Below are 230,686 nucleotides of genomic sequence, written 5' to 3'. Positions count from 1 at the left end.
TAGAAGTGTTTTATTCACTGATACATTATTTAAAAAATATGACTGGTTGCATTTTATGCCATTTTTGTTCTACTTCAGTTTAACCATTTTTGTATGGATTAGAAATTACTTTAAAATGGAAATAATGAGTTTCTTATATAGTAAAATAGATAGCCCTTTTTCAATGATGAGCCTCACAATTTGGTTGATGTATGCTTTTTGTCAGACGATGATGATCTTAAATTATGATTTTAAAAAAAATGAAGAAACTCAGTTTTTAAAAACTAATGTAAGCTGGATAAGAATCTATAATTTGGTGATATTATTTTTGTTTTCAACTCTTTTTGTACATTACTTTTTGATTAATAGCATTACTATGACAGACTTTTCATGTTACATTTTAATATCTTCTGTTCTTATTTTTACTGTAGGCTGCCTTTATTTTAAACCACAAATGTTTTATGATTTAGATGTATCATTTGAAAATTATCCTGTAATAAATGATGACGATTGCCAAATTGTAAAAACTGATGAAAGCAAAAATAATCTGCCCTCAGTAAAAGAATTAACTCAGGAAAAAAAACAAGAATATCTAATAAAACTGAACACTGTGTTTCTAGGTAAAAAACTTTTTCTGAAAAAAGACTTTGTAATTCGTGACCTGTCTGATGAAACCGGAATATCAGTACATAATCTTTCTAATTTAATTAATTCAGAATTTAATCTTCATTTTCAGGATTTTGTAAATCTTAAAAGAATAGAATATTTTAATGAAAAAATTAATGATCCCGAGTGGAAAGATCTTTCTCTTGAAGGAATGGCTTGGGGATCAGGTTTTAAATCAAGAACTACTTGCTTCAGGGCTTTTGTAAAACACACCGGAAAATCGCCATCAGAATATTTTAAAGTGATTAGAGACAATCCGGATAAAACTAATTATATTATTCAAAATTAATTTCAGACTTAGACGCTAAATTCGAAAAGAGAAAGAGCTGAAATTGTAGTCATTTCTTCTGTCTAATTTACTCCTGTAGTTCATTTGTATCTGTTTCCATTTTTTTTATTTCAACCTTTTCTTTTTTAATCGTTTGTCTCAGTAAAGCAAAAAAACTCATATAAATATTAGCTAAAAAAATGAGCGAAAATCCAGCTATAAAATAACCTCTCCAGTCAGTAATTAACAGTTTGAAGTTGCAAAAGAATACGAAAAAAAATGTAACATAATGGCTGAAACAGTATTCACAGGTAAAGAGGTAGAAAAACTTTCTCTTCAAAAATTTCTTATCATTTTGTGAACGATTTACACACCATTCTCTGGGTTCTCGGAATACTTCTTCGTGAGTAACTGTCCAGCTGACGCATGCAATAGGGATTGCAAGGATAAATAACCAGAAGATTTGTGTTGCTATATCCATTTCATCCTTAATTTAAACATTTAAGCCCTAAATTTAAGTATGAATGATACTGTTAGTTTTATATAATTTATTTGTTGAATTATATAATTTCTTTGCTATGTTCTAAAAAATCCCGAAACCAAATCCCGGATTGTTTAATCGTTCTTTTTTGAGTTTCAAAATCAATATGAACTAAGCCAAATCTGGCATTATACCCTTCTGCCCACTCGAAATTATCTGTAAGGCTCCATACAAAATAGCCGTCTACTTTACAGCCTTCCTGTTTTGCTTTAAGTAATTGCTCCAAATGATCTTGTATATAATGCGTTCGTTTAATATCATATACTTTTCCGTTTGTAATGGTGTCTGGAAATGCAGCTCCGTTTTCAGTAATTATGATTTTTTTAATTCCTTCATAAGAATTAAATTTTTGAAGGATATGATAAAGGGCAGGAGGATATATTTCCCAACCCATCTCAGTAGATATGACATTTCTTTTTTCAGCACTTACTAATTCAGCACCAATATATGGAGTCAACAACGATGATTTAACAATTTCCCGGGTGTAACACTGAAGACCAATAAAATCAAAATCAAAAACTGCATTTTCCAGATCATTCGCCTGAATATAATTATTAAGTTTTTTAAGAACCGGGAGATCTTCCTGTGGATATCCAAGTCCTAAAATAGGTTCTATAAAAGTTCTGTTTAATAACGTATCAACGCGTTTTGCAGCCTGAACATCAGAAGTTTTATCAGAGAATGGCTCAATATGTGTACAGGAAAAAGTCGTTCCAATATTAGCATCAGGAATATATTGTCTTAGCTTCTTTGCACCAGCGGCTGTCGCTAATGTTACATGGTGTATGGCTTTTAAATAATTGGTAATACCTTTTTTTCCTGGTGCATGAATCCCTAGAAAATAACCTGCTCCTGTAAAAACAGAAGGCTCATTTATTACCATCCAGTTTTTTACCCTGTCGCCAAAATGCTGCGCACATACTTCCGCATAATCCGAAAACCACGAAGCACATTCTCTGTTTGTCCATCCACCTTTTACTTCAAGTGAATGTGGTAAATCCCAATGATATAAAGTTACCCAAGGCTCAATTCTACATTCAAGTAAAAAATCAATTACTTTGTTGTAATAATCTATACCTGATTGATTTATCGGATAAATACCTGTAGGCATAATACGCGACCAGCTTATAGAAAATCTGAAATTAGGAATATTTAATTCGCGTATTAAATGGATATCATCTTTGTAGCAATTATAAAAATTGCATGCATTTATAGCATGATGAGCATTTTTAATTTTACCTTTTTGGCTGGTGAAAACATCCCAAATCGAAGGACCTTTACCATCTGTATCATGAGCACCTTCAATTTGAAAAGCAGCTGTAGAAACGCCCCATAGAAAATCCTGACCAAACTGGTCTTTATTTAAAAATGACTTCTCTAATTTATTCATTCAAATGTATTTTCTTATTTTGAAAATTAATGAATAAATGATGAATGCATGGCTCTAAGAAAAAGCCATTCTTTAATAGAAACCAGAAAATTTAAGCTAAAGAATTTCATAATATTTGTTTTATTCAAAATAAGTAAACAAATATAAATTTACAGTAACTTTAATGTTATCAAATAATTAACTGTGTAAAAATCCTGGATAATAAGATCTTGTTTATAAGCTTTTCAGCTTTTTCATGAAAACTGGAAACACCTCATTAATTTCATCAAAAAGAGGATTTTTCCGATGCTTTAATTTTATTTCTCCAAATAACTTTAAACCCAATGCAAATTGTGTTGCTTCAGATTCATTATTGAAAACGTTTTTAGTTTTGATTTTTTCAATAATACTAAAAATTTCATCGTGGTTTTCAAATTCAATTCCAAGTTCTTTTGCTGGTGCTGTTTCTCCGTTTGAGTATTCTTTTAGGCTCAATGTAAGATAATATTTGTTTGATTTTTTTTCCATGATTATTTTATTTTTATTTCAACCATCTGTCAACAATTGTTTTAAATGCTTCTTTGTATTGTTCTCCGACCGTAATTTCAGTTTTTCCAATAAAAATGGAATTTTTACTAATGGTATTTATTTTGTCCAGAGAAACAATAAAGGACCGATGGATTCTCATAAATTTTGAAGATGGTAATTTTTCTTCCAAGGCTTTTAAAGAGATAAGTGAAAGCACGGCCTTATCAGAATCAACAAGATGAACCTTTACATAGTCTTTTAAACTTTCGATATACAAAACATCTTTTAAAGAAATTCGGACCCATTGATATTCCACTTTTAAGAAGAAAAACTCATCATCAGTAGCAATAGGCTGATAGTGACTCGAAGATTCTTCTGTTATCTGTAATACTTTACTGGCAGCGCGCAAAAACTCTTCATAACTAAAGGGTTTTAAAAGATAATCTACCGCATTTACCTTGTAGCCTTCAATGGCGTAATGATTGTAGGCAGTAGTGAAAATTATTTTTGGAATTGGTGTCGACTGATCCTGTAAGAGTCTTGCCAGTTCCATTCCGCTAAGATTAGGCATGTTTATATCTAAAAAAACTAAATCAGGCTGTTTTTCCCGAATTAAGCTTAAAGCTTCTACTGCATTATCACAGCTGCAGCTTAATTGGAGAAAAGGTGTCTGCTCAATAAAAGTTTCGACCAGTTTCAGGGCTAATGGTTCGTCATCTACTGCTATGCATTTTAATATTGTCATTGTTCTAAAGTTATCTGCAGCTCAACTTCATATTTTCCGTCTTTATTTACACCACAGTTTATAGCGTGTTTGTGAGGATAAATAAGTTGTAGTCTGCGTTTTGTATTTGTTAAACCAATTCCGCCCGGTTCTGTATTCGATGTTTTTTCGAAGTAAGTATTGAGTACTTCAAATGTCAGATTGGTGTGATTTTGTTTCAGTTGTATGATAATTTCGCTTTTTTCGGTGGCATGTACCCCATGCTTAAAAGCATTTTCTACTAAAGGTAATAATAACATTGGTACGATTGGGTAATCGTTTAGTTTTTCGGGTATTTCTGTAATGATATTTAATTTTCTGTTGGCACGGAGTTTCATTAGTGCGATAAAATCTTTGAGGAATTCGACTTCTTTAAGCAACGTAGTTCTTTCGCCTTCGGTGCTGTAGAGTAGATATCGCATCATTCGGCTTAAAGTGTGCAATGCATTCCTCGAATCTTCAATATTAGAGTATGTGAGTGAATAAATACTGTTTAAGGAATTGAAGAAAAAATGCGGATTTATTTGTGCTTTCAGCATAGCCAGTTCTGCCATCGTTTTGTCCTGTTCCAGTTTTTGTTTGTGCTGAGCCGCTTTTTGCCAGTATTGCAGCATTGCCCAGCTGGTGCTAATTCCCAAAACAAGAAGAGTGAGCATAAAAACGTAGTTGTCAAAATAGGGATTTCTGTATTTTGTAAAACCTAAAACCTGACTAACTTTTGTATGAACATCTGTTTGAGACGAATATAAATAGGCAATAAGCTGCATTACGAAGATTGCAAGAAAGGACCAGGCAAGATAAGGAGATGTGTTATTTTTGATAATCGTTTTTGGAACTACAATTTTCGCATTTGAATAAAATAAAAAAATCAACAAAATCAATATAATAATTTGCCAAAGCCAAAATTCCGGAGGAAGAATAACTTTCCAGGTCAATGGAATGTAAAACAACATAATGAATCCTAATAACGACCAGCCGAGAATGTGCAATCCGACAAATAAATACGGTCTGAAAAAGTTTGGTGCCATTGTAAATTATGATATGATGGCAATATTACATTTAATTTTCATACCATTTTTAAGGAATCGCTTAATTCATAGTTACACTCTTTAAAAAGCATTTCAGAACCGATGAGATGAAATTAAACACCTGTTTAATTTATTAAAAAGTTCCATCGGGTGTAATGTTATCTCTATCGATTGCTGGAAGCTCTTCGTCTATTGAAAATTTTCACACCTTTTATTTTATCTAATTTTGTCTGTCAATAATCGATAATTTCATATTTATTACAATGAATAAGCAATCATTTTTTAGAATTCTCGCAGCATCAATTGTTATCGCATCATGCGGTAAAAAAGATGATAAATCGGCTCAGGCAGAAGGGGCTCCGCAGGTAAAAGAATATAAAACCCTGACTTTAGCCTCACAATCTGCAACCTTATATACAGATTTCCCGGCAAGTATTCAGGGACAGCAAAATATAGAAATCCGTCCAAGAGTAGAAGGTTACATTGATAAAATATTTGTAGATGAAGGTGCTGTAGTAAAAACAGGACAGCCTTTATTTAAAATCAGCGCACCTGAATATGAACAGCAGGTTCGTACCGCTTCTGCAAGTGTAAAAAGTGCCCAGGCAGAAGTAAGTACAGCAAAACTGGCTGTGAATAAGGTTAAACCTTTAGTAGAGAAAGGAATTATCAGTAAATATGAATTAGAATCTGCACAATATAATTATGAATCTGCCATGGCAAGTTTAGCTCAGGCAAATGCAGCTTTAGTCAATGCTAAAGTTAATTTGGGATACACAACTGTTACAAGTCCGGTGAATGGCGTTGTAGGTTCAATACCTTTCCGTTTAGGAAGTTTGGTAAGTTCTGCAACTGCTGAGCCAATGACAACGGTTTCCAGTATCGGAAATGTATATGCGTATTTTGCTTTGAATGAAAAAATGCTGCTGAATTTTACTCAGGAAAATTCCGGCGCATCATTGGCTCAGAAAATCAAAAAAATGCCGGAAGTTTCTTTAGTGCTTTCTGACGGAACTACTTACGACGAAAAAGGAAGAATTGAAACTGTAAACGGATTAATCAATACAGAAACCGGTACAGTAAATATCAGAGCACGTTTTCCAAATCCAAAAGGAATTATCAGAAGCGGAAGCAGTACAACTGTTAGAATTCCAAATGTCGTTAAAGAAGGAATTATTGTTCCTCAGAGTGCTACATTCGAGCTTCAGGATAAAATTTTTGCAGTTACTGTGGGTAAGGACGGAAAAACGAAAAACGTCAATATTACCAAACTTGAAAATACAGCAGGTAATTATTATGTGGTAACAAGCGGCTTAAAACCTGGTGATCAGATTGTATTAGAAGGAGTTGCTTCGCTTAAGGACGGATCTGAGATTAAAGCAAATAATGTAAGTGCAGAAACGGTTTATGCCGACTTAAAATAAGAAAAAATGTTTAAAATTTTTATACAAAGACCGGTACTTTCGACCGTAATATCGGTTATTATTGTCATTTTGGGAGTTTTAGGACTAGTAGAACTGCCTATTTCTCAATATCCGGACATCGCCCCGCCAACAGTAAACGTATCAGCAAGTTATACCGGTGCGAATGCTGATGTGGTTTTGAAAAGTATTGTTATTCCATTGGAAGAGCAAATCAATGGTGTAGAAAATATGACATACATGACTTCTACAGCAACTAATGACGGAAATGCTTCGATTAAAATTTATTTTAAAGTAGGGACAAACCCTGATTTAGCAGCGGTAAACGTTCAGAACAGGGTGTCGAGAGCAACAAGTTTATTACCGGTAGAGGTAACTCAGGCAGGTGTTACAGTAACAAAAAGCCAGAGTAGTAACTTGTTAATTTTCTCATTATACAGCGATGATAAAACGTATGATCAGACTTTCCTTCAAAATTATGCCAAGATTAACCTGGTACCGCAAATCCAGCGTGTCGTTGGAGTAGGTGATGTAACGGTTTTTGGAGCCAAAGATTATTCGATGAGAATCTGGTTAAAACCGGATATCATGCAGCAATATAAGCTGATTCCGAGTGATATTTCGGCAGCATTGGCAGAGCAGAATATTGAAGCAGCGCCAGGTAAATTTGGTGAGAATGGCGATCAGGCCTTTCAATATGTAATTAAATATAAAGGTCGTTTAGCCAATGAAACAGAGTTTGGTGATATAGTAATCAAATCGGTTGGAAACGGACAAATGCTTCGCTTAAAAGATGTTGCTAAAGTTGAATTAGGATCTTTGAGTTATGCTTCAACAATCAAGACAAACGGAGTAGAATCTGCAGCGATGGCCATCAGCCAGACTCCGGGATCAAATGCCCGTGATGTAATTAATAATTCTAAAAAACTGATTGAAGAAGCCGCAAAGAGTTTTCCAAAGGGAGTAAAATATACCCTTTTAGTGGATGTTAATGAAAACCTCGATGCTTCTATTGAAAAAGTAATTCATACATTGGTTGAAGCTTTTATATTGGTTTTTATCGTAGTATTTATTTTTCTTCAGGATTTCAGGTCGACATTAATACCGGCAATTGCGGTTCCGGTGGCGATTGTAGGAACATTTTTCTTCCTGAGCCTGTTCGGTTTTACGATTAATTTATTGACGCTTTTTGCGATGGTACTTGCGATTGGTATTGTGGTCGATGATGCGATTGTCGTCGTCGAGGCTGTACATGCCAAACTGGATCACGGTTATAAATCGGCAAAAAAAGCGACCATTGATACGATGGACGAAATTTCCGGAGCAATTATTTCGATTACTCTTGTGATGGCGGCTGTATTTATCCCGGTAACATTCATAACCGGATCTACAGGCGTTTTTTATAAGCAATTTGGTATTACACTGGCTGTTGCGATTATTCTTTCGGCAGTAAATGCTTTGACTTTAAGTCCTGCTTTATGTGCATTGCTTTTAAAGCCTCATGCAGATGATCATAAGCATAAAAGCTTTTTACAAAGATTTTATACATCATTCAACGTAGCCTTCGATAATGTAACCGGAAGATATAAGCGTTCTGTTCAGTTTCTTTCCGTTAAAAAATGGATTGTACTGGCCTCTATTCTTATTGCCGGTGCAGGATTATTTTATATGATGAAAACCACTCCGTCAGCTTTCGTACCTGCGGAAGATCAGGGGACGGTTTTTGCTAATATTAGTTTGCCGCCATCGGCTTCTATGGAACGTTCTGATATCATAGCCAAACAGGTTGATAGTATTGCAAATACGATTCCAGGTGTAAAAAACACGCTTCGTATCGTCGGGCAGAATTTTACAGCCGGAGCGGGTAGTGCCTATAGTATGGTAATTGTAAAACTTGAAACATGGGACAAACGCGATTTAAGTGTAAACGATGTAATTGGACAGCTTTTTGCTAAAACAAGCGGGATTCGTGAAGCCAATATTTTCTTTATTTCGCCTCCAACCATTCAGGGATTTGGGCAAAGCGGCGGATTCGAGTTCCAATTACAGGACAAAGGAGGTCACACCACAGCAGAGTTCTTTAAAGTCAACACCGAATTTTTAGAAAAGTTGTCTAAACGACCTGAAATTCAATATGCGACAACACCTTTTAATCCAGGATTTCCTCAATATATGATGGATATTAATCTGGCAAAAGCCAAAGATGCAGGGGTTTCTGTAAATTCTATTTTATCTACGATGCAAGGCTATTATGGTGGATTGTATGCTTCGAATTTTAATAAGTTTGGAAAGCAATACCGGGTCATGATCCAGGCTTCACCGGAGTTTAGGACGAATACTCAGGGATTGAACAAAATCTTTGTTAGAAACAGTTCAGGCAACATGGCGCCAATTACTGAATTTGTAAAAATGACGAGGGTTTTCGGACCGGAATCCATTTCGAGGTTTAACTTATTTACCTCTATTTCTATTACCGGTGCGCCAAATCCGGGATTTAGTTCGGGAGACGCCATTAAAGCTATTCAGGAAGTAGCAGCAGAAAATCTTCCGGCAGGTTATGGTTATGAATTCTCAGGATTAACGCGTGAGGAACTGGCTTCTGGAAGTGAAACTATTTTCATCTTTATTTTATGTCTGGTCTTTGTTTACTTTTTATTGAGTGCACAATATGAGAGTTATATCTTGCCTTTTGCAGTATTGTTTTCAATCCCGTTTGGATTAGCAGGAGCGTATTTATTTTCCATTATTTTCAAACTGAACAGTAATATTTATCTGCAGATTTCATTAATCATGCTGATTGGATTGCTTGCGAAAAATGGTATTTTGATTGTCGAATTTGCTTTAGACAGAAGACGAAAAGGATTACCAATTGTACAGGCAGCAATTGAAGGAGCAGTAGCACGTTTGCGACCAATTTTAATGACTTCGTTTGCTTTTATCCTTGGACTTGTTCCGTTGATGTTTGCTTCAGGTGCAGGTGCGGTCGGGAATAAATCAATCGGTACCGGAGCTGTTGGCGGAATGTTAATCGGAACTATTTTGGGAGTATTCGTTATTCCGGTTTTGTTTATCATCTTCCAGACTTTACAGGAAAAAATCAGCGGACCGGCAAAAGATGGTTATGATGATGAAGACGATGAAGACGAAATTCATTTACTGGAAGCGCACAAAGAATAATTTAATTAAGAAGAAATGACTCATAGTTCAAATAAATATATTTTTTTATTGGCTGCGACGGTACTTTTGAGTGCGTGTGCAGTTAAAAAATACGAACGTCCGGCAACTGTCTCGACAGAAAAGCTCTTTCGTGATGAAACTTCGGCAGATTCAACGACAATGGCAGATATGCCGTGGCAGAGTGTTTTTAAAGATCCAAAACTTTCTGCTTTAATTCAGAAAGGAATTGACCAGAATCTCAACCTGAAAAATGCTATAGAAAATATTGTTCAGGCCCGGGCTACTTTGCGCCAAAGCAAATTGGCATATTATCCCAATTTAAATCTTGATGCGAGTGTTACACATAACAAACAATCAGAAGCGGGACTTAACTTTCCACCCGGAATAAATATTAATACCTTAACAACAACCTATAAATTAGGTTTAAGTACTTCCTGGGAAGCAGATATCTGGGGAAAATTAAGCAGTTCAAAAAGAGCTGCTTTGGCCTCTTATCTGGCAACTGATGCAGCAAAACAAGCCGTTCAGACACAATTGATTTCGGATATTGCCAACAATTATTTTCTATTAATGGCTTATGACAAACAACTGGCTATTACACAGAAAACGCTGGAAAGCCGTATTGAAAATGTCGAAACGATAAAACTATTAAAAGAAGGAGCAATCGTAACCGGTGCTGCTGTAGTACAAAGCGAGGCTAACCGCTACGCTGCCGAAGTTTCAATACCGGATTTAAAGCAAAGAATACGCGAAACCGAAAATGCTTTGAATATTTTAATTGCTCAAGCGCCCGGACCAATTGAAAGAGGAATTTTAGACGATCAGCCAATGCTTGAGAATATTAAAATAGGCTTGCCATCACAATTATTACAAAATCGCCCTGATGTGCGTCAGGCCGAATTCAATTTCAGAGCTGCTTTCGAAAGTACCAACCTGGCGCGTACCTATTTCTATCCAAGCCTTACACTGACAGCCAGTGGCGGACTTTCTAGTTTACAGTTGAAGGACTTCTTTGACCGTTCAATATTTTATTCCATTATCGGAGGATTGACGCAGCCACTTTTCAATCAGGGGCAAAACAAAGCCAGACTCACAACCGCACAATCACAACAATTACAGGCGTACAATAATTTTCAACAAAAGTTATTGGTAGCAGGACAGGAAGTTTCTAATTCTTTGTATGCGTACCAAATGGCTACAGATAAACTGGAATCCAGAGCCAGACAAATAGAAAATTTAGAGAAAGCAGTTGATTACACCCGACAACTCTTAGAATATAGTTCTGCAACAAATTACACAGATGTATTAACTTCTGAACAAAATCTTCTGTCAGCACAATTAAGTGGTGTAAATGATAATTTGCAAAGACTTCAGGCCATAGTTGAATTATACAGGGCTTTGGGTGGAGGATGGAAGTAAAACGGCTGATAATATAAAATTAAACGTCTCAGGTGCTGAGACGTTTTTTTATCTTTATATCGGTTGTAAAGTGCTGTACGTCGTCTTTTTTAGTGCTTTCGTATATAGGAAGTTGATAAATTAAAATATTGGCATTAATTTAGATTAGGCTATAAATGAAGTTAATAATTAAAAACAAAAAAAAGATGAAAAAGATAGTATTCGCCCTGGCACTTTTTATGAGTGTTTTGGCACATTCACAGGTTTCAGTTAATGTAAATATTGGCACACCACCAAACTGGGGACCAGTAGGATATGATGACAGCAGATATTATTATTTGCCTGATATTGATATTTATTATGATGTAACTCAAAGCCAGTATATTTATTTTAATAATGGAGTTTGGGTTAGAGAAAGAAGAGTACCTGCCCGATACAGAAATTACGATTTTTATTCAGGCTACAAAGTAGTTTTAAGAGATTACAGAGGCAGTAAACCTTACAGTTATCATTCTAAACACAGAGCAGCTTATCCAAAAGGATATGTTGGAAAACCTCAAAAAAGCAGAGGTCCAAAACCAGATAAAATTTATAAGTCTGAAGGAAGATATAATTCTAATGGTCATAACAACGGAAATGGTAAAGGAAAAGGAAATCCTAAAAATGATCACAAGCATTCTCATGGTAATGGTAAACATTAATTTGATTTGTTAAACAGAAACGCCTCCAAATTGGAGGCGTTTTAATTTATAGCGAAGTATATGTTAAGTTGAAAAAGTCAATCCTTTAGCTTTAAAAGTACTGAATAAAACCTGACGCACATTGCTTACACTTTCTTCGGTACGATAAATACTGCACCAGAATTTTATGAGTATTTTATATTTTCCTTCGGAAATAGCGCTGTAAAAAATCTGAGGAGCTTTTTCCATATTAATGAGAGTCACGTCTTGCAGTGCCTGAATTATAATTGCATTAATATCATCAGGTGTAGTATCACCGCTGACTTCTATTGAAATTTCTACTAATTTGAAATTGTCAGTGTAGGTCCAATTGGTAATGTTCTGAGACAATAAATTTCCGTTCGGAATAATAATCTCGGCACCGTTTGGAGCGTTGATTTTTGTAGTTCGCAATCCCATAGCTTTTACGCGACCGGATTCAGAACTGATTTCAATGACATCTCCTACCTGAATCGGTTTATCAAAAATTAGAATAATACCCGATACAAAATTATTGACCACATTCTGAAGTCCGAGTCCAACCCCAACTCCTAATGCTCCCAAAAGAATACTCAATTTATCCAAAGGCATCCCGGAGGCTGCAACAGCCAGTAAATAACCCCCAATTAATACAAGAAGTCTGGTAATCAGTAATTTTGAATGTTGTCTTTTATTGATGTTCTCTTCGTTTTCATCTTCAATTTCTCCAAAAAAGTAAGCCACATATTTTTGAAGTAAATGTGCAACCCAGATAATGATGAAAAACAATACAATATTTCCTAAAGTAAAAGTAATGCTTCCGATAGTATTAGGATGCGTGAGGAGTGATGCCAACGAAGAACGAAGCGATTCCCAAATGTTTAAATTAGAAGCAATAACTATAATCCACATATAACTCATCAGAATTATAAAAGGCTTTTTTAAAGTATCTGATAAACTTTCATGGTCAAAAATCTTTTCTATACCACGTTTCACTCTGGTTGTATAAATCTGTAAAAGAATGATTTCTAAAATGATTTTCAAGAGTACACTCAGCGCCACAATCTGCGTAAGTGAAATAAAGGCAGTCAGACTCAGCATATTTGAAAGAGATACTCGTCCGAAAAGGTTATACAGTATCGACAATCCATTTAAGCCAATAAAAAGAATGCTGGCCCATTTAAAGAAAGCTTTTATATACAACTGATCCTTTAAACTTTTGATTTGTACGAGACCATAGCGGATTCCCAAAACATTGATGATGATAAAGGCACAACGCTGCAGTAATCCAACTTCTATAAATAAATCCAGAAAGCAAAGTGTGATGAATAACCCTAATAATAACAGCCAGTTACGCATTGATGTTCCGGACCATTGATTTTTGAACAGCAATGTCAGAATTCCGAGTAAAAGCAATTGCAGAAGCTCTATGAACAGGGCAGGGGCATATAAATTGCTGACAACGGCAATACTAAGACCAACTACGGCAACCGGAACCAAAATGCCTCTGTTTAAATATTTAAAGTTAAAAAGAGAAAGATTGTCTTTGTATCCGTTAGTTTTCAGATACTTTAAATTACGTGAAATATACCAGCCTAAAAGGCCCATAAAAAACACTAATGTAATCAGTCCGCCAATTCGATAACTCAAATAATATTCTGCAACACTTTCTTCAATAACTATTTTTGACCCGATATTTTGTACCGCTTTTCTCGGGACTGTTTCCGTGATATTCCATAAAAAAGGTTGCTCTTTATGAAACATGCTGATTCCGGATTTTTCCAGATTATTTTCAACAGCAATCAAAGCATTTGAAACAGCAATTTTTCTCTGAACCGTAATTCTCTTTTTGTTGTTCAGGATTCCCTGGTTTTTTGTCATCAGACTATCCGTGCTCAGATATTTTTTTCTCAGATTAGCAAATTCTCTTTTAAATTGCTTTCTTCGAATCGTATCTTTTATAAGTGCCATCAAAGTTTTGTCTTTGCGAAGCTCAATAAATCTGCTTTTAATTTTTTCAAGATTTTCATTACGCAAATTAATAGCCGTATTTTGTTCTTCTAAATCAAGCTCGATTTCTTTCAGCACCGTATGATACATCTGCTGATTGCGGACATTAGGATTTGCGCCTTTGAGACTGGTCAGGATAAGATCCAGTTTGCTTTGTGTTCTTTTAATTTCGCCAAATAAATGATGGGAAGCACTGTCAAAATCGGCATCGTTATAGGCAGATTCCATTACTTCTCCGGCTTTTTCAATAGCTATTAAATAATCACTGTCTGTAGTAGTTTCTTCGAATAATTTTGAACGGCTTTCTTTTTTAGGAGTAGTCGTTTGTGAACTGATATTCGGAGCATAAATCAAAACAATTAACGCAGCGATAAGATGGAGAAAATTTCTTTTTTGAAACATAATTTTAAATATGAATTGGGTCCTCAAAAGTAATTTTTTTACAAATAAGTTCGGGTGAATTATTTAAAACTTAACTAAAATTTACACTGAATTCATTTATAGAAGTACCTTAAAAACTAACAATATTTATTAGATAGATATTTTATAAAACTTTATAAGTAACATATAAACCAATTTATTTGGAGTGTTCTAATTTTGAGTGAATTAAAACAAACAAAAGATGATACATATAATTGATACAACAGATAACGTAGTTGCTTTTAGAGCACTGGCAGAAGTTACAAAAGATGATTTTCAGGCAACAGTTGTTCCTGCAATAGATAATTTGGTAAAAAGAATCAATGAAATTAATTTTTTGTTGGTATTGGATACGGATATCGGAAACTTTACAGCGGGTGCATGGTTACAAGATGCCTTAATCGGACTCAAACATTTAGGAAAATGGAACAGGGCGGCTATCGTCACTGATACAGAGGAAATTATTTCGTTTACCAATGGTTTCAGCTATATAGTTCCGGGTGAATTTCGAGGTTTCAAAAAAGCAGAATTTAATAAAGCACTGAACTGGGTTGAAGGAAATATTTAATTTTTTCAGTGTTTAAAATCTTAGATTATGAGATCTATATGGACAGGTTCAATCAGTTTTGGGTTAATTAATATTCCCGTTAAATTATTTTCTGCGGTACAGGAGAGTAGTCTTGATATGGATATGCTCGACAAAAAGGACCATGCCAATATCAAATTCAAACGTGTGAATGAAAATACAGGTAAAGAAATTGATTTTGCAAATATTGTAAAAGGCTATAAAATTGAAGATAAATATGTAATTCTTGAAGATTCCGATTTTGAAGCTGCAGATGCTGTTAAAACAAAAACCATCGATATTCAGAGTTTTGTTGAGGAAAAAGAGATTGCCAGTCTTTATTACGAACAGCCTTATTATCTTGAACCTGACAAGGGTGCAATGAATGCTTATGCCTTGCTTCGTGATGCACTTGCAGCTTCGGGAAAAGTTGGAATTACAAGTTTTGTAATGCGAAACAAGGAAGGTCTTGCTATTTTAAAACCGTATAAAAATGTTATTGTTTTAAACCGAATTCGTTTCGAACAGGAAATTCGTGGCACAGATGAATTAAAACTTCCACCGGTTTCTAAGGCAAAAACCAAAGAAATTGATATGGCAAATAAGTTGATTGAACAGTTGACTGAAAAGTTTGATATCAGCAACTTTAAAGATGAATATACTGCCAAGCTTTTAGATATCATTAAAAAGAAAGCAAAAGGAAAAGCACCTAAAAAACCTGCTAAACTAAAAGTAGTTCACAAACAAAGTGACAGCTTAATCGATATGCTCAAAGCAAGTTTAGAGACCAAAAAGAAAAAATCTTCTTAATCTTTTTGGTCTTCAAATTTTTTCAGGATCTTTTTGATATTCGCTCCTTTTGATAAAACCGGAGTCCACAAATCTCCTTTTTTCTCGAATCGTTTCAGTACATTTTTAATTGTAAATTGCGAAGGATGTAGCTTGCTGTTTACTTCACTCCATTCTAAAGGAGTTGAAACCGTTGCGCCTGGTTTTGGTCTTACAGAATATGGTGCGGCTAATGTCTGACCGATCCTGTTTTGCAAATAATCGATATATATTTTATGATTTCTTTTTTTGATGCTGCGTTCTAAAGAGGTCGTATCAGGTAATCTGGATTGAACTTCTTTGGCAATCAGTTCAGCTAAAATCTTTACCGAATCATAATCGTATTGCGCACCAAGCGGAATGTAAACATGTAGGCCGGAAGCACCTGAAGTTTTACAATAGCATTCTGTTTCCAGTTCATCCATCACATCCTTTACCACTAAAGCCGTTTCTACTACAACAGAAAAATCTTGTTGATCAGGGTCGATATCGATTACCAGCCAATCGGGATTTTCAATATTTTTTATGGTTGAATTCCAAGGATTCATTTCGATACAGCCTAAATTGGCCATATAGAGCAAAGTTTCTTTGTTGTTGCAAATAAGGTAGTTCACATTTGCATCATTAGACTCAGAGAATATTTTTTTTGTTTTTAGCCAGGAAGGTGTTTTCTCAGCATCCACATCTTTTTGATAGAAACCCGGTGATTCAATTCCGTTGGGATATCGGTTCATCGATTCGGGACGATTTTTAAGATAGGGCAGAATAAGGTCTGACACTTCATTATAATATTGTACAATTTCACCTTTTGTAATACCGTCATCCGGAAAATATATTTTATTCTGGTTTGTCAAATGCAGCACTGTTTTACCGATTTTCAAATCATAATCATTTTCAGATTTCTTAGTTTCCTTCGCTTTTGCTTCTTTAGTTTCGCTCATTTTTTCTTTTTTTAAAGGCTCTGATTTTTTTATTATCGCAGGTATGAAAACCTCAGTGGCTTTTTTGTCAATTCTCAAACCCAGATAAACCGGATGTCTGAGGTGTTTGTCCTGAGTCCATTCTGAGAATTTAACCTGGCATACCAATTTTGGTTTTACCCATTGTATAGTATCCCGTAATCCTGTTTTTTCGGAAAGTGGGGAATTACTAATAAAATAGGACTTTAGTTTAGTATACAGTTCTTTCAGTGTTTCTTCGGTAAAACCGGTTCCGCATTTTCCAATAAATTGTAGTTTTTTGCCGTAGTATTGTCCTAACAATATAGCTCCAAAATACTTTCGTGAATTTTTTGGCTCTGTAATTCCAATGACAATAGCTTCTTCCTGATTATCAGCTTTTATTTTCAGCCAGTCGTTACTGCGTCTGTTTACGGCATAAGTGCTGTCAGTTCTTTTGGCTACAATACCTTCTTCTTTGTTTTTTATGGCAAGATCAAATAATTCCAGACCTTTTTCGACTATATGATCCGAATAAAAAACATTTGTAAAATCATATTTATTGAAGAGGATTTTCAGAAGTTCTTTTCTTTCGAGCAGGGATAATTCCGTAATTGAATTTCCATCTAAATTCAGAAGATCAAAAACATAATATTTCAAGGTTCCGACACCCGTTTTAAGGTAATTTTGAAGCAGTTGAAAATTTGCTTTTCCGGATTCATCCTCGACTACAACTTCGCCGTCCAGGATAGCAGTATGGTCTATTTTTTTTAAATCATCTGCTACAGATTTGAAATTTCGGTTAAAAGAAAGTTCATTGCGGCTGAATAGTTCTACCTCGGGCGGATTTATGACGGCAATCGTACGGTATCCATCGTATTTTTTTTCAAAAACCCATTCCGGATCATCAAAAGGCTTTTCTTTTATGTTGGCCAGCATCGGTTTTACAAAAGATGCTTTTTCAACCGGATTATTCTTTTTTTTTGAAGGTGCTTTTTCTTTCGGGGCTGCTTTTTTAGATTTTTCTTCAAGTTCTTCCAATCCTCTTTTGGATAATACCGATTTGTTTTTTTCTAATATATCAGAATCCGTGGCGAATTTATCGTCTTTTTTAATCAACAGCCAGGCATTTTCCTGTTTTCCTTTTAATTTTACCAGGGAGAATTCCCCTTTGAGTTTTTTTCCCTTTAGAATAAAACTCAAACGGCCTTTTTTCAGGTCAGCTAAAAGCGTTTTTTCTGGAGTTGCCGTTTTTTCATCAGAAGTATAAGTTCCGTTATCCCATACTATGACATTTCCGGCGCCGTAATTTCCTTCAGGAATGGTACCTTCAAAATCTTTATAACTGTATGGATGATCTTCAACCATCATTGCCAGACGTTTATCATCAGGATTCATTGAAGGCCCTTTGGGAACCGCCCAGCTTTTTAGAACACCATGCATTTCCAGCCTAAAATCATAGTGGAGATGAGAAGCAGCATGTTTCTGCACGACAAAAATCAGTTCATTTGCCGACTTTTCAATTTTACCTTTAGGTTCTTTCGTTTGCCTGAAATCTCTTTTCTGGTTGTATTTAGATAGTGACATTTGATTTCGCGATTAAGATGATGGTTAAAGTGAGATAATAAAACAATGCTGCTACAAGACCGAAAATAATATGAGCAAAAAAGAGCTGAATGTAATAGCCTTTAAAATCGATTTTGGGTTTGTAATCGGCTAATCTGAATAGAATCATCCAGCCCGCAATTCCGATAATTCCGCTTATACTTCCTAATAAAAAAGCATTTAAGAATGATAACTTTAAAATATTATTGACCCATAAAATATGGTAAATAACAACAAATATGAATCCGATAAAATAATGCAGCAGCCAGGCCAAAGTCGCTTTTGTTTTGATTGAAACATCAATTTTTAGTTGCGTCAATAGAAAAGTTAAGAGTACAGGTTCTTTATATAATTCTCTAAAACCTGCAGAAATTGTATAGCTGAACAATGTCATAGCTGATGTTGCTGCAATGGTGGCTAATACTATTTGTAGGAGTATATAAATGTCCATAGATTTAATTTTATTATTAAGCACTATTGAATTGTTAATAAAAAAACTAAGTGTATCTATTTAAAGTTTTAATTTGATATTTTTCAGGGGAAATATTTTTCAATTAAAAATGACTAAAACTTTAAACTCAATAATTTTTACATTATCAAATTTAAAGTCATTATTTTGTTTTTTTTTATAGAATTAAAAGTTCAGCTTATATAATTACAAGTAAAACAGCTATTTGAATGTAATTTTCTAAAACATAAATCGATAAGTCATTTTTATCAAAAATGTATTGGTTGGTTTTCTTCCTAAGATTTGAGAATTCAGTTCAGAAATCAGGTTATCGTTTGGATTTCCGTTTGAAGTGATGCCTTGTGACCAGACAAAAAAGATTTCCGAACCCGGAATGTACTCCCAGCGTGCCACGAGATTAGAACGGAATTGCACAAATGAAAAATCGGGGTTGTGTATGATATAATCTGTTGTATTGTTTGTGTCTTCATCTATTTCATAACGATTTTCAGCTTCGTTGAAGCCAATTTGTTTCTGATTAAATAAGCTTACCCGGTCTTTGTAATACTCTGCAACAGGATTAATCACTTTATTAAATTGATTGTATTTTCCTTTTGAAATAAAAGGCTGTCCATAATACTGAATAGTGAAATTCGGGTTTATATTGTAATCGAGACGAATCGAAGTACTAAAAGTATTCTGATCTAAATTGGCAGTAATATATCTCGGATCTGCATGGAAACTGGTTTGGGTGACGTACTGTAATTTGTTTTTATTTGAAGAAAGGGCAGGAGTTACAGCAATAGTAAAAGCATTAATAGGCTGATAGGTCAATCCAACATTAATTTCGGAATATGAAAACGAATTGTTTTTCGCCATATTGTTATAAATATTCATAGTATATCTCAATTTTTTTCTGCTGTCTGAAACAATAGTAACCGATTTGAAAAAATCTTCAGAATAGCGAAATCTTGGTCCGCCCTGAAGCATCGTATTCGAATAATTAACAGGTTTATAGATTGTAGAAACAATAAGGTTCCAGTTATTTTGAAACATGGCGTCAGTGCCCAGCATATATTGCATTCGGTTGTAATTTCCCTCAAAATCAAAATTTGAAGTCTGATCCATATAAGTGGTTATTTTTCGAAAACTGCCAAAAGGTTTTAAGGTTTCATAAGATATAAATGCATATTGTTTAATTTCATCTGCCTGTCTTAAAAAGCCAATATCGTTTAGTTCTAATTCGGGTGATCTCCACACTAAATTGCCTCTGTAACGCCAGTTACCAACACTTGATTTTCCTATTTCAAATTGTCCGCCTGTACCTGTTAGCGAAGTTCTTTCTGTATCAACCTGCAAATGTCCTGCATCTGTTCTCTGAAATAAATGCGTCATATTTCTTTGGGTCGCCGTAATAGCTTCTTTACTTCCTTCAATTTTACTGGTAACAAAATTACCTTTGAAATAATATTTTCTGTTGTTCCAGTTATGCCTGAAATCTATTCCTGTTGTATAAGCTGATTGGTGCATAAAATTCAGAAAATCAGTTTCTAAATTTCGGTTGGTAGCTGTAAAAATGCCTCCTATGTAACTGTTGCGGTTGTTGAAATCTTTCTGAACACGGCTGACCAGATAATTGGTTAAAGGCTCAACTAAGACTTTTCTCGTCTGATCATTTTCCTGAATTTTGGCGTATTCTTTACCCGTTACACTTTCAAGAATTCCTATTGACCAGCCGTTTTTAGTTTTTCCGCTAAATTTTGCAGCACCTAAAATCGTGGTATTGAGAGGAATCGTCATAAAAGCACCTTCCTGAACATTGGGCTGACCGTTTGGACTTCTTCCAATTCTGCGGGAATAAAACAAATTGTCCTGATCATCGGCAAAAGTGTAGTTGAAAATATTTCTGTTTTCGACAAAAAAAGGTCTTCTTTCATCATAAAAAACCTGAAAACCATCGAGTACAATTGCAGCCGGATCAGCTTCTACCTGACCAAAATCAGGATTGATAGTCAAGTTTAATGTCAGGTCATTTGTGATTCCGATCTTCGCATCCAAACCTCCGTTGAGTTTAAAATCATTTCCGGTTTTAAAAGGATTTCCTTCTTCTTTTGGATACGTTTCCAATTGAGAAAGTACAAAAGGCTGGATTTCTATTTGTCTTTTTGGAGATAAATCTTTCAGTCCGTGCAATTCCCCAAATTCACTTACCCAGCCTGGAGCATCAAGTGGAATTCGCTGCCAGACAGAACGTTCTTCGGTTCTGAAATATCGGCGTGTAGACTGAAGACCCCAAATTTGTTCAGGGGCATCACTAAATTTTAACTGACTCAGCGGAATTTTAATCTCAGCAGTCCAGCCTTCGTTATCAATATTGGTTTTTAAATACCAGATCGGATTCCAGTTGCCTTCCCAGGTTCTTCCGTTGTCAGAAATAAAACCATCGCTTTTTACACCTGCAACGGATGCAGCAAATGAAAAAGCAGTAAGCTGGTCATAATGACTACTGATGTTAATTTCAATCCAGTCACCTTCAAAGCCATCACGTCTTGATAGTCTTTTGACAATTCCTTTCGGATCTTTGTCATAACATCTAAAACCAAAATAAATGAACTCTTTGTCATAGACCACTTTGAATTTTTGTGGGTTCAATAGGTTCTCCGTTTTCATCAGGGAGATTTTCGATATAATCCCCCGTCCATTCTACAATGTTCCAGCTTTCATCAGTCAAAAGACCGTTTATAACCGGAGCCGGCAAAGCTCCTAATGATTTTGCGGTATAAACCTTCTTATTTACTTTAGGTGCCTGCTGTCCAAAACTCAACTGAAAAAGCAATGTCAATAATGCTATTTTTAGGCATGTCATTTTTCTGTTTTTTATAAAATTGAATTTTATCACGAGATAAAGGATTATTTATTCAATTCTAAAACCCACATTTTCATCGCCGGAATCGTAGTTTTATTTAGTGAAGAAAAAACTTCATCGGTAACTATATTTTTTGCAGAATTGAAACCATTTGTTCTTTCGTTATATTTTTGAAAATCAATTTCTTTAGCAGTGTTACTTGTATTCATGATACACATGATAGTCTGCTTTTCATCATACCTGAAATACACATATAAACCTTCTACAGGAATGTAATGCATCATTTTTCCAGAAGTAATTGCCGAAGCTGTTTTTCTGAAATTAGCCAGTTTTCGAACTAAATCCTGAGTAGATTTTTCGTCTTCTGTGAGTCCTTTTCCTGTAAAAGCATTTTTAGTATCCGTACTCCAGCCACCAGGAAAATCAGAGCGTACCAATCCATCAGGGGCTTTAAAACCTTTCACTAATACTTCAGAACCATAATACAATTGTGGAATGCCACGGCAGGTCAACAGCCATTGGTAGCCCATTTTTTGTTTTTCTACATTTTCGCCTACAACTGAAAAAAAGCGAGGTTCATCATGATTGTCTAAGAGTAATACTTTTTGCATCGGGTTTTTACTCAAAAAATCACTGCTGAGTGTGTAGTATAATTTATTTACACCGTCTGTCCATCCTAAGGGCTGGGTTAGGGCAGGAATGATTCCATAATATAAACTCTGAAAATCTACTACTGATGGCAAGTTGCTTTTGAAAGGGGTATTAATAGTATTCTGCTCAAAATAAGCCTGATTAGCGGCTCCGTGAACCATAATTTCGCCAAAAATGCTCATTTTAGGAAACTCATTTAGGATGGCTTCGTTACATCGATTGGCAAAATTTAAATCATTATAAGTATAGGTATCCAGACGAACTCCGTCTATACCAAAGGTTTCGATATGCCAGATGCAATTCTGAATTAAAAAATTAGCCATATACGGATTGTCCTGATTGATATCCGGCATTATTTTGTCAAACCAGCCATTACTCATTTTTTTCTGATCTGATTTCGCACCATAAGGATCAAATAATGGCTGTTCCCTGTAATTGGTCTGGGTATATTCCGGCCAGCGATGAACCCAGTCATTATCCGGTGCGTCTTGTTCCAGAAAATGATAAAGCCCAAAATGATTGTAAACGGCATCAAAAATGAGTTTCATGCCACGCTGATGAAGGTCTTTACTTAGTTTTTTGTAAGCTTCATCTCCGCCATAACGTGCATCAATTTTGTAATGATCTGTAATGGCATAGCCATGTTCGGTTCTGTTGACCATATCATTTTCCATTATTGGCGTAAACCATAAAGCAGTAACACCCAATCCTTGTAAATAATCAAGATTGTTGATAACGCCCTGTAAATCTCCGCCATGGCGGTCGTACATTTGGTTTCTGTCCAGAGACTGATCTCTCATTCCCTTTACACGGTCGTTTGTTACGTCTCCGTTGCTGAAACGATCCACCATAATCAGGTCGATAAAATCAGATGAATTTACCCCCTGTGCATACTCAGTTCCGTTTCCGGTTCTTCGTTTATAAATGGGCCAGTTTATTTTTTGTTTTTTTCCTTGTTGATTAACTTCAATTATCACATCGCCCGGAAGGGTTTCGGGAGCAATTAAAATATCCACAGCCAGGTATTTTTTATTGGAGAATTGATGTGTTTTTAAAATAGTAATACCCGGATAATTGATACTGACATTATCAGATGTAAAAGCATTTCCGGTACTTCGAATAAGTAACTGAATAGAATTTGTTTTCATTCCGGTCCACCAATTGGTTGGATAGACATCGTTTTTAGCATTTGCAGTGAATGCTAAGCTCATTAAAGTCAGGAAAAAAAAGAGTGTTTTTTTCATCTTAGGTTGTTTTAAGTTAGTTTTATGAGCGAAAGGTATTTTTCTTTAACCCTTCAAAAAAGCAACTTATTTAAACAGCATGATTTGCATTGTAAACAGCAATTTTGGTTTGAAACAAAAGCATTATTTTTACATTCAAGCAAAACACATGAAATGGATATATTGACTTACAATCCTAAAAATAGATTTCAGATAATAAAACTCTATGTTATATACTGGCTGGGCTATATTTTATTATTCAGTTTGATTCAGGGATTACCGGAAGGGGATTTTATTGTGGCCTGGCGTAATGAATGGTATAGTATACTGCCTAAAATAGGTTTTGTAACCATTGTGGTTGATTTTTTAATGCCGCAATTGTTATTCAGGAAAAGGACGGTTACTTTTTTTATTACTTATATCTTTCTGATTTTGCTTTTTGCTTTTTTGCAACGGCTGATAGATAATTACATCATTTTACGTTATTATCTGACTTTCTGGAAAATCCAGCCATTACTTTCTGCTCCGGTATTTTTATATAATGTCAGTAAATTGCAATTTGTAGTGACCATTCCAGTTGCGTTTCGATTATTTTATTATTTAGCCGAAGAAAAAAATAAGGTGCAGACTATATTGTCAGAAAAATTACAGGCCGAATTATCTTCACTCCGAAACCAGTTTCATCCTCATTTTTTGTTTAATGTGCTGAATAGTTTGTATTCTAAAATTCTAAGTAAATCGGATGATTCTGCGGAGATTGTGCTGAAAATATCAGATTTGCTTCGGTTTTCGATTTATGATGTAAATAATAAAAGTATCTCTCTGGAGAATGAAATCGATTATCTGAAAAATTATATTGCGCTTCAGCAATTGCGTTTTGACAATACACTTCAGTTAAGTTTTAGCGTTTATGGCGAAATAGAAAATCATCAGATTGAACCGTTTTTAGTGCTGCCCTTTATTGAAAACAGCTATAAATATTGTCTGGATGAAAATAATCAGGGCTGGATTACAATTGCGATTAGTATAACCGATGACTGGCTAGTAGTTAAAATTGAAAACAGTCTTCCGGAAAACTTTATTGCTCCAATAGAAAATATAAGCAGCGGAATCGGGATTGCAAATGTGAAAAGAAGACTGGAATTACTTTATCCTGACGAACATGTTTTGACCATTAAAAATGAAACAACCAGCTTTTTTGTTTCCTTAAAACTAAAGATGAAAAATGGCAGTCATTAATTGTATTATAATCGAAGATGAATTACCAGCCTCTATTTTGCTAGAGCTTCATATTGCTAAATTTGATTTTTTAGATTTAAAGGGTAAATTCAACAGTGTTTCAGCTGCACAGAATATTTTAAAAGCACAAAAAATGGATCTGATCTTTTTGGATATCAATCTTCCCGGAAAATCAGGAATAGACTTTGCCCGAAATATTCATCCGGAAACGGCAATCATTTTTACTACTGCTTACACTAAATACGCAGTTGAAGGTTTTGAATTGGAAGCGGTCGATTATATTTTAAAACCTATTTCTTATGAGCGTTTTGCGAAAGCAATAAACAAATACAGCAAAATGCGGGAACTGAATGAAATAGTATTGCTTACAAAAAAAACTGAAGCCGAAAATCCCTTTATTTTTGTGAAATGCGAACGAAAAATGGTCAAACTTTTTTTGGATGAAATTGACTATTTCGAATCACAGGGAAATTATTTGATGATTTATACAGAAACAAATAGCTATAAAACATATCAGTCTATTTCAGAAATGCAAGAGAAGCTGCCAGAAGGATTGTTTTGCAGAATACACCGTTCTTTTTTGGTATCTATTAATAAAATAATATGTTTTAGCACCAATACGGTTCAGTTAAAGGAGAAGCAATTGCCCATTGGGAGATTATATAGTTCCGCGGTTTCTCAATTATTAAACTCTTTAATTAGGAACTAATTGTTTAATAAGATAACCTAATCTTTATTTTTATTAATTTTAGGATTATTCAAAAAAAAGGGAATAAAATTTTTTTCATACGTAACAATTTTATATGTTTACACAACCGATTGCAAAATTGTATAGTATCAAATACAAAGTGCTTGTTGGAATAATAGTGTGTACAAATATATTTTTTACAATTTTACACAACCGATTGTTTTTATTATTACTTTAGCGCCAAATTAAAAGCTTAACTAAACTAACCAATAACCACACAATTAAAATAATGAATCTATCATCACAAAAATTAACTATTAAAGAAAAAATAGGATATAGTCTTGGTGATTTGGCTGCCAATTTAGTTTTTCAGACACTAATGACTTATCTGGCATACTTTTATACAGACATATACGGATTATCCCCAACACACTCTTCCATAATAATGCTGGTTGTAGGCTTAATTGCAGCTTTTATTTTTAATCCTGTTATTGGGGCATTTGCAGACAGAACAAATACAAAATGGGGCAAATTTCGTCCCTGGATTTTATGGACATCAATTCCTTTGGGGGTTATTGCACTTTTAGCTTTCACAACACCTGATTTTTCGTATCAGGGAAAAGTACTTTATGCAATTCTGACTTATTCATTTCTGCTCTTATTTTATGCGGCAAATAATCTGCCTTATTCGGCCTTAAGCGGTGTTATCACGGGGGATATGTCAGAGAGAAACAGCATGTCGTCATACCGGTTTGTGGCTGTGATGTTTGCTCAGTTTTTTGTTCAGGTTTTTATGCTTGGTATCATTAAAAGTGCAGGAAATGGTGATAAAGCAATTGGCATCGAAAAAGTAATGACTGCATTAGCAATAATTGGAACTATTATGCTGCTAATTACTTTCGTAACTACTAAAGAGCGAATCGTACCAAAACCGGAACAAAAATCAAGTGTAAAGGAAGATTTGGTTGATTTAGGAAAAAATAAGCCATGGGTCATTATGCTTTCTCTTACATTATTGGTTTTTATTACACTGGCAATTAAAGGCAGTTCTTATGTATATTATTTTGAGAATTACGTAAATAAACAAGAATTGGCGACATTTATTCAGCCCATTTTAGATTTTCTTTCCGTGATTGGACTGAATACTTTTGGGAATGATCCTATTTCGGCAGGATTTGGATTGTTTAATGCCGGCGGAATTATTTTTATGATAGTCGGAATTACATTATCAAAAAGATTCGCTGACAAACACGGGAAAAGAAATGTATTTGGGTTGTTTTTATTTATTTCCACCTTATTTGTTATTGCTTTTTATTTCTTTTCTCCAACTTCAGTTGGTCTGATGTTTTTTTCTCAGATTTTTCACGGTTTTTTCTACGGAATTACAATTCCATTGCTTTGGGCAATGATAGCAGATGTAGCAGATTATTCTGAGTGGAAAAACAACCGTCGTGCAACTGCGATTATATTTTCAGCAATGATGGTGGGATTAAAAGCCGGATTGAGTATTGGCGGTGCATTGACAACATCACTTCTGGGGTACTTTGAGTATATTCCAAATTCAGCACAACAAACAGATATTGCCATTAACGGTATTAAATTATTAGTAAGCATTTTTCCTGCAATACCTTTTTTAATTGGAGTAGGATTACTGCTTTTCTATGAAATTGATAAGAAAATGGAAGTACAGATCGAGGCAGATCTAAAAGAAAGAAGAGCCTAAATTATTATTAAAACAAAAAAAAGAGACTATGCCTGAGGATAGCATTGAACACATTAATTTTGAAACAATTAGCAAAATTGCCATATCGCAACCACTAGTTAAACACATGTATACAGCCGATCCTTCAGCACATGTATTTAACGGAAAAATTTATATTTATCCATCGCACGATATTGATGCCGGGATTCCTTTCAATGATAACGGAGATCATTTTGGAATGGAGGATTATCATGTTTTTTCAATGGAAAATATAAAATCAGAAGTAAAAGATCATGGTACTGTTCTACACGTGAAGGATGTTCCGTGGGCAGAGAAACAAATGTGGGCTCCTGACGCTGCCTGCAAAAATGGTAAATATTACTTGTATTTTCCTGCGAAACGTGCTGACGGAATTTTTCAGATAGGAGTTGCCATCAGCGATTCGCCAACTGGACCTTTTATTCCGGAACCTGAAGCAATTAAAGGAAGTTATTCAATTGATCCTGCAGTTTTTGAAGATGAAGACGGAAAATTTTATCTTTATTTTGGAGGTATTTGGGGAGGTCAGCTTCAGAAATACAGAAATAATAATTTTTCTGATGAAAACGAAGAGCCTAATAAAAATGAACCTGCATTAGGGCCAATAGTAGGCTTGTTGACCGATGACATGAAGCAATTTGATGAGTCTCCAAAAGAAATTCAAATTCTTGATAAAAACGGAGAAGTTTTGCTTGCTGGAAATAATGAACAGCGTTTTTTTGAAGGTCCATGGGTACATAAATATAATGGCAAATATTATTTCTCCTATTCTACAGGTGATACACATTTCATTTGTTATGCAATAGGTGATAGTCCTTATGGACCTTTTACATATCAGGGAAAGATTTTAAATCCTGTTATTGGCTGGACTTCCCATCATTCTATTTGTGAAGTAGAAGGAAAATGGTATCTTTTTTATCATGATTCCAGCCTTTCAAAAGGTGTTACTCATCTGAGATCAATGAAAGTAACTGAAATTACTTACAATGAGGATGGTTCGATAAATACTATTGACCCTTATGGCAATGAAAAATAAATTTCTGTTTATTGAAAAATTAAATAGAAATGAGGAATTACCAAGCCATTTGATTTCTGAAAGAGAAATTAAATTGAATCTGCAGATACAAATTAACAGATAAGCTTTTGAGAAAAAGCAAAACCTTTAACTAGTAACAAATTTTATTTAAAATTGTTTTTTTATAATAATACAAATATATATTTTAGCAGACCAGAACAGAACGGAACAGTATAATGGGCGAAGAACAGGAAAAGTTTGTATTTGTAATAAATCACGATAGTGATATTCCAAAATATCAGCAATTGGTTAATGGAATAAATAATGCTATCGCAGAGAATATTTTACAGAAAGGAGATTTACTTCCGTCTGTAAATGCAATCTGCAAAGAAAATCAGTTGTCGAGAGATACTGTTTTTAAGGCATATTCAATATTGAAGGAGCAGAAAATAATTGATTCTGTTCCGAATAAAGGATATTATGTTTCAGGAGAAACCAGAAAAGTACTTTTGGTATTAGATACTTTCAAAGCATACAAGGAGGTTTTATATCATTCATTTGTGAATAATTTGCCGGAAAATATTATCACTGATGTACAATTTCATCATTATAATATTGATGTTTTTAAAACAATAATTAATAACAGCGTTGGAAAGTATTATAAATATGTGGTAATGAATTTTGATGATAAAGAGGTGTCATCAACTTTATCCGCCATTTCGAATGATAAATTGCTTTTGATTGACTGGAATATACATTCAAAAAACGAAAATAATTATGTTTTTCAGGATTTCGGAAAAGCATTTTACAACTCATTGAAGGATGCAGTTGATTTATTCAAAAAATATAGAAGCATTCATTTTGTTTACCCTGATTACACGAATCATCCAAAAGAAACACTGGATAATTTTAGGAAATTTTGTGAAGATTTTAATTTTAAAAATGAAATTATCACAGATCCAAAAAAGTTTGATATTCAAAAAGGAATTGCTTATATAAGTATTAGTGACCGGATTTTAGGGCATTTTTTGGAACAATGTAAAGAGAAAGATCTGGAGCCGGGCCAGGATGTTGGTTTTTTGTCATATAATGAAACGCCAATGAAAAAATTTATATACAAAGGAATTTCGGTTATTTCAACTGACTTTAAGGAATTAGGAACAAAAGCGGCTGCATTTATTACACACGATGAAGTAGTTCAGTGTTATGTACCCACAAGTTTAATATTAAGAGAATCATTATAAAATTATGTATTATATAGGATATGATATTGGAAGCTCTTCGGTCAAGGTTGCCCTGGTTGAAGCAGCAACAGGCAAAAAAGTAATTGTACTAAACGAGCCGCAAAATGAAATGGAAATCTTGTCACTGCAGTCTGACTGGGCAGAGCAGGATCCGGAAATGTGGTGGCAGTACATTTGTACAGCAACAAAAAGAGCGATTAAAGAAGCTAATGTTGACGCTTCAAAAATTCAGGGTATTGGTATTTCATATCAAATGCACGGATTGGTTATAGTGGATAAAGACGGTAAATCACTGCGTAACTCGATTATCTGGTGCGACAGCCGTGCAGTTGAAATTGGCAATAAAGCTTACGCTGAAATCGGAGCTGATAAATGTGCAGAACATTTATTGAATTCGCCGGGGAATTTCACAGCTTCAAAGTTAAAATGGGTTAAAGAAAATGAACCTGAAGTTTACAGTAAAATTGCTAAGTACATGCTTCCGGGTGACTACATCGCTTTGAAATTAACAGGTGAAGTAACGACAACGAAAAATGGTTTGTCTGAAGGAATGCTTTGGGATTATAAAGAAAATAAGGTAGCAGACTGGCTTTTGGATTATTACGGAGTAGATTCATCACTGACGCCAAATATTGTAGAAAATTTTACAAATCAGGGAATAGTTACTGATAAAGGAGCACAGGAATCAGGACTTCCTACCGGAATTCCGATTGTTTACAGAGCGGGAGATCAGCCAAATAATGCGTTGTCATTAAATGTTCTGCGTCCGGGAGAAGTGGCGGCAACCGGAGGTACATCAGGTGTATTTTATGCTGTTACTGAAACCAATTCGGGTAAAAGCACACGTGTAAACAACTTCGTTCATGTAAATTATTCGGAATCAAATCCAAGAGTGGGAAAACTGCTAAATATAAACGGAGCCGGTATTCAATACAGATGGATGCGTAACAACATAGGCAGTGAGTCGTATGAAGAAATGAATGAAAAAGCTTCTCAGGTAAATGTGGGGTCACAAGGATTAGTGGTTATTCCGTTTGGGAATGGTGCAGAAAGAATGTTCAACAATAAAAATATTGGATCTCATATTTTGAATCTGAATTTTAATATCCATACAAACGCACATTTATACAGAGCATCTCTGGAGGCGATTGCTTTTTCGTTTGTATACGGAATGGAGTGTTTGAAAGATGATAATGCGAAAATTAATGTGATCAGAGCAGGGAATGATAATTTATTCCGTTCAGAAATTTTCTCCAATACTGTAGCAACATTAATTGGTCACGAAATTGAAATTTACAATACAACGGGAGCAGTAGGAGCAGCCAGAGCTGTTGGTTTGACGAATGGCGACTTTGAAAAATTTGGTTCAGGAATTACAACCAATGATCATGTAATGACCTTTTTGCCTTTAAAAAACAAAGAAGAGTATGAGAAGGCCTATCAAAACTGGAAAAAAGAATTAGAAATAATATTAACAAATAAATAAAAAAAATAAAATGATAACTTTAGGAAATAAAGAATACTACAAAGGTATTGGCCAAATTAAATTTGAGGGAAAAGAATCTGATAACCCTTTGGCATTTAAATATTATAACCCTGATCAGGTTGTGGCAGGAAAAACAATGCGTGAGCATTTTAGATTTGCGATTGCTTACTGGCATACATTCTGCGGGCAGGGAAGTGATCCATTCGGACCTGGAACGCAAAATTTTGAATGGGACCAGTCTTCAGATCCATATCAGGCTGCAAAAGATAAAGCAGATGCAGCTTTTGAATTTATCAGTAAAATGGGATTCGATTATTTCTGTTTCCACGATTACGATTTAATTGCTGAAGGCGCAACTTTTGCTGAATCAGAAAAACGTTTAGCATTCATTACAGAATACTTAAAAGAGAAAAAAGCGGCATCAGGTATTAAATTGCTTTGGGGAACTTCAAACTGTTTCTCTAATCCAAGATTTATGAACGGTGCAGCGACAAATCCTGATTTTAATGTTGTGGCAAGAGCCGGAGGACAAGTAAAATTAGCTTTGGATGCTACAATCGCTTTGAATGGTGAGAACTACGTATTTTGGGGAGGTAGAGAAGGTTATATGTCTTTGCTAAACACAGATATGGGAAGAGAATTAGATCACATGGCACAATTCTTAACAATGTCCAGAGATTATGCAAGGGCCCAAGGATTCAAAGGAACTTTCTTCATTGAGCCAAAACCAATGGAACCATCTAAACACCAATACGATTTTGACTCTGCAACAGCAATTGGTTTCTTAAAAGAGTATGGTTTAGATAAAGATTTCAAAATCAATATTGAGGTAAATCACGCAACATTGGCTCAGCACACTTTTCAGCATGAAATTGAAGTTGCTGCAAAAGCAGGAATGTTAGGAAGTATAGATGCTAACAGAGGTGACTACCAAAACGGCTGGGATACAGATCAGTTCCCTAATAACATCCAGGAAACTACTGAAGCTATGCTGGTATTCTTAAAAGCTGGCGGATTACAAGGCGGAGGTGTGAATTTTGATGCTAAAATCAGAAGAAATTCTACTGATTTAGAAGATGTTTTCTTAGCGCATATTGGCGGTGCTGATACTTTTGCAAGAGCATTACTGACAGCAGACAAAATCATTACTTCTTCTCCTTACGAGAAATTAAGAAAAGAAAGATACAGTTCATTTGATTCAGGAAAAGGTAAAGATTTCGCTGAAGGAAAATTGAATCTTAAAGATTTATACGATATCGCAAACCAAAATGGTGAGCTGACACTTCAAAGCGGTAAACAGGAATTATTTGAAAATATCATCAATCAGTATATTTAATCTGCTGAAAAGAAAAAATAATTTTCGGTTTCATAAAGCCGAGCAATCATGATTGTTTTGTATTTTTTATTTCTGGCAAATATTTAGGTTAGTGCATTTGCCAGAAAAAATTCGGTGAATTATTTTAGTAATTTTGGCCGTTGAATGTTGAGGATTCAACGGCCATATCATTTTTTTCTTCAAAAAGAACAGTCATCCGGCTGTTAGCAAGGTGAATTTTCTTCACCAATTTTCATTTTTAATTGCGCATATTTATTACTCGTTTCAAATCATTTTTGAATCGGAATCACAATACTATTAAGAAAATAAAAATTTAAACCACAAACGAATGAAATTTTTTATAGACACAGCAAATTTAGAAGATATTAAAGAAGCTCAGGCAATGGGAGTTTTAGATGGAGTTACTACAAATCCATCATTGATGGCCAAAGAAGGCATTACAGGAAAAGATAATATTTTGAAGCATTATCTTGATATTTGTAATATTGTAGATGGGGATGTTTCTGCTGAAGTTATTTCCACAGACTATGAAGGAATGGTTAGGGAAGGAGAGGAACTGGCGGCTTTACATAAACAGATTGTTGTAAAATTACCTATGATTGGTGATGGGGTGAAAGCCTGTAAATATTTTTCTTCAAAAGGAATCAGAACAAATGTGACTTTGGTATTCTCAGCCGGCCAGGCCTTGTTAGCAGCAAAAGCAGGAGCTACTTATGTATCACCATTCTTAGGTAGATTAGATGATGTTTCTACAGACGGTATGCATCTAATTGAAGAAATAAGAACTATTTATGATAATTATAATTATCAAACACAGATTCTTTCTGCCTCTGTAAGACATACCATGCATATTGTAAATTGTGCCAAAATTGGATCAGATGTTATGACAGGGCCTTTATCTGCAATTAAAGGTTTATTGAAACATCCATTGACAGATATTGGTTTAAAACAATTTGTTGAGGATGCCAAAAAAATGAATCTGTAAATAAAATTTTCATTGTAATGAGTCCGTATTAAAGTTTCAATTTCACGTAGCTTTGATATGGATTTGTTATTTTTAAGCCTTTGTTTTCAGGTGAATTTTAAAAAAAATGACTCTTAACATTAAAAAATACGTTATGTCGAATTTTAAAAAATACGGATTTATTTTATTAGCTTCATTGTCACTTCAGTTTGGATCTGGTCAGTATAAAATGCCGCATCTTGAGAAGACAGGAAATAAAACCCAGTTAATTGTAAACGAGAAACCATATATTATTAGGGGAGGTGAATTAGGAAATTCTTCAGCAACAAGCATGGAAAGCATGGAGCTGATTTGGTCAAAGCTTACTGACATGAATCTGAATACCGTGTTGACTCCTGTATATTGGGAACTCATAGAACCTCAGGAAGGCAAATTTGATTTTTCATTGGTTGATGATTTAATTATAAGAGCCAGAAAAGAAAATTTGAAACTGGTATTTCTTTGGTTTGGATCATGGAAAAACAGTATGTCAAGTCATGCTCCTGCATGGATAAAATTAAATCAGAAGGAATATCCGAGGGTTAAGGACGACAAAAATAAAAGCCATGAAATTCTGACTCCTTTCAGTGAAAATAATTTAGAAGCCGATTTAAAAGCTTTTCAAAAATTAATTAGCCATATTAAAGATTTTGATCAAAAAGAGCAGACGGTAATTATGGTTCAGGTTGAAAATGAAATCGGAATGTTGCCAACAGCAAGAGATTATTCATCATTAGCAAATGAAGCTTTTAATAAGCAGGTTCCTGATGAATTATTAAAATACATGCAAAAAAACAAAGAAAAACTTGTACCTGAGTTTTTGGAAGTCTGGAAAAAAAATGGTTTTAAAATTTCAGGAAACTGGGAACAGATTTTTGGCAAAGGATTACAAACCGATGAGATTTTCATGGCCTGGTTTTTTGCAAAATTTACCAATAGAATAGCGAAAGCCGGCAAAGAAAAGTATGCAATTCCATTATTTGTGAATGCAGCCTTAAACGCTCCTGAAAAAAAACCGGGGGAATACCCAAGTGCCGGTCCATTACCACATTTAATGGATATCTGGAAAGCTGCCGGTACTTCAATCGATTTTCTTTCTCCAGACTTTTATAATCCTTTATTTAAGCATTGGAATGATTTATTTATCCGTCAGGGAGATCCTTTGTTTATTCCCGAACACCGTTTTGATTCGACCGCACCTTTTAAAGGATTATATGCAATTGGACATTATGAGGCAATTGGTTTTTCGCCTTTCTCAATTGAATCAGTTGCAGAAGCTAAAAAAGAACCTTTAGGGAAAATATATGATCTGATTCAGCAATTAACTCCAACAATTGAAGCAAACAAAGGCTTTAGAAAGATTGAAGGAGTTTTAGTTGATAAAGCAAATCCAACACAAATCATTCAATTAGGCAATTATGAATTTACTTTTAAGCATGATTATACCTTAAATTGGTCGGCGGGAGCTAAAGATGAAATCTGGCCAATGGCAAGTGCGATCATTATAGCAATTGCTACTGATGAATTTTACATTGCCGGATCTGGAATTGTGGTCACTTTTAAAACTTTAAAAAATACATCTCTTAATGCAGGAATTCTAAAAACAGACCAGGGAAGGTTTGAAAATGAAGTTTGGAAAACTATCCGGCATTTTAACGGAGATCAGACACATCAGGGAAGACATATTCGTATTGCTGTTGGAGATTTTGAAATTCAGAAACTTAGGTTATACACCTATGAGTAATCTGATTCCGATTTTAACATAAAACGAAATATTAAATTGAATTTATAACTTATTAACATTTAATTATTTAACGTTTGTTCATTTACCTAAAGCTGTATTTTTAATTATTTTCGTAAGAAAATATATGAAAAACAGATACGATCGGAATAGACTTTATATAATTAAAGAGGAACAGAAAACAATAAAAAATACCTCTATACTATTAGCAGGAGCCGGTATTGGCAGCGTCATTGCAGAATGTTTACTAAGATTAGGTTTTGAAACCTTAACTATAATTGATGGGGATGCCGTAGAACTCTCCAACATAAACAGGCAGAATTATACTGAAAAAGATATAGCAACATATAAAGCAGAAGCTCTTAAGAAAAGATTACTTTTAATTAATAGTGAAGCAAAAATTACTATTCATAATTGTTTTTTAACGCCTGATAATGTTGAACAGTATATTGAAGGCCATAAAATTGCGATCAATGCACTGGACTTCACCTCAAATGTTCCGTTATTGTTTGATTCTTTATGCCAAAAGAAAGATATACCAATCCTGCACCCATACAATTTAGGCTGGGCAGCTCTGGTATTAGTAATTTCAAAAAAAAAGGGTTTAGATATTTTAGAAAAACCAAAGAAATCATTCAATGAACTGAATGTGGTGGATTACGTTTCAAGTTATATGAGATATTCCGGAAATCCACAGGAATGGCTTGAAGAAATAGTTGATCAATATAAAAAAGAGAATACAAAACTTCCTCCTCCACAGTTATCAATTGCATCCTGGCAGGCGGCAGCTGTCTGCACTTCAATTGCTTTTGATATTGCAACCGATAAACCTGTAAAAACATTTCCGGAATTTTATTTTACTACGATCAGGTAATTCTCCATAAACCACACTTTTAATACTTCACACATATTTTTCGATTTCATAAAAGCTGTACCGGTATTTTTATTCGGTACAGCTTTTTTATTTAAAAAATAATCAGGTCAATATTATATAAAAAAAGTAATTATAAAAGACTACAAAAAAAGGTAATAAACAGGCTTGCTGGTCTTTTGTCAGTCTATTTGGCAATTCTATATTATTTAATGCTGATAATTTTACAAGAGTAAAACAACAAGTTTAATCTAAAAACAAAAAAAATGGAATTAATTAATGATCAGAAAATTTTGGAATCCATTGTTATAAAAGCCTGGGAAGACCCTGTTTTTAAGAACAATTTAATAGCCAGCCCAATTCAGACTTTAGAAAGTTTTTTGGGAAAACCAGTTCATCTTCCTGAAGGAAAAACTATCACTGTAACAGATCAGTCAAATACATCTGTCATCTTTATCAATATTCCTGCGAATCCAAATGTAATTTTCGAAGACGTAGAATTATCCGAAGAGCAATTAGACATTATTTCAGGAGGTGGAGGAGAAGGACAAACCCCACCGATTATTGTTAAATAGCAGGACTTTAAGATTATGAAATGCAAACGTATATGCTCATTTTGAACATATACGTTTTGAATTTAAAAGCACCATTCAATGAAAAAAATTGCACACCTATATTTGATGTTTTTTCTTTTTCTGACTTATGGAATAAGTATAAAAGTATATGCGCAAACAAACGCGTCGCATAAACGCATTGTACCACACACTCCAGAAAATAAAAAAACAGCTGATAGTTTGTTAAAAATTGGAGTTAAACATCAGGATGCAGGGAAGTTTTTAGATGCAATGGTCTTGTTCGAAAAATGTCTGAACATATATCAAAAATTAGGAAATCAAAAAGGAACCGGAGACAGCTTTAATAAAATTGCTACTACCTATTATTATCAGGGAGATTATTTAAAAGCCCTTTCTTACTACATAAAATGCAAAGAAACATATGAAAAAATTAATTTCAAAAAAGGGATTTCTTCTGCATTAAATAATATGGGGGCTGTTTATTATTATTTAGGAAATTACCCAAAAGCATTAGAGTTTTACAATCAGGCAATTAAAATTCAAAAAAAAATAGGAGATAAAAAAATAATCGCAGCAACAACTCAAAATATTGGGGGTATATATATTGATATTAAAGATTATACTAACGCCATGATTTATTCCCAAAAAGCCAATGTCATTTATAAAGAATTAAAAGACTCAACAGGTATTTCTCATAATTTAAATGGTACAGGGAAAATTTTTATGATGCAAAAGCATTATTCTAAGGCTTACGATTATTTTAGTCAGGCTTTGGCAATTGCAGAGAAAATAAATGATGAACAAAAAAAGATTGAAGTACTTTATAATCTGGGGGAGCTGTTTCATATTCAGGGTGATCTTCCTAAGTCTTTGAAATATTATAATAATTGCTTAAAAGCATCAGAAAAAATCAATAGCCAGCAATATACCGGAATTTCACAAGTTGCTATTGGTACCATATTGAATCAATTAGGCGAAAATTATAAAGCCATTGAAAAATGTAAAACCGGATTTGAAATTGCAGAAAACTTAGGATCTATATCGGTAAAAAAAGAAGCTTGCAAATGTCTTTATGAAGCTTATAAATCTTCCGGAAATGCTAAATATGCCCTTAGTTTTTATGAAAAATCTAATGCCTATGACGATAGTCTTCAATCAGAAGAAACATCTAATAAAATATTAAATATGGAGTTTCAGAAAGCTCTTTTGATGGATAGTATTGCCTATGTTACGAAAGAACATGCTATTGAACTTAGACATAAGGAAGAAGTTCAGAAGAAAGAGAAGCAAAGAAATTTTATTATTATTTCTCTGGGTTTTATCATATTGATAGCAATTGCTTTATGGAACAGGCTAAACTATGTTCGAAAATCAAGAGAGGCATTAAAAATTGAGAAAGACCGTTCAGAAAAACTTTTACTAAATATCCTGCCCGAAGAAATAGCTGAAGAATTAAAAGAAAAAGGCTTTGTCAATGCCCGGGATTTTAATTTGGTTTCAATTCTTTTCACTGATTTTAAATCCTTTACACAAACTGCAGAAAAAATGTCTCCACAAGATCTTGTAGAAGAAATAAATGTTTGTTTTAAGGCATTTGATTTAATTTCTGACAAATACCGCATTGAAAAAATTAAAACCATAGGCGATTCTTATATGGCTGCCGGCGGAATACCAAACCCGGATCAGGAATCGCTAAAAAATATTGTTTTGGCAGGATTGGAAATGCAGGAATTTATGATAGACAGAAAAATTCAAAATACAGTTATACAGAAACCTTCTTTTGAAATGCGTCTGGGGATACATGCCGGGCCAATTGTCGCGGGTATCGTTGGGGTAAAAAAGTTTCAATATGATGTGTGGGGAGATACAGTAAATACTGCCAGCAGGGTAGAAAGTAACGGAATGGCCGGAAAAGTGAATATAAGTGAGTCTCTATACAACCTAATTAAACACGAGAAATGTTTCCAATTTGAATACCGCGGTAACATTTATGCCAAAGGCAAAGGAGAAATGAAAATGTATTTTGTTTCCAGAAATAGCATTACAGTCGATAAAAAGTCGTTTTTTATCGATGAAATACGTATTTAGGTATTTTTTGTCAGTTTATTTGGCATTTTTATAATGTAGTATACTTCTAATTTTACATTATACAAAAGGACAAAATCATGGAACAGAATAAAGAAGAAGAGGTTTTAAGATTAGTAATCTCCAAAGCTTGGGAGGATGTTAATTTTAGAAAAAATCTGGTTTCAGATCCTGTAAAGGCAATAGAAAATCTAACAGGCGCTAAGATTGTTTTACCTGAAGGAAAAACACTTATAGTTAATGACCAGACAGATAAATCTAAGGTTTACGTAAATATTCCGAGTGAACCAAATATTGAAGACATTGAACTTACAGAAGACCAATTAGAGATAATTGCGGGAGGTGGACAAACTGTATGGCCGGATTTGGTTAACAGCTTATTTCCTGCCTTAAAAAATTACATCGTAATATAACAGAGGTTTTTGAATAACAATGATTTGATTCAATCGCCTTTATTGCATACAGATTACAAAAGATTACTATTAATCCACTTAAAAAATTTATTATCATGGAAATTACTCAAGAACAAAAATTGTACGCAGAAATTGTACAAAAAGCATGGGAAGATGCTGATTTTAAAAAAGAGTTAGTTGCAAATCCTGTAGCTGCAATTGAAAAATTTACAGGAAAAAAACTGAATTTGCCGGCAGGTAAAACGTTTGTTGTAAGAGACCAGTCAGATGAATCTGCTGTTTATATCAATATTCCTGCACCAAAGTCAGTAGATACACAATTAAACGATTCACAACTTGAAGCTGTTGCCGGAGGTATTATAGGTCCTGGAGGCTGTATTCCATTACCAGGTCCGTGGTTACCAACACCAACTTTTCCAAAAGATATATTTCTATACTAAAAGATATTAACCTTAATCCTTTACATCATGGAATTTACAGAAGAACAAAAACTGTTTACAGAAATTGTACAAAAAGCATGGGAAGATGCTGATTTTAAAAGAGAATTAGTAGTAAACCCAGTAGCCACAATAGAAAAACTTATTGGTAAAAAACTGAATTTACCAGAAGGAAAAACATTAGTGGTAAGAGATCAGACAGATGAGTCTGCTATTTATATCAATATTCCTGTTGCTGCAAGTCATTCAACTGACAAGCAGTTAAGTGAAGAACAATTAGAAGCAGTAGCCGGAGGGTTACAGACCATTGCAATCTGGCCTCCAATTTCGGTAGTTCCAAAATGGCCACCTATCATTTGCTTTCCTCCAGGACCAGAACCAGAAAAATTCTAAACTCATATTTATTATTAACAAATCAAAATTATAAGATTATGGAAATTACACAAGAACAAAAATTGAACTCTCAGGTTATACAAAAAGCATGGGAAGATCCACAATTCATGAGTGAGCTAATAGCTAACCCGGTAGCAACAATTGAAAAATTGACAGGACATAAAATCAGTTTGCCAGAAGGTCAAAAACTGGTTGTGATTGACCAATCAGATGATTCTACGGTTTATTTTAATGTTCCAAGAAAAGTAGACTTTAATAGTTTAGAATTAACACCTGAACAGTTGGAGTTAGTGGCAGGTGGAATTACACCAACATTTGTAGCTTTAGGTTATGGAATTATGGCTGGAGTAGCAATCTATGCAGCAACCCATCAATAATAAATAAAAGAATCATATAAACTTTTAAAATTTAAAAAAATGGAATATACTATTGAACAACAAAAAAAGGGTGCTGAGTTACTTCAAACTTTGGTACAAAAAGCATGGGAAAGTTCAACTTTCAAAGAGCAATTAGTAAATAATCCAGTGGCTGCAATTGAACAAGTTACAGGAAAAGCTATAAAAGACCTTGGTGATAAAAAAATAATTGTTGAAGACCAAACTGATGAGTCAGTGATTTATATTAACATTCCGGCAAAAATTAGTCTGAGTGAATTGGAACTAACTGAAGAGCAATTAGAACAAATTGCGGGTGGTATTACTCCTGCTGCCTATGTAGCTGGTGCAGCTATCGGACTTGGAGTATGCTGGTTAGTTGACAGATACATGTAAGATACTAGAAAAGTTATCTTTAAAATTTTCAAACAGTCATTTCAAAAAAGTGGCTGTTTGATAGTTTTTACCAAATAGATATTTACAATCTTAATTACGCAATCATGAACAAAAATCATTTCAGATTTCCAGCAATAATCATTGCAGTTATTCTTGGCGTTATATTATTCAAGCATTTTAATTTTAATACACTGAAATTCAAGAATCCCTGGCTTGATGTTTTATATGCTGTGACTTTTATAATTGTACTATTTTTTTTATTAAGAAAAAAAAGTAATAATAATGTAAATTAATTGATACTATAAACACATTTATTCTGATAACTGTTTTCTACACGTGGCATATGGCTGAATTACATCTAAAAAATACATAATTTATGAATGATCAAACTGTACGATTAGTCAAAAATGAATTTTTGGCTATACCATTTGCTGAGATAATCCTCCCTTATACTGAGAACTTCTTAAATGCCCTCAAAAAAGATCATATTCCAGTCAACTTAATTAATAAATTACATCTGATACTTTTGGATGACCTAAGCATAGCCGCTGAAGTGACACTACAGGAAGAATTAGAACTTTTTATAAATAACGGACATAGTATTTATGAGGATTTTGTTGTATTAACTTCCATTTTATTACCAAAAAAATACCCTGTACTGGATAAAATTTTAAAAACATCAGTAAAAAACTTTATAATACATATACAAAATATATTCTCAAATTTTTCTAAAGATTTTGAGATTCTTACAAAGGTTTTTTCTCTGCATAATGATAAGAGCATTACGATAAATGATATAGATACAAGTCTTGGTGATGGACATAAAGGGGAAAGTACTGTTTTAGTTACATTGTCAGACGGAACAAGACTGATATACAAACCCCGAAATATTGATGCCGGGCATTCATATAATTTATTTATAGACTGGGTAAATGACAAGTTAAATACGAATCTGAAAACCTTAAAATGTGTATGTTTTGAAAAATACGGATGGTTAGAGTTTGTTGCTCATAAAGCTGTTAATCAGGAAAAAGAAACAGAGGAATATTATTATAAAGCCGGAATACTTCTGGCAGTTGCCTTTTTGTTAGGCAGTAAGGATTATCATTATGAAAATATTATTGCAGCAGGAAAAGATCCAGTAATAATAGACCATGAAACTATTATTCAGCCAATTTTGTCAGATCAGTCCATACGCACCTGGGATGAACAGCATAAAATTCCATTTTATTCAGTGCTGGAAAGTATGCTGATTGTGAATAAGGACACTGGGGTTCCTTTAGAATATGCAGGATATGGTATCAATGGAAATAAAGAAATAATGGACATTGAGAGTAAAGTATCAAATCCTAATACAATTGATTCTAAAAGAGTTACTCAGTTTGTCTTTAGAAAAGTGATAAAGCAAAATATACCACTATATAAAGATACTCACGTATTTGCTAATAGTTATGAATCTCATTTTATAAAAGGTTTTACAAATGCTTATGAAATGTTTATGAATTCTAAAGAGGAATTAACATCTACAGTTTCTCCAATACATTTTTTTGAACACCAAAAAATACGCTATGTGTGGCGGCCTACTTTTATATATTTCAAAATTTTAAAATATATGCGCAAGGCATGTTTTATGTCTGACTTTGAAGAATACAGGTCGAAACTGCTTGAACTAATGTCAAAAGCGTATCAAAAAGAAAATTTTAAAGATTACAGGCTTATTCTGGAGAGTGAAATGAAACAAATGCTCAATGGCGACATCCCTTTTTTTAGTCTAAATAGTCTTGATCTTCATTTGGAAGAAGATAGTTCATTCAAAATTTTCAAGTATGACTGTTTAGAAAATATTAGACACAGAATAAAATTATTGTCAGAAAATCATAAAATCGAACAAATCGAACTGATCAAAAAATGGCTAACCATGTAGAAATTTTTAATATTTCTATAATTTATTTATAAAATTTAATCCTGTTTTTATTATCAAAACTTATGAATATTTTAACTATACCTTATATTACGGGAGGACTTTCTCACTTAATTCCTTTGTATGTTTTACAACAAAAGTATTTAAGAAGCAATACAGATATCAATAATCAGTTTTTGGTTAATAGTAATTCACAAAATTTTCTCCTCCTTCAGGGAATAAAATGTGTACCGGTTAATTATGCTTTTGATGAAAATCTTTGGATTTCTAATGATTATTCAAAATTAAAACAGCGTATAATAGAAATGGAACATGAGGCTTACAAAATAGTTAAGCCATCATTAATCATAGAGGACACCGCTTTTTTTACGCCTTTAATTGCCGAAAAGAATCATTTGCCGCGAATTTCCATACAGCGTACCGGAAATTTCAGATCAATTGATAAACGTTTCAGAAATCCTAAACATGTACATTCTTTGCAAAAAGGAGGCAACATTGATAAGTCAGAAAGTTTTTCTGCGTATACTTCCTCAACTATTAAGGATACTAATCAAGATTTATCTTTTTTGCAGCAATACTCAAAACCCAAAGCTAAAATTATCCCAGGAATACCTACAATTGAGTGCTTACCTGAAAACATAGAAAATAAGGAATCTTATTTTTATTCAGGTCCTCTCGTTGTGATGGACAGACCATCAAAAAATTTATCTGATAAATTAGAGTCATTTTTAAGCTTTAATAAAAACAAACCCATTGTTTTTATTACTACAGGAACAATAGACAAAACACCTATAGAAAAATATACAGAGTTCTTTGTTAAGCGCAACTATGCTGTTATAACGACTACTAACTGCAAAATAAACGAAACTTACAGTCAGGAAATTTTTTATAATAAATTACTTCCGCTGCATTATATATGTAGTATCTCAAGTTTAGTGATTCATCAATGTGGCTCAGGAATGTACCATTATCCCATTATGAACAGAGTACCTTCTATCACAATAGGGACACAATGTTACGACCGCGAAGACATCGCTCTAAGGCTTGAGGAACTTGGTGTCTCAGGTCATATTCCACATCCAGATGATCATTCTGAGTATTGGAATATTTTTATTGATATGGTAGATAGATTCGAAAAAAACACATTAATAAATTATGAAAAAATGGATAAACTTAGAACTGAAATAAATGAAACTATGGCAAACTTTAAAATAGAAAATGTTATCCAATATGCATTAGCATAAATATTAAATTTATAATGATATAGCCATAAAACGTTGTTTTTAAATTAGTTTATTATTAGTAGCATAAACAATTGCTTCTGAAATATTTGTTACTTCTAATTTCTCAAATAATTTTCTTCTGTGAAATTTTACTGTATCTGGTGAAACAAATATTTCATTTGCTATTTCATTTATAGTAAACCCTCTGGTTGAAAGCTGCAAAATCTCTTTTTCTCTTTTTGATAAAGATGTTTTTTCAGCATCTTCCCAAAAGCCCTTATTTAGATTGTAGTTATACACTTTATTCACGCCGTTTTTGTAGATTTTAACGTTACCGGATCTTCGTTCAGATGATAAGGAAATAATACATATCGCTTTCCATATTTTCCCGGTATCAGTTAAAAAAACGGGGGTAAGCTTTTGGTTTATTAAAATAACTTTTCCCTCTTTATTTTTTAAATGAAAATCATAAGTTATGGTATATTGTGTTCTTTCAGTAATGGGTAGTTTTTCGTAAAAATCAAAACCGGCAGAATTAATTTTCAGTAATAATTCTAAGTCGGCTTCCGGAACATGTTTGAAATAAAATGCATACCCCATTTCCAATACCTCTTCAGCTGTATTACCACATAAAAACAACGGATTATCAGAAACAAATTCAAACCCCTGTTTTACGTAATCAATAACATAAATACTGGTATAAGTAGCTCTGGAAAAAGCTTTAATGGGTTCTAAATATTCTAATCTTTTGAGTTTTTCTTCGTCTGTTAGCCCATGTATTGTATTTCTCGAATCAAAAAATGAATTTAAATCTGCTGCATTCATCATATCTTGTTTTACTCAAATTTAATTGTTTTTTATTATGTATGAAAATAATTACATATCTGAAATGGATTTTTGTCAAATGAAAAATATATGAGATGGTTGTTTGAAAAAAAAATATGATTTTAACTGATTTACAGATAATTAAATCTTAAAAAAAAATCATGTAAATTTTTATAAATCCAGGTTGTAAAACGGTTTCGTTAAAATTTCTTCAATGAAGGCAACAAAATTAAATCTGGTTAAGTTTTATTTTATAGAAAAGACATCTTTTAGCCTGAACATCACCGGAATCCTACACAAAAGTGTAGTTTATTGATTTACAGATAAATACTACTATTTGGTGTAGTGAAAATAGTATATATCAAAATTAGCTTTGTTATAAAACCAAGTAGCCATGATTATTACACAAAGTTATTTAGAAAGATTAGAATTAGATCAGCTTACTGAATTAGCAAAGTTTGTAGTTGAAGAAAATTTCAGTCATCATTGCGAAGATGTAACTACAACGGAACTTGTAAACGACACTCAGGAAGTGTATGATGAAGAATTAAATTATTTTAAGGATTCTGAAATTTTTGTTGCTAAAGACTTCTCAGGAAATATACAGGGATCTATACGGGTGATTAAGTGGGACTATAAAGTCAGGCTTCCTATTCAGAAAATTTTTGATATAGATCCATTAAGTGTTTTAAACTATTCGGAAAAATTATCTTCAGTTTGGCATATAGGCAGATTTGCGACCAGAAAAAATAGTCAGGACAGAACATTATTCAAAAGGTTAATGGTATGTGCTATCGCTCCAATATGCGAACAAAAAAACGGGGTTGCCCTGGCGGAATGTGACAGTAAGTTACTAAGAATTATGAATCTGCTTGGAATAAAAACAGATATCATAGGGGCATCAGTAAATTATTTAGGTTCTGAAACGATTCCAATAGCAATGAGTTATGAAGGACTAAAAGAGTTTTATTATAATAACAAGTATTTGGTAACAGCACAATATGTAGATGAAATTTCGAGCCAGATATTTGATAATACAGAACATGTGTATAAAGCGTAATATTTAAAATATTTCTTTACTGTATGTAAATGCAGATTAAAATTAGCAAAATGACTTGTCAGAGCGGATTGTTAAAAAATGTTGACTAACAAATTAATTTCCATTAAAATGATAAATCAAATCACAAAAAGCACTACAATCGATTGGTCTTCTCCAGATGTTCTGAATCAGATTGTTCAAAATATTAAGAATCCATTGGAAACTATAATTACAGCAATTAAACCTGATGATATTGTTGATAATAAAGTTCAAAATGAGATTATATTTTCAAGCAGCAAACAGATAAATGATATCATGGAGGAAATTTTAAAAGAAATCAAATCAAAATCTGTGAGCCTGACAATTCAGGGTCGTCCTGATATTTTTGAAATCTATGAATCCAATAAAAATGTTCAGAGTTTGTGCCTGGACAAAATAAATCCGCAAAAAGTTACAAAGTTAGATCAGGACTGGCTTATAAATTTAGAAAAAGAAATTTACAGTTCAATTAATCAAAATGATATGAACTTGTATGAACTATCATATAAAATGGCAGTTAGTGAAAGACAATTGCACAGAAAAATAGCCAATTTGGTTCATTTGACACCTAATAAATACATACGCATACTGCGATTACACAAAGCGAAGCATCTGATTGATAATTATATTCAAAATTCGATTTCACAAGTAGCTTATTCTGTGGGATACAATGATGTACATTATTTCTCAAAATTGTTTTCAAGCCAATATGATATTTCACCTAAAGAGTTAATAAATTCTTTAAGATGAAAATGTAAAGCAGATAACTATCAGCATAAATAAAAATTTAAAAGTGAGAAAAAATGATACTAACAGAAGAACAAAAAAAGGGTCAGGATGTTTTTTTCAGGATTATTACAGAGGCCTGGGAAAATGATGATTTTAAAGAGTCACTAATTGCAAATCCTGAAGAAACACTGGAAAAGTTTTTTGGAAGAAGTCTGCCAGCAGGAAAAAAAATAATGGTAGCTGACCAGTCTAATCCGGAATACATATACATAAATATTCCGGTAAAACCGCAGATTAAAGATGTTGAATTAGATGAAAAAAAGTTAGATACCGTAAGCGGGGGCTCAAAAGGTTCTGTAATTACTGACTATGAAAGCTTATATGATTCTTTAAGAAGAATGCATAAATAAATTTTAGTGTCAGATATATCAGATTTTTTGTCATAATCAACAGTACGGATTAAAATAAATTAGTATAACCTTAAAAAATACATTATGAAACGAGCACTTTTTTTCTTAGGCCAGTTAAATAGCAGAGATGTAGAATGGATGATTCAGAATGGCCAAAAAATAGAATTAGGAATTGGTGAAAAACTGATTCAAAAAGGCAACTTTATCGACAGTTTGTACATAATATTATCCGGTCAGTTATCTGTATGTGCAGAAAATGGAGATAAAGAGGATATTGCGACTTTAGGATCGGGAGAAGTTGTAGGAGAAATGTCTTTTCTGGAAACAAGACCTCCATCTGTTTCTGTAATCACAAAAAAAGCATCAACAGTATATAAGATTTCCAGACAGGTTATTGAATTAAGACTTTCAACTAATCCTGATTTCAGAGCTAATTTTTATTACGCATTAGCCTTATTTCTGTCTAACAGACTAAGAAAAACAACAGATCAGTTAGGATATGGTGTACCGGAAGAAGAAGACTTGATAGACACAAAAATTTTAGACGGGGTTGCTCAGGCCGGATCCCGATTTGGACAAATTTTAAATAGTTTTTCGCAGGCATAATCGAAGGTATAAATCATAAGATCAAAATTTAATGAGGGCTTACTATTTCTTTTTTTTAGTATTGGTTGTTATTTTTAATGACCTATACAGTCAGACTAAAATTAAATGTGATTTAATTGAAATTTCAAGTATTGCATTTAATAAAAATCCAAATATTAAAAGCACTTATTACGCTGTACAAAATGCCGAAGCAGGCGTTCAGGTTCAGGCTGGTACATTTGATTATAATCTGAATTCAGAGGCTATTTATCAAAAAAGCAGGTATAATCTTTATGATGCTGATCCCAGAAATGAATTTATTGACAGTCCTTTAAAATCGAATTCAGTTGAATTTGCGGCCAACTTGTTAAAGAAATTCCGAACGTCACAAATAGCAGAAGTAAGCCTTAGATATCTTTATAAAGACAGCAATTTTCCGTTTAATAATTTTAATGAATATGTTGGGCCTTTTTATGGCAACCATACCGGAGTTGTAAATTTTTCATTAACGCAGCCTCTTTTAAGAGGAAGGGGAAAAAGAATTGCAACAACAGGAGAAAGAATTTCGAATCTTTATATTGAGAAAAACAATTTTGATTATGAATTTACCAATTCATATGAAATTTTACAGATAGGATTAGCATATTGGAGCTATTATACAGCATTTAAAAGTTTAGATGTTTATATTCAGAATGAAACCAGGGTGCGAAACCTTTTAGAAATGACAAATGAGCTGGTTAAAGCAGATAAAAAACCTCAGGGTGATCTGGCTCAGATTAATGCAGATTTGACCAATCAGGAAAGATTAACCACAGTTGCAAGGCAAAATCTATACAACGCAAGGTTAAATCTGGGAAGGGCTATCGGGTTGTCTGAAGAAGAAAGCCAATTGTTAGATGTTCCGGCTAATGATTTTCCGGAAGTTGCAAAAAGCGGTTTCAGCGGAAATAGTAATAAAAATACATTTATTAAAGCTGCACAGGAAAACAGGGGAGATTTAAAAGCCATAAAAAAGATTTCTGAAGCTGTAGAACTTCAATATCAATTAGCAGAAAACAACCTGAAACCTCAACTGGATCTGACCGGATTTGTCTATTATGGAAGTACCAGTAATGGTAATGGAATGGATAAAACTTTATCTTCATTTGTAAACAATCAGGGGCAGGATGTTGGGGGAGGAGCAAAATTAACTTTTATGTTTCCTTTAAATAATAATGTAGCTAAAGGGAATTATTCGATTAGTAAAATCGCAGTAAAAGATCAGCAGGTAATAAGAGACAATCTTCAGAGAAACATTGAATTAAATATAAATATTGCTACTAATAATTTAAGTAATAGTGTTATGATTCTTGAAAAAGCAAAAGAATCAATGGCATTTTATCAGGAGGCTTTTAATAACGAACAAATCAAATTTCAAATGGGTTTAACAACTCTTTTTAATTTAATGCAGTTTCAGGAAAGATATACGTATTCAGAACTGGAATATCTGAATGCCGAACAGCAGTTTTCAAATGCAATCATCAGCCTCAGACATGAAACAGGAACTCTTGTTGCTAAAGAAAACCTTGATTTTAATGTAATCCAGAATGCCTTTTATACTGTGCCTAATATAAATTAATAAAAAACCGGAAATCATGTCAGCAAGTTTTTTCAGAAAATCAGCATTAGAAAAACTTTCTACTCCAGAAAAGTTAGATCAGTTAATCAAAGTCACAGGACCAAAAGCCTGGATCGCACTCACTACAGTTGCATTGGCATTATTTACGGGCGTTGTCTGGTCATTTGCAGGAACAGTAAAAACAAAATTAGATGTAATTGGTGTTGTTCTGGGAGGTGAAGTTCATGAAGTTGTGGCTACATCACAAGGGCAATTAGTAGAATTAAAGGTAGCTATAGGCAAAAAAGTAAAAAAAGGGGATGTAATCGCTACTATAAAACAACCAGAACTGCTTCAGCAGGTGGAAGATGCAAAAGCAGTCGTTTCAGACCGAAAGTTCGAAATGGGTAAATTATCTTCTTATGGAAATCAGGGAACACACTTGCAAGGCGAATTAATTAAGCAAACGCGTGTGAGTATCCAGGGAGAAATCGAATCAGAGAAAAAGAAATTATTGTTTTTAAACAATCAGCTTGAATCTGAAAACGGTCTTCTTAGTAAAGGTTTGATAACAAAATCTGAAGTTGCAAATACAAAACAGCAAATTGAAGCTTCGAAAAATACCATAGAAAGACTTAAAGGGCAAAAAGCAGAAACTTCAAACCAGCAGCATGACTTAGGTTTTGACCTGCAACAGAAAGTTACTCTGCAAAAACAGAGAATCGCAGAGGCCGAAAGGAATTTGCAATTTTTAACCGAACGTTATGATAATCAAAGAAATATAAAAAGTCCGTATGACGGAGAAGTAGTAGAAGTTTTAACAGATGCGGGAGTTGTTGTAGGTGCGGGAACCCCATTGTTTAAACTTAAGAATCTGTACAAAACAAAACACTCACAATTAAAAGGTGTACTGTACATTCCGTCACAGGATGGAAAAAAAATTAAAAAAGGAATGGAGGCATTGGTTGTTCCTTCAACTGTACAGCCGCAGGAATATGGTTTTATAAAAGGAAAAGTAACGTATGTTTCAGACTTTCCTGTAACACAGCAGGGTATGCTGACCTCTGTTAAAAATGATCAGCTGGCAAAAAGTCTTTTGGCTTCAGGAACATTGTTTGAAGTGCATGTAGATTTTGAAAGCGATCCTGAATCTTACAGCGGATTTAAATGGACTTCGGCAAAAGGACCTGATGTTTTTATTAAAGAAGGTACTTCATGTATGGGAAAAGTAACCATTAAAGAAGAACCTCCGGTAACGATCGTTGTACCTGCATTCAAGAAATTTTTCGATTTATATTAATACAGACAAATGGGAAATAGTGCCACCTTAGTTATTGAAAAACAAGCCAGACCCGTTAAGGTTCCAACTGTTTTGCAGATGGAAAGTGTAGAGTGCGGTGCTGCGGCCCTTAGTATTATTTTAGGTCATTTTGGCAAGTTTGTTCCTTTGGAGAAACTAAGAATATCCTGTGGGGTTTCGAGAGATGGGTTAAAAGCCACTAATATTCTAAAAGCAGCCAAAGAGTTTGGACTGGAAGGAAAAGGTTATGCAAAGTCTATTGAAAAACTAATGCAGATTAAAACACCAGCCATTATTTTTTGGAATTTTAATCATTTCCTGGTTTTAGAAGGTTTTACTAAAAACAAAGTATATTTAAGCGATCCGGCACAAGGAAGATATTCAGTAACTCATGAGGAATTTGATGATTGCTACACAGGCGTTGTTTTAACTTTTGAAACTAATGCATCATTTGAAAAAGGAAATGAAAAAAGAGGATTGATGTCTTCTTTGCTCTCCAGGATAACAAATTCTAAATTAAGTATTTCTTATATTATTTTAGCCAGTTTATTTTTAGTAATTCCGGGTTTGGTAATTCCGTCCTTTCTTAAGGTTTTTATAGACAAATATCTCATAAACAATTTTTCGGGATTTGTGATGCCGCTGCTTTTGATAATGGGTGCAATACTGATTATCAATTCTGTTCTGGTTTACCTTCAGCAATATTTCTTACTCAAATTAGAAACCAAACTGGCTTTAGTGACTTCCAGTAAATTTCTGTGGCATGTTTTTCATCTTCCTATTGCCTTTTTTACACAGCGATACAGCGGAGAAGTTGGAAACAGGGTTTCGCTGAATGATAAGGTAGCCAAACTACTAAGTGGTGATTTGGCGAATGCTGCCTTAAACGTTATTGCGGTCCTGTTTTATGCCACGCTCATGTTTTCTTATGATGTGACCCTGACATTAATTGGAGTTTGCATGGCAGGGCTGAACATTATTATTTTAAGATATGTTTCTACTGCCAGAAAAGATGGAAGCAGAAGACTAAGCAATGAAACGGGTAAACTACTGGGCACTACAACCTCTGGAATTAGCATGATTGAAACGCTCAAAGCCTCCGGAAGGGAAAATGATTTTTTTACCAACTGGATAGGATATTTAGCTAAAGTAATGAATGCCCAGCAAGAATTAGGATGGCTAACCATCAGGCTTAACGTTTTACCCAGTCTGATTACATCGCTGACAAATGCTTTAATTTTAGGGATAGGAGCTTTACAGATAATGGATGGACAAATGACTTTAGGTGCCCTGGTTGCTTTTACCTATTTAATGTCAAATTTTATTAATCCGGTGAATCAGTTGGTGAGTGTAGGTACAATGCTTCATGAAACTGAAAGTGATATGAACAGGATTGATGATGTGCTGAACTACGAAATCGATAATCAGTTCAGGGAAAAAGAACAAAATGAAAATGTTCAGCATTCCCATTATGAAGAATATAAAAATAAATTAATTGGATATTTTGAAATGAAAAATGTCACATTTGGTTACAACACCACTATGCCGGCATTAATTGAAAATTTCAATTTAAAACTAAGACCCGGAAGCAGAGTAGCATTAGTAGGAGGCTCTGGAAGCGGCAAATCGACTATAGCGAAAATAGCTTCCGGTCTTTATGATCCATGGAATGGAGAAATTTTACTTGATGGTAAAAATAGAAACGATATTCCACGACATATTATAACAAGTTCACTGGCAGTTGTAGACCAGGATGTAATCGTTTTTAATGGTACGATTAAGGAGAATATCTCTTTCTGGGATTCCATGATTCCCGAAAAACACATTATAAATTCGGCTCGTGATGCCGTCATTCATGATGTTATTGCTGCACGAAATGATGGATACGACAGTTCTGTGATGGAAGGCGGAACCAATTTTAGCGGCGGACAACGCCAGCGCATTGAAATTGCAAGAGCCTTAGCTGGCAATCCTACTATTCTGGTGATGGATGAAGCGACCAGTGCCTTAGATCCCACAACCGAAAAAACAGTAATGGATAATATAAAAAAAAGAGGATGTACCTGCCTTATTGTTGCCCACAGATTAAGTACCATTATAGACTGTGATGAAATAATTGTGATGGAGTACGGAAAAATAGTAGAGAGGGGTTCTCATCAGGAATTATTAAAACTAAATGGAGCTTATTCTCATTTGATAGAAACTAAATAAATCTAAAGATTATGTCAGTGAAAGAGAAAATATATATAGGTGTAGAAAATCCATTTATTCTTGATGATACAGACCGTTTCTGGATGATTATTTCAGGTGAAGTAAATGTTTTTTTTACTAAAGTTGATGATCAGGGAGAGTATTTATCTGCCTTAAAATATCTTTATTCTGCTAAGCAAGGAGAATTATTATTTAGTTTTTTACCCCACAACTGTACGGATAATATCAGACTGGTTGTTTTTTCAAACGAAGCTAAATTATTATCAATTCAAAAATGTGATCTTCTGAATGTCGATCGCTTCTTTTTGAAAAACATGATCAATAAATGGATTTTAAAAACATCAGCAGAATTAAGTTTTAAAAATGCACCGAGAGTTTATACAGCTTTAAATGATTTTACTGAATTTTCTTTAAACGAAAATAAAATTGCATATCCTTCAAATGGAATAAATTGGGTAAGATTAATTAAAGGAAATCTTTCTGTTTTTTCAGATGAGATGAATGCTAGTTCAACTGATGAAACACTCTATCCAATACCGGTATCCAACAAATTATGGATTAAATCTTTATCCGGTAATTCAGAAATAAAAATATTGAGCACCAGCGAAGTTATAGAAGAAGAAATTAATTTTTTAATTTCATTAGAAAAACTGCAATCCTATTTTTATAATCAGCTTAGCCAAAATATAGAAAATAACAGTTTATTAGAAAATTCACATTTGAATAATAAACTTATAAATGAGGAAGATGAGTTAAAAAATACACTTGAAAAAATAAAATCGATAGTTTCAGGAAATAAAAAAAGTATTCCTCTTGTTTCATCTAAAAGTGCAAACAAGCAAAGTATACTTTATGCTACCTGCCAGTTAATAGGGGATCAAACCGGATTTAAATTTGAAGAACCCAAACATATTGAAACGAATCAAAACAGTGCCAATAATATGTTGTATGCTATTGCAAAAAGTTCTAAGATACGAGTGCGGAAAATTATCTTAAGGGATGTTTGGTGGAAAGAAGAAAATGGGCATCTCCTGGCTTTTTTGAAACCTAATAATGAGCCAGTTGCTTTAATACAAAAAACCTCGGATACTTATTTAATTAAAAATTTAAATGATGGAACAGAATCAGTTGTAAACAAAGATATTGCTGAAAAATTAGAGCCAATTGGCTATATGTTTTTCTCGGGATTCAATATTAAAATGGATTCCATGAAAAAAGTATTGAATTTTGCAATGAACGGCGTGAAAAAAGATGCAAAACTATTGATTTTAGCTTCTTTTGCAGGTAGTTTGATAGGTTTGTTAATTCCAATTTTGTCAGGAATCATTTTCGACGATGTTATCCCGACAGCAGACAGATCCATCCATTTTGAAGTATTTAGCATTATGATTATAATTGCTTTGGTCACTGCCGGACTTCAGCTGGTTCAGGGGGTGTTGCAAATGCGTGTAGAATCAAAATCCAGTATTAACCTGCAGGCCGGTGTTATGGATTACATATTAAGACTGCCGGTAACTTTTTATAAAAAATATACAGCAGGAGATCTTACAAACAGGGTTCTCAGTATTAATTCTATTCGGCAAATTCTCTCTAATACATTGATGACAGCTGTATTGAGCGGTGCGTTTTCATTTGTCAATCTGATACTGCTTTTTTATTACGATTCAGGACTGGCCTGGGTTGGGGTAGGTTTAGCTTTAGTTGCCGTGATATTCATGATTGCCATGGGATGTTTAAAATTAAAATACGACAGGGAAGTTTCTAAATACCAGGGAGAAATTCAGGGCTTTCTTTTTGAATTTTTATCCGGAATCAGTAAAATAAGGATTACTGGTGGTGAAAAAAGAGTTTTTGCTCTTTGGGCCGATAAATTTTCAAAATTAAAAACCTTAGGATTCAGTTCCGGCAGTTATCAAAATTTTGTAGAAGTTTTTAATAGCTCGTATCCGCTTTTTACAAGTATTTTCTTTTTTTCGTTTATATACTATACGGTTCTCAATGCTGATAAAATAACTACTATGCTTACTGTAGGTGCCTTTATGGCTTTTATTACGGCATTTAATAAATTTTTAAGTGATAGCTTACGGTTAAGCATGGCATTTATAACATCACTTAATGTTATTCCGCTTTACGAAAGGGTTAAACCTATTTTAGAAGAAGAAACTGAATCTGTAGAACAAAGTATTGATCCTGGTGAATTGGCCGGCGAAATTGAAATGAATTCGGTTTCATTTCGATACAACGAAAATCAGCCTCTAATTTTAAAAAACATTACTTTCAAAATTAAGCCAGGAGAAATGGTAGCTTTCGTTGGTGCTTCCGGTTCAGGAAAATCGACAATTATGAGACTGCTCTTGGGATTTGAACATCCTGAAATGGGCTCAATCTTTTATGATGGTAACACTTTTGACACGATGAACAAAGAGTTGGTAAGAAGACAAATTGGTGTGGTATTGCAAAATGGGGCTCTTATGTCCGGAAGTATTTACCAGAATATTGTTGGAAATTCAGAGCTGACATTAGATGATGCCTGGGATGCAGCCCGAATGGCCGGTATGGAGGAGGATATCAAAACCATGCCAATGGAATTGCATACCTTTATAAGTGAGGGAGCAGGTACATTTTCAGGCGGACAAAGGCAGAGGCTTATGATTGCGAGAGCTATTGTACATAAACCAAGACTACTCTACATGGACGAAGCAACAAGTGCACTTGATAACAGAACCCAAAATATAGTAGCAGAAAGTTTAGACAAACTTCAGGCTACCCGAATTGTTATTGCACACAGACTGAGTACCATAAAAAACGCAGACCGCATTTTTGTTTTGGATAAAGGAGAAATTACGGAATCTGGTACTTATGACGAATTAATGCAGCTGGATGGTTTGTTTACACAATTGGCTAAACGTCAGATTGCATAATATGGATAATTCAGTTTCCTTAAAAATAAATCAGGAGTTTTCTTTGAATTTGTCTCATGCACTTAAAGAATATCTTTTCAATAAGTTCGATAACAAACCACTCTACTCAGAAGAATCAAGTATTGAATTCTGGGATAACTATTCTAAAAACAATACAAGCGGGAATGTATTTGATTTATTAAAAAAATGTTACCCTCAGCTCAATTTCCCGATAGAAACAGGAATAGATAAATCTGAGTTATATAAAGAGTTTGTTTTTAAAGGCAAAATAGATTTGGCAAGTTTACCTTCTTGTCTGGAATTAACTAATTCTAAGAGCATCAAATTTGAAAATATTATTTGTTCAGCAGGTAGAATACCTGTTTTAACAATTTCAAATGAAAAAGATTTCGTTAAAATAATCCAATCCTTATTGCATAAAAATAATCCTGTTGAAATCCCTCAATCAATGGGAGCTGTATTGATAAATGGGATCAATAATTGGGAAAGAATTAAGATTCTAAAAAGTCAATGGCTGGCAAAAAATCCTTTTGGAAACTGGAATCAGGAATTTTCTAACGTAATACTCAATAAACCTTTATACAAGGACAGATTGATTATTCTGAGTACAAAACCATATAGTAATGTATCTGCAAAGCAGCTTGGCTTAGATGAAGATATATGGATTTCAAATTCTGTTTCGATCAGACTGGAACATGAATTAACCCATTTATATACCTTAAAAAGATACGGGCATGCTTCAAACAACCTGCACGATGAATTAATTGCAGATTATATTGGAATTGTTAAAACCATAGGATATTATGATAAATGGTGGATGCAGAATTTTATGGGGCTGGAAGAATATCCAAAATACAGACGCGGTGCCAGGTTAGAAAACTATGTGCAGGAGAACAGATTGTCTCAGGAAGATTTTAAGCAATTAATAAAGATTGTTAAAAATGCTATCGAAACCATTGCCATCTTTGATGAAAAAATTGGAAAATTAGCATCCTCCAAAGACGAAAGCTGTAGGATAGAGGCACTTTGTGAAACAGGACTTACAATATTAGTCTCACAGAAAGGGGGGGACATATTGCTTGATAATTACTATGAAAAGTTTAATAAATTTTGAATAAAAAAAGAATCATACTTAAATGTAATTTATAGTTTGGAAATCATTTTTATATTGTTAACAACAGAACTACAACCCCCTAAAAAAGTTGTAGTTTTTTATTTTAATCACTTCAAATTAATCACTAAAATAACAATGGATAAAATGTCCATAGTTTTGAATAATGCGTCCATTTCTTAGAGATTCTTTAGCAGTAATTTTATCCTAAGTTAATCATCTGGTTTGGAAGAGAGATGAGAAGTTGTTAAGTGTTTCATGCCAATATTTCAAACAAGGAGTATTGAGCGTAAATTTTGAGTTAGTTTTTTAAGTTGATTTGAAAAAGGGAGATTATCATAGTCTCCCTCTTTTGTATGTAACTATTTTTAAGAAGTTGTTGTTAATCTAAATATATTGATATGAAAAGTGAATGCATGGAAATTAAAAATTACAAATCCTTACTAAATAATGTTATGCTGCTTTTTGCACTGCTGTTTTTTTTGAAATCCAACCTCTATAGCCAAAGTTTGGACAATACCAAAAGTGCACAGGCAGTTATAGAAAGACTCATCGGGAATCGTGCAAAAGAATTTGAGTTACATCTTATTGAAAACAAAAATCAGGGACAAGATTCGTTTGAGGTAGAAACAACAGACAATAAAGTGAAGATTAACGCAACCTCAAATATTGCCATTTGTTATGGAGCATATACTTTTCTAAAAGATATCGGTGCTGTTTCAATAAGCTGGGAGGGCAATAGAATTAGCCTGCCTAAGGTATTTCCAAAATATTCAAAAAAACAATCGACTCCTTTTAAATACAGAAAGTATCTAAACGCCTGTACTTTTGGTTATACCACACCCTGGTGGGACTGGAAACGCTGGGAACAGGAAATTGACTGGATGGCGCTTCACGGAATTAATTTGCCTACAGCTCTGGAAGGGCAGGAAGCAGTCTGGCAGGAACTGTGGAAAGAGTACGGATTAACAGACAGCCAATTGCAGGCTCATTTTGCTGGACCAGCATTTTTGCCATGGCAGCGAATGGGAAATATAAACAGTCTCGGCGGACCCTTGCCTCAGGAATGGATAAATAAAAAGCAAGATATTCAAAAAAAGCTATTGCAAAGAATGAGAGAACTGGGTATGCATCCCGTTGTACCTGCTTTTAGTGGTTATGTACCAAAAGCTTTTGCTGAATCACATCCTAATTCAAAAATAAGTGAATTAAAATCATGGTCAGGCGGAGGATTTGAAAGTACTTATCTATTAGATCCTAATGATCCTTTATTTAAGGAAATAGGAAAACGTTTTATCGAAATCTACACCAAAACATACGGGCCATCTGATTTTTTTCTGGCCGATTCCTTTAACGAAATAACGCCGCCTGTTTCTGAAGAACATAAATATAAAGAACTGGCAGATTATGGGAAAACTATTTTCGAAGCCATCAACGAGGCTTCTCCAAAAGCAACCTGGGTTATGCAGGGATGGCTTTTTGGCGATAACAAAGAGTTTTGGACAAAAGAAGCCACGAAAGCTTTCTTGAGTAAAGTTCCGAATGACCGAATGATTGTTCAGGATTATGCAAACGACAGATATAAAGTATGGGAAAATCAAGAGGCCTTTTACGGAAAACAATGGAGTTATGGCTATGTACATAATTACGGTGGATCAAATCCGGTATACGGTGATTTGAATTTCTATAAAAATGAACTTATCAGCTTATTGCAAAACCCTAAAAAAGGAAATATCGTAGGTTATGGTGTTATGCCTGAAGGTTTGAATAACAACTCTGTAGTTTACGAATATATTTATGATCTTCCATGGACACAAGGAAAACAACCAATAAACGAATGGCTCGAAAAACAACTGAATGCCAGATATGGAAAAACATCCGATGCTGTTTTTCAGGGCTGGCAATTATTACTTGAATCTGTTTACAGCACTAAATACTGGGAAACCCGATGGTGGAATGACTGGGCCGGAGCTTATTTGCTTTTTAAAAGGCCAACCTTAAAAGTAACCGAATTCAAAGGCAATCCGGGAGATAAAGAGAAACTGAAACAAGCTTTAGATATTTTGAATAAAGAAGCTAAAAATTACAATAAAAAGAATCTCTATAATTATGATCTAATAGATGCTTCAAGACATTATTATTCCCTTTCTATCGACGAAATGCTGATGGAATGCGTAAAATCTTATGAATCAAAAGATATCAAAAAAGGTGATGAATTATTGAAGAAAATAGAAAAAACTGCGTTGGATATAGATACTATGATGTCAGGCCAGCCTTTAAATAGCCTGAATAATTGGATAAAATCGGCATCAGATTACGGAACAACTCCTGCAGAATCGAAATTATATGTAAAAAATGCCAAAACATTAATTACGCTTTGGGGCGGAGAAGGACACCTAAATGATTATGCCTCAAGAGCATGGAAAGGAATGTACAAAGATTTTTACTGGCCAAGATGGAAAATGTTTTTCCAGGCACAACGAGAATCAGCCATTAACAACACGCCTTTTGATGAAGCGAAAGTACGGGCATCTATAAAAGAATGGGAGACAAAATGGTGCGTGAGCAACTAAAAGTAGTAAAAACTAACTATTAATTATAAAAAATAAAGCAATGTTAAAAAGCAGTATAGACAAAGCAACAAGTTTTGAAAAGCGATTTGAGAATATTGGTACTGTAGTTTATGAGAATTCAGTGATAGCTTCTAAATCAGTAGCCAATGAAATAGCGGGTTTAATTAGAGAAAAGCAGTCGCAAAATCAGTTATGTGTATTAGGGTTAGCAACAGGATCGAGTCCTAAAAGCTTATATGCAGAACTAGTTAGGCTTCATAAGGAAGAAGGATTGAGTTTCAAAAATGTAGTTTCATTCAATCTGGATGAATATTACCCTATGGAACCCGATTCTATAAACAGCTATGTTCGTTTCATGAAAGAATTATTATTCAATCATGTCGATATCTTACCTGAAAATATTCATATTCCGGATGGTACTTTATCAAAAGAAGCAATTGGGGATTATTGTGCTAATTACGAAACCAAAATTGAAGCACTGGGAGGTATTGACCTTCAGGTTTTAGGAATTGGAGGAAATGGTCATATTGGATTTAATGAATCTGGTTCGCTACAAAATTCAAAAACTCGTTTAGTTGCCTTAGATCACATTACACGTGTGGCGGCAAGCAATGATTTTTCGGGCTTGAATAATACGCCAAGAACCGCTATAACTCTGGGTGTAAAGAAAATTATGGAAGCCAAAAGGGTCATATTATTGGCGTGGGGCGAAGGAAAATCAAATATTATAAAAGCTTCTGTTGAAGGATCGGTAACCAATTTGGTTCCGGCTTCTTTTTTACAGGAACACAGCAATACCACTTTTGTACTGGATAAAGCTGCTGCTTCAAAATTAACACGCATCAATACGCCTTGGCTGGTTGAAAATGTAAACTGGACAGACAATCTTATTCGAAAGGCCGTTTTAGGATTGGCTTTACACCTGAAAAAACCAATTCTGATGCTGACAGATGCCGATTATATCGAAAATGGAATGAGCGATTTGCTTGCTGATTTAGGTCCAGCTTATGATATCAACATAAAGATTTTCAATAAACTTCAGAATACCATTACCGGATGGCCGGGCGGAAAACCGAATGCAGATGACAGCAAAAGACCGGAAAGGGCAGAACCTGCCAAAAAGCGTGTTCTTATTTTTAGTCCGCACCCAGATGATGACATTATAAGCATGGGAGGAACCTTTAAACGCTTACATGAGCAGGGACATGAAGTACACGTAGGATATCAGACTTCAGGAAATATTGCTGTTGCAGATGATGAAGCCTTGCGTTTTGCAGGTTTTGTTTGTGACTATAATGAGAGATTTGGAATTAAAAGTGCTGAAGCAGATGATATTTATACTAAATCATTGAGATTTCTTCAAAATAAAAAAAACAGTGAAATAGATATTCCGGAAGTACGAAATATTAAAGGACTCATCCGAAAAGGAGAAGCTGAGTCAACTTGTCATTTTGTTGGAATTCCGGATAGTCAGATTCATTTTATGGAACTTCCGTTTTATGAAACCGGTACAATAGAGAAAAAACCTTTAGGCGAAGCAGATATCCAAATTACAATGGATCTGATTGAGAAAATAAAACCGCATCAGATATACGCTGCAGGAGATCTGGCAGATCCGCATGGCACTCACAAAGTTTGTCTGGATGCTGTTTTTGAAGCTGTAACTCGTTTGAAAGCAAAAGATTTTATGAATGACTGCTGGGTTTGGCTGTACAGAGGTGCATGGCAGGAATGGGGAATTGATGAAATTGAAATGGCTGTACCAATGGGTCCGGATCAGGTTATGGAAAAGAGAAAAGGCATTTTCAAACACCAGTCACAAAAAGACGGAGTTGTTTTTCAGGGTTCAGACAGCAGGGAATTTTGGCAAAGAGCCGAAGACCGAAATAAAGAAACTGCAGATTTATATCATGAACTCGGATTAGCCCATTATGCAGCAATGGAAGCTTTCGTCAGATGGATTTATTAATAAGACTTTCATTATATAAATTTAAAAACACAACCCCGGTAGTTCCTTATTTTACTGGGGTTAACAAAAAAATCCATATTTCTGAATAACCTGTCCATTTCTTAAAAAATCTTTAATACTAATTTCGACAAAACTATTTAACCCATTAACTAAAACTGAATATGGAAAAACTTAAACTTTTATTGTTAGCCTTCTTTTTAGGTCTTTCAATTAATTCATGGGCACAAAAAACAGAAGTGTCCGGTGTAATTTTAGATGACAAGAATTTGCCTTTACCAGCAGCTAATATTCTTGAAAAAGGTACTACTCGTAGTGTAGTGACAGATTTTGATGGTAAATTCAGAATATCAGTGTCAAGTCCAAATGCGGTGCTGGTTGTATCCTTTCTTGGATTCACTGACCAAACAGTAAAATTAGACGGATCTAAAACAAATCTGACCATTAAATTAGCTTCTGCTACGAATGCTTTAGAGCAGGTAGTAGTAGTAGGTTACGGTAAAGGGTCCCGCAAAAACCTGACAACTTCTGTAACTTCAATTAAAGCAGATGATTTGAACAGAGGGGCTATTAGTGATGTTGGACAATTACTGCAGGGTAAAGTTTCCGGTCTAAATATTTCTTCCAGCGGAGATCCTACAAGAACCGCTTCGGTAGTTTTGCGTGGAGCTTCTACATTAAACAGTTCTCAGGGACCGTTTTATGTTATCGATGGTGTTCCAGGTGTTGATATTTCAATGATTTCACCAGATGATATCGCAACGATTGATGTATTAAAAGATGCTGCCGCAACAGCCATTTATGGTAACCGTGCTGCTAATGGGGTTATCATGGTTACTACCAAAAAAGGAAGTAAAGACAGAACTCAGATCGCTTACAACGGATATGCTGGCTGGGAAGAAGTTTCAAATCAGCTTGATATGATGAACGCTACTCAACTTAGAGATTTTACGGTTAAAAACAATTTGAATTTTACTCCTGAAAATGACAAAGGGGCAGATACAAACTGGCAAAAAGAAATTTTAAGATCCGGAATGGCAAAATCAAGCAGCCATAACTTATCGATGAGCGGAGGAGGTAAAAACGGCAGTTATACAGCTAGTATTACTTCTCTAAATAAAGAAGGTGTTCTTTTAAAAAGTGACTTTTCACGTGTAATCGCCCGTTTATCAGTTGAACAATATGCTTTTGATGATAAAGTTAAATTTGGTCTGAATGTGACCAACTCTAGCAGTAAGTATATAAATGTTCCACAGCGTAACACTGTACTTTTACAGGCTATAAGTCATCTTCCTGTTTCTCCGGTAAGAAATGAAGATGGATCATTTTTCGAAAACTTTGTCAGCACGGGATATTTTAATCCGGTAGCCTTAATTGAGCATGGGACAGACGAAACTAAAACGAATAATCTTGTTGGTAACCTTACTGCAGAAGTAAAGCTTCCTTTTGGATTTACTTACAACTTAAACATTGCACATCAAAAACTAACTGCTTCGCATGGTGAGTTTTATGATAGTTATTATTCAAGATATAACAGTGCGAATTTTTACAATAATCCAGATCCGCCTTTTACAAAAACATTAATCAATTTTGGTGTAAACGGTTCAGCATTGAGAAACAATTATGAAAACACAAATAATATTATTGAGAGTTTTTTAACCTGGGATAAAACTTTAGGGGTGCATAAGATAAAAGCTGTTTTAGGATATTCCTGGCAGGAAAACACTCTGGGTGACGGATTCCAGGCAACAGCAACCAATTTTCCTGTAGACAATGTAGGATATAATAATCTTGCTTTGAGTAATTATACTTCTGTGAATGGGTATGTTGTGAATTTTGGAGACAGCAGAGCATATCAAAAAACACGTTTAATTGGTGAGTTTGCACGTTTAAACTACAATTATCAGGATAAATACCTTTTACAGGGAACTATTAGAAGAGACGGGGGGTCTGTATTTGGTGCAAACAATCGTTGGGGATACTTTCCTTCTGTAGGAGCTGCATGGAGAGTTGACAAAGAAAATTTTATGAAAAATCAGCAAATTTTCAGTGACTTAAAATTCCGTGGAAGTTATGGAGTTACAGGAAACTCTTCAGGATTTAATGCTTATACAGCACAATTCATATCCGGAAGTTTAGGAACTTTTTACTACAACGGACAACAAATAGGGGCATACGGGCCTAATCAGGCAGCAAACCCGGATTTGAAATGGGAGAAAACAGCAACTACAAATATTGGACTTGATTTTGGTTTATTTAACGGAAAAATTACTGGTTCTGTTGATGTATACGACAAGAAAACTACTGATATGATCTTTAATTATTCTGTAAATCCTGTACTTGTACCAGTGGGAACAATTGTAGCAAACGGAGGTACAATGTCTAATAAAGGTATTGAGGTGAGTTTAGGAGCAACTCCTGTTAAAACAGCCAATTTTACTTGGTCAACTAATCTGAATGTGGCAAGCAATAAAAATGAGATTGTTAAATTAACAAATCCATTCTTTATTGGAGGTGATTCTATCCGTAGGGTACAGCCTGACGGAGGTGGACAAACCGGAAGTACTTTACAGATTTTTAAAGAAGGTAAGCCTCTTGGTCAGTTCTTTACACTTAAATATGCAGGGAAAAATGCTGCAGGTGTTTCTCAATATGTTGCAAAAGACGGTAGTTTAACAACAACTCCGGCTATTGGTACTGATTATCATTATGCAGGAAGCGCACAGCCAAAAGTATTATTAGGCTGGGCTAACAATTTCCAATACAAAAAATTTGATTTGAGTATTTTCTTCAGAGGTGTATTTGGTAATAAAATTTTCAATGCGACACGTGCCGATTTATTCAGACCTAGTACCGCTATGACAAACAATATCTTAGTCGATGCAGGAAATGAATCGCCAAACGATCTTAACTCATACAAATATTCGACACGTTTTATTGAAGACGGAAGCTATATAAGATTAGATAATATGACTTTGGGTTATAATTTTGGTAAAGTGAGCAAATTTATCCAGAGTGTGCGTGTGTATCAAACGATAAATAATCTGTTTGTAATAACCAAATATTCAGGAATTGATCCGGAAGTAGAACAGGGAGGAACAGCTCCTGGTGTAGATTCAAATAACTTCTATCCAAAAACCAGAACATTTATGTTTGGCTTAAACGTGATATTCTAAAAATTAAATTGTAAAAACTATGAAAAATATATTCAAATATTTAGGACTTCCAGTACTTATGGTTGGTTTATTCTGGTCTTGCGAAGATCTGGATGTGCCTATTACAACACAACTTACACCAGATGTGTTTCCTCAAAATTCAACACAATATATTCAGACAGCGGGACCTGTTTATGCTGCTTTTAGAGGTGATTTTGCCTTTTCATGGTGGTGGTCACAGTCTTTGACTACTGATGAAGCTATTTTGCCGGCACGTGGCGGAAACTGGTTTGATAACAGAGGATATGCCTGCCAGCACTACCATGACTGGACACCAGATAACGGAGTTGGCCCTTGGGGCTGGGCAGAAGGTGTTATTGGAACGAGCAATCAGGCCATTTCAATTTTAAATACAGCAATGCCAGCAGGTACAGAAAAATCAACAATGATTTCTGAATTAAAAACAATGCGTGCTATCTCTTACTTTATGTTAATGGATAGTTACGGAGGTGTACCATTAGATACTGTATATGGAGATTTTAGTTCAAAAGCAAGATCTACGAGAACTGAAGTTTTCAATTTCATCGAAAGCGAATTAAAAAAGGCTATTCCTAATCTAAATGCGGCTTCTGGTATAACTACTTACGGAAGACCAAACAAACAAACAGCAAATGCATTACTAGCAAAATTGTATTTGAATGCCGGGGTTTATACAGGAACGCAACGCTACAACGATTGTGTTGCTGCTTGTGATCAGGTAATAAGTTCAGGATTATATGCTGTTGAGCCAAGAGCGACTTATCTCCAGATGTTTTATCCAAATAATGGTCCGCAAATGAAAGAGTTTATTTTTGCGGTACCTTATGATCCTGTAGCTACTACAGTTGGTTATAATGGTCAGATGTATCATGCCCGTTATGATGTACCTAGGTCTGAAAGAGCCAAGTTTGGACTGCCTTTCACACCAAGTGCCCCAAGAAGTACCCTGCCTGAATTTTATGCCAATTTTAATGATGCAAATGACATTCGTAACAAACAATGGCTGACAGGTTTACAATACATGAACGATGGCGTTACTCCTGTAAGAGTTACTACAACAAAAAAAGGATATGACCAGTTTTATGCCGGTTCAGATGGTGGAGCTGCTTATACTTATCAGGTAGAACTTACACCTAATATTGTCCTTCGTCAGAATCCTGCTTTGTTTGATTGTGGTAATGATGAAATCGCATGGAACATGGGATACAGAAATATTAAATTTTATCCGGACGCTAGTTCAACAAGCCGTAATCAAAACAATGACGTTCCTTTTTTACGTTATTCTGATGTTCTTTTGATGAAAGCTGAAGCAATCCTTCGTGGAGGAAATGAAACAATGGGACATACAGCTATTTCATTAGTTAATATGATTCGTTCCAACCGTACTACTTCTGCCGCGTGGACTAGTGTAACATTAGAACAGCTTTATCAGGAAAGATGTCGTGAATTAGCCTGGGAAGCATGGCACAGAAACGATATGATTAGATATGGTAAATACGAAGGATCATGGGGATTCAAAACCAATGCTGAAACTTACCGTCGTGTTTTCCCAATTCCAACTTATGCAAGAGTCTTAAATCCGGCTTTGACCCAGAATGAGGGATATCCTAATTAATAATAAGTACCAAAAACTAAATTGTAATTCAAAAAAGGAGAAGATAATTCATTCTTCTCCTTTTTGTTAAAATTAGTTCTCTAATTTTTAAATGTCACACATTCAATTTTCTGAATGTTGTGTGATATCGCAATGTGGATTATCTTGTAATAACAATATTTTACTTGTTAAAAAATGACTTTTTTTTATATGGATAAAATAAAACTCATTCACATAAACATTCAAGCCCTGCCAATACCTTACAATAGATGAGACTCAATAAATTTTATATATCAGGACGTATCGGAATAAGTTTGGTTCTTATTTTTCTGGTGTCATGCAAAATCGAAAAAAGTATTTCTTCACAAAAGAAAGAATTAACAGATTTGGTTTACCCTTTGCTTGATACTGAAAACTCAAGATGGTTTTTCTTCTCATCTGCAAGCCGTCCGTTTGGCATGGTAAATCTAAACCCGGATACCGAAATTAAAGGAGACTGGGGAGGTGGTTACAAATACACAACCGATACTATAAAAGGTTTTAGTCATGTACATGAATGGCAAATGTCTGCACTTTCTGTAATGCCTGTAACGATTACAACAGAAAATAGCGCAAATATCTTTTCAGATTTTTATTCTAAATTTAGTCATGAATCTGAAAAAATATTTCCGGGTTATCATTCCGTAATACTCGACAGGTATCAGATAAAAGCAGAACTAACCAGCACTAAAAGAGTTGGCTTTCATAGATATACATTCCCAAATTCTGCCCATAAAGCAATTCTTTTTAATCTTAATATGATTTTAGGGCCTTGCGAAAATACTAATGGAAAATTAGAAAAAAACAATGATTATGAACTCTCAGGCTCATTGGTTTTAAGCACCAATTTCAGGCGTCCAAAACCCTTAACGGTATATTTTAAAATTAAATTTAATGAGCCTGTAACTTCAATTGAACGCAATGAGACAACAGGAAATTATCTGGTAAATTTTGGCAGACCAAAAGATAAAATACTGATGAAAGCCGGTATTTCCTATACATCACTTGAGAATGCAGCAAATAATATACAGCAGGAATTATCGCAATGGGATTTTGAAAAAACAGTGTCTGATTCTAAAGCCGAATGGAATAATTTGTTAGGCAGAATAAAAGTGGAGGGCGGTACCGAAACCGATCAAAGACGTTTTTATACTGACCTTTGGCACGCTTTACAAGGGCGAAAAATAATCAGCGATGCAAATGGTGCTTATCCTGACAACTCTGGAGAAAAATTCAGGATAGGGCAATTACCTTTAGATGCAAACGGAAAACCAAAATTCAATCATTATAATTCGGATGCCTTTTGGGGTGCCCAGTGGACTATAAATACACTTTGGGGACTTGTTTATCCTGAGGTGATGGATGAATTTGTACATTCTCTGATGCAATATTATAAAGATAGCGGAATGATTCCGCGTGGTCCTTCTGGTGGTAATGATACGTATGTGATGACAGGTGCATCAACGACACCTTTTATAGTTTCTGCCATTCAAAAAGGAATCGTAAAAGACGATTTAGAAGCTATGTATGTTGCGCTGAAAAAAAATCATATGCTGAACGGGATCATGGGAAAAGCTGGATACGAGCACAATACGAATCTTGGGGGCGGATTGAAATATTATATCGAAAAAGGTTATGTTCCGTATCCAATTCCGGAAGGAGATTTTGGAAGCCATCAGGACGGTGCCAGTCAGACTTTAGAATATGCTTATCAGGACTGGACTTTAGCACAGTTAGCAAAGAAATTAAATCATCACGAAGATTATGATTATTTCATGAACCGTTCTAAAAACTACCAAAATGTGTTTGATAAAACGACAAGCTGGATGCGTCCAAAAAATGTTGAAGGAAAATGGCGCGAAAATTATGATCCTTATCAATATGAAAACGGTTTTATAGAATCGAACGGAGCGCAGTCAACCTGGTTTGTACCCCATGATATTGATGGTTTGGCAACATTGATGGGAGGAAAGGAAAAAGCAGTTGAGAAACTAAATAAGCAGTTCGAAACGGCAAAAGAATTGAAATTTACTTCCGGAACTTCACATGATGCCGAATTACATCCGGAGTTCAGCCGAATTCCGATCAATTTCGGGAACCAGCCATCGATTCAGACCTCCTTTATTTTTAATTCATTAGGAAGACCCGACCTGACGCAATACTGGACCAGAAGCGTGATAAAAGAAACTTTCAGCGGATTATCTCCGGCTACAGGTTATAACGGAGATGAAGATCAGGGATTAATGGGAAGCCTGAATGTGTTACTCAAAATTGGCTTATTCCAAATGAATGGTGGAACAGACAAAGAAGCTGAATATCAAATAGGAAGTCCAAGCTTTACTAAAGTATCGATTCAGCTAAATCCGGATTATTATAAAGGTAAAAACTTTGTAATTGAAGCACCTAATAACAGCATTGAAAACGTGTATATCAACGGAATAAGATGGAATAATACCACTTTAGAAAAATTTACTATTCCCCATAGTACTGTTACTAATGGAGGAAAATTGATTTTAGAAATGTCTAATAAAGCAAAGCAATAATGGCAATGAAAATATCTAAAACTATTATTTTTTTAGGAATATCATTATTCTTCACATCAGCAAATTATGCCCAGACAGCAGTTCATAATTATGTCGATCCGATGATTGGTTCGGAAGGGGTAGGCCGTGTTTTTATAGGACCTTCATGTCCATACGGAATGGTTAAACCTAGTCCTGATTGTACGGTAAGTCCAAACAGTGGCTGGCTCCCATTGCCAAAAGAAGTTACCGGATTTAGTCAGGTTCATGTGAGCGGCACTGGCGGTGGACCTAAATACGGAAACATTCAGATTATGCCTTTTTCAGGCGCTTTGAATAAATTGGATCAAAGTTCTCACAGGGCCGAAGAAAATGTAAAACTGGGTTATTACGAAACGATTTTCAAAGAAAATCAGATTAAAACTGAAATCACAACAGCTGAAAAGGTTTCATTTTACAGAATAACTTATCCAAAAAACACAACAAAAGATTTAAAGATTGACCCGGGATTTTTTCTGGGAGAATCACCTGAACCCAATGCCAGGGAAGCACAACAATTTGTAGGTTCTCAAATCGAAATTGTTTCAGATACAGAAGTGAGAGGATACAGCAGAATCAGAGGCGGATGGAATAACGGACGTGCCTACACGGTTTACTTTTGGGCGACTTTTGACCAGCCGATTGCAAAATATGTTACATGGAAAGATGGCAAATTTTACAGCAATCAACCGGCTCAGTTTGATTCGGGTAAAAAAACAGCAGCTTTGGTTTCATTTGGAAAAGACGGGAAACAGGAACTTAATGTCAAAATTGGAATTTCATTTCTGAGCGAATTAAAAGCAAAAAATAATATTGAAACCGAAATTCCGCATTGGAATTTCAACACGGTTTTAGCATCCTTAGAAAATAAATGGGAGCAGCTGTTAAGTAGAATTCAGCTTTCTTCTGATACTTCTGCAGAATACAAAAAGATGTTTTACACAGGTTTGTATCACACCATGATCATGCCTGTTGACCGAACCGGAGAAAATCCATTATGGACCAATGCCGAACCGTATTATGATGATTTTTATTGTATCTGGGATACGTTCAGAAGCTCCAGTCCACTGATTACATTAATTGATTCTAAGCGCCAGGTAGAAATTGTCAATGCAATGCTGAATATCTACAAGCATGACGGTTACTTACCAGAGGGTAGAAGCGGAAACGATAACGGCAGAACGCAAGGAGGTTCGAATGCCGAAACTGTCCTTGCTGATGCTTTTGTAAAAAACTTAAAAGGAATAGATTATGAATTAGCATTAAAAGCAATGCTTAAAGATGCTACAATACCGCCCGGTGGGAATGAAGAAAGAGAAGGAAGAGGCGGTTTATTGGATTATTTGCGCTTAGGTTATGTGCCGTTTGGTACAGATCGTGCAGGAAACCGTACTATAGATTATGCCTACAATGATTATAATATTGCGACAGTTGCGAAAGGTTTAAATCATACCGAAATCTACAATCAGTATATCAAACAGGCGGATAACTGGCAAAATTTATGGCGTTCCGATTATGAAAACAACGGTTCAAAAGGCTTTATTATGCCTAAAGATGCTAACGGAAACTGGCTGGACGAAGTTGTTTTTGGGGAATCAAAAATTCAGAAACCAACTTATAAATATACACCGGTAATTACAGAATCGCCTTGGTATGTTTGTCATTGGTGCGTATTCTTTTATGAAGGAACCTCCTGGGAATATTCCTTAAGTGTTCCGCATGATCTTCCTGAAGTTATTCGCAGATCAGGCGGTGAAGCAGCTTTCAAAAACAGACTGGATACTTTTTTTGATACAAAATTATACGATGTTTCGAATGAACCTTCTTTTTTAGCACCTACAATGTACCACTGGATCGGAAAACCGTATTTGAGCAGTGACAGAATCAGAACGATTATAAAAGATAATTTCAATACCTCGCACGAAGGTTTACCGGGAAATGACGATTCGGGAGCTATGTCTTCCTGGCTGGCTTTTCACATGATGGGATTGTATCCAAATGCCGGCCAGCCTTATTATTTACTGAATACACCGTTGATAAAAGAGATCAGTTTACAATTGGAAGAAGGTAAAAAGTTTAAGATCTCAACTAAAAAAATGAGCGAAAAGAACAAATACATCAAAACCGCTTTTTTAAACGGACAACCTTATAACAAAGCCTGGATTTCGCACGATGATATTGTTAAAGGAGGTGAACTGATTTTTGAAATGGATTCAAAACCGTCTGCCTGGGGAACAACTATTTTGCCACCAAAAAAATAAGCAATCATGAAAAATATAATTTTAGCAGTCCTTTTTTGTGGAATATTTCAAATGGCGTCAGCACAAAGTTTTGTTCCTACAATTAAAAACAATACACAGCTGCATTATGTCTGTAAACTTCACGGTCAGACAAGAGCATTGACGCTGACTTCAAAAATAACGGCTGAAGCACTTGTATTTAATCTGGATACCAGAGATGTAAACAGCAACATTGTAACTAAATCTGAAGCCTTGAAAAACGGTAATGCCTTAAGTTATAATCAGGGAGAATATGCTCCGGTTTTAAATCTGAAAACAAACGAAACTTTTTTTATGATTTCGCAATCAGCCTATCAGGATTTAGTAAAAAACAACAGGTTTATTTATAACAATACGACTTACATCTTGGATCAAAATACGGATAAAAATACAGTTGCCATTGAAGGAAAACAAGTTGATGCGCTGCATGTAATCGCCCAGATTGATGAAACAGAAATGTGGATCATTAAAAATCCTGAATTTCCTTTAATCTGTAAAATAACCAAAAATCCGCTGGGAATCAACTGGACATTAGTAAAAATTGTTGATAAATAATCGTTGTAAAAAAATAATAGGAGCGTAATATAAGATACAAAATGGAAAAAAAATATGCTATCGGTATGGATGTAGGAGGAACACATATTACTTCTGCTGTCATCGATGTTACAAATATGAAAGTTTTAGATTCTTCTGTCCATAAAGAAAGTTTTGATTCTAATTTACCCGTAAATCAGGTTATGGATTTTTGGGAGAAATCGATTCGGCTTTCTTTAGAAAACTCAGCAATAAAAAAAATAAACGGAATTACGGTTTGTATACCGGGACCATTCGATTATGAAAATGGTATTTCGATGATTAAAGGACAGGCAAAATATGAGAATTTTTACGGATTAAATGTTAGTGACTTAATAAGAGAAAGACTTAGTCTGTCAGCAGATTTTAATGTTTTTTTTGAAAATGACGCTACTTGTTTTGGCAAGGGTGAAGTTTACAAACATAAAGAGAATCTCTCTAAAAAGGTAATGGCAGTTACATTAGGAACAGGTTTAGGTTCATGCTTTATTGATAAAGGCAGGTCTGTCAATTCCGGAGATTTGGTGCCAACGGACGGTGAAATATGGAATTTACCTTTTAAAAACGGCATGGCTGAAGATTACGTTTCACTGAGAGGATTACTGTCTAAATATTACAATTTAAGTAAAATCCAGCTCGAAAACGGATTGGAACTTTATAATCTGGCAATATCCGGCGATGAAAAAGCACTGAAAGCTTTTCAGGAATTAGGTGAAGACCTGGCTGAAATTGTGATTCCGCTGTTTAAAAAGTTTTCTGTTGAACATTTTATTATTGGGGGAAAAATAGCGAATTCTAATTCTTTCTTTCTTCCTGCTTTTCAAAAAAAGATTAAAGAAGCAAATTGTGAAGTTTCAATTCAGATTTCTGCGGATAATGAAAATGCTGCATTGCTCGGAGCTGCAAGCAGTATTTATGGTTTAGAATAGTCATTCAGAAACATCTTATAAGTTAAATCATAAAAAAAACAATATGAAAAACCAAATGAGCCGCGGAGAATTTATCAGGCTGGGAGGACTTTCCCTGACTGGCGCCTTAATGAGTAATATTGTTTTTGCAAATGATATTTTTTCAGGCAACAGTATTACAAAAGAAGATTCTGAATTAATAAAAAAACTTATTGATAGCAATGATGCCAAAGTCAAAAGTATATTAAATAAAACGGTCACGGATTCTGCCGTTAAATTGAGCAGTTTTCGTGGTATAGCAGGTTCTGTAACTGCACTGACAGCTTCTGTATGCCATCCGAAGTCAGAATTTTATAAATCTGAAATTTTAGCAGATAAACTGAATCAGGCTATGGATATTTTACTGAAAGAACAATACAGCGACGGGACTCTGGATGCGGGCGGAAACCGACAATCTCCTCCGGATACCGCTTTTATTTTAGAGTATATTTGTCCGGCAGCAGCAATTTTAAAACACAATAAACAAGAAAGTTTGCAAGGGCTAAAAGACAAACTGAAAAAGTTTATTTTGAATGCAGGTGAAGCGATGGTTACGGGAGGTGTTCATACACCGAATCACAGGTGGGTCGTTTGTGCGGCTTTAGCAAGTATAAATTCTCTTTATCCTGCGACGAAATATGTAAAAAGAATTGACGAATGGCTGGCAGAAGGAATTTATATGAATGAAGACGGGCATTATGCGGAACGGAGCGGTATTTATTCGGCTGTTATTGACAAAGCCCTGATAACGATGGCCAGGTTATTAAACAGGCCTCAATTACTTGATATCGTAAATAAAAACCTGAAGACTTATTTTTATTATACAGAGCCCAACGGTGATATGGTTACCGTAGATTCAAAAAGACAGGATCAGTTTATGAATTTAAAAGTTACCAATTTCTATTTGCAATACCGCTATATGGCTGTCGTGACTAAAAATCCAATGTTTGCATATATGGTGAATGCAATCGAAAAACTGCCTGAATTTGAAAACAGTATTCTCTCCGGATCTTTAGTGCATTTTATGGAAAACGAGGAACTTCAGAAACAGATTTCCGTAAAAGCTTCAGTGCCGGATGATTTCGAGAAGTTTTTTGCGGTTTCAAATTTGGCAAGAATCAGACGTGGCAAAACTTCCATAACTTTATTTGGCGGCAACGACCATCCGGTAATGATTGTTTCAGGACGATCTTCGAATCCTAATTTTTTGATGTACCGAAAAGGGGAAGCAATATTGAAATATATGCGGCTTTCTACTTCATTTTTCAGAATGGGCTATTTTAGTAGTGAAGGGATTGAGAAAGAAGGAAACAAATACATTTTAAAAGAAACCAAAGAAGCCGATTATTACCAGCCACTTGCAGAAGAATTTCGTAAACCGGATGGAGATTACAAATTATCAGAATCTCAGGATGGACGATTTTGGAATAAAATGGATTTTGATTCGCGAGTAAAAAGCAACGTTAAAAAACAAACAACAATAATTGAAATCACAGAAAACAATGGAACGCTTAGTTTAGATTTTAAAGTAGTTGGACCGCCCAATGTTGAAGTAACCATTGAAATGTGTTTTAAAGAAGGAAGCAATATAACCGGAGCCACATTGGATGAAAAAAAGAATTATTTTCTCAAATCTGAATTAGGAACACTTTCAATGGGATCAGATAAGATACAATTTGGCCCGGGAAAAGCAGAACATCTCAACACAGAAAATCTGGACAGCGAAGAATACACATATCATCAGGGAAGTTTGAGAACCTCTGGAGAACATGTTTACATTACCGGATTTACGCCTTTCCATCATAAAATGATAATTTCTTAATATTATAAAAAATGTAGCGGTAGTATTGAAAGGTTGTTTTATTTTTACGGAAATTAAATTAATCTTATAAATAATTGAAATTATGAAATTATCATTTATTGCCACTTTGCTGTTTGGTTTTACTTGTTTGGCACAAAATAATACAGACACCAGTTTGTATATGAAGTCCGATAAAATAACGTATTTGACAGACATAGGTTCAGAATCAGGGGATTTGTACAAAACAATCGGACATCATGGTCCTGCAATCGAAAATGAGTGGATGGCATTGAGAATCTATTTTAGTGATAAAGTAGCTATTGATGTTTATAATAAGGCAAAAGCAGGTTTAGAGCTAAGAAAAGCAAATTGGTATCCAACTCCGGAACAGCAAAAAGAAGGATGGGGAGCTGATTATTATAAAGTTGCAGCAACCAGCGGTTTAGGAGGAGTAAAACTGTGGGATGGTGAAAAAGTAGTTCCGTTGAATCCGGTAACAAACCGTTTGGCCAGAGTTGGAAAAACAGAGACGACTTCATGGATGGAGATGATCTCAAGAGGTGTGCCTTACAAAGGAAAAAAAGTAGATATTTTAGTTCGTGTTACTGTATTTTCAGGGAAACGTGAAGCTAAAGTTGAAGCTTTTAGCTTAAAAGGAGAGAAAGTACAATTTGTTACCGGAGTAAATTATTTTAAAGATTTCCAAACTAAAAAAGGAGCTAATTACATTGCTGTATGGGGAAAACATCCTGAAGATGTAGCAGCAGAGATTGTTGAAGTTGGAGCTGCCATCATGTACAACCCAAAAGATTATGTAAAAACGGATGACGATGGAACACAATATTTGTTAATTTCTAAACCCACAAAACATTTAGAAACAAAAATTATATCCTCTTGTGCAAGAGAAACAGAATTAAATACGCTGGATAAGTTAGAAGCTTATATAAAATAGTATAATTATCTGTAATTTATAACAATGACCCAAAAGTCCCTGTTTAAGTTTTGATGTTACAAATACGATTTTGAGCTTTTATATTTTTAAAGCAAAAATGATGTTTCTATATTATTTTGAGGAGATTTAGAACCAAAATAACAGAAATGAATCGTAGAAATTTTATTAAAACTACCGGACTAACATTAGGTTATTGTTTGATTAGTGATGCTTTATTTGCTGCTCCGGGTCAGCATAAAGTACAATTCATCAATTTTCCTGATGAAATATCAGCTATCATAAATAATCAATTAGTAAAACTTACAGGAACCGGAAACGAAATCTGGAAATACAAAGATGTCGTCGTTGAGCTGAAAAAAACTCAAACAGGCATCTCTGTTACAATTCAGGCTCCAAAAGTAAATATAAGTTCAGTCGAAATGTACTGGAAAACCGCCGACAAAAGTTCGTTCTCAGTTTTAAATGATCACTGGGAACGAACTTACGGCGATATATCATGGCATAGTCCATCTGATATTGAAATTTTGCCATGGTATTTTATGGAATATAATGGCGTAACTACTACAGGTTTTGGTGTAAAAACAGGTGCAAAAACATTTTGCAGCTGGAAAATTCTCAACAAAAAATTAGGGCTTATTATCGACACAAGATCTGGGGGGAGCGGCGTAGTGTTAGGTGACAGAAAATTACAGGCTGCTGAAATTGTAACTATACAAAACAGTTCAGGAGAGTCATGTTTCAAAACTGCAAGAAGGTTTATGAAAATGATGTGCAGCAAACCGCGAATGCCAAAACACCCCGTATATGGTATTAATGACTGGTACTTTAGTTATGGTAATAATTCTGAAAAATTAATTTTAGAACATACACAAATGATGGCTCCGCTGGCAGATGGTCTGGAAAATCGTCCTTTTTCTGTTATAGATGCGGGTTGGTTTCAAAAGGCACCTGCTAAACTTGATAATACTTGTTGGGGAGATAATATGGAAACACCAAGCTCACTGTTCTCAGATATGGGTAAACTGGCGTCAAAAATTAAAACAATTGGAATGCGTCCCGGAATTTGGACCCGACCGCTTTGTGGAAGTTATAAAGCATCAAAAACATTGATGCTGCCATTAAGATACGAAAATGAACCTGTGCTGGATCCAACTATCCCTGAAAATTTAGAAAAAATAAAAAATTATTTTAAACTATATAATGATTGGGGATACGAATTGGTAAAATTTGATTTTACCTCTGCAGATATTTTTGGAAAGTGGGGTTTCAAAATGTTGAAAGAAGGTCAAATGACTAATGAAGTATGGAGCATGTATGACAAATCAAAAACCAATGCAGAAATTGTTTTGCAATTATACCAAACCATAAGAGAAAGTGCTGGAAATGCCTATATTATAGGCTGTAATACTTTTAGCCATTTATCCGCAGGTTTATTTGAAATAAACAGAATTGGGGATGATACTTCAGGGACTGAATGGGAGCGCACTAAAAAGATGGGGGTAAATACTTTGGCTTTTCGAGGTATTCATCATAATACATTCTATGCTGCAGACAGCGATTGTGTTGGACTAACTCCAAAAATCCCATGGGATAAAAATAAACAGTGGATGGAATTAGTAGCGAAAAGCGGAACACCCTTATTTATTTCAGCACAAACAGAAGCCACAGGTGAAATACAAAAGCAAGCCATTAGAGAATGTTTTAAACTGGCATCACAAAAGTTACCACTTGGCGAGCCTTTAGACTGGTTAGAAACACCATTTCCAAAAAAATGGAACTTGAATAATCAGCTTCACTCTTTCGAATGGGATTAAAATATGCCATCAATCTGAATGAAATTTATCATGTTTGAATTATAAATAACTAATGAAATGTCAAAATTTAAACTAAAACTGTTTTTTATTACTGTAATAATCAATCTCTTTGCATTGGGTTTTGAATCGTATGCACAAAAATCTCAAAAAGATTTTCTAATCACCAATTACGGTTCAATAGCTGACGGAAAAACGATTAATACCCTTCCAATCCAAAAAGCAATTGATGCCGCTTTTAAAAATAAAGGAGGCCGTGTAGTTTTTCCCAAAGGAACCTTTTTATCAGGAACTATAATTCTAAAAAGCAATGTTTCATTATACTTCGAAGAAGGAGCAGTATTGTTAGGAAGTACAAATCCGAAAGACTACCCAAATATGACTTTTGAAGGAAGACCCGATTCTCCCAAAAAAGACGACAACTCTCAAATGGCTTTAATCATTGCCCACAAAGCCCAAAACATCTCACTTAAAGGAAAAGGAACTATTGATGGTCAGGGTTTACAACTAGCCCTGAATATTGACAGTCTGCATCACGCAGGTATTGCCGTAGATCCAAAATACAGCCTTCGTCGAAACCGGCCAAACGAAACCATGAGACCGAAACTGTTTCGTTTTTCACAATGCGAAAATATTACAATTGAAGGATTAAAAGCAGGAGAAGCTTCCTGTTGGGGATTATCCTTTGAATTATGCCATAATCTTGTTTTGGATAATCTCAAAATCGTAAACCGCTCGTACTGGAACAATGACGGAATAGACATCACAGATTGTAAAAATGTGAAGGTAACCAACTGCGATATCAACTCAGCAGATGATGGTATTTGTCTGAAATCGTATTATCCCGGATTTTATAATGATTCAGTTTACATTGCCAATTGTACCATCAGATCCAGTGCCAGTGCTGTGAAATTCGGAACCGCTTCTTTTGGCGGATTCAAAAACGTAACTATTAAAGATATAAAGATTTTTGATACTTTTCGTTCTGCCATTGCCATAGAATCTGTTGATGGTGCGTTTATAGAAAACATCGAAGTTTCAGATATAAAAGCAGTCAATACAGGCAATGCCATTTTTATTCGTTTAGGAAACAGAAGCGGCGATAAGCCCGGAAGCATAAAAAATATTAGCCTTAAAAATATAAAAGTACAAGTGCCTTTTGATCGTCCTGATATAAATTATGACTTAAGAGGCCCTGAAGTTGATTTCTTCCATAATCCTTTTCCATCCTCTATTGCGGGATTAAAAGGATTTAATGTTGAAAATGTTATTTTAGAAAACATCGAAATCAATTATCCCGGAAGAGCCTCAAAAGCAATGGCATATTTTCCGTTAAACCGATTGCATCAGGTTCCTGAAGCTGCAAAAGATTATCCCGAATTTTCTATGTTTGGAGAATTGCCTGCATATGGTTTTTATGTTAGACATGCCAACGGAATAAGTTTCAAAAACATCAAATTAACTTTGGATGATTCTGATTTCAGACCAGCTTTTATATTTGATGATGTTCAGAATCTAAAGATGGAAACGATAGATTTTTCCAAAGAAAATGACAAGCAGATTATCTTTAAAAATGTAATTTCATCAACAGTAGATAACGATTTGTCAGTCTATAAGACCGAAATTAAGTAAAATTATATGTTACGAATATCAGGGTTCATATTACTATTATTTTTATTAGCTTCCTGTAAATCTAAGCAGGCACATAAAAATAATGCATTACAAATTGCTTTTATAGCCGATGCTCACTTACAGGATATTTTTGCAAAATTTGAGGATAACGATTATCACGGAATTCAAAATCCCGTAACAGGAGAGTATGCGAATATCAGAACTATGAATTCGCAATTACATTCAACCCGAATTTTTAATGAAAACTATTTTGCTTTTTTAGAAGCCTTAAATGATATTGCAAAAAGAGGGATCAGACAAGTAGTTCTTCCCGGTGATTTTAGTGATGACGGACAGCCCGTTCACATTCGCGGATTACGAAAAATATTAGATGAATACTCTGAGAAATACAGAATGTCATTTTTTGTAACTACAGGAAATCATGATGCAGTAAAACCTTTCGCTCAGGATGCTTATAAAACCGATTTTTTAGGAAAAGACGGTAAGGAGCAGATTATCAGCAGTTCAAAAAAGAATTTTAAACTGCAGGAAAATCAATTAGAACCCATCATCACTGCTGATATTAAAAACTGGGGATACAAAGAAACTTTACAGGAGATGTCCGGTTTTGGTTTTTTTCCTCAAAAAAGCTATTTGTATTGGGAAACGCCATTTTCAAATTACAATTATGAAAGTTATAATTTCGAAAAAGCTTTAGCCGAATCTAATCTGGAAAAAAGAACTTATCCTGTAAAAAATACCAATTTATTTCTTCCCGATGCGAGCTATATGGTAGAACCGGTAAAAGGAGTCTGGCTTTTGGCAATAGATGCAAACGCTTATGTGCCGAATGAAAAATTATCAGGTCAGGCAAATGATCCGCATGATTTTTCGGGAGCGAATATTGGTTATAATAATGTACTCATTTACAAAAGTCATTTGATAGAGTGGGTTAGGAAGGTTTCGGCGGAAGCCAGACAAAAAGGAAAAATTTTGATTGCCTTCAGTCATTATCCGATGATTGATTTTAACGACGATGCTTCACCGGAATTAAAATCACTTTTTGGAGCCAATAAAATGCAATTATCAAGAGTTCCAAATGAAGAAGTGGCCCAAACATTTGCTGATGCAGGGATTCAGATTCATTTTGGCGGACACATGCACATCAACGATACAGGTGTGCGAACGACTTCAAAAGGAAATACGTTATTTAATATTCAGACCCCTTCTTTGGCTGCTTATATGCCGGCTTATAAAATACTTACCATTCACTCCAATACAGAATTGGAAATAGAAACTGTAACAATAAAAAAAGTTTCAAAATTCAATAGTTTATTTCCTTTTTATGATCAGGAATATGCTCATCTCCAAAACATAAAAAGTGATATTATCTGGAATAAAGATATTCTGAATTCAAAAGATTATAAAGGTTTTACAGAATGGCACTTAAAGGAATTAGTTAGGTTGAGATTTTTGCCTGAAGATTTTCCTGTTGCATTTTCAACTTCATTTTTAAAACTCTCAGGAGCAGATTTATCGTATGTAAATAAAAATATTGTAGAGGTCGATAAAATAATTGCATCGAATTCCTTAACCAAAAATGATTTCGAATCCTGGACAGGTTTTGATATGATATTCGATTTCTACCGTTTAAAAAATGCTGATGAATTAGCTAACCCGGAAATAGGAAGCAATAAATTAAAACAATATCAGATAGTTTGCGAACAATTACAAAAATCAGATAATGAAAAACTGGTTTTGTGGGCGAAGATATTTCTGAAAACAATGAACAGCAGACCTTCAGACCATTTTAAGATTAGCTTAAAAAGGAATAAGATTGAACGAATAAATCCTTAATTATTCTTAACTTTAATTTAACTAAAAACGATGTTTATTATTTAGTTTTTTATGAGAAAAAAATCTTCTATACTGTTACTTGGCTTAATCACATTTTATTATTCGCATTCGCAGAATATAAAATTTACGCATTACAATGACAACAATGGATTGTCTCATAATTCGGTTAGGCACATAGTTCAGGATAAAAAAGGTTTTCTGTGGTTTGGAACTTTTTTTGGATTGAATCGTTTTGATGGCTATCAGTTCAAAAATTATATGAGTTCGTCACCAGGCAATAATAAATTGTATAATGATGACATTACAGCATTAGAATTAGATGAAGCTTCGAACCATTTATGGATTGGCACCCGAAAAGGTCTGACACTCTTTAAGATGGATACACATGTCTTTAAGACATTTTTACCTAAAAAAAATGATCCAAATAGTTTGCCAGAAGGAGAGATCAGATCAGTATATGCAGATAAATTTAGAAGAGTCTGGGTAGGTACTAAAAATCAGGGCGTTTTTATGTTTTTTCCGAAAGAAAACAGGTTCGAAAAGATTCCGATTAAAGGTTTTGACTATGTAAAAGAAATTTTTGAAGACAAAAAAGGCAACATATGGGTAGGAAGTTATGATAAAGGATCTGTTGCCAAAATAACACTTGACAACAAAGGGACAATCGTAAAAATAAATAATTATACGCTTACTGTTCCTCATTCTAATGAAAAAAATCCATACATCAATTTTATTTATGAAGATGCTAAAGCCGATATTTTTGTTGGAACACGAAGAGGGCTCTACAAATTAGATAAAATAAACGATCAGTTTGTAAATTTATATATTGAAAACAAAGATATCAGAGGTAATTTAGGACCTTACTTTTTATCCGTTGCTAAAGCTCCGGATGGAAAATATTGGGTCGGAACTTTAGGAGGTTTGCTGGTCTGCAAACAATTGGAAGACATTCAAAAAGGAGATTATAAGTGGTATTATTCCGTATTGTCAGATGACACTTCAATCGTTGATAATTTAGTATCCGCTTTGTATTTTGATCGTGCCGGTGTTTTATGGATTGGAACTGAAGATGGTCTGGACAAGTTTGATCCTTATGAAAACCAATTTGCTCTCAATAAAGATATTTCTCGTTACATTGGCAATCAGGCACCACGTATCAGAGGATTTGCTAAAACATACGACGGAAAAGTAATTGTAGCAACCAGTCATAACGGACTTTTTATTTCAAACGCAAAAGGCTTTGTGCCGCTGTACAATAAATCAATTGATATATCCAGTATTTATTCTGAAGATGGTAAAATTTTTTATTGTGGTCTTTGGGATGGCAGAATGCTGGTGTATAACTACAGTAACAATTCATCAAAAGAAATCAATCTGGGTTTTGATACATCCCCAATTTTTGCTTTCAATAAAATAGGAAATCAGTCCCTTATGGTAGGCTCGTTTGGGGAAGGGGCTGTTATATTAAACACTCAAACTTTACAAGTACAGACTTCCACGGGGAAACTACTTCCGGGCTTTCAAATTAATGCAATTGAAAAAGATACTCAAAATAATGTCTGGTTTGCTACTGAAACAGGTGTTGTGAAATACAATTCAGCTACAGGTAAGATAGAAACTTACAAATCTCTTTCAAAAAAAGAAAACGGTATTCCTAATGAAGACAATGTAAGTGACATTATGATTGACAAAAAAGGTAAGATATGGGCCTCTACACGTTTTGGATTATGTTTGTACAATCCTAAAAAGAACACTTTTGCAACCATAAAAAACTTTAAAGAAATCTCAGGTACATGGATTACAGATATGCTGTCAGACGTAAACGGAAATTTATGGCTAAATATCAATAATAACAGTATTGCCTGGGTAAAATCTGATTTGAAAGATATCAATATTTATCATGTAAACAGTGGTAACAGACTGGATGTTTTTAGTTCAAGCGGTTTTTTTAACTTCAATAATTCTACTATTTTCCTTGGAGGTAAAAACGGTATCATTTCTTTTTCTCCACAAACAATGAAGAGAAACAATTGGTCTCCGGAACCTGTTATCAGCGAATTTAAGATTCAGAATGAAGAAGTGTTTCCTGAAATGGAGATTAACGGGGATATTCCGCTTTCAAAAGAGCTTAACTATGGTAAAAAAGTAGAACTCAATTATAAAAACAGAAATTTTTCACTTCAGTTTTCGACCCCTTCATTCGCAAACGAAAAACTGAATAAGTTTCAGTATATGCTGGAAGGGTTTGACAAACAATGGATTACCGCAAACAGCAATTCAAGAACGGTTCAGTATACTAACCTCTATCCGGGGAAATATATTTTCAAAATAAAATCCAGTAACAGTGATGGTCACTGGAGCAAGGAGGTATCTTACCAAATAAGAATACTTCCGCCATTTTGGTTAACACCATTATCTTTTCTGTTAGTTTTTATTGCATTGGTACTCATTTTTTATTTTATAAGAAAGGAAATTAAAAACCGTATTCGTTTGAAACAGGAATTGCTTACCGAAAAAGTTAACAGGGAACATGATATTAAACTGAATAATGAAAAACTGCGATTTTTCACCAATATTTCTCATGAATTAAGAACACCTTTAACGCTTATTTTAGGACCGGCAAAACAATTACTGGACGAAAACAGCAACGCCACCGATTATGAAAAAAGCCGATATAACCTGATTTATCAAAATGCCAGCAGGCTCTTGAATCTCGTAAATCAGGTACTTGATTTTAGAAAAGCACAGTCAGGTGAATTGAAACTTAAGGTTACAAAAACCGATATTCTAAGCTATTCGAAAAACATTTTTGATTCTTTCAAAGAAATGGCTTTCAATAAAAAAATCAAGTTGAATTTTATTACCGAGGATGAATCCATTGAAGGCTGGATAGACAATGACAAGTATGATAAAATCCTTTACAACCTTTTATCTAATGCTTTAAAGTTTACCAACAAATACGGAAACGTAGATTTATTCATCAGGTTAAAAAATAAGACAGAGGAAATTTTAATCATTGAGGTAATTGATGATGGTATCGGAATTCCGCTCAAAAGTCAGGAAAAAATCTTCAAACGATTTTATCAGGCAACCAACAGCAAGGCCCATAATACGGGGTCAGGTATCGGGCTTTCTCTAGTAAAATCTTTAGTAGCAATTCATAAAGGCTCTATAACTGTAGAAAGTGCCCTGGGAAAAGGAAGTACTTTCAGGGTTGAAATTCCAATTGACCGTATTTCTTATGAAACTAAGGAAGTATTTGAATATGCTTTGAAAAATGACAATTTGAGCATGCTGATTCCCGAAAAATCAGTCAAAAAAACCATTCAGAATACAGAACTGAAGCAAAAAATACTGGTTATCGAAGATAATACGGAACTTAGAAAGTATCTGGTAGATTTTCTTTCTGATTATTACAAGGTTTATGATGCGGAAAATGGAGAGGAAGGTCTTAAAATTTGCCGACAAATAAAACCTATCTTATGCGTTGCAGATGTGATGATGCCAGTTATGGACGGACTCGAATTTTGTAAAGAACTAAAAAATGATGAATTTATCAGCCATATCCCGGTTGTGTTGCTAACGGCACTGGGAGAAAATGTGGATAAAGTCAAAGGATATGAAATTGGTGCTGATGGTTATTTAGTGAAACCTTTTGAACCGACATTATTAAAATCCGTTATTGAAAATGTTATCAAATCACGATTGGAGCTCAAAGCAAAATTTTCCGGTGAAGTTGAGAGCAAAGTAAGTTTGCTTACCCATTCACCAATTGACGAAGAGTTTATGGAAAGAATTACCAATTTAATCAACGAGAATCTGAGCGAGCTGGATTTGTCAACCGAATTTCTGTGTGATAAACTAGGCGTTAGTTCATCAAAACTCTATCGAAAAATTAAAGAGCTGACAGATTTAGCTCCAAATGAATTTATCAGAACCATTCGTTTAAAAAAATCGGCAGAACTTTTAAAAACAAAAAAATATAATGTTTCTGAAGTAACGAACATGGTTGGATTTAATGATCCGTTATATTTTAGCAGGTGTTTCAAAAAACAGTTTGGTTTTCCTCCGAGTAAGCTTATCAACTAAAATAAATTGATAAATTCCAATAATATGAATCCCAAATTCCAAATCTGTGAGTGATTGGAATTTGGGATTTATTATTTAAGTATCCCAAAACATCAAAATTTAAAATTTCAGTATTGGAATTTATTTTTCACAATTTATTGATGTAAAATTCATACAGAATTAAATTCTATCCATGTTTTTGATGTATTAATCCATTTTGAATCCTGTTTCTAATTCTATTTTTGTCTTATAACTTTTAATTTAAAATCTTATGAAAAAGCATATAGACACTGATAATCCGTTGCATAATTTAGACGAGTGGGAAGATGATTTGAAATTACGTTATCCGGATCCTTCAGAACCTGTAAAAGAAAAAGACGAGTTTAGAAATTATGTAGATTCTGAGAGAGTAGAAACGGTTAGAGAATTTTACAGAATAAATCATACCTATCAAACTTATGATTTTGTATGCAGCAAAGAACAGGAATTTCTGCAGTTCAATAAAAAGCAAATGTCAATTTGGGAAGCGGTTGATTTTTTGAATACACTTGTAGATGATAGTGACCCGGATATTGATCTGGATCAGACCCAGCATCTTTTGCAGACTTCAGAAGCGATTAGGGCAGACGGTCATCCGGACTGGTTTGTACTTACGGGTTTCATTCATGATTTAGGTAAAATTTTATGTTTATTCGGAGAGCCGCAGTGGGCTGTAGTAGGAGATACATTTCCTGTAGGCTGTGCCTATTCAGACAAAATTGTTTATCCGGATTTTTTTAAGGATAACCCCGATTATACAGACGAAAGATTCAATACTAAATTTGGTATTTACACCGAAAATTGCGGACTGGAGAATGTAAAAATGAGCTGGGGACATGACGAGTATTTATATCAGATCATGAAAGATTATTTACCGGATCCGGCTTTGTATATGATTCGTTATCATTCATTTTATTCTCAGCATAAAGAAAATGCATACTCACATCTGATGAATGAAAAAGACATTGAAATGTTTGACTGGGTAAGAAAGTTTAATCCTTATGATTTATATACGAAAGCGCCTGTTAAGCCCGATGTAAAAGCATTATTACCATATTACAAAGAGTTGGTAGCTAAATATTTGCCTGAGAAATTAAATTTTTAAAGTAGGTACTTACCATTTGGGAGTAATTAGTTTTGATAATAATTTTTCGTCAGTTCGAGTGATCCCGATTTTTCATCGGGATTGTATCGAGAACAGAAAAATTATCATTAAAAACGGTTCTCGATACATTTTTTGTTCCGTTGCTCTGCACAAAAAACACTCGAACTGACGTTTTTTAATAGTTACACCCAACAGGTTAGGTACTTAATGTTTTGTTATTCTTTCTATAGGAAGTTTTAAAATTGAATAAATGCAAAAAATCAAAACAAAAATATTTTTATTTGGTCTGTTAGTGATTTTTGTTTCAGGTGCTGTAGGACAGGAAAAAGACAGAAATGACTGGGAGAATCCACAGGTTTTTCAGATTAACAGAGAACCGGCACGAGCGTCGTTTCTTCCTTATGCAGACGAAGCATCTGCAATAAGTGATCAATATGAAAATTCACCATGGTATTTTTCCCTGAATGGTAAATGGAAATTTTCCTGGTCCCCAACACCCGATCAACGCCCTAAAGACTTTTACAAAACAGATTTCAATACCATAAACTGGAACGAACTTCAGGTACCCTCCAACTGGGAACTGCATGGTTACGGAATTCCAATTTATACGAATATTACGTATCCTTTTGAAAGAAATCCGCCTTTTATCAATCATTCTGATAATCCGGTCGGATCATACAAAAAAGATTTTGTTCTGCCGGAAAACTGGAAAAACAGACATGTTTACCTTCATTTTGAAGCGGGAACATCTGCTATGTACATTTGGGTAAACGGAGAAAAAGTTGGTTATACAGAAGATACAAAAAGTCCTGCCGAATTTGATATTTCGAAATATTTAAAACCCGGAAAAAACAATCTGGCTGTAGAAGTATACCGCTGGAGTGACGGTTCTTATCTGGAAGATCAGGATTTCTGGAGGCTTTCGGGTATTGACAGAAATGTTTATCTGTACAGTACTGATCATATTCGAATTTCTGATTTTTTTGCAAAACCTGATTTAGATGCCAATTACAAAAACGGTAGTTTAAGTGTTGATATCAGTTTGAAAAACCTAACATCTTCAGCAGTAAAAAATCAAAAATTAACTGCTAAACTGATTGATGCTTTGGGTAAAACTGTTTTTTCAAAAGAATTAAATGTAAACGTTGAAGGAAATAAAACTCAAAAAGTGAATTTCTCTCAAAATGTTTCCAGTCCAAAATTATGGAGCAGTGAGGCTCCTAATCTGTACACTTTAGTTCTGACACTAAAAAATGAAAATGGTAACATTGTAGAAACAACTTCTACACAAGTTGGCTTTAGAAAAGTAGAATTAAAAGGCGGGGAATTATTGGTAAATGGAGTCCGATTAATGGTTCGCGGAGTCAATATCCACGAGCATAATCCGGTTACAGGGCATTATCAGGATGAAGCCACCATGATGAAAGACATCAAAATGATGAAACAGCTGAATATCAATTCGGTTCGTTGTAGTCATTATCCGAACAATATTTTATGGGTTAAACTTTGTAACAAGTATGGTTTGTATCTTGTGGATGAAGCCAATATTGAAAGCCACGGAATGGGAGTTGAGGGACAGCCTCTAATCTGGATGAATCCAAAAAACAATCCGGGTCACCTTCCGGAATGGCACGCGGCTCATATGGACAGAATTTACAATTTGGTCGAAAGAGATAAAAACGCGCCTTCGGTAATTATTTGGTCATTAGGGAATGAAAGTGCCAACGGACCGGTATTTCATGATGCTTACAAATGGATCAAAAATAGGGATAAGACCCGTTTGGTTCAGTTTGAGCAGGCCAAAGAAAACGAAAATACTGATATCGTTTGCCCGATGTACCCAACAATCGAATACATGAAAGAATATGCAGCGCGTAAAGAAGTTGCCCGCCCGTATATCATGTGTGAGTATGCGCATGCCATGGGAAACAGCACCGGTAATTTTCAGGAGTATTGGGATATCATCCGCGGAAGCAAAAATATGCAGGGCGGTTTTATCTGGGACTGGGTAGATCAGGGGTTCAAAATGAAAGATGAAATTGGACGCGAATATTGGGCTTATGGCGGTGATATGGGCGGTCAAAATTATACGAATGATGAAAATGGCTGTAATGACGGGTTACTATGGCCGGATCGTACGCCGCATCCAGGGGCATTTGAAGTCAAAAAAGTCTATCAGGATATTTTGTTTGAAGCTGTTGACATTAAAAAGGGAATAATTGAAATTATAAATGATTTCGGATTCACGAATTTGAATAAATACCACTTTAAATATCAAATTTTAGAAAACGGGAAGAGTATCAAAGAAGGAACGATTGCTGTTGACCTGAATCCGAAATCAAAAAAACAGTTTAAAATTGATTTGCCAAAATTACAGGCAAAAGAAGGAGTTGAATATTTGCTTAATGTTTTTGCTTACACTAAAACCGGTTCTGAATTACTGCCTCAAAACTTCGAAATTGCTAAGGAACAATTTAGTATTGATAGTGATCATTATTTCGCAAAAGCAGGCGTAAATTCTTCATACAAAATTCAGGATGATAAAAATGAATTTGTTCTGTCTGCTGCTAATGTGGTCGTAAAAATTAACAAAACCACAGGATTGATTTCAAATTATACTTTAAACGGTGCAGAATATTTTAAACAATATCCGGAACCTAATTTTTGGAGAGCTCCAACAGATAATGATTTTGGAAACAAAATGAATATAAAGGCGAATGTCTGGCAGTCAGCAGGGAAAAACACTTCGGTTGAGGATATTAAGATTTTAGAAGAAAACGGAAAAAATTACGTGGTTGCAAAACTAAAACTAAACGACGTTTTTTCAGATTACACGATTAAATATGCTTTGAGCAACGACGGCGCTTTGGAGATCCAGTGCTCTTATAAAAAAGGCAATAATCCAGTACCGGAAATGCCTCGTTTCGGGATGATTTTTTCTCTTAAAAATGATTTTGAAAACCTGGATTATTACGGCAGAGGACCTTTAGAAAATTATCCTGATAGAAATACAGCTGCTTTAAAAGGAATATATAAAAGTAAAGTGTCAGATCAGTATGTACCCTATTCACGGCCGCAGGAAAACGGATATAAAACTGATATAAGATGGTTTACACTCTTAAATAATGATGGTAAAGGTTTTGAAATAAATGGATTACAGCCTTTGGGTATAAGTACTTTGAATAATTATCCGGCCGATTTTGATCCGGGATTAACAAAAAAGAACATGCACATTAGCGATATTACACCGAGAAATGAGGTTGTAGTGTGTGTTGATTTAACCCAGCGCGGATTAGGAGGAGATAACAGCTGGGGATTGCCTCCCCATGAACAATATCGACTGACGCAAAACGAATACAACTATGGATTTGTCATAAAACCAATAGAATTATAACCGAATATTTTAAGAGTGCTAAATTTTTGCCCCGTTTAGTTTTTTAAATGTTTCACTTTTACATCCGATCACGTTCATTTATCTGGACGTGGTTGCTGTAAATTAAAAAGAAAGACTGCCAACTTTTGGTAAATCGTGTTGTAAATCAATAATATCCATAAATAAGAACAATAAGTTGATACTACTTGAGCAATCAACAGGTAAAATATGCTTTAAAAATAAATCCGGTATGAACAAAATTACTACAAATAACAGATTAATTTCTTTAGACGTTCTAAGAGGGTTTGTTATGTTTTGGATTATGAGCGGTGAACATATTATTCACGCTTTGGCCAAAGCTGCCCCAATTCCGGTTTTTGTCTGGATGTCTTCACAAATGCATCATACAGACTGGGATGGCATTACATTTTACGACATGATCTTCCCTGTGTTTCTATTCGTTGCAGGGGTTTCAATGCCATATTCTTTCGATAAAAAAATCAAGTTGGCAGGAGTGACGGAGCCAAGTGAACTTCCCTCAAATGAAAAGAAAAAAATATATTTTTCTATGCTTAAAAGGACTTTTATCCTGGTATTTCTTGGATTTGTAGTTAACGGATTACTGCGTTTTGACGGGTATGACCAAACCCGTTTTGCAAGTGTATTAGGACGTATAGGGATTGCCTGGTTTTTTGCAGGACTGATTTATTTAAATTTTGATTTAAAGAAACAGATTGTCTGGTTTACAGGGATTCTGATTGGTTATTATTTAGCTATGAAATTAATACCTGTACCCGGATTCGGAGCGGGAGATCTAACCGCAGAAGGATCATTGGAAGGATACATCGACCGACTTTTTCTTCCCGGAAGATTACATAGCAGAGTATATGATCCTGAAGGAATATTTTCAACCATACCCGCTGTATCCACAGCTTTGTTGGGAGTATTTCTAGGAACATTTCTAAAGGCTGAACACCCTTATTATACCATAAAGAACAAAGTAGTAATTATGACCGGATCAGCTGTTGTATTGATTATAACAGGCCTTCTTTGGAATTTTGATTTTCCGATTAACAAACATTTGTGGACGAGCTCGTTCGTTTGTTTTGTTGGTGGTTTCAGCATTTTGTTCTTCCTGTTTTTTTATGTGTTAATCGATGTTTTAGGATTTAAGAAGTGGGCATTTCCTCTTGTTTTAATTGGTTCAAATTCAATTTTAATTTATATGGCAGCAGAAGGCCTGATTGATTTTAAGCACACAGCAGAATATGTATTTGGCGGACTAATTGAATTTTCTCCTCTTGTCTGGCAGCCCGTATTTACCACTATATCAGTAACTGTTATTCAGCTCATTTTGCTCTATTTTTTATACAGAAAAAAATGGTTTTTAAAAGTCTGATTATAAGTCATAACTAACAAAAAACTAAAGAACCACCAACACTAACTATCTAACCAAACTCATCATGAACGTATTACAAACCGCAGATTACATTGTTTTTCTCATCTATTTCATTATCGTAACAGCCTACGGAATGTATATTTACAGGAGTAAGAAAAATGCAACTACAAGCTCCAATGATTATTTTTTGGCAGAAGGTTCCCTTACCTGGTGGGCTATTGGAGCCTCATTGATTGCATCTAACATTTCTGCAGAACATTTTATCGGGATGAGCGGGTCAGGTTTCGCCATCGGACTTGCGATTGCTTCTTATGAATGGATGTCGGCTGCGACATTAATTGTGGTGGCGATGTTTATTTTACCGGTATATCTTAAAAATAAAATATTTACAATGCCTCAGTTTTTGGCAAAACGTTATAACGGAACCGTGAGTACAATTATGGCCGTTATCTGGCTTTTGATATATGTATTTGTCAATCTGACTTCGATTATATATTTAGGGGCACTGGCAATTTCCTCTATTGCACCGGTTAGCTTTCAGTTCTGTGTTATCGGACTCAGTTTATTTTCAATCATTGTGACTTTAGGAGGAATGAAAGTAATTGGTTATACGGATATGTTTCAGGTTATCGTTTTGATTTTGGGTGGTCTGGTTACTACTTATCTGGCTTTGACCCTATTATCTGAACAGTTTGGTTTTGGAAAAGACATTTTAAAAGGGCTTTCTGTTATAGCAGACGAAGCACCCGGGCATTTACATATGATTTTGGAGAAATCAAATCCGCATTATGCTGAATTACCGGGAATGTCGGTATTGGTAGGAGGAATGCTGATTAATAATCTGGCCTATTGGGGGTGTAACCAGTACATTGTTCAGAGAGCTTTAGGAGCTGATTTAAAAACAGCCCGTAAAGGAATTTTGTTTGCTGCATTTTTAAAATTATTAGTACCTATTATTGCCGTTTTGCCGGGTATTGCCATGTATGTGATGCATCAAAACGGAATGTTTCAGCAGGAAATGGTTGATGCAGCAGGAGTTTTAAAACCTGATCACGCTTATCCGACATTAATGAACTTATTACCGGCTGGTTTAAAAGGAGTAGCATTGGCAGCCTTAACAGCGGCGATTGTTGCTTCACTGGCAGGAAAAGCCAATAGTATTTCAACTATTTTTTCTTTAGATATTTATAAAAAATATTTTAACAGAGAAGCCACTGAAAGAATACTGGTACTAACCGGAAGAGGCTGTGTAATAGTCTGTATGATAATTGCGGCTGTTGTGGCACCTCAATTAAAATCATTAGATCAGGCGTATCAGTTTATACAGGAGTATGTTGGCTTCTTTTCGCCTGGAGTTCTGGCCATCTTTTTATTGGGTATGTTCTGGAAGAAAACTACACCAGCAGCAGGTCTTGCCGGAGCCTTATTTACAGTGCCTGTTGCAGCAGTGTTAAAATTCCTTCCGATGTGGACAAACGGAGCTTTCCCGGATTATCCTTTTTTAGACCGAATGACCATTTCTTTCTTTGTTATAGTAGTATTAATGATAGCAATTAGTCTTTTAAAACCTTCATCAGAAGAGGAACAGCAATCACACAGTATAGAGGTAGATACATCAATGTTCAAAGTTTCTTCTGAATTTATTATTGGTTCATTTATTATCAGCGGAATATTAATTGCTTTGTATACTGTTTTCTGGTAAGTTGTGTGATCTTACTTTAACTTTTAAATTAAATAAAATGATAAAGAAATCTATAATTACAGTAATCGTTTTTTGCATTTCGATCACTCTTACAGCGCAAAAAGTGTATGATGTAAAAAAATACGGGGCTAAGGGAGACGGTAAAACAAACGATGCTGTCGCTATTCAAAAAGCTATTGATGCCTGCACTAAAACTGGCGGACAAGTATTGATTCCGGCTCCATATACATTTTTAGCAGGACCTTTTAACGTAAAATCAAATGTGGATTTGCATATTGAAGCAGGCGCTAAAATTTTGGCAAGCCCTGACGAAAATTTATATACTGAAAGTGCGTTCCGTGAAAACAAAGGTGAAGGGACTATCTGGATTGGAGGAAAGAATGTAGAGAACTTTTCCATCAGCGGAAGCGGTAAAATTGACGGAAACGGCATCTCTTTTATGGGAGCTGAAGAAGAAGATGCTTATATCCTGAAACCTTTCAATATTCTGGATCCACGCCCTCATGTTTTGACTATTATTGGTGGAAAAAACATAAGGATCAAAGATGTTCATATTGGAAACTCGGCTTACTGGACAATTCATTTGGTAGGCTGTAATGATGTGGTGATTAGTGGAATTACGCTGCTCAACAGTTTAAAAGTGAGAAATAGTGATGGTATTGATTTAGATCATTCTAAAAATGTCCGAATCAGTGATTGTTATATCGAAAGTGGTGATGACTGTATTTGCTTAAAAAACAGAAGGGAGTTTGAAGAATTTGGTGCCTGTGAAAACATAACGGTTACGAATTGCACTATGACCAGCAGCAGTTGCGCAATCAAAATCGGTTCTGAAAATATGGATGCGATCAGACAGGTAGTTTTTAATAATTGCATCATTAAAAAAAGCAACCGTGGAGTAGGGATTCAGAATCGCGATGAAGGAACAGTCAGCGATGTTATTTTTTCGAACATGATCATCGAAGGTCAGCTCACAACCGATACCTGGTGGGGAAAAGCAGAACCTATTTATGTAACTGCTTACAGCCGTGCAAACGGAAATCATAAAGATGCCAACTGGCGTTTTCCAAAGGGAGTAACTGAAGGAAAAGTCGGGGCAATCAGTAATATTTATTTTACCAACATTCAATGTACGGGTGAAAACGGGGTGTATGTAAGCGGAGAATCAAAAGATAAAATTAAAAATATCGTTTTTGAAGGCGTAAATGTATCTATTGACAAAACTTCAAATTTTCCCGGAGGAATCTATGACCGACGTCCTTCTAAAGTGGATGGATTTATAAAGGGAAGTACGTCCGGATTTTATTTTGATACAGCAGAAAATATAAAGGTTCAGAATTGTTCCGTAAGCTGGGGTAAAAACAAACCGGATTATTTTAAACATGCGATAGAAAGTAAAAATGTAACGGTTTTAAAAGTAACTAATTTAGACGGAGAAGCTGCTTTTCCTGATAAATATGAAGCTGTGAAAAAATAACAATAAAATATTTGTAATTTAAAGATATGCCATCCTGAGCGGAGTCGAAGGCGTATGAAAGAGATAGGGCTTTGATTCCGCTCAGCCTGACAATCATCAAACAAGTAAATAATTCAAAATCTTTTGTGGAACCTTACTTTTTAAATAAATTAGCAGAACTAAATTATCAACCATCATATAAAATGAAAAAGAATATAATTACTAAAATAATCATTGGCGGTTTGTTATTCAATGGCATCTGTATACATGCTCAAAAAACAATTTTAGAAGTTGATGCCTCCAAAACCATTTCCAAGATACAGCCAACGATGTTTGGTTTGTTTTTTGAAGATATCAATTTCGCAGCAGACGGGGGATTGTATGCCGAAATGATTAAAAACCGATCTTTTGAATTTGAAAAACCTTTGATGGGATGGGAGCAGCCGAATACCAAAAGGTCTTCTATGAATATGAATTCAGGTGTTGCGACTCCTATAAAAGTAGTAGAAAATGAAACCAATCCAAATTTCTGCAGAGTTCTTATAAATGATGATAAAGGCTATGCCCTCATTAATGAAGGTTTTAGAGGGATGGGAGTTAAAAAAGGGGCCAAATACAATTTTTCCTTAAAAGCAGCCAATCACAACGGATCCATCAAAAAAATAATTGTTCAGCTGATTGATAAAGATAAAAAAGTAATTAGCGAAACGAGTATTGTTCCAACATCGAATGAATGGGAAAGTTATTCAGCACAATTTACTGCTGCACAGACTGAAGCTAAAGCCAGATTAAAAATAACTTTTGAAGGAACCGGTACAATTGATCTGGACATGATTTCTTTGTTTCCGGAAGATACATGGAAAAATAGAAAAAATGGTTTGCGAAAAGATCTTGTACAGCTGTTATATGATATGAAACCGGGATTTTTACGTTTTCCGGGTGGCTGTATTGTAGAAGGAAGGACTTTGGCAGATCGTTATCAATGGAAAAAATCAGTAGGAGATGTTGAAGACAGAAGAACGATGATGAACCGCTGGAATGTAGAGTTCAGCCATAAACAGACTCCGGATTATTTTCAAAGTTTTGGATTAGGATTTTATGAATATTTCCAGCTTTCAGAAGATATAGGTGCTAGTCCGTTACCTATTTTAAGCTGTGGAATGGCTTGTCAATACAACACGGGAGAGTTGGCTTCCATGGAAGAACTGGATCCTTATATTCAGGATGCTTTAGATTTAATTGAATTTGCAAATGGCTCAGAAGAAACTACCTGGGGCATTCTCCGTTCTGATATGGGGCATCCGAAACCTTTTAACCTAAAATACATTGGTGTTGGTAATGAGCAATGGGGACCGGATTATATTGAACGATATAAAGTTTTTGAAAAGGCGATAAAAGCTAAATATCCGGATATCATTATCGTTTCAGGAAGCGGACCATCCCCGGATGGCGAACATTTTGACTTTGCGATGGCAGAACTTAAAAAACTTAATGCCGAATTGATAGACGAACATTACTATAAAAGCCCGCAATGGTTCAGGGAAAATGCAGCCCGTTACGATAATTACGATCGAAAAGGGCCAAAAATATTTGCAGGAGAATATGCTGCACAAAGTGTTTCAGGAGCTAACCCGAATAACAGAAATAACTGGGAATGTGCCTTCTCTGAAGCTGCTTTTATGACAGGTTTGGAAAGAAACGCTGAAGTAGTAAACATGACTTCTTATGCTCCGCTAATGGCTCATGAAGAGGCGTGGCAATGGACTCCGGATATGATTTGGTTTAATAATCTGCAGGCTTATGGTTCTGCTAATTATTATGTACAAAAGATATTTTCGACCAATAAAGGAACAGATCTGTTGGCAATTACTAAAGATGAAAAACCGTTGACAGGACAAAATAATCTGTATTCTTCAGCGGTTAAAGACATTAACACAAAAGAAATTATTATAAAACTTGTAAATACAGCTGCATCAGCACAAGAAGTTTCCGTGAATTTGAAAGGAACAAAATTAGCTTCAAAAGGAAGTATTGTCACGCTTTCCAGCCCCAATTTACAAGACGAAAATACTTTTGACAACCCACAAAAGATAAGCCCTAAAGAAAGTGATTACAAAATAAAAGGAGAAAAAGCAGAAATAAATCTGCCGGGTTATTCGGTCGTTGTATTGAAGTTAAAAATGAAATAAATACTTGTATAAAAATAAAAAACAGAGGTTTGTATTATCCAAATCTCTGTTTTTTATTTTGTGTATTCTTTTTGTTTTAAGGGTAATGTTACAGTAAACTCGCTACCATTATTTATTTCGCCCCTGGCTGTAATTGTACCATTGTGTCTTTTTACTATTTTTCGGCAAAGAGATAATCCAAGCCCGTTTCCTTCATACTGATCTTTAGAATGAAGTCTTTCAAAGGCATTGAATATTTTCTCAGCGTAATTATCGTCAAGTCCTATTCCGTTGTCTTTTATGGTAATCTCAACGAAGTCTGTTTCATCAGTCTTTATTACTTCTCCCGATATTATGATTTTTGGAGGCTCTTCTGCTTTTGAAAATTTTAATGCATTGTGGATTAAATTATAAAAAAGCTGGTTGATTAAGATTGGCGCTCCTTCTATTACAGGTAATTCACTAATGATTAAAATACCCCCTTTTTCATTTATAATCAGTTCCAGGTCTGTTTTTATGTTTTCTATAACCTCATTAAGATAGATCTTTTCAAAAGGCTGTTTGTTTTTATCCATAGTTGAATAGGTGAGAATGCCCTCAATTATATTTTGCATTCTGTCTGCAGACTGATCTATTTTATTTTGATATTTAATAATTCCTTCACTAAAATTTGCTTCTTTATCATTTCTGATGAGTCCATTAAAAATCTTGATTTTTCGGACAGGTTCTCTCAGGTCATGACTAACAACATTAGCAAAATGTAATAAATCATCATTTGATCTGCGTAATTCTATCGTATTTTCTTCAACCTGTTTTTTTAATTCTTCCTGAAATTGTTTGTGTTCATGGATGTCAAGAATACTTCCTATAACCTTTATTGGGATATCATTTTCATCACAAATTATTTTTCCGGTAACCTTAATCCATTTTGAGCAGTTTTCATTAATTATTCGTGTTTCATATGTTATAAGACCAGTATTCTTTGATTCTTTGATTGCCGTTTCACGGGCAATTAAGTCGTCTGGGTGAAGTTTTAATAATAATTCATCTATCGCAGGTGCTCCATCATTACACATGATAGTATTAAAATTATCGCATGTTTTTATTTCCTTTGTTTGTAAATCTACTTCATAAGTTCCTATGCCGGATGACTCAACAGCAATTCGCAATCTTTCTTCCACAGATTGAATCTGTTGCTTGGCAAGGTATAAATCGGTCACATCAGCCCCAGTATTCATCACACCATAAACTTTCCCGTCTGTATCGAACAATGGGATGAAGCTGTAATTAAAATAATAAGACTGCATAGTACCGTTAATGAGCAAATCTACTTTTTTGTTTTCCCCATGAAAAGGAACTCCTGTAGAGAGGACAGTAGTTGCCTGATCAAAAAAATTATCGTTTTTAATTTCAGGAAGAACTTCAAGATAATCCTTGCCCAATACATCTTCTCCTTTTCCCCATGTTTTTATCATAGCGGTATTCGCTAATTCAATTTTTAGCGAATTACCAGTATACACTGCTACAGGTAAAGGTGTATTATCTATTATATCCTTTAAGATTCTGATGTCTGAATACATGACGATATGTTAATTTTTTACGAAGTTATTCTTTAAAAAATGGTTTCTGTTATATTTATATGACTAAGAGTTTCATAATTATTACAAGTTTAAGTCTAATTTTTATATAAAATAATTAAACAATTATTAAAATTTAATTTAACTATAAGCATTGTTTAATAAACAATTAAAAATATTGTTAAGTAAAATTGTTAATATTTGTCTGTTTAATAAAATTATTTTTAAATTAAACAAATTAACTATTTAATATAGTCTTTTTTTTAACATATTTTAAAGTGTTTACAAAGGTAGGATGCTGTCGAAGTAAAACATTTTTTTTTAAATTTGTCTTGAGAAGGAATATAATTCAACTCTCAAAAACAAATATTAGTTTAATTAATGAGTGGAAATTTGACTTCTTCAATACCTTCAGTTTTTCTTAGTGATTTAAAAAATAAAACCTCAGATTCTCACAGAAAATTAGAAAGCCTGCCCATATCTGCCTCAATTCTGTCTCCGGGCATGACAATATCAGATTACATTCAGTATTTAACCCTGATGTACGATGTTCACAAAAACACGGAAAATGTTGTTTTTCCATTGTTATCAGAAATAATAACTGATTTGGATCAAAGAAAAAAGAGCCATCTCATTAAGGAAGATTTCGACTTTCTTCAATACAATAAAACCGATTCAAATCCTATTTTTGGTGCTCAGGACATCACTGTACCTTTTGCGCTTGGAATATTGTATGTTATAGAAGGTTCCAGTCTGGGTGGAAGATATATATTGAAAAACATTTCAACAATTCCCGGACTTGATAAAAATCAGGGAATAAGTTACTTTCAGGGATATGGAGATAAAACCGGCAGTTACTGGAAAAACTTCCTTGGCTATTTGTCAGGATATGAGGAGAAGCATAATTGTGGAAATACAATCATAGAAGGAGCGATTTATGCTTTTGAAAGTATTTACAATCATTTTAGGAGTATAGAAAAATAATGAAGATTAAAGACATAGTTAATCGGGATCTTGTTACATTAACCAACTGTGAACATGAACCTATACATATACCAGGTAAAATCCAGCCACATGGTTTTTTGATTGGTTTAACTTCTGAAGGAAAAATAGATTTTTGTACCGCAAATATTTCGTGGTATGTAAGTGTTACACATACAGAAACACTTGGAAAAAAATTTGGAGATGTTTTTGGAACGGAAGCAGAAAAACAAATTTTCGAATACATTAACAAAGATAAAAATAAGGATGTTTTTCCTCTTGAAATTGATCTGCTCGGGAAGTTTTTTCAAATCAGCATTCATAAAAGTTTTGATATTTATGTTTTAGAAGCAGAGTTTCAATTTGCGGGCAAAGAAAAGCTGGCAGATGTCTATACACAGACTATTCAGTTTGTAACCCAAATGAATAATACCAGTTCACTAAAAGATTTATGTGCCCTTGTAGCTGAAGGAACACGCAAAATAACGGGATACGACCGTGTAATGATTTATCGCTTTGATGAACATTATAATGGTGAAGTGTATGCTGAAAACTGCAGAGAAGATTTAGAACCTTTTTTAGGATTACATTATCCGCATACTGATATTCCGGCTCAGGCTAGAGAATTGTACATCAAAAACCAGCTACGACTTATTGTTGATGTTGATTATACACCGGTCCCGATTTTTACAGTTGATGATAAAGAAGGCAAAAATCTGGATTTAAGTCTTTCGATATTAAGAAGCACATCTCCAATTCACGTAGAATATTTACAAAACATAGGTGTTGGCGCTACGCTTACCATTTCGCTTATACATAATGACAGATTATGGGGCTTAATTGCATGCCATCATTACTCCAGTAAAAATATTTCTCCGGAAATGAGACTGGCTGCCAAGCTTCAGGGACAGTTTATTACTTCACAGATTGATATACGTCAGTCCAATGATGAAAATGTAAACTCCCAGCAAACAGCATTAGCCCTTGAGCAACTATCAGGTATGCAATTTCCACTTTTACAGGAATCTGTTCAGGCTATAGTAGAAGTACCACAATTATTAAATATCTGTAATGCAACAGGTGTATCGATTATCAGCAAAGGTAAAATTTACAAAAACGGGCTGGTTCCGACAGATGAACAAATTGAAAATTTAATAGCTCAAATTAAAAATAAGTCCTCTGATAAACTTTTTGTCACTAATAAGTTAAGCGATCATTGTGATGATCTGGGCAAATGTTCCAGTTTTGCAGGGATTATTTATCATTCGGTTGGAAATTCTGATTACATAATCTGGTACAAGCCTGAAACAATTTCTGAAATCAATTGGGCAGGCGATCCTGAAAAAGCCATTATTAAAGACAGCACAGGGCTTCATCCGAGAAATTCCTTTGAAATCTGGAAGCAAATTATAAAAAACCAAAGTACTCCGTGGAAACAATATGAAATAAACGGAGCTGTACAATATGCACATACGCTGCATAATCAGCTTATGATGATTTCGTTGAGTGAAGAAGAGGAAAAATATCGAAACCTGAATGAAATATTAAAGGAAACAAATTCGGAACTTGAAAACCTTAACTGGATTAGTACTCATGATCTTCAGGAGCCTTTGCGTAAAATTCAGTTATTTACTTCTAAAATGCTGGCAGAGCCGGATATTGATCAAATGGAATCTATTTTTACTCCTTTACACAAAATATCCAGGTCTGCAGGCAGGATGAGAATTTTGCTAGACGACATTCTTAAATTTTCCCGAATAAAATATACAAGGGAAAATTTAGAAAAAATCGATTTAAATAATATCCTGAAAATGATACTGACCGAAATGGAAGAAACCATTTCTGAAAATAAAGCCGTAATAGAATATGAAAATCTGCCTAAGGTTCATGCGATATACTTTTTAATGCAGCAATTGTTTTCTAATCTTATCCAGAATTCATTGAAGTTTGCATCTTCTGACAGAATTCCTCATATTAAAATAACAGCTTCTCAGGAGCCTGAACTGGTAGCTCATTCTAATAAGATTTACTGTCATTGGATTTGTTTCTCAGATAACGGAATTGGTTTTGAGCAAAAATATGCAGAAACTATTTTCAAAGTTTTTGGCAGACTTCATAATCAGGAACAATACGATGGATCAGGAGTTGGTCTTGCTTTATGCAAAAAGATTATGCAGACTGTAGGAGGAACAATTTACGCTACAGGCAAATTAGGAGAAGGTACTGATATAACTGTATATTTTCCATGTGATCCTTTAGAAACACTTTTGTAAGAAATAGTTTTTATATCTATTTACTTCATTTCAAATCATTGTTCTGATTGCGGTATTCACCTGGAGTAAGGCTTACAATTTGTTTAAATATTTTAGAAAAATGTGGCAAATTGGCAAAACCTGTATCGATAGCAATTTCAATAAATGTTTTATTGGTAGTAGCAATTAGATATTGTGCCCGTTCTATCTTTTTTTTGTGGATATAATGTAAAGGTCTTTCTCCGGTATGAAGCAGAAATTGTTTAGAAAAATAATCTTTACTCTGATTTACTCTTTTTGCCAATTGCATAACTGTAAGGTTCTCATTTAAATGCAGCTGTACATAACTCATAGTGTCTAATATCTTTGAAGATGCAATCTGTGGATAAATGGATTTAAAGCTGGCTGAGTTCAGAAATTTTGAAACTAACAGAAGAAGAATTCCCTGATTTTCAAATTTTTGATGTATTTTCATTTTATCATTAAGTGCACGATATTCTTTATAATAAGTTTCTTTTTCATACACTTTAGGATTATCAGATCTGTTAATTCCTCTTCCGGGATTATTCTGAAGCATTTTTTTTATAAGAACTATATCGACATCATCGGCTTCTAGTTTCATAATATTCCTATTGTTGTTAAATAAAGAAATCCCGTCAGGTGATTCTTCAAAAAACTGAACAAAAAACTGACTCAGGTATTCTTCGCAATTCAGATTGCAAATCGTAAAACTCGGAATCAGATAAAGATAACCGGGTTCCAAAATTAATTTTCCTGCACTGTCTGAAACAGATCCGGTTCCTTCGTCTATATAATACAAACGAAAATAAGGACTGATTACATTGCTGTAATTCCATTTATTATTAAGTTTTACATAATCAATGTGTAATATGGAGAAGTTATATTTAGAAATATGGACAGACATAGTAAAGAAATTTTAAATAAATAAACGTTTTTGAATAATATAAAAACGTTTTTGTGTAAATAATTAGAATTGCTAATCTGTTACATTTGTAAATGTAATTGTTTTAAATTAACTATTAAAATTAAGAATAGTATAATTTTTATATTAAATTTTTATTCAATTTATTTTTAACATCCTGTAAATTTAGAAGCCAGGAATTCCATTTAATTTTTTTTAAACGATTAAAAACGGAAATATATAAACAGCCAAAACGTTTATTATGAATAGAAGAAATGCTTTAAAACTTGGGGCAACAGCACTTGCCGGAATTTATTTATCGCCTTTATTGGGTAAATCCTACATCCTTGATTCTCCTGCGTTCAAAGGGCCTTTTGAACCAAACTGGGATTCCTTAAGTAAATACATTGTACCTGACTGGTTTAGGGATGCTAAATTTGGAATGTGGGCACACTGGGGACCGCAATGCGAACCGGAAGCTGGTGACTGGTACGGAAGAGGAATGTATGAGGAAGGTTCCCGACAGTATAAATTTCATATTGAGAAATATGGACATCCTTCAAAATTTGGTTTTAAAGATGTAATTAATATCTGGAAAGCTGACAACTGGAATCCCGAAGAGTTAGTCAATTTGTATAAAACTGCCGGAGCTAAATATTTCATGGCAATGGCAAATCATCATGATAATTTAGATTTGTATGACAGTAAATTTCAGCCGAACTGGAATTCAACTAAAATAGGACCCAAAAAAGATATTATTGGAGGCTGGGAAAAAGCAGCCCGTAAAGCAGGATTACCTTTTGCGGTCAGTGTTCATGCAGCGCATGCCTGGAATTGGTTTGATACTTCTCAGGGGGCTGATAAAAACGGACCTTTGGCAGGGGTCCCTTATGATGGAAAACTAACTAAGGCTGATGGTGCAGGAACATGGTGGGATGGTTTGGATCCTCAGGAATTATATGTACAAAATCATCCATTAAGTGCAAAACCATCAAATAATTCATCTGTTCACAGCCAATGGGATTGGGCAGATGGAGCTTCTATACCAACCACGGCTTATTGTGAAAAATTTCATGACAGAACGATTGATTTAATCGACAAATACAATCCGGACATGGTGTATTTTGATGATACGGCGTTACCGCTTTGGCCAATTAGCGATGCTGGTTTGCGTATTGCTGCACATATGTATAATAAAAGTTTAAAGAAAAACAAAACGGTTCAGGCCGTAATTACAGGCAAAATATTAAATGAGCAACAGCGTAAAGCTATAGTCTGGGATATTGAAAAAGGACAAAGTAATACAATTGAACCTTTGCCCTGGCAGACAGATACCTGTATTGGTAACTGGCATTATGACCGCCGTGTATACAACGACAAGCGTTACAAATCAGCAAGAACGGTTATCCATACCTTAATAGATGTAGTCAGTAAAAATGGAAATTTAATGCTCAATATTCCGGTACGGGGCGATGGAAGTATTGATGAAGTAGAGCGTGAAATTGTAAAAGAAATTGGCGTTTGGATGAAACTGAACAGTAAGAGCATTTATGGTACACGGCCATGGAAAATATTTGGGGAAGGTCCGCAACAAGAAAGTGCCGGTGCGTTAACAGCTCAGGGGTTTAATGAAGGAAAGGGGAAACCGTATACTTCTGAAGACATACGATTTGTCCAAAAACAAAAAATTCTGTACGCAACTGTAATGGCCTGGCCGGAAAATGGTACCGCAATTATTAAAAGTTTAGGAATGTCATCTCCACATTATTCAGGAAAAATTAAACTAATCAGATTAGTAAGTACAGGGGAAAAATTAAATTTTGCTCAAAAAGAAGAAGCTTTGGAAGTTTATTTTCCAAATCAAAGACCGGAAGGTTCTTATGCCAATGCGTTGGAAATAAGTTAAATTTTAAAATAATAAATGAAAAGACTCCATCAAATTGAGTATAGTGTGTAAACAGTAATGCAAAATCAATGAAATTTATTTATTTATCTCTCTGTTTCCTTACTTTTTGTGCATTTACAATAAATGCACAAGAAGTTTTATCTCCAAATAAAAAGATTAAGGTAATTATTTCTTCAAAAAAAACATCTGATGATAGTTCTTATGGACAAATATATTTCAGGATTTTATATAAAAACAAACTGGGATATATAGAAGTAATGCCAAATTCTCCACTAGGTATTTCAAGAGATGATCAGCAATTTACTGACAATTTGAAATTAGTAAACGAATCCAAAGCGAAACAAGCAAACCAGAAATATGAAATGATTTGTGGTAAACAAAAAGTATGTAATAATTTGGGAACTGAAAAAATGTTTAAATATGTAAACTCTAATAACCAACCGTTGAATATTACTTTTAGGGTTTATAATGATGGTGTGGCATTTCGCTATGAATTCACCAATAAAAGTAATTCATTGGTGAATATTACAGACGAAAATACCACATATGTTTTTCCAAAGGCCACTAATCGCTGGCTGCAGTCCTATACAGAATCATATGAAGACTTTTATCCTTTTTCAACCACAGGTAAAACAGCTGACAATAAACAGGAATGGGGATTTCCGGCGTTGTTTAAAGTAAATAATAATCCTGTTTGGATTTTGATTTCTGAAGCTAATATTTCAGCTAATAATTGTGCTGCAAAATTAAACAATTCTAAAAATTCAGACGAATACAAAGTCAATTATGCTTCGCCCAGAGATGATTTTAAACAAACTGGAATTAAAACAAACTTGCCATGGAATTCACAATGGCATACACTAATTATTGGGGAATTATCAGATATAGTTGAGTCAACTTTGATTACAGATGTCAGCGAACCTAATAAATTGAAAGAAACAAACTGGATAAAACCAGGTGCTGTTTCCTGGATTTACTGGGCTAACAATCATGGGTCTAAAGATTATCAAAAAGTGGTAGCATACACAGATTTGGCTGTTGATATGAAATGGCCATATCTTCTTATTGACTGGGAATGGGATGCTATGGGTAATGGCGGAAATATAATTGATGCAGTGAATTATGCAAAAAGTAAAGGAATTAAGCCTATGATGTGGTACAATTCAGGTACGTCCTGGCTAGAGCCGACTCCCGTAGATCACTTGCTGACTGCCGAAAAAAGAGCTACAGAATTTGCCTGGCTTAATAAAATTGGCGTATATGGTATTAAAGTTGATTTTTTTGCCGGTGATCAACAGGATATGATGAAGTATTGTATTGATATTCTAAAAGATGCCGCAAAATATCGCCTTATGGTAAACTTTCATGGTGCTACAGTGCCGCGTGGCTGGGCCCGGACCTATCCAAATTTGATGACTACCGAAGCTGTTTACGGAGCCGAATGGTATAACAACAAACCTATTCTTACTTCTAAAGCTGCTGAACATAATACAACACTTCCTTTTACACGGAATGTAATCGGTTCAATGGATTATACTCCGGTAACTTTTTCTAACTCTCAACATCCCCACATTACATCATTTGCTCATGAGTTGGCACTTTCAGTAGTTTTTGAGTCTGGTTTTCAACATTTTGCCGATAAACCCGAAGCTTATAATAGTTTGCCCCCAGATCCAAAAGAATTTCTGAAAAATGTTCCTGTAAGCTGGGATATTACCAAACTTATAGAGGGGTATCCTGGTGAGAAAATTATTATGGCACGAAAGAAAGAAAACCAATGGTACTTAGGCGGACTTAACGGCAAGGATGAATTAAAAACATTAAAAATAAATTTTGATTTTCTGGATAAAGGAATTTTTGAGTTAAAAATCATTAGGGATGGTAAAGACGATACATCATTCGATACTGAAATAATGCAAATACAAAAAGGAGATTCATTAGATGTTAAATGCCTTCCAAGGGGTGGATTTGTAGCTGTTCTACAGAAATATGATGCAGTGAAAGCAAACAAACAGAATTGAAAAAAATAACTTTATGACTTCAAAAAAAATATGTTATGCCTGTGATTTAGTTGATAATCCAGAATTAATTGAGCAGTATAAAAACTATCACTCCAAAAACAGTACATGGCCTGAAATAACTAAAAGCATAAGAGATTCCGGAATTGTAGACATGGAAATTTATATAGTTGCCAACAGGCTGTTTATGATTATGGAAATTGATGAAACTTTTACCGCAGAACGCAAACAAAAGATGGATAAAGAAAATCCTAAAGTGCAGGAATGGGAAAACTTAATGTGGAAATTTCAACAAGCGCTTCCAACAGCAAAAAAAGGCGAGAAGTGGATTCAAATGAGTCAGATTTTTAAACTGTAGTTTCAGATTTATCAATACCCCGCTAAAATTGCTAACCTCCAACGTCTTTTGATTTTGGAGTTTTTTTGTTGTCAATGAATTTGAGGGTTAAAAGTCTTTTTAATTGTTTTGATACAATTTAGAACAGTTAACTAAAATATTTTGTTATCAAAAATAACTAATTTTGATTCAGATAAAATTTCAGTTTTAAAAATCAAAAAGGTTATAATGATGAATGATAGAGTAATGGAGAAGCTGGGGATTTTAGCTGATGCTGCAAAATACGATGTATCATGTTCATCTGCCCTGAGCAAACGTGAAAATAAAAATAAAGGATTAGGAAATGCAAAGGGCTACGGTATTTGCCATGCTTTTACTGAAGATGGCCGATGTGTGTCATTACTGAAAATTTTGCTCACTAACCATTGCATTTTTGACTGTGCTTATTGTGTGAGCAGAAAAAGTAACGATATTAAAAGAGCCGCTTTTACTGTACAGGAAGTTGTTGATCTTACAATAGGTTTTTATCGCAGAAATTATATTGAGGGATTGTTTTTGAGTTCAGGTATTTTCGATAATGCTGACTATACGATGGAACGTTTGGTCAGAATTGCCAAAAAATTGAGATTGGAACAAAATTTTAATGGTTACATACATTTGAAAGCGATTCCGGGTGCGAGTGATGAACTACTGAAAGAAGCTGGTTTATATGCTGATCGTCTGAGCGTAAATGTCGAAATGCCGACAGAGCAAAGTCTTAAATTGCTTGCACCAGATAAAAATCATCTTGATGTGATTAAACCGATGGAATATCTTAAAAATGAAATTGCTGGATATAAAGAAGAAAAGAAACAGAATTTTAAAGCGCCGCTTTTTGCTCCGGCAGGACAAAGTACACAAATGGTAATAGGGGCGACACAAGAAAGTGATCTTGAAATTTTAGGAATGGCTGATTATTTTTATCAGCAAATGAACATGAAGCGGGTATACTATTCAGGCTATGTGCCAATAAGTTATGATAATCGCCTGCCCGCTATTGGTACACCAGTTCCCATGATCCGGGAAAACCGCTTATATCAGGCCGATTGGCTTGTTCGTTACTATGGATTTAATGTAAATGAAATTGTCGGATTTAATCAGCCTAATCTTGATCTTGACATCGATCCGAAGCTTGGATGGGCTTTGCGTAACCTAAACCAATTTCCGGTTGATATCAATACCGCCGATTTAGAGCTAATAAAACGTATTCCGGGAATTGGATATTTAAGTGCTCAAAAAATTGTAGCGGCAAGGAAATTTAAAAAATTGCTGCCCCATGATTTACAAAAAATGGGAATTGCCTATTCGCGTTCAAAATATTTTCTGGCTTTTACTACGCCATTTCAGCTACAAAAGGATTTAACTGCCATTCAAATCAAAAATCATATTCTAAATTTCCAAAAAAGTAAATATAAAAATGATTTCTCTAATCAGCTTGCTTTATTTTAATTTAATTGAAATGACAGAATTAATTTATGACGGGACTTATGAAGGCTGGCTTACGGCCGTATTTGAGATTTATGAATACAAACTGACGGATATTGTTTTTGCAAAAAAAGAAACCTCCGGAACTTTGCTTTTTGCAACTTCACATTTGGTGACAACTGATATTTCAAAAGCAAAACGCGTTTTAGACGGATTAAGGAAACGGTTATCTGCCGATGCACTTTCAAATATGTATAATGCTTTTTTATCTGAGATTGCTCATATTGAACAAATTATGTTTCAGTTTGTTGAACATGTGCTTGCAAATTCAAAAAGTATAGAAGAAGATTTTAGCCATAATGCTGTTTGGAATATTAGAAAAGCAGCACGTATGACCAGAAAAGAATCACACCGGATGGAAGCATTTGTGCGTTTTAAATTAACAAAGGATCAGTTATATTATGCCATTATTGAGCCCGACTGTGATGTATTACCTCTTATAGAAAACCATTTTAAAAAGCGTTACGCAGATCAGCGTTGGCTAATCTATGACGCAAAACGTAAATATGGCATTTATTATGATCTTGAAAATGTTTGCACTATAGAATTAGAGTTTAATCTAAAAATGTCTTCATCCAGTTATTTAACTGAAATATGTGATGAGCACGAAGAATTTTTTCAAAATTTATGGAGACGTTACTTTAGCAGTGTAAATATAGAATCGAGAAAAAATATGCGTCTTCATATTCAGCATATGCCAAAACGCTATTGGAAACATTTAATTGAAAAAACTCCTAATTTTTAAAAAATAAAAAATCTTAGTCTTGCAAGTCAGTTCGACTCTTTTTTTATTACGATTTTTTATTATCATTTTTATTTATTAATTAAAAAAAAATCATAAATTACAACTATTAAAATTGACCTCTATATTTTGCCTTAAATAAAGTTTTTTAAAAAAATCATATATTAACTCGTTTTTTAAAAAATGATTGCTTAAAATGACTTATTTTGTTTTTTTAGTGATTTTAGATGAATTTTGAATATGATCTGTAATGAGAGTAATGATAAAACTTTTTTAGAAATAAAAAATCCCATTTCGAAAAATGGGATTTGAGTTTTATGAGAATATTTAAATTTGCTATTTACTTTTCTTTAAAGCATCAATCAATTCAACCATATCAACTACAGCATAAGTAGACGAGTAGTCTGATACAGCATACGGCAATATAAGACTATTGTTGTGAATGATGGCACCGCATGAATATACAACATTAGGGACATAGCCTTCACGTTCATCTTCCAATGGCGAAAGCAAAGGTTCGGTAAGTCTTCCAATTTCCTTGGACGGATCATCCAGGTCAAATAAGGATGCACCAATGCAGTAACGTCGCATCGTACCAACGCCATGGGTAATAACAAGCCAGCCTTCTTCTGTCCATAATGGAGATCCGCAGTTTCCTATTTGTGTGAATTCCCATGTGTAACGCGGTTCTTGGAGAAGAATTGGAGTGTTCCATTGTGTTACTCTGTCAGAATACATGATGTAATTGTTAACTCCATCTATTCTGGCAAGCATGGCATATTTACCTTTTATTTTTCTTGGAAATAAAGCCAGATTTTTATTTTGTGCACCAGCACCATGCAAAGGCATTACCCTAAAAGTGTAAAAATCTTCAGTTGAAATAAGTTTAGGTAGTATGGTGTGACCATTATAAGCTGTGTAAGTAGCCATCACACGGGAAGAACCATCATCATCTGTAAAGCGGACAAAACGGGCATCCTCAATACCACGGCTTTCAGAATCGGATATCGGAAATATAACACGCTCAGTAAGATCTGAATCATGCTTAAACTCTACATCATAAAAAGATTTTGCAAGCCAGAGTATTTCGTTTAGTGCTGTCCTTCTTTCTTCACGAATTGTCGGATCACTTAAAGCAGCGGTAACCGTACTTTTCAGTACAGCATATTCAAACTCATCCGGCAAATCCTGCATAATTTGTGTGATGTATTTGTCCTGGGTATGCATTTCGGATAATTTCAATAAAAATCGCTCTTTATTAAAAAAACTTTTATGTATAATCTCTGCTTTATCAATGTTATGCCCAATTTTCATAACCTGGAGATTATTGTCTCTATCGAGTATACCTCTTCTGAAAACTATGGATGAGATATGACCTTCACCAGTTGCACGAAAAGAAATTATAACACGCTTTTCGCCCGCTTCCAGGCCACTCTGATCAAAATCTTCTATAATTGACGGATTAAAAATGGCTGCAGATTCTATAGCATACTCCATTGTACAAAAAGAGCCTATCAGCATTTTTCGATCCATAGACAGAGCTTCATAATCAATCTGCATGCCTTCAATAACATCCCGAACTTTTTCACAGTGTCTTAGAAATATGGCAGAAATATTTCGATGTCGTCTGGCAAATTCACGAAGTGTTTGCTCCAGAGTTTCTAATACCTGTTTGTCGTTCAGCGTCATTATACGAAGTACCATTTGTTTGGTCCGCTCATCACCGTTAATAAAATATCGTGCAACAACTCTTTTGGAATCCGGGGTAAATTTTATGTTTTTTCGTATTACAGATACACGCATAATTTATTTTTTAGAATAGAAAAATATTTTTTAATGTATTGAAGTTAATAAATATGCTAATAAAAAACCTTTAATTTTTGTTAAAAAAATGCTGTTTTATATGTTTTTTGAAAGAGTATATCTTATTTTTTTGATTATTATAAATCAAAAAAAATTACTTAATTTGTTAAAAAATAAGTTATTATGATTTGCAAACGAAGCATTTTTTTATTGGCAATTTAGAATTTAATTATAAGAAATTATCAATACAGAAAATTGCCAGATAATGGATCGCAGTATTGTTTATAGAAATAATTTGTATCTAAATTAAATGATATCAAATATAAAATGCATTGCTAAAGTATCCAGCAATGCATTCATAGAATTAAAAAGTTTTGAAAAAGAAAAAGTCAACTTATCTTTCCAATAATATTGTTTTTCCTGTTATACTAAATCTTCCATTTTGATTATCCCCAGAATCGTCCGGTTGTTTTCCACCAACAGAAACTGTGAACCATCCCGGTTCTACAGCCCGCTGGCCTTTTTTGTTTATTAAAGACAGCTGTCTCGGGCTAATTGTAAAACGAACCGTTTTTGTTTCCCCTTTTTTTAGATGCATGCGCTCAAATCCTTCTAATTGTATTATTGGGCGTGGAGTAGAGGCCTTTTCGTCCTTTAGATACAGCTCAACAACTTCGTCACCGTCACGGTCACCGTTATTTGTGACATCAACTGATACTTCAAAATCTTTTTCAGCATTGATATTATTCGGTATTTGAAGATTACTGTATTTAAATTTAGTATAACTCAGTCCAAATCCAAACGGGTAGAGCGGTTTCTTTTCAAAATAACGATACGTACGGCCTTTCATATCATAGTTTTCAAAGGCTGGTAACTGATCAACCGATTTATAATACGTAACCGGAAGTCGGCCAGCCGGATTGTAATCTCCAAAAAGAACATCGGCAATTGCATTACCGCCTTGTTGACCGGGATACCCCGCAGTTAAAATGGCCGGAACATTATCATTAGCCCAGTTTATTGAAAGTGCGCTTCCGTTTATTAAAACCAGAATAACAGGTTTTCCGGTGGCAATCATCGCTTTCATCAATTCTTCCTGATTGGCAGGTAAATTAAGGCTCGTACGGTCACCGCCTTCAAAACCATCAGCTTCAACTTTCATTTCTTCTCCTTCAAGACGTTCGTTTAGGCCTAATACCAACACCACAGCATCTGCCTGATTTGCTGTCTGAACGGCTTCCTGTAATAGGTTTTCCTCAGGTTCAGCCCATAAAAGCTGGGCAATTGCATCGCCATAGAAATTTTGGTATTTTACCTCTATTTTGTATTTTTTTCCGGCTTGCAATTCAATTTTCTGCGGACGAATTCTCGGATGATGATTATTTTTTCCACCGGATGTTTTTCCTGTTTCGATTTCGATAGTCATAAAAGGTTTCGACCATTCAGAAATATTGTAAACTCCGGTTTTTGGAGCTAAAATATAACCTGTCCATCTAACACTGTAGTTCCCTATTTTTAAACGCGGGTCAGGAGTATTCATATCCCAATGAAAATCGATATTATCATCAATACGGGTAAAAAGTGGTTTTCCTTCCCATTTGCTATTGTCGAAGTATGCTGCTGTAAGACCTTGTGCTCCATTTTCGTTTTGAAGATATATTGAAGGAACTATTTTCATCGCAGGAACACCTTTTGCCAGATCTGTTCCTTTTGCATATAACACTTTAGCATTAGGTTCGAGCTTATTTTGAACACCTTTTAATACAGTTACGGGATTGCTCGGGATACCGCTATAGTTGCCCCATAGAGATTGCACATCATTCGCATTTGGCCCAATGACAGCAATAGTTTTAATTTCTTTGGAAAGTGGCAGGGCATTATTCTGATTTTTCAGAAGAACAATACTTTTTTGAGAAGCGATACGTGCCAGATAATCGTGGGCGGAATTGTTATTTACTGCGTACGGAATCTGAGCATATGGTACAATTTCATCCGGATCGAACATGCCTAATTTAAAGCGTGCAGTAAACAAACGTTTTAAAGTCACATCAATATCTGCTTCAGTAAGCAGTTTGCGATCAAGAGCTTCTTTTAATGATTTATAACTGCTGCCACATTCCAAATCCAACCCTGTTTTTACAGCCAAAGCTGAAGCTGAAGCAGCATCGGTGGTAATTTTATGGTATTTCCAGATATCGGTGACGGCACCGCAATCTGACACAATGTATCCCTTAAATCCCCAATCATTTCGAAGAATATTAAACAAAAACGGACTTGAGCTGGCAGATTCACCTCTAAAACGGTTATAAGCTCCCATTACAGAGTAAACATGGCCTTCTTTTACCAAAGCACGAAATGCTGGAAGGTAAGTTTCGTACAGATCGACATCGCTGGTCTCTGCGTTGAACAGGTGTCGTGATGGCTCAGGACCTGAGTGAACTGCATAGTGTTTGGCAGTAGCAATTACTTTAAAATATTTTTCATCAGTACCCTGAAGACCTGTAACATATTTAAGTCCTAACTCACTGGTAAGAAAAGGATCTTCTCCATAGGTTTCATGTCCTCGTCCCCAGCGAGGATCGCGGAATATATTGACGTTGGGAGACCAAAACGTTAATCCCTGGTACATGCCATGCTGGCCTCGTCTTAAATATTCATGATGTTTAGCACGTGCTTCATCTGAAATTGCACTGGCCACATCAAAAATTAATTGCCGGTCCCAGGATGATGCGATCGAAATAGATTGTGGAAAAACGGTTGCATACCCAGCACGGGCAACTCCGTGTAATGACTCGTTCCACCAATTGTATTCTGGTACACCCAAACGGTCTATAGCCGGTGAGGAGTCCATCAGCTGGCTGATTTTTTCATCAACAGTCATTCTCCCTACAAGATCATTTACACGCTGCTCGGTGGTTAAATTAGGATTGTTGAATGGAAATCTTTCCTGTGCGAAAGTGTTTAGTGCCAGAAAGTTTAGCATAAACATGAAACGATATACTTTTCTCATAAGAGGTCTTTAATATATTTTGGTTGATAGTTAATTTAAAGTAAAGTTTATAAAACAAATCACTTTCGCAAAATTAAATATTTCTATTTTTCATCTTGGGATAAATTGCTATTTGAAGGATGTTATAAAGCTTGCATGGCGGTTTATTTTATTTTCTAAAAACAAAGAATGGGCACAAATAACTATTTGAGAGGGGGTATTTAACTACAGACGAGGGGTATTTTAGGTTCAGAACAGAATTTTGATATTTTTGTGTTTGCTTACGCTAATAAAACTATAAATGCTGAAACAAAACCTAATTTTATTTCTTTTTTATTTGATCTGTGCTTTATGCACAGCTCAGCCTTCAGGTATACTGACCCATTTTTCACATGATGTTAAGTTGAGCCAGTCCCGTATTTTGGATATTCAACAGGATAAAAAAGGATTTATCTGGCTGGGCACTTTTAATGGTCTGATTCGCTATGACGGGAGTACTTTTCAGAAATTCAGGGTAGAGCAGAAGGATTCATTACATTTAATATCAAACAGGGTTTCCAGGTTCAAGTTTGACAATAATGGGCGTATTTGGATTCAGTCTGAAAAAAATAATGTCTATTATTTCGATACCTATCATTTGAGTTTTCATTATCCGTTCGAAGGGAAATCACCTTCTGAGAATGATTTTAAAAAATTCAAAGTAATGCCTTCGGGCAAGGTGTGGCTTTTTCCTCATAATAAAAGTCATTTGGTTGTTTTTGAAACAAATAAAAATACCCGAAAAATTGTTTTTAGCAACTCCAGACATTCCGGTAAAGTTCACGATGTTTTTGAAGATACATTGGGAACGACCTGGATTTTAACAGATAATGGTATCTGCAGGTTAAAAAAAGGAAGTATAGAACCTGAATATTTTTTTATAAATATGGCAGGACAGTCTGGAAAATCCTATTCTTATATTTCTTTTATGGAAACCAAAGGGGATATATGGTTTGGTGGGACCCGCGGAAAGCTTACACGTTACAGTAAAAAACTGAGTACTTTTTTTGACTTTAATTTAAATATAAATGAGAATATTGTTTATGCAGAACTAGTTGCCGGGAGTAAAATATTTTTGGAACCCTCAAGCGGAAACGGCTTTTATTTGTACGATATCAAAACGGGGAAACTCGATGTTTACAATAGTAAAACACTAACAGGTTTTCCTGATAAGAAAATCAATTATCTGGGGTCAACACGTTCACGCCAGTTTTGGTTTGAAGCCTCGGGGTCTGGTGTTTATCAATTCGATTTGGTAAACAAAAAGGTAAAACATATGAAAGTAGATTCAGGGGGACCCGCTACTGTAGGAACCGAAAGAAAAAGTTTTCTTCTTACTTCTCCTGACGGTACAGTCTGGATTCAGTCTCATAATGAACCATTTGCTTACTGGGATGAAAAGCAAAATAAATTATATTCTTTACTTCGAAGTATTAAAGAGTCAAGAGAAACTGTATCCGATGTGATGCATACCGCTATGTTTGACCGTTTAGGAAATCTGTGGTTTTGCTCCTACAAGCAGGGATTAGACCTGATTACTTTTAGCAATAATAATTTTTCAACATTAAATCTGGATTCATCAAATAGTACGAATAAGCACAATGTCAGAAGTTTGATGACGGATAATAAAGGAAATATTTGGGTTGCCAGCCGTACCGAAAAAATTACTCTTTTCAATGCTCAGAAAAAGAAAATAGGTGAATTAGGTCCAGACGGAACTTTATCCGGGGCAGGTCCCGGGTGGGGAGCAGATGTTTACAGTATGATTCAGGATAACAAAGGCAGAATATGGATAGGAACACGGGGAAATGGTTTGTTTTGTCTCATTCCTGGTGTACAGCCGTTTCAATATAAAGTAATTCATTATAAATATCAAGAAAAGAACCCTTACAGTATAAATTCTGATAATATCTTTAAAATCTTTCAGGCATCTACAGGTCAGATCTATGTAGCGACATGGAATGGAGGAATTAATATCATACGTGAATCAGGTAATGAAATCCGTTTTATCCATTATAAAAACGAATTAAAAAACTACCCTATAAAAACAGCGGACAATGTTCGTTCTATAGTTGAAAATAAAAACCATAAATTATTTTTCATTTCCTCTTATAAATTGTTTTCTTTTCCCGGAGTAAATATTAATGCTGACAAACTGCAATTTAAAGAATATCCCCAGGTTTCCGGTAATGATATTCTGGATGTACTGATAACCCATGATAACCAGATAGCGTTGGCGACTAACGGAAAAGGTCTCGTATTAACTTCCTTAGATAAAAAAGATCAGCTAAAGGTAAAGTCTGTATGGAATGAAACTATTGCATTCCCTGTTGAAGGAGTCGTTTCTATGCAGGAGGATAAAGCCGGAAAAATCTGGCTGATGAGCGACAATCAGGTTGTAAGGTTTGATCCTAAAAAAAATACTGCCGAAACGTTTCCTGAACTAAAATCAATTATAGGGACTGAAATATTTTCAGAGGCTACAAAATGCCGTCTTTCAAACGGTGAAATTGTTGTAGGATATTCAAACGGAGCTATTTATTTCAAACCAGAAGCCATCAAACCATTTCATTTCAAACCCTATCTGGCAATATCCGGATTTTGGGTTAATAATAAAGAATTACATGAAATAAATCCTGATACGCCTAAAAATCCTGATTTACTCGAAGAAGTTACGCTAAAACATGATCAGAATTTTTTCAGGATCCAGATTTCAGCCCTGGATTATCTTAAAAGTGAAAGCATTGTCTATCGTTACAAGCTCGAAGGAATCGATAAACAATGGAATTACATTAAAGGCGGGCAATCTATCAATTATACCAATTTGGGCAGGGGAGAATATATACTTTTAGTGTCCTCCACCAATGGGCATAATTTATGGGTTGAAAATGAAAGAAAGATAAAAATAACGATTCGGCCTTCTGTCTGGGGGACGAATTTTGCTTATTTCTGTTATTTGTTACTTGCCATTGGTCTGTTTGTATTAATTCGTCGCGCTATTATAACTATTTTGAAGCTCCGCAATGATGTGAAACTACAGAAACAAATGGGCGAATTAAAACTGAAGTTCTTTACCGATATTTCGCATGAAATCCGTACTCCGCTTACTATGATCACAGCACCTTTGGAACAGATGCTTTCAGATGATGCTATAAAAGATTCTGTAAAAGGTCAGCTTCGCATCATCGAAAAAAATAGTAATAAACTGTTGAATCTGGTTAATCAAATTTTAGATCTCAGAAGAATTCAGGATCGAAAGCTGGTTGTGAGTGAAGTAAATTTAGGCGAATTTGCCACTAAAATGTGTGAAAATTTTACAGAAATGAGCATTCAGCGCAATATACAGCTGAAGGTGAATATTAATGCAGTAAATTCAAATGTCTGGGCAGATCCTGACAGTCTGGATAAAATTTTAATTAACCTGCTTTCTAATGCTTTTAAGTATTGCAATAAAGGAGATGCGATTGAAGTACAGGTTGAAGAATCTGAAAAATATGTTTGTCTAAAGGTGGCAGATAACGGTCCCGGAATTAATCTGTTGCTTCAGAAACGATTATTTGTGCGCTTTTCAAATTATAATGAAAATCCGCATAACCCAAGTACCGGAATCGGACTTTCAATTGTAAAAGACCTCGCAGACAAACATGGAGCAGCTATATCGGTTGAAAGTACACCCGGAAAAGGAAGCTGCTTTAAAATTGATTTTCTGAAAGGATATAAACATTTCACTGAAGATGTAGATATTTTACTGGAAGAAACAGACGAGTATTCGCAGGAAGATGTTAAAACTGAAACAGAAACTAATACAGTTTTATTTGAAGAAGAGGTAAGAGAAATGCCGGTAGGACTTATTGTAGAAGATGATCCCGAACTAAGAGCATTTATAGTTTCAGTTTTAGAAAAAGAATATACAATTTATATAGCTGAAAACGGTAATGAAGGATATTTAAAAGCAAAAGAGTTATCTCCGGATTTTATTATCAGTGATATCATGATGCCGGAAACAGATGGTATAGAAATGCTTAAACTGATCCGTGATAATTTTGCAGTCAGTCATGTTCCGGTTATTCTGCTGAGTGCAAAATCATCTATAGAAAGCAAACTCGAAGGAATGGAATATGGTGCTGATGATTATATCACCAAACCTTTTAATGTGAGTTTTTTAAAGGCAAGGGTAAAGAATGTCCTGCAGCAGCGTCTTCGCCTGCAGCGTTTATATTCAACAGGCAATATCACTGAAATTGCCGAAGTAGAGCCATTACAAATTTCCAATAAGGATAATAAATTTATGGTTCAGGTCATTAAACTCGTCAAGGAAAATATGTCTAAAACAGATTTTTCTGTTGATGAACTAGGAAAATTAATGAACATGTCGCGTGCCAGTTTCTTTAATAAACTCAAACATATTACTGGTGTTTCTCCGGTTGTATTTATTCGCGATATGCGATTAAATGAAGCTGCTGAACTGATTAAAAATGAGGATTTACTAATAAAAGAAATTTGCTTTGAAGTTGGTTTTAATGACCTGAAATATTTTGGAAAGTGTTTCAGGGCAAAATTCAATCATACCCCGGCTGAGTACAGGCGTTTGCATCGTTAAAAACTCAAAATATTTAAGACAGATATTTTAAAAGGTCTTCGACTCCGCTCAGCCTGACAGAGAGAGCTTCTGTAATTCCCCCTGATTTCGTTCGATAAACTTAGTCGAAGGCTTATTTAACACTATAGTTTCTGTGGCTAGTTTCATTTAAACACGCTGAAAGTTTTTTCAGTTCTTTCCATTTGTCGTTTATTATGGCTTCCTTCTTTTTTATTCTCCATCCTTTTACTTGCTTTTAAAACGAAATAACCTGATTTACTTCATTAAATTCAGTAAAAAAAGACTAATTCTAGTGGGTGTTTATTAAAAGTATAGCATTCCTTGTTTAACCCTGTTATATGTTCATTTAGCCTTCTTTCAATATTATTTGTCATTCCGGTATAATAACTATCATCAGAACATTTTAAAATGTAGAAATAGTATTGTTTCATAAAAGACCTTTTATTTGGTTAAAGTAAGAAAAATACTTAAAAATATTGATTTTTTGTTTTATTACTGAAATCAAACGTTGCCAATTGGAACGTGGCTTCGACTTCGCTCAGCCTGACAATGAGTTGAAACCCAAGTGTCATTCTTAGTGATGATGTGGATCTTGTTTTTATTTTACTCTATTTTTTTAATATATGTAAAAAATATCTTAAATAATTAATGAATCATCAGTATAGATGGACTGAATTAGCAATTTCACCCTCCTCGAAAAGCAATATTTACTCCTCTTTAAGATTCACTATCTATAGTTTTGCTCCCATAACCAAAAGTTTTTAACTAATTCTTAACTAACTAATAAACCAAGCTTATGAAACAAACCAGCAATTTCATTCTATTATTCAATAATGCACTTATAGTCATCTATAGGCAGGTATTTACTAAGCAGTAAACAATTTCCAATTTTAAATAATATGATATGAATAACATAAAAAAACTAATACTAGGAATGGGAATACTTCTTTTTGGAATGACTTCCTGCTCTGGTGACGAGATGAAATACGATATCTCTGTTGTAAAACCATTTGAGACACTATTAAACGGAGAGCCTTTTGTTTTAGGCACAGGTATAACTACCAAACCTATTTTTGTTTATAAAGAGAATGGGGAGTATTTTGCAAACTACAGTACACTTTACAGTTTTGCGCTTGATAATGGAAAGTACAAATTTGTTGCAACAGATATTCCGGAACAAATGATTACTTCTCCTGCTAACCTTAACGATCTAATTGTTCCGCAGTCAGTAACTGCAGATCAAAGAGTAGACCTTTCTGCTGCAACACCTTATGAGTCTCCGTTTACGGAAAAATTAACGATGAAGATTCTTACCAGAACAGGAACATTACGTTTAAAATCATTGGATACAAAGGCTGACAAGAGTTATACAACAATAAAAACTACAGTTGAAGTAAAACGAACAGGATACAAAATTTCAGACGAGACATTTATACAGGGAGATATGACTATTTCCAGAAGTAAGGCGACTACCAGTGGCGGAATAAATTATACAGATGATTTTATTTTATTACAAACAGATGAAGAAACCAATAATGTCCGTGTTAAAATAGAATTCCTGAACGATGAGAAAGCTGTTGTAAGGACAAAAGTACTTGATGCTGCTTTTCCAATATTGCCAAACGAAGTTACCAACATCAATCTTAATTTGAATGACCCGGAACCGGGAAATTAAAGAAGCAATTATAAGGAACAAAATAATAATGGTGATTCCCGATGGAGTAAAGAGTTGACGTTAACCGACGATGGTGTTTGCCGCTATATTGGTTTGAAGTAAGAAAAAAATCAGGAAGAGCTTAAAATAAATCTAAAAAATATTCAAGTTATGACGATAAAAATAAATATCGTAGGCATTATAGCCGTCTTCCTTCTGACATGCAGTGCTTATGCCCAGAAACGCATAACCGTGACAGGTACAGTAAAGGATAAAATGGGGTTGATTCCCGGCGCAACAATTATAGTAAAAAACGAAAATGTAAATACTGTTACTGATTTTGATGGTAAATTCAGCATAACAGTAGCCGATCCTGCAACAGCAGTTTTAATAGTCAAATTTATTGGTCTGGAAGACACAACTGTCGCATTAAAAGGACAGACTTCGGGAATCAATGTACAAATGAAAGAATCCAACAGTGAATTAAACGAGGTTGTAATTATTGGTTATGGTACTCAAAAACGTAAGAATTTAACCGGTTCTGTTGCTAGCATAAAAGGAACCGAGCTGGCAAAAGTACCAACATCTTCTGTAGCAGAAGCTATGGTAGGAAGGCTTCCGGGGGTGCAGATTACATCTGCTGACGGATCTCCTGGTTCTGAAGTCATGATACGGGTTCGTGGAGGAGGTTCTATTACTCAGGACAATGCACCTTTAATTTTGGTTGATGGGTTTGAAGTTGCTACCATAAATGATATCCCTCCGACAGACATAGAGTCGGTTGAAGTGCTAAAAGATGCAGCATCCACTGCTATTTATGGTGCCCGAGGCGCTAACGGCGTTATTTTAGTTACTACAAAAAATCCTAAAGTAGGAAGGGTTTCAGTGAACATAAACAGTTATATGCAGATAAAAACTTTAGCGAACCGTCTGGATGCTATGGATCCGTATGAGTTTGTTATGCTGCAATATGAGTATGAAAGAGGAAAGACCTCAAATCCAAGTGCTTTTTACAGTCGTTACGGACAAGCTTATGAAATGTATATTTATAAAGGTGATCAGGGGGTCGACTGGCAGGATGAAATTTTTGGCACTAATCCTATTACTAAATATCTTGATTTTAGTATGAATGGAGGCAATGAAAAAACCAAATTTAAATTTTCGCTAACCAATCAGGATCAGCCTGGTGTATTAATAGGAACAGGTTTAAAACAAACCAATATGAACCTTACACTTAATACGAAACTGTCTGATAAATTTACTTTTGAATTTCAGTCCCGTTTTATAAACAGAAAGATTGATGGATCAGGTACAGAAGGAGTTAGTTTGCTTAATGCAATACGTCAGGCACCAACACTTGGTTTACAGGATTATATGACATTGCCTGAAGATGATACTTATTTTGATCCGGAAGACTATGAACCTGTAAAACGTCTGAATCCGATAGAGGAAGCTGAAAAAAATTATCGTGAGCGTACTGCGCGTACATTCAATACGGTTGGTGCATTAACATGGAATATAATGAAAGGCTTAAGTTTCCGCAGTTCATTCGGTTTTGAATACTATTATGAAGAAGACGGACGTTTTTGGGGTGTTGATACCAAAAGGGCAAATGAAAATGGCGGTCAGCCAGTGGTGGGATGGCAAATGACTCAAAGTCCTCGTACACAATTGAATAATGTATTGAATTATAACTTCAATATCAATAAAATTCACGATTTTCAGGCTATGGTGGGGCAGGAAATGAAAGACCAGAGAAGTTTTAGTAAAACATATACTACCCGTTATTTTCCTATGGACATAGCGGCAGAAAAAGCATTAGATAATCTTGCACTTGGGACTCCTTGGGGGAATGCATCAAAAGAAGGGTCACCTAATAAAATTTCGTCATTCTTCGGTCGTGTAAATTATGGTTATGATGACAGATATCTTGCAACATTTACTATTCGTGCAGACGGTTCGACCAAGTTTGGCCCTGAAAATCGCTGGGGAATATTTCCTGCCGGTGCATTTGCCTGGAGGATATCAAATGAAAAATTCTTAAAGGAGAGTACAACCGTTTCAAATTTAAAATTGCGTTTGAGTTATGGACTTTCAGGTAATGACCGTATTGACGGCGATTTGTATGCAAAATATTATGGCGTTTCACAAGACAGATCTGTAGGTTGGGGAGAGGAAAGTCATAACTACTACAATTTTTATAATCCTGAAGGCAAGAATGTAACGTATTTAAATAATCCTAATGTAAAATGGGAGACAACTTATACTGCCAATATAGGTGTTGATTTTGGTTTTTTTAAAGAGCGTTTAACCGGTAATATCGAATTTTACAGAAATACTGTAAAAGATTTGTTAGTACCTTCTGATATTCCGGGAGCATCAGGTTTCAGTAAAATTATGACAAATGTCGGACAGACATCCAACAAAGGGGTTGAATTTGCTCTAAATGCCAGCGTAATCCAGAAAAAAGATTTTCAGCTGGATGTAAATTTCAATATTGGATATAATAAGAATAAAATTGACGCACTTTCAAGCGGAGAGAATGAATGGATTCTTAGCTCAGGATGGGCAGGAACACAATTATTAAATGATGATGATTACCGCGCTTATGTAGGTGGTTCAAAAGGTTTGATTTATGGTTTTGTCAATGATGGTTTTTACACCATGGATGATTTTGAGTCGTTTGATCCTGTGACAAGAACATGGAAACTTAAAGCTGGTGTAGCAAACTCCAAAAACCTGTCAGATACCCCTCGTCCGGGAAATGCTAAATTTAAAAAACTGACACCTGTTGATGAATCAGATCCAAATACGTATGTAATTGGCGCGAATGACCGAAAAGTTATTGGTGATACTAACCCAAAGTATTCAGGAGGTTTTGGATTGAATGCAGTATGGAAAAATTTTGATTTCACTACCTTTTTCAACTTTGTAAGCGGGTTCGATGTTTTCAATGCAAACAAAGTAATGATGAGTTCATGGTACCAAAACAACCAAAATAATTTAGGTATGGAAGTATCGATGGAAAACCGTTGGCGAAACTTTGATGATATGGGTAATGATCTTCGTTATTCACCGGCACTTTTGGCTGATTTCAATAAAAATGCGACTATGTGGAGTCCTACTTCAATCGGTCGACCTATAGCATCTTCTTATGCTGTTGAAGATGGCTCTTTTTTAAGACTTAATACACTTTCTATCGGATATACAATCCCTATTGATGTATCCAAAAAATTAATCTTTAACAAAGTCCGTTTGTATGTAACCGGTACTAATTTGTATGTCTGGACAAATTATTCAGGTTACGATCCTGAAGTTAATCTGTCAAAAGGATTGACACCTAACATTGATTACGATGCGTATCCAAGAACCAGAAACTACACTTTTGGCGCTCAGTTATCATTTTAATTAAATAAAACTTAAAATCATGAATAGAAAGATATTATTAAGTATGCTATTTGGTTTCGCATTGTGTTTTACATCCTGCGATGATTATTTAGACGTACATCCTGCAACCGGTTTTACCGAGGATGAAGTTTTTAGTACAGAAAATGAAATAAAATCTGCACTCGCGGGAGTATATACACTCATGCTGACTGACGATACATATTCTAATCGTCTTGCCTTTGTTTTTAATCCGAATACAGATGTAGAGACGTCCGCGGTCAATACTACTGCGGTGAATGTTAATGGTTCTGACATTGCCTGTTTTGAACCAAAACCTTATTGGACAACGCTGAATTCAACCTGGAATGCCATGTACAAGATTATCAATGGGGCGAATGATGTCATTCAGGGAATTGAAGGTTCTGATCTTTATAAAACAGCCAGCAAAACTGAGCCTTCAAAAATCACGCAGATGTACGGAGAGGCCAAAACAATCCGTGCCATGATATATTTAGATATGATCCGAATTTGGGGAGACGTTGTATTTCGTACGAAATCCTCAACCGGTGATGAAGATTTTAGAGTAGGAGTTACAGACAGAAACAAAATTCTGGAATTTTTAATAGATGACTTAAAATCGGTAGAACCTTTAATGCAATATGCCAGCGAACTGGATTATGGTCCGGAGCGTGCATCAAGAAGCTTTAATCAGGGACTAATTGGTTTACTTGCCCTTACCCGTGGAGGCTGGACTTTGCGTCCTGATAGCGATCCCGCAAGTATTGGACATATGGTTCGTGGAGAAAATCATGAATTGTATTATGATATTGCCATCCAGTATTTAGGAAAAGTAATTAATGAAGGAAAGCATGACCTGAAATTAAGCTATCGTGATTTTTGGATTACGCAAAACAAGTGGGTAACTCCGGCTAATGATGATGTAATATTTTCATTACCCTTATTGAAATCTATCTCAGGCGAGTATGGCTACGCTATTGGTGTCCCAATTATAGAAGGAAATCACCCTTACGGAGGTGCTTCTGGTTCTCTTAATTTAGCAGGAACCTATTTGTACTCGTTTGACAGTAAAGATTTGAGACGTGATGTTACCTGCGCGCCTTATTCGTATGATGCCACTTTAAAGCAGGTAATTCGTTTGGACTTAGCGAAACTGGCTGTTGGAAAATGGTCAAAACTTTACTCAGACCCACAAGGAGCTACGAGTGCTAAAGGAACTGGTGTTAACTATTCATGGATGCGATTTGCAGATGTACTGTTAATGTATGCAGAAGCGGTAAACGAGCGATTTGGTCCTCGTCAGGATGCTCAGGAATGTTTAAAAAGAGTACGCCGCAGAGCTTTTGATCCTGCAGACTGGGCAACAAAAGTAGATAGTTATGTTTCTTCAAAATCAAACCCTGATCTGTTTTTTAAGGCAATTATGGATGAGCGTGCCTGGGAACTTGGCGGAGAAAGCAAACGTAAATTTGACTTAGCACGCTGGAATAAATATAGTGAGGTAATTTACAACCAATACAACAAATTTGTTAACTGGGGAAAAGTAGCCAATGGAGAATATATAGCAGGAATTGACCCTGACCAGATTCCCGGAAGTGTTTACTGGAAAGAGATTCCGGATCCGGTAAATGCGGGTAGAACAATTTTAGATATCAAAGGAATTGATCCTGTTTTACAGGCTAAGCCTGCAGGTTATACAGAAACGGTTTTTGCAGCAAAATGGTATTCGTTAAATAGTGATACGCAGGCTTATGAGCCAAACAACGATGCGAAGTGGAGCTTTAGAGGTTTTATAAACTTCAACAATGCTTCAGCTGTGTCTCCTAATGATCCTTTACGCTATTTATGTCCTTATCCTGCTAAAGTGATTTCGGATCATCGCGGTGCAATTCAGAATTATTATGGTTTTAACTATTAAATTGAATTAGATATGAAAAATTCAAAAAGAGCGATTTATATTTTATCATTTCTCAGCATGATTTTGCTTGCAGGAATGCTAAACTCATGCCAGCAAGACGAATTTGCATATGCAAAAGTAGACGATTTGTTTTTGCCAAAGTTTGTACTTGATAAACCTAAGGTTGAAAGTAATAACGTCACAATGGTATGGTACAAAGTTAACGATGCTGTTTCTTATACAGTAGAGCTGCATTTGGATAACTATCATAGAAGTTTGTACAAATCCTATACTATTACAGAGTCACAGATTTTTATAGAAGATATTCCGTATAAAACGCAATTTCATATTCGTTTGCGGGCAAATCATGCTAATCCGGCGCATAATTCGCAATGGGCTTACACCACTGCACTAACCGAGGAACGTCCGGCCTATGCCCAGATTTTGAAACCTGTGCAGAAGGTAGATTTTACTGAAACCGAAGTAACTGCAAAATGGGTAATCGACCCTCAGAACCCGGTGGACAGTATTTCCGTAGAACCGGGACAGAATAAAGAGCTTCCGTCTATCGGACGTAAACTGACTTCAGCTGAAATAAGCAAAGGAGAGGCTACTCTTACAGGTCTGGAAAAAAATACACTATACAATTTGAATGTTTTTGATAATAACAAGCCTAAGCGTTATGATAAACCTTATAACCAGGTAACGTTCCGTACGGCAGGACCATCCGAAGCAACTATTGTCATTACTAATGGGATGGACCTTGATGCGATACTGAGGGCTAATAATGAAGATCCGGCTATTCCGGAAGGAACAGAATATTTCCTTGAAGCAGGATCGCTGTTCAAAATTACCCCTTTTGCAATTACAAAGGGATTCAAATTAATAGGTAGTACAGAAGGTGAGCGCCCTCAGATTGAAATGACCGGAAACTGGAATATTGCCGAAGGTTCTTACCTGAGTTCCTTGGTGTTTGGAAATATTCGTTTTTATCAAATCATTGATGCAAGTTATTTCTTTAACAGTGGAACTTCATGGACAATTGGAGAAGTGTCGTTTTATAACTGTGTTTTCAATCAGTTCAAAAGAGGCTTCTGGAGACATCAGGGGAACGGAAAATATAAAGAAATAGGAAAAATTGATATGCAGTCCTGTACTTTTGATCAGGTAGGAGGGCATTCAGGGACTTATGGTACATTTGTCTTTGGTTCTGCCGGTGCAGACAATGTTAAAGAAGCCACTTTCTCAAACTGTACTTATATGAGGGATAATTATCAGACGACTGACAGAACGCGAAATTTTAAAAATTTATTTGATTACGGTGCGTCTACGTATCCGATTCGTCTGACATTTGAGAATGTATCAATTTATGATTATGCTTATAACCGTGGATTGATTTATCTGGGTTCGGCTGTAGGATCTACATTGATCTTTAAAAACGTATTGTTAGCCTCTCCTTGCGGAAAAGTTGTTCAGAGTATTGGCGCAAATTCTACCACAGAATTCAGTAATAACTACACAACTACAGATTATCTGCTGGGAGCCGGAGCTATTAAAGGAACCGAACTAGGCATAAGTGCACAAAATTTATTTGTGAACCCTGCAGCAGGAGATTTAACAATCAAAGACGCCAATTCTCCTATCGTTACCAACAAGGTAGGAGATACAAGATGGCTTCCTAAATAAATATTGTTGGTTAATTGTTTAGTTAAAAAAGGAGTATCCTAACCCCGGATACTCCTTTTACTACCATGTTTTTTCTAATACTGATATTTCCGGCAATTTAGTCTGAGATAATCAGTCCTCTTAATAATAAATGTTTTCAGTAAAAACATGTGATTAAATACTATTAAAATGAAATTAAGACAATTAGTACTGTCGATAAGTTTGACAGTTTATGCAATGGGAGCGAATGCTCAGGTTTGGAATGCCGATTTAGGAAACGGAAAATACAAGAACCCTATTTTACATGTTGACTACTCCGATCCGGATGTATGTGCAGGTAAAGATGGGTATTATATGACCGCTTCAAGTTTTAACAGTTCTCCGGGACTTCCAATTCTGCATTCAAATGACCTTGTAAACTGGGAAATAACCGGATATGCATTACAAAATCAGTTTCCTCTCGAACATTATCGTACCGTAAGACATGGAGATGGTGTATGGGCTCCGGCAATCCGTTATCATAATGGTGAATATTATATTTATTGGGGAGATCCTGATTTTGGGATTTATATGGTGAAAACCAAAGATCCGTCGGGAATCTGGGAAGAACCGGTATTGGTAAAAGAAGCAAAAGGAATTATAGATACCTGTCCTTTTTGGGATGAAGACGGAAAAGCCTATCTGTCTTATGCATTTGCAGGAAGCCGTGCCAATGTAAAAACAGTATTAATGATGTCTGAAATGCTACCCGATGGTACTAAACTAATCGGAAATTCGGCAATGGTTTTTGATGGACATAATGGTCATACCACGGTAGAAGGTTCTAAAATGTATAAACGTGACGGCTATTATTGGGTTATGGCTCCGGCGGGAGGTGTAAAACCGGGCTGGCAATTGGCGATGCGTTCTAAAAATGTATGGGGACCTTATGAATCCAAAATTGTTTTGCATCAGGGCAATAGCGTTATGAACGGACCACATCAGGGAGGATATATTGAAACTCCAAACGGAGACGGATGGTTCATTCATTTTCAGGATCGCTGGGCATACGGACGTGTAGTGAATTTACAGCCTGTTACATGGAATGACGGCTGGCCAGTTATGGGGAAAGACACTAATAATGATGGTATTGGAGAACCGGTTATGGAGTGGACAAAACCAAATGTTGGTAAAACGTATCCCTTGACCCCGCACATTTCTTCTGATGAATTCAATAGTCATCAGTTTGGATTGCAATGGCAATGGCAGGCCAATCAAAATCCGGCGAAACACTGGGGTTGGTCATCGGCCAATCTTGGTTTTATGCGTCTGAACTGCATTCCGCGTGATGAAAACATCAAAACATTGTGGATGATGCCGAATCTGTTATTACAAAAATTTCCTGCACCTGATTTCACAGCTACCGCAAAACTAAATTTTGAAGTGAATCCAGATGCAAAAGAATGCGGAACCGGTCTAGTTATTTTTGGTGAAGATTATTCATATATCGCTATAGAACAGGATGCTGCCGGTAAACTGAAACTGGTTCAGCGTTCTATGAAAAATGCCAGAACATCCAAAGATATCGAAACTGAAGTTGCTTCAGTTGCGATTGATCAAAAAGCGGTTTATTTAAGATCTAAGGTAGAAATGGTTCAAAACAAAGAACCTTTCGATTCAAAAGTTACTTTTTATTACAGCACCGATGGAAAAAACTTCAAAGCTTTTGGAAAGCCTTTCAAACCTGCTGCCGGACGCTGGGTAGGAGCAAAAATCGGATTGTTTGCAACAGGAAGCAAATCAGTTAATGACAGCAGTTATGCAGATTATGACTGGTTTAGGGTAGAAAAAAATTAGAAACGTCAATTCGAGTGTTTTTTTATGCAATAAAACGGAATAAAAAATGTATCGGGAATCTTTTTTAATTCCTTGCTAACATGTTATTAAGTTAAAAAATATGATACGTAAAATAAAATATTGTGTTCTCTCTTTAGTAGTTTCCCATTTGGCTTCATTTGGACAATCAAAACTAAAGGATAATCAAATTTCTCCAATCGAATGGTCTAAAAAAATGGCAGATTCTGACCAGAAACGGGTTCCGAATCCGGTATTTCTGGATGGTGTAAAATATCCAAAATGGAACTACACCAACGGTTTGGTAGCACTCGCCAATCAGGAGTTGTATGATTACACTAAGGATCAAAAATACTGGGATTACGGTCTGAGTTATGCCGATCAGCTAATTAACAAGGAAGGAAAAATTCTGGGTGGTTATGAACTCGAAAAGTACAGTCTTGACTTAATTAATTCCGGAAAGATTCTTTTTGAAATTTATAAAAAAACAGGCGAAGAGCGATACAAAACAGCCATTAATGTACTTCACAAACAGTTAGAAGGCCATCCAAGAAACTCAGATGGAGGCTATTGGCACAAAAAAAGTTATCCATGGCAAATGTGGCTTGATGGGGTTTATATGGCAGACCCTTTTTCTGCACAATATGGCCTTGTTTTCAATGATCTAAAGGCAATAGATGATGCTATTCTACAGGCAGAACTGATCCAAAAACACACTTTTGATTTAAAAACCGGACTGAATTTTCATGGTTATGACGAAAAGAAAGCACAGTTCTGGGCTAATAAAGAAACAGGGCGTTCCTCTCATATATGGGGACGCGCGCAGGGCTGGTACTGCATGGCTTTGGTAGATATTTTAGACTTTGTCCCGACAGATCATCCAAAGCGAAACGAATTGATCAAAATTGTTCAAAAAGTCTTTACAGCTGTTCTAAAGGCTCAGGAAAAGGAGTCCGGAGTCTGGTGGCAGGTAATGGATCAGCCGGGACGAAAAGGCAATTATCTGGAATCAACCTGCTCGACCATGTTCGTTTATTCTTTTGCAAAAGCATATCGAAAAGGATATGTGGGTAAAGGCTATTTAAAATCGGCTCAAAAAGGTTTTAACGGAATCCTGAAACAATTCATAAAAGAGAATCCGGATGGAACAATTTCGATTACAAAATGCTGTGCAGTTGCCGGATTAGGAGGAAAAAATCCTAAAGATCGCGACGGATCATTCGAATATTATATTTCTGAACCCATCAGAGATAATGATGCGAAAGCTGTCGGACCTTTTATAATGGCGGGTATCGAATTACAACTGATTTCGGATAAAAAGTAAAATCAGAAACTAAAAACATATAATACTTAGGATTAAATTTTATTTAAAAAACAGAATGTTAAAGAAACACATTTCTTTTGGCAATAGCTATTCATGAGACTTTAGATGAGTATAATGCTTTTTTGAGCTGCGAAATCTATGTTTCGATGTGTTTTAAATATAAAAGAATTAATATATGATAAAAATTAAAACTGCTTCCCTAACTGGGTTTCTAATCTTCTCGCTTATTTTCTCCAGCAATAAGATTGTGGCTCAAAATAAGACATCCACAGATAAAAAACTTCCTTTCGACATGCCGGAAGTACAGATTCCAAAGTTTAAAAAAGACACTTTGAATATTGTTGATTTCGGAGCTGTTCCAAACACTGAAGCACTTTGTACAAAAGCGATTAATGATGCTATTGCGAAATGTTCTAATTCAGGTGGAGGCGTTGTGGTTATTCCGCCCGGTTTGTGGACTACGGGTCCGATAAAGATGAAAAGCAATGTGAATCTACATACCAAAAATGGTGCTTTCATTTCATTTACCAACGATGTAAAACAATATAAACTGATCGAATCCTATTTTGAAGGAAATAAAGTTATTCGTTGCGAATCTCCAATTATGGGAATCGGTTTAGAAAATATTGCCATTACAGGAGAAGGAATTTTTGATGGAAATGGCGGTGCATGGCGTCCGGTTAAAATTGGTAAAATGACTGCAGGTCAATGGGATGAACTTATTAAATCAGGCGGTGTATTGTCTAAAAACGGCAAAATCTGGTATCCCTCAGAAGGAGCTTACATGGGCAATGAAGAAAAAAATAAACTTCCAAAAACTGCTACTGTAGAAAATATGGAACCTTACAAGCAGGCTCTTCGCCCGGTAATGGTAAGTCTTGTAAATTGTAAAAAAATACTGCTGGATGGCGTTACTTTTCAAAATTCCCCGGCATGGAATGTCAATCCGCTAATGTGCGAGCATGTTACACTGAGCAACCTAACAATACGTAATGCGTGGTATTCTCAAAACGGAGATGGGCTTGACTTAGAATCCTGCCGTATCGGTACAGTTAAAAACTGTCGTTTTGATGTGGGCGATGATGCAATCTGTATTAAATCAGGAAAAGATAAAGAAGGCAGGGAAAGAGGAAAACCAACCGAATTATTTGTTATTACAGATTGTGTAGTCTATCATGCACATGGAGGTTTTGTAATTGGAAGCGAAATGTCAGGTGGTGTCAAAAATATATTTGTTAAGAACCTAACCTTTAACGGAACGGATTGCGGTCTTCGTTTTAAATCGGTTAGAGGACGTGGCGGTGCGGTGGAAAACATATGGATGGAAGATGTAAAAATGAACAATATTCCAACTGATGCCATTAATTTTAATCTGTACTATTTCGGAAAAGCAATTGATGAAGACCCTGAAACAGGTGAAATGACTGTTGAAAGCATGCCGATAACAGAAGAAACACCTTCATTTAAAAACATGTATTTCAAAAATATTTATGTAAACGGTGCCAGACAGGCTTTGAAGATTATGGGAATTCCTGAAATGCCTGTTGAAAACCTCCAGTTTAAAAACATGATTATCCGGTCAGAAAAAGGTATTCAGATCAATTACGGAAGCAAAATCGATTTTGAAAACATTGATTTAAGACTTGACAAACCAGGTATTGCTGTTAGTCTTTCAAACAGTCAGAATATAAATGTTATAAGTTTTAAATCATCCGGAGAAAACCAATTGTTCTGGATTGGTGGTGTTTCAACAAAAAATATAGCATTAAAACCTAACGGTAAAAAAATGACTTTTGACGATGTAAAAATGCTGAAATCAATTAAAGATGAAGTTAAAATAATTGAGTGATTAGTGATTAATCCTAAAGAATAAGATTACAATAAAAAAAGATCAATTCGAGTTTTTTCTGTATGGAACAGAAGAAAAAATGTATCGGGAACCGTTTTGATAGTTTACTGTTCTCAATACAATCCCGCCTTTGGACGGGATTACTCGAACTGATGAAACTAATTAAATCTAATGAATTAAATTATCAATACACTTTTCTCTAAAATTTTAATTAAGTAAGATTTTGAAGAAAAAAATAATTATCTAACCAAAACCAAACCACAAATGAAAAAACAATACTATTTTATTTTCCTGTTACTAATGCTCTTTTCATTAGCGGGATTTTCCCAAACAGTCCAGAGGATTGAAGCTGAAAGTTATAATTTGAATTCAGGAGCAAAATCAGAAAATAATGCTGCACTTTCCGGAGGAAAAAATGTTGGGTACATTAAAAACAATACCTGGATTAGTTTCACCGCACATGTATTTGATCAATATGACACCAACATTAACATTGCAGCCGCCGGTGCAACCGGAGGAACTATTGAGTTTCGACTGGGTTCAGCAACAGGAACATTAATCGGAACTGCAACGGTTAGCGGTTCAGCCGGATTCAACGATTACAAAATGTTTTCGGCTGCCATTACACCCACAACCGGAACGCATGATTTGTATGTTGTCTTCAAACACCCGACAAATACAGGCTACTTATTCAATATAGATTATTTTGAAAAAGTAACTAATAATCCAGGCGCTGTTACTTATACTCTGGCGACAAATGTTAGTCCTTCATCATCGGAAACAGTTTCATTAAATCCGGCAGGCACCAATTTTAATGAAGGAACAGCCATTACGTTAACGGCAAATAAAAACTTCGGCTATAATTTTACAAGATGGATAGATGGCAACGGAGCTTTGGTTTCAACGGCAAATCCATATACTTTCAACATCACTTCAAATTCAACTATTGTTGCAGAATATACTCCGGTCGATACGTATACTTTGAGCGTAAACGTTAACGGAGCTTACGGTTTAGGGGATTATTCTATTTCTCCTGCCGGAAAAGATGGAGCTTTTTCTGTTTATGAAAAGGGAACAAATGTTACCATAACGGCTATAGAAAATGATATTATTAAATTCAGTAACTGGTCTGACGGATCAACGGCGTTAAGTACTACTGTCAATATGAATGAAAACAAAAGTATTACAGCTACATATGATAACGCAGCATTTATAGCAGGCTGGACCTTTAAAAATGATCAGTATGCTAACCCGAGGATAGCTGAATTATATGCGAATGTTGACAACAGACCACAGTTATCTGCTTATAATCTGACAGATAACGTTTTTGCTCCAAATGTGAGACTTTTAAACAGAGGCGGAAAAAATGGGGTAGGTGTATGGAATACCGTCAGAGGCGATTTTTTCTATTTTATGACTTCTTTTTCAACTGTTGGTTATAAAAACATAAACATTTCATCAGGACTGATTGGCTATTACTATGGCTGTGATGAATGGACTTTTCAATACTCTCTGGATGGTGTAAATTTCCAGAATATTTCGGCTCCGACAAGTATCAATACAAGTTCTGTTACCCCAATTGGAGGAATACTGCCTGTGGAAGCTGAAGGAAAAGTAAAAGTATTTATCAGATGGTTTCCTAATGTAAACGGGCCAAAACACGGAACTGCAACTGATGTAACGGCAACAGTTTTATCAAATGTCATGGTAAAAGCCGAAGAAGTTTTTGTTACAGATGCGACTTCACCTATATTGGTATCGACACTTCCTGCTGCCGCTTCAACTACTGTTGGCGCGAGTGGAAATATCATTCTTACTTATGATGAAAAAGTAAAGTCAGGCAGCGGAATGGCAACACTTAACGGGAAAAATCTAACTGCAGAATTTTTAAACAAAACCGTAAAATTCAGTTATTTCGGATTAGAGTATAACACACAATACACGTTTACCCTTCCTGAAGGTTTCATTACAGATTTATCAGGTAATAATGCGGCAGCCGTTAATCTGTCTTTCAAAACCATGGAAAAACCAATTCCTGCCAAACGTACTTTCGATTTGATTGTCGATGCGAATGCAACGGCAGATCAGGTTACTTCCGGTAAATATGTAAAAACTATAGCTGAAGCCTTTGCTAAAGCACCTTCTAATGCATCAACAAGATTCCTGGTACTGATTACGAACGGAACTTATAATCTGGGCGGTGATGGTACAAATCCGCAGGGAATCGTGCTGCAGCTTCCTTCAGGTAAAAATAATGTATCCTTGATTGCCCAGTCAAAAGACAAAGTTATTCTTCAGGGAAATCCGGGCTTGGGAATCAAGAATGCGGTTCTTTCGATTGAAGCTAATGATTTATACATGGAAAATATCACCATAGAGCATAAAGACGGGATCACAACATCTGGCCAAAGACCGGCACTAAATCCAGCTGGGGACCGAAATGTGTACAACGGAATCAGACTTCGAAGCAAACAGGATACACAGGTTACTGGCGGAAACAGAAGTTTTTATTATAAATCAACGATTGAAGGTGATGTTGACTTCATCTGCGGAGGAGGAACACACTGGTTTGAAGAATGTAAACTGGTTTCTGTAGCAAGCGGTTATATCGTCGCTCCAAATCATACTGCAGGTACATCATACGGATACATTTTTAATAATAACACCATTACTGCAGCTACAAGTTATTTTTTAGGACGTCCGTGGCAGAATGCACCAAAAGCAGTTTATTTAAACACCACCATGGTAAATGAACCCAATACACAAGGCTGGGCAAGCATGGGAACAGTGCCGGCACTTTTCGCAGAGTACAATAGTGTTAATGCTAGCGGAGTCGCCGTAAATACAGCTAACAGAACCAACATTTTTAACGTAAGCGGTGTTCCTCAGACAGGAAATTACAATCCGGTTTTAACCAAAGCACAGGCAGATGAATACACTATCGAAAATGTTTTGAGCGGTACTGACAAATGGGATCCCCGCCTCATAGTAGAACAAATTACAGCACCTTCGAACCTTGTTTTTTCAGGCAGCAACACGCTGAAATGGGACAATAACCCATATGCTATTTGTTATGTGGTGAGCAAAGACGGAAATATAATTAGCATTACAACCGATGCAACTTATGTAGATAATATTCCTGCTACGGGTATTCACGAATATGCTGTACAGGCAGTCAATGAATTTGGCGGACTCAGTGTTGTAAGTACTTTGAGCGCTACATTAGGGTTAGGAGACATAAAAGAATCCAAGGCAATAACAGCCTATCCAATACCAACAAATAACATTGTTAACCTGGCATTACCCGAAGAAACAGGAGACCTGAACTATGAAATTTATTCAATTCCGGGAAACAATGTAAAACAAGGCGTTCTGGCAGCACGATCAATAGATTTAAGCACGTTGACTTCCGGTGTTTACATTATTAGTATTAAAACTAAAGAAGGAGCTGTATACAAAGTGAAAGTAATCAAAAATTAGTAATCACACAGACTATTTAACCAAATAAACCAAAAATGAAAAAACAATATTTTATTTCCATGTTACTGATATTCTTTTCAGTACTAGGTTTTTCGCAGACCACTCAGCGGCTTGAAGCGGAAAATTTCACTACCTTCAATGGAGTGTCTATAGAAACCAATGCGGCGCTTTCCGGAGGTAAAAACATCGGGAATTGTAAAAATGGAAACTGGATTAGATTTGCAGGACATACCTTTAATCAATATGATACCCGTTTCGATATTGCAGCAGCCAGCAGAACGCAAACAGGATCACCTACAGTTGGAACTTTGGCCGGGACTGTTGAAATAAGAATAGACGGAACTAATGGTACCTTAATTGGTACAGCCAATATTAATACCACTGCTACGGGAAATTGGACGACTTATCAAATTGTTTCTGTTCCTATAGCTCAAACGACAGGCACACATGATTTATACTTTGTATTTAAACCTGTTACCGGAAATAATTATGTAGGCAATTTTGATTATTTTGAAAAAGTAACCGATAACGCTAATGTTTCTATCTATACCCTAACAACGAGTACAAACCCCGTTTCCGGAGGTATTATCACTTCTGCTACACCGGGAAGCCAGTTTGTTGAGGGGACTCAAATTACGCTGACAGCAACTCCAAACTTTGGTTATAACTTTGTAAGATGGGTTGATGGTAATGGAAACCCGGTCTCAACGGCTAATCCGGTTACTTTTGCTATTACATCAAATGTCACGTATACAGCAGAATTTAAAACGGCTAATACGTACACAATATCATATCAAAACTCAGTTGACGGATCGGCGTTAACAGGATTAACTCCAACGGTATATACAGAAGGAATTCCGATAACTCTTCCTGTTCCAAATGTGATGGGCTATACATTCTACGGATGGTCAATATCCTCGACGACACCAAATACCATTAAAAAAACAGAAACAACTACTACAGGAAATCAGGTTTTTTATGCCTTTTGGGGGACAACAGGAGCAAATGATAAAAGTACTCCTGCTTTTCCCGGCGCAGAAGGCTATGGCAAATATGTTACAGGCGGCCGTGGCGGAAAACTTATTTATGTTACCAACCTGAATGATTCAGGACCAGGTTCACTAAGGGATGCTGTAAATCAGTCAGGTCCAAGAATTGTTGCTTTTAAAGTATCGGGTAATATCAAACTGGAAAGCAGACTGAATATCAAAGATAATATTACTATCGCAGGACAAACCGCTCCGGGCGGAGGTATTACACTAAGGGATTATGATGTAAAAGTAGGAGGAAACAATGTTATTATTCGCTATTTACGTTTTAGAATGGGGGATGAAAAAAATGTAGAAGATGATGCAATGGGAGGACGTTTTCAAAAAGATATTATAGTAGATCACTGCTCGATGAGCTGGTCAACAGATGAATGCGTTTCATTTTATCAGAATGAAAATTTCACACTTCAATGGTGTATTATTTCAGAAAGTCTTCGAAATTCGGTTCACAATAAAGGTAATCATGGTTATGGTGGAGTATGGGGAGGAAGAAATGCTTCGTTTCATCACAATTTGCTTGCACATCATGACAGCCGTAATCCGAGATTGGGAGAATATGCAAATGATCCTTTTGCATTAACTGATTTAGTGGATATACGTAACAATGTGATATACAACTGGTGCGGAAACAGTTGTTACGGTGGAGATGCTATGAATGTGAATCTGGTAAATAATTACTGGAAGCCAGGGCCTGGAACGTCTAATTCTACTAAAGAACGTATTTTATCTACAGGAAGAAGCCTTGATGCAACATCACCATTGTACGGAATCTGGGGAAAATATTATGTAGACGGAAATTATGTAAACGGGTCTGCCAGGGCTACTCAGGACAACTGGACATACGGCGTATTTAGTCAGTTTCACGGAAGCCAGTTACCAGTTACTGAAGCTAATAAAGAAGAACTAAAAATTGAAACGCCACATGCCTTTGCAGAGATTACAACACATACTGCTGCAAAAGCGTATGAACTGGTTTTAGACCATGCTGGTGCCAATTTGTTCAGAGATACAGTTGATTTAAGAGCTGTTAACGATACAAGATCAGGTATCGCATCAATCATGAATGGAGGTAACGGAAGTACAAACGGATATATTGATACTCAGGCTGCTGCCGGTGGATGGCCCGTACTGCCAACCGAAACAGCACCTGTAGATACTGACGCAGATGGTATGCCCGATACGTGGGAAACAGAAAAAGGCTTGAATCCTTCAAATGCAGCTGATGGAAATTTAAAAACACTTGATGCAGGATATACAAATGTCGAAGTATACATCAATAGCATTGTAAAAGCAATTACAGATATTCAAAACGGAACACTGGGTGTGAATGAATATTCAAACAAAAGCAATTTGTTTTATGCTTATCCAACTGTAGGTAAGAATAAAATAACGCTGAAATCATTTGTAGATAATGACACCGTGTCATTCATTAGTGTTGCGGGACTTGTTATCAAGCAAATTGAAACAACCAGCCTTGAAACAGAGATTTCTGTAAACGATTTACCTCATGGACTTTATTTTATTAAAAGTTCAAAAACAGGACTGGTTACAAAAATAATCGTTCAGTAATTTTTAACAAGGATTATTATTAGTTTTCAAAAATGCTAATAATAATCCTTTTTTTTATTTCATGTTAAACTAATAGCTGTTTCTTTGCAAAAGATTTAATAAACCAAAAAATGAAATTAGTTAAACAAACCGTTTTCTCTCTGATTCTTTTTCTGAGTTTTCAAAGCCAGGCACAGAAAACAATTAATATTATTCCGAGAGATACTTCTTTTAATATATCCAATGAATATAAGAAGCAGCTTAAGTATTTTCCGCACATAAAAGCTGCCAAAGATATTTTGCCTGCAGGAGTTACTGAAAATAGGGAGCTTGTTTATACTACACTAAAAAACACGCCTTTTGGAGACAGGGATTTGCATTTGGATGTTTTTTCTCCAAAAAAAAACGGAAAATATCCAGCCCTTATTATGATTCATGGAGGAGGATGGAGATCCGGAGATAAGAAACTTCAGATTCCGATGGCACAAAAACTGGCAGCTAAGGGTATAGTTACCATCTGTGTTGAATACCAGCTTTCGCTGGAAGCTAAATATCCGGCAGCAGTTTACAATATAAAATCGGCTATAAGATGGGTAAGGGCAAATGCCGGAAAGTATAATATTGACCCCAATAAAATTGCTGTTTCCGGTTGTTCGGCAGGAGGACAGCTGGCAATGTTGGTTGGACTTACAAATGGCGTTGCATCAAAAGAAGGTGATCAGGGTAATTTAGGTTTTTCAAGCGAGGTACAGGCTATTGTGGATATTGACGGAGTTGTTGATTTTATGGCGCCCTCATCACTTAACTTAACCCGAAAACCCAATTCTCCGGACGTAGAATGGCTGGGAGGAACATTCTTTGAAAAACCGGAAGTATGGAAAGATGCTTCGGGTATTTTTTGGGCAAACGAAAAGTCGTGCCCCATATTATTTATTAACAGCGGGTTTTCAAGATTTCACGCGGGTCAGGACGAGCTGATCGGGATGATGAAAGAGTGGAACATTTATACCGAAGTGCATAAGTTTGATGAAAAAATTCATCCGTTTTGGCTATTTGAACCCTGGGTAGATCCTACGGTCAATTACATCTATGATTTTTTAATGAAAAATTTGAATAAATAATATGAAATCAAAATTTGTAATCGCTGTTTGTTGTCTTACAGCAAGTCTTATGATTATGGCTTTCACAACAAAAAAATCTAATATAACAACTCTTTATTTAATAGGGGATTCTACCATGGCTGATTATGCCAATAATTATGAACCGGGAAAAGATTACATGAAAACAAGGTATCCGGTTACAGGCTGGGGACAGGTTTTTCAACCTTTTTTTGCGAAAGACAGTTTAAAACAAATAAAGAATTTTATAAAAACAGACAGTGTTCGTGTTGATGATAGGGCAAGGGGAGGACGAAGTACTAGAACCTTTTTTCAGGAAGGGCGCTGGAGGGCCGTATATGAAAATCTTAAAAAAGGGGACATTGTTATGATGCAATTTGGGCATAATGACAGTGCAGCCGATAAAACAGAAAGATATGTAGATGTTAAAGGGTACAAAGAATTTTTAAGGCTTTTTGTTTCACAGGCAAGAGAAAAAGGAGCTTATCCAATTGTCCTTACACCGGTAGCCAGAAATTTTCCATGGAAAGAAAATGTTTTAAATGATGTTCACGGAGAATACGATAAAGCGCCAAAAGATGTTGCAGCTGAAATGAAAGTGCCCTTAATAGATTTGAATAAAGCTTCCAGGGAATTTTTTACAAAAAAAGGAAAAGATTTTGTTTCAGAAAATTACTTCATGAATTTACCCGCGGGAAAATATGAAGCTTATCCGGAAGGTCAAAAAGATAATACTCATTTCCAAACCAAAGGCGCTGTAGAAGTTGCGAGACTTGTTTTTGAAGGGATGAAGCAATTAAACTCTATTTCAAAAAAATAATAGGTGTAACAAAAGAAAACAAATACTTCCTTGGTATAATCTAAGTTATAGTATTATAAAACAAGGAAGTATAAAAATTGAATTAGGCATTTTCAGGTTGTGGTTCAGTCAGCGCCTCCAATTCAGACTTTATAACATCCTTATATTTTGCCAGCCCAATTGCTATTATAGGAATAGATAACTTGCTAACTACAGAACTGGCCTGATTTTTACCAATTTTCTTAAGGTATGAAGATAAAAGCAGAGAGCCAATCGCACCAAATAATATATAATTGGCGGGAACATCGGCAATTTTCTCTTCAATAAATTCCCTGATATCTTCCAGGTTCTCCTGATTAATTAAATTTTCCATAATTACTGTCTTTTAAAGATTATTTAAATTCTAATTTACAGATTTATGGGTGCTTGAATTTTATAGAATTGGAGAATTGACTTATATAATTATGAGAGATTTTGTGCAAATGAATTTAGTAATTTATGCCAAAACATTTTGAAAAATAACACTTGTATTAATTGGAGCCAGCATTAACAAAAGGTAAGGTAAATTTAAACGTACTGCCATTCCCTCCATTACTTTCTGCCCAGATTTTGCCTCTGTGGAGATGTATAAATTCACTGCATAGCAATAATCCCAGACCGCTTCCCGTTTCATTTTCTGTACCTTTTTGAATTACCTTCCTATTGATTTGGAATAATTTATCTTTTATGTCATCAGGGATCCCAATTCCGTTATCAGTGATAGAAATCTCTACTTTTCGATCTGTTTTTAACAGTCTTATTTCAACCTTGCCATTTTTATCAGTAAACTTGATGGCATTGTTCAGTAAATTACGTACAACAGTATCAATCATGTTTTTATCTGCCTCAACTTCTATAAGACCAGAGGGTTCAAATGAAAGCTGTATGTTTTTATTTAATGCAGCATTTTTGTTTAACTCGATATTTTCTTCAATCAGTGTATTTAATATTATCTTTTCAGGACTAAATGTAATCATTCCGGTTTGCACTCTCGACCATTCTAATAGATTTTCCAGTAATTTATAGCTGTTTTTATTTGATTGGTATAACATTTCAGAAATCTCCCTGATTTCTTCCCGACTGTACTTTTCTATATCTTCTGCCAATAATTCTGAAAGGGATGCTGCAGCACCGACCGGTCCTCGCAAATCATGTGAAATAATGGAAAAGAATTGATTTTTGTCGTCCAGAAGCTTCCGTATCTTATGATCCTGTTTTTCTTTTACCAGTAACAAAAAACCCACAATTCCAACAAGGGCTACCAGGAATAAACCAATACTATAAAAACTGTCCAGAGTATCGTTGGAAAAAAAAAGATTTGTAGGATGCATATACCTGTAAGCTGCACGTATTAGAATCAGAATCTCAAATAGTGCATAACAAAGCACATAGAAGGTCCTAAAAAAGTTTTTCTTTCCTTTTTCAGTAAAATAATGAATAATCGGGGGTAAATAAATGGCAAATATCCCAATGGCTCCAATTAAAACGCGGGTATTTATTGTACTCCCCAAAAACGTTCCAACATTGAAAACTATCACAGCAGCAAAAGTAATTGCCATCTGTAATCTGAAACGTTTTTTTGTGTTAGTTTTAAGAAGCGACAACATGGCTATCGTTTCATAACAGCAGGCGCAAAAAATCATGGAATTCGCAACATTGATGGAGAGAAAATCGTCGATGACATTCCTCAAAATAATCAATATCCATGCGACAGTCAGCAATAATTTTCCTACTCCAAACCATTTTAAGGTTTTTCTGTTATCAACAGTAGCATAGGAAAATGAATAACTGAAAATAAGTATGCAGGTAAAAAAATTGCCCCAAAAATAAAGTAAAAAAATAGTTTTTGGATCTACAAGTACAACTTCGGGCATTATTAACTTTTGGCTTTTAAGAAATGGATACCGCAAAGATACAAATTAAGCCTTAAAAATCCATAATATCACTGATTATGAAACCTTTTAGCGATCGATTGCTGAGGGCGCTTTCAGGGAATTCTCATAAAGATGTCTATTGAATGCTCAAAATCTGCACTTTTTTTAAGTTTTTCTTTTTGGATATCATTTTTAACCCACCTAATCTCCAAAAACTTTTTTTATTAATGCCCTTTTTGTTAAAATAAAAAACATCCGGTATTGGGTAATTTATTGTTTTATCTTCACATTCTACCTTGTACTTTATCATATCATAAAACAAACATTCTTTTTTGTTGGAATATATAATCCGCCCATTATCCCACCTGATTTTATTATGCATCGTTTTATAAAAGTAAGACTCAAAAAGCGCATTTATTCTTTTCTCCCTATGTGCTTTACAGACTACATAGGTCATACTTCTATGGTCCGGAAAATCAAACACTGTTACGCCGGGTGTCTGTAATTTATCAAACAAAAAGGCACATTCATCAAAACCTAAATATTCCGGAGAAGAAAATATTTTTTGATAATCCAGACTTTCCATAAATAAAGTCCGCATCAAATCATTATTGCGATACAAACAAAATGTCCCTGTTATAAAATTCTTATGTGCACTGACCAGATCGTATCCATTTAAAATGTTAGGTGTGATAAAAGCTCTGATGTCACCATAAACCATATCAATATCAGCATGTCCCCAAAAATCATATTTTTCAAGAATGTCCTGAAATAGCAAGCCATGTGCAGGTTTAAAATCACATAATTTATAAGGGTTATCAAAATTCAATTCAAAACCAAATTTTGTTGCCCCCATAATTTTCAATTCCTGTAATGATTTGTTTATTATAATTACGTTAGACGGCTTATTGGGAATTTCCTGTGTATTACCGGTAATAATTATGAAATCAATTGTTGGATTATGCATACACGATTTGACAAATAGGGGAAAATACCATGGGTAATCTCCGTACCAGCAGGTTACTAAAGCGATGGAGTGCTCTGTATTCATTTAATTATACTTTATATAAAAACTTTTTGTTAGCTATTGTGTTAGTCTTAAATTAAGTTCTGTTTTCAAATTTGTCATTGACTATTCTTGTTATTTCGTTACCTAATTTTCTGGCTTTTTCCGCATGTGAGCCGTTCATTTGAAATTTTAGAACAGGAGTTTTTTTGTCCTTTTCCTGAAGATAATGAGTAACCAGAATAAAATCAGAGCCTTTTGTTCCGACGCGTCTTATCTTAAGTATTTCTGTCTTCATTTCAATTTTCATATCTCTGCTTAGAGGAACGGTTGTTTTTTTTAAGTTGTGCCGAAATGTGAAAATATTATTTTCGATAATTATTCCATCCAGAACTTCTCTAACTAAAGTTAAAATGGATAAAAACACCAATAAAACTCCAATTACAATTCCTACGCCTTTTGAAATTGTGTCTGATGTTGTTGCAAAAGGTACAATTATAAAAAATAATCCTCCACAGAGAAAAAGAAATACACCCCAAATTGACTTATCGGTAAGCCGAAGTTTATGTTTTATACTTACAAATTGGTCATAAGCAATTATATTCAGGCTTGCCTGGTTTGCAATTTTTAAAATATCAGCATTTATCATTTGTCTATCTCTGTTTATAACTAAAATTAGGAACTAATATATGAATTTTGTTTGCTGTAAAAAGGAGGTTTAAATTAGCTCGTTACTTTCAGGATTTGGTTTTCTATAAAGATGAGATATTTTACATTTAGTTTAGCATTTAACTTAATATTAACAGCCTTAATGGTTAACCTGTAATAATTAAGGAAAATGTATTTATGATGAAAGTTTGATTATTAACAACATAAAGAAAATATTTATTTAAAATAAAAGTGCTGTTATAAAAAAAATGCCTTTTTTTGTAAGTGTTGATTATACAATTATCATTAGAACAAAATTATGAAGCAAATTTTGTTTAAATAGTAATAAAACAGATTGAATCAGTTTGATAACTAACCTTAAAAAACCAGCCTATGCGAAAATTATTAAAGTATTGCCTGACTATAGTTTTTTTCCAATCTTGTATAGCCTTCATCCATGCACAAAGTCCTGAAATCAAGGTAGACCTTAAGCAGGAAATTGCTCCTATGATGCCAGTTTGGGCGTGGTTTGGGTATGATGAACCCAATTATACTTACATGAAGGACGGCAAAAAGCTTCTTAGTGAAATTGCTGATTTAAGCCCGGTTCCTGTTTATGTCCGTACGCATAGCATGCTTGTATCAGGTGACGGGACAGCTGCCCTGAAATGGGGCTCAACTAATGCTTATACAGAAGACAGTAGCGGAAACCCAATATACAACTGGAAAATTGTGGACAGTATTTTTGATACTTATGTTTCGCGTGGTATGAAACCTTTGGCACAAATTGGTTTTATGCCTGAAGCATTGTCCACACATCCTGCGCCATACAGACATTACTGGAAGCCGGGTGATCCTTACACAGATATTATTACAGGATGGGCGTATCCGCCAAAAGATTATGATAAATGGAGAAATCTGGTGTATGAGTGGGTTAAGCATTCGGTTGAAAGATATGGCCAAAAAGAGGTAGAAAGCTGGTATTGGGAAGTCTGGAATGAACCAAACGGACACTACTGGAAAGGTACTCGCGAAGAATTTCTCAAAATGTATGATTATGCTGCAGACGGACTAAAAAAAGCATTGCCAACTGCAAAAATAGGAGGTATAAATATTGCCGGAACAAGAGGCAAGGGAGCTCAGGAATGGACTAATGACTTTATAAAGCATTGTATCAGTGGCGTCAATTACGCTACTGGCAAAACAGGTTCGCCTATGGATGCTATTCTTTTTCATGCAAAAGGATGGCCTAAACTAGTAGACGGAACAGTCCGAATGGATATGGCACCGCAATTAAATGATATCCAGACCGGATTCAAACTTACAATGTCATATCCGGAAACAAAAGATCTTCCGGTTATTATTGGCGAGTCGGACCCCGAAGGCTGTGCGGCCTGCGGAATGGCTACTAACCCTGAGAATGCGTATCGTAACGGTACTATGTATTCGAGTTATACTGCCGCTTCTTTTGCACGAAAATATATTTTAGCAGATCAGACAAAAGTTAATTTTCTGGGAGCTGTATCCTGGTCTTTCGAATTTGAAAATCAGCCCTGGTTTTATGGCTTCCGGGATCTGGCAACAAATGGAGTCGATAAACCTGTATTGAACGTTTTCCGGATGTTTGGGATGATGTCTGGCAAACGATTAAAGGCTATAAGTAATCGTATGTATCCAATAGAGGAAGTTTTAAAATCAAGTGTTCGGGGCGAACAGTCGGATATTGGGGCATTAGCAACTAAGGATAAAAAATCTGCTGCAATTATGGTCTGGAATTACCATGATATGGATAAGGCGGGCCCAACAGAAAATGTAAATGTTTCGATTGAAAATATTCCCGTTAAAAAGGCAACTCTTACTATTTATATGATTGACAAGGAAAACAGTAATTCTTACGAAGTCTGGAAAAAAATGGGTTCACCGCAAAATCCGACACCAAAACAAATCGACACATTAGAAAAATCCGGTAAGCTAAAATCAATATCTGCAGAAAAGATAAAAATATCAGACGCTAAAACAGTCGTTCCGTTAAAAATGGAACGTCAGGCTGTAGGTTTGATAAAGCTGGACTGGTAATATTGACAATAAACATACTTATAAAGCAATAATTAAAGTAATTTACTTTAAACAAAACAATTAAAGTATTTTACAGTTTACAAATTACATTTTACAAAAAACAGATAAAGCATGAAATTAATTCAAATTTTCGTTTTCGCAATAATGGCCGTACTCAACCCGCTTCAGGGTAATTCACAAACTGTTGCATTTAATAATCCAATTGCAGAACAGCGTGCTGATCCGTGGGTATATAAAACAGTAACCGGCGAATATTATTTAATTGCAACTGTTCCTGAATATGACCGAATTGTAATAAGAAAAGCCAATACCATAAACGGATTAAAAGAGGCTAAAGACAAAGAAGTCTGGCATAAACATGAAAAAGGAGTTATGGGGAGTCATATCTGGGCTCCAGAATTGCATTGGATAAACGGAAAATGGTATATTTATTTTGCTGCAGGAGAATCTGAAAACATTTGGAATATCCGTATTTGGGTATTGTCTAATCCTTCTGCTAATCCAATGGAAGGAAAATGGACAGAAGAAGGGCAATTAAAAACACAAAAAGAATCATTTTCTTTAGATGCCACTACGTTTGAACATAATGGCAAAAGATACATGATATGGGCACAGAATGTAAGGGGAGGAAATCACGGTACAGCTTTGGTTTTATCAGAAATGAAAAATCCGACCACTCTTACAGGTCCGGAAGTGATTCTAACCGAACCTGAATTTAGCTGGGAAAGAGAAAAGTACAACGTAAATGAAGGCCCTGCCGTAATTAAAAAGAACGGAAAAATATTTGTAACCTATTCTGCCAGCGCTACAAATCACAACTATTGCATGGGCATGTTATGGATTAATGAAAATAGTGATTTACTGGATAATGCGAACTGGCAAAAAGCTCCGGGACCTGTTTTTTATACCAATGAAGAATTAAAAAGATACGGACCGGGACATAATTCATTTACTACGAGTGAGGACGAAAAATCAACCATAATGATTTATCATGCCAGGGATTACAAAGAAATTCAGGGTCATGAATTATCAGATAAAAATCGTGCAACAAGAGCAAGAGTTATTGAATTTACAAAAAGTGGCTTTCCTGATTTTATGCAGAACAAAAAGGATTAGAGAAATGATTTATAATGATTGGCATAATTGAGAGATAATAATTAAAATTTTTATCTATAATTCAAAATTGCAAAAACAAAAAAAAAATAAGATTTTACCTAAAAATAACAGGCTTTATACCAAATTCATTGTCATATTCACATGATTTTATGGTATTAGGTTGTTTTAAGATATATTTGCAACATGAGCACTAAGAGAATCACCATATACGATTTAGCAAAGGAACTTGGACTTTCTGTGTCTTATGTTTCCAAAGCCCTCAATGGCAAACCAGGGGTAAAGGAAGAGGTAAGACAAGTTGTCTTAAAAAAAGCTGCAGAAATTAATTTTAAACATAATACGCAGGCTGCAAATCTTAGACGTGGTTCCTCAAGAACCCTTGGTGTGATTGTACCTCAGATTAATCAAAGTTTTTTTTCGGATGCTATTTCCGGAATTGAAAAAGCATGTACAGAAAACAAGCACAATCTGATTATCTGCCAGTCCCATGAAAAATCAGATGTGGAAGAAACAGCAATTGAGACACTGATTCATCAAAATGTTGATTGTATTTTAATTTCCCTTTCAAAAGAAACGCAATCTGCCAAAGTTTTAGAGCAGGTTTTAGAACATAAAATCAATGTTGTGCAGTTTGACCGCTGTGATGAAAATTTTCCCGGTCACAGGGTTTTAAATGATAACAAACATGCAACTTATAAAGCTGCAAAAAGCATGATCGACGAAGGCTACCAAAAGCTTGCGTTTATTGGCGGTCCTTTGCATATGGACTTATACATGAATCGAAAGGAAGGTTTTATCAAAGCAATTAGTGAAGCCGGAATGGACATTCCTGACTCTTTTATTGTGGATGGTAATATTAGTAAAGAAAATGCATTTCAGACAGCTATGAAACTTCTTGCGTTGCCTGAACCTCCTGATGCATTTCTTGCCATTTCAGATTTACAGGCTTTGGGAATAATAATGGCGATATCCGAATCAGGTTTAAAAATTCCGGATGACGTAGGTGTTTTTGGATATGCGAATGAACCTTTTACAGAAATAATCTCACCATCAATATCTTCAGTAGATCAGAATAGTGAAAAAATAGGGTATCAGGCTGCTATGGTTTATTTCGACTACATTCTGAAAAATAAGGAAAGTGATGAAATTATCACTAAAATAATTGAATCTGATCTTATTATCCGGAACAGTTCAAAAAGAAGTGCTGTAGCAGTAAGCTTATAATAGCTAAATACTTTTATTTAGAATACGAATTGATATCAATTATTTTTTGTACACTTCCAGTAAAAGTTTCTGTGTCTTTTATTTCCTGTTTAATTAATTCATCGTAATCTATTAATTTAAAACGTTCTATCATATCTTTTTTAAGATACTTTATCATCGAATCAATACTTCTGGTATCACTTGGATACTGCCTTTTTAATTCACGCTGTTTACTTTGAAGATAGTCTAATGTCTTTCTGAGTCTTTGGAGGTTTACTTTGTCCAATCCCTTTTCGTTTTAAGTTTAAAAAAATAATACGTAATCCTGAATTCGTCTGAATGCTAAATATCGTTAATATCCATATTTAACCATATGAAATTTGAGGATTTTGATTTTAATGGTTCTTATGTAATTTTCAAAATAAATTATACAATTTCTATCTACAGCAAAAAAAATTACTATAATAAGTGCCATGGATATATTATAATTCTGTTACATAATATTGAAACATTTTATTGCTGCTTTTTTATTTTATTTGGATTAAGTTATTTTTTTCACTTAATCAGAACAGCTATGAAAATACCAAAAGAAATACTTAATGGAATTTATATATTTTTAGGAATTGCGTTATTCTTCCTGCTACTTGAAGTTTTAAATCTGGCACATTTATTTTACCTTCGTTTACTAAATGTTCTTTTCATTTTTTATGGAGTGAACAGAACATTAAAACAGAATCTTGCTGAAGGGCAGAGAAGTTTTTTACCCAATGCTATTTCAGCAATGGTTACTTCGTTTACAGGGGTTGTATTAAGTGTTGCAGCATTACTAATCTATAGTTATGCCAGAGGAGGTGATGCTTATGTCAAATCATTATCAGAAGCTTTTATGTTTGGAGGGGATCCTTCTGTTCCGGTATATACACTTTGCCTGCTTTTTGAAGGAAGTGCATCCTGCATAATTGTGACTTTATTGCTAATGTTGTATTGGAACAATAAGTACAAAGCAGATTAATTTGGCAATTAAATTTGTAAATAAACACTAATATATTAAAACACAAAACCTGATATTCTGTAAAAACTAATAATAATTGTGTAAGAATATAATATTGTCAAAGCCTAAATTTGAGAATATTTAGTATTAATAAAACAAATGTTATTATGAAAACACTTATCAAAACCAAAATTGCCTTGTTAGTTCTTGTAGCCGGATTGTCATTTTCATGTAAAAAAGCAGATACTGTACCGGCTGATGCAACTTACGACTCAACCGCAGTAACTGTTGATTCTACAGCTATAGATACCACAAGTGTACCTCAGGATACAACTACGGTACCAACGGATACAGCAGCTACAGCCGTACCAAAGCAATAAAAAGATTTAAAGAAAATAGATTTAAAAATCTATTATTGATCATTACTTTATTATTGGTTATTGATTCAGAAGCCTGCAGTATTGATTATTGCAGGTTTTTCTGTTATGTACTATTTATTGAGTTCACAACAAAACATTACTTGAATTCATTAATTTCAATCCAAACTGGTGCATGGTCACTGGTTTTTTCCCAGCCACGTACATGGCGGTCAACGCCACCAGATATTAGCTTTTTGGCTACTTGCGGACTTAAAAGAAAATGATCGATCCGTAGCCCGGCGTTTCTTTCGTAAGCTTTTCTGAAATAATCCCAAAAAGTATAGATTTTTTCATTGGGGTACAAGGTACGGATTGCATCCGTCCATCCCTGCGAAATAATACCAGCAAATGCTTCTCGTACTTCAGTCCTGAAAAGCGCATCATTTACCCATTTCTCGGGTTTATATACATCCAGTTCTGTAGGCATTACATTAAAATCACCTATCAATAGTACAGGTATTTTTAAGCTAAGTAAGGTTTCAGCCCGATCAGAAAGTCTTTGAAACCAATTTAGTTTATATTCGAATTTAGGTCCAGGTGCCGGATTGCCATTTGGAAGATAGAGACAGACAATCACAACACCATTGATAAGAGCTTCAATATAACGGCTCTGAACATCGTCCTGATTTCCTGGAAGTACACGGGTAATCTCTTCAATTTCAAGGTTGCGGGCCAGGATTGCCACTCCGTTCCATTGCTTTTGGCCATGCCATATCGCATTATAACCTGCATCCTGGATTGCTTTTAACGGAAATTTATCCTGTGGTGCTTTCAGCTCCTGCAGACATACAATATCAGGTTCAGCTTCTTTAAGCCATTGAAGCAGGACATTTAAACGGCCATTGACTCCATTTACATTATAAGTAGCTATTTTCATTTGGAACTCTTCTTAGTCCAATTGAACTTATTTCACTATTTTTTGCAGGACATTCCAAAGTTGAAGTAGAAGTAGTAGTATCAGGCAAGTCATCCCAATGCCCCCAATCTCCTCTGTAGGCTTTTCGATAAATAAAATCAATATTATCGGCTAAACAAATCTGGCTGTGTAATGAATCGGTGCTGTAGGCTGTGCTATTGTAAGTGTTTGAGTTTTCCATGATTGTGTTTTTTAGATAAGGTCAAAAGTACAGCTATTAATTCCTTTTGTCTTATATAAAAACACTCAGGTGTTATGTAATTTACATGTTTATAATAGTATAAAGATAAAATTCTATAAACCATACTTAAAATCATCCTCATCAAAAGATATCGAAACATTTTTAACGTCCTTCTTTTGATACTGTTTATTAAAAACTTTTCCCGGATATTTTGCTGCATATTTATGGATCAGATGCATAATATACTGATTACTTTTATAAGGAGTTACATACTCTTTTAATTCAGAAGGTTCAGTAAATCCAATATCTGATGTAACATACCCCATTCCGTAAAAATGTCCGTTCTCAACCCAAATACAGCTTCGTTCATTGACAGACCTGCCTTTATCAATAATAGCAAAACTGGATCTGCTGCTTAGCAAAAAATCAATTGCACTTTCTATTTTTTCATTATGGTGTTCAACTTCAGGCAAAGCTTTACTATCATTATTGGAAAAAATTTCGCCAACTGCAGTGATACCATACCTGCAAAACCGATTATCAATGTCAAACTGCTGCTTCAGGCTGATGAGCATGTTTATACCTTCATGAACCGTATTAAAATGTTCGACGCAGGTCTGAAACTTGTTTAATTTACCGGTCACTAAATATTTATATCCGCTGCGGGCTTCATACTGATAAAGTCCGTATTTGGGTTCAAAACGTTTGAGTGCCCTGTTGTAAACCGGCCAGAGTTTTTTTATTTCGGAACATTCCAACAGTAAGGCCATGAGTTCAGTCGCACATATTTCAAAGGATACCGAATAAATATCCCGTAGAAAATGCTGTCGCTGAGGCGTTATTTTATGACCGCTGAAATGAGAAGCCACACGTTTTTTCAAATTAACTGCTTTTCCAACATAAATCACTTTGTTAACCTCATTATAAAAATAATATACGCCTGGTTTTTCCGGTAAAGCTTCAAAATCTTCGGGAGGCAGGTTAGGAGGCAGGCGCTGGTCCTGCGCTGTATTCTTGACCATTTTTTTTATATGAGCTTCAGTATCCCATTCTAATAATCTGGAAAATAATATTGCTGTAGCATCAGCATCACCACCGGCACGATGCTGGTTTAGTAATGGAATTTCCAATGACTGGCAAAGTTTTCCCAGACTGTACGATTTAAATCCGGGTCTGATTTTCCTTGCAGCACGAACAGTGCATAGTTTTCTTGCTGTCCATTTAAAGCCGGCTTTTTGAAGTTCATGGCGAACAAAAGAATAATCAAAATTGACATTATGGGCAACAAATATGCGATCGGTAAGCATTTCCAGTACCTTTTCTGAAATATCATCAAAGATTGGGGCATCACGCACCATATCGTTGTTGATACCCGTGAGTGCAAAAATAGGGGCGGGGATTTCCTTTTGCGGATTTACGAGTGTTTCAAAACGATCTGTTATGCTTTTACCATTATGAATAATAATAGCAATTTCAGTAATACGGCTGCCACTGGCATTACCGCCTGTGGTTTCGATATCTACTATGGCGTATTCGGTCTCTTTCATCTTCTATCTTCATCAGAATCTTATACTTCCGATAAATGCAAAATTAAAAGAGATGAGGATTATTTTGATATAGTTGTGGTTCTAAATTGTAACAAAACTTATTTTCTCACCTGTAAAATCAAGTGGCGTATAAATCAAATGTGCAACGCCTGAGCAGCCTTAGAAAAAAACCACAAGAATCGATAGAAGATTAACGAAAACCGATTATATGGAATAATTATAGAACTGTATCCGGAATAGAATCTCAACCAATAGGTTCATTTTCTAAACTCTTTCCTATCGTAATAAAAATAAGCCTTCCCCATTTTACATGAGTAGGCTTATTTTTTACCGTTCTTATTTAGTCAGGTTTCGCATAATTATTCGGTTAAGGCTAATCTATTTTATAACCGTCATCAGCAAATGTTTCAGGTTCCTTAATTTCTTCCTGATCGTAATTTTCCTCTTCTTCATTTTCTTTTGGATCTTCCTCTGGTTCATCATTTTCATCAAAATCATTTTCAAAATCATCAAGATCAAGTGCGTTCGAGAATGCTGTATCCAGATTTTCATTTTCGGTAGGTTCAGCAGTTTCTTCTTCGTTGTTTTCCTGTTCGTATTGATCAATGTAGCTTTGATTGTCCTGATTGTCCGGGTTAAAATTATAATCTTCCTGATTGTAATTTCTTTCGTTATCTGTTGTCATAATCGTATTTTTTTTCTTTAATGATTTTCAAATGCTGACTTTGTCAAGTTTTCAGCTTTCTTAAAATTAAGCATGGAAACCCTGTGTTTTCTTATAGATTTCTTTTAATTCCTTATCTAATTATCATGAGATATTTAACTGCGCAGCTTGCCGTATGTATTGCCGGTTATTAAAAAATACGCTACCTTTCATTGTTATTACTATTCATTATTTCTATCCGATTTATGCAGTACTTTTTCTTTGTCCTTTCTATTATATTGGTAATTATTACTTTTATTCCACTCATTAAAAATGAATACTGGATATTCCGGGTTTGCGATTATCCAAGGCTTCAGAAACTGGTTCTTACTACTATCTGCATTGTATTTCTTGCATTTTACAGCAGTGGAAAGGAGTATGATTTTAATGATTTGCTTTTGCTTATCATGGTGGTAAACGCGTGCTATCTTTTAAAACAAATACTGCCTTTTACAGGACTGGGAAAAAAACACGTGCAGCGCATTACTACTGAAATACCCGAAAACGGATTCAGTGTCATGATTAGTAATGTGTATCAGTTTAATACCAATTACAAAGGCTGTCTGGAAGAAATCAGCAAAGCAAATCCGGATGTAGTGCTTTTACTGGAAACGCCTGCTGTCTGGGAAAAAGAAACGAACTCACTCGAAGAACATTTTCCGTTTTATAAAAAAGTACCTTTAGAAAATACGTATGGTATGTTGTTGTATTCTAAACTACAACTTCGAGATACCGAAGTAAAATACCTGGTCGAAAACGACATTCCTTCTATCCATACCCAAATTATTTTGCCGGGCGGACAAGCTGTTCAAATGTATGCCGTACATCCGGAACCGCCTGTTCCTATGGAAAATCCAACTTCGAAAGAGCGGGATAAGGAACTTTTATTAGTCGCCGATCTGGCCAAAGATTCAGACTTGCCCGTAATTGTGATTGGTGATCTGAATGATGTGGCGTGGAGTTACACCACCGAGCTTTTCCTGAAAATGAGCGGACTTCTCGATCCAAGAAGGGGCAGAGGCTTCTACAATTCTTTTCATGCCCATTATCCTTTTCTGAGGTTTCCTTTGGATCATGCTTTTATTTCGACACATTTAAAAATCAGGGAAATGAAAAGGCTTCACAATTTTGGTTCGGATCATTTTCCTATTTTCATCAGCCTGCAATATGAAGCGGCAGCCGAATTAGAACAGGATGAAATGCAGCCGGATAGCGAGGATATAGCTATCGCAGAAGAGAAAAAAGGGGCAAATTAAACCCCAAAATATTGGCTATAAAACAATAAAATCTGCCTAAGAAGATTTTATTGTTTTTTCTATCAGTATAAGCTTATCGCTTAAATTTCTAGTAACTCTAAATTCCTATACAATATAAAATTTAGATGTACTAGCTATTGGTAGCAGCGCTTCCGGAACTTCCTGCGCCACCAGAATTATTATTGCCGCCTTCTTCCTCATAACGATTCGGATCTGTTCCATCCTCATCGCGCTGGTCGTCCCAGTCTCCGGTGTTGGCTTCCTCACGATCATCATTGTTTTGTGCCTGGGCAAGCTGTGCGTGATAAGGGCATTTTGCTAAATCTTCGCTGGTGTAATTATTCGAATTTTCCATGATTTAAAATTTTAAGTTTAATAATCTTAAAAGTAGGTCAATGAAACGTTTCTATTTTATATCAAATGATAGATTTCTTACTAAATTAGCACTAGTAACCTTTTACGCTATTCGTCAGTTCGAGTATTTTTGTGTAGAGAAACGGAACAAAAGATGTATCGAGAACCGTTCTTAGGATAATTTTTTTCTCGGAATTACGAGCGAGGTTTAGGCAAATTACTGTCATACATCACAATGGTTCCTGCCACAGCAACGTTCAAACTTTTCCCAGATTTGAATTTTACCAGATGATGGCATTTTTCCATTGTTTTTTTTAGGCAAACCATGATCTTCTGCGCCTAACAGGTACACACAGCGTCTGGGATGCTCAAAGGTATCTAAGTCTGAAGCACTTTCATGTAATTCCACACCCACCAATCGCGCTCCTTTGGGTAAGTTTTCAAAAAAAGCTTCAAAATTCTCATAATGAAAATACGGAATCGCCTTTACCGCATCATGCCTATCTCAAGCTTGTTTGGCATATCTATTTCCGATGGTAAATATAAAAGTTGCCCCTAAGTTTTGAGCCGACCGCCACAAAACACCCAAATTTTCAGGCGTTTTACCATTGTGAATGCCGATGCCAAAGTATTCATTTGTAAAATTATCATTCATGGTGCAAAAGTACGAAGTGTATGTGTGTTGGGCAATTTTTTTTGATGGATGAGAAAGATAGATTTATTGTTAGTTTAAGATGTATTCGTTGCAAACAAATGTCTGAAATTTAAGCTAAATAGTATGATTAAGTTTGTCGTTTTAATCCCCTAGTCAACAGGAGATAAATTTATTTTTACAAACGTGTAGAGTTATGATAGTATTGCAATTACAAAAAAACATCGAATATTAATTCCCTGATATTCCATTAACAAAAGTATCTACAAAGCCTAAAATCTTATTTAAAATACGGTCACCAATTTCTTTTGATTTCAACACGCTGGGTCTTCCTTCTAATCGAAGTGCTAAAATTTCTTTTCGAAGAGGTTCACGTTCTGTAAAAAGATAGTTTTCAATTAACCTTTCCGTTTTTTCTTCAGATAGATTTTCTGTCTTAATCATTTGCTGGAGTGCTTTTTTCTGCTCGACATTCCAAAATTTTTCAAATTCTTCCGGAATTGTATCAGTATCTTCAATATGTGGCAAGCTTTCCTGAATAAATTTCTCGATCAATTCTCTTTTACTTCTTAGTGATACCTCGGTATTTAATAAATTGAAAATATCTTTTTCAATGCTTTCTTTGTCTTTTGTACTTTCTTTTGACTGGAATTTAATTAATAACTGAAGTATATACGTTACGTTTATAGTATCACGTCTTATCAACTCTAATTCAAAATCAATATCATTTAAAATAGATGTTTTTTCAGGTGAAGGGTCGGAACCAATTTTCTCTTTCAAATCCAGATACTTGCTGGTATAATCAGCAAAAAGCTGTTCTTCTATCTGTAAATCATCCCAGGTGAATTCAGTATAATGACTCATTTTCTTATGCAAACGCATTAAAGCACGGAAAGCCAAAATAAACTTTAATTGATCTTCCTCCGAATATAAACGGTCTACACTGCTTACTTGTGGAACAATTTCTAATAACTTTTGTGTTACTTCGTTAAACTTTTCAACGTAAACTTCATACGGTTCAACAATAATTTCATCAATAGCTTCTTTGTTACTGAATAAAGCGATGGCTTCGTCTGTTTTATCTTTTAGGTTTCGGAAACATACGATATTTCCCTGTGTTTTATTCTTGTCTAAAATACGGTTGGTACGACTAAAAGCTTGTATAAGTCCATGATATTTCAGGTTTTTATCTACATATAACGTATTTAAAAATTTGCTGTCAAATCCTGTCAGAAACATATTAGCTACCAAAAGAATGTCTGTCTCGTTTTGCTTGGATTTTTTCGCTACTGCATTGTAATAATTGTAGAACCCTTCTGTGTCTTTAATATTATGTTTTTCACCAAACAGTTCATTATAATCATCCACATAATTTTCCAGAAGTTCTCTACGATGAGGCTTAGAATTACCATATTGTGCTCGTGGTTCAGCCGCCATGTCTAATTGAGAATAAACACCATCTTCCATTTCATCTTCGTTTTGAGCAAAGCTAAAAATAGTGGTCACCTTTAAGTTGTGTTCTCCGTTTTGTTTTTTACGTTTTAAAATCTCATAGTATTGAATCACTGAATCAATATCCTGAACACACATCATCGCACAAAATTTTCTATTTTGGGTTTTCTGGTCGTGGTATTGAATGATGTAATCTACAATCGCTTCTTTACGTTTGGGAGCTTCATATACTTCGGTTTCATTGATTTGTTCCACTTTTAAATCAATAATATGTTCTTTTTGTTTAAAAGTTTGAATATATTCTACAGCGAATTTTAAAACATTTTCATCACGAATAGCATCGGTAATTACATATTTGTGAAGGCATTTTCCAAATAAACTTGCTGTTGTTTTTTCTCCGTCAGCATTCTCTGCTAAAATTGGTGTACCGGTAAAACCAAACAGTTGAATATTACTAAAATTATTGACAATATTTTTATGTGTATCTCCAAATTGTGAGCGATGGCATTCATCAAAAATAAAAACCATTCTTTCGTTCTGAATAGACTTCATTTTTAATAAATTCCTCCCAGAAATTGTATTATTTAATTTTTGAATAGTAGTAACAATTATGCTAACATTTGGATCGTTGAATTTCCTGATTAAATCCTCTGTATTTGTTGCCGAACTTACTGAACCTTTACTAAATTTTTCATATTCCTGATTAGTCTGATAATCCAGATCTTTTCTGTCAACCACAAAAACAACTTTTTTTATGGCTGGAATTTTAGATAAAATCTGACTGGCTTTAAAGCTGGTTAAGGTTTTACCACTTCCTGTGGTATGCCAGATATACCCATTCTTTTCGATATTGTAGCCATTCAGTATTTCGTTTTCTTTGACCTTTTTAATAATGCTTTCTACTGCATAATATTGATAAGGACGAAGTACCATCAGTGTTTTTGCAGTTTCATTCAGCACAATGTATTTACAGATCATTTTACTGATGTGGCACGGTTCTAAAAAAGAGTCGGTAAAACCATTCAGAATATTATTTAAGGGATTATTTTGCTCGTCTGTCCAATGGAATGTTTGCAAAAACTCCTGCTTGTTTGAACCAAAATTGCTAAAATATTTAGTGTTTACTCCATTACTGATGATAAATAACTGCACAAAGTGAAACAAACCTTTTCCGGCACCAAAACTATGTTTTTGATAGCGGTTGATTTGATTAAACGCTTCCTTCATTTCCAAACCTCTACGTTTGAGTTCGATTTGTACCAAAGGCAATCCATTAATTAACAACGTGACATCATAACGGTTTTCATACTTTCCTTCTTGTGTAATTTGATTGGTTACCTGATATTGATTCTGACACCAATGTTCAATATTCAGAAATTCAAAATATAGGTTGTCGCCATTATCCCGGATAATATGATGCTTCTTTTCGCGTAATATTTTGGCTTTTTCAAATACAGAACCTTTGTTGAGTATGTTCAGGACTTTTTCAAATTCGCTATTGCTAAATTGTATATTGTTGTGCTTCTCTAATTGTATTTTCAGGTTTGCCAGTAATGCTTTTTCATCAGCAATAACAGCATATTTATACCCTAATTTTTGTAATTGGGCAACGAGTTGTTCTTCTAAAATTTGTTCGGACTGCTTACTCATTTCTTATGGTTTAATTTGTCATTTTCCCACATCGTCGGATTTCGTATAATGTAATCCGCAATTCTTTGATATTCAAAATCATTTCTGATAATGTGATCGTGGTAATTGGGTTGAAAAAAATGATTTTGTTTGTTGTATTTTGGTATTGATAAATGATGTTCGTCAATAAAATCATCAATTTTGGTGTTTACTGCCGATTTGAATCCTGCAATAAACGATGAAATGGATTTGGGTAATCGGACGGGACGATTTGGTTTTATGGATTGCAATTGTTGAACCACACCATTGGGTTGTAAAACCGTACGGTTGGGTAGAACCGCACGGCCGTGCGGTTCTACGTCGTACCCGTGCGGTTCATTGTTCCCGTGCGATTTTACGGTATCAATCAGGCTGTTTGATCCATTGCCGGGATGACATATTTCCACAATCATATGCAAATGGTTGGGCATGATGATATATTCGTTTAAAAATAATTCATTCCGAATTTCAAATGATTTTAAAAATTCATTTTCTACAATTTTGCCCATTTCGGATAATTTTATTTGCCCGGTGACAATATCACCCAAAATGCATTCCCTGTTTTGGGTAACAATGGTAAGAAAATACAAGGCGTTTGAAGAATAATCCCAATTACGTAATCGATGTGAGCCTATTTTATATTTATTCTTGTATTTATCCATTTCAAAATGATAGTCTACGAAAGTAATAAATTATATAAACCCTGACATCATTTATCTTACAAATCCTGCTTCAAATCATTATCTTAATCCTTTAAACATTTGTTCGATAGCTTTTTTCTTCTGTTCCATATTGGGGTGGACATACAAGTTTAATGTTGTACTAATATTAGAATGCCCTAAGAGTACACTCACCGTTTTATAATCACAATTGCTTTCAATACATCGGGTTGCGAAGCTGTGTCTTAATCCGTGAAACTTCAATTCCGGCATATTCAATTCTTTCATCAGGTTTTTATAGTAACTTCGATATGTTCTGGGCTCAGTTGGTTTGGCATCGTTTGTTAAAACAAAAAACGAAGGATTCACAATCTTTTTAAATGGTTTTAATATCCGTAATAAATCTTTACTAATTGGGATTTCACGAATCGAATTTTTAGTTTTCGGTGTGTCCAAAATCAATTCCGTTCTGCGGGTTCCGTCTTCTATGACATAGATCCGTTGGATTGTTCGGTTGACACCTATAATTCCATTATCTGTATCAACATCTTCCCATCTTAAAGCGCATATTTCCCCAATACGCATACCTGCGCTTAAGCAGATGTAAACACCCAAATTGCGAAATGTAAAATGCTCCTGTATATAATTCATTATTTTTTTCTGATTGGCTCTGCTAAGCACTTCGATAGTATGCTTTTCACGTTCTGTAGGGAATTGTATGTCGAAAGGTGTATATTGTAGCCATTTATTTTTTGCACCGAATTTTAAAACCATTTTTAGGACAATTAAAATGTCCTTTATTGTTTTATGGCTTAAACCTGTTTCCAGTTTTTGGAATACGAAACGCTGTACATGAGCTTCTTCAATAGCATATTTATTACCAAAAACAGGCAATAAATGATTCTCGATTAAGAGCGTATAAGCCGAGAAACTTGATTTTTTCACATACTGCTTCTTGTCTTTTTTCCATAGATTAATAACTTCTAAAAGTTGTTTTTGTTCATTCATTATAATACAATTTTTGTTAAATCTCAAAGAAACACAATTAAAGTTTTACAAACATTAAGGATGGCAGTTACTTAATGTTCCTAATTTGAGATTTCCGGGGTTTGAAGGGGAATGGGAAACTAACAAGTTGGGTAATATTTTAACCGTTGCTAGTGGGAGAGATTATAAGCACTTAGTGCAAGGTAGTATTCCTGTATATGGAACAGGAGGATATATGACTTCTGTTGATAGTTATTTGTATGATGGAGAAACTGTTTGTATTGGAAGAAAAGGGACGATTAATAAACCATTTTACTTTAATGGAAAGTTCTGGACGGTCGACACCCTTTTTTATACACATTCCTTTAAAAAAGTATTGCCTAAATTTGTTTATCATATATTTGAGCAGATAAATTGGTTAAAATATAATGAAGCGTCAGGAGTTCCAAGTCTATCTAAATCTACTATTGATAATATTGATGTTAACATTTCAAGTTTAAACGAACAACTAAAAATTTCGTCTTTTATTTCACTCATAGATGAGAGAATCGAAACCCAAAACAAAATAATTGAACAATTAGAAACCTTAATTAAAACTGTAAGTGAAAAGCTATTTTCTCAAAAACTACGGTTTGAAGGGTTTTGTGATAATTGGCAAGAAAAAAAATTAGGAGATATCGGAATGACTTACAATGGACTTTCTGGTAAAAGCAAGGATGACTTTGGAAGCGGTAAAAAATATATTCAATACAAGCAAATTTTTGACAAATTGGAAATAGATGTAAAAAAGTGTGGATTAGTAAATGTGAATGATAATGAAAATCAAAATCAAGTAGAATATGGCGATGTATTTTTTACAATTTCTTCGGAAACGTCACGAGAAATAGGAATGAGTTCAGTATTGTTGGAAAAGGTTGAAGATGTATATCTTAATAGTTTTTGTTTTGGGTATAGAATTTTTTCGTTTGAAATACTTGCGCCTGAGTTTGCTAAATTTTTTTTTAGAAGTGATTGCGTTAGAAATTCGATAATAAAATTAGCACAAGGAAGCACTAGATTTAACATGTCTAAAATAGAACTTCTAAAATTAAAAATTATTGTTCCTTCTATTGAAGAACAAAACAAAATAGCTAATTTTCTATCATCTATAGATACCAAAATTGATATTGAGAATCAGCTATTGCAAAAATTGGAAGAGCAGAAAAAGTTTTTGTTACACCAAATATTTGTCTAGAAATTTATATAAACATTTCGTGCAATAGGTATTTCTTCTGCTTTTCAAACTGTTCTAAAATCGCTTTTTCAGTTTGGATCTTTTTGTCAATTTTAGATAAAAAAGAAGCTATTCGTTTTTGCTCTTCTATTGAAGGAAGATTAATTTCAATATTAAAAAAATCTGAAACTCCTACATTTAAAAGACCATGATTTCGAGCACCTTCCTGTGCTATTTTTTCTATTTCTATATTTTGAATTCCTGATTCAAAATACTGTTCCATAAAATGTACATTTATCAATCCATTAAACCGAAAGCAAATGTATAATGTTGAAACAATTCCCTTGTCATATTTTTTTAGCCTTTTTATTGCTCCCATTGGATAACCTTTAGAATAACTCTTGTTATAAGCAAAATCATTTTGTTTTAAAAGATAGTATCCCGAAACATTTTTAGCTGAAACAGACTTGTTAAAAAAATCCAGTTGACTAATTAGCCCAAGTTGTGCAGAGATAGTCAAAACATTTTGATTGTTTTCAATATTCTTACATAAAACTCGATCTGAAATATCTCTCAATTTATACACTTTCCATTGAGAAAATTCATTTCCCAATTCGTGTTTGAATCTTATTTTTTGTTTGAATATTTGATTTCGAAAATTTTGGATTAAGGTTTCTAATTGTTCAATTATTTTGTTTTGGGTTGATATTCTCTCGTCAATCAAAGATAAAAATGAAGCTATTTTGTATTGCTCATCTGGAATAGGTATAGATAGTTTAATACCTTTAATACTTTCAAAGTTCAAACCTTCTCGACCACTCCCTGTTTGCAAGCTATTAAATATTGTTTGTCCTTTACTTGAAGAAAATATAGGTTGAATAAACCTTGGATTGGACTGTTTATTTAATCTTATAATACAAACATGTTGATTAACATTTCCTATTTTAAAATCATTCGGAACTACACAACTGCGTCCCAATGATGCACCAGTTATATTAAGAAGTATGTCATTAGGATTAACAATACTATTTTTCATTTGATTATTTACCGATTCTGGAATAAATGTCGAATTTTCTAGCTCTAAATTGTCATTATTGACATTCTGACTACGGATAAAAAGTACACCTTCCTTTGTATATACAGCCTCACCGCCTAATGGTGTCTTCCCGCTATTTACTTTATCAGCTATATTTTTTAACTTCTTCACTTCCCATTCTCCTTCAAACCCCGGAAATCTCAAATTAGGAACGTTACTTACTTTTAATTTTTTATTCGCCATCTTGATAATTCAATTTTCGTTAGTAAAAACATTAAGGATATTAAAAGTTAAAAAACAAGGCCTAATTCCTTGAAATAAAAGTCAATTTCCTTGTCTAGCTCAGCTCGTTTGGCTTCCAAAGATTTAATTTCTTTCATTACAGCCTGAATATCGATTTCTTCTTCGGCTTCAAAAGTATCTACATAACGTGGAATATTTAAATTGTAATCGTTCTCTTCAACTTCTTTTAAAGTTGCCAGGTGACTGTATTTCTCAATCGTTGTTCTGTTACGGTAGGTTTCTACAATCTTATTGATATGTTCTTCCCGTAGCATATTTTGATTTTTTACCTTTTCGAACTCCTTGCTGGCGTCAATAAACAAAATATGATCAGGATCTTCTTTACATTTCTTAAACACCAAAATACAAGTTGGAATACTGGTTCCGTAGAAAATATTGGCTGGTAAACCAATGACAGTATCTAAATAATTTTTCTGCTCGATCAGATACTTACGAATATGCAATTCTGCTGCTCCACGAAACAGTACACCATGAGGCAAGACTATAGCCATTGTTCCGTTTTCCGCCAAATGATAAATCATATGTTGTACAAACGCAAAGTCAGCTTTACTAGCGGGCGCTAATTTTCCGTATTGACTGAAACGGCCATCATTCAGAAACAAAGGATTGGCACTCCAATTTGCTGAAAAGGGTGGATTTGCAACAATCGCCTCGAAAGGCATATCGTTCAGGTGCTGAGGATGCTCTAAGGTATCTTCCTGTTTAATATCAAACTGTCGGTAATGTACTCCATGAAGTATCATATTCATCCGGGCAAGATTGTATGTCGTACGATTCATTTCCTGTCCGTAAAAATTATTGACATCTTTTACTTCTCTTGCAACACGCAATAGTAATGATCCCGATCCACAAGTTGGGTCATAAACAGATTTCAGTCGGTTTTTACCCGTAGTAACAATTTTTGCCAGGATTTTTGATACTTCCTGAGGCGTGTAAAATTCCCCCGCCTTTTTTCCTGCACCGCTGGCAAACTGACCAATCAGATATTCATAGGCATCTCCTAATACATCTAATTCTGTATGTTCAAGTTTAAAATCGATTTCATCAAGATGCACCAGTACTTTTACAATAATAGCATTTCTTGCATCTGCAGATTTACCTAATTTGGTACTGTTGAGATCCATGTCTTCAAACAGGTTGTCAAAGTCTTCTTCACTTTGCGTTCCCATAGTACTCAACTGGATATTGGTCAGGATTTTTTGTAAATCTTCTAATATAAATGTATTCGTACCGCTATTACCGCGCTTGGCTATTTCACTGAAAAGTTCAGAAGGCTTTAGAAAATATCCTAATGTTTCAAGAGCTTCTTCGCGAATGGCATCAATATATTCTAATCCTTCAGGAGTATTTTCTTTTATATCTCTGAATTGAATCTTATCTTCTTCTAAAATGGAATTGGCATAAATTTCCATTTTTTCAGCCAGATATTTATAAAAGATAAATCCCAAAATATAATCCCGGAATTCATCTGCATTCATTTTTCCTCGTAATGCATTGGCTATATTCCAGAGCTGTTGCTCTAATATTTTCTTCTGTTCTTCTGACATTGAAATAAGCGTTGTTTAATTAAGGATTTTTATTGCCTAATGTTGGGCGACTAAAGTAGTAAACTTTTAGTCTTTAAGCATTATTTAATGCTATAAAATAAAGAGTTTTTAAGGTACTGAAGTTAAGAACTATAATTTGCTTATCTATTTACCTAAATTAGAAAACATAAAAAAAAGAGACTCGAAAGCCTCTTTTATATAATATCTTTTTATTTTAAAAATCTATTTCTCCTTCAATAATTTCTCCAAATACTCAACCTTATCTTTCTCAGCCTGAACCAAACGCTCGTATAATTCAACGATTTTCTCTACTGTATTAAAATTTGGTTGATAATTCAATGAACTTGCAATCAATGTAGAACTATCACTGCTAGTATTGTGATAGGTATTTCCAATAATATTAAATACTGCCTCATCACTATAATTCTTAATCGCTTCAGCAGAAACTCCCAAAACTTCTGCAATAGCGTTCAGTTTTTCTTCGTCAACAATTTCACTTCCTTCAATGTTAGAAACAGACTGCTGGCTCACGCCAATAGCAGCGGCAAGTGCTTCCTGTTTCATTCCTCTAAGCTCTCTGATGCGGCTTATATTTCTTCCAATATGTTTTGGTTTGGTGGCTGTACTCATAGCTCAAAGATATTTAAAATTCCTGAAATTTTGCTGTTTTGGTAAAATACAAGTCCGCTTTGGTGAGATACAATTACCGTTAGTTCGGTACGGTACAATGTATCGCTTACTTGCACTGTGTTAAAACAAAAATACAATTATTCGGACATCTGGCAACTAAAAACTAAAAATTATGAATCGGATTGAATTTTTACAGCAAAAAGAAGTAAAGGAACTCATTACAGGCCACATTAAAACAGCTGCTATTTATTGTTTTGGCAGGCATGCAAACACTTACAGTTCAAGTAGGATGCTTTATCCTGACAAAGAAGTACAAAAACAGCATATTCATTTATACCTCTTAGTCTTTGTTTATGAAACTATAGAAAACGCTGCCAGTGACATAAGTGATAAAATTAAAACAAAGACTGCCGGGGCTTTGACAGCTACTATTTTGATGCACCATGTACAGAGTCTTAAAAATCTTTGCCACGACCAGCAGTTTTTCTTTTGGAAGATCATGCAGCAGGCAGAACTTTTATTTCAGGACAGCAGTAATCCTCCGTATTTAAATAGTAGCGAATCCCCAAAAAGAAATGTAAAAGCAACAGCACATTATGTCGCAAACAGAAAAAGTATTAGTGCTACACTCTGGAACTGGGTATATAACGATGATGATCCTTTGAGCCTGGATGAAGTAAAAATGGCTGCACTTCATCAAATAACAGAGCAGACCTGTCTGTCTTTAATACGTGTTTTTATGGGCTACACCCCAAATCATTTTGCATTAGGATATCTGTTTATGCTCTGTGAATATTTTACCACTATCACGGCAGATTTCTTTCCCCGCCAGACTCAGGAAGATAAATCAATGTTCAGACTGCTTAGCCAGCAGCCGTGCATGTTGCGTTTCAGCAAGTTTAACGATGTTGATTACCTGTATTATCAGTTATTGGAACAAAGGTGTGGCAAATTTAGAGAGCAGGCAGATATTTTGATCCAAAACGAAATCGACAGGTTAAGGGAAGCTGAGAATAATATTGAACAACCAAATCAGTAGCCGTTATGCAAACAAATGAAAACAAAAAACTTGTAAAATCAACAGATCAGGCAAAGACAGGACTGCATATGCTAATGCAGAATCCAAAAGAGAATCTGGAAAATGGGATTTCAGAATTGCTCGAAAAGTTAAAAAATCCCAAACTGGACTTATTACTGAACAGGTACCCCGAACTTTTACAGGAATACGATCTGCAAGAATTGCTTTCAGGTAATCTTGAAATTACGGATGCTAAGATGCAGGAAGTCAGGACAGCAGGACTGTTCGCTTGCCTGCAGCTGCTGATACATTTTTGTTACGATTTAAAAGAAGAGCCAAATCCGGCTGATAAGCAGTTTGACAGTCTCAGGTATATTTTAAATTCGATTACCTGTTCCCAATTTGTGCATGAACTGCTCATTCTGGTTATAACAGTGGTGGGAGCAGGATATTATCAAAAGTTTCAAGAGAGAATTCAAAACCTGGATTTTGATTTAGACAGCGCAATAGCGCTGGAAAACGATCCTGAACTGAAACAGCACATGCACCTCATGATATGGTTTGCGCTAACAAGGCTGTTTTTAGAATCGGTATATATTTATTTCAACAATACTGATGAATCTGTATAGTTATTTTAGGACGGCACAGTCATGTATTTTGAATGTTTTTAGAATTTCTTTGTAGATGTCGATAGTTACATGCTATGTTTTAATATGATGTATTTTTCATTTTTAAAGTATTTTCACCGATATTGTAAGCATATAATGCTGATGGTACAAAAGAGAAACGTAAATCGCCAATTTCTTTGACTCCTTCTCTATCTATAGAGGTAACTAGTGCGCTTTTAAAATCATTAGCCTTACAAAATTGAATAAGGCTGTTTAACTCTTGCGGTTTATCAAAATATCGATTACTCCATTTAATTTCGATTGCCCATAGCGGCTTAAATTTTCTATCGTCCAACAACACTAAATCCACTTCTCCTTCTTTTTTATCTTTCCATCTTGCATAAGTGAGATCCAGATTCTCTCTATGCATCCATTGAGATAAAATAGCCGTTTCTACCATATTTCCCATTTCGCTGTCTGTTTCAGAAATTGGCGAAAACAAAGCCGTTCTTAGAGAAGGATTGGTTAAATATACTTTAAAACTGGTTACTCTCTTTAATCGTTTTGCATTTATATCTACTTTATTCAATACTTTAATTAAAAACGCTGACTCTAAATATTCCAGATATTTCTTTAAGGTATCCTTAATAATTCCACTTTCCTTAGACATCGTTTCATATGAAAATTCATTACCTGTATTGTAGGCTATGTAAGTGAAGAAGCGATTCAGTTCCTGAACATCTTTAATACCGTAAAGACTTGGTAAATCTCTTAGAAGCACCTTGTCAACTATATCATTTTTAACATATCTTCCCATGTCGCTTTGTATTTTTTCAGACAAAACAACCTCAGGGTAACCTCCAAAATTAAGGTAATTAATAAACTCTCTGTTTAATGCTTTTATGTCATGTGTTATTGCGTATGGTATTTTGAGATTTGCATAATCAATTTCACCTTTCAATATCAAATGATTCATATTTTTTAAATGAATATATTCCTGAAAAGTAAGTGGTGGTAACATAAAATCAGTGAATCTTCCTGCTCCGCTTTCTGTACTGTGCCACCTTAAAGCGGCTGCGGCAGAACCTGAAACTATAAATTTTGTATCAGGGTATGAATCTACTAATACTTTTAAATGCCTTTCCCAGTCTTTCAAATACTGTACTTCATCAAAAAAAACATAACAACCTTCTAAGTTTTGTAATTTAACAGCATCTTTACATAAAAGTAAAATATCTTCTAAACTTAAATTAAGATAAAGAGGATTATCTATACCAACAAAAAATATTTTTTGCGGATTAATTTCTTCTTTAATTAATTGGTCTATAGAATGAAACATCATGACAGTTTTACCAACACGTCGGGGTCCCATCAAGACAACAGCTCTACGGATATCTTTTTCTTTGACAAAAGGATAAAACAAGTCAAAATAAAGCCTTTTCTGCATATCTTCATAAGCTGGATGAACTGCTCTGGAAACCCACCACGGATTTTCGTAATGTAGGCGTTCAATAATTTTCTCAGTTGGGATAATACTCGAAATTTTCATAAATACTCTTATTAGTACAAAAATATAAAAAATAAGTATAATTAAAACTATCTATTTATTCTTTTATTAGGTTAATAAGAAAAAAGACTAATTCGAAAACTTGTTAAATGTATAAGCACTTTTTTTCCTTATTGAAAACAAATGGCTATTTAAACTCAGTCTGGCGTTGAGTGTTTGTTCCGAATTTCCTAACAACACATTTTTGATAATTCTCTCTAATTCGAAAATGTTTTTGAAACGCACATCTCATAGCCCTAGATAGAAGCGACATCCTTTTGCGCCGGAGTTCAGCGTAAAAGATACAGCGTACAGCAGTAATCAGCTCCTAAAAAAAAACGAGACTTTCCCTAAAGAAAAAATCTCGTTTTCAGATTATTTTAATCCGCAATAATACTCAGAATCGTCTTTGGGATTTCATCAAAAGCTTCGAAAGAGTAGGGCTTTATGAGGTAGGCTTTTACGCCCAGTACGTCGCATTTTTGTTTGTAAGACGGGTTTATGCTGGTGGAATAGACAAAGCAGGGGATATTTCTGAGCTCATGATGGTTTAAAATTTCCTGCAGGGCTTCGATGCCGTTACGTATAGGCATGTTGATATCGGTCAGGATAACATCGGGGGTTTCGTTGGCGGTATCTTTTAGGAAATTCAGCAGTTCTTCGCCATTGGTTACGAGACTTACTTTTCCAAATTCCGGATTGTTGTTAAAAGTTTCGAAGATTACATCTGCATCATCATTATCATCTTCGGCAATTATGATATGTAGTTTTTTTTGAGGCATTTTATGAAACTGGAAAATAAATAGTAAATGTTGTCCCTTCATTCAGCTTACTTTCGACTGTGATATTCCCGGAATGGTTTTCCATAATTTTTTTACAGATCGCCAGGCCTATACCGTTCCCAGAATATTCATTTCGGGCATGGAGGCGCTGGAAAATCGTAAAAATCTTGAGCAAATGAGCAGATTCCATTCCGATACCATTGTCTTTGATCTGAATCCTTACAAATTTAGGGTTTTGATTTGATATTTTATCCTCTAAATCGTCAACCTGATAAATTTGTATCACCGGAGGGGTGTCTGCTTTGGAATATTTAATGGCGTTCGAAATCAGATTAGCAAAAAGCTGCCGCATCTGAACCCCGGAAGCTTTTATAACAGGCAGGTTTTCGATTTTTATAATAGCATTTTTGTCGTTGATAATAACTTCAAGATCTTCAGTAACTTCAGAAATAATAGCCGTCAAATCAACTTCTGTATGGGCTTCCTGTGCGGTATGCGACGAATATTTCACCAAATCATCTACAAGGGAATTGAGGCGTAAAACCGACAATTTGATAACATCCATCGACTTGGCATCAATTGCTGTTAAATAACTTCCGTCTATTTTACTGTTGTGCATGACGATTTTTCGCAGCGGCTCTTTTAAATCGTGCGATATTACGTGTATGAATTCCTCAAGATTGCTGTTGATACGGTTGAGTTCTTTAATTTTTACTTCCAGTTCCTGCTGGTGTTTTATCAGGGCTTCTTCGTGTTTTTTCTTTTCGGTCAGATCGATTACCACAATACCAATAGCCTCGACAGAAGGTTCAAGATCTGTCAGCGAAATATAGGCTGAAAAGGTAGTAGGGGAGCTATTGGTCTTAAAAAGTATTTCATGCGTACCAATGCCGTATTTTAAAGCCTCAATAAGTGTACTGAACTGAGATGTGTTGTCGAAATACTCCTGAATGTAATTCCCGATTATTTGTTCTGAGGGAGTGTTAACCAATTGAGCAAAATAATCATTGCAATACAGAATCAGTCCGTTTTTGGTAATACTCAGCGCGCCCTGTCTGAATTTTTCCACAAGGAGCCTGTAGGTATAATCGGCAGTTTCAAGCGAATAAAGCTGCGGAACCCCGTTGTTGTTGACCACAAGGGCATCAACGCCCCCTTCTCTTATAGCTTCAATAATACTGTTTGATTCATCAAGTTTATTCTTTAATGATTCAATTTCCGCTAATAAGGAATCTATATTTTTCTCGTTTGTTATCAAATTCTATTCCCTTAAATTAAGTATTTTTAATACCTTCTCCTTATCTGATAAATCACCAAGAATAATTCGTCTTGGGGCAGGATATATTTTTATTAATGTTGGTATTGCTACAATCTGATATTTCACAGCCATTTCTGTGTCCCGGCTGATATCTACGATCTCCAGTTCGTAGTTACCTTGCAGATATTTATCACATATCCTGCGTAAATTTTCAATTGCATGTCCTGATTTAACAGACATACCCGAAACGAAGAGTATAAACTTATGTTTCGCTGTACTTGTTTCATCAGCTGAATTATCCATTTAACTTAGGAGTTTAGTGGTTTGATATTAAGCCCTACAAGCACTCTTTCTTCATTCGAAAGATCCCCGATGATCTTGCGAATGGGTTCAGGAAATTTTCTGACCAGTGTAGGCACTGCCAGAATTTGGTCTCCTTCCGCCAGTTGCGGATTTTTAAGCAAATCAATAATCTCAATGCTGTATTTCCCGGCCAGATATTCTTCCGCGTACTTTTTTATATTCTCCAGAGCCTTGATCGATTTTGGCGTTTGTCCTGCTATATAAAGCAGTAACTGCCATTCGGCTACAACTTCTTTTTTCATTTTACGGTTTATTTTTTTTAGAAATCAGACTTTCATGCATTTCCTCATTTGCTTTGAGTATGCTTAATTCTTCTTCTGCCGATTCAAATTCATTTCTGAGTGCTTCAATATTGGCTTCAAGTACTTTTCGTTTACGCGCAATTTCCCTGTCTTTTCGGCTAATTTCATTTTGAAGTTTTAAATCAGACATCGTTTTGGTAAGCTGATTTGATTTTCTGGCAGATCCTGTCAGTATACCCTGAGGACCTAATTCTACATCAAGCAATTCGATTCCTTTTTCATTGATTACAAATTCTCGTACCTGGTTTGAATGCCCCATTCCGCGTGATTTTACAATAAATACACCACGGTTTCGCTCACCAATTCCTTCCATATCACGTACGGTTATCCACGTATCCACCAATGATGACACTGATTCTTCTGCAAGATCCGGTCTGGAATTATCTGTCTGTTTGCTTAACGAAGTAAATAATGCCGTGATATTATTGACTTTTAGCATATCAATAAGTCGTACCAGCATAGATCGTACTTCATGCTCGCTTCCTACAGATATTAAATTACTGATAGGATCAATCACTATCGTAGTAGGTTTAAATTCCTTAATCAATTTTCGCAAAGTAAGCAAATGCAGCTCAAGACCGTTTAAGGATGGACGGGATGAATGTATTTGCAAAGTTCCGTTGTCAAGATATTTTTGAAGGTTAACACCAACAGATTTCATGTTCCGAATCAATTGCTGTGGCGATTCTTCGAAAGCAAAATAAATGGTGTTTTCTTTCTTTTTGCATTGTTCAGTAGCAAAATAGCAGCCAATTGTAGTTTTGGCTGTACCCGCTGTACCTGAAACTAAGATATTGCTGCCACGGTAAAATCCGCCGCCAATAAACATACTGTCTAATCCGGGAACACCTGTAGAAACAACTTCTGAAGAAACTTCGTTGTCCAGTTTTAATGAAGTAATCGGAAGCACTGAAATTCCATCAGAATCAATAAGAAATGGATATTCATTGGTACCATGTGTTGAACCTCTGTATTTTACAATTCGAAGTCTTCTGGTCGAAACCTGTTCGATAACACGATGATCCAGAACAATCACACAATCCGAAACATATTCTTCTAATCCCTGGCGTGTAAGTGTCGATTCGCCGCGTTCTCCGGTTATTATTGCTGTTACTCCTTTTGCCTTTAACCAATGAAATAATCTTCGCAATTCTGCTCTGAGTATTGCCTGATTGTCCAGTCCTGCAAATAATGATTCGATTGTATCGAGTACAACCCGCGTAGCTTTTATGGAATCTATGGCATGTCCTAATCTGATGAACAGTCCATCGAGGTCGTATTCACCTGCTTCTTCAATTTCTGATCTTTCAACCCGGACATGGTCGACTACAAGTTTTTTATCTGCTTTAAGCTTTTCCAGATCAAAACCTAAAGATTTTACATTTAATGTAAGATCTTCTGAAGGCTCTTCAAAAGACATAAAGACACCAGGTTCGTTATATTCGGTTATTCCTTTAATAAGGAACTGCATTGATAATAATGTTTTTCCACAGCCCGCACCACCACAGATCAGTGTCGGGCGGCCTTTAGGAAAACCTCCGTTCGTAATCTCGTCTAATCCGTCAACTCCGGTTGGAGCTTTGGGAAATACAAAATGCTGTGTTTTTGATTTTTTGTATGCCATGCTAATAATCTATTTTCTCAAATATACGTTTTCTTACAGAATTAACAATTAATAATTATTAAAGATTTAACAGCTGTTTAAATAAATTACGAACAAATTTTAGAGTTTTAAGCCTTAAGTGCTGTATATATCTTTTATTTAGTAATGAAACAAGCTTTCCGATTAAATATCTGACAGATGCTTTTCTTCCTTAAATAGACAAAAAACAGTACACTTTATTTTTAGTTATTTTCAAAAAACCAACCGTAAATGCGGACTAATTTATGATTTCAGATTTCAGCTAAAAAAATATTTTTAAAACCTTTTCTGATTTAACACATCTTTTCTTTATATCCGATTTAAAGTTCTATATTTGTTAGGAATCTCAAATTTAAAAAACGCAAATGCAAAACAACTTATTAGAGGGCTTAAAGGAGCACGAAAACAAATTATTAACCATATGGTCTCAGATTCTTCAGGAGAGTGGAGCCGGTGATGGAGCAATGGAGGAAGAAGAGTCAAAGGAATTTGCTTCTCTTTTTTTAAGCGCATTGTCTAAATCTGAAAACGCTCAGGAGTTTGAGAAAGTACACGATTTAATTGTAGGAATTGCATCTTCAAGAGGAAAAAGAGGTTTTTCGCCTCGGGAAAATGCAGAATATCTGATATCATTCAAACAAGCCGCTTCGCAGATACTTTCTGAGCTGATAAAAGATCCTGCCCAGCTTTATGAGGCAAATCTAAAACTGAATGAAATCCTGGACAATATGACGATAATGACGTTTGAAGCTTTCATGAAAGGCCGTGAAGATATCATCTCACGTCAGATAGATGAAATAAGTGAAATTTCCACCCCGGTTATTGCAGTGTGGGACGGTATTGTAGCATTGCCAATTATTGGAACGCTGGACAGTTCCAGAACACAAATTGTGATGGAAAACCTATTGCAGCAGATTGTTGACACGGGAAGCTCAATTGCTATTCTGGATATTTCCGGTGTTCCTGCTGTTGATTCACTTGTAGCACAGCATTTAATTAAAACAGTAAGTGCAACTCGATTAATGGGAGCAGAATGTATCATCAGTGGTATTCGTCCTGAAATTGCCCAGACAGTAGTACATTTAGGGATCGACCTTACGGGAATCATTACAAAAGCATCATTAGCAAGTGCCCTTCAGACAGCATTTGATATGTTGCAGCTTAATGTGGTTAAAAGAAAAGTAATAGTAGGATAAGAGGTTAGTTGGCATGGAAAGAATTCCTATATTAAAGATGGGGCAATTTTTGCTCGTTACCATACAAGTAGATTTGTATGATCAGTTGGCAGAAAATCTGGAGTCAGATTTAATTAATACAATAAGTAAACATAGTTCGAAAGGTGTACTGATTGATATTTCTGCAGTTTCTATTATAGATTCGTTCATGGGACGAATTTTAGGTAATATTGCGGTGATGTCAAAAATAATGGATGCACAAACTGTAGTGGTGGGTATGCAGCCCGCAGTTGCAATTACACTGGTAGAATTAGGACTATCCTTAAACGGAGTCATAAGTGCCCTGAATGTTGAAAGAGGCATGGAATTACTGCGCTCAAAAATGCACAATAGTGATAATGAAGAGCCGGAATATGACTACGATAACGAATAATAAAGAAGAAGCCCTCATTGTAAGGGAACAGGACGTTGTCCCACTCCGCAATCGTGTAAAAGAGTATGGGGTAAAAGTTGGCATGAGTATTCTAAATCAGACCAAGCTAATTACTGCCACAAGCGAACTTGTTCGTAATCTTTTAAAGTACGGAGGGGGCGGTAAGGTCATTATCGAATCGGTCAGCAATGGCCGTGACAATGGCGTACGTGTGACTTTTATAGATAATGGCCCGGGAATAGCAGATATAACTTTAGCGATGAAAGACGGATACAGTACAGGAAAAAGTTTAGGTCTGGGATTACCAGGAACCAAAAGGCTTGTCAATGAATTTGACATAAAAAGTGAATTAGGAAACGGTACTACAGTTACTATAACAAAGTGGAAAAATGGATAATACTTTTTCCAGTTATAAAATTGACGACAGGAGTCTCATTCCTTTTATAAAAAGAGAAATACACAATCTCGCTATTCAGTTAGGTTTTACTCCCCACAGGGCTGCCGAAACCGACATTATTGTTGCTGAGCTTACCTCTAATCTTATAAAGTTTGCAAAAGGAGGTGAGTTACTGTACAGGGCGCATCTGATAGGTGAACAAAGTGCAATTGAAATCTATTGTCTTGATAACGGTCCAGGTTTTGAAAATGCAGCCCGGATTATGAATGATGGTTATTCAACCTCAAACACACTCGGACATGGTTTAGGTTCTATCAAAAGACTGAGCAATGATTTTCAGATTTATTCCATAAAAAACTGGGGCTGTGTACAATATGTCAGAATTTGTGAAAAAGTTGACATGTGCCTTCCCACTTTTAAAAATGAATTAAAATACAGCACCATAGCAGTTAACTATCCCGGAGAAAAAGTCTGCGGGGATGGTTATCATATCAAAAATTTGAAAAATGGTTTCCAGATCTTTGTTGGAGATGGCCTAGGACACGGGGAACATGCTTATGAAGCAGTGCAGGCAGGCCTTAAGGCTTTTAGACAAACCACAGAACTTCAGCCTTCGGAAATATTGAGGGATATTCATACGAAGACAAAAAAAACACGAGGATTAGTTGCTACGATAGTTACTGTAGATTATAAGGCAGATGTTTGGAATATCTGTGGAATCGGAAACATCAATACCCGGATTTATAACGGACTAGAAAACAAAACTTATACACCCTATAATGGTATTCTGGGGCATAATATTCCGCGTACTTTAAACAATACTGTTGTACCTTATAAAAAACATCAAATTATTATCATGCATAGTGATGGTCTTCGTACTAGATGGAGCCTGAATGATATGACTGGTATTTTTAAACAGAGCCCCGGAATAATTGCAGCCTCTTTGCTTAAGGAAAATATACGGGGTAATGATGACGCAACCATTCTTGTAGCCAAAATAATTTAAGTGTCATGAAAGAGATCATACAAATAAATCTTGATAACGAAATGGACTTAATATTAGCCCATAAAAGATGCATGAAAATTGCTGAAATGTGTGGTATGCCATCTTCTTTTCAAACGAGATTTTCAACTGCCGTTTCTGAAGTGGCACGCTGTTCTATTGCTATAGGAAGTAATTCTTTGCTCGTTTTGGGAATCAATATTATAAAAGCGACACAAAAAGAAATTGTGGCGATAATTACAGATGCAGTAGATTTGAAAAACTGCAGCCCACAGGCTTTTAATTATGCCTCTAAGATTTCTGCGAATATCGAATACAGTTATTACGACAATCAATCTGTAACAAGAATAAGCCAGCCGGTTTTATCACCGGGACTTTTATCAGAAGCCAAGATTAAGAACCTGATTGATTATTTTAAATTCGAACCTCCTTTGTCTCCTTATGATGAAATCAGAAAGAAAAATATTGAATTAATTGCGCTTTCAGAAAAACTGACTGAAAGTGAGAATAAGTATAGACAGCTTGCCAATACAATTCCGATTTTGATCTGTATTGTTGGAGAACGAAACAATGTTATTCTTGCTAATGAGTCATTAGAGAATTATCTTCAGTTTCCGTTACTGAATTTCGACAGAAAAACACTTATCAATTTTGTTCATCCTGAAGATATTGACAGAATTTTAGAAGGCTGGAACAGAACCAGAACAAATCGTTCTGATTTTGTAGATGAAATCAGAATTAAAAATGACAGTAACAATTACGTCTGGCATTTGGTTTCTATAACTCCAAATAAATCAGAAGACGGTTCTTTTAACAGCTGGCTCATTTATTTTGTAGATATCAATGCACAGAAAATGATGGTAGAAACACTTAAGGACAACTCCGAATTAAAAATAATTCAGCGTGAACTTGAAAGTGCCAATTCAAAACTGGTCTTTAAAAATAAAGAACTGGAACAGTTTGCTTATATTGCCAGTCACGATTTGCAGGAACCACTGCGAAAAATTATGATTATGCTTTCACGCGCAGGCCAGCATTTATCAGAAGATCAGAAAAAAGAATATTATTTCGACCGGATTACTTTAGCTGCAGGCCGATTATCACACCTTATCACTGATGTACTTAATTATTCGAGAGTTGACATCAAAAAACAGCATTTTGAAGAAGTAGACCTGAATGAAGTGATGTCTGAAATTCTTGGGGATCTCAGTATGATTATCGAAGAGAAAAATGCTGTAATTCATGTTGATGAACTTCCAATAGTTTCAGGATTGCACACCCAGCTTCGCCAGTTGTTTTATAATCTGGTTAATAATGCATTAAAATTCAATACAGCAGACCCAGTTGTAACCATTTCTGCAACGAATTTACCCGATGAAAAGAATAAATTTGCGTTGTCAGGAAATTATCAGCTGATCTCGGTTTCTGATAATGGAATAGGGATGGACAGTCAATATTCAGGACGAATTTTTGATATGTTTCAGCGCCTGCATGAAAGAGATCAATATGGCGGAAATGGAATCGGACTGGCCTTATGCCGCCGAATTATAGAAAACCACAACGGCAGTATTGATTTTACCAGTCAGCCCGGAAAAGGAACTACTTTTTGGATTTACCTTCCTAAACAGCAATAAAAAAAAGACAATCTTCACCAGATTGTCTTTTTTGCTTATTGTAACAGCTTTATGTTTTTCAGAAAAGACTCAATAAGTCAAAAAAACAAACTATTGGTTAGTGGACTTAACCCAAATTAATACTCCGATCTACACTAATTTCTTCGAGGAAAATTTCATCATGAGAAATCACAATTAATGTTCCCTGATATTCATTCAGTGCCTTGGTCAGTATTTCTATATTTTGCAGATCAAGATTATTAGTTGGTTCATCTAAAATAATTACATCAGGAGTTTCATTCGCTATCGTTAAACCGCAAAGCATCAAACGCATTCTTTCACCACCACTTAAATAAAGGCAGGGTTTATCCCAGTCGGAGTGGGTAAACAAAAACCGGTTTAGCCTCATTTTGACTTCGTGTTCTTCCAAATCTGAATTATTGCTTTGTTGTGCCTGATAATAAACAGTCAATTCAGTATTGATCAGGGAATAGTCCTGATCAATATAAATCATTTCAGAGTCTGCTATTTTGAGGTTTCCTGTTTTAGGTTTTAGTTCTTCTAAAATTAATTTTATAAGTGTCGTTTTTCCTGAGCCATTATTTCCTTTTACAGCAATTCTTTCTCCACTTATAATCTGGAAGTTAAGATCCTTCTTCCAAACTGATACTTCATTATAATTGTAGTTAATGGATTCAGCTGTTACAAGAATTTTACCTTTGTGTAATCTGGAATCGCTAAGACCAAATTTCATTTTATCCAGACTTGAAACTTCTTCACGCAATTCGCGTAATTCCTGTGAGATATTGCCAATTTTTTCAGCGTGAACACTTTTGATTTTGGAAGTGCTGTTTTCAGCATTATTCTTCAATGTATTCATCATGATCCGGGCGACTCCGGCTTTTTCCTGCTTCTTTTTTCCTTTTGCATCAGACTTTTGCTGTCTTTCTAATGTTTCCCGTTGTTTTTCCTTAGCTTTCTGGAGCGCTTTTTCCTTCGAATGAATATTCTGCGATAATGCTTCTTTTTTGATATTCTTCTGCTCCTGATAAAAATCATAATTTCCTCCATAAAGTTTGATTCCGTTTGATTTTAATTCACAGGTCAAAGGCAATAAATTCAATAGTTTTCGGTCATGGCTTACAACGAGTAGTGTCGCTGGCGATGCTTTTATAAACTCATATAATAATTTTCTTCCCTCACCATCCAAATGATTGCTTGGCTCATCAAGCAATATAAGTTTTGGCTGATGAATCATGATACCGGCAAGAAAAACTTTTATTTTTTCACCGCCACTTAAAGATCCCAGCTTTTGAGCTAATTTTAAATCACTTAGATGCCAATATTTCAAGGCTTCATTGCACCGTTCCTCGATAGTCCAGTCATCATTGAGTAAATTCAGGTTTGTTTCATTGACGTTGCCTTCCAGAATTTCATGCAGGGCAGTAAGTCTCACATCAATCTGTAAAGCTTCTGAGATTGTCAAATGATTGTATTGCCCAAAAATCTGAGGCACATAATAAGGTTCTGTTTCAATTTGCAGTATTCCCTCAGATGGAAATAATTCTTTTGCGATAATTTTTAGCAATGTTGATTTTCCGGAACCATTATGACCAACTAAGGCTATTTTGTTTCCGTTATTTACTGTCAAACTGATGTCGGTAAACAGTACTTCTTTATTAGGATGTGTATATGAAATGTTTTGTAGAATAAGCATAATCTCTTTCTTAAGCATTAATAAAATAGCAAAAACCAACGTCTGGCTTGCCGTATTTATATCTGAAAGAAATTATTTATTCACATTTATGAAGTCTTATTATTTGAAATGCAAAGATAATCAAAAAGTCTAAAGTCAGAAACATCTATTCACATTCCCGGACTCAGATTAGTTATTGCGCAGCGCATGTACTAATTGCTCTTTCGTCATATTTGATCTTCCTTTAATGTCTACTTTTACAGCTTCTTTATAAAGATCCTTTTTAGTTCTGTCTTCGTAATCGCCAGCTTTTCCGCCTCTTTTTTCGGCTCCTTGACTATTGGCTATTCGCGCAGATTTTTGTTTACTATAACCTTTATCGCGCAGCGCTTCGTATTGGTCCTTATCTTTAACTTGCGGACCCGGATTTTTTCCCGGCATAATCATCAGTTTTAAGTTATTTTTTGATCAGTATAGATTTTCTTGTTTCTATATTTGATTTTTCATTGGCTCTGGATGAAGTCGATTTGGTTCCCGCTTTTTTATTTGATGTTCTGGCGCTTTCTTCGACATTGGTTTTATGATGTGAAATATTCATAGCATGATTTTTAAGTTGCATTACAAATCTAAATCCGTTGAAAAACAAAAGATTACACTATTATTGTTTTTAATTACATTATTATCAGACTACTATAATTTAAAAAATGCTTTTTATCAGTTTTAAAATAATTCGTTTTAGAAGTTCTTTAGAACGATGTCAAATAACAGCCTTCATTTATAATGTATGATTTTTTTGTAAATTAGGAAACAGAAAAGACCACTAAAAAAAAATAGATTTTATATGATACAACTAACTGTAAACGGCAAAATCGAAAACCTGGATGTCAGCCCGGAAATGCCGCTCCTTTGGGCCCTCCGTGATACTTTAGGACTAACGGGAACAAAATTTGGCTGCGGTGTTGCACAATGTGGAGCCTGTGTAGTGCATCTCGATGGCGAAGCAGTTCGCTCTTGTGTCACCAAAATGAGCCGTGCCAAAGGTAAAAATGTAGTCACTATAGAAGGATTATCTGAAAATAACGATCATCCGGCGCAAAAAGCCTGGCAGGAAATCGACGTTCCCCAATGCGGATATTGCCATTCGGGACAAATTATGTCTGCAGCAATACTTCTTCGGGAAAATCCAAATCCGACAGATCAGGATATAGACAATGCCATGGCAGGTAATATCTGCAGATGCGGCACGTATCCAAGAATTCGTAAAGCTATCCATCTGGCATCGCAACTGCAGGAGAAAAACAAAATCTGATTGGAAGCATAAACAAAAAACTATGTCAACAAAAATTAAATTTATATTCATAACCCTGGCACTTGTCTCAGGTATTGGACTGGTATTTGCCGTTTCGGAGGCTAAGACTGTGGAAAAAGAATATGTTTCCATTATACAGATAAAAAAGGATAGTGTCGCATCTGTTGCAGCATTCAAACAAGTATATAAAGTATTAATGAGCCCGCGCTGTGTTAATTGTCATCCAAAAGGGGATATTCCGCTTCAGGGAGATAACAGCGTTGTTCACAGCATGCAGCCCAAACGAGGCAAAGACGGAAAAGGTATGTACGCAATGAAATGCGCTAATTGCCATCAGCCATCAAACAGTCCCGGACTGCATACACCACCCGGAAATCCTGACTGGCATTTACCGCCTTCAGATATGAAAATGGTATTTGAAGGAAAAACGGCTCACGAACTTGCCAAACAATTGGTTAATCCAAAGCTTAACGGACATAAGGATATACAACAGCTTATAGCACATGCAGATGACGGTTTGGTAAAAGCTGGATGGAATATGGGAAAAGGCAGAACCGCTCCGCCTTTAACGGACGCAGAGTTTAAAAAAGCATGGATTACCTGGCTAAAGACGGGGGCTTATGCTCCAGCAAAATAACATGATCTTAATTTAATGATTATCCGATGGCTCAAAATAACAACATAGATACTACAAGACGAAATTTCCTCAAACTTACCGGATTAGGAGGTGCTGCATTGTGTCTCGGGTTTTACTTCCCGGCAAATGGTGTACCGGTACTGGTAAGACCTTCTGAATTAAGTGCTTCAGAAATCGAATTATGTCCCTGGATTATTATCAATCCATCCGGAAAAGTAACTCTAGTCAACCACAGGGCAGAAATGGGACAAGGCTCTTATCAGTCGGTACCGCAAATTGTGGCTGAGGAACTTGAAGTTGACATGAAAGATATCAATGTCATCTTTGCCATTGGTAATGAAAAAAAATATGGCGGACAAATTACCGGAGGAAGCTCAACAATTCGTTCTGCATATAAAAAACTGCTAAAATTAAGCGCTGGTGCACGTGAAATGCTTATTACCGCAGCAGCCACAAAATGGAATGTTCCTAGTACTGACTGCTATGCAGAATCAGGACAGGTAATTCATAAACCATCCGGGAAAAAATTACATTATGGAGAACTTGCTGAAGCAGCTTCAAAACTTGAAGTTCCAAAAGAACCAAAACTGAAGAAAATTTCTGAATATAAACTGATTAGAAAACCTCTTCGAAGAATTGACACACCTCTTAAAACTAATGGTGAATTAATTTTTGGACTTGACAAGAGAATTCCGGGAATGTTATTTGCCTCCGTAGAACGTGATCCCCGCTATCTTGGGAAAGTCAAAAGTTTTGATGCAACCGCCGCATTAAAAATTCCGGGTGTGAAACGCGTTTTTAAAGTTAACATGGGATATTACGAGCATATCCGTGAAGGTGTTGCTGTAGTTGCTACTTCAACCTGGGCTGCTCTTGAAGGCAGAAAACAATTGAAAGTAGAGTGGGACAGCAGCGGTTTCAAACACTGGAGTACGCCTGAAATATTCGAAACGCAGAATAATCTCCTCAAAACAGAAGAAGGAATGCTTTTTAAAGGTCAGGGAAATCCAACCGAAGTATTATCTAAAACAGATAAGAAATTAGATGTTGTTTATCAAACTCCCTATCAGTCACACGTTGCGATGGAACCAGTAAATTGCATTGCGCATCACAAAGGTGATTCAATTGAAATTTGGGGGCCTGTACAAGCCCCTGGCTGGGTTCAGGATTATGTAAGTAAACAATTTAAAATAGACAAAGAGAAAGTAATTGTAAATATGACTTTTCTGGGAGGAGGTTTTGGCCGTAAAGCAATGAACGATTATCCATACGAAGCTGTAGCAGTTTCAAAGGAGATTGGGGGTCCGGTTCAGGTTGTCTGGACACGTGAAGATGATGCTACATTAGGGCCTTTTCGTCCGGGAATTTCCTATCGCTGCGAAGGGAGTATTGCTAATGGAAAAATTGATGCCTTGAAATTCAGAATGGCCGGACAAAATAATGGGCACTGGAGCGGTGCCCCAAAGAATAAACCGAATGGAAGTACCAGTGAAGGATTTTTAAAACCTTATTATGAAAGTGTCAAAAATATAAGTTTTTCAGATATCTTATTTGAAACCAGTATTCCAACAAGTTTCTGGAGATCTGTATATGCTTCTACAAACGGGTTTGCGTATGAAAGTTTCATTGATGAAATGGCGCATGAAGCAGGAAAAGATCCTTTAGCTTTTCGTCGCGAATATCTACAGGAAGAGCGCTGTCAAAAATTAATTGATAAAATGGAAGAAGTTTCAGGCTGGAAAAACCGCAAAAAAAATGAGGGCTATGGTGTCGCTATTACAGAATGTTTCAATTCAACAGTAGCACAGGTTGTAAAAGTTTCCAAAAATCCTGGTGGCGGTGTAAAAATAGATAAAGTCTGGGCTGTCATGGATTGCGGCTGGTATGTAAATCCGGATATCATTCACGCGCAGGTTGAAGGTTCTATTGTCATGGGACTGGGTGCCGCAACAACACATCAGATTACATTTAAAGAAAACATAGTGGAACAGCATAATTTTTATGATTATCCGATGCCACGCATTAATGAAATTCCTTTGATAGAAGTGCATATCATGAACAACGAAGAAGATGCGGGCGGAGTAGGGGAACCAGCACTACCGCCTTTTGCACCTGCATTAACCAATGCCATATTTGATTTGACAGGGAAACGAATCAGAACTTTGCCTTTCAGCCTTGGAACAGTTTAATCAATTAGTAAATATTCAAATGCTGAGGGAAAAATTATTTCAAAAAAGGATTAAAGTATGATGCACGAATTATTAAAATTAAAAGAATCATACATTTTAGCTCAGGTAATCGGACTTAATAGCGTTATGGCTACTGTTGTCGCTATTGAAGGTTCCTCGTACAGAAGACCAGGTGTGCGTATGCTGATTTTTGAAAACAATTCAATGACTGGAGCTGTAAGCGGAGGCTGTGTTGAAAGTGAAATCCTCAAACAATCGCAGTCTGTATTTTTGGATCATAAAGCAAAAATCATGGTTTATGATGGAAGGTACCGACTGGGGTGCGAAGGTATTCTCTATATCCTTTTAGAACCATTTTCTCCTGATACGGCTGTTTTAGATGCTTTAGAAACTGTTGTAAAAAAAAGACATACTCTTGAAATTGAATCTTTTTATACAAAGACAGAAGGAATTCAGCCAGGCCTGGGTTCCGAATTTTATTTTGAAGGAAGAAACTTTGCTTTTTCGAATACGCAATTAGATAAAACATTGACTTCTTACAAACAAATTCTTCAGCCCTGTTTTCATTTAATTATCATTGGATCAGAACACGATGCTGTACAATTATGCCATTTTGCCTCTTTAACTGGCTGGGAAGTTACCATTGTGGCATCTGTAAAAGATCCTAAGACTATTGCTAATTTTCCGGGTGCAAACCAGGTTTTACATTTGCTGCCTGAAGAAATTGGCTCTCTTTCCATAGATAGTGAAACAGCAGTTATCTTAATGACACACAGTTATTCAACCGATTTAAAATTTCTTATCGGATTAAAAAATACGCAACCGGCTTATTTAGGACTTTTGGGTCCTGTTAAGAGAAGAAATCAGATAGTAAACGATTTTTTTGAATTTACTGATTCTTATAACGAAGGCCTGCTGGATGTGGCACATGGCCCATCGGGAATTAGTATTGGAGCAGAAACTCCTCAGGAAATTGCTATCAGTATTATTGCTGAAATACTTTCGGTAATCCGTAAAGAGGAGCCGATATCGTTAAAATACAAAATTAGTGCTATTCATTCTTAAATTTCAGCAGTAAACTAATGAATAAAATTGCCCTCGTAGTATTAGCAGCAGGTTATTCCAAAAGAATGGGGCAACCGAAACAATTGTTGCCCTGGCGAAACTCAACTTTATTAGGCAGTGTGATAAAAAATACATTTTCTGTTGAAGCAGATGAAATTTTTGTAGTTCTGGGTGCACACAATAATGAGATTAAAGAAAAAACAGATTTATCGCAAACCATTATTCTTATCAATGAAAACTGGCAGCAGGGGCTGGGCAGCTCAATAGCATTCGCTATAGCAGAAATAGATAAAAATTATCCTGATATCAATGCTGTTTTGTTTGTATTAGCAGACCAGCCATTTATCAGCCAACATCATTTGAATGCAATAATTGAACTTCATAATAAAGAGAAAGAAGCTATTATTATAACCCGAAAAGAAGATTATAGGGGAGTACCGGTTCTTTTTCCCAGAAAATTTTTCTCAGAACTTATCTTATTGTCGAATGATGAAGGAGCTAAGCAAATTATCAACAGAAATAAAAGTGAGGTTAGGGAAGTTATTACGCAAGATAATGTAGTCGATATTGACACATTTGAATCTTACACTGAACTTCACAGAGTTAATTAAATCAACTCAAATGTATCTTAATTTTTCTTCTTCAATATCAAGGTAATGCATTTGTCGCCTAATTATTGATTCGTCTAAAGTCTGATCCTCTTTGTTTTTATTCACCAGCCATTCTCTCTGTTTATGCAACAAATCGAGGTAAATAACCTTGAGATCCGTACCAATAGATTCATCATCAATTCCATTACTGTGCTGCTCCCATCTCTTGACAAGATACTTCAAAGGAGTATTAGAGTCTAACTGATCGTTGTAATTCGTTTTTAAATAATGCAGCGCATATTGGGCTAATTCTTGTCGCAATTGATTGTAAGCTTCATCTCGGGGTGTCGGATCGTAAATATCTGTAAGCTTTATTTTTTTAATAAAATAAGGCAATGTCAATCCCTGAATTAATAAAGTCAAAAGAATTACAACGAAGGTGATAAACAAGATCAGGTTTCGCTGTGGAAAACCATTACCATTATTCAAATAAACAGGTATCGATAACGCCGCTGCTAATGAAACAACACCTCTCATTCCGCTCCATCCAAGTATAAAAGGTGCTTTTAAGCCCGGATTTCTTGTATCAGCCACAGTAATAAAGTTACGTGCAATTAAAGTTACAACTACAGCCCCATATGATGAAAGTATCCGACTCACGATCAAAACCAGTGTTATTAATACACCATATCCAATTGCAGAAGGCAGGCTGACTTCTTCAAGGCCGTTTGTAATCTGGGGCAAATCCAATCCGATAAGCATAAAAACGAATCCGTTCAGAATAAAACAGAAACTTTCCCAAACGTTCACACCGCGAAGGCGGGTTTGCTGTTAAGAAAACGATGTCTGTTGTTAGACAAAAGCAAACCTCCGCTTACTACTGCCAAAACACCTGAACAATATACTTCTTCAGCAGCCAGATATATAATGTAAGGTGTCAGTAAAGATAAAACAATATCAGAATTGGCATCTGTAGGCAAATATTTATGAGCCTTCATAAAAAGCCATCCAATAAACAGACCAATCGACACACCGCCGATAATCATCCAGCTAAAAGTTGTAGCTGCTTTAGAAAATATAAATTGCTCTGTTGCCACGGCAATCATTGCGAATCTGAAAATTATCAAAGAAGAAGCATCATTCAATAAACTTTCACCTTCCAAAATAGAGGATAAGGTTTTTGGTACTTTGACAAATTTCAATATAGCTCCTGCACTTACGGCGTCTGGAGGAGATACGATTCCACCCAAAACAAAACCTAATGCCATTGAAAATCCCGGAATAAAATAATTGGCAACTAAAGCTACTGAAAGTGCCGACAGAAACACAACTACAAAAGCAAAACTTGTAATAATTCTCCTCCAGCGCCACATTTCTTTCCACGAAACCGTCCATGCCGCTTCATATAATAAAGGGGGCAAAAAAATAAAAAAAATAAGTTCGGGATCTATCTTTATAAGAGGCACACCCGGAATAAAACTAATCACCAATCCGGCTAATACCAATAAAATTGGATATGCTACTTTTATTTTATTAGCCAGCATAATCAGCAATAAAATAACGATTAACAGACCCAGATAAAAAGGAAAATTCTCCAGCATTTTTTTAGTTTCTATTCAATTACAGAAAAGCATTTTTATTTAAAAGTAATAATTAAATTATAGCACCTTTAAATAATAGTAACTATTTTTTCAAATCTCCCATGATTGCTAACTGACACATCTTTAGCTGATTTACCACCGTTACTTAAATAAGGAATTCCATATTGATCTTTAAATATTTGAGTTTTATCAATTTCAAATACATTATTTAAGTTACTAAAACACCTGACCGCAATCGTATGTATACTATCATCTGAAATTGCGGTTTTTGTATGATAGCTATTTTCGCCACAGCTTACCTGACCTGTGATACAATTGTTGTCAAGAGATACAATTTTACAAATCAATTTTTTAGGAATATATTCTCTTCGTTTTGTCTCGCGGTTATAGATTTTATATGCCGCTTCTTTCATACTCCAAAACACCCATACCATAATTTCCGGATTCGGATCCTGTTGTATAAAAAACTGTTCTTCTGCGGTGAACAGTTTTTCCAAAAATCCTTTCCGCTGCCAGTTGCTTTCCTGACGTGACTGTTGTATGTCTATCACGTCATTGCCAATCATTTTGCAGCTAATTTAGTTTCAATTATTTCGACTGCCGTTTTCACATCCAGCATTCTTTCCATATCTGTATTATCAATGACAACGTCGAAATTTTCTTCAATATCAAGTACAATATCGACCAGATTAGCCGAATTGATTTCGAGATCCTTTATAAAATCTGTATTCTCAGTAAGATTATCATAAGCTTCATTATTAGCCGTATAAGGCTTGATAATAATTTTTAATTTGGCAATAAGTTCTTCTTTATTCATATTAATTTTTATATTTTTTTAATAATACACAGGCATTTACGTCACCAAAACCAAAACTGGCTTTGGCTATAATATTCAGATCAATATTAAACGTTTTAAAAGGCACTTTAGAAGGATTAATAAGGTTCGTGATTTCCGGATGGAGATCTTCGCAGTTTGTATTTCCAAATAAAAAACCCTCATAAAGTTGTAGTACTGCTGCTACGCTTTCAATACTTCCGGCACCGCTAAGACAATGACCAGTCATGCTTTTTAGGGAATTTATATACGGGAAATTATCTCCTTTCCGTTTTAGTGCTTTTGTCCAGTTTTCTATTTCAAGGCTGTCTTTTGTAGTAGCTGTCAGATGACCATTTATAGCATCAACATCTCCAGATGAAATCCCTGAATTCTTTATTGCATCTGAAATGCATCGCTGCACTGCAGCGCTGTTTGGAGCAGTCATACTTCCGCTTCCACGCTGGCCACCGGAGTTAACATTTCCACCTAAAATTTCAGCATAAATAGCAGCGCCACGTTCTAAAGCTGTATCCAAATCTTCAACAAGCAAAGCGCCTGCGCCGCTTCCGGGTACAAATCCTGCTGCTGTTGAACTCATAGGACGGGAGCCAAGTTCAGGATTCTCATTATATTTTGAGCTGCATACGCGAAGTGCATCAAATCCAGCCCAAATATACGGACCGCTGTCACCTGTACTTCCTGCTAATATACGTTTTGCCTGTCCTGATTTTATTCGGTCATAAGCCATTATTATCGCTTCGGTTCCAGTTGAACAGGCTGATGAATTTGTGGTTACCTGATTCCCAAGACCGAGTTTTCCGCAAAGATAAGCACTTATGCCACTGTTCATAGTCTGAGCCACGACGGTACTCCCTAATTTTCGAGTCTGTAATTCGTCTATTTTATAAATGCTTTCGCGAAATTTATCAATTCCCGAAGTTCCGGATCCAAAAATAGTTCCGCTGTCCCAATCCGGTTCATTATTAACTTCCATTGTTAATCCTGCATTTTTCCATGCTTCCATACCCGCGATAACACCATACAAAATACCTGTACTATTAAACCCGCGTAGTTCAAGATCTGTAAAATATTGTGATTTGAGTTCTTCGGTTATTTCAGGCTTACCCGCAATCTGACAGGAAAATTGTAGTTCCTGCAATTGTGCATCATGCTTTATACCCGATACCCCATTTTTAATAGCAGAGGTAAATGCAGGAATTCCAACACCATTTGGAGCTGCTACACCAAGACCTGTTATTACAACCCGTTTACTCATAATTTTGTCGTTATCATTCCGGCCAAAATTCCTTTGCAGACTTCCTGTCCGGCTTCGTTTTTCATTACTGCCTCACATTTTAATTTTCCAAACCTGAAAAATGTTTTTTGGGCAGTTACAGTCACTTTTTCATTAGGATATACAGCTTTTAAAAACTGCATATCAGCAGAAGTGAAAGCAATGACCGTTTCCTTGTTAAAGGCATCACCTAACAGATAGATTCCAAGGCAAACCATGCCTATCTGAGCCATAGTTTCTGTCAGGATTACACCAGGCGTTACTGGATTTCCTTTAAAATGACCTTTATAAAAGTCCAGGCCTTCTTTAAAAGTATAAGTTCCTGAAATGCTGTTTTCATCGACATGAAGCAGTTCATCTACAAACAGAAAAGGTTCTGTGTAAGGTAATTTTTTTATGATTTCGTTCAGGTTCATCATTTTATTTTATCTGATAATTTTTACCATTGCAACAATACTCTTTGAGCAGAAAATCCAGGGCCAAAGCTAAGCATTAGTCCTTTTTCTCCGGGTTTTGGATTACTATTCAGAATTCTTTCCAAAACATAAAGAACAGTAGCACTCGACATATTTCCGTATTGTTTTAATACTTCTTTTGTGTCATCAATATTTTTATCCAGGTCTGCAAAAAGAGATTCAACTGTATTGACAATTTTTTTTCCTCCGGGATGAAATATCATATGATCAATATCTTTTATTTCTAAATTATTTTTCTCCAGAAATGGATGGATGATGTCGCCAAAATGAGCCGCAATAGTATCCGGAACTTCAATATCCAGTACCATTTGCAAACCACTATTAGTGAGCTTAAAGCCCATCATATGTTCAGCATCATAAAAATGATACATTTGCTCATCCAGTATTTCAGGACCGTTATCTTTGTCGCACGATGATAAAAGACAACAAGCAGCTCCATCGCCAAAAATAGCCGCGCTCACAATATTAGGCATCGAAAAATCATCCAGCTGAAAAGTTGCAGTAGGGGATTCCACAGCTATAACCGCAGCCCGTTTTCCGGGATTTGCTTTGAGAAAGTTTTTCGCATATATAATACCTGAAATTCCAGCTGCACAGCCCATTTCTGTAACAGGTAAACGCACGATGTCCTGCCTGAGATTCATCTTATTGATCAGATACGCATCTAAAGAAGGAATCATAATACCCGTACAGCTTACAGTAATAATATAGTCAACACTTTGCGGATCCCAGCTTGCCTTAGCGAGCGCTTTTTCCAAAACTTTTTCGCCCAAAACAATCATTTCCCGACTGTAAATATCATTTTTATCTTCAAAAGAGGTAGCGGTAAAAACCTCCAGCGGATCCATTATTGAATACCGTTTGCTTACCGCAGCACCTTCAAATATTTTTTTTACTTTTTTTATAAAACGTTCTTCCTGACCGTTCAGCCATCCATCCAAAAGTGGCAGTATTTCTTCTGTTGTTCTTGAATATTGTGGCAGTTGTTTTGCAACTGATATTATTTTAACACTCATATTTTTGTAATTATCCATTGGTAACGGAAAGCCCATTTCCAATCTATGGTAAAGTTTAATAAATTCAGCTTTTTGGAGAAATCCTCCAGCTCGTGTTTTCTAAATCCTCTTAAAATAGACACCAAACCATCTTCACGGGACATTTTATTCAGGTTGAACAGAAAGCAAATCATTTTAAAAAGCTTATAAGCCAATTTACTACGATGCAAATCATTGATAATAATACCCATACTTGCGTTATTATTAAAGATAGTAATAATATTTAATATTTGCTCATTAGTAAAATGATGAAGTGTAAGGGTACAAAGCACAACATGATATTCAATTTTTGAAAATTCTTCGCTAAAAATATCCATGCACAGGTATTCAATATTTGAATATTCATTTGATAATGTTTGGGCATAATTTACAGTGAAAGGATTAGCATCTATACCGATCAGCTTAAAATTCAGGTTGTTTTTTAGTCCATAATCAGCCAGCATTCGCAGCATATCGCCGTTACCGCATCCTATATCAGCGATTACAATAGTCTTAGATGTATCAGCATTTTTTAATACTTCTTTTATTCCGTTTAATGTTACTTTATTACCTCCAAGTAATTGATTAATACGTGCAATCTGATCAAGGGCGGCACGAAGTTCTCCGCCCTGAAGCGAAAAATCATCCATTATTTCTGCTTCTTCTGTTCTGTATTTTGTATTTACTGGCATTAATTGACTTCTATTGGTTTTCCGTGCGTCTGTTTGATTATTTGTGATAATAGTGCCGGCATAGATGCGATCATCATGACTAATAAATTCGTTAGCGTCTTATTGGTCAGGATTTTTGACAAAAGCCTGCCCATTATTAATCTTTTTTCAAAATGTTTTTTCCATTGTGTTGTATATTTTTTTTCTAATATGCTTCTCGAGGTTATTTCTTCCGAAAGGTATTCAAGTATCAATTCTGATGCTATTTTTGCACTATGAATTGCCATAGCCATGCCATTCCCACACATTGGGTGAATAAGGCCTGCTGAGTCGCCAATCATTAATATATGATTTTCTACAGGCTGTTTTTTATCAAATGAGATTTGACTGATCGTAAGTGGTTTATCAAATAAGAGTGTACTGTTTTCAAAAACAGATTTAAGCTGTTTGTTTTTATAAAGTACATTTTTTTGATACTCTTCTATATTTTTATATTTTTTAAATGTCGTATAATCCGCCAGATAACAGATATTTATTATATCGTTTTCTACTTTTGAAACTCCGCAGTAGCCTCCGTTAAAATTATGAAGCGCTACCTGATCATTCGGAATAGTACCGGAATAATGCCCTTTAACTGCCAGCCAGGGTGATTTTTTGGTTATAAAACCCCGTCTTAAAAACTGATCTATATTAGAACGTTTTCCAAAAGCACCCAACACTAATTTTGAATATAATGTCTGATTTGGTGTTTTTACTGAAAATTCATCATTTTCAAAAGAAATATCTGTGACTGTTTCTTTTAAAATAATACAGCCATTCGATATTGCTTTTTCATATAAGATATTATCCAGCATATACCTGCTAATACCAAAGCCACCCAGAGGAAGTGTCGTTCTGGCAATTTTGCCGTTTTGTGTTGTAAATTCAAAAGAGGAAATCTGTTGAGGGATAGATTGCAAAAAATCCAATTCAAGCCATAAAAAATAAGGCAGGACTTCATTAGAAATATATTCTCCGCATACCTTGTGACGCGGGTAATCCGATTTTTCAATTAAGGTTATTTTTAAACCTTTTTTTGAGAGATGTATTGCTGCTGTCAAACCTGCAAGACCGCCACCAGTAATTATTACATCCTGTTTTGTTTTCATATTCTAATTTAGCAAAAAAACACAAATAAACTAAGACTTTTTCAGTCATAAAAAGCCAGACTAATAAAAAACGTCTCAAAATATTGTTTCTGAGACGTTTTTAAGGTTTCATTTTTTTTCTTCGTTGTTCAGTTTATCATCAAACTCAGGTTCTTTACCTTTAAATTTATGAGTATCTGTATCATAATTTTCATCGTTTGTTAAAACTTCATCGTGCTCTTTGTACTGGTGTTTTCTTGTATCAACCCGGTCGCGATTTCCAAAGCCACCATTTTTAGTACTTTTCGGATTTTGATTATTTGTGTTCATATCTGTAAGTTTTAAATTTTATTAAAATTACCCGAAATATGATGCGTACACTTATATAATCATTTTGAAATGTTATAAAATATAGTTCCTAACCCGATTGGTATTTAAAAAGGTTAAATTTTTTTATTCCTTTTTTATACTCCTTATTTAACCTTGTCTATTAAAAACAGGAGCTGCTTTATCTAATAAATGCGTAAGTAATATGTATGAGATGGTTTTTAAAACAGTTATAAAATAAATACAAACAAAACACGGATGAGTATTTTACGAAAAACGAATTTTTAAAATACATTATTTCCCATATATGAACATAACTTCTAAAGAGCTTTATCTTGAAAGCTTTATGCTCTGGGATCTCCTTTCAAATAATTACCGCTAAACTTAAAATACTCTGCAGAAGTTCTTTCTCCTGCTTTACCATCAACCCTAAGTATACTGCCAGCCCTGTTTAGCAGTGTTTGTAATTCTTTGGCTTCATTGGTAACAGTACCGGAGTAATACAAAGTTTTGTTTCCCAATGCAAGTATTTGTTCCAGTAAGTTTCCATTTGGCAATGTTATTAGCTTTTGCTCGCTCATACGCCGCAACAGTACAGCAGCACCGCATTGCTTAGAAACTGCATTCGGATCATATCGCCCATCCTGAACATATTTACCTTTGGTATAATGATTAGAATAACTCCATAAATAAGGCGAATTAATACCTTGTCGGTAGTAACCTAATCCGTTATATAATTCCAGTTTATAAAGGATTCCGGCAATGCTCCAGTCTGTCCATGTATTAAGTTTGTCATAAACTAAAGCATCTTTAGCACTTTCTTCCCATGTAAATGGCGGGTTTCCTATCTTTGGACGGCCTGCAGGGACTTGTACTGTACGTTCTTTGAGAGGATCTCCATTGTGCAGATGGGTATCAAACCTTAAACTAGCTTCCATGTTATGTATAATTGCGATTACAAACCAGGGGATATTTAATCGATCGCCCACAGCTTCATATCTGCCTTTATTTTGAATCATCTTAGCTGTTATTTTGTCAATTTCAGGGTATTTAGCTTCTTTTATAATACAGGAAGCAAATAACTTTTCGTAATTACTTTTTTTGTCCGGAGGTACTGTTGCCATAGCAGCTGGTTTAAATTAATAATATTATGTACTTGTTGTTTGAAATAAGCAGAAGCAGAAATCAAACATGATTTAAGAAAAACAGAGATTTTATTTTGGCTGATACAGTAGGGGAGTGATCAGATTCTATTAAAAAAAAAAATAAGGTACTGATTTTCAATATCTTAAATTTAAAAATATCCAAGAAGTGGAAAAAGAGTATTTATACGTGTTTTTAAGACTGAAAATACACAATCAGATAATCGTCGCATTAAAAAGAAAACCCTGTCAATATGTGACAGGGCATTTTATTTGCTATGTATATGTTTACTTTAATCTTTAACAAATTTAAGTTTCTTTATTTCCTCTTCATTTTCAGTAAAAACTTTAATCAGGTAAACTCCCTTAACCAAAGACTGAACATTTATTTCATGACCGCCATTCAATATTTTTTCGAACACTTTCCTTCCATTAATCTCAAAAACAGCAATTTTACTAATTTCAGTTTCAGCATTAAAATGCAAAACATCTTTTACCGGATTTGGGTACAGGGTTAGTGCTATATCAGATTTTATATTATCATCAACAGATAAAAGAGGATTATAGGCCTTAATAGCCAAAGAAGTACGAGATTCACAACCACCAATAGATTGGGTTGCATAATACGTTGTACTATTTATGATTAAAGTATTTGAAGGTAACGGATTAGCATAATTGGCTGCATCCTGAGCTGTGGCATACCATTTAATATTTTGTCCATTTACAGCTAATGCCCCTAAATTATCTCCAGCGTTAAAACTTTGTTCAAGAACTCCTGTTGGAGAGTTAACTACATTTGGCTGTGTAATAGTGGTTGAAGCAAATCTGGCACAGCCATTAGCATCCGTTATTTTTACTTCATAAGTACCTGCGCCAAGATTCATCCTGTCTTCAGTAGTTATACCGTCATTCCAGACGGTTGTGTATGGAGCGGTTCCTCCCATTGGAGTTAAATTTATGGCTGAGTCAGATTCTCCATTGCAAGTAACATTTCTATGAGACATAATAAAACTAATTCTTCTGGCAAATGATACTAGGTTAGTAATCACTTGTGAGCCACAATTTCCTGAAGCTACTAATCTATATATATAATCAGTACTTAATGTTGAAGTATCGCTAATAGTCAGCGTTGGTGTATTTGCTCCTGAATATGGTGCAGCGTTTGATATATTAATGTAAGATGCCCCCCCCATGTATACCTGCCACTGATAATTTGTTGCATTACTTACATTAGCAGTAAAAGAGATACCCTCACTAGCGCAAACCTGACTCGAAATAGGTTGATTCACAATCTTAGCTGAAGGACTTACAGTAACAGTAAATGTTTTAGGAGTACCTTCACCAGAAGCACCTCCATAAGTTGGTGTAACTGTTATGGTGGCGGTAACTGGCACATTGCCATTATTAATGCCTTTAAACGAAGGGATGTTACCTGTACCAGATGCAGCAAGACCAATAGAGGTATTGTTGTTAGTCCAGTTATAGGTAATCGGAGGGGGACTATAAAGCAACTGTACCATTAGTTTTTTCGGTACATTAGTACAAGGGTCTCCAAAATTGTCATTCGAAACAGCAAGACTAAAAGAATTTTTTCCTATGGCAGCTGCTTCTACTAAGCTTTCACTATTTGCTGAATGACAGAAACCTCGAAATAAAGTAGTACAGCTACCTGTAGGATTTCCATAACTGACAAAATATAAATCAGTAAATATACCACCAAATGGAGCAGTTAGGGTTAGATTACTGCCTTCCTTTGCCTCTCCGCAAAGCACCCCCATGTTAACAGGACTACTAAAATTAATTGCACTTACTGAAGATCCATTACAAACTGTTTGATTGCTTATAGTATTAACGACAGGCTGTGTATATGCTTTTATAAAACAAAAAGTGAAAAATACGACTAGTAAATAAGTATTTTTTTTCATATAAACTGAATTGATCATGTTTCTTTAATTATTAATTTTAAGATGTTTATCTTTCTTGTAATTCATAAATTTCATTGCTGCCATTTTCTGTAGATAATTGGGACGCCTTCTTAGTCATGTATTTTAAATTACCTAAATTTTGAATATAATACCGATTTACCGTTCCTTCAACTTTGATCAGTCTCCATTTCTCGTTAATACTTTTAACTTCACTTTGCATAATGGTAATATTATCAGAAAAATACTTATTATTCTTTTTATTTTTTATAGCAAAAATATCATGCCCGTCATATTGGCTTTCAAAATAAAAATCACAATTTGTTTTTTTATAATCTTTACTCATTTTTGTTGCATGATCAGTTCTGTACTCATCATTAGCAATATTTTTTATCGACTTAAGTTTAGAAGCTGGTAATGGTGGCAGATTAATCCTTTTCTTAAGATACGGAAGTCTTTCATTGCCAACATATGCCCATTTATGGTTCTTGATTTTATTTGTAGCAATTGCGCTAAATGTACAATTCAGTGCTGTTTCCCAAAGATCTGCGTCGTTTACTACATAAACACGTGTAATGAAATTATTAGTACTATATTTTTTTATCATCTCATCCCACTTATCTTTCTTTTTTGTGTCAAAATTGAAAAATATCCTATTGCCAGTTATTGGTGGAGTTTCATATTCTGAGCCATCATCACTAAAACAAAGTCTTGTAGTTAACAAATCCGATGAGTCAGCATATTCTTTTTTCCAATCAGATCCACCTGTTAGACAAAAAATAATTTTCCCTAACATTTGATTAATTTGGGGCCAGCCTTTCTGAACCACAAACGAGCATAAATCATTATAGGTATCATCATTTTCTTTTGACTGAGATAAATATAATTCTCCGGGTGTATAAATTATTGATTCATCAAAATATTTCCTCAGGTACTGATCAATTCTGTCTCCAAAATTCAAATAACCTCCTTCGCTGCTTTTTATATCTATGTATACAACAACTGGCAAATGATTTGGATTGTTGTTATGCCAGCCAAATATATAACCTAACCATTCATCAAGATGACTCGCAGTAGTATTTCCTTTTGTATGAGACACCTTAAAATATCCACTAGAAATCTTTCCATCTTTATAGTCTTTAGATTGCCTGATTATATCGAGTTCAATAGCCATACAGCCATTTTGATAAGGAGCGTTCGGATCAAACTCTAATTGTTCAGAAATTGTTTCATTACGCTCATAAGAGTTGTGTGAAGCTTTAAAAGAAATATCACCAAATGTTAAGGAAGTAGAATTTTTCATTTGTCTTTAGTTTTATTATTTGTAAGTTTAAAACTAATAACTTATGATCTAACCCTTTAAAAAATGTTCTGAAACACCTTTTTTTTGTTCTAAAACAAAATCAAAATTTTTTAGAAATTTTAAAAACCCTGTCTTCAATGAATAACTTATCATTTACAACTTTTGAGATATGGTATGGGTTTACACCAACACTTCGGTTAATTCTTTTGAAATATTTCGACGGAAAAATTTCCTCCAGATACGCCATCGTTGTTCTCAGAATCTGATTTTTACCGGATTTTAAATGAATTTCAACATACACATGATCTGCTTCGGCAAAAAGGAAATCTTTCGCCTGAAAATAATAAATCTGTTTTCCCAGCTCAATTTTAAAAATTGCATCATCATTAGCTAAAGCCAGTCTTATTGCCGTAATCAGGTTCACATTTTCTATTGGTTTCGACAGATAAGCAGAGGGTCTCAGATTTGTAATTTTTTCCAGGGTACCCGGATCAGTAAGCGCAGTGGTAAAAATAAAAGGGATAGAAATATTGATATTGATAAAATTAGCTAAATCAAGACCCGTTTTATCACCGGAAAGGGAAATATCTATGAGAACCAGATCAAACGATTTATGTGACAGGAGCATTTTGGCTTCTTCAAAATCATGGGCAATTTCGGAAACGAAAACTTTATCCAGCATTTTTTTTAATGAGAGTGCAATCAGAACTTCGTCTTCTACAATCAATATTCTTCTGTTATGTTCCAACATGGGGAAATACTATTTTATAGTTTGCTTTTTCTCTTGTATAATTTCCTTTCAATTGTTTCACCATTCCCTCAATAATTAAAAGTCCCAGAGAGTTGTTATTATTCTCAAAATTAAAAACTGTTCCGTTATCTGAATAACTTAATTCCACTTCATTATTTGTTTTTCTTAGCTTAAGATGTATAACAAGCTGTACATCTCCTGATTTGGCATGCTTTATCGAATTTGTAACCAATTCATTTACCAGGAGTCCCAGAGACAGAATTTTATCAACATTAAAAAAAATGCATTCAATTTCATTTACATACTTAAAGTTCCTTAAAGCACTGTTTTGATGGGATTCAATGATCTTGTTTATATAATTTGTAACTTCAATTAAATCATTATCGTTATAATTTACACTGTAGGTGTAAAATTCGTGAGCGATAGTTATTGTTTTAATACGCTGATGCAGATCATCAAATATACTTTTGTAATTTTCATTTTTTGCCTGGTCTTTTTGAAAATCAATCAGGCTTAAAATTACTGCGAGGTTGTTTTTAACGCGATGATTTAGCTCCTGAACAAGAAATTGTTTCTCTTCAACATTGGCTTTTAAGGTAATGTTGTTCTCAGATATTTTTTGCTTTTGGATCTCTATTTTTCTTTCATTTTTTTTGATTTTCCAGGTAAAAAAAGCTAAAACAAGAATTGAAATAAAAAGAGTGGTATTTAACACTCTTGTGCTTCTGATATCTTTTTTAAGCAATTGCTTTTCTGCCTTTTCTTTATCAAAATTATATGCTGTTTCGAGTTCTTTTATCTTAAGATCCTTTTGTTCACCACTATATTTCCTATATAATTCTGAAGCAATTTTATAATAATATAATGCAGAGTCTGCCTTATTTTGTTTTTCCAGAATATCACTTTTTATCTCAAAAACATTAGCTTTATAATCTAGAACATTTGATTTTGATGAAATTGTGATAGCTGAATCTATATAAATATTAGCTATTTTATATTCCTTTTTGCGAAAATAATAATAACTCAGATTGCTAAACATTGAAATGACTGCTTCATAATGATTCAGTTGCTTATATAAATAAAGTGCGCGGTTGTAATGCCTTAATTCGGATTCAGAATTTGTTTTTCGGTTGCCAAGTCCCAATATTAGTTCTACAACCGGCATATTCACTTTGTCGTTGACAGATTGAGCATACTTTTTTGCATGAAGAGCAAGCTCATATGCTTTTTTTGAAAAGCCATTGACCCTGTAATAAGAAGATTTTCGGATAAGAAAATTGGTGTAATTTTTAACTTTAAATTCCGGATGTTTTAAAAATATTGCTTCTGCTTTTTGCAATTCAGAGTAGCATGATTTATGGTCATCATTAATTTCATAAATAAGAGCTCTTTCGACATGAATTTTCAGTTTTTGATCTTCTTTAATCTGAGGATTGTCTAAAAGATTTTGAGAAAGTTTAAAAGCTTCATCATAAAGCCCAAATTCAGTTAGAATTTTTACTTTCATAACGTCCAGCTCATTTTTTTTCGCATCAGTATAACGCTCCCTGTTTTCGTTAATGATATATAAGGCTTTTTTGAAATCAGAATACACTATTTTGCGCTCAAGATCCTGTTTCAACAATTGAAAAGAATTTTGACCAGAACAAAAAAATTGTATACAAATCAGAAATAAGCTAAAATAAACTCTCACTGTTAGATTGAGATTATATAAAATTCATATTGACTTTATTATACTAGGAAATTATTTCACATTTCAAATATAGGAGTTTCAAAAATCTCTCAACTAAAAATGTTCTGAATTGCATATTGTTTGTTCTTAATTTTTTATTTTAAAATTCATTAACTTAAATAAAAAACAAGTTAAAATATTGAAATTAATTGTTTTAAAAACATTAATTAAAGTTTTACTTAAAATTATTTTTGAATTTTATATATGTATATGTTTAGATTTACATTCTATCATTATGAAAACTCAGCTCTAAGTTTTCATATATTTCCTCAAACATATCTATCCTGTCCTGTAATCTGGAATTAGCGTCAGGCAAAATCTTATATGGAATTATGGGCAGTATTAAAAATGATGAAGCCAGTTTCCCTTTGAAATAAATCCACTATATGGTCCATGGATTTACCCTGTCTGCACCAAAATTATACGGCGTATCGGGAGGAAGTATCAAAAAATGGTTTACCAGTGTTATTGTTAATTTCAAAATTTGCGCATCATTTGGTATTTACATAATTTTACATGCTATGTATGAAATATTCCAAAAGTATCTTGACGATAAGACTGAACTAACGCAGCAAGAATCAGAGCGTATACAATCATTCGCTATTATTAAAAAACTTCGAAAAAGACAATATCTGCTTCAGGAAGGAGATGTCTGGAAGTATGATGCTTTTATAACTCAAGGCTGTGTAAGAACTTATACGGTTGACGAAAAAGGAGGTGAGCACGTAAATAGCTTTAGTATTGAAAACTGGTGGACAGGCGACCGCGAAAGTTTAATGATGCAGCAACCGTCCCGTTTTAATATCGATGCTATCGAAGATACAGAGCTGGTACTTTTTACCCACGAAAATTTTGAAATGCTTTGCAGAGAGATTCCAGCGCTTAATAATATAGTAAATACGATTTTGCAAAGAAGTTTCATATCGGCCCAAAACAGAATTCAGGCCTCGCTGACTTTAACGGCCGAAGAAAAGTATTTAAACTTTATCAATAAATATCCGGGTTTTGCTTCAAGAATTCCACAGACTATGATTGCTTCTTACCTCGGCATGACACCCGAAACCTTAAGTCGCATTCGCAAACAAACAGCAAAAAAATAAATCATATCAGGAGCTTTTAAAGTTCCTTTTTTTATGCTCCTTTCAAACTCTTGATCCAGATCAAGTTTTTACTTATTTCTAATCAATGTCCAGGTTTTGCATTCATCGCAACTTTGTAATGTTCAAAAGAAACAAACATTATAAACATTTAAATAGTAGAAATCATGTCAAAAACAATTTTTATTACAGGAACAAGTACAGGCTTTGGAAAACTTACAGCTATCACATTAGCAAATGCAGGTCACTCCGTTATTGCAGGGATGCGCAATACAAACGATAAAAATACCGCTGCTGCGAAAGAACTAAACGCAATAGAAAACATTGAAGTAGTTGATATCGATATTACGGAAGATACTTCAGTTAAAACAGCTATCGAAAAAGTAATCACTAAATACGGAAAAATTGATGTCCTTATCAATAATGCGGCGGTAAGCGGTTTTGGTCTGCTTGAAGGTTATTCTGTTGATCAGGTTCGTAAAATGTTCGATGTCAACGTTTACAGCGTTCTTCGTATGTATCAGGCGGTGCTTCCTTCTATGAGAAAAGAAAGAAACGGACTGGTAATTAATATTACAACCGGAGCCAGCGGACACACACTTCCTTTTATGGTTCCATACATCGCTTCAAAACTTGTCGTAGAAAGCTTTACTGAAGGATTACAAGATGAATTAGCAGATTACGGAATTGAAAACGTAAGCATTCAGCCAGGCGTATATCCAACAGAAATGAATAACGGTTCTAAAGCTGGAATTCACGCTGATAAAACGGAAATTATTAAAGAATACGGAGAAGCAGCAACAGAAAAATTTAATGCATTAGGAACGGCATTATTTGGTAAAATGGCTCAGTTCGAAATGAATCCTCAGACTATTGCAGATGGAATTTTGGAATTGGTAAGTATGAAAAAAGGGGAGAGACCGCTTCGTTTTCCATTAGACGCCATTGCTCAGGGAACTGATAAAGAATTTATAGAAGCCCGTGCCAATATTAAAGCAAAATGGCTAGCAGCTTACACTAATTAAATAACAATATCAAATATCAATAACAATAAAAAATAGATGCAATCATGAAATCAACTCATAAAAAATCAAATAAAAAAGTACAAACTTCAGCAGCAGCAATGCTTAATTTATTAATATTATTTTCTGCATCAGAAAAAGCAGCAGCACAGAATAATCCAGGAATTGTCGGAATTGATCACGTCGGAATCAATGTGCCAGATCTCAATAAAGCGGTTACATTTTTTAGCGATGTACTTGGTTTTACTCCTGTAACACAATTAGGACCAATTCCGCTTGACGCTGAATGGAAAAAATTAAATCATATCAATCCTGCAACTGGTGCGGTTACCATAAAAATGATCAATGCAGGAAACGGAGCCAGCATTGAAGTATTTGAATATGCAGACAACAAAGGAAGTTTAAACCTTCCAAATACTGATGATATTGGAGCTTCGCATATTGCTTTTTATGTAAATGATATTACTAAGGCTGTAAAATTTTTAAATAGTAAAGGCGTAAAAATATTGGGAGAGCCTTTTACAATGCCATCAGGAGATACAGCCGGCGAAACTTGGGTTTATTTTGAAACGCCCTGGGGTTCTAAAATGGAATTGGTTTCGTATCCAAACGGAAAGGGGTATGAAAAAGCAAATCCTAAAACAATACTATGGTCACCAAAAAATGCAGTCGTTAGAAAAACAACACCAGATGATTTCGATTCAAAAAAGAATATAACAATAGTAGAAAACCATCTTAAAATCTGGAACGAAAAAGAGGAAGCAAAACGTAAAACTTTATTAAAACAAGTTTATGCTTCTGATGTAGAAATGGTCGATCGTCATTTTATTGCTCAAGGAATTAACGATATCAGTAAATTCATTGTAGAACTTCAGACTAAAAATCCTGAATTTAAATTTACTGCCAAATCAGTAGAAACCAATCATAATATAGCCCGATTGTACTGGCAGTTTGGTTCAAAAGAAAAACCAATAGTCGTCAGTGGGATGGATTTATTTGTAATTGAGAATGGTAAAATACAGAAATTATATGTTTTTGTTGATCAGAAAGAATAATTATTTCTATTTAGCAGTTAAAAATCCAGAAAAGAATTTCTGGATTTTTATTTTTATAATCTGCAATTAATTAAAATTATTGAAAATCCCACTCGCCTAAACGAATGAGATTTATAACCGTAGTTTTTAGCACTAATGTAAAAAGTTTACGACCAATAATTTATATCAATTAATTTATTCCACCTCCCAAGGCTTTATACAATAAAACCTGAGATTCCGCATTTTTTAATTGAATGTCCACAAAGTCAAGTTCAGCCTGCAGCTTGTTTTGCTGCGCATTAATGATTTCTAAATAATTGGCATAACCGCTCAGATACAAATCATTTGAAACGTTTACGGCAATTTCCAGATGATCAATTTCATTCATTTTGTATTTCAGAACATCTTCAAAAGCTTCGTTTCTTCGCAATAAAGCACTTAATTCGTTGAAAGCGGTTGTAATTGTGTTTTGATATTGAAGAAATGAAATTTCCTGTCTTCTGTTGGAAACATAAAAATCCTGTCTGATTTGTCCTTTGTTGAAAACCGGAGCTGTCAAACCGCCTAATAACTGCCACGCGAAAGATCCTGCATCAAAAAGAGTGTTGAAAGAAAACGAATTAAAACCTGCATAACCGCCCACATTTACAGTTGGAAAAAAGGCAGCCCGGGCCGATTTGGCATCAGCGTTACTCGCTAATAATTCGAAGTAAGCTTCAGAAACATCCGGTCTTTTATGAATGATAGAATCCACGCTGATTTTTTGGTTTAAAACGTCTAAATGTCCCGATAAGAAATCGTTGCTTCTGTCAATTTTCCCACCGTATTCCCCTAAAAGTGTCAGTAAAGCTTTCTCAGTCTGATCGATGCTTAATTTTAATTCTGAAGCTTCAGCATGGATATTATTATTTTGTGCATTAAATTGCTGTACAGCCAATTCTGTAGCTTTCCCAACCGATCTTTGTGATGAGACAATATCCAGCGCTTTTTCCTGTGTTTTTAGATTATTGTCGTAAATCGCAGCTTGTTTGTCCAAAGCAATCAATTTGAAATACAAATCAGCAACATCGCCTAATAAGCGTGTCTGCAACAACCGCATTCCCTGCTGAGAAGCAAAAAATCGCTGTTGCGCAGCTTTCTTACGATTGCTCAGTTTTCCCCAGATATCAGCTTCCCAGGAAACTTTTCCACCTAAAAACAGGTTAGGAGTGACATCTTCATTAATTCTTTGTTTTTCGGTAATATTCTGAGAAAAGTTAGTATCGTAATTACCAACCCCCTCCATGGTATATTTTCCAAAATGTGTTCCGGAAGCATCTGCTACAAGATCTAAAGAGGGTAGAAGGGACAATTTTGCCACTTTTAAATGCGAATTGGCAATTAAAATTCTTTCCTGCATGATTAAATAATCAGGATTTTTGGTAATGGCTTTCTGTAATAATTCCTCTAATTTCGGATCTTTAAAGAAGTTCTCTGTTTTTAACGGAATAAAATTTTCTGTTGAGGCTTCTTTTCTTTGAGCATCAAAATTCTCAGGAAGTTTTGCAGCATTTAATTTACTGCTGACTTTTGGCGCAGAACAAGCTGTCAAAAGTAAAATTCCAGTTATCACAACAGCACTTTTGGTTGTCCTTATCACATCAGTATTTTTATATTGATTTAATATCTCTTTCATTGTTTAAATTTATTTTTTTCAATCTGTCAAGCATTTTTTAAGACATGTAGAAATATTGATATCTTTAATTGTACTTATTAGCTTAGATTAATCTGTATAAATCTGCGTGAAAAAATAATGTCAAAAAAACATTTCACGCAGATTTTAAAAGATTTAAGCAGATCAAATTAGATTTTTTTACTCTGTTTTGCTCAACGAATTAATTGTTTGACTTGCTCATCCGTTTTTCCAATTTCGCAAACAGTATATAAAGTCCGGGAATGATTAAAAGACCAAATACTGTTCCGATAAGCATTCCACCCGCAGCTGCAGTACCGATTGAACGGTTACCGATTGCACCAGCACCAGAAGCAATACAAAGTGGAATCAATCCTGAAATAAAAGCAAATGAAGTCATCAAAATAGGTCGGAAACGAAGCCTGGCACCTTCTATTGCAGCTTCAACAATATCACGTCCGGTTTTATTTTGTGCCATTGCGAATTCTACAATCAGAATGGCATTCTTGGCGAGCAGACCAATCAGCATGACGAGTGCAACCTGGGCGTAAATGTTATTGTCTAATCCGACCATTACAAGTGCAATGTAAGAGCCGAAAACTCCAACAGGCAAACTCAATAATACCGGGAACGGTAGCAATAAACTTTCGTATTGTGCTGCTAATAATAAGTATACAAAAAGGATACAAAGTGCAAAAATGTATATTGTTTGGTTACCCGAAAGAATCTCTTCACGCGTCATACCTGACCATTCCAGTTCAAAACGGCTTGGCAATTTTTCGGCAGCAATTCTTTCAACGGCAGCAATGGCATCTCCAGAACTATAACCCTCAGCAGGTTCACCGTTAATCATAGCTGACATGTACATGTTATACCGTGTTAAAACCTCCGGACCGTAAACTCTTTCTAGTTTAATGAAAGTTGAAAACGGTACCATTTCGCCAGCGTCATTCTTCAAATACATATCCAAAATGCTTTCCGGATTTTGACGGAATTGTGGGCTAGCCTGAACCATTACTTTATACATTTGAGAAAAACGGATAAAATTGGTAGCATAAAAAGAACCTAACATCGTCTGCAAAGTACTCATGGCGTTGTCTACAGAAATTCCTTTTTTTGCAGCCAAATCGTAATCAATATGAATTAAATACTGCGGGAAAGTAGCATCAAAACTCGAGAATGAATTTTGAACTTCCGGAGACCCATTTAACTCTTTGAGGAATTCTTTGGTAACTTTATCGGTATTAGTAATACTTCCACCAGATTTATCTAATAAACGAAGCTCGAAACCACTCGTGTTACCAAAACCAGGAACGGTTGGTGGTGCAAAAATCTCGATTTGTGCGTCGGTAATGTTTTTTGTTTTTTCTGTAAGTTCCGCCATAAATTCCGTAACCGAAATATCGCGTTCGCTCCAGTCCTTCAGGTTGATCATTCCCATTCCGTAAGAAGCTCCGGCAATTTCAGTTACAATACTGTATCCTGCAAGAGTCGTTACGTTATCAACACCTTTAATTTGCTTTGCGATTCGGGTTACTTCATCTAATGCTTTTTCAGTACGTTCTACGGTTGCTCCCTGTGGCGTTGTAACACTTACGTAAACCATTCCCTGATCTTCCGTAGGGATAAATCCTGACGCTAAAAATTTTGTTGTTCCCCAGGTTAACACACAAAAGAGCACTAATAAACCAACTGTAACGGTATTACGGTCGGCAAATTTTACTAATACTTTGATGTATTTTGAAGTAATAGTATCAAACCAATGATTGAATCTGTTGAAGAAACGATCTAAAAGTGATTTTTTTTCTTTATTCGGATCGTGTGCTTTCAGCATAATCGCACAAAGAGCAGGAGTAAGGGTAAGTGCGTTAATCCCCGAAATTACAATACTAATTGCCATTGTTAAAGAGAACTGTCTGTAGAAAACCCCAACCGGACCGCTCAGAAAAGCAACCGGAATAAATACGGCAGCCATTACAATCGTAATTGCAATAACAGCCCCTGTAATTTCTTTCATCGCACTAATAGTTGCTTCCATTGGCGACATGTGTTCTTCGGAGATTTTTACGTGAACAGCTTCCACAACGACGATTGCGTTATCGACCACAATTCCGATAGAAAGAACTAAAGCGAAAAGTGTCAATAAGTTAATCGAGAATCCCATCATCGACATAAAGGTAAAAGCTCCAATAAGGGCAACAGGAACTGCTAATACCGGAATTAAAGTAGATCTCCAGTCCTGAAGGAAAAGAAAAACGACAAACGCCACTAAAATAAAGGCTTCTACTAAAGTTCTTAATACTTCATCAATAGAAGCGTCAAGGAAACGCGAAACATCATAAGCAATATTAAACTCCATTCCCGGAGGAAAAGAAGAGCCTTTCAGTTCTGCCATTTTTTCTTTCACACTGGCAATTACTTCAGATGCGTTCGAGCCCGGACGTTGTTTCAACATTATTGATGCAGAAGGTTTTCCGTCAGTTTTAGAAACCATTCCGTAACTCATTGCACCAAATTCGATTTTCGAAATGTCTTTTAATCTTAAAATTGTTCCGTCGGCATTGGCTTTTAACGGAATTTCTTCATATTGACCTGGCTCAAAGAATTTTCCGCCATACTTAATTACATATTGCAATTGATTATCCATTTGTCCTGAACCTTCACCAACTTTACCCGGAGCAGCAGAAATATTTTGTTTTTGAAGCGAAGCAATTACTTCATTAGCCGAAATATTATAAGAAAGCATTTTTTCCGGATCGAGCCACACGCGCATCGAATATTCTTTTTGCCCCATGATTTCTGCACGACCAACACCATCAATACGTTTTAATTCCTGAAGAATATTAATATCCGTAAAATTGAAGATAAACTGCTCATCCTGAGTTTTGTCTGTACTGGTAATATTCAGGTACATCAACATACTGTTTACCTCTTTTTCGGTCGTAACTCCGGCACGAATTACCTCTTCCGGAAGTTCGTCCAGAATCGTGGTAACCCTGTTCTGCACATTTACAGCTGCCAGATCGGGATCGGTTCCTACTTCAAAGAAAACCTGAATTAAAGTTAAACCATCATTCGAAGTTACGGTTGACATATATGTCATTCCGGGAACTCCGTTTATGGCTCTTTCGAGCGGAAGGGCGACAGCATTGGCGGAAACCTCTGCGTTTGCTCCTGTGTATTTTGCTGTAACGGTTACAGACGGTGGTACAATGTCCGGGAATTGGGTAATGGGAAGCTGAAACAACGCCAGCAATCCCAGAAGGACTATCATAACCGAGATGATTAAGGACAATATTTTCCTTCTGATAAATAGCTCTATCATTTTAAATTTTTTAGATAAATAATTAAATAACTGTTTTACAGATCGATAACCTACATTTGTTTCATGTTGATTTTATCACCGTCTCTCAATGATTGTGCACCTTCCTGCACAATAAGGTCATCGCTTCTTAGACCGTCATTTAGGATGTATACATCATCCAGAGTGGATTCAATTGTAATATTTGTCATTTTAACTACTCCATCTTTGTTCACGCGAAATACGTATTGTTTGTCCTGAATAGAAAAAACTGCTTTTTGCGGAATTAAAATTGCATTTGTTTTGGGTTCTGAAATAATCAGTTTTCCAGAAGTTCCGTGTTTGATAAACCCTTGTGGATTGTGAAATTTTGCTTTATACTGAATAGAACCGGTTTGCCTGTCGATTTCTCCGTCGGCAGTTCTTAATTCTCCTTTTTTGTCGTAAACCATTCCGTTTGGCAATACCAGTTTGATGTCTCCCTGCGTATTTAAAGTTTTGTCTTCCATCATTTGAAAATACGTATTTTCCGGAATTGAGAAGTAAGCGTAAACATCATCTAATTGGGAAACAGTGGTCAATAATGAACCATTTTCAACTAAACTTCCTTCTTTAAACGGAATACGGTCAATCGTTCCGTTAAAAGGTGCACAGATGGTTGTAAAACTGATCTGCTGTGTAATGGCTTTTTTTTCTGCCACAGCATGTGCTACTTTTGCGGAAGCAGCTTCATATTTTGCTTTTGATAATTCCAGTTCTTTATCTGCAATTACTTTTTTATTAAAAAGAGTTTGGGCTTGCTCAAGTTCAACAGTTGCGATTCTTAGATCGGCTTTTGCACTTTTATAAACAGCTTCTGCTTTTAGGAGCTGAATCTGCAGCTCCACATCACTTATTTTAAAAAGTATTTGTCCTTTTTTTACTTTTTGCCCTTCACTAACATACACTTTGTCCAATAATCCAGGGATACGGGCATGAATTTCCACATTATTTTTAGCTTGTACATCGGCAACAAATTTGCTCGAAACGATAGTGTCTTTTAAGGTAATTTTATAGACAGGTACTGTTTTTATTTTATTTGGGTTCTTTTTGGCTTTATCTCCACACGAGACTAGGACGAACAACGATAAAATTACGGTGAAAAATGAATTGTTTTTGGTGATCATGATTTTAATTTATTATAAAAAGATTCTCTCCCATACAGATTTTCTATAGGGAGTTTTGTAATTGGTTTTAGAAAAATGGAAATGATGAATACGGTTTTAGCCGTTTCGGGATGTAGTTTACATTTTTACAAACGAATATTTTTCTCTTTACATCTGGCTACAGACGCAATAAAGAGAGGTGAATTAAAAGTGGATTTATAAAAAATGTAAATATTATTCTATAAACTAGAACAATTGATAGAGGTGAAGATAAGTATGACGCTGAATTTGGTATATAGATGCAATACCATAAATTAGGCTTCGTTTGTAATTTCTGAATTTAATCAGATTGCTGTAATAGGGGGACCTTAAAGTACTGCATTCTGAAGTAGTAGCACGAAATTTAAGTTTCTTTTTTACAACATAATGAATATGAATTTCTTTATTCAGTAAATCCGAAGATAAAAACTGAGGAATATCAGCTGTAGTAAGCTCGCAGAAATTTTTGTAAAGATTCTGTTCAGCATGTAATTTATTAGACTCTGTACTCCTGATAAAGAGTAACAGAAATAATAAAATTATACATGTGAACTTAGTATTTTTCATCGATTAAATTCGAAGATTTTAAATTGTTTTTGTTTAGAAACCTTATAATTGAACGCCAAATATACTAATTTGTCAAGTAAGGGTTTCTTAATGTTTTCTAAAAAGATACAGAAAATAGAGGATAAGAGTGATCCTGAATTTTGATTACAAATGATTTTATAAAATACGAAACTATATTTTTTTAACGTTGAGTTTCAATAAGCATAATTCTACTATGTTATACTACTCTGTTTACTGCGATTTTTGCAGGTATTAAATAGGGGCAGATAAAAAAAATGGCAGCAATTATCTTCAATTGACGCCATTTGGCCGTGACCTTACGGCTCGTATGCATTATCTTGTATTAATGGGTAGATACAATATCATTCTCCGGAGACAGTTCAATTTTTTGTTTAATAAAACGTTTCCCAATATTCAGAATAATAAATGCTAAAACAGTTGTTGTGGTCATAATGAGTACCATTGGAGCAACTGAATCTTTAACAAAAATTCCAATAGCAAAAGAGGCTAATGCTCCTAAGCCAAGCTGAATCGCTCCCATTAATGCAGAAGCACTGCCGGCGTTTTTAGCAAAAGGAGCAATCGTAAGTCCGGCAGTATTAGGATTTGAAATTCCCAAACAGCCTAAAAACAAAAATAGCATTCCAATCGTTTCATACAATCCTAAAAGATTATTCAAAGAAAGAATCAAAAAAACAATGCTTATTACGCATTGAGCAATTAGAGCACTAAATATCATTTGCTCGCTGGAAAATTTCTTTAATAAAACCGAATTTAATTGACTTGAACCTATAAAACTCACAGACATAAAGGCAAAAATCCAACCATACGTCTTAGCGTCAACATGATAAATATCCATAAAAATAATAGGAGAGGCTGCCACGTACGAAAATAATCCGGAAAAAGCTATTGAGCCTGTAAATGCATAAGTAAAAAATTGCGGGTTTTTAAGCACTTTTAAAAAATTCGAAATGATAGGTTTCGGTTTTAATGAAATAGAAGTATCTGGTTTATAGCTATTTGGCAAACCTATTTGTGATGCAGTCAAAATAACAATTCCCATACACATCAATATTAAAAACACAACATGCCAGCCATAGTCTTCAGTTACATAGCCGCCAATTGTTGGCGCCAGCATTGGCGAAAGCCCGAGAACAAGCATCAACAAAGAAAAAACTTTCGGAATATCCTTTACAGGAAATAAATCCCTAACCATAGCAACAGAAGCTACCGTTGCAGCGCAACTGCCAACTGCCTGTATAAAACGCAGGAAAATAAAAACATCAATATTAACGACATATACACAACCTAGAGAAGCCAAAATGTAAACCATTAAACCAACAAACAAAGGCTTTTTTCTTCCAAAACGATCTAATAAAGGCCCGTAAAGCAATTGTCCTGCAGAAATCCCTATAAAATAACTTGATAAACTCATCGAAACCTTTGCAACAGTTGTATTCAAATCAGTGGCAATTCCTGAAAATCCTGGCAGATACATATCTATTGAGAAGGGGCCAAGAGCAGTCAGAGACCCTAAAATAAGAATAAGTTTAATATATTTTTTTGTTGTCATTTTCTTAAAATATCGCTTTGAATTTCGTGCAAAGATAAATATTTACTAACTTGATATCTATAATAATCATCTTTTTAGCAAATATGGTAATTATGTAATAATGCAATAATTCTTTATCACACTAATTTTAAAATTTTAAATTATGAAAAAAATCACATTACTACTGGCAGTTATTTTTAGTACATTTTCGTTTGCTCAGACAATTTCATCAAAAATTGAGGAAGTAAACACGGCACAGTACGATCTGCTAAAAAAGGTAAATGAATATTATCCGGATATTACCTTAAATAAATCTATTACAAATTTTTATGCAGATGGAAAAATAATTGATTCTCAACAAGAGTTTAATTTAAAGGGAACTAAATTTTCAAGCTATAAACTCGGTATTGAACCTGATAATAAAAAATTATTATTCGAATATGTTTCACCTGAGACTGGAAAAGTTTATGGAGATGTTTCAGTTTTCAAAGGAAATGTTTTGAGAACAACTTTTAATGAACAAAAAAATGAAATTGAAGTTTCCCTAAATGGTAAAGCTGTTTATTCTAAAAAACTTTAAAATATTCACACTGACTAAAGAGAATTTCTTTGTATTATATATAGTACGAGAATTTCTCTTTTAACAATAGTTTTTTTGACCTATAATTTATATTATGTAAAATATAAAATCTAATTACATTTTTGAATAATTTGTATAAGTTCATCAAAACATCTACAATAAAAAGTAATATGATGAAAGTCAGAAAATCAAATGTCAGATAGTGAACAATATAACTTATATACAAACCTATAATAATGAGAAAGTTTTATAAAAAAATAAGAATTGTATAAAACAATCGTTTTGCTGTAACAATATCGCATAATCATTTATTATTTTATTATTTTTACATTCGACTATATTCGATTTACTATGAATACAATTGCTGAACATATTGCGGATTTTTTAAAAGAATATCCGCCATTTGATAATTTGACATTTCAGGAACTATTTAATATTGCGACCAATATTCGTGTAATAAATTTAGAAAAGCATGCTGTATTGTTTCAGAATAATGATGTACTTCATGATAGCTTTTATGTAGTATCGTCCGGAATTATCAATCTTACGACAATTGCTGATGCTGAAGAAACTATCATAAATAAATGTCACGAAGGAGATATTTTTGGTTTACGTCCGTTTTTTGCAAAAAACAATTACATGATGACAGCCAAAGCACGTGAAGAAAGTATTGTTTACGCTATCCCTATCGCTGTTTTTAGACCATTTGTAGCTAATAATTCGGATGTGCTAAATTTTTTATTAGAAAGTTTCGCAATTAATTCACGTCACACCAAGGATAATGTAAATTCCACAAATAAATTGGTTACTGATAATGGCTTTTATTCGGATACGCAATCAGAGTTGCAATATATACAGTCTCTTAGTTATAATAATGCACCGCTAACAACTACTGCTGATAAAATCGTAAAAGATGTTGCCATTTTAATGACTGATTCTATGGTTGATAATATTGTGGTTTGCGAAAACAACAATCCAATAGGTATTTTGACTGATGCTGATTTATCCTCTAAAATTGCGACAGGACGTTACCCTATTACAGAAACCATAGACAAAATTATGTCATCACCTGTTGTTACTGTTATAGAAAATGTTTCTCTTGCAGAGGCACAATTACTAATGTTGAAACATAATGTTACACATCTATGCGTTACTAAAGACGGAACAAACAAATCTGCTGTCAGAGGAATTATTTCTGAACACGATTTAATTGTGGCTCAAGCCAGTAACCCAGGTGTGTTAATTAAAGAAATTAAACGATCACAACTACCAAAAGATTTAAAACAGATTCGGGATCGATTATCTGATTTGATTCAGAATTCGATTCAAAAGAATATTGCAATTTCACACATCTGCAACATTGCCAACGAAATTAATCTTGCACTGATAAAACGTGCAGTGGAATTAACCATTTTAGATCTGGGCTCCCCTCCTGCCCGTTTTGCATGGCTAAGTATTGGAAGCCAGGGAAGAAAGGAACAACTTTTACTGACGGATCAGGATAGCATTTTAATATTTGAAGATGTTACACCCGAAAAATACAGAGAAGTAAAAGATTATTTTTTAAGACTAGCCAAAAGAACAACATCACTATTAGAAAAAGTAGGTTATGAATTTTGTCCAAATGGGCATATGGCTAGCAACATGTTATGGTGTAAATCATTGACTGACTGGATAAAACAATACAACAGCTGGATGAACACTCCAGGTGAAAATAGTAATGATTTGAGCAGTATTTTCTTTGATTATGAAATTGTTTTTGGTGAGCCGAAAATTGAGGAAGCCGTAGAAAACGTTATTTTTAAAAATGCAATTAACAATCCATTGTTTTTTGATTTTTTAGGTAATGAAGCCCTAAAAAAGAATTCAGCACTAAGTTTTTTTAAAAAATTCATTTTAGAAGAAGAAGGTCCTCATAAAATGAAGTTTGATATTAAAACAAGGGCATTAATGCCTTTAATCGATTCAGCACGATTGTTAATACTAAGTTCAAATATCAAAGGAATCAACAATACTTATTTAAGATTTAAACAACTTGCCATTTCAGACTCTAAAAATGCAGAAATATATCTAAGCTGTGCGGAAGCCTTTCTGACATTATTAAAGTTCCGAACAGTCGAAGGTTTAAAAAATGACGATTCCGGTCAATATATAAATATCAAAGAATTAACCAAAACAGACAAAGAGAAATTAAAAAATGCATTAGCTCCTATGCGCGATTTAGAGGAGTTAATTAAGAGTAAATTTCAACTTACACAATTTTCATAATATGCTGGACTGGCTGAAAAATATTAATAAAGAATATCCTGATTTTTGGAAAAACTATCTTAGTAAGTTTGAAACTAAGCCCAATAGATTTGTAGTTATATCAACCGAAACTTCAGGACTGAATCCCGTAAAAGATGTTATCTTATCTATGGGGTCTTTTGCTATTGTAGACGACAGTATCATAATCCAGGATAATTTTGAAGCGGTTTTATTGCAATATAAATATTTGCATGATAATGGCTTATCAAACGAATTTATAATTGACAGTAAAATGACTAAGCTTCAGGAAAATGATGCTCTGCAAACTTTTATAGATTATCTGGGAAATGCAGTTTTAGTTGGTCATCATGTTAATTTTGATATTGAAATGATAAACGCTGCATTAGAAAGATTAGATTGCGGCAGATTAAAAAACGAAGCACTGGATATTGATGTGATGTACAGAAAATTAAATGACATTAATGATAAGCAGTTTTCTTTAGATGATTTATGTGAAATATATAAAATCCCAAAAAGTGACAGAAACTCATCAGCTGAAGATGCTTATAGAATTGCTTTATTGTTTTTAAAACTAAAATCCAGATTAGGCATTAAATAGTCAATTCATAAACGTATTCAATTTATTACCACTAATGAATAATAGCAGTAAATACTGAATACTCTTTTATCTTCTCTTTTCCGTTTAAGAAAGCAAATTTCAATAAGAAATTAAACTGAACAATTTCTCCGCCGAGTTCATTAACTAAATCGCAAGAGCTTTAGCGGTTCCGCCGGTTGCCAGAATGTCATCATGAATTAAAACTTCATCTTCCTTTTTTAATGGTATCTGTCTGCATTTCTAATGAATCTGTTCCGTATTCCAGATCATAAGATGCAGAAATAGTTTTAAATGAAAGTTTTTTAAGTTTCCGAACAGGAACAAAACCCGCATTCAATGGGGTCATCTAATAACATCCGAAGAAAAAACCTCTGTTTTCAGCCCCTACAGCCTTATTAATTCTTCGATCATTTAAAGAACTGAGTCAAATTTTGATACAATATTCTCTTGCCATAGGATCATTTAGCAGTGGGCTTATATCTTTAAATAAAATTCCTTCTTTAGGAAATCCCTGAATATCACGTACATAATTTTCTAAGTTCATTTTTTTTTATTTTTATCTTGTTTTTTGTTTGTACATCTAACATTTATACCTATATTTGCACCCGCAAACAGCAATCAACAAAGCTACAAAATTAGCTTACTTGAAAACAAAAAAGGCCTCGTGGCGCAACTGAATAGCGCATCTGATTACGGCTCAGAAGGTTACTGGTTTGAATCCAGTCGAGGTCACTACTCGGGACAAAAGAAAAATATCATCTTTTGTCCGTTTTTTTTTGCCCGTAACCTATTGTTTACCAAATAGATACAATTGACCATTTCATTGATTCGGGCGGTGCGGATTCTCTTTTCTTCAAATGTGAAATTTTCGGGAAAAATTAAACCAATTAATTCTCTGCAATCAGCTAAAGTCCCGCCATCAAAGGCCTCGCCCAGCTTTAAAAGGTTTTCCAGTCCGGTCGTCGTTAAATGCTCTATAGATGCCCTATCGTCTTCGACATTACCAATGTCTTTTTCCAGCTTATTGATAATTGCATTGTATTCTATTTTCATCAGATTATAATCCTCATGATCGATTTTCTCAGTAACTAACAAATTTCTGGCCACCGCTAATTTCTTTTCATAAACCGCGATCTGCTCAAGGGACTTCTTTTTTTCACTTGCTATTACTCCTGTGTGCTCTCTATAGCCTTCAAGCAGAATTGCAATATATAGTTTCTTTACTTCTGCTAAAGGTTTAAATTTATTTAAGTGTTCCTTAAATATTTTATTGGCTACTTCTGAGTTTATTCTCCATTTGCAAACTTTATCACAGTGATAATAATAGTAATATTTACTCCTCCCTTTACATTTGCTGCCTGTTAACTTCATACCGCACTTTGGACAGAGAAAAAAACCTCGCAAAGGAAAATTCTCAACAGTCTTAATTTTCGGTCTGTATGTCCGTGCTTTGCTGTCAAGGACATCCTGAACTCTATGAAACAATCCCTCACTTATGATCGCCTCATGTTGTCCCGAAACCCATTTTTCCTCTTCATCCTTGTATTTAGGAACAACTATTTTTCCGCAGTAGAGTGGATTTCTTAAAATTACCCACAAGTTGCTCTTAGACAGCTCTAAGCCTTTATCTTTTGCCATTTGATAAATAGACTCGGTACTGAAGACATTTCTAGCGACTTGCTCGAATATCCAAATAAGTTTTGCTGCTTTCTCCGGTACTATGGCAATATATTTCTTTCCATCCTCAGTAACCTTATTGGCATATCCATAAGGTGCCATGCCCATATGCCTCCCCTCCTTCTTGCCGCGTCTTAGCCCTTGAAAAGTATTTAAAGCCCTACGGTCATTTTCAACCTCAGGCGCGGCCAGATAGAATGCAAGCATCATTTTATTCTCAGGAACGCTTAGATCAAGCGGCTGCTCTATAGCCTGTGGTTCGACCCCTAATTTTCTCAACTGATTAATCATTTGATAAGCATCCCCCGCATTACGGCTAAATCTGTCCCACTTCATAAAAAGAACCAGATTAATTTTATTCTTATGCTTTTTTATATTAGCGAGAAACTTTTTCCATTGGGGCCTGTTAAAAGTTTTAGCCGAATGATCCTCATATATTACACTACGTATCTGTATCTGGTTTATACTGCAATACTTTCTCAGCATTTCCTCCTGATTTCGCTGTGAGAAGCCTTTTTCCGCCTGCTCGTCCGTACTTACACGAATATATAAATCTGCTATCTTACTCATTTTGTTTTATTTAAATATTTCAAAACAGCGATATTAGCAATAATTCTTAAGAAATACAAGATTTCCTCTGCTTGTTCAGGCGTTACATCTAATCCTTCAGAACGAAGCATTTGGAAAGCTTTTTCCGGGGTCAACTTTGAAGTACTGTAATTGATATCATTTTCCATAATTTCACTTTTTAAAATTCTAAAAAGTAATTTATATTTTGAAATGACTCAATCCTTATATTAGAAGCATTTGTCGGTCTGTGGAAGTCTATTTCCTAATTGATATTAATTCATTTCGAATGTTTTGGAATTATATTAGATAAAAAAGCATAGCATAAATTTAAAATCCAAAATATCTTTAATTAATTCAGGTTTAATCTGGTGAGAAGAAAAATTGATTTATAGTAGAAAAAAACCGCTACTATTCTATTTTTATTTGTAACTATTTTTCGAATAAGAAATAATACACCCAATCATCGATTGATGTACAGAAAAACTGATTTCCTTTTTAGAGTAGCCATTTGCTGAAAGTTTAAAAGTTCTGTCTATGAATCACGGATTATCAGACGTGCTTGAGAATATATACGGCACACACTTTCTAGACAGCTTTCATTTTGAATAACATGACTCCGGAGTTCAAATCCATCCAATTTAGGCATGTTAATATCAGATAATTACATGTTAATTTTGATAACAATATTTTCTATTTATAAAAATCATCTTTCAGCATTTTTATATTTAATAAATAACTTTAATTATACAGAAAATGGAAAATTCAAATCAATACACTCAGGAAGAATTACAAAATATCTATACCATAACCAAATAAGTTACACCACAGAAAATGATCAAGCCTATACTGCAGGATGGGGAGAAGATGATAATCAAGATGATCCCGGAAGTGACCCTGATCCACGTGAACATGGAAGAACTGACAGACCAGGCGGCTCAGAGAGCAGCGAAACTGATTTAGAGGAAAGATAAGATTTTAAAACTTTATAAATTTAAATGTAGCAATCATGAGCGACGACTTAAGCAAGAAAGGACCACAAGACAGATTCCGCATCAATATGAATGAAGAACATGAGGTTATTTACTGGACTGAAAAATTCAGTATCACAAAAGAAGGTACTGCAAAGAGCAGTTGATCAGACCGGAAGTAACCCGGCTGATGAAGTTGAAAAAGTTATCCGCAGATAACTAAGAAATAATTTTCAAAAAAATAATAAATCCCCTGCAGGAGTAAATATGTGAAGGGGATTTAATGTTTCTATATAACTGCACTTCACCAAATTCATTAGCCATGAAAAATAATTAAGAAAATCCCAAAGACTCAATCAGCGACATAAATGCAATACTAAAAAAAGGTTCTATGAGCAAAATGCCAACTGGCATCAAACCCATGCTGGCTACATTAGTAAGCACTCCATTTGATAATGAACTGTGGACTTATGAGATTAAATGGTACGGTTACCGATCTTTTCCAATCAAGGTGTGTAGTATGAATGTTCGTTTATTTTTAATATAAGATAGCTTTACCTTCTCTCCTACTTAAGCTTCTTAACCTCCAAAAACCCTCAGATTCATCATTCACTGTACTGCTGTCTGTAATGAGTGAAAAATTCTCTTCAGTAGATAATTATTTGACATGAGCGATTTCAAGGTCTGATGGTGTAACTTCAGATAACGGATAAACAAAAGATTGGGATCCAATAAAATATACTTTATTTTGTGATCACGACAGAACTTAATATAACTCTTATTGTAATTATTACAATGTTTATAATATCAACAAAATTATAGTTTTTTTAGTGTTTTTTTCTAACACTTGAGTATACTATAAAAATTTCTACCATGAAAAAAACTTTACTTATTGCCACTATTTTAGTGGCTAATTTTGCATTCGCGCAAATCTATAATAATGGGGGTTTGAGCACAGGTGCCACTTCTAAAAGTGGTGTAGCGGCGCCCTCCGGATTTACTTGGTCTGAAGTGCAGAATAACACTGGTAACACGACAGAATCAAATGCTAGTGCGGGATATGCAGGAACTTTTAGTTCAGCAACAGCAAACTTTTTTATTGCAGATGACTTTACTATTCCAGCAGGGCAGACTTGGAATGTTAGTTCCGTCGATGTGTTTGCTTACCAAACAGGATATAACGGAGCAACATCTCCATTTAATACAATGAGGGTTAACATTTTCAGCTCAGATCCTTCCGTAGCGGGTGCGGTAAGTGTTTTTGGAGACGATACCACCAATAGATTTGCATCCGGTGCGCAAGAAAATATATATCGAATATTTAACAGCACGGTACCTGTATCATCTACGCCCGGAACTACACGCAGAATATGGAAAGTTACCGGCAATACCCCTGTGACACTTACTGCGGGCACCTACTGGGTTAAGTATCAATTGCAGAATGTAAACGTTGCAAGTGCAGGATTTTTTCCGCCTGTAACAATTTCTGGCACTCGAGGTTTGCCTGAATGGAATGCGAAACAGTATAATGCCGTTAACAACACATGGATCCCGATAATTGATGATGGAAATCCTGCTTCTGCTCCTGATTATCCTATGGATATGCCGTTCATTATTACGTATACTACTGGTAGTTTAGGAACAAACGAAGTGATGCAGTATGATAATAGAATGCAGGTATATCCAAATCCTGTACATGATGTATTCAAGATTATTAATCCTCAGGAAATTAAAATTACAGAGGTCGAGGTGATTGATATGGCAGGAAGAATAGTCAAGACTTTAAAAGGTACTGAAGAATACAATATTTCAGATCTATCCAAAGGAAATTACCTATTGCAAATTAAAAGTGACGGGGTGACCAAGGTTACCAACCTTTTAAAACATTAATGAAGATTCATTATTGTGCCTCCAAGATAAGTAGAGCGTCATCCTATTGGAGATTGTATTAACTAGTCCTCAATAGCCTATATCGATTATTTAGCACGCTCAGCTTGTGTTAGCGTTTGGGATTATTAATTTCCTTCATATCTTAATAGTTCTATATAAGGGTCGCCAGTTAAGCCAAGCACGGACGCAAAGGCGCTCTCTGTTTTATGTCCTTGGTGTTTAAGTTCGATAATTTGCTGTCTGAATCTTTCATCGTTGTTATTTAGCAAGTTATATTCAACTACGAGATGCCGATATCCAAATTGTTGTTTAGATGGAATAGTTTGACCGAAAACTTCGATTTCAAAGTCGCTAATAAAGAAGTTGGCGACAATAGCTATTCCATTTATGTTATGCTGTTCTCTAATCTTGAAATGATCTTCATTAGCGAAATTATCAATAATTGTTTTTTGAAATTGATGATTATCTGAAAAACAGCAAATTATGTCAAGGTCGCTACTTTCAATATCAATGCTTAGTGGTATTGTCCCAACGAGAATGGGATCAAAACTTTTAAGCTTAGATAAGATTTGAATGTTATTTAAAATGAAATATGCCTGTCTTTGTCGATCGGTGCCATGTTTTAAATATTCTATATTATCAAAATTCATATTTGCTAACTGATCCTTTTTATTTTTACATCCTATGGTTTCGGTTTATCAATGTCATGTCACGGTGCTGCGCCAGCCTGAACGCTAACTTATTTATGTACGCTATAAAGTAGCGTCAATCTACTCAAAACTGGGTGCATATACGAATGTTTTCTTTTCTTTTATATCTATTCAAAAATAACCAAAAAAGATTATAAAACATTAAAACAATATTAATTACCTCCTACCCTTTTCAACATTAAGATTCTGTAGATATATTTTTTAATTCCCGAAACTACCTCCCCTAAACTTGACAGTTAAAAAGTGAGAAGTCAGAGACATTTCACATAGCATTTTATGAGAACACTTTGGAGAGCTGGGCGTAAAAAAACCTTGAATCTTAATGATCCAAGGTTTATTCGTGATGCCCCCCACAATACCACAAAGTCTTTACTTTTTACTTCTAAAGATTCGAATGTAGGAAAAATATTCTTTTTAAAAAAAATATTTTTTAGGAAGAATTTTACAAGTAATTTTATCAGGCGTGAAAGATATCCGAACAGCTTTTTCACTTTAAGCCATAATGCATGACAAACTTGCTGCAGTACTATCTCAGCTAAAATATTTCATAGCAGGATGCAAAACGCTTATAACTTTTGCTACATAATTACTACAGTTAACAAAAAGAATATCACACTATAAATTTGATTTTTAGGTCGTTATATTTGTAATAACAACTTATATATTCAATATGGCAGCAAAAATAAGCTACACTTCAGATTTTAAAGAAAATGCCGTTCAGCTAAGTTATGACAGAAAAAATGTCAATGACGCTTCCAGAGAACTTGATATTTCGCCAAAATTACTTTCCAAATGGCGTACAGTTTACAGAAAATTTGAGAACGGAAGCTTCCCCGGCAGAGGCAGAAAAAGAGTTTACTATGAAGACAGGAGAATATTTGAATTAGAAAAAGAACTTTTACAATCACAGTTAAAATTAGAAATACTCAAAAAAGGTATAAATTTTATTGGGCAAGGCAAGCATGCGCTTTATAATTATATACATGAAAATAAGCATCTATATCCTATTGGTATGATGTGCGAGGTGTTAGGAGCTTCAACTTCAACCTACAATTTATGGACGCAGAAACCTGTTTCCAAAAGTGAAGCCCGTGTCAGCCTGCTGAAAGAGAGCATAACTTCGGTATTTTACGAATTCAAGCAGCATTATGGTGCCGTACGAATAACAAGAGAATTACACAAACAAGGATTTTCAATTTCTGAAGGCCAGGTCTCATTTTATATGAACCAGCTGGGTCTTAGAAGTAAATTCAAAAAGAAGCGCAAAGTAACCACCGATTCTAAGCATAATTTATATACTTCCCCTAATATGCTTAACAGGCAGTTTAAAACAGATAAGCCTTCTAAGATTTGGGTTTCGGACATTACCTATATTCAGATTGAAAAAAGGTTTCTGTATCTCACTGTAATTATCGATCTATATGACCGAAAAGTAGTTGGCTGGAATATTGGTTCCGCCCTTTCTAGTAAGACCACTACCCTACCCGCCTGGAAAATGGCAATACAAAACCGAAAAGTTAAGGATGGACTCATATTTCACTCTGACCGTGGAGTGCAGTATGCCAACAAGCTATTTACAACTACTCTGGATGCATCTAAATGTGTCCGAAGCATGAGCCGAAAAGGTGACAGTCTCGACAATGCGGTTTCTGAAAGCTTTTTTAATTCACTAAAAAGAGAATTAATATATATACAGCCCAGATTACTCACTCCAGGAGAAATAAGAATAGAGATAAACGACTACATAGAAAACTGGTATAACAAAAAAAGAAGACATGCAGCACTCAATTATAGATCCATTGAGGAATTTAATGCTGAGGAATAATTTCCTAAAACGATAGTCCTAAGTGTATGAAAGAAAATAAACAAAGCTATAGTCCTGATTTCAAATTGAAAGCTGTGCTGTTAAGTTTCGAAAAAGGATCAGTAGCTGAAGTAGCTCAAAAATTTAACATAACGAGTCACTCATTATTTAATTGGCGCCGGAGCTTTATAATACATGGTGCGGAAAGCTTTTCTGTCTACGGAAAAGGCGCATTACGTGCTGAGGACAAAAAAGTTTTTGAGCTTAAAACAAAAATTAAAAAACTAAATATTCAATTTGACATCATCAAAGGAGCAACAGAATATCTTCGACATGGTCCTATTTCTACATTTCAGTACATAGCCGAAAATGAAGATAAATACTCCAGTTATCTGATATGCAAAACGCTTGGAGTATGCTTAAACAGCTATAATAAATGGAAATATAAATATGTTTCAGAACGACAAAAATGGAAAATGATGGTTAAGGAAGAAATTACTAAGATCTTTCTAGCATCCAAAAAGCGTTATGGTTCCAGGCGTATTACAGCTGAACTTCAAAAATGCGGATATGAATTATCTTCTAATACAGTACTTATTTATATGCGGGAGTTAGACCTGTATGTTTCAGTGAGAAAGAATAAAACCAGAACTAAAAAATAATTAAGCAGAATATTGAAAGTGCGAAGTCAGACATATTCATACAGCATCTCACGAGAGCACTTCGGTGATTAAGTGTTCTCAAATAATTATCTTTTTATTTTTACCCACTGGATAATATTCCTACCTATAAAGAATAAAATTAATAATAGACTGACTGCACCGCCCGTCATTTTAATAGAACTAAATGTACTTGATATCGCGACTCCTAAAGCTGATATTGCAGGGAAATTGTCCATCAAAATAATTTGTGAAATATTTTCGAAAACATCCGCAAGCGTTAAAAAAAGAGGCAGCATGATATACCATTTTTCCTTTTTGACTAACGCTGCAAGTAATAGGGAATAACCTACGCCGGAGATGGTAGTGTATAAAAAGTCTAACCCAAGCATTTTAAAGTAGAATTTTCTTCCTTCTTTTCCTAGTTTGTCATATAAGTCTGCTATGTATTCATAGTTATAAGTAAAAAGCTGGTCGGGGTTTTTCACATTCTCTGAATAATGAAGAAATTCAGGAAGATAATCAACTATTAATAAAGCTTGTAGAACAATACCCACTGCTAATACCGGAAGGGCAATCTTATACTTCCCATTTTTAAAAAAGAAACCAATTAGTTTTTTCATCTCAAAATAAATTTTATGATTAATAATCACAAAATTATCCCAATGGATTTCTAATTCTGTTATCAATTGTTATCAGTTTGTGAAAGCAGAGATTTTTTTACGCGACTTAGTGAAACAGGGGTTATCCCAAGATAGGAGGCGATATAACGCTGAGAAATTTGCCTTTCTAAATTGGGATAGAACGTGATGAATTTCTGGTATTTGTCAAGAGCTTTTACCTGCATCAGGCAATCATCCCTGTTCATGAGTCTGGTCATTTCCCTTTCCTTTATTGCCTTACCTATTTCATGTAATTTTTTGGTTCCAGATAACAAATCCTTCAATTCCTTTGAATCGAATACCAATAACTTTGTACGGCATAAAGCCTGATAGTTGTATATGGACACGCTTTTTTGAGTTCTAAATGAATGCGTACTCATAAATTCCCCCTCTTCGAAAAATGATGTGCTTTTCTCACTCCCATTTTCATCTATAATAAAGCCCCTAACGATTCCATTTACCAAAAAAACTTCCTTATCATTATGTTCGCCTTTGCGAAAAATTATTTGATCTTTCTTCAAATGGAATATAGTTCCAATATTTTTTATAGAAACCCATTCATCTTCATTTAGGGAGTTTATAATTTTCATGATTTATTTATTTTTGGTCAAACTTGCAGATAAAGTTCTGGTATTAGAACGGAACAACATTTTCACAGAACCGGGTTTTGAAAATTAATGTTCCAATTTCGGAAAACGAAATCAATTAACTTGAACAAAAAAGTTAGCTATGGCACTTATCTGTTGCTAGCAGATGGTTTTTGTTTCTAAAAATAGAACTATAATCCTTTTTTAATCCTTAATTAATTTGAAGTTCTCTATTAGTCCCTCTGAATAAATTTTTAAGAAATATATTCCTTTAGCAAGATTTCCTGTATTTAATTGATCTGTATTCTGATTATGTTCGAAAACTTTTTTTCCTGAAGCATCTAATATCTCTATTGTGTTTATTTGTTGTCCGGATCTCGATATTACATTTAATTTATCTTGCATTGGATTGGGATAGACATTGAAGTTTCTGCCTAAAAACTCGTCATTTTGAATACCAAGTAAATTTGCATTATTATATTTTGCTAAGGCTACATTACTAGGATAAGTAGTGGTCCCTACTACTATGATATTATTTTGATTTACAATTACTTTTTGAACTTCAATAAAGTTCATATTTGTCACTACACCAGCAGAGCCAAAGTTTGTCTTATAACTGCCGTTTGCGTTTAATTTCATTAAAAAGCCTTTATTAGAATTTGAAGCTAAAGACACTCCGGCAAGAAGTATTGAGTTATCGTTTAAAATATTTAGATCTTGTACAAAATCTTTTTCATTATTTGTATCTATCAATAACTTACCATCATCACTGAATGAAGTATCGAGTAATCCATCAATTGTAAATCTGCTTAGATTTATATTATAATTGAAATAATCCTTAGCTCTTGAACCAACTGCATATATTTTATTCTGAAATACCTTAACAGTTAAAAAACGATCATAATAATCATTAGGATTAGCACCAAACTGTATAGAACTGTATCCATTTGTTCCAAAAGTTGTATCAATACTCCCATTTGAATTTAATTGCAGTAATAGAGAAGATTCAGTCGGATTACTGACCACGCCGCCTATCAAAATTTTTTCACCATTCATAACAGAACAAAAAGCTCGTTGGGATAATGAATCAAAGTCAATCACTGCTACACCATTTATTCCAAAATTAGTATCAAAACTTCCATCAGCATTTAATTTTATGACTTGTATGTCTGAATTGTCATTTAAAACATATCCAACTACAATAATTTTATTATCTGGTAATATATGTAAAGATTGTATATCGGATTCAGTACCAGATATTTTTGTAACAATTCCGTTTGTGCCAAAAGTTGTGTCTAATGTCCCGTCAGAATTTAATCGTGCAACAGTAGCATACGAAGTTAATGAGCCTGATCGTCCAGCTATAATAATTTTTCCATCTGATTGAGTAGCAATTTTTCTTATTTGGCTTTTATCGCTTCCAAATTCAATAATTGAAATTCCATTAGTTCCAAATGAGACATCTAAGGTGCCGTTGGGTAGATATTTTAATACTACATTATCAAGTCCTTTTAAAGTAGTATAGCCCGCAACAAGAATTTTATTGTCCGGCAGTTGGATTCCGTCTTGCATATAATCATTACTGGATGCAGACAAATCTGTAAAAACTCTGCCATTTGTTCCAAAAGACGTATCTAAAGAACCGTCTGTTTGTGAGTATAGGATAGAATTAATTAAAATAAAAAAGAGTAGTATTTTTTTCATGCATTTATTATTGTAAAATTATTTATTTATAAATTTAGATAGCAATGGTTTCCGTTTCCTATCTCGTCAAAAATAACCAAAAAAGATTACAAAACATCAAAACGATATTTAGTTACCTCCTACCCTTTTCAATATTAAGATTCTGTAGATATATTTTTTAACTCCCCGAAACTACCTCCCTGAAACTTGACCATAAAGAAGTGCGAAGTCAGGGACATTCTCACAGCATTTATAAGAACACCTCGAAGAGCCGGGGTTTTGTAAAATGTCTCCAACGTTTTCGGCTTTGCGTTCGGGCGGGAAATCGAAGCACAAAAGCTGATATTATTACTAATGTTCAATTGAAAAACTGCCGTTGAATTTCACACTAAAGCCCGCCTGATGCAGAACCCGTGTTGGGTGCTGTACTTATTTTGGTTCAAATTTATAAATAATGTTTTCGAACTGAATATTTTCTGATGAAAATGAATTCATAAACTCAACAAATTCGTCATAAGAGTTGAAGTCCGCAGATATTTTGTCGGTTTCAACAGTAAGTTGATTATTGTCAAATTGTGCTTTGAAAAAAGTTTCCGTAGGCAACAGTTGTCCGTCTTTATTAAATAGATTTTTAAAATCTTTAAGATAGTCTGCCAGTTCTAATTCTGTTTGCAATTTTCTCACTTCTTGCTGTCTGTCATAAATTGCAACGTCTTGCAAATATTCGGGATTGTCAATTAACAACGATTTTACGAAACTTAAATACCTTTCGTTTAAAACAAAGCCTTTTTCTGCAAAAGCATTTTGATTATTCGTTATGTTTTTTGGATTGTCAATCGTTCTGTAAATACTTTCTAATTCAGAACTATATTCTTTAAAAAAGGAATTAGATGCAAATAAATTTTCTAAATAAATTCCATTAATAGAGATCCAAATTGGCGTTGAAGATGTTAATTCGATTTGGATATCTAATTTAATATTATCCTTGGATTTTGCAACAAAATGATATTCATAAGCAATTTGTTCTTCTTCAAAGTCAGAAAATCCAAAGTCTTTCAAAAATTGAAATTCTGCAAATAATGTCGTTTTAAAGTGTTCAAAGAAGTTTGTCATACGGGTTGTTAAGAAGTATAGCACACAACGTTCCCTTGCTACAAGAGGTTTGGGATTAAATTAAGCCTTATTTTCGGATTTGCCTAAACTTCCCAAATACAAGACCATTTTTAAATTAAGCCAAATGCCCAAATCTCTTGTAACGGCTGTTATAGGCAGGGCATATTGTAGAGGCCGAATTTGAGTTTGAGTTCAAATTCGGCTTCAATTTATTAATGATCTCTTGGTCTTGGTGGAGGTGGAGGAGTTTGCCTTGTTGGCTGTTTGTCCTCTTTAATTATACGTGGCTCTTGCCTAGGTGGTGGTGGTGGCGGCGGTCTCCTTTGGTCGTTTCTCATTATTTCATTTTTTACGATTTGAATTTTGTAAATTTCTTCTTTTTCGTGATTAATATAGTTAATTGTAAAAAGGACAGATAAGATAAAAAGCGCTAAAATGCAATTTAAAAGATGAACTTTTGATTTATGTAAATATGCGGATTTTCTATCATTATTATAAACATTTACATCAATACATTCTATTAAAGTTTTCTCGACGTTTTGTTGAACTAAAATGTTTAAAGTTATACTTGGATCAAGGTCATCCCTATACGTTTCTAAATAAATTTTTAAATCTTCTTCCTCTTTGGTTAAAAAATTTGCATTTGGAAATGCTTTGTATGAATAGCCTTTATAAAAATCGTTATATGATTTAAGCAAATAATATATGCAAATAAGCCAAAAAACAATTGTGATAGTTGCAAAGATAGAAAATGAATATTTTAATAGAATTGACTCTTGTGAATAATTATATTTATTTGAAAAGAAATATATTCCTGCAAGAACAGCTGTTAATATTCCAATAGGAATATTCAATGAATTGTTCAGACAATCTTTTCGGTCATCTTCTTTATAATACCACTCTTTCAGAAATTCAAATTTGTTCATTTTCAAGTTGTTTCTCTAGAATTTTTTTTGCATTGTCTATAACGTCCTGTGGCTTTGCGACTGTTGCGGAATTGGAACTGAGTTCGCTCGGCTGGACAAAACGAAGTTATGGAAAAAAGTATTTCATTTTACAACATAAACAGCAATAGCGCAAAACCGCTGTTATGCGACGTTTTTTTATATTTCAGAATACTTACGAATAAACAGGTTAACGCCTTCGAGCATCAACCTAATTCTTTGTCTATCTTCAACATTTTGCCAGTGTCCGTGTGCTGCATCATTACGAGTTCCTCCCCAAGAAATTATATCTTTTAAATCTTGTTTATTAATTTTCTCAAGTTTTTTTAATTCTTGGGAATAAGCATCAAGACTGTTTTTTATTGTAGAGATATCAAATTGCAAATCTTCCAACCAATTTCTTAAAAACTCTTCTAACGATGCTCCAATAACAACCGCAGCCGCCGCAGGATGGACACCTTTGTCGTTCAATAATGACGCGGCTTGTTCCAAATAACCTGATACCGTTTCTATTTGTATTTCTCTTTCTACAGAAATCTTTCTTATTAAATCATTTTCAACATAAGATCTTAATCCTCTTAAAATATCATTTACTTCCGGACGAAGAGTTGTAAAACTTGCAAACGGATTTAGTCTTTCAAGTGTTTTTAGAAATGAGTTATCTTTTCCAATATAATTTTTTATAAACTCTATCGATTGTGCTAAACTGCTAGCCGGATTTTCAGACGTAGTTGAAAGTAATCCATCAATATTTTTTAATAAATCTTCTTTTGTCATGATAAGTTCTTAAAATGTTGCACAACTTATTTATATAAGTTATAAAATACCGCCAATCTACCCAAAATTGGGTGTATACACGAATGTTTAATTCGCTTTATACATTTCAAAAATAACCAAAAAAGATTACAAAACATCAAAACGATATTTAGTTACCTCCTACCCTTTTCAAGATTAAGATTCTGTAGAAATTTTTTTAACTCCCCGAAACTATATCCCCGAAACTTGACCATAAAAAGTGCTAAGTCTAGAGACGTTCGCACATCATTTATAAGAACACTTCGGAGAGCTGGAGGATTTTTATTCTTTAAGTTTTTTAGCTGACACCATGTGACCAGCTGATTTTATTTATTCTTCACTATTATCTTCTTCCTCTTCTTCTCTATTGTGATTTTCTTCTTCCTGCTGTTTATTTTCTTCAATTTTTTCTTCTTCTTCCCTAATACGATTTTCCTCTTCATTTTGTTGGTCTTCCTTTTCCCGTATTAAATCATCTTCGTCTTTTGCATAAGAATCTGTTACGCAATCTCCTTCATTACCAATTATTTTTACAGTATAATCGACTCCTTCATCACTAGTGAAACTTGCTTCACCATCTGAAATATCTGGCGGTATAAAGTGTGAACTATCTAGCCAGCCTCCATTCGGCCAATGTATGACTGTAAGTTCATTATTTTCAATTTCTACTTCAAGAGTGTACGTTGAATTTGTTCCTGTTTCGGAATAATAATATTCTATTTCTGCACAATATGTTCCATCTTCATAGCCATCTTCACTTACAAATCCATTTGATTCAATTAGCAAATTATTTTGTTCGTTTGAAGATTTTCTTCCGCAACATATAATTAATAATACAAAAAAAAGGTAAATATGTTTCATAGTTCTGTCAAATTTGCTTTAATTTCGTCTGTTCGTCAATATTTCAAATTCCCTATTTTTCTATTTATGTCTTACTTAAAATTTGAAACACAATTTTTAGTTTTTTTATCTTAATTGCATGTACGAGGGTGATACTCGCACAATCCTGGAAATTTATTTTATATCATAGGTCGGATCTGAATTATCTTTATAGTATTTTGAATCAGAAATTTCTATTGACATTGCTTTTGGTTTTTCTATTAATGGTCCGATAAGTAATTTATCTATTTCCCCTTTTCTTTGTAAAGAAATAATATTGTGTCCTTCAAATTTATTCGTTTCACAAACTTTAAAGCCCAAAGAATCTATAAAAGACCAGCGATTATGATATTTCCCATAAAGCATATGAGAATTAACACTCATTAAGTCTTCTATTTGAAAAGCTTCAGATTCACAAAGTTGAGATAAAAGTTTATTGTTTATTTCACAGTTAACATAGAAAGCATCTTCTTTAGGAAACTCTTCACCATCATGCCAATTGTTAGAATAACAATAACAACCATATGTTAATTGCTCTTTTTCAACAAAATTCAAATCATTATAGGTTAAAATTTTAGCTGACAGAATCACTTTTGAAGAATCAATTACTGCCTTTTCTGGTTTATTGGTACACGATAAAATGATAAACAAAATCATGATAGTAAAAAGACGTTTCATAGAAAAATGATTAGTATATAATTTCTGCTGACTTTTTAAAAATCCCAAGTAGCAAATTTGATCAAATATTTGTCTCACGCCTTTCATAATACAAAACAATTGTATCAGTAATGGAAACTTTTTGTTTCTCATTAAGTTCAAGAATATACATATCAATATAATTAATTTCTCTGATGTTTTCCAGAGAAAATGAAGGAAATAATTCAATTCTTAATTTGTTCTTTGCTTTATGCTCTGAGTAGTTTTTTTTAGAAATAGGCAGAAAAAATTGAAAAACAACATTTGCAAAATTTATAAGTATAGCATATTCAGGAAATTCAACATCGTCAATAAGAGTTCTTTTTGCCTTATATAAGTTTATTTTTGGCTTTGCATGATACTTAGTTTTTAGCATATATCGATAGCATGACCATATTTGCATACCATTATCTAACGGTTCTTCTGAATTCAAAAAATCTAAGTAATGTATATTTTCATTCAACTCATCCTCAGTGAGCAATGAAATTCCCATTTTCAAAAAAACTTTATAAACTGAAAACGGACTAAACTTTCTAGTTCTAAATTTTACAGTTAGCGTTTTGTTTTTTTCGTTAAATTCAAAATCCTCATAATTAGTTCCGAAACTCAATTTCAAAGTGTTATTTAATATTTTTGTAGTTGTTGAAAATTCATCTCTACTTTTACTTGATTGAAAATTTGGGATTCCATTTTTTGTTTTAGTTTTTGTTAACGCCAAGTAATGTTGAATCATTGTAGATAGGTCACTTTCGTATTTTTGAAATTTTTTATTACAATTATCACATTCAAAGTTTGAAATAATACTATTTCTTCCAAAAAGTTCAGGAACAATGTGCGGAATTGTATTAAATGTAACTGCAGGATATTTTTCTTTACAGAATTTACAAATCTTCCCGTCTGGATTTGGATTATATTTTTCCTTTATATCATTTGTGGAATTATGAAGCTGATAATAATCAAGAAAATTTTCCATTGAGTAAGTTATATTAATTTTATTATAATGTATAAAATTTCAAATAAAAAATAAAAGTTCACAAAAGTTTGCGTAACATTATTGAAAACGCTAGTAAGGCAATGAGCTTTTATCTCACATCTTTTAAATAATCCATAATAGTTTTTAGCTTTCGTTTTTTTACTGAATTTATTAGATAATCCTGATGATTTGAAATTATAAACTCCTCGATTTCTAACCTCCCATAATAAACTTCTATAAAAGCTACGTATAATTCTTCTGCAAAGTAAGTATCAAGTTTAGTTTCAATATCAGCATCGTATTTTTTACTTGATTTAACTCCATTATACCGTAAGAAGCCTATTTGCTTTCTAAAAGAATGATTAACAGTTCTATTTATTTCGTTCATTCGGTCTTGTAAATTTCCACTTTCACCTATATATAATAATTTATTGTCTTTTTCAAATAAAGCATAAACGCCAGGAGAATTTGGAATTTTATTTTTTCTCCAATGCTTACATTTTTCGAATTTAATTCTCTCAGCTCTTAAAAGATTTTCTTGAGCTAAATGAAGAACGTCAAGTATTTCTTCTGAGGCTATTTTGAAATTCATCAGTCTTTTTATTGTTTAAAATTTTTCAATTTAAGTATAAAATAGTAATCTCCCTAAGTACATATGAACTTCTATCACATTTTATATAATTTCAAAAATAACCGAAAAGATTACAAAATATCAAACCTCCATTTAGTTACTCTTACCCTGAAGCAATAAGATCATGTAAATACATTTTTAACGCCCCAAGACTACCTTACCAATCCTTAACAATAAAAAAATGCGAAGTCATAGACATTCGCCACAGCATTTTCTAAGAACACTTTGGAGAACTGGGGTTACTTTTCATTAGAGTCTAGAATTTCAATTGTAAAATATTCAAAAAAATTAACTATTTCATTCCATCCTATAATAATTGAAATAATAAGCCCTATAATAGTAATACCTAAAGCATATTTTGCTAAATTATCCTTTGGTACTTTTTTTAATATATTACTTTGATTAGTAATTTTACTTCCATTGTTTATAATGACATTTTCTGCATTATTTATTTTAGTATTATAATTATTTTTATTTTTCATTTTTTCATTTATCCAATCTTTTACTACAATTTCTAAACTTTTATAATCACTTTCATTATTATTCTTTTCAATCCTTTTTCTAATTATTGAAAGTATTTCATATTTGATATGCTTAAAAAAATCTTGTTCCTCACCTTCATAAAAATGCAAGTGATACTCGATGAAGTTTGTTGCTTTATATAACGGAGCAAATTGTGTTAAATGATCTACAAATGAATGATCAAGAAAATTATTAATTGATCGAAATTTTTCTGCTTCAGTGTAATTTAACTTATTTGCCGCATAAAGTACTGAAGGGTAGAGACTAATTTCAAATCTATCTTCTTTTGGGTTGATTGAAGTATAATTTTCTGTAAATTTTCCATCAGAAAGTAAATAAAATTCTTCCATAAGAATTTCTGCAAGTTCTTCTTCTCCTTCCCCTTTATATTCCTTCTTTGGTAAATGTACTTTGAAATAGTTATGATGTTTTAGCATATACACTTATTTTATAATTTCTATTTCATCTTCAGTAAACCAACCAAAATCTAACAAATTTTTTCTTAATATTGTAGAGTTATCTGTATAAGCTACAATTGCTAGACTTTCTCTAGCCCTACTACAAGCTACATAAAATAATCTTGATGTCCGATCAATTCCAGTTTCGTCACCATTAGCGATATTTTTATTATCTGTTGCAGTTAGTGATTTTGTTCCAAATAACTTATCATAACTGAACATAAATCCTTTTGCTTCATCATCATCAATAATAACCATAACTCTATCATATTCTAGACCTTTTACACCTTGATGTGTTCCAAATCCCGAGTTCTCAGAGATATAATCATTATATTTTATTATCTCATTAAAATTTGCATTTAATGCAAGATCCCAAGCAAGTAATAATTCATCATCTTCGTCTTCTTCCTCTATTGTTTCATGAGTAACAGAAAAACGTTCTATAGCTAACTTTAAATCAGATGGCACTTTAAATATTTTTGAACTATTTACCTCATTGCAAATTCCGGTTATATTGATCACCCCATTCCGTTTTAAAGTGAGCACCTGATTCCAGTTCAAAATGACCACCTAA

178 protein-coding genes, 1 tRNA gene and 3 pseudogenes are annotated in these 230,686 nt (G+C 34.7%); 105 read left to right on the top strand and 77 right to left on the bottom strand.

Annotated features, from left to right (window positions below; genetic code table 11):
- The first annotated feature begins 124 nt into the window (after positions 1-124).
- Positions 125-934 carry a helix-turn-helix domain-containing protein gene (locus GXM16_RS05645; RefSeq protein WP_229684239.1) on the top strand — a complete coding sequence of 270 codons (810 nt, stop codon included), beginning with the start codon at positions 125-127 and terminating at the stop codon, positions 932-934.
- A 67-nt stretch (positions 935-1,001) separates the two neighbouring features.
- On the opposite strand, the gene GXM16_RS05640 is transcribed toward GXM16_RS05645, so the two are convergent.
- The 5 genes from GXM16_RS05640 to GXM16_RS05620 form a co-directional block, all read right to left on the bottom strand.
- Positions 1,002-1,394 carry a hypothetical protein gene (locus GXM16_RS05640; RefSeq protein ID WP_163393429.1) on the bottom strand — a complete coding sequence of 131 codons (393 nt, stop codon included), beginning with the start codon at positions 1,392-1,394 and terminating at the stop codon, positions 1,002-1,004.
- 79 nt (positions 1,395-1,473) lie between these two features.
- The gene (locus GXM16_RS05635; protein ID WP_163393428.1) at positions 1,474-2,844 is read right to left on the bottom strand and encodes a GH1 family beta-glucosidase; all 1,371 of its coding nucleotides are present in this window, start codon (positions 2,842-2,844) and stop codon (positions 1,474-1,476) included.
- A 213-nt stretch (positions 2,845-3,057) separates the two neighbouring features.
- Positions 3,058-3,351 carry a DUF3861 domain-containing protein gene (locus tag GXM16_RS05630; RefSeq protein WP_163393427.1) on the bottom strand — a complete coding sequence of 98 codons (294 nt, stop codon included), beginning with the start codon at positions 3,349-3,351 and terminating at the stop codon, positions 3,058-3,060.
- Between the two features lie 13 nt (positions 3,352-3,364).
- Complete coding sequence (locus tag GXM16_RS05625) at positions 3,365-4,096, bottom strand: LytR/AlgR family response regulator transcription factor (protein ID WP_163393426.1); 732 nt, start codon at positions 4,094-4,096, stop codon at positions 3,365-3,367.
- Positions 4,093-5,142: a sensor histidine kinase gene (locus tag GXM16_RS05620; RefSeq protein ID WP_163393425.1), complete on the bottom strand. Its 1,050-nt coding sequence runs from the start codon at positions 5,140-5,142 to the stop codon at positions 4,093-4,095. Before GXM16_RS05620 ends, GXM16_RS05625 begins: the two co-directional genes overlap by 4 nt.
- Before the next feature lie 263 nt (positions 5,143-5,405).
- Here GXM16_RS05620 and GXM16_RS05615 point away from each other — a divergent pair, with 263 nt between their 5' ends.
- The 4 genes from GXM16_RS05615 to GXM16_RS05600 all read left to right on the top strand — a co-directional run bounded on the left by GXM16_RS05615 (position 5,406) and on the right by GXM16_RS05600 (position 11,839).
- Positions 5,406-6,566: an efflux RND transporter periplasmic adaptor subunit gene (locus GXM16_RS05615; protein ID WP_163393424.1), complete on the top strand. Its 1,161-nt coding sequence runs from the start codon at positions 5,406-5,408 to the stop codon at positions 6,564-6,566.
- A 6-nt stretch (positions 6,567-6,572) separates the two neighbouring features.
- Positions 6,573-9,740 (top strand): efflux RND transporter permease subunit, encoded by a 3,168-nt coding sequence (locus GXM16_RS05610; RefSeq protein ID WP_163393423.1) that lies wholly within the window; start codon positions 6,573-6,575, stop codon positions 9,738-9,740.
- Between the two features lie 15 nt (positions 9,741-9,755).
- On the top strand, positions 9,756-11,159 hold the full coding sequence (locus tag GXM16_RS05605) for an efflux transporter outer membrane subunit (protein ID WP_163393422.1): 1,404 nt from the start codon (positions 9,756-9,758) through the stop codon (positions 11,157-11,159).
- A gap of 185 nt (positions 11,160-11,344) precedes the next feature.
- The gene (locus tag GXM16_RS05600) at positions 11,345-11,839 is read left to right on the top strand and encodes a hypothetical protein (protein ID WP_163393421.1); all 495 of its coding nucleotides are present in this window, start codon (positions 11,345-11,347) and stop codon (positions 11,837-11,839) included.
- Positions 11,840-11,902: 63 nt separating this feature from the next.
- Here GXM16_RS05600 and GXM16_RS05595 read toward each other — a convergent pair whose 3' ends face one another.
- A complete protein-coding gene (locus tag GXM16_RS05595; protein ID WP_163393420.1) occupies positions 11,903-14,248 on the bottom strand; it encodes a mechanosensitive ion channel family protein in 2,346 nt (781 codons plus the stop codon).
- Between the two features lie 220 nt (positions 14,249-14,468).
- Here GXM16_RS05595 and GXM16_RS05590 point away from each other — a divergent pair, with 220 nt between their 5' ends.
- Both GXM16_RS05590 and ku read left to right on the top strand, forming a co-directional pair.
- A complete protein-coding gene (locus tag GXM16_RS05590) occupies positions 14,469-14,834 on the top strand; it encodes a SpoIIAA family protein (protein WP_163393419.1) in 366 nt (121 codons plus the stop codon).
- A gap of 27 nt (positions 14,835-14,861) precedes the next feature.
- Positions 14,862-15,641, top strand: coding sequence for a non-homologous end joining protein Ku (ku, locus tag GXM16_RS05585; protein WP_163393418.1), 780 nt, complete (start codon positions 14,862-14,864; stop codon positions 15,639-15,641).
- Here ku and ligD read toward each other — a convergent pair.
- The 5 genes from ligD to GXM16_RS05565 form a co-directional block, all read right to left on the bottom strand.
- Complete coding sequence (ligD, locus tag GXM16_RS05580; protein WP_163393417.1) at positions 15,638-18,184, bottom strand: DNA ligase D; 2,547 nt, start codon at positions 18,182-18,184, stop codon at positions 15,638-15,640. The two genes, ku and ligD, sit on opposite strands and share 4 nt — an antisense overlap.
- Positions 18,171-18,653 carry a hypothetical protein gene (locus tag GXM16_RS05575; protein ID WP_163393416.1) on the bottom strand — a complete coding sequence of 161 codons (483 nt, stop codon included), beginning with the start codon at positions 18,651-18,653 and terminating at the stop codon, positions 18,171-18,173. The genes ligD and GXM16_RS05575 overlap by 14 nt, the downstream gene beginning before the upstream one ends.
- A gap of 237 nt (positions 18,654-18,890) precedes the next feature.
- Positions 18,891-21,320 (bottom strand): DUF5916 domain-containing protein, encoded by a 2,430-nt coding sequence (locus GXM16_RS05570; protein WP_229684242.1) that lies wholly within the window; start codon positions 21,318-21,320, stop codon positions 18,891-18,893.
- The gene (locus GXM16_RS22795) at positions 21,271-21,516 is read right to left on the bottom strand and encodes a DOMON domain-containing protein (RefSeq protein WP_229684244.1); all 246 of its coding nucleotides are present in this window, start codon (positions 21,514-21,516) and stop codon (positions 21,271-21,273) included. Before GXM16_RS22795 ends, GXM16_RS05570 begins: the two co-directional genes overlap by 50 nt.
- Before the next feature lie 44 nt (positions 21,517-21,560).
- Positions 21,561-23,411 carry an alpha-amylase family glycosyl hydrolase gene (locus GXM16_RS05565; RefSeq protein WP_163393415.1) on the bottom strand — a complete coding sequence of 617 codons (1,851 nt, stop codon included), beginning with the start codon at positions 23,409-23,411 and terminating at the stop codon, positions 21,561-21,563.
- Between the two features lie 24 nt (positions 23,412-23,435).
- Here GXM16_RS05565 and GXM16_RS05560 point away from each other — a divergent pair, with 24 nt between their 5' ends.
- The 19 genes from GXM16_RS05560 (at position 23,436) to GXM16_RS05470 (ending at position 43,592) form a co-directional block, all read left to right on the top strand.
- A complete protein-coding gene (locus GXM16_RS05560) occupies positions 23,436-24,629 on the top strand; it encodes a sensor histidine kinase (RefSeq protein WP_163393414.1) in 1,194 nt (397 codons plus the stop codon).
- Positions 24,616-25,338, top strand: a complete 723-nt coding sequence (locus GXM16_RS05555) for a LytR/AlgR family response regulator transcription factor (RefSeq protein ID WP_163393413.1) — start codon at positions 24,616-24,618, stop codon at positions 25,336-25,338. Before GXM16_RS05560 ends, GXM16_RS05555 begins: the two co-directional genes overlap by 14 nt.
- Before the next feature lie 268 nt (positions 25,339-25,606).
- Complete coding sequence (locus tag GXM16_RS05550; RefSeq protein WP_163393412.1) at positions 25,607-27,040, top strand: MFS transporter; 1,434 nt, start codon at positions 25,607-25,609, stop codon at positions 27,038-27,040.
- Positions 27,041-27,068: 28 nt separating this feature from the next.
- Complete coding sequence (locus GXM16_RS05545) at positions 27,069-28,094, top strand: glycoside hydrolase family 43 protein (protein WP_163393411.1); 1,026 nt, start codon at positions 27,069-27,071, stop codon at positions 28,092-28,094.
- A 215-nt stretch (positions 28,095-28,309) separates the two neighbouring features.
- Positions 28,310-29,317: a GntR family transcriptional regulator gene (locus GXM16_RS05540; protein ID WP_163393410.1), complete on the top strand. Its 1,008-nt coding sequence runs from the start codon at positions 28,310-28,312 to the stop codon at positions 29,315-29,317.
- Between the two features lie 4 nt (positions 29,318-29,321).
- A complete protein-coding gene (locus tag GXM16_RS05535) occupies positions 29,322-30,803 on the top strand; it encodes a xylulokinase (protein ID WP_163393409.1) in 1,482 nt (493 codons plus the stop codon).
- 10 nt (positions 30,804-30,813) lie between these two features.
- The gene (gene xylA, locus GXM16_RS05530) at positions 30,814-32,139 is read left to right on the top strand and encodes a xylose isomerase (RefSeq protein WP_163393408.1); all 1,326 of its coding nucleotides are present in this window, start codon (positions 30,814-30,816) and stop codon (positions 32,137-32,139) included.
- Between the two features lie 328 nt (positions 32,140-32,467).
- Complete coding sequence (fsa, locus tag GXM16_RS05525) at positions 32,468-33,124, top strand: fructose-6-phosphate aldolase (protein WP_163393407.1); 657 nt, start codon at positions 32,468-32,470, stop codon at positions 33,122-33,124.
- Positions 33,125-33,257: 133 nt separating this feature from the next.
- Positions 33,258-34,886, top strand: coding sequence for a GH35 family beta-galactosidase (locus GXM16_RS05520; RefSeq protein ID WP_163393406.1), 1,629 nt, complete (start codon positions 33,258-33,260; stop codon positions 34,884-34,886).
- A 124-nt stretch (positions 34,887-35,010) separates the two neighbouring features.
- A complete protein-coding gene (locus tag GXM16_RS05515) occupies positions 35,011-35,757 on the top strand; it encodes a HesA/MoeB/ThiF family protein (protein WP_163393405.1) in 747 nt (248 codons plus the stop codon).
- A gap of 263 nt (positions 35,758-36,020) precedes the next feature.
- Positions 36,021-36,329, top strand: coding sequence for an NHLP leader peptide family RiPP precursor (locus GXM16_RS05510; RefSeq protein ID WP_163393404.1), 309 nt, complete (start codon positions 36,021-36,023; stop codon positions 36,327-36,329).
- Positions 36,330-36,407: 78 nt separating this feature from the next.
- Positions 36,408-38,417, top strand: coding sequence for an adenylate/guanylate cyclase domain-containing protein (locus tag GXM16_RS05505; RefSeq protein WP_163393403.1), 2,010 nt, complete (start codon positions 36,408-36,410; stop codon positions 38,415-38,417).
- Between the two features lie 77 nt (positions 38,418-38,494).
- On the top strand, positions 38,495-38,827 hold the full coding sequence (locus tag GXM16_RS05500; protein WP_163393402.1) for an NHLP leader peptide family RiPP precursor: 333 nt from the start codon (positions 38,495-38,497) through the stop codon (positions 38,825-38,827).
- Positions 38,828-38,922: 95 nt separating this feature from the next.
- Positions 38,923-39,267, top strand: coding sequence for an NHLP leader peptide family RiPP precursor (locus GXM16_RS05495; RefSeq protein WP_163393401.1), 345 nt, complete (start codon positions 38,923-38,925; stop codon positions 39,265-39,267).
- A gap of 27 nt (positions 39,268-39,294) precedes the next feature.
- Positions 39,295-39,657: an NHLP leader peptide family RiPP precursor gene (locus tag GXM16_RS05490; protein ID WP_163393400.1), complete on the top strand. Its 363-nt coding sequence runs from the start codon at positions 39,295-39,297 to the stop codon at positions 39,655-39,657.
- Positions 39,658-39,695: 38 nt separating this feature from the next.
- The gene (locus tag GXM16_RS05485) at positions 39,696-40,034 is read left to right on the top strand and encodes an NHLP leader peptide family RiPP precursor (protein ID WP_163393399.1); all 339 of its coding nucleotides are present in this window, start codon (positions 39,696-39,698) and stop codon (positions 40,032-40,034) included.
- A gap of 39 nt (positions 40,035-40,073) precedes the next feature.
- On the top strand, positions 40,074-40,427 hold the full coding sequence (locus GXM16_RS05480) for a class IIb bacteriocin, lactobin A/cerein 7B family (RefSeq protein ID WP_163393398.1): 354 nt from the start codon (positions 40,074-40,076) through the stop codon (positions 40,425-40,427).
- A 376-nt stretch (positions 40,428-40,803) separates the two neighbouring features.
- Positions 40,804-42,351 (top strand): type 2 lanthipeptide synthetase LanM, encoded by a 1,548-nt coding sequence (locus GXM16_RS05475; protein ID WP_163393397.1) that lies wholly within the window; start codon positions 40,804-40,806, stop codon positions 42,349-42,351.
- 62 nt (positions 42,352-42,413) lie between these two features.
- On the top strand, positions 42,414-43,592 hold the full coding sequence (locus GXM16_RS05470; protein WP_163393396.1) for a glycosyltransferase family protein: 1,179 nt from the start codon (positions 42,414-42,416) through the stop codon (positions 43,590-43,592).
- 39 nt (positions 43,593-43,631) lie between these two features.
- Here GXM16_RS05470 and GXM16_RS05465 read toward each other — a convergent pair whose 3' ends face one another.
- Positions 43,632-44,399, bottom strand: coding sequence for a response regulator transcription factor (locus GXM16_RS05465; RefSeq protein WP_229684247.1), 768 nt, complete (start codon positions 44,397-44,399; stop codon positions 43,632-43,634).
- A 391-nt stretch (positions 44,400-44,790) separates the two neighbouring features.
- Here GXM16_RS05465 and GXM16_RS05460 point away from each other — a divergent pair, with 391 nt between their 5' ends.
- The 29 genes from GXM16_RS05460 (at position 44,791) to GXM16_RS05320 (ending at position 95,427) form a co-directional block, all read left to right on the top strand.
- The gene (locus tag GXM16_RS05460; protein ID WP_163393395.1) at positions 44,791-45,456 is read left to right on the top strand and encodes a hypothetical protein; all 666 of its coding nucleotides are present in this window, start codon (positions 44,791-44,793) and stop codon (positions 45,454-45,456) included.
- A 108-nt stretch (positions 45,457-45,564) separates the two neighbouring features.
- The gene (locus GXM16_RS05455) at positions 45,565-46,224 is read left to right on the top strand and encodes a helix-turn-helix domain-containing protein (RefSeq protein ID WP_163393394.1); all 660 of its coding nucleotides are present in this window, start codon (positions 45,565-45,567) and stop codon (positions 46,222-46,224) included.
- Between the two features lie 53 nt (positions 46,225-46,277).
- Positions 46,278-46,613 carry an NHLP leader peptide family RiPP precursor gene (locus tag GXM16_RS05450; RefSeq protein ID WP_163393393.1) on the top strand — a complete coding sequence of 112 codons (336 nt, stop codon included), beginning with the start codon at positions 46,278-46,280 and terminating at the stop codon, positions 46,611-46,613.
- A gap of 84 nt (positions 46,614-46,697) precedes the next feature.
- Complete coding sequence (locus GXM16_RS05445; protein WP_163393392.1) at positions 46,698-47,219, top strand: cyclic nucleotide-binding domain-containing protein; 522 nt, start codon at positions 46,698-46,700, stop codon at positions 47,217-47,219.
- A gap of 31 nt (positions 47,220-47,250) precedes the next feature.
- Positions 47,251-48,816 (top strand): TolC family protein, encoded by a 1,566-nt coding sequence (locus GXM16_RS05440; RefSeq protein WP_163393391.1) that lies wholly within the window; start codon positions 47,251-47,253, stop codon positions 48,814-48,816.
- Positions 48,817-48,832: 16 nt separating this feature from the next.
- Entirely contained in the window at positions 48,833-50,095 is a 1,263-nt protein-coding gene (locus tag GXM16_RS05435; protein ID WP_163393390.1) for an NHLP bacteriocin system secretion protein, read from the top strand.
- 9 nt (positions 50,096-50,104) lie between these two features.
- Positions 50,105-52,306 carry an NHLP family bacteriocin export ABC transporter peptidase/permease/ATPase subunit gene (locus GXM16_RS05430; RefSeq protein ID WP_163393389.1) on the top strand — a complete coding sequence of 734 codons (2,202 nt, stop codon included), beginning with the start codon at positions 50,105-50,107 and terminating at the stop codon, positions 52,304-52,306.
- 17 nt (positions 52,307-52,323) lie between these two features.
- Positions 52,324-55,227: an NHLP bacteriocin export ABC transporter permease/ATPase subunit gene (locus GXM16_RS05425; protein WP_208797372.1), complete on the top strand. Its 2,904-nt coding sequence runs from the start codon at positions 52,324-52,326 to the stop codon at positions 55,225-55,227.
- A 1-nt stretch (position 55,228) separates the two neighbouring features.
- Positions 55,229-56,341 (top strand): DUF7005 family protein, encoded by a 1,113-nt coding sequence (locus GXM16_RS05420; RefSeq protein WP_163393388.1) that lies wholly within the window; start codon positions 55,229-55,231, stop codon positions 56,339-56,341.
- Between the two features lie 398 nt (positions 56,342-56,739).
- On the top strand, positions 56,740-58,911 hold the full coding sequence (locus GXM16_RS05415; protein WP_163393387.1) for an alpha-N-acetylglucosaminidase: 2,172 nt from the start codon (positions 56,740-56,742) through the stop codon (positions 58,909-58,911).
- Between the two features lie 40 nt (positions 58,912-58,951).
- Positions 58,952-60,880, top strand: coding sequence for a glucosamine-6-phosphate deaminase (nagB, locus tag GXM16_RS05410; RefSeq protein WP_163393386.1), 1,929 nt, complete (start codon positions 58,952-58,954; stop codon positions 60,878-60,880).
- Between the two features lie 161 nt (positions 60,881-61,041).
- The gene (locus GXM16_RS05405) at positions 61,042-64,053 is read left to right on the top strand and encodes a SusC/RagA family TonB-linked outer membrane protein (protein ID WP_163393385.1); all 3,012 of its coding nucleotides are present in this window, start codon (positions 61,042-61,044) and stop codon (positions 64,051-64,053) included.
- A 19-nt stretch (positions 64,054-64,072) separates the two neighbouring features.
- Positions 64,073-65,686, top strand: a complete 1,614-nt coding sequence (locus tag GXM16_RS05400; protein ID WP_163393384.1) for a RagB/SusD family nutrient uptake outer membrane protein — start codon at positions 64,073-64,075, stop codon at positions 65,684-65,686.
- A gap of 248 nt (positions 65,687-65,934) precedes the next feature.
- Positions 65,935-68,247, top strand: a complete 2,313-nt coding sequence (locus GXM16_RS05395) for a GH92 family glycosyl hydrolase (protein ID WP_163393383.1) — start codon at positions 65,935-65,937, stop codon at positions 68,245-68,247.
- 5 nt (positions 68,248-68,252) lie between these two features.
- A complete protein-coding gene (locus tag GXM16_RS05390; RefSeq protein WP_163393382.1) occupies positions 68,253-70,526 on the top strand; it encodes a GH92 family glycosyl hydrolase in 2,274 nt (757 codons plus the stop codon).
- A gap of 6 nt (positions 70,527-70,532) precedes the next feature.
- On the top strand, positions 70,533-71,099 hold the full coding sequence (locus tag GXM16_RS05385; RefSeq protein WP_163393381.1) for a hypothetical protein: 567 nt from the start codon (positions 70,533-70,535) through the stop codon (positions 71,097-71,099).
- 41 nt (positions 71,100-71,140) lie between these two features.
- The gene (locus GXM16_RS05380) at positions 71,141-72,046 is read left to right on the top strand and encodes an ROK family protein (RefSeq protein ID WP_163393380.1); all 906 of its coding nucleotides are present in this window, start codon (positions 71,141-71,143) and stop codon (positions 72,044-72,046) included.
- 43 nt (positions 72,047-72,089) lie between these two features.
- Positions 72,090-73,886, top strand: a complete 1,797-nt coding sequence (locus GXM16_RS05375) for a hypothetical protein (protein ID WP_163393379.1) — start codon at positions 72,090-72,092, stop codon at positions 73,884-73,886.
- Positions 73,887-73,968: 82 nt separating this feature from the next.
- Positions 73,969-74,817, top strand: coding sequence for a DUF4861 family protein (locus GXM16_RS05370; RefSeq protein WP_163393378.1), 849 nt, complete (start codon positions 73,969-73,971; stop codon positions 74,815-74,817).
- 146 nt (positions 74,818-74,963) lie between these two features.
- Complete coding sequence (locus GXM16_RS05365; protein ID WP_163393377.1) at positions 74,964-76,631, top strand: alpha-amylase family protein; 1,668 nt, start codon at positions 74,964-74,966, stop codon at positions 76,629-76,631.
- A gap of 57 nt (positions 76,632-76,688) precedes the next feature.
- Positions 76,689-78,260, top strand: a complete 1,572-nt coding sequence (locus tag GXM16_RS05360) for a glycoside hydrolase family 28 protein (protein WP_163393376.1) — start codon at positions 76,689-76,691, stop codon at positions 78,258-78,260.
- 6 nt (positions 78,261-78,266) lie between these two features.
- On the top strand, positions 78,267-80,096 hold the full coding sequence (locus GXM16_RS05355; protein WP_163393375.1) for a metallophosphoesterase family protein: 1,830 nt from the start codon (positions 78,267-78,269) through the stop codon (positions 80,094-80,096).
- 51 nt (positions 80,097-80,147) lie between these two features.
- Positions 80,148-84,185 carry a hybrid sensor histidine kinase/response regulator gene (locus GXM16_RS05350; RefSeq protein WP_163393374.1) on the top strand — a complete coding sequence of 1,346 codons (4,038 nt, stop codon included), beginning with the start codon at positions 80,148-80,150 and terminating at the stop codon, positions 84,183-84,185.
- A 250-nt stretch (positions 84,186-84,435) separates the two neighbouring features.
- Positions 84,436-85,308, top strand: coding sequence for an inositol oxygenase family protein (locus tag GXM16_RS05345; protein WP_163393373.1), 873 nt, complete (start codon positions 84,436-84,438; stop codon positions 85,306-85,308).
- Between the two features lie 250 nt (positions 85,309-85,558).
- Positions 85,559-88,702 carry a beta-galactosidase, LacZ type gene (gene lacZ, locus GXM16_RS05340; protein WP_163393372.1) on the top strand — a complete coding sequence of 1,048 codons (3,144 nt, stop codon included), beginning with the start codon at positions 85,559-85,561 and terminating at the stop codon, positions 88,700-88,702.
- 229 nt (positions 88,703-88,931) lie between these two features.
- Positions 88,932-90,080 (top strand): acyltransferase family protein, encoded by a 1,149-nt coding sequence (locus GXM16_RS05335; RefSeq protein ID WP_163393371.1) that lies wholly within the window; start codon positions 88,932-88,934, stop codon positions 90,078-90,080.
- Positions 90,081-90,144: 64 nt separating this feature from the next.
- Entirely contained in the window at positions 90,145-91,782 is a 1,638-nt protein-coding gene (locus GXM16_RS05330) for a sodium/sugar symporter (RefSeq protein ID WP_163393370.1), read from the top strand.
- Positions 91,783-91,819: 37 nt separating this feature from the next.
- On the top strand, positions 91,820-93,259 hold the full coding sequence (locus GXM16_RS05325) for a glycoside hydrolase family 28 protein (protein WP_163393369.1): 1,440 nt from the start codon (positions 91,820-91,822) through the stop codon (positions 93,257-93,259).
- A 182-nt stretch (positions 93,260-93,441) separates the two neighbouring features.
- The gene (locus tag GXM16_RS05320; RefSeq protein WP_163393368.1) at positions 93,442-95,427 is read left to right on the top strand and encodes an alpha-L-arabinofuranosidase C-terminal domain-containing protein; all 1,986 of its coding nucleotides are present in this window, start codon (positions 93,442-93,444) and stop codon (positions 95,425-95,427) included.
- A gap of 53 nt (positions 95,428-95,480) precedes the next feature.
- Here GXM16_RS05320 and GXM16_RS05315 read toward each other — a convergent pair whose 3' ends face one another.
- The gene (locus tag GXM16_RS05315) at positions 95,481-96,986 is read right to left on the bottom strand and encodes a PAS domain-containing sensor histidine kinase (RefSeq protein ID WP_163393367.1); all 1,506 of its coding nucleotides are present in this window, start codon (positions 96,984-96,986) and stop codon (positions 95,481-95,483) included.
- A gap of 378 nt (positions 96,987-97,364) precedes the next feature.
- Here GXM16_RS05315 and GXM16_RS05310 point away from each other — a divergent pair, with 378 nt between their 5' ends.
- The gene (locus GXM16_RS05310; protein WP_163393366.1) at positions 97,365-97,967 is read left to right on the top strand and encodes a biliverdin-producing heme oxygenase; all 603 of its coding nucleotides are present in this window, start codon (positions 97,365-97,367) and stop codon (positions 97,965-97,967) included.
- The gene (locus tag GXM16_RS05305; RefSeq protein WP_163393365.1) at positions 97,967-100,237 is read left to right on the top strand and encodes an ATP-binding protein; all 2,271 of its coding nucleotides are present in this window, start codon (positions 97,967-97,969) and stop codon (positions 100,235-100,237) included. Before GXM16_RS05310 ends, GXM16_RS05305 begins: the two co-directional genes overlap by 1 nt.
- A 25-nt stretch (positions 100,238-100,262) precedes the next feature.
- Here the strand turns inward: GXM16_RS05305 and GXM16_RS05300 are convergent, their stop codons facing one another.
- Positions 100,263-101,141: a helix-turn-helix domain-containing protein gene (locus tag GXM16_RS05300; RefSeq protein ID WP_163393364.1), complete on the bottom strand. Its 879-nt coding sequence runs from the start codon at positions 101,139-101,141 to the stop codon at positions 100,263-100,265.
- Between the two features lie 259 nt (positions 101,142-101,400).
- Here GXM16_RS05300 and GXM16_RS05295 point away from each other — a divergent pair, with 259 nt between their 5' ends.
- The 5 genes from GXM16_RS05295 to GXM16_RS05275 all read left to right on the top strand — a co-directional run bounded on the left by GXM16_RS05295 (position 101,401) and on the right by GXM16_RS05275 (position 107,668).
- Positions 101,401-103,044 carry an alpha-L-fucosidase gene (locus GXM16_RS05295; RefSeq protein WP_163393363.1) on the top strand — a complete coding sequence of 548 codons (1,644 nt, stop codon included), beginning with the start codon at positions 101,401-101,403 and terminating at the stop codon, positions 103,042-103,044.
- 68 nt (positions 103,045-103,112) lie between these two features.
- Positions 103,113-105,065, top strand: coding sequence for a glycoside hydrolase family 97 protein (locus GXM16_RS05290; RefSeq protein WP_163393362.1), 1,953 nt, complete (start codon positions 103,113-103,115; stop codon positions 105,063-105,065).
- A gap of 13 nt (positions 105,066-105,078) precedes the next feature.
- On the top strand, positions 105,079-105,420 hold the full coding sequence (locus GXM16_RS05285; RefSeq protein WP_163393361.1) for an L-rhamnose mutarotase: 342 nt from the start codon (positions 105,079-105,081) through the stop codon (positions 105,418-105,420).
- A gap of 207 nt (positions 105,421-105,627) precedes the next feature.
- Complete coding sequence (locus GXM16_RS05280) at positions 105,628-106,887, top strand: putative DNA modification/repair radical SAM protein (protein ID WP_163393360.1); 1,260 nt, start codon at positions 105,628-105,630, stop codon at positions 106,885-106,887.
- Between the two features lie 10 nt (positions 106,888-106,897).
- Complete coding sequence (locus GXM16_RS05275; RefSeq protein ID WP_163393359.1) at positions 106,898-107,668, top strand: TIGR03915 family putative DNA repair protein; 771 nt, start codon at positions 106,898-106,900, stop codon at positions 107,666-107,668.
- Positions 107,669-108,001: 333 nt separating this feature from the next.
- On the opposite strand, the gene GXM16_RS05270 is transcribed toward GXM16_RS05275, so the two are convergent.
- The gene (locus GXM16_RS05270; protein WP_163393358.1) at positions 108,002-109,468 is read right to left on the bottom strand and encodes a glycoside hydrolase family 130 protein; all 1,467 of its coding nucleotides are present in this window, start codon (positions 109,466-109,468) and stop codon (positions 108,002-108,004) included.
- Between the two features lie 394 nt (positions 109,469-109,862).
- Entirely contained in the window at positions 109,863-112,478 is a 2,616-nt protein-coding gene (locus GXM16_RS05265; protein ID WP_163393357.1) for a glycoside hydrolase family 3 C-terminal domain-containing protein, read from the bottom strand.
- Between the two features lie 280 nt (positions 112,479-112,758).
- On the opposite strand from GXM16_RS05265, the gene GXM16_RS05260 reads away from it, so the two are divergent.
- Positions 112,759-117,096 (top strand): hybrid sensor histidine kinase/response regulator transcription factor, encoded by a 4,338-nt coding sequence (locus tag GXM16_RS05260; protein WP_163393356.1) that lies wholly within the window; start codon positions 112,759-112,761, stop codon positions 117,094-117,096.
- Between the two features lie 269 nt (positions 117,097-117,365).
- Here GXM16_RS05260 and GXM16_RS23050 read toward each other — a convergent pair whose 3' ends face one another.
- Positions 117,366-117,470, bottom strand: a complete 105-nt coding sequence (locus GXM16_RS23050; protein ID WP_341874168.1) for a GIY-YIG nuclease family protein — start codon at positions 117,468-117,470, stop codon at positions 117,366-117,368.
- A 530-nt stretch (positions 117,471-118,000) separates the two neighbouring features.
- Between GXM16_RS23050 and GXM16_RS05250 the strand changes: the two genes are divergently transcribed.
- From GXM16_RS05250 to GXM16_RS05200, 11 genes are all read left to right on the top strand, one after another.
- Positions 118,001-118,771, top strand: coding sequence for a hypothetical protein (locus tag GXM16_RS05250; protein ID WP_163393355.1), 771 nt, complete (start codon positions 118,001-118,003; stop codon positions 118,769-118,771).
- A gap of 150 nt (positions 118,772-118,921) precedes the next feature.
- Positions 118,922-122,158: a SusC/RagA family TonB-linked outer membrane protein gene (locus GXM16_RS05245; protein WP_163393354.1), complete on the top strand. Its 3,237-nt coding sequence runs from the start codon at positions 118,922-118,924 to the stop codon at positions 122,156-122,158.
- A 19-nt stretch (positions 122,159-122,177) separates the two neighbouring features.
- Positions 122,178-124,073, top strand: coding sequence for a RagB/SusD family nutrient uptake outer membrane protein (locus tag GXM16_RS05240; RefSeq protein WP_163393353.1), 1,896 nt, complete (start codon positions 122,178-122,180; stop codon positions 124,071-124,073).
- A gap of 12 nt (positions 124,074-124,085) precedes the next feature.
- Entirely contained in the window at positions 124,086-125,738 is a 1,653-nt protein-coding gene (locus GXM16_RS05235) for a DUF5123 domain-containing protein (protein WP_163393352.1), read from the top strand.
- A gap of 168 nt (positions 125,739-125,906) precedes the next feature.
- Entirely contained in the window at positions 125,907-127,553 is a 1,647-nt protein-coding gene (locus GXM16_RS05230; RefSeq protein WP_163393351.1) for a glycoside hydrolase family 43 protein, read from the top strand.
- Positions 127,554-127,653: 100 nt separating this feature from the next.
- The gene (locus tag GXM16_RS05225; RefSeq protein ID WP_208797371.1) at positions 127,654-128,874 is read left to right on the top strand and encodes a glycoside hydrolase family 88/105 protein; all 1,221 of its coding nucleotides are present in this window, start codon (positions 127,654-127,656) and stop codon (positions 128,872-128,874) included.
- Positions 128,875-129,049: 175 nt separating this feature from the next.
- Positions 129,050-130,723 carry a glycoside hydrolase family 28 protein gene (locus tag GXM16_RS05220; RefSeq protein ID WP_163393350.1) on the top strand — a complete coding sequence of 558 codons (1,674 nt, stop codon included), beginning with the start codon at positions 129,050-129,052 and terminating at the stop codon, positions 130,721-130,723.
- Positions 130,724-130,987: 264 nt separating this feature from the next.
- The gene (locus GXM16_RS05215) at positions 130,988-134,203 is read left to right on the top strand and encodes a pectinesterase family protein (RefSeq protein WP_163393349.1); all 3,216 of its coding nucleotides are present in this window, start codon (positions 130,988-130,990) and stop codon (positions 134,201-134,203) included.
- 35 nt (positions 134,204-134,238) lie between these two features.
- A complete protein-coding gene (locus tag GXM16_RS05210) occupies positions 134,239-136,821 on the top strand; it encodes a carbohydrate-binding protein (RefSeq protein WP_163393348.1) in 2,583 nt (860 codons plus the stop codon).
- A 110-nt stretch (positions 136,822-136,931) separates the two neighbouring features.
- On the top strand, positions 136,932-137,921 hold the full coding sequence (locus GXM16_RS05205) for an alpha/beta hydrolase (RefSeq protein WP_163393347.1): 990 nt from the start codon (positions 136,932-136,934) through the stop codon (positions 137,919-137,921).
- 1 nt (position 137,922) lies between these two features.
- The gene (locus GXM16_RS05200; RefSeq protein WP_163393346.1) at positions 137,923-138,738 is read left to right on the top strand and encodes a rhamnogalacturonan acetylesterase; all 816 of its coding nucleotides are present in this window, start codon (positions 137,923-137,925) and stop codon (positions 138,736-138,738) included.
- A gap of 82 nt (positions 138,739-138,820) precedes the next feature.
- On the opposite strand, the gene GXM16_RS05195 is transcribed toward GXM16_RS05200, so the two are convergent.
- The 4 genes from GXM16_RS05195 to GXM16_RS05180 form a co-directional block, all read right to left on the bottom strand.
- Positions 138,821-139,090, bottom strand: a complete 270-nt coding sequence (locus GXM16_RS05195; RefSeq protein ID WP_163393345.1) for a hypothetical protein — start codon at positions 139,088-139,090, stop codon at positions 138,821-138,823.
- Between the two features lie 157 nt (positions 139,091-139,247).
- Positions 139,248-140,630 (bottom strand): sensor histidine kinase, encoded by a 1,383-nt coding sequence (locus GXM16_RS05190; protein WP_163393344.1) that lies wholly within the window; start codon positions 140,628-140,630, stop codon positions 139,248-139,250.
- Between the two features lie 136 nt (positions 140,631-140,766).
- Positions 140,767-141,681, bottom strand: a complete 915-nt coding sequence (locus GXM16_RS05185) for a DUF6625 family protein (protein ID WP_163393343.1) — start codon at positions 141,679-141,681, stop codon at positions 140,767-140,769.
- A 52-nt stretch (positions 141,682-141,733) separates the two neighbouring features.
- Positions 141,734-142,285: a hypothetical protein gene (locus GXM16_RS05180; RefSeq protein ID WP_163393342.1), complete on the bottom strand. Its 552-nt coding sequence runs from the start codon at positions 142,283-142,285 to the stop codon at positions 141,734-141,736.
- A 392-nt stretch (positions 142,286-142,677) separates the two neighbouring features.
- Between GXM16_RS05180 and GXM16_RS05175 the strand changes: the two genes are divergently transcribed.
- The 3 genes from GXM16_RS05175 to GXM16_RS05165 all read left to right on the top strand — a co-directional run bounded on the left by GXM16_RS05175 (position 142,678) and on the right by GXM16_RS05165 (position 146,700).
- A complete protein-coding gene (locus GXM16_RS05175) occupies positions 142,678-144,360 on the top strand; it encodes a GH39 family glycosyl hydrolase (protein WP_163393341.1) in 1,683 nt (560 codons plus the stop codon).
- A gap of 111 nt (positions 144,361-144,471) precedes the next feature.
- Positions 144,472-145,476 (top strand): glycoside hydrolase family 43 protein, encoded by a 1,005-nt coding sequence (locus GXM16_RS05170; RefSeq protein WP_163393340.1) that lies wholly within the window; start codon positions 144,472-144,474, stop codon positions 145,474-145,476.
- Positions 145,477-145,659: 183 nt separating this feature from the next.
- Positions 145,660-146,700 (top strand): LacI family DNA-binding transcriptional regulator, encoded by a 1,041-nt coding sequence (locus GXM16_RS05165; RefSeq protein ID WP_163393339.1) that lies wholly within the window; start codon positions 145,660-145,662, stop codon positions 146,698-146,700.
- Positions 146,701-146,713: 13 nt separating this feature from the next.
- Here the strand turns inward: GXM16_RS05165 and GXM16_RS05160 are convergent, their stop codons facing one another.
- Positions 146,714-146,965 (bottom strand): hypothetical protein, encoded by a 252-nt coding sequence (locus GXM16_RS05160; RefSeq protein ID WP_163393338.1) that lies wholly within the window; start codon positions 146,963-146,965, stop codon positions 146,714-146,716.
- A 288-nt stretch (positions 146,966-147,253) separates the two neighbouring features.
- On the opposite strand from GXM16_RS05160, the gene GXM16_RS05155 reads away from it, so the two are divergent.
- Positions 147,254-147,691, top strand: a complete 438-nt coding sequence (locus GXM16_RS05155; protein ID WP_163393337.1) for a hypothetical protein — start codon at positions 147,254-147,256, stop codon at positions 147,689-147,691.
- 146 nt (positions 147,692-147,837) lie between these two features.
- Positions 147,838-148,050: a hypothetical protein gene (locus tag GXM16_RS05150; protein WP_163393336.1), complete on the top strand. Its 213-nt coding sequence runs from the start codon at positions 147,838-147,840 to the stop codon at positions 148,048-148,050.
- 136 nt (positions 148,051-148,186) lie between these two features.
- Here GXM16_RS05150 and xth read toward each other — a convergent pair whose 3' ends face one another.
- From xth to GXM16_RS05130, 4 genes are all read right to left on the bottom strand, one after another.
- Positions 148,187-148,966 (bottom strand): exodeoxyribonuclease III, encoded by a 780-nt coding sequence (gene xth / locus GXM16_RS05145; protein WP_163393335.1) that lies wholly within the window; start codon positions 148,964-148,966, stop codon positions 148,187-148,189.
- A complete protein-coding gene (locus GXM16_RS05140) occupies positions 148,947-149,186 on the bottom strand; it encodes a hypothetical protein (protein WP_163393334.1) in 240 nt (79 codons plus the stop codon). The genes xth and GXM16_RS05140 overlap by 20 nt, the downstream gene beginning before the upstream one ends.
- Before the next feature lie 113 nt (positions 149,187-149,299).
- Positions 149,300-150,733, bottom strand: a complete 1,434-nt coding sequence (locus tag GXM16_RS05135) for an exonuclease domain-containing protein (RefSeq protein WP_163393333.1) — start codon at positions 150,731-150,733, stop codon at positions 149,300-149,302.
- Between the two features lie 373 nt (positions 150,734-151,106).
- Positions 151,107-151,418, bottom strand: a complete 312-nt coding sequence (locus tag GXM16_RS05130) for a hypothetical protein (protein ID WP_163393332.1) — start codon at positions 151,416-151,418, stop codon at positions 151,107-151,109.
- A 224-nt stretch (positions 151,419-151,642) separates the two neighbouring features.
- On the opposite strand from GXM16_RS05130, the gene GXM16_RS05125 reads away from it, so the two are divergent.
- Positions 151,643-152,692 (top strand): endonuclease/exonuclease/phosphatase family protein, encoded by a 1,050-nt coding sequence (locus GXM16_RS05125; protein WP_163393331.1) that lies wholly within the window; start codon positions 151,643-151,645, stop codon positions 152,690-152,692.
- 130 nt (positions 152,693-152,822) lie between these two features.
- Here the strand turns inward: GXM16_RS05125 and GXM16_RS05120 are convergent, their stop codons facing one another.
- The 5 genes and pseudogenes from GXM16_RS05120 to GXM16_RS05100 form a co-directional block, all read right to left on the bottom strand.
- Positions 152,823-153,047, bottom strand: a complete 225-nt coding sequence (locus GXM16_RS05120; RefSeq protein ID WP_163393330.1) for a hypothetical protein — start codon at positions 153,045-153,047, stop codon at positions 152,823-152,825.
- Positions 153,048-153,241: 194 nt separating this feature from the next.
- Positions 153,242-153,701: pseudogene (locus tag GXM16_RS22790) on the bottom strand (RNA methyltransferase).
- 228 nt (positions 153,702-153,929) lie between these two features.
- Positions 153,930-156,800 (bottom strand): type I restriction endonuclease subunit R, encoded by a 2,871-nt coding sequence (locus GXM16_RS05110; protein WP_163393329.1) that lies wholly within the window; start codon positions 156,798-156,800, stop codon positions 153,930-153,932.
- Complete coding sequence (locus tag GXM16_RS05105) at positions 156,797-157,480, bottom strand: transposase (RefSeq protein WP_163393328.1); 684 nt, start codon at positions 157,478-157,480, stop codon at positions 156,797-156,799. Before GXM16_RS05105 ends, GXM16_RS05110 begins: the two co-directional genes overlap by 4 nt.
- Positions 157,481-157,558: 78 nt before the next feature.
- On the bottom strand, positions 157,559-158,485 hold the full coding sequence (locus GXM16_RS05100) for a site-specific integrase (RefSeq protein ID WP_163393327.1): 927 nt from the start codon (positions 158,483-158,485) through the stop codon (positions 157,559-157,561).
- A gap of 85 nt (positions 158,486-158,570) precedes the next feature.
- On the opposite strand from GXM16_RS05100, the gene GXM16_RS05095 reads away from it, so the two are divergent.
- A complete protein-coding gene (locus GXM16_RS05095; protein WP_163393326.1) occupies positions 158,571-159,698 on the top strand; it encodes a restriction endonuclease subunit S in 1,128 nt (375 codons plus the stop codon).
- Between the two features lie 4 nt (positions 159,699-159,702).
- On the opposite strand, the gene GXM16_RS05090 is transcribed toward GXM16_RS05095, so the two are convergent.
- From GXM16_RS05090 to GXM16_RS05080, 3 genes are all read right to left on the bottom strand, one after another.
- On the bottom strand, positions 159,703-160,956 hold the full coding sequence (locus GXM16_RS05090) for a restriction endonuclease subunit S (protein WP_163393325.1): 1,254 nt from the start codon (positions 160,954-160,956) through the stop codon (positions 159,703-159,705).
- A gap of 47 nt (positions 160,957-161,003) precedes the next feature.
- The gene (locus GXM16_RS05085; RefSeq protein ID WP_163393324.1) at positions 161,004-162,563 is read right to left on the bottom strand and encodes a type I restriction-modification system subunit M; all 1,560 of its coding nucleotides are present in this window, start codon (positions 162,561-162,563) and stop codon (positions 161,004-161,006) included.
- Between the two features lie 222 nt (positions 162,564-162,785).
- A complete protein-coding gene (locus GXM16_RS05080) occupies positions 162,786-163,193 on the bottom strand; it encodes a helix-turn-helix domain-containing protein (protein ID WP_163393323.1) in 408 nt (135 codons plus the stop codon).
- 172 nt (positions 163,194-163,365) lie between these two features.
- Here GXM16_RS05080 and GXM16_RS05075 point away from each other — a divergent pair, with 172 nt between their 5' ends.
- Both GXM16_RS05075 and GXM16_RS05070 read left to right on the top strand, forming a co-directional pair.
- Positions 163,366-164,232 carry a hypothetical protein gene (locus tag GXM16_RS05075; RefSeq protein ID WP_163393322.1) on the top strand — a complete coding sequence of 289 codons (867 nt, stop codon included), beginning with the start codon at positions 163,366-163,368 and terminating at the stop codon, positions 164,230-164,232.
- Between the two features lie 5 nt (positions 164,233-164,237).
- On the top strand, positions 164,238-164,840 hold the full coding sequence (locus GXM16_RS05070; RefSeq protein WP_163393321.1) for a hypothetical protein: 603 nt from the start codon (positions 164,238-164,240) through the stop codon (positions 164,838-164,840).
- Between the two features lie 79 nt (positions 164,841-164,919).
- Here GXM16_RS05070 and GXM16_RS05065 read toward each other — a convergent pair whose 3' ends face one another.
- The 6 genes from GXM16_RS05065 to kaiC form a co-directional block, all read right to left on the bottom strand.
- Positions 164,920-166,368 carry an ATP-binding protein gene (locus tag GXM16_RS05065; protein WP_163393320.1) on the bottom strand — a complete coding sequence of 483 codons (1,449 nt, stop codon included), beginning with the start codon at positions 166,366-166,368 and terminating at the stop codon, positions 164,920-164,922.
- A gap of 377 nt (positions 166,369-166,745) precedes the next feature.
- A complete protein-coding gene (locus GXM16_RS05060) occupies positions 166,746-167,189 on the bottom strand; it encodes a response regulator (protein WP_229684249.1) in 444 nt (147 codons plus the stop codon).
- Positions 167,149-168,405: a PAS domain-containing sensor histidine kinase gene (locus tag GXM16_RS05055; RefSeq protein WP_163393319.1), complete on the bottom strand. Its 1,257-nt coding sequence runs from the start codon at positions 168,403-168,405 to the stop codon at positions 167,149-167,151. Before GXM16_RS05055 ends, GXM16_RS05060 begins: the two co-directional genes overlap by 41 nt.
- A 3-nt stretch (positions 168,406-168,408) precedes the next feature.
- Positions 168,409-168,708, bottom strand: coding sequence for a circadian clock KaiB family protein (locus tag GXM16_RS05050; protein ID WP_163393318.1), 300 nt, complete (start codon positions 168,706-168,708; stop codon positions 168,409-168,411).
- A 5-nt stretch (positions 168,709-168,713) separates the two neighbouring features.
- Positions 168,714-169,010, bottom strand: coding sequence for a circadian clock KaiB family protein (locus GXM16_RS05045; RefSeq protein WP_163393317.1), 297 nt, complete (start codon positions 169,008-169,010; stop codon positions 168,714-168,716).
- Between the two features lies 1 nt (position 169,011).
- Positions 169,012-170,694, bottom strand: coding sequence for a circadian clock protein KaiC (gene kaiC / locus GXM16_RS05040; RefSeq protein ID WP_163393316.1), 1,683 nt, complete (start codon positions 170,692-170,694; stop codon positions 169,012-169,014).
- Positions 170,695-171,077: 383 nt separating this feature from the next.
- On the opposite strand from kaiC, the gene GXM16_RS05035 reads away from it, so the two are divergent.
- The 5 genes from GXM16_RS05035 to GXM16_RS05015 are packed head-to-tail and all read left to right on the top strand — an operon-like array spanning position 171,078 to position 175,354.
- Positions 171,078-171,908, top strand: a complete 831-nt coding sequence (locus GXM16_RS05035) for an STAS domain-containing protein (RefSeq protein WP_163393315.1) — start codon at positions 171,078-171,080, stop codon at positions 171,906-171,908.
- A gap of 13 nt (positions 171,909-171,921) precedes the next feature.
- Entirely contained in the window at positions 171,922-172,320 is a 399-nt protein-coding gene (locus GXM16_RS05030; RefSeq protein WP_163393314.1) for an STAS domain-containing protein, read from the top strand.
- Entirely contained in the window at positions 172,301-172,717 is a 417-nt protein-coding gene (locus GXM16_RS05025) for an anti-sigma regulatory factor (protein WP_163393313.1), read from the top strand. Before GXM16_RS05030 ends, GXM16_RS05025 begins: the two co-directional genes overlap by 20 nt.
- Positions 172,710-173,723 carry a SpoIIE family protein phosphatase gene (locus tag GXM16_RS05020; RefSeq protein ID WP_163393312.1) on the top strand — a complete coding sequence of 338 codons (1,014 nt, stop codon included), beginning with the start codon at positions 172,710-172,712 and terminating at the stop codon, positions 173,721-173,723. The genes GXM16_RS05025 and GXM16_RS05020 overlap by 8 nt, the downstream gene beginning before the upstream one ends.
- A 5-nt stretch (positions 173,724-173,728) precedes the next feature.
- Positions 173,729-175,354: a sensor histidine kinase gene (locus GXM16_RS05015; RefSeq protein WP_163393311.1), complete on the top strand. Its 1,626-nt coding sequence runs from the start codon at positions 173,729-173,731 to the stop codon at positions 175,352-175,354.
- A gap of 106 nt (positions 175,355-175,460) precedes the next feature.
- On the opposite strand, the gene GXM16_RS05010 is transcribed toward GXM16_RS05015, so the two are convergent.
- The 3 genes from GXM16_RS05010 to GXM16_RS05000 form a co-directional block, all read right to left on the bottom strand.
- Complete coding sequence (locus GXM16_RS05010; RefSeq protein WP_163393310.1) at positions 175,461-177,050, bottom strand: ABC-F family ATP-binding cassette domain-containing protein; 1,590 nt, start codon at positions 177,048-177,050, stop codon at positions 175,461-175,463.
- A 168-nt stretch (positions 177,051-177,218) separates the two neighbouring features.
- Positions 177,219-177,470: a DUF7218 family protein gene (locus tag GXM16_RS05005; protein ID WP_163393309.1), complete on the bottom strand. Its 252-nt coding sequence runs from the start codon at positions 177,468-177,470 to the stop codon at positions 177,219-177,221.
- Between the two features lie 16 nt (positions 177,471-177,486).
- Entirely contained in the window at positions 177,487-177,627 is a 141-nt protein-coding gene (locus tag GXM16_RS05000; RefSeq protein ID WP_163393308.1) for a hypothetical protein, read from the bottom strand.
- A 243-nt stretch (positions 177,628-177,870) separates the two neighbouring features.
- On the opposite strand from GXM16_RS05000, the gene GXM16_RS04995 reads away from it, so the two are divergent.
- The 5 genes from GXM16_RS04995 to GXM16_RS04975 are packed head-to-tail and all read left to right on the top strand — an operon-like array spanning position 177,871 to position 182,840.
- Entirely contained in the window at positions 177,871-178,338 is a 468-nt protein-coding gene (locus GXM16_RS04995) for a (2Fe-2S)-binding protein (RefSeq protein WP_163393307.1), read from the top strand.
- A gap of 22 nt (positions 178,339-178,360) precedes the next feature.
- Positions 178,361-178,975 (top strand): hypothetical protein, encoded by a 615-nt coding sequence (locus tag GXM16_RS04990; protein WP_163393306.1) that lies wholly within the window; start codon positions 178,361-178,363, stop codon positions 178,973-178,975.
- A gap of 26 nt (positions 178,976-179,001) precedes the next feature.
- Positions 179,002-181,164, top strand: a complete 2,163-nt coding sequence (locus GXM16_RS04985) for a molybdopterin cofactor-binding domain-containing protein (protein ID WP_163393305.1) — start codon at positions 179,002-179,004, stop codon at positions 181,162-181,164.
- A gap of 57 nt (positions 181,165-181,221) precedes the next feature.
- Complete coding sequence (locus tag GXM16_RS04980) at positions 181,222-182,229, top strand: XdhC family protein (protein WP_163393304.1); 1,008 nt, start codon at positions 181,222-181,224, stop codon at positions 182,227-182,229.
- Positions 182,230-182,246: 17 nt separating this feature from the next.
- On the top strand, positions 182,247-182,840 hold the full coding sequence (locus GXM16_RS04975; protein WP_163393303.1) for a nucleotidyltransferase family protein: 594 nt from the start codon (positions 182,247-182,249) through the stop codon (positions 182,838-182,840).
- 6 nt (positions 182,841-182,846) lie between these two features.
- Here GXM16_RS04975 and GXM16_RS04970 read toward each other — a convergent pair.
- The 14 genes and pseudogenes from GXM16_RS04970 to GXM16_RS04905 all read right to left on the bottom strand — a co-directional run bounded on the left by GXM16_RS04970 (position 182,847) and on the right by GXM16_RS04905 (position 196,908).
- Positions 182,847-184,420: pseudogene (locus GXM16_RS04970) on the bottom strand (Na+/H+ antiporter).
- 68 nt (positions 184,421-184,488) lie between these two features.
- The gene (locus GXM16_RS04965) at positions 184,489-184,986 is read right to left on the bottom strand and encodes a 4'-phosphopantetheinyl transferase family protein (protein ID WP_163393302.1); all 498 of its coding nucleotides are present in this window, start codon (positions 184,984-184,986) and stop codon (positions 184,489-184,491) included.
- Positions 184,983-185,237 (bottom strand): acyl carrier protein, encoded by a 255-nt coding sequence (locus GXM16_RS04960; protein WP_163393301.1) that lies wholly within the window; start codon positions 185,235-185,237, stop codon positions 184,983-184,985. Before GXM16_RS04960 ends, GXM16_RS04965 begins: the two co-directional genes overlap by 4 nt.
- A 1-nt stretch (position 185,238) precedes the next feature.
- The gene (locus GXM16_RS04955; RefSeq protein ID WP_163393300.1) at positions 185,239-186,513 is read right to left on the bottom strand and encodes a beta-ketoacyl-[acyl-carrier-protein] synthase family protein; all 1,275 of its coding nucleotides are present in this window, start codon (positions 186,511-186,513) and stop codon (positions 185,239-185,241) included.
- Complete coding sequence (locus tag GXM16_RS04950; RefSeq protein ID WP_163393690.1) at positions 186,510-186,947, bottom strand: 3-hydroxyacyl-ACP dehydratase FabZ family protein; 438 nt, start codon at positions 186,945-186,947, stop codon at positions 186,510-186,512. The genes GXM16_RS04955 and GXM16_RS04950 overlap by 4 nt, the downstream gene beginning before the upstream one ends.
- Positions 186,948-186,970: 23 nt before the next feature.
- Positions 186,971-188,023, bottom strand: a complete 1,053-nt coding sequence (locus tag GXM16_RS04945) for a type III polyketide synthase (protein ID WP_163393299.1) — start codon at positions 188,021-188,023, stop codon at positions 186,971-186,973.
- Entirely contained in the window at positions 188,020-188,733 is a 714-nt protein-coding gene (locus tag GXM16_RS04940; protein ID WP_163393298.1) for a methyltransferase domain-containing protein, read from the bottom strand. The genes GXM16_RS04945 and GXM16_RS04940 overlap by 4 nt, the downstream gene beginning before the upstream one ends.
- Positions 188,733-189,860, bottom strand: a complete 1,128-nt coding sequence (locus tag GXM16_RS04935) for an NAD(P)/FAD-dependent oxidoreductase (RefSeq protein WP_163393297.1) — start codon at positions 189,858-189,860, stop codon at positions 188,733-188,735. The genes GXM16_RS04940 and GXM16_RS04935 overlap by 1 nt, the downstream gene beginning before the upstream one ends.
- Positions 189,861-189,968: 108 nt before the next feature.
- Positions 189,969-190,169 (bottom strand): hypothetical protein, encoded by a 201-nt coding sequence (locus GXM16_RS04930; protein ID WP_163393296.1) that lies wholly within the window; start codon positions 190,167-190,169, stop codon positions 189,969-189,971.
- A gap of 341 nt (positions 190,170-190,510) precedes the next feature.
- Positions 190,511-191,290, bottom strand: coding sequence for a hypothetical protein (locus GXM16_RS04925; RefSeq protein ID WP_163393295.1), 780 nt, complete (start codon positions 191,288-191,290; stop codon positions 190,511-190,513).
- Positions 191,291-191,601: 311 nt separating this feature from the next.
- A complete protein-coding gene (locus GXM16_RS04920; RefSeq protein WP_163393294.1) occupies positions 191,602-193,233 on the bottom strand; it encodes a T9SS type A sorting domain-containing protein in 1,632 nt (543 codons plus the stop codon).
- A 46-nt stretch (positions 193,234-193,279) separates the two neighbouring features.
- Complete coding sequence (locus GXM16_RS04915) at positions 193,280-194,533, bottom strand: Ca2+-dependent phosphoinositide-specific phospholipase C (RefSeq protein WP_163393293.1); 1,254 nt, start codon at positions 194,531-194,533, stop codon at positions 193,280-193,282.
- 100 nt (positions 194,534-194,633) lie between these two features.
- Positions 194,634-195,284, bottom strand: a complete 651-nt coding sequence (locus GXM16_RS04910) for a response regulator transcription factor (protein WP_163393292.1) — start codon at positions 195,282-195,284, stop codon at positions 194,634-194,636.
- Positions 195,271-196,908 (bottom strand): sensor histidine kinase, encoded by a 1,638-nt coding sequence (locus GXM16_RS04905; RefSeq protein WP_163393291.1) that lies wholly within the window; start codon positions 196,906-196,908, stop codon positions 195,271-195,273. The genes GXM16_RS04910 and GXM16_RS04905 overlap by 14 nt, the downstream gene beginning before the upstream one ends.
- A 494-nt stretch (positions 196,909-197,402) precedes the next feature.
- On the opposite strand from GXM16_RS04905, the gene GXM16_RS04900 reads away from it, so the two are divergent.
- From GXM16_RS04900 to GXM16_RS04890, 3 genes are all read left to right on the top strand, one after another.
- Entirely contained in the window at positions 197,403-198,116 is a 714-nt protein-coding gene (locus GXM16_RS04900; RefSeq protein ID WP_229684251.1) for a Crp/Fnr family transcriptional regulator, read from the top strand.
- A 164-nt stretch (positions 198,117-198,280) separates the two neighbouring features.
- Positions 198,281-199,138, top strand: a complete 858-nt coding sequence (locus GXM16_RS04895) for an SDR family oxidoreductase (protein ID WP_163393290.1) — start codon at positions 198,281-198,283, stop codon at positions 199,136-199,138.
- Between the two features lie 44 nt (positions 199,139-199,182).
- Positions 199,183-200,190: a VOC family protein gene (locus GXM16_RS04890; RefSeq protein ID WP_163393289.1), complete on the top strand. Its 1,008-nt coding sequence runs from the start codon at positions 199,183-199,185 to the stop codon at positions 200,188-200,190.
- A gap of 169 nt (positions 200,191-200,359) precedes the next feature.
- On the opposite strand, the gene GXM16_RS04885 is transcribed toward GXM16_RS04890, so the two are convergent.
- The 4 genes from GXM16_RS04885 to GXM16_RS04870 form a co-directional block, all read right to left on the bottom strand.
- Positions 200,360-201,844, bottom strand: a complete 1,485-nt coding sequence (locus GXM16_RS04885) for a TolC family protein (protein WP_163393288.1) — start codon at positions 201,842-201,844, stop codon at positions 200,360-200,362.
- A 199-nt stretch (positions 201,845-202,043) separates the two neighbouring features.
- On the bottom strand, positions 202,044-205,166 hold the full coding sequence (locus GXM16_RS04880) for an efflux RND transporter permease subunit (protein ID WP_163393287.1): 3,123 nt from the start codon (positions 205,164-205,166) through the stop codon (positions 202,044-202,046).
- 50 nt (positions 205,167-205,216) lie between these two features.
- Positions 205,217-206,308: an efflux RND transporter periplasmic adaptor subunit gene (locus GXM16_RS04875; RefSeq protein ID WP_163393286.1), complete on the bottom strand. Its 1,092-nt coding sequence runs from the start codon at positions 206,306-206,308 to the stop codon at positions 205,217-205,219.
- Between the two features lie 928 nt (positions 206,309-207,236).
- Entirely contained in the window at positions 207,237-208,466 is a 1,230-nt protein-coding gene (locus GXM16_RS04870; RefSeq protein WP_163393285.1) for a multidrug effflux MFS transporter, read from the bottom strand.
- A gap of 142 nt (positions 208,467-208,608) precedes the next feature.
- On the opposite strand from GXM16_RS04870, the gene GXM16_RS04865 reads away from it, so the two are divergent.
- The 3 genes from GXM16_RS04865 (at position 208,609) to GXM16_RS04855 (ending at position 211,891) form a co-directional block, all read left to right on the top strand.
- Positions 208,609-209,025, top strand: a complete 417-nt coding sequence (locus GXM16_RS04865) for a hypothetical protein (RefSeq protein ID WP_163393284.1) — start codon at positions 208,609-208,611, stop codon at positions 209,023-209,025.
- Between the two features lie 351 nt (positions 209,026-209,376).
- Positions 209,377-211,293, top strand: coding sequence for a DUF294 nucleotidyltransferase-like domain-containing protein (locus GXM16_RS04860; protein ID WP_163393283.1), 1,917 nt, complete (start codon positions 209,377-209,379; stop codon positions 211,291-211,293).
- A gap of 1 nt (position 211,294) precedes the next feature.
- The gene (locus GXM16_RS04855) at positions 211,295-211,891 is read left to right on the top strand and encodes a 3'-5' exonuclease (protein WP_163393282.1); all 597 of its coding nucleotides are present in this window, start codon (positions 211,295-211,297) and stop codon (positions 211,889-211,891) included.
- Positions 211,892-211,922: 31 nt separating this feature from the next.
- Here the strand turns inward: GXM16_RS04855 and apt are convergent.
- Positions 211,923-212,435 (bottom strand): annotated as a pseudogene (gene apt, locus GXM16_RS04850) (adenine phosphoribosyltransferase).
- 114 nt (positions 212,436-212,549) lie between these two features.
- On the opposite strand from apt, the gene GXM16_RS04845 reads away from it, so the two are divergent.
- Positions 212,550-212,623, top strand: a tRNA-Arg gene (locus GXM16_RS04845).
- Here GXM16_RS04845 and GXM16_RS04840 read toward each other — a convergent pair.
- Together GXM16_RS04840 and GXM16_RS04835 are read right to left on the bottom strand one after the other, a co-directional pair.
- On the bottom strand, positions 212,624-214,138 hold the full coding sequence (locus GXM16_RS04840) for a recombinase family protein (RefSeq protein ID WP_163393281.1): 1,515 nt from the start codon (positions 214,136-214,138) through the stop codon (positions 212,624-212,626).
- Complete coding sequence (locus tag GXM16_RS04835; protein WP_163393280.1) at positions 214,135-214,305, bottom strand: hypothetical protein; 171 nt, start codon at positions 214,303-214,305, stop codon at positions 214,135-214,137. Before GXM16_RS04835 ends, GXM16_RS04840 begins: the two co-directional genes overlap by 4 nt.
- 477 nt (positions 214,306-214,782) lie before the next feature.
- Between GXM16_RS04835 and GXM16_RS04830 the strand changes: the two genes are divergently transcribed.
- The 3 genes from GXM16_RS04830 to GXM16_RS04820 all read left to right on the top strand — a co-directional run bounded on the left by GXM16_RS04830 (position 214,783) and on the right by GXM16_RS04820 (position 216,996).
- Positions 214,783-215,109, top strand: coding sequence for a hypothetical protein (locus GXM16_RS04830; protein ID WP_163393279.1), 327 nt, complete (start codon positions 214,783-214,785; stop codon positions 215,107-215,109).
- Between the two features lie 35 nt (positions 215,110-215,144).
- Positions 215,145-215,273: a DUF3606 domain-containing protein gene (locus GXM16_RS04825; RefSeq protein WP_163393278.1), complete on the top strand. Its 129-nt coding sequence runs from the start codon at positions 215,145-215,147 to the stop codon at positions 215,271-215,273.
- A 781-nt stretch (positions 215,274-216,054) separates the two neighbouring features.
- Positions 216,055-216,996, top strand: coding sequence for a T9SS type A sorting domain-containing protein (locus GXM16_RS04820; protein WP_163393277.1), 942 nt, complete (start codon positions 216,055-216,057; stop codon positions 216,994-216,996).
- Between the two features lie 125 nt (positions 216,997-217,121).
- Here the strand turns inward: GXM16_RS04820 and GXM16_RS04815 are convergent, their stop codons facing one another.
- Positions 217,122-217,646, bottom strand: a complete 525-nt coding sequence (locus GXM16_RS04815; protein WP_163393276.1) for a DUF4269 domain-containing protein — start codon at positions 217,644-217,646, stop codon at positions 217,122-217,124.
- 730 nt (positions 217,647-218,376) lie between these two features.
- Between GXM16_RS04815 and GXM16_RS04810 the strand changes: the two genes are divergently transcribed.
- Complete coding sequence (locus GXM16_RS04810; RefSeq protein ID WP_163393275.1) at positions 218,377-219,531, top strand: IS3 family transposase; 1,155 nt, start codon at positions 218,377-218,379, stop codon at positions 219,529-219,531.
- A 26-nt stretch (positions 219,532-219,557) separates the two neighbouring features.
- Entirely contained in the window at positions 219,558-220,172 is a 615-nt protein-coding gene (locus tag GXM16_RS04805) for a transposase (RefSeq protein ID WP_163393274.1), read from the top strand.
- Positions 220,173-220,258: 86 nt separating this feature from the next.
- Here GXM16_RS04805 and GXM16_RS04800 read toward each other — a convergent pair whose 3' ends face one another.
- The 12 genes from GXM16_RS04800 to GXM16_RS04745 all read right to left on the bottom strand — a co-directional run bounded on the left by GXM16_RS04800 (position 220,259) and on the right by GXM16_RS04745 (position 230,634).
- Positions 220,259-220,792 carry a hypothetical protein gene (locus tag GXM16_RS04800; RefSeq protein ID WP_163393273.1) on the bottom strand — a complete coding sequence of 178 codons (534 nt, stop codon included), beginning with the start codon at positions 220,790-220,792 and terminating at the stop codon, positions 220,259-220,261.
- Positions 220,793-220,854: 62 nt separating this feature from the next.
- Positions 220,855-221,421, bottom strand: coding sequence for a Crp/Fnr family transcriptional regulator (locus tag GXM16_RS04795; protein WP_163393272.1), 567 nt, complete (start codon positions 221,419-221,421; stop codon positions 220,855-220,857).
- 201 nt (positions 221,422-221,622) lie between these two features.
- Entirely contained in the window at positions 221,623-223,122 is a 1,500-nt protein-coding gene (locus GXM16_RS04790) for a T9SS type A sorting domain-containing protein (RefSeq protein ID WP_163393271.1), read from the bottom strand.
- A 408-nt stretch (positions 223,123-223,530) separates the two neighbouring features.
- Positions 223,531-224,214: a hypothetical protein gene (locus GXM16_RS04785; RefSeq protein ID WP_163393270.1), complete on the bottom strand. Its 684-nt coding sequence runs from the start codon at positions 224,212-224,214 to the stop codon at positions 223,531-223,533.
- Between the two features lie 212 nt (positions 224,215-224,426).
- Positions 224,427-225,140, bottom strand: a complete 714-nt coding sequence (locus tag GXM16_RS04780; protein ID WP_163393269.1) for a hypothetical protein — start codon at positions 225,138-225,140, stop codon at positions 224,427-224,429.
- A 177-nt stretch (positions 225,141-225,317) separates the two neighbouring features.
- Entirely contained in the window at positions 225,318-225,935 is a 618-nt protein-coding gene (locus GXM16_RS04775; RefSeq protein ID WP_163393268.1) for a hypothetical protein, read from the bottom strand.
- A 348-nt stretch (positions 225,936-226,283) separates the two neighbouring features.
- Entirely contained in the window at positions 226,284-226,739 is a 456-nt protein-coding gene (locus tag GXM16_RS04770) for a hypothetical protein (RefSeq protein WP_229684252.1), read from the bottom strand.
- A gap of 228 nt (positions 226,740-226,967) precedes the next feature.
- Complete coding sequence (locus GXM16_RS04765; protein ID WP_163393267.1) at positions 226,968-227,597, bottom strand: hypothetical protein; 630 nt, start codon at positions 227,595-227,597, stop codon at positions 226,968-226,970.
- Entirely contained in the window at positions 227,572-228,501 is a 930-nt protein-coding gene (locus GXM16_RS04760) for an HNH endonuclease (protein ID WP_163393266.1), read from the bottom strand. The genes GXM16_RS04765 and GXM16_RS04760 overlap by 26 nt, the downstream gene beginning before the upstream one ends.
- 109 nt (positions 228,502-228,610) lie before the next feature.
- Complete coding sequence (locus GXM16_RS04755; RefSeq protein WP_163393265.1) at positions 228,611-229,093, bottom strand: GIY-YIG nuclease family protein; 483 nt, start codon at positions 229,091-229,093, stop codon at positions 228,611-228,613.
- A 278-nt stretch (positions 229,094-229,371) separates the two neighbouring features.
- The gene (locus tag GXM16_RS04750) at positions 229,372-230,091 is read right to left on the bottom strand and encodes a hypothetical protein (RefSeq protein WP_163393264.1); all 720 of its coding nucleotides are present in this window, start codon (positions 230,089-230,091) and stop codon (positions 229,372-229,374) included.
- A 6-nt stretch (positions 230,092-230,097) separates the two neighbouring features.
- Complete coding sequence (locus GXM16_RS04745; RefSeq protein WP_163393263.1) at positions 230,098-230,634, bottom strand: hypothetical protein; 537 nt, start codon at positions 230,632-230,634, stop codon at positions 230,098-230,100.
- Positions 230,635-230,686 lie beyond the last annotated feature (52 nt).

Source organism: Flavobacterium limi (assembly GCF_010645075.1).
Classification (GTDB): Bacteria; Bacteroidota; Bacteroidia; order Flavobacteriales; family Flavobacteriaceae; genus Flavobacterium; species Flavobacterium limi.
The sequence above is the reverse complement of the archived record's forward strand: the minus strand, read 5'-3'. Positions and strand labels throughout refer to the sequence as shown.

What these genes read in the sequence shown, in the direction of transcription:
- GXM16_RS04950 (WP_163393690.1), bottom strand. Translation starts at nt 186,947, where the DNA reads ATGAACCTGAACGAAATCATAAAAAAATTACCTTACACAGAACCTTTT.
- GXM16_RS05185 (WP_163393343.1), bottom strand. Translation starts at nt 141,681, where the DNA reads ATGAATACAGAGCACTCCATCGCTTTAGTAACCTGCTGGTACGGAGAT.
- GXM16_RS05035 (WP_163393315.1), top strand. Translation starts at nt 171,078, where the DNA reads ATGCAAAACAACTTATTAGAGGGCTTAAAGGAGCACGAAAACAAATTA.
- GXM16_RS05175 (WP_163393341.1), top strand. Translation starts at nt 142,678, where the DNA reads ATGCGAAAATTATTAAAGTATTGCCTGACTATAGTTTTTTTCCAATCT.
- GXM16_RS05430 (WP_163393389.1), top strand. Translation starts at nt 50,105, where the DNA reads ATGGGAAATAGTGCCACCTTAGTTATTGAAAAACAAGCCAGACCCGTT.
- GXM16_RS04975 (WP_163393303.1), top strand. Translation starts at nt 182,247, where the DNA reads ATGAATAAAATTGCCCTCGTAGTATTAGCAGCAGGTTATTCCAAAAGA.
- GXM16_RS04890 (WP_163393289.1), top strand. Translation starts at nt 199,183, where the DNA reads ATGAAATCAACTCATAAAAAATCAAATAAAAAAGTACAAACTTCAGCA.
- GXM16_RS05315 (WP_163393367.1), bottom strand. Translation starts at nt 96,986, where the DNA reads ATGTATTCAGACATCAGAATCTTAAAGGATATAATAGATAATACACCT.
- GXM16_RS05590 (WP_163393419.1), top strand. Translation starts at nt 14,469, where the DNA reads ATGATACATATAATTGATACAACAGATAACGTAGTTGCTTTTAGAGCA.
- GXM16_RS22795 (WP_229684244.1), bottom strand. Translation starts at nt 21,516, where the DNA reads ATGACATGCCTAAAAATAGCATTATTGACATTGCTTTTTCAGTTGAGT.
- GXM16_RS05615 (WP_163393424.1), top strand. Translation starts at nt 5,406, where the DNA reads ATGAATAAGCAATCATTTTTTAGAATTCTCGCAGCATCAATTGTTATC.
- ku (WP_163393418.1), top strand. Translation starts at nt 14,862, where the DNA reads ATGAGATCTATATGGACAGGTTCAATCAGTTTTGGGTTAATTAATATT.
- GXM16_RS04855 (WP_163393282.1), top strand. Translation starts at nt 211,295, where the DNA reads ATGCTGGACTGGCTGAAAAATATTAATAAAGAATATCCTGATTTTTGG.
- GXM16_RS04830 (WP_163393279.1), top strand. Translation starts at nt 214,783, where the DNA reads ATGTTAATATCAGATAATTACATGTTAATTTTGATAACAATATTTTCT.
- GXM16_RS05010 (WP_163393310.1), bottom strand. Translation starts at nt 177,050, where the DNA reads ATGCTTATTCTACAAAACATTTCATATACACATCCTAATAAAGAAGTA.
- GXM16_RS05620 (WP_163393425.1), bottom strand. Translation starts at nt 5,142, where the DNA reads ATGGCACCAAACTTTTTCAGACCGTATTTATTTGTCGGATTGCACATT.
- GXM16_RS05080 (WP_163393323.1), bottom strand. Translation starts at nt 163,193, where the DNA reads ATGAGTACAGCCACCAAACCAAAACATATTGGAAGAAATATAAGCCGC.
- nagB (WP_163393386.1), top strand. Translation starts at nt 58,952, where the DNA reads ATGTTAAAAAGCAGTATAGACAAAGCAACAAGTTTTGAAAAGCGATTT.
- lacZ (WP_163393372.1), top strand. Translation starts at nt 85,559, where the DNA reads ATGCAAAAAATCAAAACAAAAATATTTTTATTTGGTCTGTTAGTGATT.
- fsa (WP_163393407.1), top strand. Translation starts at nt 32,468, where the DNA reads ATGAAATTTTTTATAGACACAGCAAATTTAGAAGATATTAAAGAAGCT.
- GXM16_RS05235 (WP_163393352.1), top strand. Translation starts at nt 124,086, where the DNA reads ATGAAAAATTCAAAAAGAGCGATTTATATTTTATCATTTCTCAGCATG.
- GXM16_RS04765 (WP_163393267.1), bottom strand. Translation starts at nt 227,597, where the DNA reads ATGAAAGGCGTGAGACAAATATTTGATCAAATTTGCTACTTGGGATTT.
- GXM16_RS05500 (WP_163393402.1), top strand. Translation starts at nt 38,495, where the DNA reads ATGGAACAGAATAAAGAAGAAGAGGTTTTAAGATTAGTAATCTCCAAA.
- GXM16_RS05200 (WP_163393346.1), top strand. Translation starts at nt 137,923, where the DNA reads ATGAAATCAAAATTTGTAATCGCTGTTTGTTGTCTTACAGCAAGTCTT.
- GXM16_RS05170 (WP_163393340.1), top strand. Translation starts at nt 144,472, where the DNA reads ATGAAATTAATTCAAATTTTCGTTTTCGCAATAATGGCCGTACTCAAC.
- GXM16_RS04940 (WP_163393298.1), bottom strand. Translation starts at nt 188,733, where the DNA reads ATGCCAGTAAATACAAAATACAGAACAGAAGAAGCAGAAATAATGGAT.
- GXM16_RS05070 (WP_163393321.1), top strand. Translation starts at nt 164,238, where the DNA reads ATGCAAACAAATGAAAACAAAAAACTTGTAAAATCAACAGATCAGGCA.
- GXM16_RS05485 (WP_163393399.1), top strand. Translation starts at nt 39,696, where the DNA reads ATGGAAATTACACAAGAACAAAAATTGAACTCTCAGGTTATACAAAAA.
- GXM16_RS05290 (WP_163393362.1), top strand. Translation starts at nt 103,113, where the DNA reads ATGAAATTTATTTATTTATCTCTCTGTTTCCTTACTTTTTGTGCATTT.
- GXM16_RS04775 (WP_163393268.1), bottom strand. Translation starts at nt 225,935, where the DNA reads ATGACAAAAGAAGATTTATTAAAAAATATTGATGGATTACTTTCAACT.
- GXM16_RS04935 (WP_163393297.1), bottom strand. Translation starts at nt 189,860, where the DNA reads ATGAAAACAAAACAGGATGTAATAATTACTGGTGGCGGTCTTGCAGGT.
- GXM16_RS05025 (WP_163393313.1), top strand. Translation starts at nt 172,301, where the DNA reads ATGACTACGATAACGAATAATAAAGAAGAAGCCCTCATTGTAAGGGAA.
- GXM16_RS05450 (WP_163393393.1), top strand. Translation starts at nt 46,278, where the DNA reads ATGATACTAACAGAAGAACAAAAAAAGGGTCAGGATGTTTTTTTCAGG.
- GXM16_RS05120 (WP_163393330.1), bottom strand. Translation starts at nt 153,047, where the DNA reads ATGGAAAATTCGAATAATTACACCAGCGAAGATTTAGCAAAATGCCCT.
- GXM16_RS05520 (WP_163393406.1), top strand. Translation starts at nt 33,258, where the DNA reads ATGTCGAATTTTAAAAAATACGGATTTATTTTATTAGCTTCATTGTCA.
- GXM16_RS05560 (WP_163393414.1), top strand. Translation starts at nt 23,436, where the DNA reads ATGAGCGAAAGGTATTTTTCTTTAACCCTTCAAAAAAGCAACTTATTT.
- GXM16_RS05465 (WP_229684247.1), bottom strand. Translation starts at nt 44,399, where the DNA reads ATGATGAATGCAGCAGATTTAAATTCATTTTTTGATTCGAGAAATACA.
- GXM16_RS05225 (WP_208797371.1), top strand. Translation starts at nt 127,654, where the DNA reads ATGATACGTAAAATAAAATATTGTGTTCTCTCTTTAGTAGTTTCCCAT.
- GXM16_RS05625 (WP_163393426.1), bottom strand. Translation starts at nt 4,096, where the DNA reads ATGACAATATTAAAATGCATAGCAGTAGATGACGAACCATTAGCCCTG.
- GXM16_RS04865 (WP_163393284.1), top strand. Translation starts at nt 208,609, where the DNA reads ATGAAAAAAATCACATTACTACTGGCAGTTATTTTTAGTACATTTTCG.
- GXM16_RS05480 (WP_163393398.1), top strand. Translation starts at nt 40,074, where the DNA reads ATGGAATATACTATTGAACAACAAAAAAAGGGTGCTGAGTTACTTCAA.
- GXM16_RS04960 (WP_163393301.1), bottom strand. Translation starts at nt 185,237, where the DNA reads ATGAATAAAGAAGAACTTATTGCCAAATTAAAAATTATTATCAAGCCT.
- GXM16_RS05295 (WP_163393363.1), top strand. Translation starts at nt 101,401, where the DNA reads ATGAATAGAAGAAATGCTTTAAAACTTGGGGCAACAGCACTTGCCGGA.
- GXM16_RS05190 (WP_163393344.1), bottom strand. Translation starts at nt 140,630, where the DNA reads ATGCCCGAAGTTGTACTTGTAGATCCAAAAACTATTTTTTTACTTTAT.
- GXM16_RS04800 (WP_163393273.1), bottom strand. Translation starts at nt 220,792, where the DNA reads ATGAAAAAACTAATTGGTTTCTTTTTTAAAAATGGGAAGTATAAGATT.
- GXM16_RS05385 (WP_163393381.1), top strand. Translation starts at nt 70,533, where the DNA reads ATGAAAAATATAATTTTAGCAGTCCTTTTTTGTGGAATATTTCAAATG.
- GXM16_RS05600 (WP_163393421.1), top strand. Translation starts at nt 11,345, where the DNA reads ATGAAAAAGATAGTATTCGCCCTGGCACTTTTTATGAGTGTTTTGGCA.
- GXM16_RS05630 (WP_163393427.1), bottom strand. Translation starts at nt 3,351, where the DNA reads ATGGAAAAAAAATCAAACAAATATTATCTTACATTGAGCCTAAAAGAA.
- GXM16_RS05415 (WP_163393387.1), top strand. Translation starts at nt 56,740, where the DNA reads ATGAAAAGTGAATGCATGGAAATTAAAAATTACAAATCCTTACTAAAT.
- GXM16_RS05355 (WP_163393375.1), top strand. Translation starts at nt 78,267, where the DNA reads ATGTTACGAATATCAGGGTTCATATTACTATTATTTTTATTAGCTTCC.
- GXM16_RS05455 (WP_163393394.1), top strand. Translation starts at nt 45,565, where the DNA reads ATGATAAATCAAATCACAAAAAGCACTACAATCGATTGGTCTTCTCCA.
- GXM16_RS04900 (WP_229684251.1), top strand. Translation starts at nt 197,403, where the DNA reads ATGGTCCATGGATTTACCCTGTCTGCACCAAAATTATACGGCGTATCG.
- GXM16_RS04875 (WP_163393286.1), bottom strand. Translation starts at nt 206,308, where the DNA reads ATGATCACCAAAAACAATTCATTTTTCACCGTAATTTTATCGTTGTTC.
- GXM16_RS04815 (WP_163393276.1), bottom strand. Translation starts at nt 217,646, where the DNA reads ATGAATTTTGATAATATAGAATATTTAAAACATGGCACCGATCGACAA.
- GXM16_RS05100 (WP_163393327.1), bottom strand. Translation starts at nt 158,485, where the DNA reads ATGAATGAACAAAAACAACTTTTAGAAGTTATTAATCTATGGAAAAAA.
- GXM16_RS04750 (WP_163393264.1), bottom strand. Translation starts at nt 230,091, where the DNA reads ATGCTAAAACATCATAACTATTTCAAAGTACATTTACCAAAGAAGGAA.
- GXM16_RS05230 (WP_163393351.1), top strand. Translation starts at nt 125,907, where the DNA reads ATGAAATTAAGACAATTAGTACTGTCGATAAGTTTGACAGTTTATGCA.
- GXM16_RS05350 (WP_163393374.1), top strand. Translation starts at nt 80,148, where the DNA reads ATGAGAAAAAAATCTTCTATACTGTTACTTGGCTTAATCACATTTTAT.
- GXM16_RS05205 (WP_163393347.1), top strand. Translation starts at nt 136,932, where the DNA reads ATGAAATTAGTTAAACAAACCGTTTTCTCTCTGATTCTTTTTCTGAGT.
- GXM16_RS04835 (WP_163393280.1), bottom strand. Translation starts at nt 214,305, where the DNA reads ATGGAAAATGATATCAATTACAGTACTTCAAAGTTGACCCCGGAAAAA.
- GXM16_RS05270 (WP_163393358.1), bottom strand. Translation starts at nt 109,468, where the DNA reads ATGCGTGTATCTGTAATACGAAAAAACATAAAATTTACCCCGGATTCC.
- GXM16_RS04785 (WP_163393270.1), bottom strand. Translation starts at nt 224,214, where the DNA reads ATGACAAACTTCTTTGAACACTTTAAAACGACATTATTTGCAGAATTT.
- GXM16_RS05440 (WP_163393391.1), top strand. Translation starts at nt 47,251, where the DNA reads ATGAGGGCTTACTATTTCTTTTTTTTAGTATTGGTTGTTATTTTTAAT.
- GXM16_RS05245 (WP_163393354.1), top strand. Translation starts at nt 118,922, where the DNA reads ATGACGATAAAAATAAATATCGTAGGCATTATAGCCGTCTTCCTTCTG.
- GXM16_RS05475 (WP_163393397.1), top strand. Translation starts at nt 40,804, where the DNA reads ATGAATGATCAAACTGTACGATTAGTCAAAAATGAATTTTTGGCTATA.
- GXM16_RS05065 (WP_163393320.1), bottom strand. Translation starts at nt 166,368, where the DNA reads ATGAAAATTTCGAGTATTATCCCAACTGAGAAAATTATTGAACGCCTA.
- GXM16_RS23050 (WP_341874168.1), bottom strand. Translation starts at nt 117,470, where the DNA reads ATGACAAATAATATTGAAAGAAGGCTAAATGAACATATAACAGGGTTA.
- GXM16_RS04790 (WP_163393271.1), bottom strand. Translation starts at nt 223,122, where the DNA reads ATGAAAAAAATACTACTCTTTTTTATTTTAATTAATTCTATCCTATAC.
- GXM16_RS05545 (WP_163393411.1), top strand. Translation starts at nt 27,069, where the DNA reads ATGCCTGAGGATAGCATTGAACACATTAATTTTGAAACAATTAGCAAA.
- GXM16_RS04810 (WP_163393275.1), top strand. Translation starts at nt 218,377, where the DNA reads ATGGCAGCAAAAATAAGCTACACTTCAGATTTTAAAGAAAATGCCGTT.
- GXM16_RS05400 (WP_163393384.1), top strand. Translation starts at nt 64,073, where the DNA reads ATGAAAAATATATTCAAATATTTAGGACTTCCAGTACTTATGGTTGGT.
- GXM16_RS05370 (WP_163393378.1), top strand. Translation starts at nt 73,969, where the DNA reads ATGAAATTATCATTTATTGCCACTTTGCTGTTTGGTTTTACTTGTTTG.
- GXM16_RS05445 (WP_163393392.1), top strand. Translation starts at nt 46,698, where the DNA reads ATGAAACGAGCACTTTTTTTCTTAGGCCAGTTAAATAGCAGAGATGTA.
- GXM16_RS04795 (WP_163393272.1), bottom strand. Translation starts at nt 221,421, where the DNA reads ATGAAAATTATAAACTCCCTAAATGAAGATGAATGGGTTTCTATAAAA.
- GXM16_RS04965 (WP_163393302.1), bottom strand. Translation starts at nt 184,986, where the DNA reads ATGATTGGCAATGACGTGATAGACATACAACAGTCACGTCAGGAAAGC.
- GXM16_RS05135 (WP_163393333.1), bottom strand. Translation starts at nt 150,733, where the DNA reads ATGAAAGAGACCGAATACGCCATAGTAGATATCGAAACCACAGGCGGT.
- GXM16_RS05015 (WP_163393311.1), top strand. Translation starts at nt 173,729, where the DNA reads ATGAAAGAGATCATACAAATAAATCTTGATAACGAAATGGACTTAATA.
- GXM16_RS04955 (WP_163393300.1), bottom strand. Translation starts at nt 186,513, where the DNA reads ATGAGTAAACGGGTTGTAATAACAGGTCTTGGTGTAGCAGCTCCAAAT.
- GXM16_RS04880 (WP_163393287.1), bottom strand. Translation starts at nt 205,166, where the DNA reads ATGATAGAGCTATTTATCAGAAGGAAAATATTGTCCTTAATCATCTCG.
- kaiC (WP_163393316.1), bottom strand. Translation starts at nt 170,694, where the DNA reads ATGGCATACAAAAAATCAAAAACACAGCATTTTGTATTTCCCAAAGCT.
- GXM16_RS05090 (WP_163393325.1), bottom strand. Translation starts at nt 160,956, where the DNA reads ATGGCGAATAAAAAATTAAAAGTAAGTAACGTTCCTAATTTGAGATTT.
- GXM16_RS05395 (WP_163393383.1), top strand. Translation starts at nt 65,935, where the DNA reads ATGAGACTCAATAAATTTTATATATCAGGACGTATCGGAATAAGTTTG.
- GXM16_RS05130 (WP_163393332.1), bottom strand. Translation starts at nt 151,418, where the DNA reads ATGACAACAGATAACGAAAGAAATTACAATCAGGAAGATTATAATTTT.
- GXM16_RS05645 (WP_229684239.1), top strand. Translation starts at nt 125, where the DNA reads ATGAGTTTCTTATATAGTAAAATAGATAGCCCTTTTTCAATGATGAGC.
- GXM16_RS05390 (WP_163393382.1), top strand. Translation starts at nt 68,253, where the DNA reads ATGAAAATATCTAAAACTATTATTTTTTTAGGAATATCATTATTCTTC.
- GXM16_RS05275 (WP_163393359.1), top strand. Translation starts at nt 106,898, where the DNA reads ATGACAGAATTAATTTATGACGGGACTTATGAAGGCTGGCTTACGGCC.
- GXM16_RS05380 (WP_163393380.1), top strand. Translation starts at nt 71,141, where the DNA reads ATGGAAAAAAAATATGCTATCGGTATGGATGTAGGAGGAACACATATT.
- GXM16_RS05085 (WP_163393324.1), bottom strand. Translation starts at nt 162,563, where the DNA reads ATGTCAGAAGAACAGAAGAAAATATTAGAGCAACAGCTCTGGAATATA.
- GXM16_RS04925 (WP_163393295.1), bottom strand. Translation starts at nt 191,290, where the DNA reads ATGGCAACAGTACCTCCGGACAAAAAAAGTAATTACGAAAAGTTATTT.
- GXM16_RS05360 (WP_163393376.1), top strand. Translation starts at nt 76,689, where the DNA reads ATGTCAAAATTTAAACTAAAACTGTTTTTTATTACTGTAATAATCAAT.
- GXM16_RS05550 (WP_163393412.1), top strand. Translation starts at nt 25,607, where the DNA reads ATGAATCTATCATCACAAAAATTAACTATTAAAGAAAAAATAGGATAT.
- GXM16_RS05330 (WP_163393370.1), top strand. Translation starts at nt 90,145, where the DNA reads ATGAACGTATTACAAACCGCAGATTACATTGTTTTTCTCATCTATTTC.
- GXM16_RS05405 (WP_163393385.1), top strand. Translation starts at nt 61,042, where the DNA reads ATGGAAAAACTTAAACTTTTATTGTTAGCCTTCTTTTTAGGTCTTTCA.
- GXM16_RS05150 (WP_163393336.1), top strand. Translation starts at nt 147,838, where the DNA reads ATGAAAACACTTATCAAAACCAAAATTGCCTTGTTAGTTCTTGTAGCC.
- GXM16_RS04805 (WP_163393274.1), top strand. Translation starts at nt 219,558, where the DNA reads ATGAAAGAAAATAAACAAAGCTATAGTCCTGATTTCAAATTGAAAGCT.
- GXM16_RS05005 (WP_163393309.1), bottom strand. Translation starts at nt 177,470, where the DNA reads ATGCCGGGAAAAAATCCGGGTCCGCAAGTTAAAGATAAGGACCAATAC.
- GXM16_RS05075 (WP_163393322.1), top strand. Translation starts at nt 163,366, where the DNA reads ATGAATCGGATTGAATTTTTACAGCAAAAAGAAGTAAAGGAACTCATT.
- GXM16_RS04755 (WP_163393265.1), bottom strand. Translation starts at nt 229,093, where the DNA reads ATGAATTTCAAAATAGCCTCAGAAGAAATACTTGACGTTCTTCATTTA.
- GXM16_RS05140 (WP_163393334.1), bottom strand. Translation starts at nt 149,186, where the DNA reads ATGGAAAACTCAAACACTTACAATAGCACAGCCTACAGCACCGATTCA.
- GXM16_RS05110 (WP_163393329.1), bottom strand. Translation starts at nt 156,800, where the DNA reads ATGAGTAAGCAGTCCGAACAAATTTTAGAAGAACAACTCGTTGCCCAA.
- GXM16_RS05300 (WP_163393364.1), bottom strand. Translation starts at nt 101,141, where the DNA reads ATGTCTGTCCATATTTCTAAATATAACTTCTCCATATTACACATTGAT.
- GXM16_RS05365 (WP_163393377.1), top strand. Translation starts at nt 74,964, where the DNA reads ATGAATCGTAGAAATTTTATTAAAACTACCGGACTAACATTAGGTTAT.
- GXM16_RS04840 (WP_163393281.1), bottom strand. Translation starts at nt 214,138, where the DNA reads ATGAGTAAGATAGCAGATTTATATATTCGTGTAAGTACGGACGAGCAG.
- GXM16_RS04930 (WP_163393296.1), bottom strand. Translation starts at nt 190,169, where the DNA reads ATGAACACAAATAATCAAAATCCGAAAAGTACTAAAAATGGTGGCTTT.
- GXM16_RS05490 (WP_163393400.1), top strand. Translation starts at nt 39,295, where the DNA reads ATGGAATTTACAGAAGAACAAAAACTGTTTACAGAAATTGTACAAAAA.
- GXM16_RS04910 (WP_163393292.1), bottom strand. Translation starts at nt 195,284, where the DNA reads ATGTTGGAACATAACAGAAGAATATTGATTGTAGAAGACGAAGTTCTG.
- GXM16_RS04780 (WP_163393269.1), bottom strand. Translation starts at nt 225,140, where the DNA reads ATGAACAAATTTGAATTTCTGAAAGAGTGGTATTATAAAGAAGATGAC.
- GXM16_RS04980 (WP_163393304.1), top strand. Translation starts at nt 181,222, where the DNA reads ATGATGCACGAATTATTAAAATTAAAAGAATCATACATTTTAGCTCAG.
- GXM16_RS05165 (WP_163393339.1), top strand. Translation starts at nt 145,660, where the DNA reads ATGAGCACTAAGAGAATCACCATATACGATTTAGCAAAGGAACTTGGA.
- GXM16_RS05595 (WP_163393420.1), bottom strand. Translation starts at nt 14,248, where the DNA reads ATGTTTCAAAAAAGAAATTTTCTCCATCTTATCGCTGCGTTAATTGTT.
- GXM16_RS05000 (WP_163393308.1), bottom strand. Translation starts at nt 177,627, where the DNA reads ATGAATATTTCACATCATAAAACCAATGTCGAAGAAAGCGCCAGAACA.
- GXM16_RS05195 (WP_163393345.1), bottom strand. Translation starts at nt 139,090, where the DNA reads ATGGAAAATTTAATTAATCAGGAGAACCTGGAAGATATCAGGGAATTT.
- GXM16_RS05335 (WP_163393371.1), top strand. Translation starts at nt 88,932, where the DNA reads ATGAACAAAATTACTACAAATAACAGATTAATTTCTTTAGACGTTCTA.
- GXM16_RS04825 (WP_163393278.1), top strand. Translation starts at nt 215,145, where the DNA reads ATGAGCGACGACTTAAGCAAGAAAGGACCACAAGACAGATTCCGCATC.
- GXM16_RS05570 (WP_229684242.1), bottom strand. Translation starts at nt 21,320, where the DNA reads ATGAAAACGGAGAACCTATTGAACCCACAAAAATTCAAAGTGGTCTAT.
- GXM16_RS05020 (WP_163393312.1), top strand. Translation starts at nt 172,710, where the DNA reads ATGGATAATACTTTTTCCAGTTATAAAATTGACGACAGGAGTCTCATT.
- GXM16_RS05180 (WP_163393342.1), bottom strand. Translation starts at nt 142,285, where the DNA reads ATGATAAATGCTGATATTTTAAAAATTGCAAACCAGGCAAGCCTGAAT.
- GXM16_RS04990 (WP_163393306.1), top strand. Translation starts at nt 178,361, where the DNA reads ATGTCAACAAAAATTAAATTTATATTCATAACCCTGGCACTTGTCTCA.
- GXM16_RS05375 (WP_163393379.1), top strand. Translation starts at nt 72,090, where the DNA reads ATGAAAAACCAAATGAGCCGCGGAGAATTTATCAGGCTGGGAGGACTT.
- GXM16_RS04870 (WP_163393285.1), bottom strand. Translation starts at nt 208,466, where the DNA reads ATGACAACAAAAAAATATATTAAACTTATTCTTATTTTAGGGTCTCTG.
- GXM16_RS05505 (WP_163393403.1), top strand. Translation starts at nt 36,408, where the DNA reads ATGAAAAAAATTGCACACCTATATTTGATGTTTTTTCTTTTTCTGACT.
- GXM16_RS05605 (WP_163393422.1), top strand. Translation starts at nt 9,756, where the DNA reads ATGACTCATAGTTCAAATAAATATATTTTTTTATTGGCTGCGACGGTA.
- GXM16_RS05240 (WP_163393353.1), top strand. Translation starts at nt 122,178, where the DNA reads ATGAATAGAAAGATATTATTAAGTATGCTATTTGGTTTCGCATTGTGT.
- xth (WP_163393335.1), bottom strand. Translation starts at nt 148,966, where the DNA reads ATGAAAATAGCTACTTATAATGTAAATGGAGTCAATGGCCGTTTAAAT.
- GXM16_RS05215 (WP_163393349.1), top strand. Translation starts at nt 130,988, where the DNA reads ATGAAAAAACAATACTATTTTATTTTCCTGTTACTAATGCTCTTTTCA.
- GXM16_RS05250 (WP_163393355.1), top strand. Translation starts at nt 118,001, where the DNA reads ATGAATAACATAAAAAAACTAATACTAGGAATGGGAATACTTCTTTTT.
- GXM16_RS05420 (WP_163393388.1), top strand. Translation starts at nt 55,229, where the DNA reads ATGGATAATTCAGTTTCCTTAAAAATAAATCAGGAGTTTTCTTTGAAT.
- GXM16_RS05265 (WP_163393357.1), bottom strand. Translation starts at nt 112,478, where the DNA reads ATGAGAAAAGTATATCGTTTCATGTTTATGCTAAACTTTCTGGCACTA.
- GXM16_RS05050 (WP_163393318.1), bottom strand. Translation starts at nt 168,708, where the DNA reads ATGGATAATTCAGCTGATGAAACAAGTACAGCGAAACATAAGTTTATA.
- GXM16_RS04915 (WP_163393293.1), bottom strand. Translation starts at nt 194,533, where the DNA reads ATGAAAAATTCTACTTCCTTAACATTTGGTGATATTTCTTTTAAAGCT.
- xylA (WP_163393408.1), top strand. Translation starts at nt 30,814, where the DNA reads ATGATAACTTTAGGAAATAAAGAATACTACAAAGGTATTGGCCAAATT.
- GXM16_RS05635 (WP_163393428.1), bottom strand. Translation starts at nt 2,844, where the DNA reads ATGAATAAATTAGAGAAGTCATTTTTAAATAAAGACCAGTTTGGTCAG.
- GXM16_RS05280 (WP_163393360.1), top strand. Translation starts at nt 105,628, where the DNA reads ATGATGAATGATAGAGTAATGGAGAAGCTGGGGATTTTAGCTGATGCT.
- GXM16_RS04995 (WP_163393307.1), top strand. Translation starts at nt 177,871, where the DNA reads ATGATACAACTAACTGTAAACGGCAAAATCGAAAACCTGGATGTCAGC.
- ligD (WP_163393417.1), bottom strand. Translation starts at nt 18,184, where the DNA reads ATGTCACTATCTAAATACAACCAGAAAAGAGATTTCAGGCAAACGAAA.
- GXM16_RS05285 (WP_163393361.1), top strand. Translation starts at nt 105,079, where the DNA reads ATGACTTCAAAAAAAATATGTTATGCCTGTGATTTAGTTGATAATCCA.
- GXM16_RS05435 (WP_163393390.1), top strand. Translation starts at nt 48,833, where the DNA reads ATGTCAGCAAGTTTTTTCAGAAAATCAGCATTAGAAAAACTTTCTACT.
- GXM16_RS05325 (WP_163393369.1), top strand. Translation starts at nt 91,820, where the DNA reads ATGATAAAGAAATCTATAATTACAGTAATCGTTTTTTGCATTTCGATC.
- GXM16_RS04760 (WP_163393266.1), bottom strand. Translation starts at nt 228,501, where the DNA reads ATGGAAAATTTTCTTGATTATTATCAGCTTCATAATTCCACAAATGAT.
- GXM16_RS05060 (WP_229684249.1), bottom strand. Translation starts at nt 167,189, where the DNA reads ATGAAGGGACAACATTTACTATTTATTTTCCAGTTTCATAAAATGCCT.
- GXM16_RS05515 (WP_163393405.1), top strand. Translation starts at nt 35,011, where the DNA reads ATGAAAAACAGATACGATCGGAATAGACTTTATATAATTAAAGAGGAA.
- GXM16_RS05210 (WP_163393348.1), top strand. Translation starts at nt 134,239, where the DNA reads ATGAAAAAACAATATTTTATTTCCATGTTACTGATATTCTTTTCAGTA.
- GXM16_RS05125 (WP_163393331.1), top strand. Translation starts at nt 151,643, where the DNA reads ATGCAGTACTTTTTCTTTGTCCTTTCTATTATATTGGTAATTATTACT.
- GXM16_RS05460 (WP_163393395.1), top strand. Translation starts at nt 44,791, where the DNA reads ATGATTATTACACAAAGTTATTTAGAAAGATTAGAATTAGATCAGCTT.
- GXM16_RS05030 (WP_163393314.1), top strand. Translation starts at nt 171,922, where the DNA reads ATGGAAAGAATTCCTATATTAAAGATGGGGCAATTTTTGCTCGTTACC.
- GXM16_RS05565 (WP_163393415.1), bottom strand. Translation starts at nt 23,411, where the DNA reads ATGAAAAAAACACTCTTTTTTTTCCTGACTTTAATGAGCTTAGCATTC.
- GXM16_RS05535 (WP_163393409.1), top strand. Translation starts at nt 29,322, where the DNA reads ATGTATTATATAGGATATGATATTGGAAGCTCTTCGGTCAAGGTTGCC.
- GXM16_RS04920 (WP_163393294.1), bottom strand. Translation starts at nt 193,233, where the DNA reads ATGAAAAAAAATACTTATTTACTAGTCGTATTTTTCACTTTTTGTTTT.
- GXM16_RS04860 (WP_163393283.1), top strand. Translation starts at nt 209,377, where the DNA reads ATGAATACAATTGCTGAACATATTGCGGATTTTTTAAAAGAATATCCG.
- GXM16_RS05470 (WP_163393396.1), top strand. Translation starts at nt 42,414, where the DNA reads ATGAATATTTTAACTATACCTTATATTACGGGAGGACTTTCTCACTTA.
- GXM16_RS05510 (WP_163393404.1), top strand. Translation starts at nt 36,021, where the DNA reads ATGGAATTAATTAATGATCAGAAAATTTTGGAATCCATTGTTATAAAA.
- GXM16_RS05575 (WP_163393416.1), bottom strand. Translation starts at nt 18,653, where the DNA reads ATGGACATTTATATACTCCTACAAATAGTATTAGCCACCATTGCAGCA.
- GXM16_RS05640 (WP_163393429.1), bottom strand. Translation starts at nt 1,394, where the DNA reads ATGGATATAGCAACACAAATCTTCTGGTTATTTATCCTTGCAATCCCT.
- GXM16_RS05310 (WP_163393366.1), top strand. Translation starts at nt 97,365, where the DNA reads ATGAGTGGAAATTTGACTTCTTCAATACCTTCAGTTTTTCTTAGTGAT.
- GXM16_RS05305 (WP_163393365.1), top strand. Translation starts at nt 97,967, where the DNA reads ATGAAGATTAAAGACATAGTTAATCGGGATCTTGTTACATTAACCAAC.
- GXM16_RS05495 (WP_163393401.1), top strand. Translation starts at nt 38,923, where the DNA reads ATGGAAATTACTCAAGAACAAAAATTGTACGCAGAAATTGTACAAAAA.
- GXM16_RS05320 (WP_163393368.1), top strand. Translation starts at nt 93,442, where the DNA reads ATGAAAAAGAATATAATTACTAAAATAATCATTGGCGGTTTGTTATTC.
- GXM16_RS05045 (WP_163393317.1), bottom strand. Translation starts at nt 169,010, where the DNA reads ATGAAAAAAGAAGTTGTAGCCGAATGGCAGTTACTGCTTTATATAGCA.
- GXM16_RS05555 (WP_163393413.1), top strand. Translation starts at nt 24,616, where the DNA reads ATGGCAGTCATTAATTGTATTATAATCGAAGATGAATTACCAGCCTCT.
- GXM16_RS05345 (WP_163393373.1), top strand. Translation starts at nt 84,436, where the DNA reads ATGAAAAAGCATATAGACACTGATAATCCGTTGCATAATTTAGACGAG.
- GXM16_RS04895 (WP_163393290.1), top strand. Translation starts at nt 198,281, where the DNA reads ATGTCAAAAACAATTTTTATTACAGGAACAAGTACAGGCTTTGGAAAA.
- GXM16_RS04945 (WP_163393299.1), bottom strand. Translation starts at nt 188,023, where the DNA reads ATGAGTGTTAAAATAATATCAGTTGCAAAACAACTGCCACAATATTCA.
- GXM16_RS05540 (WP_163393410.1), top strand. Translation starts at nt 28,310, where the DNA reads ATGGGCGAAGAACAGGAAAAGTTTGTATTTGTAATAAATCACGATAGT.
- GXM16_RS05610 (WP_163393423.1), top strand. Translation starts at nt 6,573, where the DNA reads ATGTTTAAAATTTTTATACAAAGACCGGTACTTTCGACCGTAATATCG.
- GXM16_RS05260 (WP_163393356.1), top strand. Translation starts at nt 112,759, where the DNA reads ATGCTGAAACAAAACCTAATTTTATTTCTTTTTTATTTGATCTGTGCT.
- GXM16_RS05220 (WP_163393350.1), top strand. Translation starts at nt 129,050, where the DNA reads ATGATAAAAATTAAAACTGCTTCCCTAACTGGGTTTCTAATCTTCTCG.
- GXM16_RS05105 (WP_163393328.1), bottom strand. Translation starts at nt 157,480, where the DNA reads ATGGATAAATACAAGAATAAATATAAAATAGGCTCACATCGATTACGT.
- GXM16_RS04985 (WP_163393305.1), top strand. Translation starts at nt 179,002, where the DNA reads ATGGCTCAAAATAACAACATAGATACTACAAGACGAAATTTCCTCAAA.
- GXM16_RS04885 (WP_163393288.1), bottom strand. Translation starts at nt 201,844, where the DNA reads ATGAAAGAGATATTAAATCAATATAAAAATACTGATGTGATAAGGACA.
- GXM16_RS05155 (WP_163393337.1), top strand. Translation starts at nt 147,254, where the DNA reads ATGAAAATACCAAAAGAAATACTTAATGGAATTTATATATTTTTAGGA.